This window comes from Bradyrhizobium sp. LM2.9 (assembly GCF_054056555.1).
In genome coordinates this window covers 2,730,856-2,954,246 of the sequence record NZ_JBSRYJ010000002.1, presented here as the reverse complement: position 1 = coordinate 2,954,246, position 223,391 = coordinate 2,730,856, and the positions used below count along the sequence as shown (strand labels likewise).

Annotated in this window: 201 protein-coding genes, 6 tRNA genes and 41 pseudogenes (2 of these 248 only partly in view); 133 read left to right on the top strand and 115 right to left on the bottom strand. The window is 63.6% G+C overall.

All coding sequences use genetic code 11. The features are described 5' to 3' along the window. Positions 1-91 carry the final stretch of an NADPH:quinone oxidoreductase family protein gene (locus tag ACVWW3_RS15950; protein ID WP_456649390.1) on the top strand. The gene continues 896 nt to the left of window position 1, outside the view, so only the last 91 of its 987 coding nucleotides appear in the window; its start codon lies beyond the left edge, outside the window; it ends in the stop codon at positions 89-91. Positions 92-149: 58 nt separating this feature from the next. Here the strand turns inward: ACVWW3_RS15950 and ACVWW3_RS15945 are convergent, their stop codons facing one another. The 8 genes and pseudogenes from ACVWW3_RS15945 to ACVWW3_RS15910 form a co-directional block, all read right to left on the bottom strand. Further along, positions 150-1,040, bottom strand: a complete 891-nt coding sequence (locus ACVWW3_RS15945; RefSeq protein ID WP_456649391.1) for a crotonase/enoyl-CoA hydratase family protein — start codon at positions 1,038-1,040, stop codon at positions 150-152. 99 nt (positions 1,041-1,139) lie between these two features. Beyond that, entirely contained in the window at positions 1,140-2,561 is a 1,422-nt protein-coding gene (locus ACVWW3_RS15940) for an amidase (protein WP_456649392.1), read from the bottom strand. Continuing rightward, a pseudogene (locus ACVWW3_RS15935) lies at positions 2,554-3,727 on the bottom strand (M20 aminoacylase family protein). Before ACVWW3_RS15935 ends, ACVWW3_RS15940 begins: the two are co-directional and overlap by 8 nt. 13 nt (positions 3,728-3,740) lie before the next feature. Further along, positions 3,741-5,257, bottom strand: a pseudogene (locus ACVWW3_RS15930) (M81 family metallopeptidase). Between the two features lie 142 nt (positions 5,258-5,399). After that, positions 5,400-7,049 (bottom strand): ABC transporter ATP-binding protein, encoded by a 1,650-nt coding sequence (locus ACVWW3_RS15925; protein ID WP_456649395.1) that lies wholly within the window; start codon positions 7,047-7,049, stop codon positions 5,400-5,402. Then, the gene (locus ACVWW3_RS15920; protein ID WP_247338844.1) at positions 7,049-7,936 is read right to left on the bottom strand and encodes an ABC transporter permease; all 888 of its coding nucleotides are present in this window, start codon (positions 7,934-7,936) and stop codon (positions 7,049-7,051) included. Before ACVWW3_RS15920 ends, ACVWW3_RS15925 begins: the two co-directional genes overlap by 1 nt. Positions 7,937-7,955: 19 nt before the next feature. Then, positions 7,956-8,897: an ABC transporter permease gene (locus tag ACVWW3_RS15915; protein WP_007602533.1), complete on the bottom strand. Its 942-nt coding sequence runs from the start codon at positions 8,895-8,897 to the stop codon at positions 7,956-7,958. A gap of 167 nt (positions 8,898-9,064) precedes the next feature. Next, positions 9,065-10,195: a M20/M25/M40 family metallo-hydrolase gene (locus tag ACVWW3_RS15910; protein WP_456649396.1), complete on the bottom strand. Its 1,131-nt coding sequence runs from the start codon at positions 10,193-10,195 to the stop codon at positions 9,065-9,067. A gap of 267 nt (positions 10,196-10,462) precedes the next feature. Here ACVWW3_RS15910 and ACVWW3_RS15905 point away from each other — a divergent pair, with 267 nt between their 5' ends. Together ACVWW3_RS15905 and ACVWW3_RS15900 are read left to right on the top strand one after the other, a co-directional pair. Then, positions 10,463-12,073: an ABC transporter substrate-binding protein gene (locus ACVWW3_RS15905; protein WP_247446445.1), complete on the top strand. Its 1,611-nt coding sequence runs from the start codon at positions 10,463-10,465 to the stop codon at positions 12,071-12,073. A 127-nt stretch (positions 12,074-12,200) separates the two neighbouring features. Beyond that, a complete protein-coding gene (locus ACVWW3_RS15900) occupies positions 12,201-12,452 on the top strand; it encodes a hypothetical protein (protein WP_456649397.1) in 252 nt (83 codons plus the stop codon). A 203-nt stretch (positions 12,453-12,655) separates the two neighbouring features. On the opposite strand, the gene ACVWW3_RS15895 is transcribed toward ACVWW3_RS15900, so the two are convergent. Together ACVWW3_RS15895 and ACVWW3_RS15890 are read right to left on the bottom strand one after the other, a co-directional pair. Continuing rightward, on the bottom strand, positions 12,656-13,906 hold the full coding sequence (locus ACVWW3_RS15895; RefSeq protein ID WP_456649398.1) for a multidrug effflux MFS transporter: 1,251 nt from the start codon (positions 13,904-13,906) through the stop codon (positions 12,656-12,658). 212 nt (positions 13,907-14,118) lie between these two features. After that, a tRNA-Leu gene (locus tag ACVWW3_RS15890) sits at positions 14,119-14,207 on the bottom strand. Positions 14,208-14,379: 172 nt separating this feature from the next. On the opposite strand from ACVWW3_RS15890, the gene ACVWW3_RS15885 reads away from it, so the two are divergent. Then, entirely contained in the window at positions 14,380-14,799 is a 420-nt protein-coding gene (locus tag ACVWW3_RS15885; RefSeq protein WP_456649399.1) for a twin-arginine translocation pathway signal, read from the top strand. Positions 14,800-14,824: 25 nt separating this feature from the next. Here the strand turns inward: ACVWW3_RS15885 and ACVWW3_RS15880 are convergent, their stop codons facing one another. After that, positions 14,825-16,027, bottom strand: coding sequence for an FAD-dependent monooxygenase (locus ACVWW3_RS15880; RefSeq protein ID WP_456649400.1), 1,203 nt, complete (start codon positions 16,025-16,027; stop codon positions 14,825-14,827). Between the two features lie 19 nt (positions 16,028-16,046). Beyond that, complete coding sequence (locus tag ACVWW3_RS15875; RefSeq protein ID WP_007602543.1) at positions 16,047-16,292, bottom strand: zinc-finger domain-containing protein; 246 nt, start codon at positions 16,290-16,292, stop codon at positions 16,047-16,049. A 307-nt stretch (positions 16,293-16,599) separates the two neighbouring features. Between ACVWW3_RS15875 and ACVWW3_RS15870 the strand changes: the two genes are divergently transcribed. Both ACVWW3_RS15870 and ACVWW3_RS15865 read left to right on the top strand, forming a co-directional pair. Further along, a complete protein-coding gene (locus tag ACVWW3_RS15870) occupies positions 16,600-17,736 on the top strand; it encodes a hypothetical protein (protein WP_456649401.1) in 1,137 nt (378 codons plus the stop codon). 36 nt (positions 17,737-17,772) lie between these two features. Then, the gene (locus ACVWW3_RS15865; protein WP_247338830.1) at positions 17,773-18,528 is read left to right on the top strand and encodes an alpha/beta fold hydrolase; all 756 of its coding nucleotides are present in this window, start codon (positions 17,773-17,775) and stop codon (positions 18,526-18,528) included. Here ACVWW3_RS15865 and ACVWW3_RS15860 read toward each other — a convergent pair. Beyond that, positions 18,514-19,895: pseudogene (locus tag ACVWW3_RS15860) on the bottom strand (hypothetical protein). The gene ACVWW3_RS15865 and the pseudogene ACVWW3_RS15860 sit on opposite strands and share 15 nt — an antisense overlap. A 275-nt stretch (positions 19,896-20,170) precedes the next feature. Here ACVWW3_RS15860 and cysE point away from each other — a divergent pair. Continuing rightward, positions 20,171-20,995, top strand: coding sequence for a serine O-acetyltransferase (gene cysE / locus ACVWW3_RS15855; protein WP_456672017.1), 825 nt, complete (start codon positions 20,171-20,173; stop codon positions 20,993-20,995). A 149-nt stretch (positions 20,996-21,144) separates the two neighbouring features. Then, a complete protein-coding gene (locus tag ACVWW3_RS15850) occupies positions 21,145-21,363 on the top strand; it encodes a DUF3126 family protein (protein WP_027567779.1) in 219 nt (72 codons plus the stop codon). Positions 21,364-21,378: 15 nt separating this feature from the next. On the opposite strand, the gene ACVWW3_RS15845 is transcribed toward ACVWW3_RS15850, so the two are convergent. Further along, entirely contained in the window at positions 21,379-22,086 is a 708-nt protein-coding gene (locus ACVWW3_RS15845) for a hypothetical protein (protein ID WP_456649403.1), read from the bottom strand. A gap of 220 nt (positions 22,087-22,306) precedes the next feature. Between ACVWW3_RS15845 and ACVWW3_RS15840 the strand changes: the two genes are divergently transcribed. Together ACVWW3_RS15840 and ACVWW3_RS15835 are read left to right on the top strand one after the other, a co-directional pair. Further along, positions 22,307-22,636 carry a DUF6949 family protein gene (locus ACVWW3_RS15840; protein ID WP_247338823.1) on the top strand — a complete coding sequence of 110 codons (330 nt, stop codon included), beginning with the start codon at positions 22,307-22,309 and terminating at the stop codon, positions 22,634-22,636. Between the two features lie 90 nt (positions 22,637-22,726). Then, positions 22,727-23,257, top strand: coding sequence for a gamma carbonic anhydrase family protein (locus tag ACVWW3_RS15835; protein WP_247446455.1), 531 nt, complete (start codon positions 22,727-22,729; stop codon positions 23,255-23,257). Positions 23,258-23,316: 59 nt separating this feature from the next. Here ACVWW3_RS15835 and ACVWW3_RS15830 read toward each other — a convergent pair whose 3' ends face one another. Continuing rightward, positions 23,317-23,532, bottom strand: coding sequence for a hypothetical protein (locus tag ACVWW3_RS15830; RefSeq protein WP_354046571.1), 216 nt, complete (start codon positions 23,530-23,532; stop codon positions 23,317-23,319). 96 nt (positions 23,533-23,628) lie between these two features. Here ACVWW3_RS15830 and ACVWW3_RS15825 point away from each other — a divergent pair, with 96 nt between their 5' ends. After that, positions 23,629-23,946 (top strand): hypothetical protein, encoded by a 318-nt coding sequence (locus ACVWW3_RS15825; protein WP_456649404.1) that lies wholly within the window; start codon positions 23,629-23,631, stop codon positions 23,944-23,946. 112 nt (positions 23,947-24,058) lie between these two features. Continuing rightward, positions 24,059-24,439: a hypothetical protein gene (locus tag ACVWW3_RS15820; RefSeq protein ID WP_247338817.1), complete on the top strand. Its 381-nt coding sequence runs from the start codon at positions 24,059-24,061 to the stop codon at positions 24,437-24,439. Between the two features lie 177 nt (positions 24,440-24,616). Here the strand turns inward: ACVWW3_RS15820 and ACVWW3_RS15815 are convergent, their stop codons facing one another. The 6 genes from ACVWW3_RS15815 to ACVWW3_RS15790 form a co-directional block, all read right to left on the bottom strand. Beyond that, complete coding sequence (locus tag ACVWW3_RS15815) at positions 24,617-25,111, bottom strand: hypothetical protein (protein WP_247446457.1); 495 nt, start codon at positions 25,109-25,111, stop codon at positions 24,617-24,619. A gap of 175 nt (positions 25,112-25,286) precedes the next feature. Then, positions 25,287-26,018 carry an aspartate/glutamate racemase family protein gene (locus ACVWW3_RS15810; RefSeq protein WP_456649405.1) on the bottom strand — a complete coding sequence of 244 codons (732 nt, stop codon included), beginning with the start codon at positions 26,016-26,018 and terminating at the stop codon, positions 25,287-25,289. Next, positions 26,018-26,896 (bottom strand): ABC transporter permease, encoded by an 879-nt coding sequence (locus tag ACVWW3_RS15805; protein WP_247338811.1) that lies wholly within the window; start codon positions 26,894-26,896, stop codon positions 26,018-26,020. Before ACVWW3_RS15805 ends, ACVWW3_RS15810 begins: the two co-directional genes overlap by 1 nt. A gap of 3 nt (positions 26,897-26,899) precedes the next feature. After that, on the bottom strand, positions 26,900-27,859 hold the full coding sequence (locus ACVWW3_RS15800; RefSeq protein ID WP_456649406.1) for an ABC transporter permease: 960 nt from the start codon (positions 27,857-27,859) through the stop codon (positions 26,900-26,902). A gap of 4 nt (positions 27,860-27,863) precedes the next feature. After that, a complete protein-coding gene (locus tag ACVWW3_RS15795) occupies positions 27,864-29,153 on the bottom strand; it encodes an ABC transporter substrate-binding protein (protein ID WP_456649407.1) in 1,290 nt (429 codons plus the stop codon). 42 nt (positions 29,154-29,195) lie between these two features. Next, the gene (locus tag ACVWW3_RS15790) at positions 29,196-30,182 is read right to left on the bottom strand and encodes an ABC transporter ATP-binding protein (protein ID WP_456649408.1); all 987 of its coding nucleotides are present in this window, start codon (positions 30,180-30,182) and stop codon (positions 29,196-29,198) included. 268 nt (positions 30,183-30,450) lie between these two features. On the opposite strand from ACVWW3_RS15790, the gene ACVWW3_RS15785 reads away from it, so the two are divergent. After that, positions 30,451-31,158 (top strand): GntR family transcriptional regulator, encoded by a 708-nt coding sequence (locus ACVWW3_RS15785; RefSeq protein ID WP_456649409.1) that lies wholly within the window; start codon positions 30,451-30,453, stop codon positions 31,156-31,158. Between the two features lie 17 nt (positions 31,159-31,175). Here the strand turns inward: ACVWW3_RS15785 and ACVWW3_RS15780 are convergent, their stop codons facing one another. After that, a complete protein-coding gene (locus ACVWW3_RS15780; protein ID WP_247338804.1) occupies positions 31,176-31,385 on the bottom strand; it encodes a hypothetical protein in 210 nt (69 codons plus the stop codon). 361 nt (positions 31,386-31,746) lie between these two features. Here ACVWW3_RS15780 and ACVWW3_RS15775 point away from each other — a divergent pair. Then, positions 31,747-33,055 (top strand): annotated as a pseudogene (locus ACVWW3_RS15775) (amidohydrolase family protein). A 259-nt stretch (positions 33,056-33,314) separates the two neighbouring features. Continuing rightward, positions 33,315-35,003: a CYTH and CHAD domain-containing protein gene (locus ACVWW3_RS15770; protein WP_456649411.1), complete on the top strand. Its 1,689-nt coding sequence runs from the start codon at positions 33,315-33,317 to the stop codon at positions 35,001-35,003. A 123-nt stretch (positions 35,004-35,126) separates the two neighbouring features. Here ACVWW3_RS15770 and ACVWW3_RS15765 read toward each other — a convergent pair whose 3' ends face one another. The 4 genes and pseudogenes from ACVWW3_RS15765 to ACVWW3_RS15750 form a co-directional block, all read right to left on the bottom strand. Beyond that, the gene (locus tag ACVWW3_RS15765) at positions 35,127-35,753 is read right to left on the bottom strand and encodes a transglutaminase-like cysteine peptidase (protein WP_456649412.1); all 627 of its coding nucleotides are present in this window, start codon (positions 35,751-35,753) and stop codon (positions 35,127-35,129) included. 330 nt (positions 35,754-36,083) lie between these two features. Beyond that, positions 36,084-36,696: pseudogene (locus tag ACVWW3_RS15760) on the bottom strand (PilZ domain-containing protein). A 68-nt stretch (positions 36,697-36,764) separates the two neighbouring features. Next, positions 36,765-37,931 (bottom strand): MFS transporter, encoded by a 1,167-nt coding sequence (locus tag ACVWW3_RS15755; RefSeq protein ID WP_456649413.1) that lies wholly within the window; start codon positions 37,929-37,931, stop codon positions 36,765-36,767. Positions 37,932-37,982: 51 nt separating this feature from the next. Continuing rightward, complete coding sequence (locus ACVWW3_RS15750; RefSeq protein ID WP_456649414.1) at positions 37,983-39,230, bottom strand: MFS transporter; 1,248 nt, start codon at positions 39,228-39,230, stop codon at positions 37,983-37,985. A 432-nt stretch (positions 39,231-39,662) separates the two neighbouring features. On the opposite strand from ACVWW3_RS15750, the pseudogene ACVWW3_RS15745 reads away from it, so the two are divergent. The 3 genes and pseudogenes from ACVWW3_RS15745 to ACVWW3_RS15735 all read left to right on the top strand — a co-directional run bounded on the left by ACVWW3_RS15745 (position 39,663) and on the right by ACVWW3_RS15735 (position 41,982). Beyond that, positions 39,663-40,816: pseudogene (locus ACVWW3_RS15745) on the top strand (zinc-binding dehydrogenase). Between the two features lie 111 nt (positions 40,817-40,927). Next, entirely contained in the window at positions 40,928-41,356 is a 429-nt protein-coding gene (locus ACVWW3_RS15740) for a VOC family protein (protein ID WP_456649820.1), read from the top strand. 113 nt (positions 41,357-41,469) lie between these two features. Further along, positions 41,470-41,982: a hypothetical protein gene (locus ACVWW3_RS15735; RefSeq protein ID WP_456649415.1), complete on the top strand. Its 513-nt coding sequence runs from the start codon at positions 41,470-41,472 to the stop codon at positions 41,980-41,982. Between the two features lie 17 nt (positions 41,983-41,999). On the opposite strand, the gene ACVWW3_RS15730 is transcribed toward ACVWW3_RS15735, so the two are convergent. Beyond that, positions 42,000-42,179 (bottom strand): hypothetical protein, encoded by a 180-nt coding sequence (locus ACVWW3_RS15730; protein WP_456649416.1) that lies wholly within the window; start codon positions 42,177-42,179, stop codon positions 42,000-42,002. A 114-nt stretch (positions 42,180-42,293) separates the two neighbouring features. Here ACVWW3_RS15730 and ACVWW3_RS15725 point away from each other — a divergent pair. After that, positions 42,294-44,287 (top strand): annotated as a pseudogene (locus ACVWW3_RS15725) (DEAD/DEAH box helicase). Positions 44,288-44,344: 57 nt separating this feature from the next. Here the strand turns inward: ACVWW3_RS15725 and ACVWW3_RS15720 are convergent. Beyond that, positions 44,345-44,851, bottom strand: a pseudogene (locus tag ACVWW3_RS15720) (GNAT family N-acetyltransferase). Between the two features lie 33 nt (positions 44,852-44,884). Further along, the gene (locus tag ACVWW3_RS15715) at positions 44,885-45,562 is read right to left on the bottom strand and encodes a cupin domain-containing protein (RefSeq protein WP_456672016.1); all 678 of its coding nucleotides are present in this window, start codon (positions 45,560-45,562) and stop codon (positions 44,885-44,887) included. A 500-nt stretch (positions 45,563-46,062) separates the two neighbouring features. On the opposite strand from ACVWW3_RS15715, the gene ACVWW3_RS15710 reads away from it, so the two are divergent. Next, positions 46,063-46,554, top strand: coding sequence for a phasin (locus ACVWW3_RS15710; RefSeq protein WP_247443306.1), 492 nt, complete (start codon positions 46,063-46,065; stop codon positions 46,552-46,554). Positions 46,555-46,832: 278 nt separating this feature from the next. On the opposite strand, the gene ACVWW3_RS15705 is transcribed toward ACVWW3_RS15710, so the two are convergent. Both ACVWW3_RS15705 and ACVWW3_RS15700 read right to left on the bottom strand, forming a co-directional pair. Continuing rightward, positions 46,833-47,624, bottom strand: coding sequence for a Crp/Fnr family transcriptional regulator (locus tag ACVWW3_RS15705; protein WP_456649417.1), 792 nt, complete (start codon positions 47,622-47,624; stop codon positions 46,833-46,835). 223 nt (positions 47,625-47,847) lie between these two features. Further along, positions 47,848-48,402, bottom strand: a complete 555-nt coding sequence (locus ACVWW3_RS15700) for a PAS domain-containing protein (protein WP_354046464.1) — start codon at positions 48,400-48,402, stop codon at positions 47,848-47,850. Positions 48,403-48,866: 464 nt separating this feature from the next. Between ACVWW3_RS15700 and ACVWW3_RS15695 the strand changes: the two genes are divergently transcribed. Both ACVWW3_RS15695 and ACVWW3_RS15690 read left to right on the top strand, forming a co-directional pair. Next, positions 48,867-49,703, top strand: coding sequence for a rhomboid family intramembrane serine protease (locus ACVWW3_RS15695; protein ID WP_456649418.1), 837 nt, complete (start codon positions 48,867-48,869; stop codon positions 49,701-49,703). Positions 49,704-49,942: 239 nt separating this feature from the next. Beyond that, positions 49,943-50,371 carry a CBS domain-containing protein gene (locus tag ACVWW3_RS15690; protein WP_247443311.1) on the top strand — a complete coding sequence of 143 codons (429 nt, stop codon included), beginning with the start codon at positions 49,943-49,945 and terminating at the stop codon, positions 50,369-50,371. On the opposite strand, the gene ACVWW3_RS15685 is transcribed toward ACVWW3_RS15690, so the two are convergent. Then, complete coding sequence (locus tag ACVWW3_RS15685; protein ID WP_456649419.1) at positions 50,372-51,400, bottom strand: patatin-like phospholipase family protein; 1,029 nt, start codon at positions 51,398-51,400, stop codon at positions 50,372-50,374. 241 nt (positions 51,401-51,641) lie between these two features. Between ACVWW3_RS15685 and ACVWW3_RS15680 the strand changes: the two genes are divergently transcribed. The 3 genes and pseudogenes from ACVWW3_RS15680 to ACVWW3_RS15670 form a co-directional block, all read left to right on the top strand. Further along, positions 51,642-52,715, top strand: coding sequence for a hypothetical protein (locus tag ACVWW3_RS15680; protein WP_456649420.1), 1,074 nt, complete (start codon positions 51,642-51,644; stop codon positions 52,713-52,715). A 258-nt stretch (positions 52,716-52,973) separates the two neighbouring features. Beyond that, positions 52,974-53,255, top strand: coding sequence for a hypothetical protein (locus tag ACVWW3_RS15675; RefSeq protein ID WP_247353153.1), 282 nt, complete (start codon positions 52,974-52,976; stop codon positions 53,253-53,255). A gap of 108 nt (positions 53,256-53,363) precedes the next feature. After that, positions 53,364-53,721 (top strand): annotated as a pseudogene (locus ACVWW3_RS15670) (hypothetical protein); the annotation flags it as partial. An 862-nt stretch (positions 53,722-54,583) separates the two neighbouring features. Here the strand turns inward: ACVWW3_RS15670 and ACVWW3_RS15665 are convergent. The 3 genes from ACVWW3_RS15665 to thrS form a co-directional block, all read right to left on the bottom strand. Continuing rightward, the gene (locus ACVWW3_RS15665) at positions 54,584-55,852 is read right to left on the bottom strand and encodes a serine hydrolase domain-containing protein (protein WP_456649421.1); all 1,269 of its coding nucleotides are present in this window, start codon (positions 55,850-55,852) and stop codon (positions 54,584-54,586) included. A gap of 63 nt (positions 55,853-55,915) precedes the next feature. Continuing rightward, positions 55,916-56,479 (bottom strand): nitroreductase family protein, encoded by a 564-nt coding sequence (locus ACVWW3_RS15660; RefSeq protein WP_456649422.1) that lies wholly within the window; start codon positions 56,477-56,479, stop codon positions 55,916-55,918. Between the two features lie 93 nt (positions 56,480-56,572). Next, entirely contained in the window at positions 56,573-58,672 is a 2,100-nt protein-coding gene (gene thrS, locus ACVWW3_RS15655) for a threonine--tRNA ligase (protein WP_354046475.1), read from the bottom strand. A 186-nt stretch (positions 58,673-58,858) separates the two neighbouring features. Here thrS and ACVWW3_RS15650 point away from each other — a divergent pair, with 186 nt between their 5' ends. Beyond that, positions 58,859-60,031 carry an MFS transporter gene (locus ACVWW3_RS15650; protein WP_456649423.1) on the top strand — a complete coding sequence of 391 codons (1,173 nt, stop codon included), beginning with the start codon at positions 58,859-58,861 and terminating at the stop codon, positions 60,029-60,031. A 92-nt stretch (positions 60,032-60,123) separates the two neighbouring features. Further along, entirely contained in the window at positions 60,124-60,516 is a 393-nt protein-coding gene (locus tag ACVWW3_RS15645; protein WP_247353163.1) for a hypothetical protein, read from the top strand. 42 nt (positions 60,517-60,558) lie between these two features. On the opposite strand, the gene ACVWW3_RS15640 is transcribed toward ACVWW3_RS15645, so the two are convergent. Beyond that, positions 60,559-61,881: an alpha/beta hydrolase gene (locus tag ACVWW3_RS15640; RefSeq protein ID WP_456649822.1), complete on the bottom strand. Its 1,323-nt coding sequence runs from the start codon at positions 61,879-61,881 to the stop codon at positions 60,559-60,561. Between the two features lie 329 nt (positions 61,882-62,210). Between ACVWW3_RS15640 and ACVWW3_RS15635 the strand changes: the two genes are divergently transcribed. Together ACVWW3_RS15635 and ACVWW3_RS15630 are read left to right on the top strand one after the other, a co-directional pair. Beyond that, positions 62,211-63,578 carry an APC family permease gene (locus ACVWW3_RS15635; RefSeq protein WP_456649424.1) on the top strand — a complete coding sequence of 456 codons (1,368 nt, stop codon included), beginning with the start codon at positions 62,211-62,213 and terminating at the stop codon, positions 63,576-63,578. Between the two features lie 2 nt (positions 63,579-63,580). Further along, a complete protein-coding gene (locus ACVWW3_RS15630; protein ID WP_456649425.1) occupies positions 63,581-64,795 on the top strand; it encodes a hypothetical protein in 1,215 nt (404 codons plus the stop codon). Here ACVWW3_RS15630 and ACVWW3_RS15625 read toward each other — a convergent pair whose 3' ends face one another. Together ACVWW3_RS15625 and yidD are read right to left on the bottom strand one after the other, a co-directional pair. Further along, complete coding sequence (locus ACVWW3_RS15625) at positions 64,796-65,008, bottom strand: hypothetical protein (protein WP_247353168.1); 213 nt, start codon at positions 65,006-65,008, stop codon at positions 64,796-64,798. Positions 65,009-65,087: 79 nt separating this feature from the next. Beyond that, a pseudogene (gene yidD / locus ACVWW3_RS15620) lies at positions 65,088-65,427 on the bottom strand (membrane protein insertion efficiency factor YidD). Positions 65,428-65,658: 231 nt separating this feature from the next. Here yidD and ACVWW3_RS15615 point away from each other — a divergent pair. Further along, a complete protein-coding gene (locus ACVWW3_RS15615; protein ID WP_456649427.1) occupies positions 65,659-66,558 on the top strand; it encodes a hypothetical protein in 900 nt (299 codons plus the stop codon). A 49-nt stretch (positions 66,559-66,607) separates the two neighbouring features. Here ACVWW3_RS15615 and ACVWW3_RS15610 read toward each other — a convergent pair whose 3' ends face one another. Next, the gene (locus ACVWW3_RS15610; protein ID WP_247353174.1) at positions 66,608-67,063 is read right to left on the bottom strand and encodes an iron-sulfur cluster assembly scaffold protein; all 456 of its coding nucleotides are present in this window, start codon (positions 67,061-67,063) and stop codon (positions 66,608-66,610) included. 242 nt (positions 67,064-67,305) lie between these two features. Between ACVWW3_RS15610 and folE the strand changes: the two genes are divergently transcribed. The 4 genes and pseudogenes from folE to ACVWW3_RS15590 all read left to right on the top strand — a co-directional run bounded on the left by folE (position 67,306) and on the right by ACVWW3_RS15590 (position 71,013). Further along, a complete protein-coding gene (gene folE, locus ACVWW3_RS15605; RefSeq protein WP_247353176.1) occupies positions 67,306-67,995 on the top strand; it encodes a GTP cyclohydrolase I FolE in 690 nt (229 codons plus the stop codon). A gap of 27 nt (positions 67,996-68,022) precedes the next feature. Beyond that, positions 68,023-68,445 carry a phosphoribosyl-AMP cyclohydrolase gene (hisI, locus tag ACVWW3_RS15600; RefSeq protein WP_354046489.1) on the top strand — a complete coding sequence of 141 codons (423 nt, stop codon included), beginning with the start codon at positions 68,023-68,025 and terminating at the stop codon, positions 68,443-68,445. Positions 68,446-68,532: 87 nt separating this feature from the next. Then, entirely contained in the window at positions 68,533-69,612 is a 1,080-nt protein-coding gene (locus ACVWW3_RS15595; RefSeq protein WP_456649428.1) for a lytic transglycosylase domain-containing protein, read from the top strand. 224 nt (positions 69,613-69,836) lie between these two features. Further along, a pseudogene (locus tag ACVWW3_RS15590) lies at positions 69,837-71,013 on the top strand (DUF2336 domain-containing protein). A 139-nt stretch (positions 71,014-71,152) separates the two neighbouring features. Here the strand turns inward: ACVWW3_RS15590 and ACVWW3_RS15585 are convergent. The 3 genes from ACVWW3_RS15585 to ACVWW3_RS15575 all read right to left on the bottom strand — a co-directional run bounded on the left by ACVWW3_RS15585 (position 71,153) and on the right by ACVWW3_RS15575 (position 73,175). Beyond that, on the bottom strand, positions 71,153-71,731 hold the full coding sequence (locus ACVWW3_RS15585) for an Hpt domain-containing protein (RefSeq protein WP_456649429.1): 579 nt from the start codon (positions 71,729-71,731) through the stop codon (positions 71,153-71,155). A gap of 31 nt (positions 71,732-71,762) precedes the next feature. Beyond that, positions 71,763-72,308 carry a response regulator gene (locus tag ACVWW3_RS15580; protein WP_247353187.1) on the bottom strand — a complete coding sequence of 182 codons (546 nt, stop codon included), beginning with the start codon at positions 72,306-72,308 and terminating at the stop codon, positions 71,763-71,765. Positions 72,309-72,395: 87 nt separating this feature from the next. Then, a complete protein-coding gene (locus ACVWW3_RS15575; RefSeq protein ID WP_456649430.1) occupies positions 72,396-73,175 on the bottom strand; it encodes an NAD kinase in 780 nt (259 codons plus the stop codon). Between the two features lie 253 nt (positions 73,176-73,428). On the opposite strand from ACVWW3_RS15575, the gene ACVWW3_RS15570 reads away from it, so the two are divergent. Then, positions 73,429-74,997 carry a S10 family peptidase gene (locus tag ACVWW3_RS15570; protein ID WP_456649431.1) on the top strand — a complete coding sequence of 523 codons (1,569 nt, stop codon included), beginning with the start codon at positions 73,429-73,431 and terminating at the stop codon, positions 74,995-74,997. Here the strand turns inward: ACVWW3_RS15570 and ACVWW3_RS15565 are convergent. Continuing rightward, positions 74,984-76,372 carry a serine hydrolase domain-containing protein gene (locus tag ACVWW3_RS15565; protein ID WP_456649432.1) on the bottom strand — a complete coding sequence of 463 codons (1,389 nt, stop codon included), beginning with the start codon at positions 76,370-76,372 and terminating at the stop codon, positions 74,984-74,986. The two genes, ACVWW3_RS15570 and ACVWW3_RS15565, sit on opposite strands and share 14 nt — an antisense overlap. A 109-nt stretch (positions 76,373-76,481) precedes the next feature. Then, positions 76,482-77,025: pseudogene (locus tag ACVWW3_RS15560) on the bottom strand (tetratricopeptide repeat protein). A 251-nt stretch (positions 77,026-77,276) separates the two neighbouring features. Between ACVWW3_RS15560 and ACVWW3_RS15555 the strand changes: the two are divergent. The 4 genes from ACVWW3_RS15555 (at position 77,277) to ACVWW3_RS15540 (ending at position 79,831) form a co-directional block, all read left to right on the top strand. Continuing rightward, positions 77,277-77,645, top strand: coding sequence for a His-rich protein BRANT (locus tag ACVWW3_RS15555; protein WP_247353195.1), 369 nt, complete (start codon positions 77,277-77,279; stop codon positions 77,643-77,645). 255 nt (positions 77,646-77,900) lie between these two features. After that, positions 77,901-78,335, top strand: a complete 435-nt coding sequence (locus ACVWW3_RS15550) for a hypothetical protein (RefSeq protein WP_456649434.1) — start codon at positions 77,901-77,903, stop codon at positions 78,333-78,335. 287 nt (positions 78,336-78,622) lie between these two features. After that, positions 78,623-79,336, top strand: a complete 714-nt coding sequence (locus ACVWW3_RS15545; protein ID WP_456649435.1) for an outer membrane protein — start codon at positions 78,623-78,625, stop codon at positions 79,334-79,336. Between the two features lie 252 nt (positions 79,337-79,588). After that, positions 79,589-79,831 (top strand): hypothetical protein, encoded by a 243-nt coding sequence (locus tag ACVWW3_RS15540; protein ID WP_018455389.1) that lies wholly within the window; start codon positions 79,589-79,591, stop codon positions 79,829-79,831. Positions 79,832-79,874: 43 nt separating this feature from the next. Here the strand turns inward: ACVWW3_RS15540 and ACVWW3_RS15535 are convergent, their stop codons facing one another. Both ACVWW3_RS15535 and ACVWW3_RS15530 read right to left on the bottom strand, forming a co-directional pair. Further along, positions 79,875-80,129, bottom strand: a complete 255-nt coding sequence (locus ACVWW3_RS15535) for a hypothetical protein (protein ID WP_247353201.1) — start codon at positions 80,127-80,129, stop codon at positions 79,875-79,877. 304 nt (positions 80,130-80,433) lie between these two features. Then, on the bottom strand, positions 80,434-80,811 hold the full coding sequence (locus ACVWW3_RS15530; protein WP_456649436.1) for a hypothetical protein: 378 nt from the start codon (positions 80,809-80,811) through the stop codon (positions 80,434-80,436). Between the two features lie 101 nt (positions 80,812-80,912). Between ACVWW3_RS15530 and ACVWW3_RS15525 the strand changes: the two genes are divergently transcribed. Further along, positions 80,913-81,077, top strand: coding sequence for a hypothetical protein (locus tag ACVWW3_RS15525; RefSeq protein ID WP_247443351.1), 165 nt, complete (start codon positions 80,913-80,915; stop codon positions 81,075-81,077). Between the two features lie 3 nt (positions 81,078-81,080). On the opposite strand, the gene ACVWW3_RS15520 is transcribed toward ACVWW3_RS15525, so the two are convergent. Further along, complete coding sequence (locus tag ACVWW3_RS15520) at positions 81,081-81,272, bottom strand: hypothetical protein (RefSeq protein WP_247443354.1); 192 nt, start codon at positions 81,270-81,272, stop codon at positions 81,081-81,083. A 513-nt stretch (positions 81,273-81,785) separates the two neighbouring features. Between ACVWW3_RS15520 and ACVWW3_RS15515 the strand changes: the two are divergent. The 3 genes and pseudogenes from ACVWW3_RS15515 to ACVWW3_RS15505 all read left to right on the top strand — a co-directional run. Continuing rightward, positions 81,786-82,358, top strand: a pseudogene (locus ACVWW3_RS15515) (methyl-accepting chemotaxis protein); the annotation flags it as partial. Positions 82,359-82,608: 250 nt separating this feature from the next. Continuing rightward, positions 82,609-83,331: a class I SAM-dependent methyltransferase gene (locus ACVWW3_RS15510; protein ID WP_456649437.1), complete on the top strand. Its 723-nt coding sequence runs from the start codon at positions 82,609-82,611 to the stop codon at positions 83,329-83,331. A 310-nt stretch (positions 83,332-83,641) separates the two neighbouring features. Beyond that, the gene (locus tag ACVWW3_RS15505; protein WP_456672015.1) at positions 83,642-85,270 is read left to right on the top strand and encodes an outer membrane protein assembly factor BamB family protein; all 1,629 of its coding nucleotides are present in this window, start codon (positions 83,642-83,644) and stop codon (positions 85,268-85,270) included. A 6-nt stretch (positions 85,271-85,276) separates the two neighbouring features. Here ACVWW3_RS15505 and ACVWW3_RS15500 read toward each other — a convergent pair whose 3' ends face one another. Beyond that, positions 85,277-85,444, bottom strand: a complete 168-nt coding sequence (locus ACVWW3_RS15500; RefSeq protein ID WP_456672014.1) for a hypothetical protein — start codon at positions 85,442-85,444, stop codon at positions 85,277-85,279. Between the two features lie 36 nt (positions 85,445-85,480). On the opposite strand from ACVWW3_RS15500, the pseudogene ACVWW3_RS15495 reads away from it, so the two are divergent. Next, a pseudogene (locus ACVWW3_RS15495) lies at positions 85,481-85,895 on the top strand (GFA family protein). Positions 85,896-86,172: 277 nt separating this feature from the next. Beyond that, the gene (locus ACVWW3_RS15490; protein ID WP_247353217.1) at positions 86,173-86,373 is read left to right on the top strand and encodes a hypothetical protein; all 201 of its coding nucleotides are present in this window, start codon (positions 86,173-86,175) and stop codon (positions 86,371-86,373) included. A gap of 171 nt (positions 86,374-86,544) precedes the next feature. Here the strand turns inward: ACVWW3_RS15490 and ACVWW3_RS15485 are convergent, their stop codons facing one another. The 3 genes from ACVWW3_RS15485 to ACVWW3_RS15475 all read right to left on the bottom strand — a co-directional run bounded on the left by ACVWW3_RS15485 (position 86,545) and on the right by ACVWW3_RS15475 (position 88,094). Continuing rightward, on the bottom strand, positions 86,545-86,814 hold the full coding sequence (locus ACVWW3_RS15485; RefSeq protein ID WP_247353219.1) for a hypothetical protein: 270 nt from the start codon (positions 86,812-86,814) through the stop codon (positions 86,545-86,547). A 546-nt stretch (positions 86,815-87,360) separates the two neighbouring features. Beyond that, a tRNA-Thr gene (locus tag ACVWW3_RS15480) sits at positions 87,361-87,435 on the bottom strand. Positions 87,436-87,599: 164 nt separating this feature from the next. After that, positions 87,600-88,094 (bottom strand): hypothetical protein, encoded by a 495-nt coding sequence (locus ACVWW3_RS15475; RefSeq protein ID WP_456672013.1) that lies wholly within the window; start codon positions 88,092-88,094, stop codon positions 87,600-87,602. A gap of 304 nt (positions 88,095-88,398) precedes the next feature. Between ACVWW3_RS15475 and ACVWW3_RS15470 the strand changes: the two genes are divergently transcribed. Both ACVWW3_RS15470 and ACVWW3_RS15465 read left to right on the top strand, forming a co-directional pair. Next, positions 88,399-88,887 (top strand): hypothetical protein, encoded by a 489-nt coding sequence (locus tag ACVWW3_RS15470; RefSeq protein WP_456672012.1) that lies wholly within the window; start codon positions 88,399-88,401, stop codon positions 88,885-88,887. A 43-nt stretch (positions 88,888-88,930) separates the two neighbouring features. After that, complete coding sequence (locus tag ACVWW3_RS15465; RefSeq protein WP_247443364.1) at positions 88,931-89,443, top strand: hypothetical protein; 513 nt, start codon at positions 88,931-88,933, stop codon at positions 89,441-89,443. Between the two features lie 63 nt (positions 89,444-89,506). Here ACVWW3_RS15465 and rlmB read toward each other — a convergent pair whose 3' ends face one another. Further along, positions 89,507-90,337, bottom strand: a complete 831-nt coding sequence (gene rlmB / locus ACVWW3_RS15460; RefSeq protein WP_456649440.1) for a 23S rRNA (guanosine(2251)-2'-O)-methyltransferase RlmB — start codon at positions 90,335-90,337, stop codon at positions 89,507-89,509. Between the two features lie 205 nt (positions 90,338-90,542). On the opposite strand from rlmB, the gene ACVWW3_RS15455 reads away from it, so the two are divergent. The 3 genes from ACVWW3_RS15455 to ACVWW3_RS15445 all read left to right on the top strand — a co-directional run bounded on the left by ACVWW3_RS15455 (position 90,543) and on the right by ACVWW3_RS15445 (position 92,202). Continuing rightward, positions 90,543-90,628 (top strand) — tRNA-Tyr (locus tag ACVWW3_RS15455). 158 nt (positions 90,629-90,786) lie between these two features. Next, positions 90,787-92,046, top strand: coding sequence for a hypothetical protein (locus ACVWW3_RS15450; RefSeq protein ID WP_456649441.1), 1,260 nt, complete (start codon positions 90,787-90,789; stop codon positions 92,044-92,046). Between the two features lie 70 nt (positions 92,047-92,116). Continuing rightward, positions 92,117-92,202, top strand: a tRNA-OTHER gene (locus ACVWW3_RS15445). A 176-nt stretch (positions 92,203-92,378) separates the two neighbouring features. Here ACVWW3_RS15445 and ACVWW3_RS15440 read toward each other — a convergent pair. Continuing rightward, positions 92,379-92,573, bottom strand: a complete 195-nt coding sequence (locus ACVWW3_RS15440) for a hypothetical protein (protein ID WP_456672011.1) — start codon at positions 92,571-92,573, stop codon at positions 92,379-92,381. Further along, positions 92,570-93,055, bottom strand: coding sequence for a hypothetical protein (locus tag ACVWW3_RS15435; protein ID WP_456672010.1), 486 nt, complete (start codon positions 93,053-93,055; stop codon positions 92,570-92,572). The genes ACVWW3_RS15440 and ACVWW3_RS15435 overlap by 4 nt, the downstream gene beginning before the upstream one ends. 189 nt (positions 93,056-93,244) lie before the next feature. Between ACVWW3_RS15435 and ACVWW3_RS15430 the strand changes: the two genes are divergently transcribed. Both ACVWW3_RS15430 and ACVWW3_RS15425 read left to right on the top strand, forming a co-directional pair. Next, positions 93,245-93,643: a hypothetical protein gene (locus ACVWW3_RS15430; protein WP_456649443.1), complete on the top strand. Its 399-nt coding sequence runs from the start codon at positions 93,245-93,247 to the stop codon at positions 93,641-93,643. 80 nt (positions 93,644-93,723) lie between these two features. Beyond that, positions 93,724-93,972 (top strand): annotated as a pseudogene (locus tag ACVWW3_RS15425) (GIY-YIG nuclease family protein); the annotation flags it as partial. 24 nt (positions 93,973-93,996) lie between these two features. On the opposite strand, the gene ACVWW3_RS15420 reads toward ACVWW3_RS15425, so the two are convergent. The 3 genes and pseudogenes from ACVWW3_RS15420 to ACVWW3_RS15410 all read right to left on the bottom strand — a co-directional run bounded on the left by ACVWW3_RS15420 (position 93,997) and on the right by ACVWW3_RS15410 (position 97,458). Further along, positions 93,997-95,028, bottom strand: a complete 1,032-nt coding sequence (locus tag ACVWW3_RS15420; RefSeq protein WP_456649444.1) for an LLM class flavin-dependent oxidoreductase — start codon at positions 95,026-95,028, stop codon at positions 93,997-93,999. A 194-nt stretch (positions 95,029-95,222) separates the two neighbouring features. After that, a pseudogene (locus tag ACVWW3_RS15415) lies at positions 95,223-95,395 on the bottom strand (LysR family transcriptional regulator); the annotation flags it as partial. Between the two features lie 5 nt (positions 95,396-95,400). Then, positions 95,401-97,458 carry an ATP-dependent helicase gene (locus tag ACVWW3_RS15410; RefSeq protein WP_456649445.1) on the bottom strand — a complete coding sequence of 686 codons (2,058 nt, stop codon included), beginning with the start codon at positions 97,456-97,458 and terminating at the stop codon, positions 95,401-95,403. A 128-nt stretch (positions 97,459-97,586) separates the two neighbouring features. On the opposite strand from ACVWW3_RS15410, the gene ACVWW3_RS15405 reads away from it, so the two are divergent. Further along, positions 97,587-98,180 carry a TMEM175 family protein gene (locus ACVWW3_RS15405; RefSeq protein ID WP_456649446.1) on the top strand — a complete coding sequence of 198 codons (594 nt, stop codon included), beginning with the start codon at positions 97,587-97,589 and terminating at the stop codon, positions 98,178-98,180. A 6-nt stretch (positions 98,181-98,186) separates the two neighbouring features. Here the strand turns inward: ACVWW3_RS15405 and ACVWW3_RS15400 are convergent, their stop codons facing one another. Continuing rightward, positions 98,187-98,567: a YciI family protein gene (locus tag ACVWW3_RS15400; RefSeq protein WP_247353231.1), complete on the bottom strand. Its 381-nt coding sequence runs from the start codon at positions 98,565-98,567 to the stop codon at positions 98,187-98,189. A 203-nt stretch (positions 98,568-98,770) separates the two neighbouring features. On the opposite strand from ACVWW3_RS15400, the gene ACVWW3_RS15395 reads away from it, so the two are divergent. The 5 genes from ACVWW3_RS15395 (at position 98,771) to ACVWW3_RS15375 (ending at position 102,206) form a co-directional block, all read left to right on the top strand. After that, positions 98,771-98,956, top strand: a complete 186-nt coding sequence (locus tag ACVWW3_RS15395; RefSeq protein ID WP_247353233.1) for a hypothetical protein — start codon at positions 98,771-98,773, stop codon at positions 98,954-98,956. A 350-nt stretch (positions 98,957-99,306) separates the two neighbouring features. Beyond that, positions 99,307-99,380: transfer RNA gene (locus ACVWW3_RS15390), tRNA-Gly, on the top strand. 380 nt (positions 99,381-99,760) lie between these two features. Beyond that, positions 99,761-99,955: a hypothetical protein gene (locus ACVWW3_RS15385; RefSeq protein ID WP_456649447.1), complete on the top strand. Its 195-nt coding sequence runs from the start codon at positions 99,761-99,763 to the stop codon at positions 99,953-99,955. Between the two features lie 22 nt (positions 99,956-99,977). Then, on the top strand, positions 99,978-100,379 hold the full coding sequence (locus ACVWW3_RS15380) for a hypothetical protein (protein WP_456649448.1): 402 nt from the start codon (positions 99,978-99,980) through the stop codon (positions 100,377-100,379). Between the two features lie 57 nt (positions 100,380-100,436). Beyond that, positions 100,437-102,206: an SDR family oxidoreductase gene (locus ACVWW3_RS15375; protein WP_456649449.1), complete on the top strand. Its 1,770-nt coding sequence runs from the start codon at positions 100,437-100,439 to the stop codon at positions 102,204-102,206. A gap of 24 nt (positions 102,207-102,230) precedes the next feature. Here the strand turns inward: ACVWW3_RS15375 and ACVWW3_RS15370 are convergent, their stop codons facing one another. The 12 genes and pseudogenes from ACVWW3_RS15370 to ACVWW3_RS15315 all read right to left on the bottom strand — a co-directional run bounded on the left by ACVWW3_RS15370 (position 102,231) and on the right by ACVWW3_RS15315 (position 114,360). After that, positions 102,231-104,642 carry a glucose/quinate/shikimate family membrane-bound PQQ-dependent dehydrogenase gene (locus tag ACVWW3_RS15370; RefSeq protein ID WP_456672009.1) on the bottom strand — a complete coding sequence of 804 codons (2,412 nt, stop codon included), beginning with the start codon at positions 104,640-104,642 and terminating at the stop codon, positions 102,231-102,233. A 5-nt stretch (positions 104,643-104,647) separates the two neighbouring features. Next, on the bottom strand, positions 104,648-105,022 hold the full coding sequence (locus ACVWW3_RS15365) for a c-type cytochrome (protein ID WP_456649450.1): 375 nt from the start codon (positions 105,020-105,022) through the stop codon (positions 104,648-104,650). A gap of 20 nt (positions 105,023-105,042) precedes the next feature. Beyond that, positions 105,043-105,687 carry a c-type cytochrome gene (locus ACVWW3_RS15360; RefSeq protein WP_456672008.1) on the bottom strand — a complete coding sequence of 215 codons (645 nt, stop codon included), beginning with the start codon at positions 105,685-105,687 and terminating at the stop codon, positions 105,043-105,045. Further along, positions 105,680-106,519, bottom strand: a complete 840-nt coding sequence (locus tag ACVWW3_RS15355; RefSeq protein ID WP_247353259.1) for a substrate-binding domain-containing protein — start codon at positions 106,517-106,519, stop codon at positions 105,680-105,682. Before ACVWW3_RS15355 ends, ACVWW3_RS15360 begins: the two co-directional genes overlap by 8 nt. Then, a pseudogene (locus tag ACVWW3_RS15350) lies at positions 106,503-108,339 on the bottom strand (methanol/ethanol family PQQ-dependent dehydrogenase). Before ACVWW3_RS15350 ends, ACVWW3_RS15355 begins: the two are co-directional and overlap by 17 nt. 110 nt (positions 108,340-108,449) lie before the next feature. After that, positions 108,450-109,240 (bottom strand): annotated as a pseudogene (locus tag ACVWW3_RS15345) (GlcG/HbpS family heme-binding protein). 72 nt (positions 109,241-109,312) lie between these two features. Further along, positions 109,313-110,236, bottom strand: coding sequence for a cytochrome c oxidase assembly protein (locus ACVWW3_RS15340; protein WP_456649452.1), 924 nt, complete (start codon positions 110,234-110,236; stop codon positions 109,313-109,315). Beyond that, positions 110,224-110,577, bottom strand: a complete 354-nt coding sequence (locus ACVWW3_RS15335; RefSeq protein ID WP_354050932.1) for a hypothetical protein — start codon at positions 110,575-110,577, stop codon at positions 110,224-110,226. Before ACVWW3_RS15335 ends, ACVWW3_RS15340 begins: the two co-directional genes overlap by 13 nt. After that, positions 110,574-111,174, bottom strand: a pseudogene (locus ACVWW3_RS15330) (cytochrome c oxidase subunit 3). Before ACVWW3_RS15330 ends, ACVWW3_RS15335 begins: the two are co-directional and overlap by 4 nt. Further along, positions 111,171-113,079: pseudogene (gene ctaD / locus ACVWW3_RS15325) on the bottom strand (cytochrome c oxidase subunit I). The pseudogenes ACVWW3_RS15330 and ctaD overlap by 4 nt, the downstream one beginning before the upstream one ends. A 2-nt stretch (positions 113,080-113,081) precedes the next feature. Further along, a complete protein-coding gene (coxB, locus tag ACVWW3_RS15320) occupies positions 113,082-114,065 on the bottom strand; it encodes a cytochrome c oxidase subunit II (RefSeq protein ID WP_456672007.1) in 984 nt (327 codons plus the stop codon). Positions 114,066-114,237: 172 nt separating this feature from the next. Continuing rightward, positions 114,238-114,360, bottom strand: coding sequence for a hypothetical protein (locus tag ACVWW3_RS15315; protein WP_456649455.1), 123 nt, complete (start codon positions 114,358-114,360; stop codon positions 114,238-114,240). Here ACVWW3_RS15315 and ACVWW3_RS15310 point away from each other — a divergent pair. From ACVWW3_RS15310 to ACVWW3_RS15300, 3 genes are all read left to right on the top strand, one after another. Continuing rightward, positions 114,359-114,733, top strand: a complete 375-nt coding sequence (locus ACVWW3_RS15310; protein ID WP_456672006.1) for a DUF6894 family protein — start codon at positions 114,359-114,361, stop codon at positions 114,731-114,733. The two genes, ACVWW3_RS15315 and ACVWW3_RS15310, sit on opposite strands and share 2 nt — an antisense overlap. Position 114,734: 1 nt before the next feature. After that, positions 114,735-115,202 carry a metallophosphoesterase family protein gene (locus ACVWW3_RS15305; RefSeq protein ID WP_456649456.1) on the top strand — a complete coding sequence of 156 codons (468 nt, stop codon included), beginning with the start codon at positions 114,735-114,737 and terminating at the stop codon, positions 115,200-115,202. Positions 115,203-115,367: 165 nt separating this feature from the next. After that, positions 115,368-115,541, top strand: coding sequence for a hypothetical protein (locus tag ACVWW3_RS15300; protein WP_247353275.1), 174 nt, complete (start codon positions 115,368-115,370; stop codon positions 115,539-115,541). Between the two features lie 937 nt (positions 115,542-116,478). On the opposite strand, the gene ACVWW3_RS15295 is transcribed toward ACVWW3_RS15300, so the two are convergent. Beyond that, positions 116,479-116,787: a hypothetical protein gene (locus tag ACVWW3_RS15295; RefSeq protein ID WP_456672005.1), complete on the bottom strand. Its 309-nt coding sequence runs from the start codon at positions 116,785-116,787 to the stop codon at positions 116,479-116,481. Positions 116,788-117,071: 284 nt separating this feature from the next. After that, positions 117,072-117,270 (bottom strand): annotated as a pseudogene (locus tag ACVWW3_RS15290) (NADH-quinone oxidoreductase subunit B); the annotation flags it as partial. A gap of 251 nt (positions 117,271-117,521) precedes the next feature. On the opposite strand from ACVWW3_RS15290, the gene ACVWW3_RS15285 reads away from it, so the two are divergent. Next, the gene (locus ACVWW3_RS15285) at positions 117,522-118,019 is read left to right on the top strand and encodes a ferritin-like domain-containing protein (RefSeq protein WP_247446022.1); all 498 of its coding nucleotides are present in this window, start codon (positions 117,522-117,524) and stop codon (positions 118,017-118,019) included. A 132-nt stretch (positions 118,020-118,151) separates the two neighbouring features. Continuing rightward, positions 118,152-118,412 (top strand): hypothetical protein, encoded by a 261-nt coding sequence (locus ACVWW3_RS15280; protein WP_354050923.1) that lies wholly within the window; start codon positions 118,152-118,154, stop codon positions 118,410-118,412. A gap of 85 nt (positions 118,413-118,497) precedes the next feature. On the opposite strand, the gene ACVWW3_RS15275 is transcribed toward ACVWW3_RS15280, so the two are convergent. From ACVWW3_RS15275 to ACVWW3_RS15205, 15 genes and pseudogenes are all read right to left on the bottom strand, one after another. Next, a complete protein-coding gene (locus ACVWW3_RS15275; RefSeq protein WP_456649458.1) occupies positions 118,498-119,565 on the bottom strand; it encodes a UDP-glucuronic acid decarboxylase family protein in 1,068 nt (355 codons plus the stop codon). Between the two features lie 159 nt (positions 119,566-119,724). Beyond that, positions 119,725-120,249, bottom strand: a pseudogene (locus tag ACVWW3_RS15270) (CgeB family protein); the annotation flags it as partial. 450 nt (positions 120,250-120,699) lie between these two features. Continuing rightward, positions 120,700-121,788: a CgeB family protein gene (locus ACVWW3_RS15265; RefSeq protein WP_456649460.1), complete on the bottom strand. Its 1,089-nt coding sequence runs from the start codon at positions 121,786-121,788 to the stop codon at positions 120,700-120,702. Further along, positions 121,785-122,915, bottom strand: a complete 1,131-nt coding sequence (locus tag ACVWW3_RS15260) for a CgeB family protein (RefSeq protein WP_456649461.1) — start codon at positions 122,913-122,915, stop codon at positions 121,785-121,787. The genes ACVWW3_RS15265 and ACVWW3_RS15260 overlap by 4 nt, the downstream gene beginning before the upstream one ends. After that, positions 122,912-124,024, bottom strand: coding sequence for a glycosyltransferase family 4 protein (locus tag ACVWW3_RS15255; protein WP_456649462.1), 1,113 nt, complete (start codon positions 124,022-124,024; stop codon positions 122,912-122,914). The genes ACVWW3_RS15260 and ACVWW3_RS15255 overlap by 4 nt, the downstream gene beginning before the upstream one ends. Continuing rightward, positions 124,021-125,307 (bottom strand): TIGR04295 family B12-binding domain-containing radical SAM protein, encoded by a 1,287-nt coding sequence (locus ACVWW3_RS15250; protein ID WP_456649463.1) that lies wholly within the window; start codon positions 125,305-125,307, stop codon positions 124,021-124,023. The genes ACVWW3_RS15255 and ACVWW3_RS15250 overlap by 4 nt, the downstream gene beginning before the upstream one ends. Continuing rightward, positions 125,304-126,368, bottom strand: a complete 1,065-nt coding sequence (locus tag ACVWW3_RS15245; RefSeq protein ID WP_456649464.1) for an NAD-dependent epimerase/dehydratase family protein — start codon at positions 126,366-126,368, stop codon at positions 125,304-125,306. Before ACVWW3_RS15245 ends, ACVWW3_RS15250 begins: the two co-directional genes overlap by 4 nt. Then, positions 126,368-127,481, bottom strand: a pseudogene (locus tag ACVWW3_RS15240) (NAD-dependent epimerase/dehydratase family protein). Before ACVWW3_RS15240 ends, ACVWW3_RS15245 begins: the two are co-directional and overlap by 1 nt. 210 nt (positions 127,482-127,691) lie before the next feature. Beyond that, positions 127,692-128,897: a phosphopentomutase gene (locus tag ACVWW3_RS15235; RefSeq protein ID WP_456649465.1), complete on the bottom strand. Its 1,206-nt coding sequence runs from the start codon at positions 128,895-128,897 to the stop codon at positions 127,692-127,694. Then, a complete protein-coding gene (locus ACVWW3_RS15230; RefSeq protein ID WP_456649466.1) occupies positions 128,885-129,838 on the bottom strand; it encodes a beta-xylosidase in 954 nt (317 codons plus the stop codon). The genes ACVWW3_RS15235 and ACVWW3_RS15230 overlap by 13 nt, the downstream gene beginning before the upstream one ends. Continuing rightward, complete coding sequence (locus ACVWW3_RS15225; protein ID WP_456649467.1) at positions 129,835-130,602, bottom strand: TIGR04290 family methyltransferase; 768 nt, start codon at positions 130,600-130,602, stop codon at positions 129,835-129,837. Before ACVWW3_RS15225 ends, ACVWW3_RS15230 begins: the two co-directional genes overlap by 4 nt. Further along, positions 130,599-131,408 carry a nucleotidyltransferase family protein gene (locus ACVWW3_RS15220; RefSeq protein ID WP_247350313.1) on the bottom strand — a complete coding sequence of 270 codons (810 nt, stop codon included), beginning with the start codon at positions 131,406-131,408 and terminating at the stop codon, positions 130,599-130,601. Before ACVWW3_RS15220 ends, ACVWW3_RS15225 begins: the two co-directional genes overlap by 4 nt. Before the next feature lie 2 nt (positions 131,409-131,410). Further along, positions 131,411-132,514 carry a CgeB family protein gene (locus tag ACVWW3_RS15215; protein WP_456649468.1) on the bottom strand — a complete coding sequence of 368 codons (1,104 nt, stop codon included), beginning with the start codon at positions 132,512-132,514 and terminating at the stop codon, positions 131,411-131,413. Further along, entirely contained in the window at positions 132,511-133,107 is a 597-nt protein-coding gene (locus ACVWW3_RS15210; RefSeq protein WP_456649469.1) for a histidine phosphatase family protein, read from the bottom strand. Before ACVWW3_RS15210 ends, ACVWW3_RS15215 begins: the two co-directional genes overlap by 4 nt. Further along, entirely contained in the window at positions 133,107-134,207 is a 1,101-nt protein-coding gene (locus tag ACVWW3_RS15205; RefSeq protein WP_354050902.1) for an inositol-3-phosphate synthase, read from the bottom strand. The genes ACVWW3_RS15210 and ACVWW3_RS15205 overlap by 1 nt, the downstream gene beginning before the upstream one ends. Before the next feature lie 324 nt (positions 134,208-134,531). On the opposite strand from ACVWW3_RS15205, the pseudogene ACVWW3_RS15200 reads away from it, so the two are divergent. Beyond that, positions 134,532-134,820: pseudogene (locus tag ACVWW3_RS15200) on the top strand (hypothetical protein). A 38-nt stretch (positions 134,821-134,858) separates the two neighbouring features. Beyond that, positions 134,859-135,767, top strand: coding sequence for a hypothetical protein (locus tag ACVWW3_RS15195; protein ID WP_456649470.1), 909 nt, complete (start codon positions 134,859-134,861; stop codon positions 135,765-135,767). A gap of 21 nt (positions 135,768-135,788) precedes the next feature. Here the strand turns inward: ACVWW3_RS15195 and ACVWW3_RS15190 are convergent, their stop codons facing one another. After that, complete coding sequence (locus ACVWW3_RS15190; protein ID WP_456649471.1) at positions 135,789-136,568, bottom strand: Crp/Fnr family transcriptional regulator; 780 nt, start codon at positions 136,566-136,568, stop codon at positions 135,789-135,791. A gap of 275 nt (positions 136,569-136,843) precedes the next feature. Between ACVWW3_RS15190 and ACVWW3_RS15185 the strand changes: the two genes are divergently transcribed. The 8 genes from ACVWW3_RS15185 to ACVWW3_RS15150 all read left to right on the top strand — a co-directional run bounded on the left by ACVWW3_RS15185 (position 136,844) and on the right by ACVWW3_RS15150 (position 142,722). After that, complete coding sequence (locus tag ACVWW3_RS15185) at positions 136,844-137,296, top strand: DUF2231 domain-containing protein (protein WP_247446004.1); 453 nt, start codon at positions 136,844-136,846, stop codon at positions 137,294-137,296. Further along, complete coding sequence (locus ACVWW3_RS15180; protein WP_456649472.1) at positions 137,293-138,627, top strand: PQQ-dependent sugar dehydrogenase; 1,335 nt, start codon at positions 137,293-137,295, stop codon at positions 138,625-138,627. The genes ACVWW3_RS15185 and ACVWW3_RS15180 overlap by 4 nt, the downstream gene beginning before the upstream one ends. Before the next feature lie 25 nt (positions 138,628-138,652). After that, complete coding sequence (locus ACVWW3_RS15175; RefSeq protein WP_063682698.1) at positions 138,653-138,856, top strand: hypothetical protein; 204 nt, start codon at positions 138,653-138,655, stop codon at positions 138,854-138,856. A 35-nt stretch (positions 138,857-138,891) separates the two neighbouring features. Next, entirely contained in the window at positions 138,892-139,062 is a 171-nt protein-coding gene (locus tag ACVWW3_RS15170; protein WP_247350294.1) for a hypothetical protein, read from the top strand. A gap of 120 nt (positions 139,063-139,182) precedes the next feature. After that, a complete protein-coding gene (locus ACVWW3_RS15165) occupies positions 139,183-140,388 on the top strand; it encodes an MFS transporter (protein ID WP_456649473.1) in 1,206 nt (401 codons plus the stop codon). A 170-nt stretch (positions 140,389-140,558) separates the two neighbouring features. Further along, positions 140,559-141,788, top strand: coding sequence for a CaiB/BaiF CoA transferase family protein (locus tag ACVWW3_RS15160; protein ID WP_456649474.1), 1,230 nt, complete (start codon positions 140,559-140,561; stop codon positions 141,786-141,788). Between the two features lie 229 nt (positions 141,789-142,017). Beyond that, complete coding sequence (locus ACVWW3_RS15155; protein WP_247350289.1) at positions 142,018-142,233, top strand: hypothetical protein; 216 nt, start codon at positions 142,018-142,020, stop codon at positions 142,231-142,233. Between the two features lie 96 nt (positions 142,234-142,329). Further along, entirely contained in the window at positions 142,330-142,722 is a 393-nt protein-coding gene (locus ACVWW3_RS15150; protein WP_456649475.1) for a RidA family protein, read from the top strand. 4 nt (positions 142,723-142,726) lie between these two features. Here ACVWW3_RS15150 and ACVWW3_RS15145 read toward each other — a convergent pair whose 3' ends face one another. Further along, the gene (locus ACVWW3_RS15145; RefSeq protein WP_456649476.1) at positions 142,727-143,389 is read right to left on the bottom strand and encodes a TetR/AcrR family transcriptional regulator; all 663 of its coding nucleotides are present in this window, start codon (positions 143,387-143,389) and stop codon (positions 142,727-142,729) included. A 215-nt stretch (positions 143,390-143,604) separates the two neighbouring features. On the opposite strand from ACVWW3_RS15145, the gene ACVWW3_RS15140 reads away from it, so the two are divergent. From ACVWW3_RS15140 to ACVWW3_RS15130, 3 genes are all read left to right on the top strand, one after another. After that, positions 143,605-144,840, top strand: a complete 1,236-nt coding sequence (locus ACVWW3_RS15140; RefSeq protein WP_456649477.1) for an acyl-CoA dehydrogenase family protein — start codon at positions 143,605-143,607, stop codon at positions 144,838-144,840. A gap of 131 nt (positions 144,841-144,971) precedes the next feature. Next, the gene (locus ACVWW3_RS15135; RefSeq protein WP_247350283.1) at positions 144,972-146,030 is read left to right on the top strand and encodes a phosphotransferase family protein; all 1,059 of its coding nucleotides are present in this window, start codon (positions 144,972-144,974) and stop codon (positions 146,028-146,030) included. 156 nt (positions 146,031-146,186) lie between these two features. Then, positions 146,187-146,813, top strand: coding sequence for a LysE family translocator (locus tag ACVWW3_RS15130; protein WP_456649478.1), 627 nt, complete (start codon positions 146,187-146,189; stop codon positions 146,811-146,813). Between the two features lie 89 nt (positions 146,814-146,902). On the opposite strand, the gene ACVWW3_RS15125 is transcribed toward ACVWW3_RS15130, so the two are convergent. From ACVWW3_RS15125 to ACVWW3_RS15115, 3 genes and pseudogenes are all read right to left on the bottom strand, one after another. After that, a complete protein-coding gene (locus ACVWW3_RS15125; protein ID WP_456649479.1) occupies positions 146,903-147,205 on the bottom strand; it encodes a GIY-YIG nuclease family protein in 303 nt (100 codons plus the stop codon). A 231-nt stretch (positions 147,206-147,436) separates the two neighbouring features. Then, a pseudogene (gene argE / locus ACVWW3_RS15120) lies at positions 147,437-148,610 on the bottom strand (acetylornithine deacetylase). 870 nt (positions 148,611-149,480) lie between these two features. Then, positions 149,481-150,267, bottom strand: a pseudogene (locus tag ACVWW3_RS15115) (SDR family NAD(P)-dependent oxidoreductase). 134 nt (positions 150,268-150,401) lie between these two features. On the opposite strand from ACVWW3_RS15115, the gene ACVWW3_RS15110 reads away from it, so the two are divergent. Together ACVWW3_RS15110 and ACVWW3_RS15105 are read left to right on the top strand one after the other, a co-directional pair. Continuing rightward, a complete protein-coding gene (locus ACVWW3_RS15110) occupies positions 150,402-151,100 on the top strand; it encodes a histidine phosphatase family protein (protein WP_456649481.1) in 699 nt (232 codons plus the stop codon). A gap of 71 nt (positions 151,101-151,171) precedes the next feature. Beyond that, positions 151,172-151,939: an SDR family NAD(P)-dependent oxidoreductase gene (locus ACVWW3_RS15105; protein ID WP_354050873.1), complete on the top strand. Its 768-nt coding sequence runs from the start codon at positions 151,172-151,174 to the stop codon at positions 151,937-151,939. A gap of 156 nt (positions 151,940-152,095) precedes the next feature. Here the strand turns inward: ACVWW3_RS15105 and ACVWW3_RS15100 are convergent. Beyond that, a pseudogene (locus ACVWW3_RS15100) lies at positions 152,096-153,332 on the bottom strand (serine hydrolase domain-containing protein). 163 nt (positions 153,333-153,495) lie between these two features. Here ACVWW3_RS15100 and ACVWW3_RS15095 point away from each other — a divergent pair. After that, positions 153,496-153,571: transfer RNA gene (locus tag ACVWW3_RS15095), tRNA-Trp, on the top strand. 6 nt (positions 153,572-153,577) lie between these two features. On the opposite strand, the gene ACVWW3_RS15090 is transcribed toward ACVWW3_RS15095, so the two are convergent. From ACVWW3_RS15090 to ACVWW3_RS15000, 19 genes and pseudogenes are all read right to left on the bottom strand, one after another. Beyond that, entirely contained in the window at positions 153,578-154,069 is a 492-nt protein-coding gene (locus ACVWW3_RS15090) for a hypothetical protein (protein WP_456672004.1), read from the bottom strand. Positions 154,070-154,079: 10 nt separating this feature from the next. After that, the gene (locus ACVWW3_RS15085) at positions 154,080-154,604 is read right to left on the bottom strand and encodes a Gfo/Idh/MocA family protein (protein WP_456672003.1); all 525 of its coding nucleotides are present in this window, start codon (positions 154,602-154,604) and stop codon (positions 154,080-154,082) included. Between the two features lie 36 nt (positions 154,605-154,640). Beyond that, positions 154,641-155,846: a class I SAM-dependent methyltransferase gene (locus ACVWW3_RS15080; protein WP_456672002.1), complete on the bottom strand. Its 1,206-nt coding sequence runs from the start codon at positions 155,844-155,846 to the stop codon at positions 154,641-154,643. Further along, a complete protein-coding gene (locus tag ACVWW3_RS15075; RefSeq protein ID WP_456672001.1) occupies positions 155,839-157,056 on the bottom strand; it encodes a class I SAM-dependent methyltransferase in 1,218 nt (405 codons plus the stop codon). Before ACVWW3_RS15075 ends, ACVWW3_RS15080 begins: the two co-directional genes overlap by 8 nt. Positions 157,057-157,125: 69 nt before the next feature. Next, a complete protein-coding gene (locus ACVWW3_RS15070; protein WP_354104146.1) occupies positions 157,126-157,728 on the bottom strand; it encodes a WbuC family cupin fold metalloprotein in 603 nt (200 codons plus the stop codon). Further along, a complete protein-coding gene (locus ACVWW3_RS15065; RefSeq protein WP_456649486.1) occupies positions 157,706-158,371 on the bottom strand; it encodes a class I SAM-dependent methyltransferase in 666 nt (221 codons plus the stop codon). Before ACVWW3_RS15065 ends, ACVWW3_RS15070 begins: the two co-directional genes overlap by 23 nt. A 25-nt stretch (positions 158,372-158,396) precedes the next feature. Continuing rightward, entirely contained in the window at positions 158,397-158,627 is a 231-nt protein-coding gene (locus ACVWW3_RS15060; protein WP_456672000.1) for an LIC12192 family sporadic carbohydrate cluster protein, read from the bottom strand. A 73-nt stretch (positions 158,628-158,700) separates the two neighbouring features. Continuing rightward, positions 158,701-158,790 (bottom strand): annotated as a pseudogene (locus ACVWW3_RS15055) (LIC12192 family sporadic carbohydrate cluster protein); the annotation flags it as partial. Next, complete coding sequence (locus tag ACVWW3_RS15050) at positions 158,783-159,589, bottom strand: sporadic carbohydrate cluster 2OG-Fe(II) oxygenase (RefSeq protein ID WP_456649487.1); 807 nt, start codon at positions 159,587-159,589, stop codon at positions 158,783-158,785. The pseudogene ACVWW3_RS15055 and the gene ACVWW3_RS15050, both read right to left, overlap by 8 nt. Further along, positions 159,586-160,704: a DegT/DnrJ/EryC1/StrS family aminotransferase gene (locus ACVWW3_RS15045; RefSeq protein WP_456649488.1), complete on the bottom strand. Its 1,119-nt coding sequence runs from the start codon at positions 160,702-160,704 to the stop codon at positions 159,586-159,588. Before ACVWW3_RS15045 ends, ACVWW3_RS15050 begins: the two co-directional genes overlap by 4 nt. After that, entirely contained in the window at positions 160,694-161,800 is a 1,107-nt protein-coding gene (locus tag ACVWW3_RS15040) for a DegT/DnrJ/EryC1/StrS family aminotransferase (RefSeq protein WP_456649489.1), read from the bottom strand. The genes ACVWW3_RS15045 and ACVWW3_RS15040 overlap by 11 nt, the downstream gene beginning before the upstream one ends. Before the next feature lie 8 nt (positions 161,801-161,808). Beyond that, positions 161,809-162,768: a transketolase family protein gene (locus ACVWW3_RS15035; protein ID WP_456649490.1), complete on the bottom strand. Its 960-nt coding sequence runs from the start codon at positions 162,766-162,768 to the stop codon at positions 161,809-161,811. Between the two features lie 10 nt (positions 162,769-162,778). Then, on the bottom strand, positions 162,779-163,123 hold the full coding sequence (locus ACVWW3_RS15030) for a hypothetical protein (protein WP_456671999.1): 345 nt from the start codon (positions 163,121-163,123) through the stop codon (positions 162,779-162,781). Between the two features lie 73 nt (positions 163,124-163,196). Further along, positions 163,197-163,628: pseudogene (locus ACVWW3_RS15025) on the bottom strand (transketolase); the annotation flags it as partial. After that, the gene (locus ACVWW3_RS15020) at positions 163,625-164,545 is read right to left on the bottom strand and encodes a phosphotransferase (protein ID WP_456649491.1); all 921 of its coding nucleotides are present in this window, start codon (positions 164,543-164,545) and stop codon (positions 163,625-163,627) included. The pseudogene ACVWW3_RS15025 and the gene ACVWW3_RS15020, both read right to left, overlap by 4 nt. Positions 164,546-164,649: 104 nt before the next feature. Then, positions 164,650-165,111, bottom strand: a complete 462-nt coding sequence (locus ACVWW3_RS15015) for a hypothetical protein (RefSeq protein ID WP_456671998.1) — start codon at positions 165,109-165,111, stop codon at positions 164,650-164,652. A 156-nt stretch (positions 165,112-165,267) separates the two neighbouring features. After that, the gene (locus ACVWW3_RS15010) at positions 165,268-166,269 is read right to left on the bottom strand and encodes an NAD-dependent epimerase/dehydratase family protein (RefSeq protein WP_247445982.1); all 1,002 of its coding nucleotides are present in this window, start codon (positions 166,267-166,269) and stop codon (positions 165,268-165,270) included. A gap of 28 nt (positions 166,270-166,297) precedes the next feature. Further along, on the bottom strand, positions 166,298-167,869 hold the full coding sequence (locus ACVWW3_RS15005) for a PfkB family carbohydrate kinase (RefSeq protein ID WP_456649493.1): 1,572 nt from the start codon (positions 167,867-167,869) through the stop codon (positions 166,298-166,300). Positions 167,870-167,997: 128 nt separating this feature from the next. After that, a pseudogene (locus ACVWW3_RS15000) lies at positions 167,998-168,982 on the bottom strand (SDR family oxidoreductase). Between the two features lie 162 nt (positions 168,983-169,144). Between ACVWW3_RS15000 and ACVWW3_RS14995 the strand changes: the two are divergent. The 13 genes and pseudogenes from ACVWW3_RS14995 to ACVWW3_RS14935 all read left to right on the top strand — a co-directional run bounded on the left by ACVWW3_RS14995 (position 169,145) and on the right by ACVWW3_RS14935 (position 189,497). Then, positions 169,145-169,732 carry an SIS domain-containing protein gene (locus tag ACVWW3_RS14995; RefSeq protein ID WP_354050841.1) on the top strand — a complete coding sequence of 196 codons (588 nt, stop codon included), beginning with the start codon at positions 169,145-169,147 and terminating at the stop codon, positions 169,730-169,732. 259 nt (positions 169,733-169,991) lie between these two features. Continuing rightward, positions 169,992-171,305 (top strand): methyltransferase domain-containing protein, encoded by a 1,314-nt coding sequence (locus tag ACVWW3_RS14990; RefSeq protein ID WP_456671997.1) that lies wholly within the window; start codon positions 169,992-169,994, stop codon positions 171,303-171,305. A gap of 272 nt (positions 171,306-171,577) precedes the next feature. Then, positions 171,578-171,769 (top strand): preprotein translocase subunit SecE, encoded by a 192-nt coding sequence (gene secE / locus ACVWW3_RS14985; RefSeq protein WP_456649496.1) that lies wholly within the window; start codon positions 171,578-171,580, stop codon positions 171,767-171,769. Next, complete coding sequence (gene nusG / locus ACVWW3_RS14980) at positions 171,769-172,323, top strand: transcription termination/antitermination protein NusG (RefSeq protein ID WP_007602985.1); 555 nt, start codon at positions 171,769-171,771, stop codon at positions 172,321-172,323. Before secE ends, nusG begins: the two co-directional genes overlap by 1 nt. A 130-nt stretch (positions 172,324-172,453) precedes the next feature. Further along, entirely contained in the window at positions 172,454-172,882 is a 429-nt protein-coding gene (gene rplK / locus ACVWW3_RS14975; RefSeq protein ID WP_045008228.1) for a 50S ribosomal protein L11, read from the top strand. 6 nt (positions 172,883-172,888) lie between these two features. Beyond that, positions 172,889-173,581, top strand: a complete 693-nt coding sequence (gene rplA, locus ACVWW3_RS14970) for a 50S ribosomal protein L1 (RefSeq protein WP_092034881.1) — start codon at positions 172,889-172,891, stop codon at positions 173,579-173,581. Positions 173,582-173,670: 89 nt separating this feature from the next. Continuing rightward, entirely contained in the window at positions 173,671-174,618 is a 948-nt protein-coding gene (locus ACVWW3_RS14965) for a 2-hydroxyacid dehydrogenase (RefSeq protein ID WP_456649497.1), read from the top strand. A 589-nt stretch (positions 174,619-175,207) separates the two neighbouring features. After that, entirely contained in the window at positions 175,208-175,726 is a 519-nt protein-coding gene (rplJ, locus tag ACVWW3_RS14960; RefSeq protein WP_247341276.1) for a 50S ribosomal protein L10, read from the top strand. A gap of 53 nt (positions 175,727-175,779) precedes the next feature. Continuing rightward, on the top strand, positions 175,780-176,157 hold the full coding sequence (gene rplL, locus ACVWW3_RS14955) for a 50S ribosomal protein L7/L12 (RefSeq protein WP_007602994.1): 378 nt from the start codon (positions 175,780-175,782) through the stop codon (positions 176,155-176,157). A 484-nt stretch (positions 176,158-176,641) separates the two neighbouring features. Then, positions 176,642-180,758 (top strand): annotated as a pseudogene (rpoB, locus tag ACVWW3_RS14950) (DNA-directed RNA polymerase subunit beta). Positions 180,759-180,886: 128 nt separating this feature from the next. Continuing rightward, positions 180,887-185,085, top strand: a pseudogene (rpoC, locus tag ACVWW3_RS14945) (DNA-directed RNA polymerase subunit beta'). Positions 185,086-185,280: 195 nt separating this feature from the next. Continuing rightward, positions 185,281-187,343, top strand: a pseudogene (locus tag ACVWW3_RS14940) (FAD-dependent oxidoreductase). A gap of 132 nt (positions 187,344-187,475) precedes the next feature. Beyond that, entirely contained in the window at positions 187,476-189,497 is a 2,022-nt protein-coding gene (locus ACVWW3_RS14935) for an ABC transporter ATP-binding protein (RefSeq protein WP_456649499.1), read from the top strand. Here the strand turns inward: ACVWW3_RS14935 and ACVWW3_RS14930 are convergent. After that, a pseudogene (locus ACVWW3_RS14930) lies at positions 189,425-190,665 on the bottom strand (FAD-dependent oxidoreductase). The gene ACVWW3_RS14935 and the pseudogene ACVWW3_RS14930 overlap by 73 nt on opposite strands. Before the next feature lie 665 nt (positions 190,666-191,330). Here ACVWW3_RS14930 and rpsL point away from each other — a divergent pair. The 32 genes and pseudogenes from rpsL to ACVWW3_RS14770 all read left to right on the top strand — a co-directional run bounded on the left by rpsL (position 191,331) and on the right by ACVWW3_RS14770 (position 211,636). Next, positions 191,331-191,703: pseudogene (gene rpsL, locus ACVWW3_RS14925) on the top strand (30S ribosomal protein S12). A gap of 15 nt (positions 191,704-191,718) precedes the next feature. Next, the gene (gene rpsG / locus ACVWW3_RS14920) at positions 191,719-192,189 is read left to right on the top strand and encodes a 30S ribosomal protein S7 (protein WP_247341158.1); all 471 of its coding nucleotides are present in this window, start codon (positions 191,719-191,721) and stop codon (positions 192,187-192,189) included. Positions 192,190-192,219: 30 nt separating this feature from the next. Beyond that, a pseudogene (fusA, locus tag ACVWW3_RS14915) lies at positions 192,220-194,296 on the top strand (elongation factor G). A 40-nt stretch (positions 194,297-194,336) separates the two neighbouring features. Further along, positions 194,337-195,527: an elongation factor Tu gene (gene tuf / locus ACVWW3_RS14910; RefSeq protein ID WP_247341162.1), complete on the top strand. Its 1,191-nt coding sequence runs from the start codon at positions 194,337-194,339 to the stop codon at positions 195,525-195,527. Positions 195,528-195,609: 82 nt separating this feature from the next. Then, positions 195,610-195,918 (top strand): 30S ribosomal protein S10, encoded by a 309-nt coding sequence (gene rpsJ, locus ACVWW3_RS14905; protein WP_002712302.1) that lies wholly within the window; start codon positions 195,610-195,612, stop codon positions 195,916-195,918. Between the two features lie 53 nt (positions 195,919-195,971). Then, entirely contained in the window at positions 195,972-196,685 is a 714-nt protein-coding gene (gene rplC, locus ACVWW3_RS14900; RefSeq protein WP_247341164.1) for a 50S ribosomal protein L3, read from the top strand. Between the two features lies 1 nt (position 196,686). Continuing rightward, entirely contained in the window at positions 196,687-197,307 is a 621-nt protein-coding gene (gene rplD, locus ACVWW3_RS14895) for a 50S ribosomal protein L4 (RefSeq protein WP_247341166.1), read from the top strand. After that, positions 197,304-197,606: a 50S ribosomal protein L23 gene (locus ACVWW3_RS14890; protein WP_007603019.1), complete on the top strand. Its 303-nt coding sequence runs from the start codon at positions 197,304-197,306 to the stop codon at positions 197,604-197,606. The genes rplD and ACVWW3_RS14890 overlap by 4 nt, the downstream gene beginning before the upstream one ends. A gap of 12 nt (positions 197,607-197,618) precedes the next feature. Then, a pseudogene (gene rplB, locus ACVWW3_RS14885) lies at positions 197,619-198,453 on the top strand (50S ribosomal protein L2). A gap of 12 nt (positions 198,454-198,465) precedes the next feature. Then, positions 198,466-198,744 (top strand): 30S ribosomal protein S19, encoded by a 279-nt coding sequence (gene rpsS / locus ACVWW3_RS14880; RefSeq protein WP_074116739.1) that lies wholly within the window; start codon positions 198,466-198,468, stop codon positions 198,742-198,744. Positions 198,745-198,754: 10 nt separating this feature from the next. Continuing rightward, positions 198,755-199,141, top strand: coding sequence for a 50S ribosomal protein L22 (rplV, locus tag ACVWW3_RS14875; protein WP_092034894.1), 387 nt, complete (start codon positions 198,755-198,757; stop codon positions 199,139-199,141). 18 nt (positions 199,142-199,159) lie between these two features. Continuing rightward, entirely contained in the window at positions 199,160-199,882 is a 723-nt protein-coding gene (rpsC, locus tag ACVWW3_RS14870) for a 30S ribosomal protein S3 (RefSeq protein WP_247341170.1), read from the top strand. Positions 199,883-199,914: 32 nt separating this feature from the next. Further along, complete coding sequence (gene rplP / locus ACVWW3_RS14865) at positions 199,915-200,328, top strand: 50S ribosomal protein L16 (protein WP_063982581.1); 414 nt, start codon at positions 199,915-199,917, stop codon at positions 200,326-200,328. A 5-nt stretch (positions 200,329-200,333) separates the two neighbouring features. Then, the gene (gene rpmC / locus ACVWW3_RS14860; RefSeq protein WP_007603026.1) at positions 200,334-200,540 is read left to right on the top strand and encodes a 50S ribosomal protein L29; all 207 of its coding nucleotides are present in this window, start codon (positions 200,334-200,336) and stop codon (positions 200,538-200,540) included. A 13-nt stretch (positions 200,541-200,553) separates the two neighbouring features. Then, positions 200,554-200,804: pseudogene (rpsQ, locus tag ACVWW3_RS14855) on the top strand (30S ribosomal protein S17). An 83-nt stretch (positions 200,805-200,887) separates the two neighbouring features. Beyond that, complete coding sequence (gene rplN, locus ACVWW3_RS14850) at positions 200,888-201,256, top strand: 50S ribosomal protein L14 (RefSeq protein WP_007603030.1); 369 nt, start codon at positions 200,888-200,890, stop codon at positions 201,254-201,256. Next, on the top strand, positions 201,256-201,570 hold the full coding sequence (gene rplX, locus ACVWW3_RS14845; RefSeq protein ID WP_247341174.1) for a 50S ribosomal protein L24: 315 nt from the start codon (positions 201,256-201,258) through the stop codon (positions 201,568-201,570). Before rplN ends, rplX begins: the two co-directional genes overlap by 1 nt. Next, the gene (gene rplE / locus ACVWW3_RS14840; RefSeq protein WP_247341176.1) at positions 201,563-202,120 is read left to right on the top strand and encodes a 50S ribosomal protein L5; all 558 of its coding nucleotides are present in this window, start codon (positions 201,563-201,565) and stop codon (positions 202,118-202,120) included. The genes rplX and rplE overlap by 8 nt, the downstream gene beginning before the upstream one ends. Positions 202,121-202,166: 46 nt before the next feature. Next, on the top strand, positions 202,167-202,472 hold the full coding sequence (gene rpsN, locus ACVWW3_RS14835; RefSeq protein ID WP_247341178.1) for a 30S ribosomal protein S14: 306 nt from the start codon (positions 202,167-202,169) through the stop codon (positions 202,470-202,472). Positions 202,473-202,486: 14 nt separating this feature from the next. Further along, positions 202,487-202,886, top strand: a pseudogene (gene rpsH, locus ACVWW3_RS14830) (30S ribosomal protein S8). Between the two features lie 16 nt (positions 202,887-202,902). Continuing rightward, the gene (gene rplF / locus ACVWW3_RS14825) at positions 202,903-203,436 is read left to right on the top strand and encodes a 50S ribosomal protein L6 (RefSeq protein WP_247341181.1); all 534 of its coding nucleotides are present in this window, start codon (positions 202,903-202,905) and stop codon (positions 203,434-203,436) included. Between the two features lie 11 nt (positions 203,437-203,447). Continuing rightward, entirely contained in the window at positions 203,448-203,810 is a 363-nt protein-coding gene (gene rplR, locus ACVWW3_RS14820; RefSeq protein WP_007603036.1) for a 50S ribosomal protein L18, read from the top strand. A 47-nt stretch (positions 203,811-203,857) separates the two neighbouring features. Beyond that, the gene (gene rpsE, locus ACVWW3_RS14815; RefSeq protein WP_007603037.1) at positions 203,858-204,445 is read left to right on the top strand and encodes a 30S ribosomal protein S5; all 588 of its coding nucleotides are present in this window, start codon (positions 203,858-203,860) and stop codon (positions 204,443-204,445) included. A gap of 24 nt (positions 204,446-204,469) precedes the next feature. Then, on the top strand, positions 204,470-204,676 hold the full coding sequence (gene rpmD, locus ACVWW3_RS14810) for a 50S ribosomal protein L30 (protein WP_211399432.1): 207 nt from the start codon (positions 204,470-204,472) through the stop codon (positions 204,674-204,676). Positions 204,677-204,751: 75 nt separating this feature from the next. After that, a complete protein-coding gene (gene rplO / locus ACVWW3_RS14805; RefSeq protein ID WP_354050817.1) occupies positions 204,752-205,237 on the top strand; it encodes a 50S ribosomal protein L15 in 486 nt (161 codons plus the stop codon). Positions 205,238-205,389: 152 nt separating this feature from the next. Next, on the top strand, positions 205,390-206,721 hold the full coding sequence (gene secY / locus ACVWW3_RS14800; protein WP_246916884.1) for a preprotein translocase subunit SecY: 1,332 nt from the start codon (positions 205,390-205,392) through the stop codon (positions 206,719-206,721). A gap of 276 nt (positions 206,722-206,997) precedes the next feature. Then, positions 206,998-207,882 (top strand): adenylate kinase, encoded by an 885-nt coding sequence (locus ACVWW3_RS14795; RefSeq protein ID WP_456649500.1) that lies wholly within the window; start codon positions 206,998-207,000, stop codon positions 207,880-207,882. Positions 207,883-208,069: 187 nt separating this feature from the next. Next, a complete protein-coding gene (gene rpsM, locus ACVWW3_RS14790) occupies positions 208,070-208,438 on the top strand; it encodes a 30S ribosomal protein S13 (protein ID WP_092034909.1) in 369 nt (122 codons plus the stop codon). A gap of 124 nt (positions 208,439-208,562) precedes the next feature. Next, the gene (gene rpsK / locus ACVWW3_RS14785) at positions 208,563-208,952 is read left to right on the top strand and encodes a 30S ribosomal protein S11 (protein WP_007603045.1); all 390 of its coding nucleotides are present in this window, start codon (positions 208,563-208,565) and stop codon (positions 208,950-208,952) included. Positions 208,953-209,063: 111 nt separating this feature from the next. Continuing rightward, positions 209,064-210,096, top strand: a pseudogene (locus ACVWW3_RS14780) (DNA-directed RNA polymerase subunit alpha). Positions 210,097-210,216: 120 nt separating this feature from the next. Further along, on the top strand, positions 210,217-210,633 hold the full coding sequence (gene rplQ / locus ACVWW3_RS14775) for a 50S ribosomal protein L17 (protein ID WP_007603047.1): 417 nt from the start codon (positions 210,217-210,219) through the stop codon (positions 210,631-210,633). Positions 210,634-210,847: 214 nt separating this feature from the next. Further along, positions 210,848-211,636, top strand: coding sequence for an SDR family NAD(P)-dependent oxidoreductase (locus ACVWW3_RS14770; RefSeq protein ID WP_247341189.1), 789 nt, complete (start codon positions 210,848-210,850; stop codon positions 211,634-211,636). 100 nt (positions 211,637-211,736) lie between these two features. Here ACVWW3_RS14770 and ACVWW3_RS14765 read toward each other — a convergent pair whose 3' ends face one another. After that, on the bottom strand, positions 211,737-212,750 hold the full coding sequence (locus ACVWW3_RS14765; protein WP_247341193.1) for a zinc-binding alcohol dehydrogenase family protein: 1,014 nt from the start codon (positions 212,748-212,750) through the stop codon (positions 211,737-211,739). 121 nt (positions 212,751-212,871) lie between these two features. On the opposite strand from ACVWW3_RS14765, the gene ACVWW3_RS14760 reads away from it, so the two are divergent. After that, positions 212,872-213,249, top strand: a complete 378-nt coding sequence (locus ACVWW3_RS14760; RefSeq protein WP_354104159.1) for a winged helix-turn-helix transcriptional regulator — start codon at positions 212,872-212,874, stop codon at positions 213,247-213,249. A 41-nt stretch (positions 213,250-213,290) separates the two neighbouring features. Here ACVWW3_RS14760 and ACVWW3_RS14755 read toward each other — a convergent pair whose 3' ends face one another. Continuing rightward, a complete protein-coding gene (locus ACVWW3_RS14755) occupies positions 213,291-214,904 on the bottom strand; it encodes an OprO/OprP family phosphate-selective porin (protein WP_456649501.1) in 1,614 nt (537 codons plus the stop codon). A gap of 310 nt (positions 214,905-215,214) precedes the next feature. On the opposite strand from ACVWW3_RS14755, the gene ACVWW3_RS14750 reads away from it, so the two are divergent. The 8 genes and pseudogenes from ACVWW3_RS14750 to ACVWW3_RS14715 form a co-directional block, all read left to right on the top strand. Further along, a complete protein-coding gene (locus ACVWW3_RS14750) occupies positions 215,215-216,621 on the top strand; it encodes a DegQ family serine endoprotease (protein WP_456671996.1) in 1,407 nt (468 codons plus the stop codon). Continuing rightward, a pseudogene (locus tag ACVWW3_RS14745) lies at positions 216,618-217,950 on the top strand (replication-associated recombination protein A). Before ACVWW3_RS14750 ends, ACVWW3_RS14745 begins: the two are co-directional and overlap by 4 nt. 56 nt (positions 217,951-218,006) lie before the next feature. Next, positions 218,007-219,221, top strand: coding sequence for an RluA family pseudouridine synthase (locus tag ACVWW3_RS14740; protein WP_456649503.1), 1,215 nt, complete (start codon positions 218,007-218,009; stop codon positions 219,219-219,221). A gap of 50 nt (positions 219,222-219,271) precedes the next feature. Beyond that, on the top strand, positions 219,272-220,066 hold the full coding sequence (locus ACVWW3_RS14735) for an ATP12 family chaperone protein (protein WP_456649504.1): 795 nt from the start codon (positions 219,272-219,274) through the stop codon (positions 220,064-220,066). A gap of 58 nt (positions 220,067-220,124) precedes the next feature. Beyond that, positions 220,125-221,729 carry a flagellar hook-length control protein FliK gene (gene fliK, locus ACVWW3_RS14730; protein ID WP_456671995.1) on the top strand — a complete coding sequence of 535 codons (1,605 nt, stop codon included), beginning with the start codon at positions 220,125-220,127 and terminating at the stop codon, positions 221,727-221,729. Beyond that, positions 221,726-221,986, top strand: coding sequence for an EscU/YscU/HrcU family type III secretion system export apparatus switch protein (locus ACVWW3_RS14725; RefSeq protein ID WP_007603059.1), 261 nt, complete (start codon positions 221,726-221,728; stop codon positions 221,984-221,986). Before fliK ends, ACVWW3_RS14725 begins: the two co-directional genes overlap by 4 nt. A gap of 148 nt (positions 221,987-222,134) precedes the next feature. Next, positions 222,135-222,950, top strand: coding sequence for a class D beta-lactamase (gene blaOXA, locus ACVWW3_RS14720; protein WP_456649505.1), 816 nt, complete (start codon positions 222,135-222,137; stop codon positions 222,948-222,950). Positions 222,951-223,012: 62 nt separating this feature from the next. Beyond that, on the top strand, positions 223,013-223,391 hold the 5' portion of the coding sequence (locus tag ACVWW3_RS14715; RefSeq protein WP_456649506.1) for a carboxymuconolactone decarboxylase family protein. The gene runs 278 nt beyond the window's last position; only the first 379 of its 657 coding nucleotides appear in the window; its start codon is at positions 223,013-223,015; its stop codon lies off the right edge, out of view.

Genomic DNA, 223,391 nt, shown 5'->3' with positions numbered 1-223,391 from the left:
GCCGCTGGAAGATTATGCGAAGGCGATGCGGCTGTTGCTTGACCGCAAGGCGATCGGGCGTGTGGCGCTGATGATGCATGGAGAAAAGTAGGGTGGGCTAGCGAAGCGTAACCCACCACTTCTCTCGAAGCGCAGAAAGTTAAGAGGCCTCACTTGTACTCCCGCTCGGTCCACCACGGGAAATAGTCCGGCATATCGCTCGACACCTTGTTCTTGAACTGCGCAGGGCGTTTCTCAAGGAACGATGTCACGCCTTCCTTCACATCGTCCGAGCGGCCGCGGGCGTAGATGCCACGGCTGTCGACCTTGTGGGCTTCCATGGGATCGTCGGCGCCCATCATGCGCCACATCATCTGGCGGATCAGCGCCACCGACACCGGCGCCGTCTTCGCCGCAAACTCCTTGGCGAGCGCACGGGCGGTCGGCAGCAGATCATCCGGGGCTACGACCTTGCTGACGAGACGGCCGGCGAGGGCTTCCTGGGCTGGGAAGACGCGGCCCGAATAACACCATTCCAGCGCCTGGGAAATGCCGACGATGCGCGGCAGGAACCAACTCGAGGCCGCCTCCGGCACGATGCCGCGCTGGGAGAACACGAAGCCGAACCGCGCGGCGTCGGAGGCGATGCGGATGTCCATCGCGAGCTGCATGGTGACGCCGATGCCGACCGCGGGACCGTTCACCGCGGCAATCACCGGCTTCAAGCATTTGAAGATGCGCAGCGTCACCTGGCCACCGCCGTCGCGCACCTGGGAATCGCTGTAGTCGACCTTGCCGTCGGCGAAGCGCTTTACGGGCCCGCGCCGTGCGTCGCGATCAAAGGTATCGGCGCCCGACGAAAGGTCTGCGCCCGCGCAGAAACCGCGGCCGGCGCCGGTGACGATGATGGCGCGGACGTCGTCGTCCTTGTCGGCGGCATCGAACGCGTCGATCAGCTCCCCTTGCATCTGCGCGTTGAAGGCGTTGAGCTTGTCGGGCCGGTTCAGCGTGATGGTGAGGATCTGCTCGGCGGTTTCGTATTTGATCGTCTCATACGCCATGGTGGTTTCCTTCCCTGTCCTGAATTTCCATATCGAGGAGACGTCACGCACGGCCGCCAGCGTCCGTCTTGCGCGGACTGGGCGTGTGGTGGCCAAGCTCTACGTCGCGGGCGGGCTGGGCCAGGGCTTCTGCGGGCCGCGCAAGCTCTCGAACGCCTTGGCCATGCCGAGCACGCCGATATCGTCGAAGCGGCGTCCGACGATCTGGACGCCGATGGGGAAACCCCTGGCGTCAAAGCCGCCGTTGATGGAGATCGCCGGATTCTCCGACATATTCCACGGCACGGTATAGGCGATGTGCTCGAACGGCTTCATGGGATCGTTGGTCGGCGAGGCCCATTCCGCCGGATAGTTCACGTTCGGCGCGGTCGGCGAGATCACATAGTCGAGCTCGCAGAACAGCTTTGATGCCGCGGCGCGGATCGCCATGGTCTGGTTGAAGCCCCTGATGACGTCGACACCCGAGAGCTTCGCGCCAGACTCGCCCCACTTGAAAATGTAGGGCAGTACCTTTGCCTGCTCGGCGGGCGTCAGCTTCGACAGATCATCCCACATCCGTGCGCGCCAAAAGTTGTCGAGGCCGTCGAGCATTTCGCGCGTGAGGATGCCGTCGACTTCGGTGACGACGGCGCCTGCGGATTCGAACGCTTTCGCCGCCTTCACCGCGACCTCGCGCACCGGCTTCTCCAGCGCCTGGCCAACGCCGGGATCGAGCATCAATCCGATACGGAGTTTGCGCGGCGATTTCTCCAGCCCCTTCCAGTTCAGCGGCTCGGCGGGGAGGCTCATGCCGTCGCGCCGGTCGGGTTTTGCCATCACGCTCATCATCAGCGCGCAATCATCGACGGTGCGGGTCATCGGCCCCGCGACGCGGCCGACATAGGCGGGATCAATCGGCACGCGGCCAAAGCTTGGCTTCAATCCGACCAGGCCGCACCAGCCCGCGGGCAAACGAACCGAGCCGCCGATATCGGTCCCGAGATGCAGCGGACCATAGCCGGCTGCCGCAGCGGCGCCCGCGCCGGCGCTGGACCCGCCGGGATTCTTGGAGAGGTCCCAGGGATTGCGCGCGAGCGCATGGAAGCTGGAGAGCCCCGAGGACAACATGCCGTAATCGGGCATGGTGGTTTTTGCGAAGATGATCGCACCGGCTTCGCGCAGGCGCGCGGCGGGCGGCGCGTCCTTCTCGGCCGGCAGCAGCTTGACGCTCGCGGCCCCCAGCGGCACGGGCACACCCTTGGTCGCGATGTTGTCCTTCACCGTCACAGGCACGCCGTCGAGCGAGCCCGACGGCTCGCCGCCGGTCCAGCGCGCGGTCGAGGCCTTCGCGGTCTCGCGCGCGCCGTCGGGATCGAATGCATAGAGCGCTCTAAGATGCGGCTCCCACGCTGCGACGTGCGCGAGCACGTCTTCCAGCACCTCGCTTGGCGAGAATTGTTTGGCGCGATAGCCCGCGATCAGATCGACCGCGGAAAGATCGTGCAGCGAGGTGACCGCCTCTTCGACGCTCTTTTTATGCATTGCTACCTACCGGCATACGGGTCTCGATGATCCGGGCGAACATGCTGGCACCGATCGGCAGGATCTTGTCGTCGAGCACGAAGCCGGGATTGTGCACGGGCACCGAGCCGTCGTGGCCGACCCAGAAATAGGCGCCGGGAATGGTTTGCAGCATGTCGGCAAAATCCTCGCTGCCCATCTTCGGCTGGGTGCGGGTAATCACCTTGGCAGGATCGACGACGGTGCGCGCGACCTCCTCGACCACCTTGGACTGCTCGACCTGGTTGACCAGCACGCCGAAGGTGTCGCGGATGTCGGCTTCGATCTCGCACTGGAAGGCGCTCGCGATGCCGGCGCAGATCGTGCGGATGCGTTGGCTGATCAGGGCGCGGACTTCATCGGAGAAGGTGCGGATGGTGCCGCAGAGATGCGCCTCGCCGGGGATGACGTTGTAGGCGGAACCGGCGTGAATCTGCGTGATCGAGATGACGGCGGCCTGCAGTGGCTCGACGTTGCGGCTGACGATGGTCTGGATCGCCTGCGCCAGTGTGGTCGCGATGATCACCGCGTCCTTTGAGCGTTCGGGCATCGCGCCATGCGCGCCGTAGCCGGTGATGCGGAGGTCGAAGAAGTCGGCGCTGGCCATCGCCGGGCCGGGCAGGATCGCGATCTCGCCGTGGTTGAGGTCCGGCGCGTTGTGCAGACCGTAGAGCTCGTCGCACGGAAATTTCTCGAACAAGCCGTCCTTGATCATCGCGCGGGCGCCGCCAAGCCCTTCCTCGGCCGGCTGGAAGATCAGATGCACCGTGCCGTCGAAGTTTTTGGTCTCGGCGAGGTAGCGTGCGGTGCCCAGTAGCATGGTCGTATGGCCGTCATGGCCGCAGCCGTGGAAGCGGCCGGGGATTTTCGAACTCCATTTCAGATTGGTGTTCTCTTCCATCGGCAGCGCGTCCATGTCGGCGCGCAGGCCGATACGCTTGCCGCTCGAACCCTTGCCCTTGATGACGCCGATCACGCCGGTGCCGCCGAGACCGCGATGCACCTCGATGCCCCAGCTCTTCAGCTTGTCCGCGACGATGCCGGAGGTGGCGCACTTCCTCGAAGCCGATCTCCGGATGGGCGTGGAGGTCGCGGCGAATGGCTGTGAGTTCGTCGGCATAACCGTCGATGCGGTCGATCGTGGGCATGTGTTGTATCCAGTTAGCGTGAGGAGGGAGTGAAAACCGGGCCGTTCGGCTTGATGCGAATACCCGGCCGCAGGCGCGTCCATGGCAGGGTGGCTGTGTCCGCCGGCATCGCCCCAGGCGCGGCGCAGATCATCAGCATTTCCGCGATCGGCTCGAAGTCGGCGCGGAAGTGCACTGAGCTCTTGTTGACCAAAATCTTCTCTTCGGTCGGCTCGATGCCGACATAGCGGTACATCGCCTGGTCGGCGAGCTGCGCCTTGTGTGAGGAGACGACGACGCGGACGTCGCCGATGCGCAGGCAGGCAGAGGGGCCCATCTCCATCTCGCGGCCGCCATAGTAAGGGCCGGGCGCGATGAAGCGGCCGTCGGAGAGTTTTTCGATGACGAAGGTCTCGCGATAGGGGGGGGGGGGGGTTCGTCGCCGGGAATGCCGGACTTGCCGCCGAGTGACAGCGTCACGGTGGCGCCGACGCCGGCCACATGGGCGGCCTTGGCGGATTCCGGATCGTAGATCGCGCCGGTCGCAGCACTCGCCTTGTTGCGTACCAGTGCGCGCAGCATGCCCATGGTGTCGGAATCGCCGCCGGCGCCGGGATTGTCCTGGGTGTCGGCGATGATGATCGGCTTGCTCGCGCCCTTCGAGAGTTCCATCGCGTGGCGCACGCCGTCATCGGGTGACCAGATCTTGCCGTCGAAATCGTCCTCGTGGCTTTCGATCAGTTTTACGATCGCATCCGCTGCGCGATCGGCATCGGCTTGCGTCTTGCCATAGGCGAACACGCTCGGCCCGCAATCGCGGAAATCGGCGGCGGGGAAGCCGGGCGCGAAGGACAGCGTCGGAACCGCATCACTCTCCAGGACAGCGAGTTTTTCGTAGATGCCCTTGGTCGGCTGGTCGTTGGTGCACTGCCAGCTGATCGGGATCAGGAACGGCAATTGCCTGAAGGCCTTTGCGAATCGCTGTTTCGTGTCCAGCAGCAGCGCGAGATGCCTTGCGGAGGCGCGGCCCGTCTCGGCCATGTCGACATGGGGATAGGTGCGGTAGGCGATCAGCGCATCCGCATGTTCCATCATGTCGGGGGTGACGTTGGCATGGAGATCGAGGCTGGTGATCAGCGGAACGTCCTTGCCGATGACGCGGCGCACGCGCGCCAGAATCTCGCCTTCGCCGTCGTCGAGATGCTCGGTCACCATGGCGCCATGCAGGTCGAGATAGACGGCGTCGATCGGGCCGGCGGCCGCGATGCCATCGACCATCACCTTGACGATGCGCTCGAAGGCGTCCCTGGTGACATGCGCGGAGGGGCTGGCACCGCACGCGATCGTCGGAACGAGTTCCCAGCTCTTGGCTTCGGCGCTGTCGACGAAACCGGCGAGGCCGACGTTGATGCGGCGCATCACCCTCAGCACGTCGGCGCCTTCAGTCATCGCCGGCCATCCGCCGCCGTGCTGGAAGTCTGCGAAAGTCGCCTTCGTCGGAGCGAAGGTGTTGGTCTCGTGCAGGAAGCCGCCGACGGCGATACGTGTCATCAACTCAAGTCCAGGCAATTGAAAGTGCGCGACGTTAGCCCTGCCGCTGAGGCGAGAGCAAGGTGGGAAGCAATCGCGCCGTGCATGGCGTCAAGCTGTTTTGGGAATGCTTGCCGCAATCGCCGTCATTGCGAGGGAGAGACTAAGCGCTCGCCGCCACACCCTCCGACACCGGCCGGAAATTCGCAAAGTCCCAGCCGCGGCCGGGCGCTGCCTCGAGCAAGGCTCTGGTGTAAGCCTCCTTCGGATGCGTCAGCACTTCGGCGGCCGGGCCCTGCTCGACGACACGGCCGTGCTGCATCACCACGACCTCGTCGCAAATCTGTGCTGCGACGCGCAGATCGTGGGTGATGAACAGGATGGCGATGCCGAGCCGCTTCTGTATCTCGTCGAACAGTTCCAGCACTTGCGCCTGCACGGAGACGTCGAGCGCCGAGACCGCTTCGTCCGCCACCAGCACGTCGGGATCGAGCGCGAGCGCGCGGGCAATGGCGATACGCTGGCGCTGACCGCCGGAGAACTGGTGCGGATAGCGCGAGACCGCATCGACCGGCAGGCCGACCAGCTCGAGCAACTCGCGGGCACGCTTCATTGCGTCGGCATGCGACACGCCGTAATTGATCGGGCCTTCCGCGATGCTTTCGCCGACGGTGACGCGCGGGTTGAGGGAGCGGTAGGGATCCTGGAATACAATCTGGATCTTCTTCCGATGCGGCTGCAACAGCCGCCGCGAGATGTCCGAGATCTCGCGGCCGGAAAGGCGCACGCCGCCGGAGGTCGGATCGATCAGGCGGACGATGCAGCGTGCCACGGTCGACTTGCCTGAGCCGCTCTCGCCGACGATGCCGAGCGTGCGACCCTTGCGCAGCGTCAGCGTGACCTTGTCGGCGGCGACGACCTCGCGGCCTTTGCCGAAGAACGCGCGCTCCTTGTAGACCTTGCCGAGCTCGTTGGCCTCCAGCACGACCGGCTCCTTGGTCTCGGGCCGCGCGGCGCGCGGCACCAGGCTAGGCACCGCGGAGAGCAGGTTGCGGGTGTACTCCATGGTCGGATTGCGCAGGATGGAATCGAGTGTGCCGGTCTCGACCAATCGGCCCTGCCGCATCACCGCGACGCGGTCGGCGATCTCGGCGACCACGCCCATGTCATGCGTAATGAACAGCACGGCCGTTCCGTGATCGCGCTGGAGGTCGCGGATCAGGGTCAAAATCTGCTTCTGCGTTGTGACGTCGAGCGCGGTGGTCGGCTCGTCGGCAATGAGCAGCTTCGGTTCGAGCACGAGTGCCATCGCAATCATGATGCGCTGGCGCTGACCGCCGGAGAGTCGGTGAGGGTAGGAGGCAAAGATGCGCTCGACCTGGGGCAGGCGCACCTGCTCCATCATGTCGAGGATGCGCTTCTTCCGCGCCTTCGCGTCGAGATTGGTGTGCGCGCGCAGAACCTCGTCGATCTGGCGGCCGACCGGCACCACCGGATTGAGCGCCGTCATCGGCTCTTGAAAAATCATCGCCATCCGCGTCGCGCGCAGCTGGCGCAGGCGGCGGTCGGTCGCGGTGAGCAGCTCTTCGCCGACCAGCTTGACGCTGCCGCCGGTGGGCACCAGCGTGCCCTTCGGCAGCAGGCCCATCGTGGTGAGCGAGGTCACCGACTTGCCCGAGCCGCTTTCGCCGACAAGGCACAGCGTCTCGCGCTCATGGACCTGGATCGAGATGCCGTCGATAATCTTCGGCCCATTGGGCTTCTTGCCGACGGAGACGGCGAGGTGGTTGATGTCGAGGATCGGGTTGGTCATCACTTGCCTTCCCGCTGCTTCATGCGCGGATCGAGTGCGTCGCGGGCGGCGTCGCCGATCAAATTGATGCTGAGGATCGCGATCGAGAGCAGCAGGCCCGGCCAGAAGATCAGCGTCGGCTTGAGCTGAAAATACTGGCGGCCCTCGGCCATGATGTTGCCCCAGGTCGGCGTCTCCGGCGAGATGCCGGCGCCGAGGAAGGAGAGGATCGCTTCGGTGAGGATCGCGGAAGCACAGACGTAACTGCCCTGCACGATCAGAGGTGCGATCGTGTTCGGCATCAAATGCCGCCACATGATCTTTGGCAGCGATGAGCCGACCGAGATCGCCGCTTCAACATAGGGCTCTTCGCGCGCCGACAGCACGACCGAGCGCACCAGGCGTGCCACGCGCGGAACTTCGGGGATCGTGATCGCGATCAGCACGGTCCAGAGGCTGGCGCCGGAAAGCGACACCACGGCGATTGCCAGCAGGATGCTCGGCATCGCCATCAGGCCGTCCATGATCCGCATCATGACGGAATCGACCAGCTTGAAGAAGCCGGAGACGAGGCCGATCGCCAGCCCAATGACGATCGACATGATCGCCGAGCCGATGCCGATCAGAAGCGAGATGCGCCCGCCATACATGACGCGCGACAGCAGGTCGCGACCATAGGCGTCGGTGCCGAGCAGGAATTGCGCTGAAGAGGGCTTCAGCCGCTGCGAGGGCGCGAGCTGGATCGGATCATGCGGCGCGATCAACGGCGCCAGGATCGAGATCAGCACAATCAATGCAAGGCAGACGGTCGCTGCCGCGATGATCGGCGTCGAGGTGAGGAATCCGAAGCGCGGCCGCAACGGCGACGTGATCGGAATGGACGACTGGGGAAGGGTATCGACCGACATATTTGTTGTTATCCTTGCCTCAGTACCGGATCCGGGGATCGAGCAGCGTGTAGGCGACATCGATCAGGAGATTGACCACGACATAGATCAACGACGTCAGCAAAATCATCGCCTGGATCACCGGATAGTCGCGCGCCAGCACCGCATCCACCGTGAGGCGGCCGATGCCGGGGATGTTGAACACGCTCTCGGTGACCACGACCCCGGAGATCAAAAGCGCAAAGCCGGTACCGATCACCGTGATCACGGGCACGGCCGCGTTCCGCAGCGCGTGGCGCATCATCACGGCGACCTCGTTGATGCCTTTTGCGCGCGCGGTGCGGACGTAGTCCTCGCCGAGCACGTCGAGCATCGCCGCGCGCGTCATGCGCGCGATCAGCGCGATGTAGATGAAGGACAGCGCGCAGGTCGGCAGGATGATGCGCTCGAAGAACGGTCCAAAACCGTTCGAGATGCTGCGGAAGCCCTGCACCGGCACCCAGCGCAGGTCGATGGCGAAGACTTCGATCAGGATGTAGCCGACCACGAACACCGGCACCGAGAAGCCGAGCACGGACAGGCCCATCACGAAGCGGTCGATCCAGGTGCCGTGCTTCCACGCCGCGATGACGCCCAGGGGAACAGCGACAATGACGGCGAGAATGATGGTCGACAGCGCGATCGAGATCGACGGCTCGACGCGCTGGCCGATCATCTTCATGACGGGCAGGTTGGAGATCAGGGAAGTCCCGAGATCGCCGTGCAGCAGCTTGTTCAGCCAGGTGATGAACTGCACGATCAGCGGCTCGTTTAGGCCCAGTGAGGTGCGGATGCGCTCGAGCCGTTCCGGCGTGGCGTTGTCGCCGGCGAGAATTGCCGCGGGATCGCCCGGGGTGAGGCGGAGCAGGAGGAACACGAACAGCGCCACCACGCCCATCACGGGCACAGCTGCGAGAATTCGGCGAAGGAGATATCCGAGCAAGTTGGATCCCGTCAGATTAGAGTCAACACAGAGGCCGCGGCTGCAGCCAGGGTTCTGCCATCAGCCTAACATTTCAGCAATTCCCGTGCCATCCGGACCACAGTTTTTGCAGTGCGGTCACCCTGTTTTGGCGATTTGGCTCGGTTTTGGTGAGCTGGCGCGCGTTGTCACTCCAGAGTCGCGAGCAGCCCCGCCATCAGCCGGCCGCGTTCGGCTAGGCTCTCGACCTCGATATACTCTTCGAGCGTGTGGCCGTTGCCGCCACGCACGCCCAGGCCGTCGAGAGTCGGGATTCCCCTTGAGCCCGTGAAATTGCCGTCGGAGCCGCCGCCGGAACTCGCATGCGGCAGTTCTGCGCCGAGCGATTTGGCGATACCGCGCGCCTTTTCGTAAAGCGCCATGGTGCTGGCATCAGGCTCCCACACGGGACGTGTCACGCCGCGCGTCACCTTGAAGGCGACATCATTGGTTGTACCGGAGAGCGCCAGCATCCTCTCGACGCCGCGATCGAGGTCGGCCTGGCGCTTGGCCATCGACAGCGCCTCGCCGGTGGCGGTCGTGGCAACGCAATTGACCCATTGTCCGCCATGCACGACGCCGACCGAAAAGGTGCAGTCCTCGCTCGTCATCGCGTCGATGGCGAGGATTTGCCGCGCCATCTCGCGAATAGCCGAGCGGCCCGCCGACAAGGTCGCGCCGGCGTGGCTCGGCCGGCCCGTCGCCTCGAGATTGAAGCGCGCGATGGCGTAACGTCCGGTGGTGACGCCGTTGTCGGCGCGGCCGGGCTCGGGCACCAGCACGTATTTATTGCGCGAAGCCTCTGCCTCGATGATATCCCGCGTCGAGGGTGTGCCGACTTCCTCGTCGGGCGTGAACAGCACGGTGATCGGCAGCGGCGTCGTGAACGCGGCGCGGGCCAGTTGGCGGATCGCTTCCAGCGAAAGATAGTTGCCGCCCTTCATGTCGTAGATACCGGGCCCGTAGCACTTGCTGCCCTCGCGGCGCCATTTCAGCTTCTCGATGGTGCCAACGGGGTGGACGGTATCCATGTGTCCGGCGATCAGAATGCCCGGCTCGCCCTGCTTCGGATGTGGAAAGCGTGCGCGGATCACGCCTCCATAGCTTTGGCGGCCGGCGATGCGCTCGATCGTCGCACCCATGATCGCCATCTCCCGCGCTGCGATATCGAGCATGCGATTCACGGCGCCCGCGTCCCAGGTCGGGCTTTCGCATTCCACCCAGCCGCGCAGGCCCTGGAGCATCGCTTCGGAATCAAAGGGGAGATTGGCTGGATTCATCTCAATGTCTCTCAAGCTTCGGAAGATGGAACGCGCATTGCATCGGCGGGGCGAGACAAGCGGAAAGTGTTGTAGAGCCAAACCGATCCTTGTGGAGCCCGTGCGCGCGCCGCTTGGGCTTGCAGCGAAACCGGATTGACGCGCTCGGCACTGTCTGCAAGTCTCGGAAAGATAAAGGCATTGCATGAGGTTGGTTCGCCTAAAGAACGAACCGGATGCTCAACCAATAACCTGCCTTTGAACAGTTTCACGTCAGGAGAAATTTTTATGTTTAAGTTGATGCGCCGGGGGACTCGCGCGTTCGCCTCCAAACTTGCGCTGTCGGTCGTCGCGCTTTCGACCGCGCTGGCTTCGCCGGCGCTTGCGGCCGGCAAGACCATCACGGCGGTGATGCATTCGGATCTGCGCATCATCGATCCGATCTTCACCACGGCCTACATCACGCGTGACCATGGCTACATGATCTATGACACGCTGGTGGCGCCCGATTCGAACTTCAAGATCCAGCCGCAGATGGCGGACTGGAAGATCTCCGACGACAAGCTCACCTACACCTTCACGCTGCGCGACGGCTTGAAGTGGCATGACGGTGCGCCGGTCACGGCGGAAGACTGCGTTGCCTCGCTCAAGCGCTGGGCCGCTGTTGACGGCATGGGCCAGAAGCTGCTCGACTTCACCGCGAGCATCGAGGCGACCGATGCCAAGACCATCACGCTGAAGCTGAAGGAGCCCTACGGCCTCGTGCTCGACTCGATCGGCAAGCCGTCCTCCCGCGTTGCCTTCATGATGCCGAAGCGCCTCGCCGAGACGCCGCCGGACAAGCAGATCCCCGAGCAGATCGGCTCGGGTCCTTTCAAGTTCGTGCAGTCGGAATTCCAGCCGGGCGTCAAGGCGGTCTACGTCAAGAACACCGACTACGTGCCGCGCAAGGAGCCGTCGAGCTGGACCTCTGGCGGCAAGGTGGTGAAGGTCGACCGCGTCGAGTGGATCACCATGCCGGACTCGCAGACCGCGGTGAACGCGTTGCAGTCGGGCGACATCGATTTCATGGAGAATCTGCCCTACGACCTGCTGCCGTTGCTGGAGGCGAACAAGGAGATCACGCTCGAGGTCTCGAACAAGTTCGGTTTCCAGACGCTCGGCCGGATGAACTTCCTTTATCCGCCGTTTGATAATGTCAAAGTGCGCCGTGCTGCCTTTCTGGCGATAAACCAGAAGGACGTTCTCGACGCGCTCGTCGGCAACGCCAAATATCAGAAGATCTGCGGCGCCTTCTTCGTGTGCGATACGCCATTCGCGACCGAGGTCGGTGCCGAGACCTTGATCAAGGGCAACGGCATGGCGGAAGCCAAGAAGGCGCTCGCCGAGTCCGGCTATGACGGCACCCCGGTCGTGATCATGGCGCCCGGTGACGTCACGACGCTGAAGGCACAGCCGATCGTTGCGGCTCAGTTGCTGCGCGAGGCCGGCTTCAAGGTCGACCTGCAAGCGACCGATTGGCAGACGGTGGTGAGCCGCCGCGCCAGCCAGAAGCCGCCGAAGGAGGGCGGCTGGAACATGTTTTTCACGAACTGGGTCGCGGCCGACGTCTCCAACCCGATCGCCAATCTCTCGATCGGCGGCCAGGGCAAGAAGGGCGGCTGGTTCGGCTGGGCGGAAGACGCCAAGATCGAGCAGCTCAAGGACGCTTTCGTCCGCGCGCCCTCGCTCGACGAGCAGAAGAAGATCGCGGCGGACATCCAGAAGGAAGCCTATGAGCAGGTGATCTACATCCCGCTGGGGCAGTATCTCCTGCCGAGCGGCTGGCGCAAATCGCTGACCGGCGTGCTCGACGGTCCCGCGACCCCGCTGTTCTGGAACATCGACAAGTCGGAGTAAGGCGAACGCGCCTCCTCGGCACCTTTCGTCTGGATCATCATGCGGCGCCGCTGTCATCAGCGGCGCCGTTTTCTTTCGTCGATCTTGCGCAAGCCTGCGGCCGTTCGCGTATCAAGATGCCTCGGGCTTGCCGCGCAAGACGGCGCTGGACCGCGGCTGGGCCGCGCTCTGTTTCCGCGATCAGGATGATTGCAGCCGGTGGATGGAGTTGGTGTCCGGGCGCGCCGGGCACTTCGTCAGGCGGGAGTTCACCGCGCAGGCGCAGCTATGGGGCCGGCCCGGTATCTCGCGGGAAGTGATAGTGATGATGGTGCCGCCCCGTGGAACGCCCGAGAGCGCCGCAGACGATTTCAGCGCCAGCAGACGCGCGGCGGAATAGGCGTCGCGCTCAGCAGTGGCTGTCGCGGACCCGCTCGAGCCCTTCGCTCGCGAATGGTACGGTAAAGGCGGGCTTCTCGGCGTTCGACGGCGTGCGTTCCGTCTTGGCTCGCTCCGCGGCATCGTGGTCTTTACGGTGTTCCGGTTCCATGGAGCAGCCTTTCAAATTGCTGCAGTACAACATCGAGAACGCCGCGAAGTTCCTCACGCGATAGAGCGATGATGCGGCTTAAACAGCCGTCCCTTTTCCACCACCAGCACGATCGCGAGAGCTGCGAGTGACGACACGAAGAAGCCGACCGAGAACGGCATCAGCGTGCCGTCGAAACTTTGTCCGATCGCCATGCCGACGACGATGCCGATCAACGTCGTGATCGAGCCGTAGAGCGAGGACGCCGTGCCGGCGATGTGGCCCTGCGGCTCCATCGCGAGTGCGGTGAAGTTGGCGACCATCATGCCGAACGAGAACATCATCAGCGCCGAGAGCACCATGAATACGGGAAGCGGCAGCATGCCGAGGCTTTCCGTCAGCAGCATCACAGCCGCGACCGCGGTGTAAAGCGTCAGCGCGCCGTGCGAGATCACGCGCATGCCGAGGGTCCCGACCAGCTTTGCATTGAGGAAGCCGGCAATGGCCGTACCGGCCGCGATCGCAGCGAAGGCGATCGGGAAGTAATGGCCGAGGTGATAGATGCCGGTGAAGACCTGCTGGGCCGAGAAGACATAGGCAAATAGCGCGCCTATGACGCTGCCGGCAGCCGTCGCATAGCCGATGGTCTGGCGGTTGGTCACAGTCTGCCGGAACGCCGAGAGCACGTCAGCAGGCGCCAGCGATCTGCGTTCGGACTCGGGAAGGGTTTCAGGCAGTCGCAGCACGCTCCATGCGAGCGCGAGCAGGCCGTAGAGCATGAGCACGACGAAGATGCCGCGCCACGCCGTCACCAGCAAAACCGCCTGACCGAACGAGGGCGCGATCACGGGCACCGCGATGAACACCATCATGGCGAGCGACATCACGCTCGCCATCCGGCGGCCGACATAGCAGTCGCGCACGATCGAGGTTGCAATCACGCGCGTAGCCGAGGTGCCGAGCCCTTGCAGCGCACGCGCCAGCAGCAGCGTCTCGAACGAAGGCGCCGCGACCGCCAGCACGCTCGCGACCGCATAGACCGCCATGCCGCCGAGCAGCACTGGGCGGCGCCCGAAGCGGTCCGACAATGGGCCCATGACGAACTGGCCGGCGCCGAAGCCGATCAGGAAGGTCGACAGCACCAACTGAAGATGGTTGGCGACGGGGATATTGAAGGCTGACCCGATATTGGGCAGCGCCGGGAGCATCATGTCCATCGCAAGCGGATTCAGCGCCATGATCGACGCGATCACGATGACGAATTCGGGAAAACCCATCGGACGATGTCCCGCGGACACCCAATCATCGGCATTGACGTCGGACAAGGAAGCTCACCTCTGATTTCAGAGGCTTTATCCAACACCCATGCTGCATTGCACAAGCTATGTTTCGGGATGGCTGGCAGGCAGAGCCGGAACGGCACCTGCGAGTGCACGATGATTGCGTCATCGCCTGCACGCTGAAGGGTTGAACGCGGGAGGTCGGCATCAGTGCATCTTGGGATCATGCTGCTGCACGTTCGCGCCGTCAGCTCTCGTGGTGCGGGCAGCCGGGGTCGAACCGGCACAGCGCTTGCGCGCCGAGGGATTTTAAGTCCCTTGCGTCTACCAATTCCGCCATGCCCGCTTGATCCAAAGAGATCAAACACTTAAGTCCCTTCCGGCCGTCTGGAATTGGCGCCTGGTGAGCCGGTTGGGCGGTTCTTCCTTAAGCGAGCCGGCCGCACAAGGCAAAGCCTCAATGCGGACATCTGTTGCTGCTTTAGGCATTCTCAATCCACTGGGACTATTCATCCGGCATGTCAGCTTTGATCCAATATCGCCTGCGCGCGTGCTGCATGGCCGTCGCACTGGTCGCGGCCGGCTTGGCGCTGTCTGGTTGTGCCGGCATGAGCGAGACGGTCGCTCCGGCCTTTGCCGATCCCGCCAAATACGAATTATACGAGTGCAAGCAGCTCGAGTCGGAGCGCAAGACGCTCGCCACCCGCACCGCGGACTTGCAGAGGCTGATGGACAAGGCGCAGACGGGCACCGGCGGCGCCGTCGTGTCAGAGCTCGCCTATCGCAACGAATACATCTCGGTGCGCGGGCAGGCGCAGCTAGCCGAAGACGCCTGGCGTCGCAACAAGTGCCGGGAAACGCCACCCGAGGCGACACCGGCCGCCGCGCCCGCGCCTGGCGCCAAGCCTTCCTCGAAATCCGCAAGATCGGTGCGCTGAGACATCGCGCCGACGGCGCCTCGCATCACGGACGCCAGTCGTAGATCCAGTCCTGCTGCGCCAGCATGCGGTCCGGGCCGAGCGTGCGGATCGCAAGATCGCGTGCGAACGCGAGCGGCCCACTGAAATGATAGATGCGGCCCTGCTGCCGCGCCGTCCGCTGCACCCGCCGCACGCGCGTCTGGCGCGCACGGCCGTATTGTCTCAGTGCAGCAGCGATGCCCGCGGTGCTCTCGGCGGTCTCAAGGGTCAAATGCTGCGCGAGCACGGCGGCATCCTCGATCGCCATGCCGGCGCCCTGGGCCGCAAACGGCAGCATCGCATGCACGGCGTCGCCGAGCAGTGCGACCGGGCCTTTGCTCCAGGGGCAGTCGTCAGGCACGCCGAACAGCGCCCATTTCCGCCAGCTATCGACCGTGGCGAGCATCATCCGCGCCGCCGGCGGCCAGCGCCGCGCGCCGAAGGCTTCCATCACCTCGACGGGATCGCCGGGCGTGCTCCAGCCCGGCCTGTTCCAAGTGCCCGGCAGCACCGCGACCACGTTGATCTGGCGTCCGCCTGCGATCGGGTAGGCGACGAGATGGGCGTTCGGCCCCATCCAGAGCTGGACCCGGCGCGCGGTGTAGTCCTTCGGCAGTTGCGTGGCATCGAGCGTGCCGCGCCAGGCGATCAACCCGGAGAAGCGCGGCTGCACCTCGGGAAACAGATGCTGGCGCACCGTCGACCAGATGCCGTCGGCGCCGATCAGCGCACTGGCGAGATCGCTGCGGCGGATCGTGCCGCTGCGATGGACGACCGTCAGCCCCTTGGCGTGAGGCGCGACGTCTTCGAAGGTCGCGCCGAGTTTCAGGTCGATATCGGGATGGTCGGCGACTGCGCCGGCGAGGGCGGATTGCAGGTCGGCGCGGTGCACCACCCAATAGGGGGCGCCGGCGCGCGCGGCGGCAGCTTCTCCCAGCGGCATGCGCAAAAGTTCGCCGCCGGCCCGCGCGCTCATGATCGAGACCGCCTCCGGGGTCACGGCGCGCAGCTTGAGCCGTTCGGCGAGGCCGAGCTCGACCAGCACGCGGCTGGCATTGGGGGAGAGTTGCAGACCGGCGCCGACTTCCTCGAGCCGCTCGGCCTTTTCCAGCACGACGATGCGGAAGCCGCGGGCCGCGAGCGCAAGCGCAGCCGTCAGTCCACCTATGCCGGCACCGGCAATGACAATGGTTCGGGAGAGCGCCACCCCTGACCGATGGCAGCGATCAGGCCACCTTGTCCTTCAGGACGCATTCCGGCGGACGGGCTTCGCCCGCCTTCAGGTCGGCGGCGAAGCGGTACAGCGTCGAGCAGTAGGGACAGATGATCTCGTTGTCGTTGCCGAGGTCGAGGAAGACGTGCGGATGGTCGAACGGAGGGTTGGCGCCCACGCACATGAACTCTTGCGAGCCGATTTCGATGACGGGGACACCGGCATCGTTATGGAAGTGCGGGACGACATGGTCGGACATCGTAGTTCATCCTGGAGTGGCAATGGCAGCAGATACAATCACGACAGACGCGGCATCATTATGGCGCCGCGGACCATACTGGCGGGTCAAGATGATTGCTAGTCCAGCGGAACCGAAAGTCCGCAATTGCCCCATGCTCGTTTTGCTCATGCAAATTCGACACAATCTTGCGGCTTGAGAGAAGCCCTTCTTTCGTCGGGGACGTTGTGTCGCAACTTTGGCATACTGTGTCGGTGGGCGAGCGCAATTGCGACGAAAGACGAACCGTCAAGGCATCAACGATCTCAGGACCGTCCAGGTTTTCCGCATGAAATGGCTGCGAATCAGCACAGCGTTGACCGGTATTGCGGCATGCGGCTTCATGCTCGCGCAGGTAGCACCGCATGCGCGCGAGGCCGGCGCGATTTTGGCCGCCCAGGAGGATCCCGCCGCGCTCTCCGAACTCAAGCTCGATGCGCTGCTGCGGCAAAACGATCGTCTGATTCAGAGCAACATCGAGGCCGCGCTCGCATCGGGCGACGCCGATCTCGCGGACAGTTTTGTCGCGTTGGCGCACGACCGCAACGTCGCGCTGCCTGACGACCTCCTGAGCCGCGTCAGCGACGCGGTCAAAGACGAAAATTCCACCTCGCATTTCGCAAAACGGTTTGCCGCCGGGCTCGTCACCGGCAACGCGGACGATGTTGCGAGCCTGTCGGGAACCGTGGCCGGCGATCTCTTCGTGATCGGCGACGTCAGGGACGTCGTCCGCGAGGGCAAGCATCTCGCCATGGGCGAGGAGACCGATCGCCTGGTGCTGGGCCTTGCGGCCGCTGGTCTCGCGGTCACGGCCGTGACCTACGTCTCCGTCGGCGGCGCCGCGCCGGTGCGCGCCGGGCTGACGCTGGTGAAGGACGCGCGCAAGGTGGGGCGACTCGGCGAAGGACTCGCGGCATGGGCCGGCCGGTCCGCGCGCGAGGTCGTCGATACCCCGATGCTCCAGAACGCGGTCGCCTCCGGCTCGGTGCTGCGGCCGGGTCAGACCGTGAGCGCGATCAAGACCGCGTTCCACGCCGAGAAGGCCGGCGCACTGGTTCGACTCGGCAAGGATGTCACGCGCGTCGTCGAGAAGACCGGCACGCGCGGCGCAATGGATAGCTTGCGTATCGCCGAAGGCCCCAAGGATGTCGCACGCGCGGCCCGGCTCGCGGAAGCGCAGGGCGGCAAGACGCGCGCGATCATGAAACTGTTCGGCCGCGGCGCGCTGCTGCTGATTGGCGGCGCGTTCAATCTCGCACTCTGGCTGTTTGGTGCGGCCCTGACGCTGTTCGGCCTGTTGTCGTCGATCAAGGCGACGACGGAGCGCCTGACCCAGGCCTGGTGCGATCGCAGACGGACGCGGCGACTTCGCCGGGCCCAAATCGCAGCCGAAGCCGCTCTGGCAAGCGCTGCCGTCACGGCCTAAGATCGACTTCTTCCCCTCAAGATTGCGGAACTGATGATGCCGAGCTTTCACAACGGCGCCGTTGAAATCGCCTATCTCGACGAAGGCGAGGGCGATCCGATCATCCTGGTGCACGGCTTTGCCTCCAGCAAGAACGTGAACTGGGTCTATCCGACCTGGGTTTCGGAGCTGCGCAAGAACGGCCGCCGCGTCATTGCGCTCGACAATCGCGGCCATGGCGAAAGCGCAAAGCTCTACGAGCCCTCGCAGTACTCGATTCCCACCATGGGCGGCGACGTGCTCGCGCTGATGGATCACCTCGCCATCCCGCAGGCCGATCTCATGGGCTATTCGATGGGTGGACGGATGACGGCCTGGCTCTCCCTCAACGAGCCGCAGCGCCTGCGTTCGGCCATCCTCGGCGGCATCGGCATCGGCGGCCTGATCGAGGGCACCGGGCCCGGAGAGAACGTGGCGAAGGCATTGGAAGCGCCCTCGCTCGACGACGTCACCGATCCCGTCGGGCGCACTTTTCGTGCTTTTGCAGACCAAACCCGTTCCGACCGCAAGGCACTCGCCGCCTGCCTGCGCGGCACGCGCGACCTCATGACGAAGGACGAGGCCGCGCGGATCGATTTGCCCGTGCTGATCGCGGTTGGCAGCACCGACGACGTCGCGGGCTCGGCCAGCGCACTCGGTGCCATCATCCCGGGTTCGGAAGTGCTCGACATTCCGAACCGCGATCACATGCGTGCGGTCGGCGACAAGGTCTACAAGACCGGCGTGCTCGATTTTCTGTCACGCCGCAGCTGAGGTCTCGTCCGCCGGTTCGTCGTTGCTCAAGCGCCGCGCCAGTGCCATCAACACCACGAAGGTAGCAACCCACACCATCCGCGCGCCATAGCGGTCGTGTGGTCCGGAAATCACGCCGCAGATGAAGGCGTTGCCGAGCAGTGCCAGCCCGACGGTTGCCGCCAGCAATGTCAGATCGTCGAGCCGGCGGTTCCTGAGCGAGAGCGCGAGCAACACGACCAGCGCCAGCATCGAGGCCAGCGCGACGGGAACGTGCAGCCAATTGACGTCGTCGAAATTGACAGCCCAGTGTTGCTGGCGCGCCGCGCGCATCTGCGCGACCTGCGCGGGGATGTAGCGCTCGATGACGCCATAGGTGTGCGGGATCCAGCCATTGGTGCCTTCGCCGGTCGCCACATGCAGCAATTGCTGGCCCATGGCTCTCAAGGCAGCGCCGGCCTGCCACGCCGGATAGTCGGCGAGCGAATGCACGACGATGGTGCCCATCTCGTCGCTCATGCCTTCGAAGCGGCCGAGCGTGTTGAACATGCTCTTGCCCCACAGGAATTCGTCGGCGGTCGCCGGCAATTCGTTGCGATAGGGACAGAGCTTGTAGCGCTCGCGCGGGCAATGGTCGTTGAGGTAGCGCGCGACGATGCCGTCCTGCATCATGCGGCCGAACGCGACGCCGTAGCCGCCGGGGGTCCAGGCCCATTTGCCCGACAAGGCATGGTTCGCCGACACCAGCATCAGGCCGCCGGCGACGATCGTCATACTCGCTTGAGCCAATCCGGCGATCGGAAGCCGGCGCCTCAGCAACGGCCGCACCATCCAGCCGGCGACGCAGAGCCCGAGCAGCACGCCGAGCGTGGCGCTGTGGGTCGCGGCAGCAAAGGCGGTGAAGACGAACAGCGAGATTTTCTCGAGCACGGAGGTCCGCGGTCCAGCGACGACCAGCAGGAACAGCGATAGCACGGACAGCCCTGCAAAGATGTCGGTGAGCAGCATGCTGGCAAGCCAGGGCAGCGCGGTCGACAGGATCAAGAGCAGGCAGATCGCGACGAAGCGGAACGTCTGCATCAGGCCGAGCACGCGCAAGGTGAGCTGCAGCAGCCACAGCGTTGCCACCCCGACTGGACCGCGAGGTTGATCCAGAAACCAAAACTCTCGCCATAATGCAGATAGAGGCCGAACACGGTGGAGCGGCTCGGGACGAGATAGCCCTCGTACCAGCGCGCCAGATAGCCGCCGGTATCCCACTGCAACAGCGGATAGCCGTTCCAGAACGCCGGTGCGATCATCATGAGCGGCAGGGCCATCGCGGCCAACCGCAGCCAGAATGAGCCCGCGGCCCCCGCGCGCAAATGATCGGTGGTGGTGGTGGTCAAATCCGCTCCGTCCTCGCGCGGACCATGCCCGCAATCACCGTTGAGGCGGAATTCACCAATAGTTTGACGCCGCCCGGCTTGAATTTGGCGAAACCCTGACCATTTTGAGCCGACCTTGCCGCTTGGGGCGTCAGAATAAGTAGTTGTGATTCAACGCGTTGGCATACTTTCGCGGGACAACGCACTGTTCACTCTCAGGCAAGCCCGTCGGGACTTTGTCGCCTAGACTGTGTTATAGAGCCAGCAAAACTAGCCAATTCGAAAGAACAGATCCCATGGCAGTGCATCAGGTCAATCCGGGAGGGAAGCTCGCAACGCTTGATCCGATCTGGGATCGGATCCGCGGCGAAGCTGAGGACATCGTCCACCGCGAGCCGGAGCTTGCGACCTTCATCTATTCGACGGTGCTGCATCACAGCCGCCTGGAAGATGCGGTGATCCATCGTGTCGCCGACCGGCTCGATCACTCCGCGCTGTCGGGCGATCTCGTGCGCCAGACCTATGACGACGCGCTGCGCGACGATCCCGATCTCGGCAACGCCTTCCGCGCCGACCTCGTCGCCGTCTACGACCGCGACCCCGCGACCTCGCGCTTCATCGATCCCTTGCTCTACTTCAAGGGCTTTCACGCCATCCAGACCCATCGCCTCGCGCACTGGCTCTGGCTGAAGGGCCGCAAGGATTTTGCGTATTATCTCCAGAGCCGCGCGTCTGCGGTGTTCCAGACCGACATCAATCCTGCCGCGCGCATCGGCCGCGGCATCTTCCTCGACCACGCCACCGGCTTCGTCTGCGGTGAGACCGCCGTGATCGAGGACGACGTCTCGATCCTGCACGGCGTCACGCTCGGCGGCACCGGCAAGGAGAACGAGGACCGCCATCCGAAAATCCGTCACGGCGTCCTGATCGGCGCCGGCGCAAAAATCCTCGGCAACATCGAGATCGGCCATTGCGCGCGCATCGCGGCCGGCTCGGTCGTGGTCAAGCCCGTGCCGCACAACGTCACGGTCGCGGGCGTGCCCGCCAAGGTCGTCGGCGAAGCCGGCTGCGCCGAGCCGTCGCGCACCATGGATCAGATGATCAACGCCATGGGTCTCTGAGATGGGACTCTGAGACGGGACTTTGAGCTTGTCGGAAGGGTCGGATTTTCCGGCCCTTTGGTCCCCAAGTTCTTTGGCAATTCATGCTGGCGGTTCGTAGCGTCTCGTCCTAAAACCCCGCCAACCCAGATTTCGATTGGAGACTTACCGTGGACGTCAAGGAAGTTAGGAAGCTCGACGCGTACTTGAAGCGCGTATTCGGCAATTCCAAGATCCGCGTCGTGCCGCGGCCGAAGAAGGATGATTCCGCCGAGGTTTATATCGGCGAGGAATTCATCGGCGTGCTCTTCGTCGACGACGAGGACGACGATCGCTCATTCCAATTCCAGATGGCGATCCTCGAGGACGATCTCGTCGATCAGGAATAGTCGCCACCACGAGTGTTAGCCCCGCGGCCCGCGCAACTGCGCGGTGAGCCGGTCCATCGCTTCCGCCGCATCGCGCCATTGCGAGAGCCAACTCCGCGGAAAGCGGAAGGTGAGGTCGGCGCCGCCGACGCGGCGTTCGGACAGGCACATGCCGGGCGTCGCTGCATCGCGCGTACAGCGCGCGGTCAGCGCGGGACTTGCAGCAGAATAGAAATCCTCGCTGCCGTAAGGCGTATCGGCGCGGAACATCCGCATCGTCAGCCCGTCGGCGGGCATCGCCGCAGCGTGGTCGAGATAGCGCGGATAAATCGTGGCGGTGCGCTGCTCGGGCGAGAGCGCATCGCGATGCGCGGCGATCGACAGGAAGATGCGGTCGATCGGCTGCATTGCCGCATCCACGCTATCGGCGGTGACGTGCTTCGGCGCGCCCGGCGGTTCCAGCGACGGGTACAGGAAGTCGAGATCGATCCGCTCCTGCGGCCCGGAGTGGCGCTGGATCTTCATGCGGATCGCTGTCATCGGCAGGTTGAACAGCGTACCGCCGACGCTCACCGGCAGCTTGTCCGGGGCGTTCGCGCCGCTACTGCCCCAGGTCGGCCACAACAAATAGGCGACGAGCGCGACCGCGCACACCGCGGCCGCGCCGCCGAGCACGATCGGGACGACATGCGCCCGGGTTCGCGTTCGGGGGGACTGAGGAGAGGTTGCCGAAAACACCGTCATGAGCCGCGCGAATGAGTCCGAGGTCGGCCGATGGCCGACGAATCAGCCGCGAATATGCCACGCGGCGGCGATTTCGCGGAGCGTTCGCCGGCTGCGGGAAAGGGAGAGGGGCCTGCGCGGGATGGCCGGCGGCGTTAACCTTCCCTTAAGGATAATGTAGCGTTAACCAGCCCTATTTGTCACAGGAAGGCTCCGGCGTTGCGTAAGGCGGACCGTTCCGATGACACCTGAAGCTCTCAACACTTTCTTCTCCATCTTCATCGGTTTTGCGCTCGCGGGCGCACTCGTGAGCGGATACCAGGCGGTCGCACAGCGGCCTGCCGGCTTCGGCCTGCTGCAGGACGGCGTGGCGCCGAAGACCTTCGCGGCGGTTCCGTTCCTGGTGTTCGCGGCGCCCTTCATCATCATGCGCAACACCCTGCGCGGCATGCAGGTGGAAAGCCGCCGAGTCGAGTTCGTGATGATGGCGACCGTCATCGCCGGCTTCTGGAGCATGATGAGCGGCACCTTCTTCCTGATGACGCTGCGCGCGGCCGGCGTTCTGGTCTGATGCGCGCGCTTTAAGAGCTGCCGGCGCGGCGGCCCTTTGCGTCGAGGCCTCCGTTTCGCTATGCCAGTCTCAGCGTGACAGGAGACCCTCATGGCGATCTACGAGCTCGACGGGCAGGCGCCCGACCTTCCCGCCGACGGCAATTACTACATCGCGGAGACCGCCACCGTGATCGGCCGCGTGCGGCTGAAGCCGGGTGCGAGCGTCTGGTTCGGTGCCGTGCTGCGCGGCGACAATGAGTGGATCGAGATCGGCGAGGGTGCCAACGTACAGGACGGCTCGACCTGCCACACCGACCTCGGCTTTCCCCTCGTCATCGGCAGCAACTGCACGGTCGGCCACAATGTCATCCTGCACGGCTGCACCATCGAGGAGGGCGCGCTCATCGGCATGGGCTCGATCGTGATGAACGGCGCCAGGATCGGCCGCAACAGCATCGTTGGCGCCGGGTCCGTCATCACCGAGGGCAAGGAATTCCCCGAACGGTCCCTGATCATCGGCTCGCCGGCGCGCGTGATCCGCACGCTCGACGACAGCCAGGTCCAGAAGATGGGGAGCGCAGCCAGATTCTATGCCGCAAACGGTCCTCGGTTCGCCAAGGGCCTGAAACGGATCGGCTGAGATGCACGCAGGCCGTGCGCGGCCGGCATTTGGTTTCGTACCGTAGAAACACCCGCGCGTCAGCTTCCCTCGGACTCGCTCGCTTCGATCGCGCCGGCGACCTTCTCGTGCCCGGCGGCCCACAATGCATGCTCGTTGCTGCCGTCCTGGTACGGATTGGCCTCTGCCGGAATGTTCTCGCGCGCGGCACGTTCGCCCTCTGCAAGAGGATCGCGATCCGTCATCGTGATTTCGCCTGTCTGTTTTGCCGCGTCGAACGCGTTTGGTTTGGGCATGATCGTGCCTGCCTTGCCGCTTTCAAGTTGATGCAACGGCCTTTGTTCCGGAACCGGCCTTGGCTGCGGCCGTTGACCGGCGAAGGAGAATTTCCGATGGCCAGATTGTCCACAATCCTCCTCAAGACCGTCCTCGTGATCTTTGTCCTTGCGGCGATGCCGGCCGTATCGTTCGCGCAAGCGACCGGCGGCGCAACCGGCTCCGCTGGATCGACTGGCACGGGTAGTGGTGGTGTCTCAAACTCTCCCGCCTCGCCACCCGGCACCAACAGCCTGGGTACGGCGCAATCATCTGGTGGTTCGCCCGGCGTCACCACCGGCACCGGCACAGGCGCAGGTGAGGCTGATGCCACCGTCAACACCGAGAACCGGCTGCTCGACAAGAAGCTCAAGAGCATCTGCCGCGGCTGCTGAGGCTGCTGATGCTCGCGCGGAAGTGAGGCAGTATAGCTGTCCGGAATGCCCAAGGGACGCTAGCTTGGTCCTGCTTTGAGGCGTGGAGCGTGTCCACGCGGAGGATCGAGTGATGTTACGCAAGATGATGATGGCGGCGCTGGCCGTCGCGATAGTCGGGCTGTCGGCCCCAGAGGCGGCCCAGGCGCGCGGCGGTTTCGGTCACGGTGGCGGCGGCTGGGGCCACGGCGGCGGCTGGGGCCATGGCGGTGGCTGGGGCCATGGCGGTGGCTGGCGTGGCGGCGGCTTCTGGCCGGGAATCGCGATCGGGGCGGGTATCGCCGGAGCCGGCTACTACGGCGGCTATTACGGCTACGGCCAACCCTATTACGGCAATCCGTATTACTATGGTACCGGCTACGACGATGGTGGCTATGGAGGCTGCTACGTCGTGCGGAAGCGCGTCATGACGCCGTCAGGCTGGCGTATCCGCCGTGTGGATGTCTGCGAATAGGCGCTGTACCCATCAAAAAACAAGGTCGTCGACGCAGTATACCGTCAACGACCTTGCCAGCCCCGGACATTGAAATCGGCTCACGCCATCCGGTAACGGCTAGCATCGCTCAGATTCATACTGGCGAATGTGATCCAGTTCACAAGTCAAAAAATTTAAAGCCGCGTCGCGAGCAGCTCAGCCGCGCGAGCGCTTGCGCGCGCTGGCGTGGACGCGCTGCCGCACCGGTTTCCTGCGGGTAACCGAGGGGGTCTCCACCTCGGTCGTCCGGACGCTGGCAAAGGACTGCCGCAGGCCGTCGATCGACTCGTTCAGCGTTGCGACCTGCTCGGACAGGCGCTTGGTGTCGGCCTGCTGGAATGCGAGCAACCGCTTCACCGTCTGGAGCTGGTCCTGCACGACCTGGAGCTGGTCGATCGATTCCTGCTGGGTCGCCTCCAGTCCCTTGGTCTTCTCGAACAGCTGCTCGGAGGCCTGTGCGGTGCGGGCCTGAAGCTGCCGCGACGCCACCACCCGGTCGGTCTCAGGAGCTGAGCCGGTATAGGCGCGCCAGATCGCGATCGAGGTCATGCCGGCGATCAGCAGGAAGAGGGCGGCGGCGGTCAGCGCGATGGGCTGGGCACCGAGACGAAGAAGGGGGTTGGACGGTGCGTCCTCTGCGAGATCGATCATCGCTGACAAACCCAAATTGAAACTTGGTGAGTGGCGAAACCGGCAACCCTGAGATCACCGGGGTGTCCCGAAAACGTTACGTTTCGGCAAGGAATGGGACCAAAAAGAGGCTAAGAGCAAAAAAAGCCAGCAAACACAGGCCTTGAGACCTCCGAAGGTCTCATCAGGGTAGGGATCAGGGCTGAAACAGAGAAAGCGGCCCGGCATAGGTCTTCGATCGCGGCGCCGCATAGGGCCCGAGCCGGGAGGTCTTCAGCGCCAGGCGCACCAGTGATTCCGCCAAGGTCACTGCGGCGGCGACGCCGTCGATCACGGGCAGGCCGTGCGTGGCGGCGAGTTCTGCAGCGAGATCGGCCATGCCGGCGCAACCGAGCACGATGGCCTCCGCGCGGTCGTCGCGGATCGCGGCTGTGATCTCCGCGGAGATTTTTGCGAGCGCATCAGTATTGCGCTCCTCAAGCGCGAGCACCGGCACCTCGGCAGCGCGGACGCGGGCACAGCGCTCGATGAGACCGTACCTCTTAAGATTATGCTCGATCGGCACGATGGAGACACCGAGCGTCGTGACCACGGCGAAGCGCGCGGCGATCAGGCTCGCCATGTGGAAGCCCGCTTCGCCAATGCCGATCACCGGTGCCGTCGCGATCGCACGCGCGGCGTCGAGGCCGGTGTCGTCGAAGCAGGCGATGATGTGGGCGTCCGCACCGTCGCGATCGGCGTCGCGGATGCAGCCGAGCATGCCGGGCACCGCAAAGGCCTCGTCGTAAAATCCCTCGATCGAGACCGGGCCCATCGCCGGCTGGCGCGCATCGATCGATGTGTCGGACAGGGCGATCGCGCGCGCGGCAGCGGCGATCTTCGTCGTCATCGAAGCCGTAGTGTTGGGATTGACGACGTGAAGCCGCATCAGACAAGTCCCTTGCCGGCGTCCGAGCCCTTCGCCGCCTGCCGCTTGTTGAGCATGTGGATGGTGCCGAGCGCAAGCGTGATCACCGCAAACGACACCGCGGAGATGATGGTGCCGAGCGCATAGATATCCGGGTTCGTCACCGTCGTGGTAAGGCCCTGGAGATCGAGCGGCAATGTATTCACCGCGCCGATCGCCTGACTCGAGCGCGCCAGTTCGTCCCAGGACAGCGTGAATCCGAACAGGCCGATGCCGATCACCGACGGCAGGATGATCGGCAGCACGACATGACGGAAGGCCTGCCACGGCGTCGCACCCAGGTCGCGTGCGGCTTCTTCGAGCCGGGGATCAAAGCGGTTGAAGATCGCGAACATGATGAGCAGGCCGAATGGCAACGTCCAGGTCAGATGTGCGCCGAGGCCCGAGGTCAGCAGGCCCATCGACGTCTCGAAGTTCTCGTTCCAATGCGCCTTGATCAGATCGTCGATGATGCGGAATTCAAGCGAGATGCCGAGTGAGGTGATGATCGAGGGAACGATGAGGCTCGCGATCGCCGAATAGAACAAGATGCTTTGCGCCTTGAACTTCCTGCGGAACGCCATGCCGGCAGCAACCGACAGCACGACGGTAACGATCATCACGATGATGCCAAGCAGCAGCGAACGGCGAAAGGCCGCGCCGAGATCGACGATGCCGGTTCCCTGGAACAGTTTTGCGATCCAGAAGGTCGAGACGCCGTTCATCGGGAAGGTGAGGCCGCCCTGCGGCCCCTGGAACGACAGGACGTAGATCGCGATCATCGGGCCGTAGAGGAACAGCGTGTAGGCCGCGAAGAAGATCGCGAGCACGTAGAAGCTGCGCGGGCGTCCCTCCTTCATCGCCTATAGTTCCTTCTTGATGTCGACGATGCGCGACATCATGGTGATGATCAGGAAGGTGATGACGAGCAGGATCACGGCGTTTGCGGCCGCTGCCGGGAATTGCAGCGCGTTCACCCGCGTCTCGATGATCTTGCCGGCCGCCGCGATCTGCTGGCCGCCCATCACGCCGATGGTGATGAAGTCGCCCATCACGATGGTAATGACGAAGATCGAGCCGATTACGATGCCGGGTTTGGCCAGCGGGATGATGACGTTGACGAGCGTCTGGAAGCCGGTGGCGCCGGCGTCATAGGCGGCCTCGATCAGCGACTTGTCGATGCGCACCATCGAATTGAAGATCGGCACCACCATGAAGAAGGTGAAGAGGTGGACCAGCGCCAGCACCACGGAGAATTCGGAGAATAGCAGCCATTCCAGCGGCTGATTGATCGCACCGGTCTTGACCAGACCGGAATTGACCAGGCCGTTGCGCCCGAGCAGCGGGATCCAGGCGATCATGCGGATCACGTTGGAGGTCCAGAACGGGATCGTGCAGAGCAGCGACAATCCCATCTGCCAGGTCCTGGACTTGACGTGGAAGGCCAGGAAATAGGCGACCCAGAAGCCGATGAACAGCGTGATCGCCCAGACCAGGAAGCACAGCTTCAGCGTTTTCAAATAGGTCTTGGCGATGGTGCAGAGATCGGGGAGCTGCGCGATGCAGCCCTCGAACGTGTCGGTGTAGCCGCGGCCGGAGAAGGCCGGCAGCAACTGGTATTCGTTGTAGTCCCAGAAGGAGACGATGACGACGAAGACCAGCGGGATCAAGAAGAAGGCGAGAAACACCAACATCATCGGCCCGGCCTGAAGCCAGGAGATGAAGGATGGCGACAGGCGCGCCGCTTTCGCGGCGCGCGCTGTGCTCAACCCCCGGACAAGGTCCGGGGATGCCTGTTGCAGGATGTCCTCCGATGTGTCCATCAGATTACGCCGCGATGAACTCGTTCCACTTGCGGACCATGTAGTCGTTCTCGTCCATCACCGCGTTCCAGCAGGCGACGCCGCCCATGCGGTCCTCGTAGGAGCCGCCGTCGCGCACGGCGCCGGCCTTTTCGAGCAGCGAGCCGTCGGGTGCCTTGATGTCCTTCTCGGCTGCCTTGCCTTCCATCCAGTAGGCCCACTCGTAGGACTCCATATGCGCTTTCGCGGTGGAGAGCACGGCGGAGTAATAGCCCTGGCGGTTGAGATAGGCGCCGGCATAGCCGGCCAGGAACCAGTTGACGAACTCGTAGGCCCATTCGAGCTTGGCGCCCGACACGCCCTTGGAGACGCAGAAGCCGGAAGCCCAGGAACGATAGCCTTCCTTAAGCGGCTGGAAGGTGCAGGCGATCCCCATCGAGCGCACCTTCGTCACCGCCGGCGACCACATCGACTGGATCACGGTTTCGCCCGACGCCATCAGGTTGACGCTCTCGTTGAAGTCCTTCCAGAACGCGCGGAACTGGCCGGCCTTCTTGGCTTCGATCATCACCTTCATGGTGAGATCGATCTCTTCCTTGGTCATGTTGCCCTTGTCGGCATATTTGTACTTGCCGGAGGCTTCCACGACCATCGCGGCATCCATGATGCCAATCGAGGGGATGTTGAGGATCGAGGCCTTGCCCTTGAACTCCGGGTTGAGCAGCTCGGCCCACGAGCTGATCGGCCGCTTGATCAAGTCGGGACGGACGCCGAGCGTGTCGGCGTTGTAGACGGTCGGAATCAGCGTGACGAATTCGGTCGCCGACGTCGCGAACTTCTTGGAGTCCTTGCCTTCGAGATACAGCACCTTCCAGGGCGCGGTGCCCTGGCCGCCGATCTTCTTGCCGCCGGGCGTCTGGCCCTTGGTGAAGACGGGCGTGATGTTGTCGAATTCCTTGATCTTCCCGGAATCGAGGGCAAGGATGTTGCCGGACGGCACGATCTTCTTCAGCGAGAAATATTCGGTGTCCAGCACGTCGAAGGAGTTCGGCTGGGTCATCACGCGCTTGGTGACGTCGTCGGTGGTCGCGGTGATGTATTCGATCTTGATGCCGGTGTCCTTCAGGCACTGCTTGGAGATGTCGTCGCCCTCGTTCACGGCGGTGCCGAGATAGCGCAGCACCTTCGGCTCGGCCGACATCACGTAGGGGAAGCCGGTGATTGCGCCGGAGCCGGCGGCAAGGCCGGCGAGACCAGCGGTGCTCTTCAATACCGTGCGGCGGCTGACGCCGGTCTTTTTGGTCGTCTCGGTCATACCAGTCACTCCTCTGTTGCGTATTTTTTCGATCGATGGACGCTATTGCAGGCGTTGCGCCTTGGCGGGATCCCAGGTGACCAGCACGCGATCGCCCGGACGCAAGGGGCGGGCGTCGAACACGGTCTCGGGAACGTGGGCGAACAAGGCAGTGCCGTCGTCGAGCGTAAGCGAGACGGCGACATATGAGCCCTGGTACTCGGTCTGGGTCAGCAGCGCCGGTGCGCCGAACGCACCCTCAACAAACGGCGTGATGCCGAGTTGATCGGCGCGCACGGCAATGAGTTTGCCGGCGTCGCTGAGGACGTTGTGGCCACCGATGAAGCGCGCCACGAATTCGGTGCTGGGGTGATGGAAGATGTCGCGGGCCGAGCCCTGCTGCTCGATCTTGCCCTGGTTCATCACCACGATGTGGTCGGCAAGCGCCATTGCCTCTTCCTGGCCGTGGGTGACCTGGATGAAACTGATGCCGAGCTCGCGCTGCAGCCGCTTCAGCTCGCCGCGCATCCTGACCCGCAGGAACGGATCGAGCGCGGAGAGCGGCTCGTCGAGCAAGAGGATCTGCGGCTCGGTGATCAGCGCGCGGGCGAGCGCCACGCGCTGCTGCTGGCCGCCGGAGAGCTGGGCCGGCAGTCGGCCGGCATAGGAGCTCATTGCGACGAGCTCGAGCAGTTCGCCGGCACGCTTGTGCCTGATAGCGCGGTCGACGCGGCGCATTTTCAGGGCAAACGCAACATTGTCGAGCACGGTCAGGTGCGGAAACAGCGCGTACGACTGGAACATCATCGCCGTACCGCGCTTGGCGGGCTCGAGGTCGGTGACGTTTTGCGGGCCAAGGATGATGTCGCCTTCGCTGACCGCCTCGTGGCCCGCGATCATGCGCAAGGTCGAAGTCTTGCCGCAGCCGGAGGGGCCGAGCAGGCAGCAATAGGTGCCTGCCGGGATCTTCAGATTGACGGTGTCGACCGCCAGCGTCGTGTCGTAACGCTTGGTGACGGCGACCAGTTCGAGAGTGGCGGGAGTGGCCATGGCGTGTCCGGGAAGAGGGCGATGCTTCGCCTCTCTCTCCGCAAGGTCCGTGCCAAGCGCGCTTGAATCGTCCTGGGCAAGCCGAATTGCAAAACAGTGCAGCGGAGTCAGATCGTTAGATCGAATCTCGTGCGTCCGGTCGGCTCGCTGCCTTCGCAATTGCGTGCACACAAAACAGGCGCGGATTGTATAAAGTTTCGCCTGTGATTGGATACAGCTCGTCGACTACCATTCGAGGCCGAACGTTGCCGATCGAGTCCTCACACCCATGGCCGCCAAGTCCCGACCGAAATCCGACGCGCCAGATGCGAACGATCGCGTCAGCCGCATCCGGGAAGGCGTGACCGCGGCGATCCTCGAGCATCGTCTGCTGCCGGGCACGAAACTCGGCGAGGACGAGATCGGCGAGATCTACGGATCAAGCCGCACGCTGGTTCGCACCGCGCTCCAGCAGCTCGCGCACGAGGGCATCGTCAACATCGAGAAGAACCGCGGCGCCTTCGTCGCACGCCCGACGCCTGCGGATGCCCGCGAAGTGTTCGAGGCGCGCCGCCTGATCGAGCCGACGATCGTCGATCACGCCGTTGACGCGGTGTCACCGGCCTGGATCGATCGTCTCCAGCGGCATCTTGCCGAGGAACGCGAGGCGGAATCGCGCGGCGACGCGCGCGCCTCGGTCCGGCTCTCCGGCGACTTTCATCGCCTCGTCGCCGAGATGAGTGGTCACAGCATCTATCTCGGTTTCCTGAAGGAGCTGATCGCGCGCTCCTCGCTCATCATCCTGCTCTACCGCCGCCACGACACGCCGGCCTGCGGCACTGATCATCACGCCGGCATCGTCGCCGCGATCCGCAAACGCGACAGAGCGGTCGCCCGCGCACAGATGTTGTCGCATCTGAACGAGATCGAGGCCGAGCTGTTTCTGAAAGATCCCGCCGCCGACGAGTTGCGGCTCGCGGACGTGCTGGGCGCCTAACGAACCGCATCGTTTGGCTACGGCAGCGAAGACCCTTCGTTGCGCTTCATGATCTTCAGCACGAGCAGGATCGCGCCGAGGATCAGGAAGAGAACGCCGGCGAACGTCGTGCCGCCGTATTCGAAGGTCACGCCGATTCCCGTCAGCAGACATCCGATGATGATTGCGAGGAGTCCGCCGAGTTTCTTGACCAGCATGACGTGTCCGTCAGTTGTTTGTGCCACCATGTTGCGCCTCGTCATTTCGCGCCTGCGCTCGCGGCCCCTGTTACTTCTCTCCCCAGTCGAGCAGGCCGGCACGATCGTACTCTCGAATGCGCAAATTGCAATCTGGCGTTGATCGTGGACTTTTGCAGCGTCTGCATTTGATTTGAGTTCGATGTATGTGAGACAGCCGCGCTTACTCAGTTTCCTGATCTTCCCGAGTAAAGTTCGCGGTGCACCTTTGCCGCAGTCGGATGGCTGAATTGCAGAATCTCTCTATGGTTGCAAATTGACTCCACGGGGCACGAGGCATCAACTACCATCGCGCGGTTGGGTTCTGGAGCGGGAGATCATGCCGGGATTGAAAGTGCGGGGCGGGCTCGCGATGCTGCTTGCAGTGCTTCTCTGCAATGCGTCGCCTGCGGCGGCCCAGCAGGACGCTGCCGTCCTGTTCCGTAACGTCAGGATTTTCGACGGAAAGAACGCGACGCTCTCGGTTGCGTCCAATGTTCTGGTCAGGGACAGGAAGATCGAGAAGATATCGACTGCCGACATCGCAGCCACCGGTCAGGTGATCGACGGCGGCGGCCGCGTGCTGATGCCGGGGCTGATCGATGCGCATTGGCACACGATGCTGGTGCGCCCGACGCCGATGGCCGCGCTCGCAGGCGATATCGGCTACAACAACCTGCTTGCGGCCAGCGAGGCGACCGCGACGCTGATGCGCGGCTTCACCACCGTGCGCGACATGGGCGGGCCGAGCTTCGGCCTCAAGCAGGCCATCGACGAGGATCTTGTCGCCGGTCCCCGCATCTATCCCTCGGGTGCCATCATCACCATCACCAGCGGTCATGGTGATTTCCGCCAGCTCTCCGATCTGCCGCGCACCATCGGCGGCATGCTCAGCCGCATGGAGCGGATCGGCGGCAGCATGGTCGCCGACAGTCCCGACGAGGTGCGCGTGCGCGCGCGCGAGCAGCTCATGCAGGGTGCTTCGCAGGTCAAGCTCACGGCGGGCGGCGGCGTCGCGTCGCCCTTCAGCCCGCTCGATGTCTCCACCTTCACCGAGCCCGAGCTGCGCGCCGCCGTCGAGGCCGCCGACAATTGGGGCACCTATGTCGCCACCCACGCCTACACGCCGGTCGCGATCCAGCGCTCGATCGCAGCCGGCGTGAGATGCATCGAGCACGGTCACCTCATGGACGAGGCGAGCGCGAAGCTGATCGCGGAGAAGGGGATTTGGCTCAGCACGCAGCCATTCCTCGACCTCTCCGCCCGCGGCGGGGTTGGGGCCAGCGGAGCAGGATAAGATGCGGCAGGTGGTTGCCGGCACCGATCGCGTCTACGCGCTGGTGAAGAAGTACGGCATCAAGACCGCGTTCGGCACTGACGTGCTGTTCTCGAAGGCCTTGGCGGACAGGCAGGGCTCGATGTTGGCCGCGCTGACGCGCTGGTACACACCGGCCGAAGCGCTGGCGATGGCGACGTCGACCAATGCGGAGCTGCTGAACCTGTCAGGCCTGCGCAATCCTTACCCAGGTAAGCTCGGCGTGGTGGAGGAGGGCGCGCTTGCCGATCTCTTGCTGGTCGACGGCAATCCGCTCGACAACATCAATCTCGTCGAAGATCCCGCGAAGAATTTTGTGCTGATCATGAAGGGCGGCAGGATCTACAAGAACAGTCTGGCGCGCTGACGCGCCCGCGCAGTGCAGCAATTTAATTCGCATCGTTACCCCGGATTGTGACAGGCGTTGCCCGATTTGCGCATGACATCGTGTCGACGGCCACACACCGCGGCGTAACGTGACTATTCCTTGCGGACGGTACCGGCTATAGAATGGCGCTCTGTCATTGAAGTGTCATGTCACCGGGAATGCTCAATCAGACGCTAAGCCGGCTCGCAAGACTTCGAGCGCGCCGGACGGGAATCCTGTCTCGAAAGACGACAAGAGAATGCAAGTCGTCGCCGGCTTCTTCAGCCAGCGTGAACCGGACGAGCCCGGCGCGGAACAAGGGATCGTCGAGGGCGCTGTGATCGACCAGACGCCATCGCAAGAGGCGACGCCCGCACCCGGGCCAACCCAGTCGAACGCCGCCGCGCGGCCCGCCGGTGAAATCGAGCTCAAGCTTTTCGTCGATGCCGATCGCATGGCGCATTTCAACGCTACGCCGGTCATCGCGGCGAACGCGCGTAACAAGGGCGCGCGCAAACATCTCAAGTCTGTCTATTATGACACGCCGGAGCGGACGCTGCGTCGCAACGGCTTGAGCTTGCGCGTTCGTCAGAGCGGCGCACGCTTCGTGCAAACCCTGAAAACCGATGCGGTGGATGATCCACTGCGCCGCGGCGAGTGGGAGGCGAGGGTGTCGTCGCTTGCACCCGACCTGGCTCTGGCGATGCCCTTCATTGCGGAGAAGCTTCGCAGCCATCTCGAAGCGCAGCCGCTCGAAGCGGTGTTCACGGCCGACGTTCATCGTCATGCGCGGATGGTTGACCTGCCGTCCGGCACGGTCGAAATTGCGTTTGACCGGGGCGTCCTCACGGCCGGCGACCGGACGTTACCGGTGAGCGAGATCGAACTTGAGTTGAAGAGCGGCAGCGCGAGCGCGATCTACGAGATCGCATTGCGGCTTGCCGAGCACGGGGCGGTGAAGCCGTCGGTCCGCACCAAATCGGCGCGCGGCTTCGATCTTGCCGCCGACAAACCGCCCTCGGCGCGACGTCCGCGAAAACTTCGCCTCGATGCGTCGGTCACGCTCGACGAGGCGTTCGCGACGATCCTGCGCTCCTGCTTCCTCCATTTGCTTCAATCGCTGCCCGCGGCCGAGGACGGTCGCAATCCGGAAGGGGTGCATCAGCTTCGCGTCTCGCTGCGCAGGCTTCGATCGGCACTGGACCTGATGCGATCGGTCGGCGCGCTCAGCAATCTCGATGCGCTGCGGTCGGAAGCCAGATGGCTGGCGCAAGACCTCTCCGCCGCGCGTGACTGGGACGTGTTCCGGCTCGAGACCTTGCCGACGATCGCAAAGGCCTGTCCGTCGGTCGCAGGCTTCGATGCACTGGGCCGGGTTGCGGCCGCGCGTCGGTCCGACGCCTATCGCAAGGCGCATCACGCGCTTGACGATCGCCGCTGCACCGCGTTCCTGATCGGCCTCGGAAACTGGATCGAGACGCGGGGCTGGCGCAACGACGTCGCCGCCGAAGACCCCGGCCGGCTCGCCGAGCCCGCCGTCAACTTCGCGCAGCGCATTCTGTCGGAGCAACATGCGAAGCTGCTCAAGCGCGGCCGCCGCTTCAAGTCGCTTGCGGCGGAAGATCTGCACCGGGTGCGGCTCGCGACCAAGCGGCTGCGCTATCTCAGCGAGTTCCTGCTGCCGCTCTACGAGGACCGCAAATCCGCGCGAAAATTCTCGCGCGGGCTCGCCGGCTTGCAAGAGCAGCTCGGCGCCTTCAATGACATGGCGGTCACGGCGTCATTGCTCGAAGGGCTCGGTGCCGAGCCTGACAGCGCCACCGCCGTGGCGGCGATCGCGGGCTGGCAGGCGCGTGCGTCGGTCGGGGTGCAGCCCGCCCTGCAAAGCACGTGGCGCGATTTCACCGCCGCGCGCGTGCCCTGGTCGCGGCAGACGCAGCAGGATTGAACGAAACGACATCCCCAAAAAAAGTTGCGGCCAGCCATTGGGGGATGGCTGGCCGCGCGCGAACCGGTCTGGGACGGGGAGGGGTGGGGATGTGACCGGGTCGCGTAACTCCTTGTCTCGTTCTTACTGGTCTCTTGCGCTGGCGGTGGAGACCGCCGGCCTGGTATCGCCCAGCGAAACCCAGACGTTGGGATCGCTCTGCGACTGTCGCTTGACGAAGCGGTAGCCGGTCTCCGTCCAGGCAACGACGTTCTCGTTCTGATTGTCGAGAACGAACTCGCCCTTGTCGGTCTTCACCGTCAGCACCGCGTGTCCTTCACCCTTCTTGTCGCGCACGACGGTGACGAGCAGGGCCTCGCGCGGCCATCCGGCATCGATCAACATCTTGCGCTTCAACAGCACGTAGTCTTCACAGTCGCCGTAACCGTCCGACGGCAGCGACCACTTCTCGATCACGCCCCAGTGCTCCTGGTCGGTCAAAGGCTTGACGGTCTCGTTGACCCAGCGATTGACCTTGACGAGGTCGCGCCATGCGGCCTGCGACATCACGATGTCGCGCGGTTGCGTCGGCGCGCCCTGGCACTGAGCGGCATTATCCGCACAGAATTCGACCCAGCCGATCGGCGAACGCGTGGTGTCGCCGAGGCTTGCGTAGAGCAGACGGCCTTCGCCGGCCTGCGCTGCCGCGCTCATTCCGAAGAGCATGGCGGCCAGCGCCATTCCCTTCCCCTGTCCCCTGAAATCAAACATTGCGGCCCCGTTTCTTGTTGGGACCACATTGCGCACGCAGCTTTTGAGTTGCCGCTAAATCGGCCAAGTAAAGTCGAGACGAATACAAGTAAAAGGCGCGGCGAATTCGATCTATACTTGAATCAAAATCGAATAAAAGTCGATATGACTACAATTGATTCAAATTTTATCGATTAACGCGGAAACGCTGACGGAACCGTTGTTTGCACGCGCCCGCAGCCCTCGCGTTAACCCGCGCGAGGCTCGTCACGACCCATGAAAAAGGCGGCGTCCGCATCGCGGAGGCCGCCTTCAGGGCTTGAAATACAGGGGTTTTGGCGCCTTCGCGCTTTACCGCGCGGTAACGCTCTCTTCGAGTGTCTCGATCGGCTGCGAATGCATGAACTCGAGCGCGAAGCCATCTTCGAGGTTTCGGACCACGCGGCCCTGCACCCGGCCGAGCAGAACCGTCGAGTTCAGCGGCGGCCGGTTCTCGGCGGCAATGGCGGCGCCTGACAGCGAGAGGTCGATGATGCGGCAGGTCATCTTGGTGCCGTCCTCGAGCGTCAGCACCGCGATCGGGTTGCGCGGCACGATACGGTCGTGGCGGCGGTCTTCCGGCAGATTGAGGATGTCGCGGTTGGCGAGCCAGGTGAGCTGTGCGGCGAGCTTGTCGCGCTTGCGCGGCGTCGCACCCACTGTCATGGCGAAGCCATTGTCGATGATGCGGGTGATCTTGCCCTCGACGCGGCCGATATGGTCGAGATAGGCGACCACGCGGTCGCCGACATTGCCGATGCCGGGGGCCAGCAGTGCGAGCCCGCCCGGCGACATGTTGATCACCTGGCAGGGGAATTCACGGCGGTCCGGCAGCATGTAGCGGCCGAGCAGGTGAACCTTCACCCGGCTGGAAACGCCGACGTTCCTCGGCGGCCGGAAGAAATTTTTTGTTCGCCAACGCCATTTTCACAACCCGACCCCCCGCCTGGCGGAGTCCGGGACGACCCTAAGGTGCACAGGGTTAATGCCGCGTTAGGATTGGGCGCGTCGATTACGGACAGACACAATGCGCTCGAAAAGCCACATCAGCGGCGGGCACGCCAGCACCGTCAGTGCGCCGAGGTCGAGCGCGACCGCGGCGGTCCCGGCCGATTTGGCAAGCCGGCCCGCCACCGCCGGTCCCAGCATCATCGCGGCATAGAAGAGAGTGTAGAACACGCCCATCCCGATCGCCCTCGTTTCCGGCACGAGCACGCGAGCGGTCAGGCTCATGATCGGGCCGGCCGGATGGCCGCCGATCAGGCCGATCAGGAGGAGGATCGTGATCACGGCGTCGGATCGGGTCAGCCAGGCCAGCAGCCCCGCCACCACGAGGCTGGCCGCGATCGCAAGCACGAGCGGCCGCTTGAAGCGATCGGCGAGATAGCCGCCTGCCGGTACCGAGATCACCGACAGCCACATCACGAGGCTGATCGCCGATCCCGCCGCGGCAATGCTCCAGCCGCGCTCGGCGAGCAGTGTTGGGCCGAACGAGAAGATCATGGCGAAGCCGACATTATAGAGGCCCCAGATCGCGCCCGCGACGATCACCGCCAAGAGAGCAAGCGGATCAAGCCGCCCGAAGCCGGCTGCGCTGGCGGTGGCTCCCGGCGGCGGTTGATAAAACGTGATCAGCACAATGCCGATCGCGGTCAGCGCACCGGCCACGAGGAACACGGCGCCCGCGCCATAGGCGGTGCCGATCGCCGGCAGCACCAGCAGCGAGATCGCAACGCCCGCCGGCCAGGAGTTGACGAAGATAGCCATCGCGGTGGCGATCTCCTTAGCGGCAAACCAGTCGGTGCCCATCTTGGTGAGCTGCACGGTCAGCAGCACGCCGCCGGCGCCGGAGGCGAGCCGGCCCGCCATCTGCCAGCCCCAGACATCGGTGGCGGCCATAACGAGGCTGCCGGCCGTCATCAGCAGCAGTGCCACGATCGTCGTGGGCTTGTCGCCGAGGGTCCGGCCGATCGCGCCGCCCGGCAGCGCCAGCACGATGCCCGGTGTGAAATAGAGCCCGATCAGGATGCCGATATCGGCGAGCCCGACGCCAAAAGTCTGTTGCAGCAGCGGCGCGACGGCAGCCACGCTCTGGAACTGGAACGCAATGGTGAGGCGAACGACGAACAGGATCGCAAGAGTGCCCCAGCGATTGCGCAACGCTTCATCTCCCCAGCCCTGTGTCGAGGGTGCGGTGGAGAGAGGCCGGAGTCAACCGGCTGCCTTCCTCACCGCGCGCTGGTACAGGAGACTCAGCAGCGCCAGCAGCACCGCCGCCGACAGCCCGAGCGACCAGTGAATGCCGATCGCCGCACCTGATAGCCCGACGGTGATGCCGCTGAACGCCCGCATCCCGAGCCCCGCCATGTTGTAGAGGCCGACGACGCGGCCGCGAATGTCGGACGGCGCGTTCAACTGCACCAGCGCTTGCGCCATGGTGTTGAACGACAGCTCGAAGAAGCCTGCAAAGAACAACAGCACGATCGCGATCGGATAGATCCGCACCGAGGCGAAGCCGAGCAGCGCCACGCTCCACAGCATCGCGAGCATGATCGCGGTGCGCGGCGTGCCCTTGAGCCGTCCCCAGGATTCCAGCGCGATGCCCGCGAGCAGCGCGCCGGCAGCATCGGCCGCGAGCAGCACGCTGTAAGAGATTCCGGGATCGCCGTGGCCGAGATCGCCGGCAAAGCCCGGCATCTGGGCATGATAGGCATTGCCGATCATGAAGGAGGTGAGGCCGGCCAGCCATGTCATCGCCGTGAGCACCGGCTGCGTGCCGATCGCGCGCATCGTCAGCATGATGTCGGCAAGGCCGCGCACGGCGAAGCGCCGCACGGCCACGCTGTTGTCGCGCACCGGCGCCCAGAACAGCCACAGCAGCATCGGCAAGTAGAACAGCGTGTTGAAGATGATGCCATGCGAGGTGCCGAGCGTGAGCATGATGATGCCGCCGACGGCAGGTCCGACCAAAATGCCGAGATAGCGCGCCATCGCGTTCAACCGCACCGCGCTCGGAAGATCCGCCGGGCCGACGAGGTCGTAGAGCAGGAGCTGGTTCGGCGTCTGCCACAGCACGCCGGCGCAGCCATGGACCACCAGCAGCAGCATCGCGTGCCACATCTGGATCGTATCGGTGATGAAGAAGAAGCCCCATCCGCTCGACGCCACGATGAACAGCAGCATGCCGCACTGGATGATGCGGCGCGGATCGAAGCGGTCGGCGAGACCCCCGACCGCGACCGAGAACAACAGGAACGGCAGCCAGTGCGACAGCACGGCAAAGCCCGCCAGCGCCGGCGAATGGAATTTCTGGAACACCACCCAATAGCTGATCACATGCTCGATATTGTCAGCCATCATCGCCAGCACATAGGCCATGAACTGGAGCCGGTACGGCACCGACTTCATCGCCGCGAACGATCCGGACGCAGCGACAGGATTTTGGGGGAGGGGGTTCAAGAGGGCACCTGGGTGGGACTCTTGGGGCCTTACACGTTCGCCGGTAAGCGCTCAAGATACTTAAGGGCTCAAGCTACTTGGGTGTGCTTGGAGATCAGCCATGCGCTGCCGCCACAAGCTCAACCGTCATCCTGAGGTGCGCGCCCTTGCGCGCCTCGAAGGATAGGCCGCGAGCGCCTGTGGCCCATCCTTCGAGGCTTCACCTTGCGATGCAAATGCATCGCAAGGTTCGCACCTCAGGATGACGGCGGTGAATGTGGCAGGCGCCGTAGCCCGGACGGAGCGCAGTGAAATCCGGGAGCGCCGGTCGCGCATTCCGCTTCGCTCATGCGGGCTACGAGACCGCACCTTGGCACAACCGCGCATCTCACATACGCTTCCCGTTAGCCCGCACCACCAACCATAACAAAAGCGGGCAGCGAGGAAACAGCCATGGAACAGATCCGCGTCTGCACCCACGCGGGACCGGGCAGCGAGCCTGTCATCCGCAGCGTGCCATGGCCAAAGGTCGGCAAAAAGGCCGCGCTGATCAAGGTCGGCGCGTGCGGCGTCTGCGGCACGGACCTGCACATTCTGAAGGGACATTGGCCGAAGCCGCTGCCTTGGCCGTTCACGCTCGGTCATGAAATCGGCGGCGTGATCGTCGAATGCGGCGAAGAATTCACCGAGGACTTCATGAGCAAGCCGCTCAAGGTGGGATCGAAAGTGATGATCCCGCCGCTGATGCCCTGCGGCCGCTGCTATTACTGCATCCATTATCCGCAAGTAGCCAACAAGTGCCTGACGCCGGTCTATTACGGCCGATATCTCGGCTTCGACAAAGCGCCTCACATGTGGGGCGGCTGGGCCGAATATGTCTATGTCGATCTCGACATGCTGCCGGGCACCAAGATCTACAAATTGCCCGAGACGACATGTCGCTGCGGCTGGGCGCGTTGTCGGAGCCGCTGACCTCCTGCATTCGCGCCTTCAACCGCGCTGGCCGAGCCGGCGGTTTCACCTGGGGCGACACGGTGGTGATCCAGGGCTCGGGTCCGATCGGCATTCTCGCCGTCGCGGCCGCAAAGGAGATGGGAGCAGGGCGCGTGATCTGCGTCGGTGCGCCGGAGGAGCCGCGGCTCAAGCTCGCGCGCGAATTCGGCGCGGAGGCGACTGTGAACATCGAGGAGATCAAATCGCCGCAAGATCGTATCGCGCGCGTGCGCGAGATTGTCGGGGGCTTCGGCGCCGATCTCGTGATGGATTGTTCGGGCCATCCGACCGCCGGCCCCGAAGGCATCGAGATGCTGCGCGACGGCGGCACCTATGTCGAGATGGGCCAGTTCACCGACGCCGGCTCGATCGAGACGTCCTGGCACCGCATCTGCACCAAAGACCTCAACGTACTGGGATCCTGGGGCTTTACCGGTAATGATCTTCCGCTCGGCGTCGACATGCTCTATCGCACCCGCGACAAATATCCCTGGCTGAAGATGCAGACGATCTACCCCTTCACGGAAGAAGGCGTCGCGCAGGCGGTCAGGGACGCCATGGCGATGAAGACGGTGAAGTCGACCATCGTGCCGTGGCCGGAATTGGTGGAGTGAGAAATTCGGGGCCCGGATTGCGCTGTAGCGTAAGCCGGGATTCTCGCTTGTGGCTCCTCATATTCCGCTACGCTCCATACGATCTGCGTGCGGACGTTTGGAATGAAAGGCATGACGATGGACGAGACACCCGAACCCGACCAACGCACGCGCTCCCCCTTCCACGCCATCCGCGCGATCGACTACACCGTCATCTTCGTGCGCGACATGGCCGCGATGCGCCGCTTCTACGAAGACGTTCTCGCGTTTCCGCTGCTGCGTGAGTTGTCGCCGAACTGGATCGAGTACGGCTTGGGCAGCAACACGTTGGCTCTCGCGAAGCCGAGCCGGACTGCGGCCGATGCGCCAACACCGGCGGGCAGTGCCGCGCTGCAACTGGCATTCAAGGTCTCCGCGGCCGAGGTCGATGCGTGCGCTGACGAACTCGTGCGGCAGGGCGTTGCGCTGCTGTCGCCGCCGACGAACCAGTCGTTTGGGCATCGGACGCTGTTCTTCCGCGACCCCGACGGCAATCTTTTGGAGGTCTATGCGGAGATCTGAAATGCGGGGAGCCGGGCCGCCGCCCGAAAGGTTCCATCGGAAATTCGCGAGTTATTCACGCCGAGGTGAAACTTAGGCCCTAGTTCCGGCTTTCAATTCGCGAGAGAGGTATCGTGAAGCGAATCCTGAAACCAGTCACTTACATCCTGGCCGCCATCTACTTCCTGGTGGATGCGGTCTTCATGGCCTTGGCGAGGCCAATCTCGCGCTGGATTGGGCGGCATTTCCAATTCAGGCGATTGCGCGCCGGGATCAGATCGCTGCCGCCTTATCCGTCGCTCGCCTTGTTTTCGGTGCCCGTGATCATTCTGGAGCCAATCAAGCCTGTGGCGGCCTATCTCGCCGCAACCGGTCAGTTCGTGTGCGCCGCGGCCACTCTCATCGTCGGCGAGTTGCTCAAGCTAGTGCTGGTCGAGCGCCTGTTCCATCTCACGCGCGACAAGCTGATGCGGATTCCGGCTTTCGCCTGGGGTTATGGGAAGTTCGCCGAGGTGAGGGCATGGCTGCACGCAACCGAGGCCTGGCGTGCCCTCCGCGCCTTGAGCCGCGCGGCGAAGGACACTGTTGCGCGGGCAAGAGTCAGGCTGGTCGGCGGCTTCGGCAGGCTGGTGACCTCCCGGGATTAGGGCCGGCGCGTCGCTCTCTATGCGAGCTTGCGCGCTGCGGTGGTGGCTTTGACGCAAAATTTCGCTATATGCAGAAAAACGGCCGGAAAACGCTGGATGTAGTGGGTGGCGCCAGCGGTAAGCTTATTCTCGATGCCGCCAAAGCCATGCGTCATAGGCATGGTGATTTGCCCGCGCTTGGCGTAAAGAGCGTGCAAATCAAATCACCACGCGTGCGGCTGGACCATTTGCCGCCTACGCAGCTTCAGGTCGCGCGGCTCAACGTTCCGCGCCTGGACCAACCAAGGTTTTATCCCGTGTCTTTTCCGACCATGAGTCCGCCGCTCGCCCGAGCTTTGGCCGAGCGCAACTACGACCGTCCGACCCCCGTTCAGCTCGCCGTGCTCACCGACGAGGCCACTGACCGCGACCTGCTGGTTTCGGCCCAGACCGGCTCCGGCAAGACGCTGGCCTATGGGCTGGCCATGGCCAAGGACCTGTTCAAGGATCTGCTTGATGGCGCCGAGCGGTTCGAGCGGGCGGGTGCACCGCTTGCCCTGATCGTGGCGCCGACCCGTGAGCTTGCCTTGCAGGTCCATCGCGAGCTGGCGTGGCTGTACGAGCATGCGAGCGGGCGCGTCGTCTCCTGCGTCGGCGGCATGGATCCGCGGCGCGAGCAGCGCGAGCTTGCGGCCGGCGCTCACATCGTCGTCGGTACGCCCGGCCGGCTATGCGATCATCTGCGGCGCAACCGTCTCGACATCTCCGAATTGAAGGTGGTCGTTCTCGACGAGGCCGACGAGATGCTCAATCTCGGCTTTCGCGAGGACATGGAGTTCATCCTCAAGACCACGCCGGACACGCGCCGCACCCTGATGTTCTCGGCCACGTTCCCGCGCGGCATCGTCGCGCTGGCGAAGCAGTATCAGCAGCAGGCCTTCCGGATCGAGGTCGCCGGCGACGAAGGCGGTCACGCCGATATCGAGTACCGCGCGATCCGAATCGCGCCCGGCGATGCCGAGCACGCGGTCGTCAACGTGTTGCGCTTCTACGAGGCGCCGAGCGCTCTGGTCTTCTGCAGCACGCGCGATCACGTCAGGCATTTGCAGGCGGCGCTGCTGGAGCGCGGCTTCTCGGTGGTCGCGCTGTCAGGTGAATTGACGCAGAACGAACGAACCACGGCGCTGCAGTCGCTGCGGGACGGACGTTCGCGCGTCTGTGTGGCGACCGACGTCGCCGCCCGCGGCATCGATCTGCCGAGCCTCGACCTTGTCATTCATGCCGACCTGCCCAACGACGCCGAAGTTATGCAGCATCGCTCGGGCCGTACCGGCCGCGCCGGTCGCAAGGGGACGAGTATCCTGCTGGTGCCGCCCGTGCGACGGCGGCGTGCGGAAATGCTGCTGAATGTGTCGGGGATCGACGCGGTCTGGGGGACGGCGCCGCAACCGGATGAGATCCGCAAGCTCGATCACGAGCGCATGAAGGACGTGTTGTTCACCGAGGAGACGACCGCCGACGATCTGGCGCTGGCGCAGGCGTTGCTGGCCGAGCGGTCGGCTGAGGAGATCGCCGCGTCGCTCGCACGGCTCTATCGCGCGCGGCTGCCGTCGCCCGAAGACATCATGGATCCGGGCGAGCGAAGCAGCCGGCCGCGCGACGATCGCGGTCGCAACGATGCCCGCGCACCGCGCGACGATGTCCGCACCTCGCGCGGCGATGATCGCCCTGCGGGGCCGCGCTCCAAGGGGAAATCCTCGCCGCGTCACGGCATGGGGGAGGCCACCGTCTGGTTCCGGGCCAACATCGGGCGACGCAAGAATGCGGAAGCGCGCTGGCTGTTGCCGATGATCTGCCGCCGCGGCGGCATAGACAAGAACGACATCGGCGCTATCAAGATCATGGACACCACGACCGAGTTCGAGATTTCCGAGCGGGTCGTGGAATCTTTCGCCGCCAAGATCAAGCGTCCGGACAAGGAAGACAATATCCGCATCGAGTCGATGGCGGATGCGCCGCAGCGGCAGGCGCCTTCGGAAGAGCGGCCCCACGCGCCTCGGCGCGAGAGCGGCGACAGCGACCATCGTGAACGTCGCGACGATCGCCCGCGCGAGCCGGGTGGGTTCAAGTCGCACGGCAAACCGCACGGCAAGCCATACGACAAGGCGCAGGGCGAGTGCGCGGACCGAAATTCGACGATGCTCCTTCCTTCGCAAAGAAAAAGAAGAAGAACAAGCCGGGCCACGCAGAGCCTTCGGTCACTTCGTGGCCTGGGAAGAGCGCACCCGGAAAGAAGCCGAAGACGAAAAAGAAGCATCGAGACTGACGGCCGCGTTCCGGCGTCGGCAAGAATGTTGCCGCGGGACTGCACCGTGAAGGGGCATTACGTCGCAGCGAGATCGCGGAGCATGTAGGTCGCGTTGTCGCCGTAGGACGCGAGCTTTGCACGCGGCTCCGCGTTCGCCGTGACGGCCCGAAAGCCGAGGCGTTCCCACAGCGGCCGCGTGGCGTAGACCGACACCAGCGCGAGCGTCGCGACCCCTGACGCGCGCGCGAGCTGCTCGATCGCAGCGACATAATCGCCCGCGACGCCGCCGCGAAAGCCTGGCAGCACCGCGACGTCATGCACATAGAGGCAGTCCGCATCGCCGGGCAGTTGTTCGAGGAAGCCGTCGAGCGGCGGAATCCGGTGTTGCTTCCAGGGATGGGCGAGTCCGTAGCCGGCGATCTCGTCCTCCGCGGCAAGCACGCGGCAACCATCGGGTTAGAGCCGCATCTTTTCCGCGAACACCTCGGGGCGTTCAGGCAGATCGGGGTGGATGCGCGCTGCGATCGCGCTGATCGCCGGCAGGTCGGACGCGCGCGCGGGACGCCAATGCGGCTTGCTCATGTCGATCCGTCGTTCCGTCTCAATCATCCCAATTTATTCCGATGCGACGAGGCACGCAGCGAAAAATATCTTTGCCGTCATCTCAGGAATACCACGGCTCGCGCGGCGTCCTACCCCTTGCAAGCCCATTGCATGACAGGAGATACCATGACGTCCTCGATCCGCCTCGCGCTCACGCTCGCAATATCGCTCGCGATGATTCCCACCGCATTCGCCGCGTCGCCGGCCGTGATGGATCGCTAGCGCGGGACCGGCCATTTCCGCTGGGCGGCGAGCTTGGCTCACGCAGCCCGGCGCCGGCACCAGTCCATAGCGCAGCATCGTCTCTTTCATCTTCGCGGGGTCGGGTGGCGCGCCTGCCGACAGGAGCGCGGCCATTTCCGTGAAATATTGCGTGCCCAGCACCCCGGGGCTCAGGATGCACAGGCATGTCGCCGGCCCGGTCGAGCGGTTGGTAAAGCCGTGCACGATGCCGCGCTTGATGAAGACGGATTCTCCGGGGCCGAGATCGTTCTGCTTGCCATCGATCGTCCAGGTCGAGACGCCGGACAGCCCGTAGATCGTTTCGTCCCAGCGGTCGTGATAATGCGGGATCGGCATCCGTGCATTCGGCTGCAACGTCATTTCGAAAATATCGACGCTGCCGCCAGTGTCATCCTTGCTCTGCAGGAAGCGGAGCTGAAGCGAGCCGAAATTAATGATGTCGGACATGGTCGTTTCGTCCAGGTGAGAGGCTGCATCGAGATCGCGGCGCTCGCTCACGTCGAAACGAGAACTACCGCAGCCCCCTGATACACCCATCAGCCCGCGTGTGACCGGCCAATTTATCGCACAGGGACCGTTGCAGGTCGACCTGCCGGTTGCGCAAGCGGCAGAACATTCCGGCTCAAACGGCTCCGGGATCGAGCCTCTTAATAGCTCGCCGGCGCTGATCTCAGGTTGGCGCATGCAACAGCAGCAACTTCAAAGATGCGGAATTTTGATTGCGCCGCAGCATCACACGAGTCGAACTAATTCAAATTGAGAGTCCGAAAGCGAACCGAAGCTTCGACCTTCGTCGGTCATAGTTGCCTCCGGCAGGGGGCAAGAGCTGCATATCCGCAGCAGCATCCCACCATCGTGAAAGTAGAGCACTGGTGTCCCGGTGCAGTACGCACCTGGGCGCGTCGGGGAGTCTTCAATCCATTATCTAGTTTCGCTTGAAAGGATGAATGCCCGTGAGTGATGCCAATGTGAAAGCCGAAACGAATGCCGCTCCGCTGAATGGGACGGCGAACGGAAATGCAAACTTCAAATTCGACATACCGTTTTTCAACATCCAGGCGATCTTCGGCGATCTCGCCGCGCCGACCGCCACGCGGGCCAAGGCAAATTTCGAGCAGATGAAGGCGACTTCCGAGGAGATCACCGAAGCTCTCCGCGATGCCTGTTCGACCAATGCCAGGCGTGCCGCCGACTACGGCACCAAGGTCATTGAAATATCCAACAACAATACCAGCTCCGCGCTGGAATTCCTCTCCCAGCTTGCAGACGCGAAGTCGTTTGCGGACCTCGTGAACCTCTCCACCGCTCACGGTCGCAAGACCTTTGAAGCGGCTTCCGCCCAGAATCGGGAGCTTTGGGATCTGGCCCAGAAGGTCGCGACCGAGGCGGCCGAGCCGATCAAGAACAGCTTCAACCGGGTTCTGCATAGGGCTGCTTGAATCGAAGCTACTGGCCACGTGGATCGGCTGGACGAGCGTCTTCGCGAGAAGAGACGCCGTCCAGCCGATGGCGGCCAGCCTTGCCGTGAGGTGATGCCAAGCTGGAGGGAAATCAGGATGGGTATGGTGATGATCAAGTGCCCGGAAACGGGGAGCGCAATTCCGACAGGCATCGAGATGGATGGCGAAAGGTTTCGCTGCAGTACTGTGTTCTTTTCGCGTACCTATTGCCGGATGTGCGCGGCGACGCACGAGTGGTTCGCCAGGGAGGCCTGGGTTTACGAGTCGGTCTTGGCGAATGGGAAGTCCGGAGGTAGGCAACCGTCCCGCGCCGGCGCGGCGTGAAGGAGCCTTAACGCATCCTGCGAAACGATCCGATCGATCCTGCGGCTCATCACCTTGTAGCACTCGCATGCGACGACCTCGAGCCGTTGCCTGTCGATCTCGAGTTGGCCGCGTCGATTGGATTTGATCGCCCTTGATGTTCGAAGTGCACTCACGACGTGCGTGACCGTGGTACGGCGGACGCCGAGCAATTCCGACAACGTCTCCTGGGTCAAGGGCAGGACATCACCGCCATCCGTCCGATCGTGAATGTGCAGCAGCCAGCGGGCGAGGCGCGCTTCGACCGAGTGCAGCGCATTGCAGGCCGCGACGTGCAGGAATTGCGTCATCAACGCCCTGGTGACAATCTGAACCGCGCTTGCGACGGCGGGACTGCGTTCGAGCATCGCGTGAAATCGCGCGGGCGAGATCTGCAGTGCGGTCCCGGCCACGCGGACAACCGCGGTCAGGGGGGATCGGACGGGCCCGAGCGCCGTCATGAGTCCGACGGCGCCGTCGTTGCCGATCACTGCGGTTGCGGCCGTTTGTCCGTTCGGCAACTCCATGATGAGGGCGATCGCGCCGCTGCAGGGGAAGTAGAGATGTTCGATGCGGTCGCCCGACCCGACCAGGACTGCATCGTGCTGGAGCGGTACTTTCCGCAAATGCGGTGCAAGCAAAGCGAAGTCGGCCGGCGGTAACGCAGCTAACAGGCGATTACCAACTCTGGTCGCGTGCTCCATCACGGGAATCGCCCCTCGACGGAGGCCCGGCGGCTAGCAAACGCATCGCCTCCGACCGAGCCGCGTTGCCGCGCAGACACCAGCGACGGCGAGCGGATAAACGCACTTCAACAGATAAGGTTCCAATCACGGATCGCGAGCCTGCGCGCCGGGGGGCCGGCGCGTCTGACTGCAATGAAGATCGGGCGGCTTGCAAACGCTGCGCGCCCTGAGACGAGGGTCACTCCTACCTCAGCCCCTCATAGACCATCAGGCCGCGTGCGATCTGCAGCTTGCGGATCGCGCGCGGCAAGAGCTTCTCCGGCTGGTGCAGATAACGCCAGGAGGTGAGGGTGAACGGGCCAAGCGCGCCGCATTCGTCGTCGAATGGCGCAAGCACGCCTGTCACGCTTACCGGCGTATGCGGGCGGGCGTTGAACGGGAGCAGCAACAGCTCGAGATGCGCCTTGCTGCCGTCCTCACGCGTGGCGGTGATACCGGCGATCGCGCCGAGGCTCTCGTCGGCGACAACGGTCGTGATCTCCTCGATCTCGCGGCGGCTGGCCTCGTTGAACAGCGCTGCAAAGCTCGCGTCCTTGAGGTCGCATCCTGCGAGCGCGCAGACGCGCGTGCCGGCGACGCGGAACGGAAAGCCGAGACTGGGCTCGCAGGACAGCACGAAGATGTCGCCGAGCAGGCCACGCACGGCAGCCGGATCGATATCGGCCCGGTCAGGGGCCCGCTCGGTGCCGCGCTTCTTGTCCCAATACGCGAAGAACTCGCGGTTCGACGGATGTTTCATGACTGAACGCTTATCCCGGGCGCAACCTCGCGGGACAATCCTGTCCCGCTTCAGTGCAGCCGCGATCCCTGTGTTGTTGTGCAGGAGGGGATTTGCACCGTCCATGCCGTGGAGGCGTTTTCGGCCTCCCTGGCGCTGCCTTTGCGTCGTTAACGTTAAATTAACTATGCGCTTTCCGTCCGCCGCCCCGCTGCTATGGTGACCGCAGTCGCAAGCCTCGCCGCTTTTCTCCAGGTTCTCGGCGAGGCCTGTACACAGGCGTCAAACAGTTTGGTCACCGGCCGCGGGGAGGGGTGGGGATACCCCTGTCTCTCTGGGTACCGGAAGTCCGACACGGACAGGCAGGGCTTTCCCAGGGCCCTGCCTTTTCCTTTTGTGCACTTGCGCAGGGCGGGCAAAGGCGACTATCTCCAAGGCCTGTCGTTAAGCCTGTCGCTCCGATCGCGCCTGAAAGCGAAGCTGCCTTGGATTCCCCGCAAGATCCCCCGCCGCAAGATCCTTCGTTGCATGATGCTTCGATGGACGTGCCGGCCGTCAATGAGGAGGCTCCGCGCGAGCCGATCCTGACGCTGCCCGTGGCGCTGACCGCCTACATCATTCTGCTGGCGGTGATCCATCTGCGCGTGCTGCTGCCGCCGGAACTGGAGAACTGGACCATCGACGTCTTCGGCTTCATCCCCAAGCGCTACGATTCCTCGCTGCTTAATTTGGAGATTCCGGGCGGCGCCGGCGCAAAAGTCTGGAGCTTCGTCACCTATTCGCTGCTGCACGCCAATCTCCCCCATCTCGGCTTCAATGTGCTGTGGCTGTTGCCGTTCGGGAGCGCGCTGGCGCGGCGCTTTGGCACCATCAGGTTCTTCCTGTTCCTCGCGGCGACGGCGGCGGCCGGCGCGCTCGCCCATCTCGTCACCCATGAGCACGCGGTGGCGCCGATGATCGGCGCTTCGGCTTCGGTGTCGGGCGCGATGGCGGCGGCGATCCGCTTCGCCTTCGTTCGCGGCAGCTTCCTGTCGTTCAGCCGATCGGATGCCGATACCGCCGCGAGAGTTCCGGCGCTGCCGCTATCGCGCGCGCTGCGCGACGGGCGGGTGCTCGGTTTCCTCGCGGTGTGGTTCGGCGTCAACATCGTCTTCGGTGTCGGCGCGATCGGCGTCGATAGCGAGACCACGAGCGTTGCCTGGCAGGCGCATATCGGCGGCTTCCTTGCCGGCCTGTTGCTGTTCACTCTGTTCGATCCCGTGCCGCGCGTGCGAAGCGATGCTGCGGATGCGTCATCACAGGACATTTCAGACCGTATTTGAAGCGGCGCTTGCGGCGCCGCCCGAATTCATCCATCATTCTCGTGAAGAATGTTCCGAAGCGACAAGCCCGTAGAGGCAATGCTTCGACAAGCGCCTGAGGGTGAAACCGGCGCCAAGCCTGTTTAGTTCAGGACTGTTAGTTCAAGACTGTTAGTTGAAGACTCCAAGTCTGTTGGTTGAAGGCTCGATGAACAAGTCCAACCGCGAAAAGCGGGCGGTTCGGATTCAGGGAGGCGACAATGACGGTACGTTCGATTCTCAACAACAAGGGCCACCAGGTCATGAGCGTCGAGCCGGACGCGAAGCTGGCGGCCGCGGTCAAGCTGCTCGGTGAGAAGAAGATCGGCGCGGTGCTGGTGATGAACCAGAGCCGGCTCGAAGGCATCCTGTCGGAGCGTGACATCGTGCGGGTGATCGGCGAGCGCGGCGCCGGCGCGCTCGAAGAGCCGGTTTCTCAGGTCATGACCCGCAAGGTCGTCACCTGCAAGGAGACCGACACGGTCGCCGAGCTCATGGAGGTGATGACCACCGGCAAGTTCCGGCATCTGCCCGTGATCGACAGCGGCAAGGTGGTGGGCCTGATCTCGATCGGCGACATCGTCAAGCGCCGGGTGCAGGAATACGAGTCCGAGCAGGAAGCCTTGCGCGATTACATCAAGACGGCCTGATCAGTCCTGCTGGTCGGCTTTGGGCGCGGTGCTCTCGGGCGTCGGCGCCAGCTCGTGGATTGCCTCTTGGATGGACTCCATCGCTCGCTCGGCGGCGCGGGTGCCCAGGGCGATGAGGTCCTCGGAGCGGTGGAAGTCGAACCAGCCGAAATGGCCGACCCGCGGTGTGATCAGCATATCGGGCGGATCGCCGGCGAGGCGGGCGCGGGTGATGCGGTCCTGCATGATGTTGAAGGCATCGACCATCACCGAAGAGAGGCCGGGCCGGGCGCTGCCGCCGCCGAAGAATTCGCGCTTCACCGTTTTTTCGGGCGAGAAGAATCTCGGGAAGCGCCGCTTTGACGTCGTCTCTTCGGCCGCAGGAACGACCGGTTCAGGCATCGCGCCGTGCGAATAGACCGTCGTCGAATAGGTGAAGATGTCGCTGGAAAGATTTGCAGCGATGACGATTTCGGCGCCGAGCGCGCGGGCGGCCGAGACCGGCACCGGGTTCACCAATGCGCCGTCGACCAGCCAGCGATCCCCGATCAGGACCGGAGAGAAGATGCCGGGCAGCGCATAGGAGGCACGCATCGCGTCGACCACGCGGCCGCGCGTCAGCCAGATTTCGTGGCCGGTGCGGACCTCGGTCGCGACGCTCGCGAATTTGATCGGAAGGTCTTCGATCAGGGTCTGGCCGACCGCCTCCTCAAGTCGCGTTGCAAGCTTCTCGCCGCCGATCAGGCCGGAGCCGTTGAGGCGGATGTCGAGATAGCCGAGGATGTTGCGCATACCTTGCAGACTGCGCCCCCACTCCTCCAGCGTATCGAGCCGGCCGGCCGCATGGAGGCCGCCGACCACCGCGCCGATCGAGGTACCGACCACCACGTCAGGCACGATGCCATTGGCCAAGAGGGTCCTCAGGATCCCGATATGGGCGAAGCCGCGCGCGGCGCCGCCGCCGAGGGCTAGGCCAATGACCGGCCGGCGGATGCTGCCGAGGCCGACCTTCTCGCCGTTCGAACCCCGACCCTTCAATATATCCAGCACCGAAACTCTCCTACGCCTGGACCCGCCATCAGATTAGGCACCGCACTCGCGCTCCGCCAGAACCGGGCCGGAGCATGGTTTATGCCGGTTTGGGAAGGACACGGGGCAGGAGTATGGCGACGGGCGGTTGCGTGTGGGGTAATCGCGCGGGCGTCAACCGGGTTCCAAAACCGGATTGGGCCGTATTTCTTGGGGTTTCGGAGGCTTGAATTTGCCGCGTTTTCGGTGAAAAGCAGGTGGCATGACTCTCGGGGGTGACGGCATCATCGGATGGCGGCGCGGCGCATCGCTGCTGCCGATGGTGATCCTTGCTGCCTGCCTCTATACCCTCGGCCAAAACGCTGCGCAGGCGCAGCTTTTCTCTGATCGTCCGCCGCCGGTGCCGCCCGCTTCGGTGCCGGACCCCGGCGGCGCCGTCAGCCTGGCGCCGCCCTCCGGCCCGGGTGCCGGACCTCCGAGCCTGCCGCCGACCCTCATGCAGCCGACCACGCCCAGCATGCCGCCGCCTGCGGTCACGACCGTGCCGTCCGCCGCGCCGCTCAACGCGGCCGTGCCCGGACAGGGCGTACTGTCGCTGACCGCGAAATACGGCAAGGACACCCCGCCGATCACCAGCGGCCTGGTCTGGCGCGTGTTTGCCGATCGTCCCGACGAGAACGGCACCTTCAAGCTGATCCGCGAGGACCGCAACGCCACGCCCAACATCGTGCTGCCGCCCGGCAATTACGTCGTGCACGTTGCCTTTGGCCTCGTCAGCGCGGTGCGCACAGTCAGCCTGAAGGCCGAGACCGACCGCGAATCATTCGTGCTGCCGGCCGGCGGCTTGCGCATCGAGGGCCGGGTCGGCACCAGCCGCATTCCGCAGAACCAGATATCGTTCGCGATCTACAAGGGAAGCCAGTTCGAGTCCGGCGAGCGCGCCTCCCTGGTGCCGAACGTCGCCGCCGGCGACGTCGTGCTGCTGCCGGAAGGCACCTACTACATCATCTCGAACTACGGCGACGCCAATTCGGTGGTGCGCTCGGACATCCGCGTCCAGGCAAGCAAGCTCACCGACGTCACCATCACCCACCGCGCCGCCGTCATCACGCTCAAGCTGGTCAGCGACAGAGGGGGCGAGGCGCTCGCCAACACCGCCTGGTCGGTGCTGACCCCGGGCGGCGACGTCATCAAGGAATCGATCGGCGCCTTCCCGCGCGTGGTGCTCTCCGAAGGCGAATACCGCGCCATCGCCAAGAACGAGGGCAAGGTCTACGAGCGCGGCTTCAACGTCGTCAACGGCGTCGACGGCGAAGTGGAAGTCGTCGCGCGCTAACGCTTAAGCGGTGATCCCGCATGCGGCTGACGCGGTCCTTCGTGCGCTTGGCGAACGCTTCTCATTCAGCGCACGAATGTCCCATATCTTAGTACCGCCAGTCGCGTCGCGCGTGCGGGAAGCAGATGGTTTTCGCTACGCGCCGATCAACACCGGCACCATCCGCTTATTCCGGAAGCGTCTCGACTTCCTCACAGCCGGTGCAAGATACCTATTTCCGACAATCAATTTTATTCGCTTTCCATCCTGCTGCGTTATATGTCGGGCATCCCTCTAACGGGGGAGGCCGGAGCAGCCTCGTGCGTCTGCGAGACCGGCAAGGAGCAGGGGACCAAGCTCGTCGGCATGTTCGAAGTGATCCTCACCAGGCGAAAGCGGTTTGGCTGGCGGTGGCGGGTGTGCGACCACGCCGGCAAGATATTTGCCGATGGCTTCGAGCGCTCCCGGCCGTCCGCCAAATATCATGGCGAGCGCGCATTGTTCTTCCTGTTGTCGCAGGCCCATCTGCGCAACCGCTCCGCGGCCCCCAGCGAGGACTAGCGGCAGGCACAGCTCCGGAGCCCGGATTGCGCTTCGCTCCCTCCGGGCTCCGAAACGTCTCCGCGAGCGCCGTCAGATGTCGACGACGAGCTTGCCCTGCGCCGCGTGATCGCGGATCAGCGCATAGGCATTGCCGACGTTCTCCAGTGTGAAGTGCCGGGTATTGCGCTCGAACAGTCGCTCGGACAGACGCTGTTCCAGCGCACGACGGATGGTTTCGTGCTGACCGACGAGGGCACAGCCGTGCTGCGCCATGCCGAGCGGATTGAAGAGGAGGCGGTCGCTTTGGAGCGGCGTGCGTCCGGCGCGGAGACGCAGCTCGACAGCTTGCTGCGCCTGTAGTCGTCGGACTGGTTCGGGACGGTGATGCTCTCGCCGGTGAATAGCCGCCTTCGGCAAACGCCATCCCAAGGTAATTGTCGAGCTTCTGACCGATGCGCGCCTCTACAGCCTGCCGCGCCGCGAGGTCGCTTCGCTCATCCCGGGCTACGCGAGACCTTGCGGTGCCTGTCGGGCAACACACACAAATTGTCGGTCAACGGGCAGGCGTAAAAATATTCGCCTTTACAGAATTCGGAATTATCGTATCTTCCGCTCACTCCGGCCCAAGGAAGAGGGCGTATCGCGATCGTCACGAACGCGGGCCGGACGGCGGTGGACGTGGATCACATCGGCGCAGATGGTTTCGCAGGGCGGAGAGCCGTGAGCGAAGGCGTCGCGCGCACGACCGGTGTGATCGGCGTACGGCCAAATCGTGTCGTCCTGGCGCCCGGGGTCTGTGCGCCAAGTCTTGCGGTGATGTGTGCAGTCCGACCGGGCCGCGCGCATCAGCCATCCGCACGGCGACGGGGGCAATAGTGCATCGCTCCCCGGGGAGAACAACGGCATAAGCCGTTCCAACCATTGCGCAGGGAAGGCCGGGATGCTCCGGTTGCCCTGTTTCCCGCTGTGCAATGTAGCGCAATCTGCCCTTGGCATAGCGGATCAATAGGAGCCAGCCGGCTCCCGGTCTTCCCTGCACCCTCTTTCAATTGAGGGTGAAGCGACGAAGCAAAGCTCGGGCGAAACACGCCGCGAGGATGCAAGCCCATGTCAGTTATTCAACAACGATCCCGTGCCCCGGACGCAGCGCAGCGCCTCTTGGCGGTGCGCTGCAGAGCCGGGGCCTATGCAACAGCGAACAGCGTGGCTTCCTGGATCCCGGCTCTGCGGCGCGTCACTGCGTGCCGCACCGCGTCCGGGACACGCGAAAGACGAGCGTTGTCGTCACAGTTCGTCATTGCGGCGCCGAGATCGCAAAGCTGCTCGCCGATTTCGGCCAGCGTGCTTCACGGGCGGCGTAACTCGGACGGATAACAGTCATAGACCAGCGCCTTGAAGGCAGGCGTGATGCGGCTGCGCTCGTTCTGGGTTTGCTGCATCAGGAGGTAGACCATGTCGAGCTTGGGATCGACCCCGAAATAGGTGCCGCTGCCACTGTCCCATTTCAACTCGCCGAGCGAGCCCGGCGGCGGCGGTTTGGCGTTGCCGGGATCGGTCCGCACCGCAAGGCCATAGCCATAACCGAAGCCGTCGCCCGGAAAATAGAAATAATCGCGTCCAACGCCGGAGCCGGGTCCGACGTGATCCGTGGTCATGGCTTTGAAAGCCGCGGGGCTCAGATAGCGCTTGCCCTCGAACTCGCCGCCGTTGAGCAGCATCTGCGAGAAACGCTGATAGTCGGTGATGGTCGAGAGCAGCCCGCCGCCGCCGGATTGCCATTCGGGATGGTCGAGGCGGTCGCGCTCGGCGGCAAGCAGGATGAAGTCATTGGGCAGCGGCCGCGCCATTCGAGCAAGCTCGTCCGCGCTCGCCAGCGCGAATTTGGTGCTGCTCATGCCGAGCGGCTCGAGGATGCGCTGCTTGAGGAATTCGTACAGCGTCTGGCCCGAGATGATCTCGATGACGCTGCCGAGCACGTCGGTGGAATGACCGTAGCGCCACAGCGTTCCCGGCTGCCGCGCCAGCGGCAGCTTTGCGATGCGTTGGGCGAATTCCCTGTTGTTGAATTGACCTTCGAAGATGTCGGCAGCCTTGTAGGCCTGCTCGACCCATTTGCCGCCGATATAATCGTAGCTGATGCCCGAGGTGTGCCGCAGCAGATCCTCGATGTTGACGGGACGGACCGGGGCCACGAGATCCAGATGCAACGTGCCGTCGGGATTGGTGACCTCCAGTCCCACCTTGGTGTCGGCAAAGAGGGGAATGTATTTCGACACGGGGTCGGTGAGCGCAAGCTTGCCCTTGTCGATCAGCATCATCGCGCCGAGGCACGTGACCGGCTTGGTCATCGAATGGATGGCGAAGATCGTATCGGGCGTCATCGCGAGGCCCGTTCTGGTGTCGCGCACGCCAAAATTCTTCAGATAGACCGGCTTGCCGTGCTGCTGGACCAGGACCACGGCGCCCGGCAGCCGGCCGCTCGTCACCTCGTTGTCAAAATACTTTGTGATGCGGTCGAGCCCGTCGGACGACGGAGCGGCGATATCGGCGGCGCGGCTCCGCGCCATCGTGCCGACCAGCAGCGCGGCTCCGACCAGAAATTCACGACGCTTCATCCGGGCTTCCTCCCTCGCCGGGATCAAAGCCGCAAGACGTCGAAGGCGTCAACACGCCTTCGATTAAAATCGCGTCACGATTTCAGAAAGGACCGGTCGCGGACGGTCATCGCTCGGCTTGGTCGGGGTGCCGATATGGACGAATCCGGCGAGCTTCTCGTCCGGCTTGAGGCCGAGGCCATCCAGCACGTCGCGATCGAACGAGAACCAGCCGGTCAGCCAGCAGGCGCCGTAGCCGAGCGCGGTCGCGGCCGTGACGATGTTCATGACGCTGGCGCCGGCCGACAATTCCTGCTCGAAGGCCGGCACCTTCGGATGCGGCTTGGTGAAGCTGACGATGCCGATCACCAGCGGCGCATCCGTGAGGCGTTTGCGCTCGGTCTCGACATCGGCGGCAGGCGCGCCAGGATTCTTTTGGGCAAACACCTTTGCGATCACCTCGCCGGCGCGCCGACGCGCATCGCCCTCGAAAATGATGAAGCGCCAGGGCGCAAGCTTGCCATGGTCGGGCACGCGCGAACCGATGGTGAGGATGGTCTCGAGCTCGGCCGGGGAGGGCCCGGGTCCGGACATCTCGCGCGGCTTGACCGAGCGGCGGGTCTTCAGGAGTTCGATGGCGTCAGGCACTGCAATATCCTCTTCGGCTGGTCGTCGGGCGTGCCATGCCGAGATAAGCATGCACGCCCGCAACCGAAAGCGGGTTTAGATCGATTTCAGGAATCAGGCCGCGCCACGCGCCCGCTTCACATCCGGCGGGGTCGCCTCGTCGACGAGGGCGGCGAGCGCCTCCACCGTCGTGGTCACGTTCTGGCCGTCGCTGCCGAGCCGCCGGATCGAGACCGACTGTGTCTCGGCCTCTTTCTTGCCGACCACGAGCAGTGCCGGAATCTTGGCCAGCGAATGCTCGCGGACCTTGTAGTTGATCTTTTCGTTGCGCAGGTCGATCTCGGCCCGAAGTCCCGCACGCCGGACCTGCTCCAGAACCTGCTTGGCGTATTCGTCGGCCTCCGACGTGATGGTGGTGACCACCACCTGCACCGGCGACAGCCAAAGCGGGAAGTTGCCGGCATAGTGCTCGATCAGGATGCCGATGAAGCGCTCCATCGAACCGCAGATCGCGCGGTGCACCATCACCGGCGGCTTCTTGCCGCTGTCGTGGTCGATGTAGAACGCACCGAACCGTTCCGGCAGGTTGAAGTCGACCTGCGTGGTGCCGCATTGCCAGTCGCGGCCGATAGCGTCGCGCAGCACATATTCGAACTTCGGCCCGTAGAAGGCGCCTTCGCCCGGATTGATCTCGGTCTTGATGTGATTGTTCTGCGTCTGGATCTCGCGCAGCACGGTGGCCATCACGCGCTCGGCGTGATCCCACATCGCGTCGGTGCCGACGCGTTTCTCCGGCCGGGTCGACAGCTTCACCGTGAGATCGCCGGTGAAGCCGAAATCGGCGTAGGTCGACAGGATCAGCTCGTTGATCTTCAGGCACTCGTCGGCGAGCTGATCCTCCATGCAGAAGATATGCGCGTCGTCCTGGGTGAAGCCGCGCACGCGCATCAAGCCGTGCATGGCGCCGGACGGCTCATAGCGGTGCACCACGCCGAACTCGGCGAGCCGCAGCGGCAAATCGCGGTAGCTCTTCAAGCCATGCTTGAAGATCTGCACGTGGCCTGGGCAGTTCATTGGCTTCAGCGCAAACCAGCGCTTGTCTTCGGCTTCGTCGCCGGCCGACTGCGCCGCGAACATGTTCTCGCGATACCAGCCCCAATGGCCGGAGGTCTCCCACAGCGATTTGTCGAGGATCTGCGGCGCGTTGACCTCGCTGTAGTCGCCGCTCAGGCGTCGGCGCATATAGGCGATCAGCTGCTGGAAGATGGTCCAGCCCTTGGCGTGCCAGAACACCACGCCCGGACCTTCCTCCTGGAAATGGAAGAGGTCGAGCTCGCGCCCGAGCTTGCGATGGTCGCGCTTTTCGGCTTCCTCGATCTGCTTCAGATAAGCGTCGAGGTCCTCCTGCTTGGCGAACGCCGTGCCGTAGATGCGGGTCAGCATCGGGTTGTTGCTGTCGCCGCGCCAATAGGCGCCGGCCACCTTCATCAGCTTGAAGGCGTTGCCGACCTTGCCGGTCGAGGTCATGTGCGGGCCGCGGCAGAGATCGAACCAGTCGCCCTGATAGTAGATCTTGATCGGCTCGTTGCCGGGAATGGCGTCGACCAGCTCGACCTTGAACGCCTCGCCCTTGTCGCGGAACACCTGTTTGGTTTTTTCGCGATCCCAAACCTCTTTCGTAAATGGCTTGTCGCGCGCGATGAGCTCGCGCATCTTTTTCTCGATTGCGGCAAAGTCTTCCGGCGTGAACGGCTCGTTGCGGAAGAAATCGTAATAGAAGCCGTTCTCGATCACGGGACCGATGGTGACCTGCGTGCCCGGCCACAGCGTCTGCACGGCTTCGGCGAGCACGTGGGCGCAGTCGTGGCGGATCAACTCGAGCGCGCGCGGATCGTCGCGGTTGATCAGCTCGAGCTTGGCATCGGCTTCAATGGGATCGTCGAGGTCGGAGACCACGCCGTCGAGCGCCATCGCGACCGTGCGCTTGGCCAGCGACGGCGAAATGCCCTTGGCGATCTCGAGGCCGGTGATGCTCTTGGCATATTCACGCCGGGCGCCGTCCGGGAAGGTGAGAGTGATTTTTTCCGGTGGGGTCACGGGTCTCAAATTGCTGAGGCTGTATTGGAAGCCGGATTCGGATTTGGCTTGTTCGGCCTTGGTCTGTTCGGCCTTGGCTTGTTCGGACCTGGATTGGTCCTTGGGCTGGTCGGTCATTGCATGTCTCCTGAGGCTCACTCCTGCGAACGAGCGCAGGTAAGCGGGAACGAGCGATATATCAGGCGATTCGGCCTGCGCAATCCGGCATTTCCAAGAAACTGGCGCGCAAAAGCCGGGGCGCCGCACGAACTATTCCGGGCGACGCCCTTTAACCGGTCGCAGGTCTGCTCTACATGCATCTGCATGGAAAATGCACGCGCCGGCCGTTTCGCGCCTACTGCCCTGATGCTCGGCAATCTCGTCACCGGCTGCTCGGTATTGGCACCGGCGGGCATGCTGCCGGAATTGGCGGCGGGGCTCGACGTCAGCATCCACGCGGCCGCGCTCCTGATCACCTTCGGCGCCATCATCCTGTGCATCGGATCGCCGCTGACGGCCTGGCTCACCAGCCGGATCGAGCGCCGGACGCTGCTCACCACGACGCTGGCGGTGCTCGCCTTTGGCAATCTCGCATCGGCATTTGCGCCCGACTACACGAGCCTCCTTGTCACCCGCCTGGCGATGCTCGCGGTCGGCGCGCTCTACACGCCGCAGGCCGCCGGCACGGCGGCACTGATCGTGCCGGTGGAGCGTCGCGGCAGCACGATCGCCTACATCTTTCTCGGCTGGTCACTCGCTGCCGCCGTCGGCCTGCCGCTGATCACCTTCATCGCCAGCCGCTATGGCTGGCGCGCGGCCTATGGCGGGATCGGCGCGCTCGGCTGCATCAGCTTCCTGCTGTTGCTGATCCGGCTGCCGGCGGGCTTGAAGGGCACGCCGGTGGACCTGAAGACCTGGAGCGCCGTCGGCCGCGACAGGACGATCCTGCTGCTGCTTGCGATCACGATGCTGCAGATGGCCGGGCAGTTCGTGGTGTTCACCTTCATGGGCCCGCTGCTCAAGAAGCTGACCGGCGCCGGGCCCGATGCGATCGGCATGGTGTTCGCTCTCTATGGCGTCTGCGGCTTCCTCGGCGTTGTCATCGCGACCCGCATCGTCGACACCTCGGGACCCTATCGCACCTCGCTGCTGTTCACCTGCCTGCTGCTTGCGGGGATCACGGGCTGGGCGCTCAGTGCCGGCACGCTCGCATTGATGGCGGGTGCGGTCGCGATCTGGGGCCTCGGCTTTGCCTCGACCAATTCGATGCAGCAGGTGCGGCTGGTCTCGGCCGCACCGTCGCTGGCATCGGCGACCGTCGCACTCAACACCTCCGTCCTCTATATCGGCCAGGCTGTCGGCTCTGCCGTCGGCGGACTGCTGTTTGCCCGCGAGCTCCTGCATACGCTCGGCTTCGTCGCGGTCGGTTTCGTCGTGCTGGCGCTGATCCTGGTGGTCCTGACCCGGCCCCGGCCGGCAACCGCCGCCCCGGCCTGAACGGAAGCGTTTTCGTGTGCGCAAGGCGCTTGGCAAACCGCGCGCAGGAGCGGTAGAAGGCGAGGCATGGGGACCAAAGAGAGTTGACTGAAATGAGGATGATTCTGGCGGTTGCCGCGGTGCTCTATTCGGCCTCCGCGTTTGCGCAAGCCGACAAGCCACCACCGATGGTCGGGGACAAGCCGTTGGTGCAGGTCAAGCCCAAGGGGCCCAAGGCCGGGATCCAAGAGGCGGCTGCCAAGCCCGCCGCGGCGCCGAAGGGCAAGCCACAATCGATCGCGGCGCGGCTCCAGGCCTGCCTCGACCTCGATGACGGCACCAAGGACCGGCTCAATTGCTACGACGCGGTGATCGCGCCGACGCCGAAGCCGAAGCCGCCGAAGGCCAAGGGCTACGCCGATTGCCGATTCTTCAAGGAAGAGGACGAGCGGCTGGCCTGCTTCAACGGATTTGCCGAGAGCATTCCGAAGCTGCCCAAAACCTGAGGCCAATGGCTAAGGTCTGCAAGCCGGACGGTTAGTCGCTGATCAGCGACTCGACGGGGATGGATTGGTGGAGGCCACGCGCGTCAGTGCGAGTGATGGCGTCGCTGACATTTTCACCAGCACGTCCTTGAGCGGGTCCCGCGTCCAGGCACGGGTCACATAGTCGCGATGGGTGATGCCGTCACCGGTTTCGACGAACACCACGCTGCCGGGACGCAACGGTCCGTCCATGTCTTCGGAGACGCTGATGCCTTTCTGCCGCAGCGTGCTCATCAGCTCGCGGTCGCGCCGCGCGGTGTAGCGGGTGTAGGAGCTGACGAAGAAGCCGGAGCGGTGGCTCTCGATCCATGAGGCGAACTTGTCCATTTCGCCGTAGACGGCGTCGAGCAGCACGACGCCGCGGACGCGGTCGCTGATGCCGCCGACCTCGAGACTCCAGGCCGTCGGCAGGAAGCCGCCGCTGTAGCCGACGATCACGATCGGCATATTGGCGAAGGCGCGCGCGCTGTTGGGATCGCCGGTGAGCCGGGCCAGATGGTTCGCAGACTCCTCCAGGAAGCGCTTGAGGCCGCCCGCCTGCCAGAACTTGCCGGCGCTGGAATCGGCGGCGTCCACCGCCATTTGCGGAGCAAGCAGGATGGCGTTGGCGCCGGAATCGGTGACCTGCTGCGGCACCAGCTGCCGGTCGCGCACGTCACGCTCGAGCGTTGCGCCGTTGCCGTGGAAGAACACCACGATCACGCCTGGCTTACGCACGTCGAAATGTTCGGGCACGTGCATCAGCACGCGGTTGTCGCTGTAGGTCTCGTCCTGCCAGAACACGCGCCCGGAATAGCTGCGGTGGCCGCGACGGTCGCCCTTGGCGATGTTGAGGAACGGCGAGTCGGAGGCGGGGTTGTTGCCGAAATAGGGGAATGCCGACGACTTCATGCTGACGAGCGTCGTCAGGTCCTCGCGCACCGGACGCTGGTAGGGGGCCTGCGGCGCGAGCGAAGCGATCCTGTAGGGCGCCTGCTCCGGCTGTGGCTGCTGCACGGCGCGCTTGGGCGAGAAGTCCGACATCTGCCGTTGCAGAAAACCCTCGCTTGCGGACGGGAAGCGCTCCGTGAACTGCGGGGCCGGGAAGCGATCCTCGAACGTGTCGCTGCTTGCGACCTGCTGATTTGTCTTCGCAACGATCTGGACGTTGGCCTGCGAGTTCGCCGCGAGCGCCGCCGGATTGGGCGCCTTGCCGCATTGAACCAATGTGAGCGACAGCGGCACCAAGGCCGGGATCAGAGCGATCCGGAGCGCACGACCGCGCGCACCGGACGTCGTCCGGTCGGCACGAATGTCAGCTCTCAGTTTCGGAACGGCCCCGACCATCCACCCATGACCCCAAGTCATGACCACAAGTCCATCGGCAATCATTAAGACAACTGAACCGATGGGCGTTTAGGCGACGTTAAGTGTCCGGAGAAACTTCCCCACATCCGGAACGGCCAAAAGGACCACGTAATCGTGTCGCGATTGTGGGGAAAGGAGACGGGACGTCCCGGTGTTTGCGCAGGTTTATTGGCCAAGACCGCGCAGCAAGGGTGCCGGAGTACCGATTTAGCCCGCCTCATTTAACCCTTGTTAACCCTGCTTGAATTGACTGGCTCGAACTGCACGATGCTTCCCACGAGGCATGACGCCTGAGGTTGAGGACCCCGATGACGGCATCAGATGCGGGTACCGCCGCCTGGACTGGCCGGCTGACCGGAAGCGGATCGGGGGTCTCCGTTCTGGTCGCAACCGCCATCGTCGTTGCCGACATGATCGGGGTCGGCGTCTTCACCAGCCTCGGCTTTCAGGTCAAGGACATCCCCTCGGGCTTCTCGATCCTCTTGCTGTGGACCATCGGCGGCATTGTCGCGCTGTGCGGGGTGTTCGCCTACAGCGAACTCGGCGCGATGTTTCCGCGCTCCAGCGGCGAATACAATTTCCTCGGCCGCACCTATCACCCCGCCTTCGGCTTTCTCGCGGGCTGGGTGTCGGCGACGGTTGGCTTTGCAGCGCCCGTCGCGCTCGCCGCAATGGCGTTCGGCGAATACGCCAAATCGGTCGTGCCCGGTGTGCCGCCGATCCCGCTTGCCATCGCCGTGGTGTGGCTGGTCTCGCTCGTGCAACTGACCGGCGTCAGGCACTCCTCGACCTTCCAGTTGATCTCGACCATCCTGAAGGTCGTACTGATCGTGGCCTTCCTGGTTGCCGGCTTCATCATTGGCACCCCGCAGCCAATCGCCTTCACCCCGCAGGTTGGTGACCTCGCACACATCGTCAGCGCCCCCTTCGCGATCGGGCTTGTGTTCGTGATGTACTCGTTTTCGGGCTGGAATGCCGCGACCTACATCATCGGCGAAATGAACATGCCGCAGCGGGACCTGCCGCGTGCACTGCTCGCGGGCACGCTGATCGTGCTCGTGCTGTACGTCGCGCTGAATGCGGTGTTTCTCTATTCTACGCCGGTCGGCGCGCTCGCGGGTCAGCTCGACGTCGCCAGCGTTGCCGGCAGCGCGATCTTCGGCAACCTTGGCGGCCGGATCGTCGGCGCGATGATCTGCTTCGGCCTGATCTCCTCGATCAGTGCGATGATGTGGATCGGCCCGCGCGTGATGATGACGATGGGCGAGGACATTCCGGCGCTGCGTGTGTTCTCCCGCAAGTCGACGAGCGGCGCGCCGGCCTATGCCATCCTGTTTCAGCTCGCCGTCGCCAATCTGCTGCTGTTCACGCGCAGTTTCGAGGCGGTGCTCGACTTCATCCAGTTCGCGCTGCTGTTCTGCTCGTTCTTCACGGTCGCCGGCGTCATCAAGCTGCGCATCACCGATCCCGATTTGTCGCGGCCCTATCGGGCCTGGGGATACCCGTTCACACCGCTCGTTTTCCTGCTCGTGACCGCGTTCATGATGTACTACCTTTTGACCGAGCGGCCCCTGCAGTCGCTGTCGGGAATGCTCGTCATGCTCTCGGGCCTGTTGATTTATGCTGTTTTCCGCAGGCGGCCGGTCGCCGCTGGCACGTCATCACATCGCGAATAGACATGTTTCGACCCATGAGAATTGCGGCCGTCGCTCTCGCCTTGCTGGCTGCGGCCGTTTCGTCCGCGCGTGCCGCCGACGTCACTTTCGACGATGCCGCGCGCTTCCTTGCGGGCATGCAGCCTTCGGCGGATTCGCCGCTGGTGCCGCTCACGAAGGACCCGGGCTGGCAGCGCCACGCAAAGTTCTTCGACGGCGCCTTCGCGCAGCTCGAGCAGCGTCAGCTCGCGAAGATCCGCAACTGGTCCGATGTCAATCTGGCGGCACCCAGGCCGACCATGTTCTATTTGTTCAGCGGCCCCGACTTCCTCTACGCCAACGCCTTTTATTCGAAGGCCAGCACCTACGTGCTCGGCGCGCTGGAGCCGGTCGGTGCGGTGCCCGACCTGACGCGGCTGCCGCGCGGTTCGGTGGGCGCCGCGCTCTACAATGTCGAGCGATCGCTCGGCTCGATCCTGAATTTCTCCTTCTTCATCACCAAGCAAATGAAGGTCGACCTGCACACCAACCAGGTCAACGGCACCTTGCCGATCCTCTATGTCTTCCTGGTCCGCTCCGGCAAGACCATCCGCAATGTCGAGATGGTCGCGCTCGACGACAAGGGCGGGATGCATGTCGGCAACGACAATCCAGGACCGAACGCGACGCGCGGCGCCCGCATCACCTTCGTCGGCAGCGACGGCGAAGCGCGCACCCTGTATTATTTTTCGACCGATCTCTCCAATTCAGGTGCACGCGCGGCGGGCTTCCTGAGGTTCTGCGAGACGCTCGGCCCCGGCAACAGCCTGATCAAGAGCGCGTCCTATCTCTTGCACTCCGGCAATTTCACCGTCGCGCGCGACTGGCTGCTTGCCAACAGCGCGACCATCATCCAGGACGATTCCGGCATTCCGCTTTCCAGCTACAACGCGCGGCAATGGCGGTTCTTCCCGTTCGGCCGCTACCTCGGGCCGATCAGCGAATTTCCCGGTCGCTATCAGGAGCGCTACGCCAACCTGTTCACGCGCGCCCAGCCGATCGATTTCGGCGTCGGCTATCGCTGGCGCATGCATGAATCGAACTTGCTGCTGTCGGTGAGGGTACCGGGAAGCGACACAGTGCCGGATGCGGAGACGACCTCATCCGCAGAGCCATCGGCGAAACCGCCGCGTCCGAAGCGGCCACGTCCGCCGGAGCCGATCCCACCACCGCCCGGACGCTTTTTCTGGTCCCGCTGATTACCAGTGAACGCTCTGGCTCGGCACGATGAACGCCGTCGTGCTGGGCGGCGTTGCAATACTCGTCGCCAAGTACCAGCCGGAGCCGACGACGAGCACCAGCAGGGCGACGATGGCGATCATGTCGAGGGTTCTGGGGTCGTGGCCTCTCGAACCACCCCGGGAACCAAGCCCAAGGCTGAAGCGAGAATGAGGGCTGATTTTCCAGCGCATTGTTGTTTCCTCCCGTGGGAGCATCACATCAACGCGAACGGAGCATTCCGGTTCCACTCAAGGCAGCGCTCCATCCTGCTTAGGGGGCGTTGACGCCGCGCCAGCGGGCGTAACGCCAACGGCAAATACCAGCGCGCGTTTTGTGGTGCGCTAAGGGGCACGTTGTCGATGCCCGAGGTACCGAACGGGTTGCAGCGGAGCAGGCGAGCGAGCGTCATCCAGCCGCCAGCCCAGAGCCCGAACCGTTCGATCGCCTCGTCGCCATAGATGGAGCAGGTCGGCAGGTGCCGGCAATTGTAGCCAACCAACGGCGAGAGCGTGTGGCGATACAGCCAGATCAGAGCGCGGCCGAATCTGCGCGGTAGCCGGAACGCGCCCGCGACGGGAGTGGAACAGTGCTCGCAGGTTGAATGCTTCATGGGCGCTTTGCCGCGATTGTGAGCGAGGTTATGCGCGGTTCCGACGCAGGGAACTGTAAGCTGTTGTTTGTACGCCACATTTTACGTGCTTTTTGGGAGCAGTGCAGCAAGTACCGGTGGACGATCTGTATTCCCCCGGATACCATTTTTGTGACGTTCATGTGAGACTCATTGGAACGTCGGAGCAGGGCTTACCTGAATCGCTTTAGGAGCCTTGGGGAAGGGATCGGTTTGAAATTTCTGAGGGCGCTCAATCTTCGCGGCTGGTTGCTGGTGGGAGCCGCTGCCTGTGGGGTCATGCTCGCTGGCGCCGTCGCCACATTCGGGTCGTCGGCGCGAGCCGGTGTTGCCCTCGAAGAGCGCAAGCTGCCAATGAAGTTTGGCTGGATCGCCTGCGAGCCGAATTGCCGCGGATGGGTCAGCGCGACCGGCATCATCACCGCTGATACGCCCAGGGATTTCGAGGAATTTTCTCGCGGACGCCAGCTCGGCGGCGCCACTGTGGTGCTCGATTCCAGCGGCGGTTCCGTCAACGACGCGATCACGCTCGGCCGGCGCTTCCGCAATCTCGGACTTTTGACCACGGTCGGCATCAGCGTTCAGAACCGCGGCGGCCAGTCGGCCCGTCCGGCGGTCGCGCCTGAGGCCTATTGCGAATCCATGTGCGTGTTCCTGCTGCTGGCCGGCAAGAAGCGCTACGTGCCGGACGCGGCCCATGTCCGGGTCCACCAGATCTGGATGGGCGATCGCGCCGACGATGCCAGGGCGGCGAGCTACAGCGCGCAGGACCTGATGATCGTGGAGCGCGACATCGGTCGGCTCGCCAAATACACATTCGACATGGGCGGTGCCGGCGATCTGCTGTCGCTCGCGCTCAGCGTCCCGCCGTGGGAAGATTTGCACGAGCTCGACGCGGGCGAGCTCAAGCTCACCAATCTTGTGACCACTGATCTCGTGGCCGACGTGCTGCCGCATGTGGACATCTCAGCGCCGGCAATGGCGGAGCTTGCACCGAAAACGCAGGCGAGGTTCGGCGCGGAACCGGAGCAGCCTGCCAAGTCGACCAAGACGGCGGAAGCCCTGGTGCCGACGGGCGGCGTAGCCAAGCCGGGCACGGCGTCGCAGAAGTAGCCTCGAATGTCCGATTTCGTTTCCGGGGTCTCTGGCTACGAGCCCGGAGTCAGCCTTGCACTGGAGCCGGCTGCTTGGCCTTGGCCTCGACCTGACCGATGGCATCGACCACCGCATCGAAGGTCAGGAGCGTCGAGGCGTGGCGCGCCTTGTAGTCGCGGACCGGCTCAAGGAATTTGATCTCTTCCCATTTGCCTTCAGGAGGCGCGCCGTTCTCCTTCAGCATCTTGCGAACAGTTTCGCGTAACTCACGGAGTTCGCTCGCAGTCGATCCGACGATCTGACTTGCCATGATGGATGAAGAGGCCTGGCCCAGCGCGCAGGCCTTCACGTCATGGGCGAAGTCGGTGACCTTGTCGCCCTCCATCTTGAGGTCGATTTTCACGGTCGAGCCGCACAGCTTGGAGTGGGCGGTCGCGGTGGCATCGGGATCCGACAACCGCCCGAGTCGCGGAATATTCCCGGCTAGTTCGATGATCCGCTTGTTATAGATGTCGTTCAGCATGTGATGGAGTCCAGCACTTCCTCACCCGATCGGCCTTGGCGGGCGGCGTCCATGGTCCTATATAGTGCTGGAACTGGCGGAAAAACAGCCCAGCGGTGCGCTGGCGGTCTTTCAGATCTGCGCTGCCAGCGTGATGACCCAAGGGCTTTTTTCGTCAAAACTGTTCTCTACAGGCGTCCGGCGGCTTCGCCGCCCCGTCTGCCGGTGACACTCCGGCCGCAAGGCCGTCGAACGGAGTAGACATGGACGCTACAATCAAATCCATCCGCCCCAGCAAGCCCTCCGATCGGCAGCCCGAGAGCCGCCCGGCAGAGCTTGATCCTTCCGAATTCCTCGCGGCTGCCGTCCGCGCCGACCAGCCGCGCCCGGCGCGCGCCGAGGCCGAGCAGGCGGTGAAGACGCTGCTCGCTTATATTGGCGAGAACACCAACCGCGAGGGCTTGCTCGACACGCCGCGCCGCGTGGTCGAGGCCTTCGACGAACTCTACCAGGGCTACCACCAATGCCCGGCCGAGGTGCTCGATCGGACCTTCGGCGAGACCGCCGGTTATGACGATTTCGTGCTGGTGCGCGACATCGAGTTCACCTCGCAGTGCGAGCACCACATGATGCCGTTCTACGGCAAGGCGCACATCGCCTACACGCCGGTGGAACGCGTGGTCGGCCTGTCGAAGCTTGCGCGCCTTACCGACATCTTCGCCCGCCGGCTCCAGACCCAGGAGCACATGACCGCGCAGATCGCTGCGGCGATCGACGAGGTCCTCAAGCCGCGCGGCGTTGCCGTGCTGATCGAGGCTGAGCATACCTGCATGTCGGTGCGCGGCGTCGCCAAGCATGGCGCCTCCACCTTCACCAGCCGCTTCACCGGCATGTTCCGCGACAATCCGGCGGAGCAGGCTCGTTTCCTGTCCCTGGTGCGAGGCACGCGCTGACCTCGCGAATTGACCGGCGAGGGCGTTGTGTCCGCTCACTCCCATGAGACTGAGGAAGGGCTATCCTTCCAGCCCCTGTTCGACGCCGCTGGCCTCGTGACCGTCGTCGCGACCGACGTCGCGACCGGCGACGTGCTGATGGTCGCGCACATGAACCTCGAAGCGTTGCGCAAGACCATCGCGACCGGCGAAGCCTGGTACTTCAGCCGCTCGCGCAATGCCTTGTGGCGAAAAGGTGAGACGTCGGGTCAGACCCAGCGCGTGGTCGAGATGCGTACCGATTGCGACCAGGACGCGGTCTGGCTCCGTGTCGAGCAGATCGGCGCCGCGTGTCATACCGGCCGACGCTCCTGCTTCTATCGCAAGGTCGAGGCCGAAGACGGCGGTGCCAAGCTCGTCTTCGTCGATGCGGAGCGGCTGTTCGATCCGGACGCGGTCTACAAGAAATAGTCCTGCCGTCATGCGGAGGCGGGCTGGCGGCCGAATTAACCCCGCATTAACCATACCTGTCCCACGGTGAGACGACAGGGCGCCGAATTGCCGGCGTCGCTCAATGCCGCGCGGGGCGGGCCCTCCATCATGTCGGTCGACAATTCCAGTGGCTCGCAGACGGCGGTTCTCGATCCGTCGCGGGCACGCGTCGCCGGTGCGATCAAGCAGGCCTCGAACGTCGCGGGCGTCAGCTTCCAATACATGCTGACCACCGCCAAGATGGAATCGGATTTCGATCCGAGCGCCGGTGCCACCACATCGTCGGCGCATGGGCTCTACCAGTTCATCGACCAGACCTGGCTCGGCACGGTGAAGGAGGCGGGCGCCCAGCTCGGCTATGGCAATTATTCCGACGCCATCACCAGGACCTCGTCGGGCACCTACACCGTCGATGATCCCGCGATGAAGCGATCGATCATGAAGCTGCGCGACGATCCGGAGGCCGCATCCAGCATGGCGGCTGCGCTGACGCAGTCGAACAGCTTCAAGCTTACTGGACTGCTTGGCCGCAGGCCGAGCGACAGCGAACTCTACATGGCCCATTTCATGGGCCTCGGCGGCGCCGCAAAGCTGATCGCCAATGCCGAGGACAATCCGCAAGCCGTTGGCGCGCGGTTGTTTCCCAATGCGGCATCGGCCAACCGCTCGATCTTCTACGCCAAGGACGGCCGCGCCCGCAGCGTCTCCGAGGTCTATTCGGTGCTGGATGCACGCTATGCCGGCGCTGCAAATTCGAAATCGACCCGCAGCGCGATGGCGGCGTATGGCGACACGCCGTCGACCACGCAGGTCGCAAGCGCCAACGGCGTGCAGCCCGTCGCGCCGGTGATCGACAACGCCGCCTATCTCCAGACCTTTCCAAACACACGCGCGATGACGCCGGCGAGCGCCATGGCGCCAACGACGGTCGCGGACAATGCGCCGAGCACGCCAGTGTTTCGATCGCTCTATCAGCCCGGCGATGCAACGCAGCCGGTCTCGACGACCGTGCAGAAATTGTGGGGCAACAATGCCTCGCTCAATTCGGTCGCACCCGCGACCTCGGGCGCATCGGCAACGCCCGACGTTCGGCCGCCGCAGCCGCTTGATCTCTTCAGCGATCGCAGCGGCACGTTCTCGAGCTAATATCTGCACTCGTGTCCCGCACAAGGCGCAACGCGTAAGCGATGCGCCGCAGAGCCGGGACCCATGCCGCACAGACGGCTGTCGAAGCGCTTCGGTTCCATTAACAAAACGTCAATAAAACCAAACGGTTATGGTGAACGCTTTGTTAAGCGTCGTGGTTTATTTTGTGTTGCAGGTGACAAGCCGTCACCGCTTCGTCTTCGTTGCGTTAAGCCGGAAGCAACATGATCGTTCGGCAGTTCATCAATTGGATCAGGACGGCGCCCGCCGGCGAGCGGGCCGAGGCGACACGGGCGTTGGCCCGGGCCTGGCTGATCTCAGACCTTTCCCGTGACGACCGGGTTGCCGCCGAAGGCGCGCTTCTGATGCTGCTCGACGATCCCTCGCCGCTGGTGCGGCAGGCGATGGCCGAGGCGTTTGCACGCAGCACCGAGGCGCCGGCCGCAATCGTGCGGGCGCTGTCGGCGGACCAGCCGACCGTCGCGCTGCCCGTGCTCGAACATTCTCCGTTGCTGATCGACGCCGATCTCGTCGACATCGTCGCGACCGGCAACGACGAAGTGCAGTGCGCGGTCGCCCGCCGCATCGCGCTGCCGGTATCGGTCTGCGCCGCCATCGCCGAAGTCGGCTGCGCGGCGGCAGCGCTCGAGCTGATCGAAAATCCTCATGCCGAGCTTGCGCCATTCTCCTGGGATCGCATCGTCGAACGTCACGGCCATCTTGCCGCGATCCGCGAGGCGATGCTGGTGCTGGAGGATATGCCGTCCGCCACGCGCGCCGCGCTGGTGGCGAAACTCTCCGAGACGCTGGCGCAATTCGTCGTGGCCCGGAACTGGCTGAGTGCCGACCGCGCCGAGCGCATCGCGACCGAGGCGCGTGACCGCTCCACCATGAACATCGCGGCGCGCTCGCGCGGCGAGGACATGCAGGGGCTTGTCCGGCACCTGCGCATCACGGGCCAGCTCACCGCGGGTCTTGTTCTGCGCGCTCTGCTGTCGAGCAATCTCGACTTGTTTCGACGCGGCGCTGGCTGAACTCGCCGATCTGCCGCTGGCGCGCGTGACCGCACTGCTGCACGATCGTGGTGGCAACAGCCTGCACGCGTTGCTCCGCCGCGCCGGGCTTCCCGAGGCGACGTTTGCCGCATTCCAGGTCGCGCTCGATGCCTGCCACGAGCAAGGCTTTGTCGACAGCGACGACAACGCGGCGCGGCTGCGCCGGCGCATGGTCGAGCGCGTGCTCACCCATTGCGAGACCGACCGCGGCGCCACCGAGCCGCTGATGGTCCTGCTGCGCCGCTTCGCCACCGAATCCGCGCGCGAGGAGGCAAGGCTGTTCTGCGACGAGCTGGTCGCGGACGAGGCGGTCGATCCGGGGTACGACGAGCTGATCGCGGCCTGAATCGTAGCTTGTGTCGCCCCGGCGAAGGCCGGGGCCCATACCGCGAGGTCTCGCAATTGAAGCGAGATGGCCGCCGCCTTTTGCAATAATTTCCGCTGGTAGTCATGGGTTCCGGCCTTCGCCGGAACGACGCCTATGGCTACTCCGCCGGCGCGATGCTCGGCGCCAGGATCACCTCGAGATGCTCGGGGCGGTCGCGGTTGATCTGGGCGAGATAGTCGTCGGCGACCCTGCGCAGGCGCCGGCTGAGCTCGGCGGAGACGCTGATGCGGTCGAGCTTGGTGTTCTCGTGCACGATGGCGAGGATGGCGTTGATGTGGTGCGTGAACAGCTCGGCCGGCACCTTTTCGAGATCTGGTGCATGCTCGATGACGCGGCACAGGCTCTCGGCAATTCCCGCCGCCGCCGGATAGCCGAAGGTCGCGGCATCGCCCTTGATGTCGTGCGCGGCGTGAAACAGCTCGTCGCGCCTGTCCTTGGTGAAGCCGTCGTGCCGGATGGCGACATAGGCGGCCGACAGCCGGTTGATCTCGGTCACCATCCAGTCCTTGAACTCGCTGGCGAGGCCCGCGAGCGCCTGTTCGGCCCGGCCGACCGGATCGTCCATGTCCTTCTCTCCGACACGGCGCAGGACCGTCCGCAGCGGGTTGGGCTGCGTGATGATTTGATGCGTGGCGAAGGCCGTGACCTTGATGTCCCTTGCGCGGTTCTTCGCCATGATATCGGCCTCGATCGTGAGAGACGTTGCGCTAGATGGAGGAGCGGGCCTTGTCGAGCAGCGAGGGCTGCTGCAGCACCTCGTGCTTTTCGCCGACGCGGCGCTCGGGTCCCATATAAGCGGAGATGGTGTTGCGGCGCCGGTCGGGGCCGAAATAGGTCTTGGTCTTGATGAAGGGGCGGGGACTGGCGACCACGTTGAGGATGCGCTGGTAGAGTCCCTTCGCCGAGATCGGCTTGGCCAGGAATTCGGTGACGCCGGCATCGCGCGCCACGGTGACGCGGCGTTTCTCGGAATGGCCGGTCAGCATGATGATCGGCGCGTAGGGATTGCCCTTGGATTCCGGCTGCCGGATCATCTGCGCCAGCTCGAGCCCGTCGAAGATCGGCATGGCCCAGTCCGCGATGACGATGTCGGGCACGTAATGGCTGTACATTTCCAGCGCGGTGGCGCCGTCTTCGGCTTCGTAGACCTCGCGCGCGCCGAAGGAATGCAGCAGCGTCCGCAGGATGCGGCGCATGTGCGGATTGTCGTCGCAGATGAGGAAACGCAGCTTGTTGAAATCGATGCGAAACATGGAGCCCGGGCCGAAGCGGTCAACTTTCGTTAACCATATCGCGCCGACGGTTAACGAAGGGTTGCGATCGGCAGTCTGACGAGGCGCTCAGGAGCCGAACTGCTCGCGCAGAATGCGCTCTTCCAGGCTGTGACCGGGGTCAAACAGCATGCGCATCGAGATGGTCCTGTCGGACAGCACCTCGACGCGGCGGACGTCGCGGACCTCGTCATGGTCGGCGACCGCCGCCACGGGGCGCTTGTCGCCCTCCAGCACCTCGATCACGACATAAGCCGTGTTCGGCAGCAGCGCCCCGCGCCAGCGGCGCGGGCGGAAGGCGCTGATCGGCGTCAGCGCCAGCAGCGCAGCGTTGATCGGCAGGATCGGTCCCTGGGCGGACAGATTGTAGGCGGTCGAGCCGGCCGGTGTTGCCACCATGATGCCGTCGGCGATCAGCTCGGTCATGCGTTCACGCTCATCGATCAGGATCCGCAGGCGCGCGGCCTGGTAGGTCTGCCGGAACAGGGCGACCTCGTTGATGGCGTGATGCAGGTGGACGCGGTCGTTGGCGTCGGTCGCGCGCATCAGGAGCGGGTTGATCTCGGATTCCTTCGCCGCCTCGAGACGGGCCCGAAGATCGACCGTCGAGTACTCGTTCATCAGGAAGCCGACGGTGCCGCGGTGCATGCCGTAGATCGGTTTGCCCGAGCGCATGTTCCGATGCAGCGTCTGGAGCATGAGCCCGTCGCCGCCAAGTGCGACCACGACGTCCGCCTCCTCGACGGTGCAATTGCCATAATCCCTGGTCAGCTCGCCGAAGGCCGCTTGCGCCTCGCTGCTCGGGCTGGCGACAAAGGCGATCCGGTCGTATCGCGCTGGCTTGGTCATGGCTTCCGGGGCAGGGCCGCTGGAGAAAGTTCCGCCGGGCTCGTCTATACGACCTGGGCCTCGATTGTCGAGGATGACCGCCCTTCAAAGGAGACCGGCAACTGCCCATCCCGATCTGAGGACAAAATCGGGTCGATTTGCGCCCAACCGGGCCCTCCAGGCACCGCTGGACCCATGATCCCCCAAACCGTCGCAATTCCGCGCTAGCTTTGCGTTCCGCACCGGCGCTCGCAGCCGGGCAGGGAGAACGATCATGGCGACGAATATGCCGGCGCTCCGCCGCGCGACCCTGGTGCTGGCGGTGTCGGCTTTCGCGCTTGCGGGATTTGCGCGTGCGGATGATCCGCCGCAACCGCGCGCCGAGACCGCGGCGCCAGCCGGACAAAAGGGCGGGCGTGGCGGCGGCGCACAAAGCGCGTCTCAGAATTCATCGTCATCCGCCGAGCCGCACCGTCTCCCCTCGGATTCGACCACGAAGCAGACGCTCGATCTTCCCGGCCGTACCCTCAACTTCGCCGCGACCGCTGGTTCGATCCGTGTGTTCGACGGCAAGGGCGAGCCGCTGGCCGACATTGCCTATACATCCTATGAGCTCGACGGCGCCGACCGTGCGACGCGCCCCGTAATGTTCCTGTTCAACGGCGGCCCCGGTGCGTCCTCGGCATGGCTCCAGTTCGGCGCGGCCGGGCCGTGGCGGCTACCGCTCGATGGCGAAGCTCTGTCGCCGTCCGCCTCGCCCGAGGTGAAGCCGAATGCGGAGACCTGGCTCGATTTCACCGATCTCGTCTTCATCGATCCCGTCAGCACCGGCTACAGCCGCTTCATCGCCAGCGGCGAGGATGCGCGCAAGTCGTTCTACTCCGTTGATGGCGACGTCAATGCGATCGCGCTTGTGATCCGCCGCTGGCTGGAGAAGCACGATCGGCTGACTTCGCCGAAATACGTCGCGGGCGAGAGCTATGGCGGCATTCGCGGGCCGAAGGTGGTGCGCCAGTTGCAGCTCCAGCATGGGGTCGGCGTCAGGGGATTGATCCTGGTGTCGCCGCTCCTGGACTTCCGCGAGTTCACCGGCACCAGCCTCCTGCAATATGTCGCGACGCTGCCAAGCTATGTCGCGGTGGCGCGCGAAGCCAAAGGGGCGGTCAAGCGCGCCGATCTCGCCGACGTCGAGGCTTACGCGCGCGGCGACTTTCTGGCCGATCTCGTCAAGGGCGAGGCGGACAAGGAGGCCACCAACCGTCTTGCCGACAAGGTCGCCGAGCTCACCGGTATCGACCAGGCGGTCAGCCGCCGGCTCGCCGGCCGGTTCGATGTCGGGGAATTCCGCCGCGAGTTCGATCGCAAAGGTGGCAAGGTGACGGGCCGCTACGATGCCTCGGTGCGCGGCTTCGATCCCTATCCGGATTCGAGCAGTTCGCGGTTCGGCGACCCCTCAGGCGATGCGCTGCAGGCGCCGCTGACGAGTGCCGCGGTCGACGTCCTGACGCGAAAACTCAACTGGCGGCCGGACGGCTCCTACGAGGTCCTGAACGGTGCCGTCGAGGGCAAATGGGATTTCGGCCGCGGCATCAACCCGCCGCAGTCGGTGTCCGAGCTGCGCCAGATCCTTGCCACGGATGCCAAGCTGAACGTGCTGGTCGCGCACGGCCTATTCGATCTCGCCACGCCCTATTTCGGATCGAAGCGGGTGCTCGACCAGTTGCCGGCCTTCGCGACACAGCGGGTGAAATTCATCGTCTATCCCGGCGGCCACATGTTCTATTCGCGCGACGGCTCGCGGCAGGCGTTGCGGAGCGAGGTCGAGACTCTCATTCGGGAGTAGGCCGTCGCGTGCGCGGCTTGTATCTCCGCGCGATCTCACGCGCCACGACCTTGGCCGGCTTGATGTTGGCGCCCGCAATCCAGACGTCGCTGACCTTGCCGCGCTTGTCGCGGATGCGCCGCACGGGCTCGCCGTGGCTGGAATAGCCGGCGGCCCAGGCAAGCTTGCCGGTGTCTCGGCCGGTGACCTCGATCTCGGCAGCGTCCATGAACGGGTTGTTGAACTGGGGATTGGCGACCAGCACGCGGTTGCCTGCAGGCACGAGGTCGCTCGCGCCCCAGATCGTCCACCAGCGCCCGGTCCAGTCGCGCACGCGCCGGTCGGGTGCGCCGCGCGTTTTAAACACGTGCAGGATCTGCATCGCGCCGTCCATCCAGAACGGCGCCGCGCCGTCGATGGAGTTGCTGAGGATGCTGATCGCGAGCTCGCAAGCGGGGATGGAGCAGGTCCGCGAGATGTAGCCCTGAAAGCCGCCGCCATGGCCGAACCAATCCCAGCCGTCGGTCTTGCCGGCGTTGACGCCGAGGCCGTAGTAACCTTCGAAGCTCTGCGGCACGCGCCAATGGTTTCGCGTCATCTCGCGGCGGCTCGCGACCGATAGCACGCTCTTTTTCGCATTGGGCGCGAGCTGCGCGAAGAAGCGGGCCGTATCGGCGGCGGTCGCGACGAAGCCGGCGGCCGATGCCATGGCGTGCGCGGGATTGTCGCCTGGGATTACACATCGCTCTCCGTACGGCAGCTTGCGGGTGTGACCGCGCGCGAATGCCGCGCTCTTGGGAAGCGGCGCGTCCGGCTCGGTCTCGCGCAGGCCTGCGGCTTCGATGATCTCGCGCTTGATCCAGACCGGGTAGGGCTCGTTCGTCACGGCCTCGATGAGGAGACCGATCAGGCCAAAGCCGTGGTTGGAATATTTGAAGCGCGTGCCCGGTTCGATCGCGGTCGGCAGCTTCAATTCCGCCGCCAGCTCCCTGGCGTTGAGATAGGGACGGTTGTCGATGAACTGGCTGGAATCGGCGCCGTCGCGCGTCAGTCCCGCGCTGTGCGAGAGCACTTGCGCAATTGTTGTTTCGGCGACGCGCGGATGCAGGCCGACGACATATTGGCCAATGGGATCGTCGAGCCGGAGCTTGTGCTGCTCGCGCAGCTTCATGATGCCGGCCGAGGTAAAACTCTTGGAGTGGGAGGCGATGCGAAAGCGGTGGCGCGGGGTGATCTTCTCGCCGCTGTCGAGATTGGCGAGGCCGAACGCGTGCTCGGCGACCACCTCGCCGCGATGGACGAATGCGACCATAACGCCGGGCTGTTGAAACGTCGTTTGTTGGAATTCGATCCAGGAGCCGATGTAGTCGATCGCGGATCGCAGCCACTTGTCCATTGCGCACCAATTTGCGAGGGGAGGATTGGTGCGGAAGGCTATCCGAGAACGCAGAATGGGCACAACCCTGCGGTTGTGCCCATTTGCTTCATTCGAAGATGCGGCGTCTTTAGTAAACGAGGGTCGCGCCGGTCGGCTTGTCGAGCGCCGTGGCAAGCGAGCGATACTCGGAGCTGTCGGTGCCGGCGAGCGAGGCGATCTTGTTCAAGTGATACTGCGCCTGCTCCCGGTTGCCCTGCTCGAGCTGCCAGAAGGCCGTAATACTGCCAGGTGCGGACGTGGTTCGGATCGTCCTTCAGCGCCAGCTCGTAATAGATCTTCGACGATTGGTAGTCGCCGATCTTGCGATAGGAATAGCCGATCAAATTGGCGACGTCGGCGACGTCGTCGCGCTTGAGCGACTTCAGCTGGCCGATCGCACCCGCGTAGTCGTGATTGTCGTAGATCGTGGTGTAAGCGGTACGGTACGCGGCAAGGAATTTCGGATCGCTGACGGAGGAGCTCTTCTTCTTGCCCTTCTTGGTCGAGGTGTCCGACTTCGGCGGCGACGAGGGTTCGTCGCTGCCTGCGGCATAGGCGCTGGTCAGAGCCGGCCCGGCCGCCAACGTCATGGCGACAAGTCCCGGCACAAGAAGCGTTGAGAGTTTGCGCATCTAAGTTCTCCCGTATGAAGCGTGGCGATCCTACACGATTGCCCAGAGACCGGAACACCCGGCGCGCAAAAACATTCCCCGCCGCCCCGGTCTATTCGCCCTGCCGCAGATGACAAACGTGTCATCGAGATGAACGGAAACCTGCAAAGGGCTTCAGACTGGGTTCAGCGCCCGCCGCCTAGGCTCTCACCTATGATCGAAGGGTAGGCGAGAGGGTGCCGCCTCAAGATCCTTCCAAGAGGAGACCAACCATGTTGAAGACCATTTCCGCAGCCTTGCTCGCAGCTTCCGTGATTGCAGCTCCGGCCTTCGCCACCGAAGCCGGAAAGACCACCACGACCACGCCGGTGATCAAGGCGGACCAGAGCCAGACCAAGGTGTCGACCACCGCCGCGAAACCCGACGCCGGCCTCAAGGCGGACGCCAAGGTCTCCGACATCAAGGCGGGCGCCAAGGTGGATACCAAGTCGAAGGCGATGAACGCCAACGCCGCGGTCACGCCCGACCAGCACAAGACCGTGCGCACGCATCGCCACCACCACAAGCATCTGGCGGCGAAGAAGTCTCTGAAGACGCAGCCGGACGTGACCAAGCCGGCGACAATGGACAAGCGCAGCTAACGACTGATCCGGCGCGGCGACGTCGTAGCATTGCCCAGTCGCCGCGTGAGGAATTCAGGCCGGCCCGTCGATTCGGCGCCTGCGCGAAAGCGCAGCCGTCGGCGGCGGGCCGGTGCGCTATCCGCAAGGCTCTTGGCGGCAAGGTTTGTGGCGGCAAGGCTTGTGGCGGCAGGACGTGCGAGCAGGACCGAATTCCCTTCGCGCAATCTTGAGGCTAGAACAGCTTCTGGTCTGATTGAACGGAGAGCGTGAGCGGTGGGGCAATTGGCGAAACGAGCGGTACGCCTGGCATTGATCCTGGCATTGCCGTTGGCGCTGGCGGCATGTTTCGGCAGCGACGGTGACCGTCCAACCCTGATGGACAGGACCCAGGCCGGCGGGCCGCAGCCGTTTCCCGACAATTTCCGCAGCGATACGCTGGCCTTGATGCGCAGCTATCTGAACAACCCGGTGGGCGTGCGCGACGCCAGCATGGCCGAGCCGTTGCAGCGCGAGGTCGGCGGCCGCCAGTTCTATGTCAGCTGCCTGCACTTCACCCCACGCGAAACCGACGGCACCTACAAGGCCATGCGGGAACGCGCCGTCATTTTCGTCAACGGCCGGGGGGACCGCGTCGTCGATCGCGCCAGCGAGCTGTGCGCGGGCGCGGTTTACGTACCCTTTCCGGAACTGGAAAAGATGACGCGGTAGCGCAAAGCCCGCCTTCATCGGCTGGTGGTAGGACAGAGGCCGCCGGAGCTGCCGGATCACATTTCGGCGAGCTTTGAACGGGGTGGTTTCGCCTTGCGACAAATTGTTACGCAGACCTTTGCGCAGGCTGGGAAAACAGCCGGTACAAGGCTACGTGATGGAACAAAGTCGCGTTGTTGCTGCTCTGTCACAGTTGCGAACGATCAACGTTCCGGCATCGCCGCGAAGCAACCCAATTCACGCCACGTTGTTTCCTGAGTGTCGTTAATGAAAGAACGGGGATGATCATGAAAACGATTTTGCTGGGCGCAGTCGCTCTACTTGCGCTGGCCGCGCCGGCCGCAGCAGCGGATATGCAGGCGCGCACCTACACCAAGGCTCCGGCCTATACGCCGCCGCAGGTGATCTACAACTGGACCGGTTTCTACATCGGCGGCCATGTCGGGGGCGCCTTTGCCGGCGACAGCAGCTTCCAGTCGAGCGACGCGCGCTTCCTGGGCGGCGTGCAGGGCGGCTTCGACTACCAGTTCGCGCCCAACTGGGTCGTAGGTATCGAGGCCCAGTATTCCTGGCTGCCGACCAACAATAACGGTGTCACGTTCCCGCTGGGCTCGCAGGTGACGTCCAATACCGACCAGATCGGTTCGGTGACTGGCCGCATCGGCTACACCTGGGGTCCGGCGCTGCTCTATGCCAAGGGCGGTTACGCCTGGCGCAATGGCGGTCTCGGCGTCAACGTCGCCGGCGTGCCGCAGACATTCACCACCACGGGCAACAGCAAGGACGGTTATACCGTCGGCGCCGGCCTCGAATACATGTTCGCGCCGAACTGGTCGGCCAAGGCCGAGTACCAGTACTACAACTTTGGCAGCACGACCTTCACCTCCACCTCCGGTCCGTCCGACATCATCGGCGTCCGGGGCCGGGACGACGAGCATACCGTCAAGGTCGGCGTGAACTACCGCTTCGGTTGGGGCGGTCCGGCAGCCTCGCGCTACTGACGCGCGACCAACGACCACGATCTGACAAAGGCCGGCTCCCGCCGGCCTTTCGTTTGCCGGGCCCTCGTGGGCCAGCCTTTTGTTTGCATTGCATCAACCATCTGGCGCGTCATTTGCAGGCGAACATTCCAGCGTGCGCCTTCTCACACGCGTCATGGAGCTCGAGTAAAGCAAAAATAATTTTTGCCGCTTACGGAACTCACGCGCCGGAACGCGTTATATGACAATTACCGGGTTGGTGGGACGACGGACATGCGTATCTTGGTGTCGGCAGTGGTGCTCTCGTGCTTCGTCAGTTTGCCGTGCGCTGCCCAAACAATCCTCAAATCCGAGCCTCTGATGCTGGCACCCTATGAGGTGGCCTTCGTCAAGGACGCCTCGTGCTCCTCCGGCAAGGTGCTGAAGGTCACCGGCGCGATCCGTGGGCTGCATCGCCGGAAGGCCTGCGTGGCCCTGGCGGGCGAGCAGGCCTCGCTTGCAACCGCGACGCCCTGAGACTTTCCCCCGGCTCTGACTTTCTCAGGTGTCCAGTCGGATTCTACGAATTCAGCTCGAGCTCCAACCTGGACTGGCGATCGGCCTCGGCCTTGTTCCTGGCGGGGTCCTCGCCCTGTGCGGCCTGGCACGGCTTGATCTCGTAATCGTTGTCGAGCACCCGGCGCGGGCCGAGGCGATCGTCGTCGGCACTGACATCCACGACGAGGCCACTCCGCTGCGCGAGCTTCCAGATATCGGACTCATCAGGGTAGGCCTTGCTGATCTGGGCATCGTTGCAGAACAGGGCGTAAGGCATTCTTCCCGCTCCCGGAAACCGCGATAACGATTTTGCGGGGGAGGGGTTCCCGTCGGCCGGTTGATCACATAGCCGTGATGTGCGGCGCCGGACCCTGAGTCCTTAACGAGTCCTGAATCCTGAAAAAAAGAATCCCTGGGACTCGTTTGGCGGAATCAGCGGATGTTTTCGGCCATGACGAGTGACCTGAAAACCTCCTGCGGGCACATGCTGCTGCCCCTGACGCTGGCGCTGTTCGGCGCCTGTGCGGCCAATCTCTGGCTGGTGTGGTCCTGGCTGTAGGCTCGCGACAGGAGGTCCGGCTTTACTTTTCAGCCGCTGGACGGGGAGAGACGTCGCAGATGGCGGCGCGCAGTTTGGTCAGGGTGGCCGTGCAATATTCCTCGCGCTCGCGCTCGAACCGCTCCTGATGCTTGCGGAAATTGGCGATGCGGGTCTGCATCTCGGCTCGGACGTCGTAGCGCGCCGCCCGCGGCGTCAAGACAGGTGAGGGCTGCGCCGGCGAAGCGGGCCGAAGCGGTTCGATCTCGACGACGGTCTCGAGAGGGATGATCTCCACCGACGCGGCCGCTGCCGCCATCGGGATCGCCGGTGGATGGAGGTCATCCGTTTTGCCGGTTACCGATTGGACGAAGGCCATTGTCTGCGCGATTAGCGCGTCGCGTTCCCTGATCCACTTCATGGTGCACCTTTGTTGGGGCTATTCCAGCAAAGCTGGCCAGCCGAATCAAGAAGGTGTTTGTTGGGGATTGCATATTTTTCCCGCCCGCCTGACAGTGGGGAATGGATGCCAAAACGGACCATTCGGACGAAGCGGACGGCTTGAGGCTCGTTCGCGCGTTCCTGTCGCTGCCGCCCGACAGGCGGGCGGAAGTGATCGCGTTTGTGGAAGAATTGGCGCGGGCCCAAAGCCGGCCCGAGGAGGGCACGGAGGTCTCGCCGGGGTGAGCGCTATCGCTCCCGCGGATTGACGTTGGGCTCGAACGGCGCCCCGACCACCCGAACGGGTGTCGGCGCGGTTACGTCGATAGCAGCCCTTTCGGCCATCTGCTGTGCCGGAGCCGGCCCCAGTGTCAGCTCGAACAGCGCAACTGTGCCAGCCACGACGCCACAGCACAGCGTGACTATCGACAGCAGAAACATGTTTCGGTTTTCTTCTCGGATCCGCATGGGCCGACAACGGCTGAGGCGAGCAACCGGTTCCGCGCCGGCCCTGTCGGGATCATCGCAGCCATCCCAATTTTCTGCCAACGCTTAATCCCTAGCGTCGGGCATTGGAACCGCGGGACATGGAAGGTCGCGCTGATCGTGGCCGTGATGGGCAGCGTGCTTGCCGCCGTCGCCGCGTTCGGGACGCGCGAACTTTCGGCGACCGTCGCCGGCTTCGCCGAACTCTCCGCTGCGCAATCTTCCGCGCTCAACCTGACGGGGGCCCAGCGCCGCGCCGAGACCTATCATGCGGCGCTCTACGCGGTCTTCACTGAGGCTACGGAGGCGGGCAATGCCAATCGCCTCAAGACCGCGATCCAGAACCGCGATGAAATCACTCAATTCCTGGAGGCGGCGGAGCAGGACGATCCGGCGCGCGCGGGCCAGATCAGGAGCATCGGCGACCAGTTGAAGGCCGTGTTCGCCGGCTGCGATCCGGTGCTGAAGGCCGTCACCCAGGCCCGCATCACGACGGAGCGCGTCAGCGAACTCTCGGTTGCGGCGACGCGCATCGGCGACGTCGTCGAGCTGATCAACACCATCGCCGGCCAGACCAACCTTCTGGCGCTGAACGCCACGATCGAGGCGGCACGTGCCGGCGAGGCCGGCCGCGGCTTCGCGGTCGTCGCCGCCGAGGTGAAGACCCTGGCCGAGCAGACCGCGAAAGCGACCGGCGAGATCAGCCAGCAGATTTCCGGCATCCAGACCGCGACCCAGGAATCCGTCAACGCGATCCGCGACATCTCCGCGACGATCGAGCGGCTCTCCGAGGTGTCGTCGACCATCGCCGCGGCCGTCGAGGAGCAGGGCGCCGCGACCCAGGAGATTTCGCGCAACGTGCAGCAGGCCGCGCACGGCACCCAGCAGGTCTCCACCAACATCACCGACGTGCAGCGCGGCGCGGTCGAGACCGGCTCGGCCTCCTCGCAGGTGCTCTCCAGCGCCAAGTTGCTGGCGACCGACAGCAACCGGCTGAAGGACGAAGTCGGGAAGTTCTTGCGGACCGTGCGCGCCGCGTAAGTCTGCGCGGCGGCTTTGGTCGCCGCGCGCGCTATCGCGCCAGCAGAAAACCGAACGCGATGACGAACAGCACGGCCGTCATGATGACGGCCGTCGCAGCGCCGGCGGCGATCCTGGCCTTCTCTTTGGCTGTGGTAGAGCGCATGGGCCCAGACGCGACGGATGACGTAAGCAGGTTCGTTTACGGACCATTTTGGACCGCTCGCTTTGCCTGTATACTGCGGTTGCGCCGGAAGTCACATCCCGTCCCATGATCGCCAATCGTCCACCTGTGCTCGCCCATGAGCGGTTCGCCGCCGACCGCGACAGTTTCGCGGGCCTCGACCTCGTCGCGCGGTTCGAGCGGTTCGAGCGGATCGAGCAGACGAACCTGTGGGGCGCCACCAGTTCGGTGTCAGGCCTCGGCTCGGAGGATGCCGCAACCGCCGCGATCCGCGAGGCGCTTCCGTTATTGCTGCAACGGCTCGGCGTGCGCTCGCTGCTCGATGCGCCTTGCGGCGATGCCGGCTGGATCGGCCGCATGAGGCTCGATCTCGACTACACGGGCATCGACATCGTGCCGTCGCTGATCGCGGCCAACAACGGGCGCGCGGCTCGCGGCGAACTGTCCGGCCGATTTCTCGTTGCCGACATCACGCGCGATGCACTGCCGTGCGCGGATGTCGTTCTGTGCCGGGACTGCCTGGTGCATTTGAGCTTCGACAACATCGTTCGTGCCGTCGACCGCTTCCGGACGAGTGGAGCGCGTTTCCTGCTGGTCACGACGTTTCCCGAATGGGACGGCAATCGCGATTGCGAGGACGGCGACTGGCGGGCGCTGAACATGGAGAAAGCGCCGTTCGATTGGCCGGCGCCGCGCGAACTGATCAGCGAGCGTTGCGAGGAGGGCGGTGGCGGCTGGCGCGACAAGAGCCTCGGGCTGTGGCGGCTGGATGAATTGCCGGATGGAGCCCGCATTGCCACGGATGTGTGACAGGCGCGAGCGGAACGTCCATTGCCTCGGTGCTGGCCGTCGCGATACACTTGTGGTTGTGTGAAGCGATCTCGCATTGCGGTGACGATGCCGGAGCACGCCATGAGGACGAGTTTTGTCGTAGCCGCTCTGTTGATCTGGTGCTCCGCGCCGGCACTGGCGCAGCAGGACGGCGCTGCGCTCTACGCAACACAGTGCGCACAGTGTCACGACGGCGACGTCCAAAACCGCGTGCCGGGCCGCAGCGCCATGCAGGCGATGTCGTTCGATCATGTGCTGGAGACTTTGACCTCCTGGCAGCATGTCAGCGATGGCGAAGGACCGCAGCGACGGAGAGCGCCGTGCAATTGCCGCCTTCGTCACCGGCAAGTCCGCGACCAGTGCCAGTGCGGTCGACGCGGAGGGACGCTGCACGCAGCAGGCCGGCGGCTTCCCGCAAACGCTGGACGGCCCGCGATGGAACGGATGGGGCGTTGACGTCAACAATAGTCGCTTCCAGCCGGCCGACATGGCCGGTCTGACCGCGGAGCAGGTGCCGCACCTGCGGCTGAAATGGACTTACGCGTTTCCCGGCGCCTCGGTATCCTTTGCGCCGCCAACCATCGTGGGCGGCCTGCTGTTCATCGGCGGCACCGACCGCAAGGTGCACGCGCTTGACGCGCGAAGCGGCTGCACGCTGTGGACATTCGCGGCCGATGCCGCCGTGCGCGCCGCGATCAGCTTTGCACAGCTTCCGGGCTCCGATCAGTTCGCGATCTTCTTCGGCGATTTGCGCGCCAACGCCTATGCCGTGAACGCGCTGACCGGCACGGTGATCTGGAAAACCAAGGTCGAGGAGCATGCGGCTGCGCGCATCACCGGCGCGCCGACGCTGTATTCCGGCGTGCTCTACGTGCCGGTGTCCTCGCTCGAGGAAGCCGTCGGCTCGCAGGCCTCTTACGAATGCTGTACCTTCCGCGGCAGCGTGGCGGCGCTGGACGCCGCGACCGGCAAGACAGTCTGGCAGGCCTATACGATTCCCGAAGCGCCGCATCCGACCGGCAAGAATGCGAGGGGCACGCAGCTATTCGGCCCGTCCGGCGCCGCCGTCTGGTCGGCTCCGACGATCGATCCGAAGCGCAGCGCGATCTATGTCGCGACCAGCAATTCCTACTCAAATCCGCCGTCCGCAACCAGCGACGCGATCCTCGCCTTCGATCTTGCGACAGGAAAGCTGCTCTGGAAGCAGCAGGCGACGCCGAAGGACGCCTATGTCGTGGCGTGCTACAGCGCGGACAAGACCAACTGTCCCGAGGATCACGGACCCGATCACGATTTCGGTCAGTCGCCAATTCTCGTGACCCTGCGCGACGACAGGCGCGTGCTCGTCATTGCGCAGAAATCCGGCGTCGTGCACGCGCTCGATCCCGATGACGGCGGCAAGATCCTGTGGCAGACGCGGATCGGGAAGGGCGGCCCGCTCGGCGGCAGCGAGTGGGGCTCGGCCGCCGACCAGGACCGCATCTATGTCGCGAACTCCGACGTGCGCTTTATGCGCGACGGCACGCGGCGGCTCGATTCCACCCAGGGCGGCGGTCTGTTCGGGGTCGACCTCGTCACTGGAAAGGTTGCAATGGAAGTGCCGCCGGTCGCCTGCGGTAACCGCCCCCAATGCAGCCCTGCGCTGTCGGCGGCGGTGAGCCTGATCCCGGGCGTCCTGTTCTCCGGCGGCGTCAGCGGCTTCCTGCGCGCCTACGCCACCGCCGACGGCAAGCTCTTGTGGGAGTTCGACACCGCGCAGGATTTCAAAGCCGTCAACGGTGTCCCCGCTTATGGCGGCGCAATCGACGGCCCGGGGCCGGTCATCGCCGGCGGCATGCTCTACACCAATTCCGGCTACGGCCAGTGGAGCGGCGTTGCCGGCAACGTACTGCTGGCGTTCGAGGTGGAGAAGAAGTGAGGGCCGTCATCGGCGCGACTTGCGGCAGGACAGGACCAGCACCATCGCCGCAGGTTGCCTGACTACGCTCTCGACCGCGGTCGCGATCTGCGTTCTGTATTCGGCGCCTGTCACGCCTGCCATGTACTCGCTCCTGGTGTAGGCGATCACGACGCCACCGGACATTCCGCGCAACGGGCGTTCGAAACGTGAGGAAGCGGAGTGTGCTCGATGATCGATGCCAGATGCAGTTGTGGGACCGGTCAGGCTTTCGCTTCCGGGTGCATCCAACCTGGTAGTCGCCTGTCATTGTATCGATTGCCGACGCCGAACCGGCGCGCCGTTCGGCGTCGGTGCCTTTTATCCGGTTGAGGTCGTCACGATCTCGGGCGCGCCGAAGGAATACGTCCGGCCAGCCGCAAGCGGCGGCAAGGTGCGCTTCCATTTCTGCACCGATTGCGGCTCAACCGTCTATTGGAAGGCGGACAACCTGCCCGCGCTGATCGGAGTCGCCGTCGGCACGATTGCGGACCCGAACTTCCCGGCCCCGATCAAATCGGTTTTCGAGCAGTCGAAACATGTGTGGGTCGAGATCGACGGCGCCGAGCATCTTCAAGGCGGGAGCGTGCGAAAATCGTCGAGCTGAGAGCCGCGCGTCAAAAGCTGGTGCCGGCTGAGGGGATTGGTCAGTTTAGCCGACAGGAAACACCGGGGATTGTGAGTTTTGGTGTTTGGTCGGAGGAGGAGCGCCCGCGGGCCGGTTCGTCCTCGGGCGTCGCCCATAGACCGATCTGGTCTTAGCGTACAAATTGCGAACGAGGGTGTTCCGCCAAGCGAACGCCCTCGTGCAATATTATTGCCCATTGGAACCTTGGAGGACCTGAAAAGATTTCCGGTATAGCGAATCATGAAGGAGGATTTTCATGAAGCGCCACCGGTTCAAACAGGACAGGACGCTAGGCGAGCGGCTTATCAACGAAGCGCGGCTAGCGAGAGAAAAGGCAGATCAATTCCCGGCAGACGACGCGGAGCGTGAAGTGTTTTTGAAGAAGGCCCGCGAATTCGATGCGGGCGCCAACATTGACGGATGGCTGAACTCGCGCGGATTGCAACCGCCGAAGTAAGGCGTATGATTCAGGCTAATTTACAACTGAGGGAGGTGCGCTTGGCAGCCGACCTGGTTTTGAAACTTGCCATCGTTGGACTGGGCGTCTTTTCGACGGTCTTAGTCTCTATGCTGTATTTCAATCTGTAAGAGAGAGGCCGCCTCAAAGGGGCGGCCTCGCCGTTAACAATCAGTACCGGCGATAGCCCCGGTGATAGCCATACGCACGGTGGTATCCGTAACCTCGACGCACGCCATAGCCATAGCGACCGACACCGTAGCCATACCGTCGATAGACCGGTGCCGTGCGGACACAGCCGTTCGGACCACAAACCAATGCGACGCTCTCAACGTTTGATGTTTGTCCGAGAGGGGCGAGCGGCATAGCCGATGCCGCACTAGCGGTGAACGCGGCGCCGCTGAGCGCGATTAGTCCAATGAGTGCGAACTTGAGTTTCATGGTGTCCTCCTATGGAGCGCTGGAACGCATGGCACGGTAGGAAGTTGCACATGAACGAGGGATGAGCAGGAACTTAATTTCCGGCAACAATCGTGAACCTGGACGAACGTCTGCAGAATTTCTACCGCGCGACAAATTGATCCACTTTACAAATCACAATCTGTGATTCCGCCGGGCAGCGCGCGCCGGGCCATTTTGTGCGCATAACCTAAGGACCATGTCTAATAGATCGATTTCATTATCTACCTAAAATCCACTCTCGCTGCGGCTTCAAGGAAATTGCTATCGGCCCAAACGCCTGCTTGGCCGCGGCGGGCACCCCACTGCACTTGAGCGATTTAAAGCCAACTTGGAGCAAATCTCGGGGAGCGGGGACAAGGTGGACCATCAGATTGGCGCTGCTTTCCGCGAGTTGGTCGACAGCGTCATTGTTATGCCGAGGAAGGCCGGGGAGCCTTACACAATCGAGACCCGTGGACGGCTGGCAGCGTTGATTAGGGACAAAGGGAGCCCCGATCGGTAAGGCTGCAATGTCGGCTAAATCGCTGGTGCCGGCTGAGGGGATTGAACCCCCGACCTTCGGTTTACAAAACCGCTGCTCTACCGCTGAGCTAAGCCGGCGACGCCTGGAAAGCGGGCAGGGCTCGGCAATGCGCCGAGTTTGTCCCCGTGCGCGCCGCAATATCAGACTTGGTTGGAAAGTGCCAGAACCCGCAAAGATCGTCGCGGGCATGAAACAGGCGGCCCGAAGGCCGCCTGTTCTGATTTGCTCGACTTATGCCACCTTATTGGCAGATGTGCTGGCGGCCGCCGTCGTCGCCCTTGACCCGGGTGCCGGGACGGCAAACGATGCCGTTGCGAGCCGCGTAGGTATCCCAATTGCCATACCAAGCTTGTCCGCCGCGGTTGTAGCTGCCGTAGCCGCCGGAATTGTCATAGGCGTACGAGTTGTCCCAGCTGCGGAACGGCGCCGAGGCAACGGCTGCCGCGGTCCCGACGGCGGCGCCTGCAACCGCGCCCGCAGTAGCCACCGGCCCGAAGCCGTTGTTCGCCCTGTTCACATCATTGTAGCGGTTCTGGTCGCGGTAGGCCGTTCGCCGATATTGTCGTTCTTGACGGCTGGTGGCGTAGGGACTGCCCCGTCCCATATTCTGGCAATTCGCGCTGGGGAACATGGATTGGCAAGCGGCGGGATTGGAGAAGGCCGCTTGACCAAGTGCGGGGCTTGCCAACGCGGTCGCAGCGATCGCGGCCGCGCCGATCAGTTTCAGGCTCATCATGGCATTCTCTCCATGTTGTTAGACCGTTGCTAAGTGCGACCGTCGGCAGCTCGTTCCGCAATTTGGCGCAAGTGCGGTCACATCGGCGTGAACCCGCAGGGGATGTGCATTTTGTGGCATGCAACCCATCCGTGGAGGCGTAAGCCGCGCCGTGGGCACGTTAATGCTTTGACAGCGCGCTCGCTTGCATTGAAGTGCTTTCCGATCCCTACACGTTAGGCTTACCGGAATTTTGCCGGCATCCCTTAACCCACTCGGCCCGACGATCCGATAGGTTGTGGACTGGATAACCGGGATCCTTTCCATGCGCGCCCTGGCGCTCGCAGCGCTTCTGATCGGACTGCCCGTAACCGCTTTTGCCGGCGGCGGCTTCGATATCGTCGTTCCCGGCCGCCCGGGCGTGCCCATCATCATCAACAACATCGACGCGTCCTATACCGTGATCGAGGGTACCTGGGGCCTGGGGAAGAACGTCCAGGTGCAGCCCACGATCTATGGCGGGCGCTATGTCGCCGAGCGGCAGCCTGCCGACGACGTCGGCCATTACTACCCGACGCTGGGCCTGCGGCCCGGCTATGGGCGGCTCGAGGTCGAGCCGTCCGCGAACCGCAAATTGCCGAAGCCGGCGGAGAGCTATCACCAGAGCTGGGGCGCGCAATCGGCGCCGCTGCCGGCGCAGATGGACGTGCCCGTCGATCCCCCGCCGGTGATCCTCGCGCCTGAGATCAACGAGCAGCCGCGGCGTCCTCGGCCGCGGCCACGTGCGGAGATGCCCGGCAGGCGGCCGGGTTAAGAAACGACAAAATCCAACAAACGAAAATCAACAGGAGAGAGTAATGCGTCAGATGATTTCGGGACTGGTCGCGGCGGCTGCCGTGATGTTCATCGGGGCCGCGCCGGCCGCGGCCTGCGGCTTCAATCCGTGCCAGCCGGTTGCGCCGGTCTATTCCGGCTGCAACACCGGCTGCGGGGGCTATGGCTATGGTGCCTATGAGCGTCTCGCCGAGCCGACCACGCAGTATTATTACGTCAACCAGGGCCCGACCTATACCGGCCCGGGCGCCTTCGCGCCGTATCCGACCTATCGTGAGGACGCGGTCGTTGCGCCAGCCAACTATGGCTACGGCCGTGGCTATGGCTATGGAAACGGCTATGGCTATCGTGCCGCCGCAGTCGCAGCCGGCGCCTATCCCTATCATCGGCCGTACTATCGTCCGTATCGCTACGGCTACGGCCCGCGCGCCGGCTATCTGCCGCGCACGCACTACGGCTACGGCCCGCGTTACGGCTATGCTCCTCGCCATGCGCCGTATTACGGCGGCCATCGCGTGCTGCGCCGGTATTACTGATCGCCTGATCGGCTGAGCCAACGAAGCGCCCGTCCGCGCGATGCGGACGGGCGTTTTGTTTTTTTAGGGCTTCATCAGCCCCAGCCGGCTTGCGCCGATATAGAGCGAGAGCACGGCGGCGTTCGACACGTTGAGGCTCTTGATCTCGCCGGGCATGTCCAGCCGCGCCACGACGCTGCAGGTGTCGCGGGTCAATTGCCGCAGGCCCTTGCCTTCCGCGCCCAGCACCAGCGCGAGCGGCTCGCGCAGCGTGACCTCGGAGAGATCCGCGCTGCCTTCACTGTCCAGCCCGACGGTCTGGAAACCGAGCTCGTTCAGCGTGGTCAGTGCGCGGGCGAGGTTTTGTACCGTCACGATCGGTACCAACTCCAGCGCGCCGGAGGCGGCCTTGGCCAGCACACCGGTCGCTTCCGGACTGTGGCGCGCGGTGGTGACGATCGCCTTCACGGCGAAGGCCGCAGCCGAGCGCAGGATGGCGCCGACATTGTGCGGATCGGTGATCTGGTCGAGCACCAGCACGATGCCGTCCTGCTCCAAATCCTCGATGTCGGGCGAGGGCAGGGGATCGGCCTCGGCGAGCAGGCCCTGGTGCACCGCGTCGGGCGACAGCAGCCGGTCGATCTCCTGGGGCCGGACGATCTCGGGCGTGACCGGGATTGCGATGTTCTCGTCCGCCAGACGCCTTGCGGCGTTCTCGGTCAGCGTCAGCTTGCGGATCTGCCGCTGGGGGTTGGCGAGCGCCATGGCGACGGTGTGCCAGCCATAGAGGATGACCGGCCCGTCGGTGTCCGAATCACGCTCGCACCAGGCCGGCCGGCCGGCCGATTTTCCGGGTTTTTTGAAGGGCTTACCGCCGCCGCGGTGACCCTTCGGGCCGAATTTTCGATCGTTCATAGGTCTGCTTGTGTCATGGGTCCCGGAATATGGCAATTTGGGTGCCTTCGATGGCCATTTTAGCTGGTCGGCTCGGTTGACTTTGCCCCACCGCTTCGCCCATAAACGCGGCCGGTCGCGTCCCTATCCGGGCTCTTGCGGCTTCATGTTCCATGGCCGTCTTCGGTCGCCGGAAAGGTCCGGCCCGATTGTGCTGCCGTCGAGCGGGGGAGTGTCCCGAGTGGCAAAGGGAGCTGACTGTAAATCAGCCGTCTTATGACTTCGAAGGTTCGAGTCCTTCTTCCCCCACCATCCTTTTCAATGGCTTAGATGAGATATGCTTCCCAAGCGCCCTGCGCGCCTCTGGGCTGGGAAGCTTATGGGAAGCATTGCATCCTCTTTCTCTTTTAGGGCGCAAGTAGTTCGCCGAATGTTCTAAGTTCGTTACGTGGTCGAACTCGGAGCACCGTGTGACAAAGCCGCGCGAGCCGAACATGCGCTTCGTTAGCGACGACGAGTTGGAGCAGGTTCTCCGTCGTGACGAACTCACGAACGAACATGTGAGGATGGCGCTAGCAACCGTGCGACACGGCCATAAGGCAGGTGAGTTGCTGGCCTACACGACGGCCCTGGTGCCAGATGCCGATCTCCTTGATGGGTCTTCACTCCGTACATTGGCGCGAGCCGATATCACCGAGGACGAAGCTGCGAAAGAAATAGAGAAGAACAAGGCGTTCTGTGTTCGATTGGCTGGCCTTCTTCCGTCGATCTTACGGCTGTTTGACAGCCGCAATAATCGGGCAGGAATCTTTCGCATGATTGATGACTGTCATAACGACTTTCACGTTACAGTGGTTTCTCGTCGTAAAGACCGGCAAACCAGAGAAATCAAAGAGGGTCTGGCGGACGCGATCAAATCTAGCCTCAAAGCGGCGGAAGCAATCGAGAACGCCACGCAATTTCTTAGTATCGAATATCAAAGATTTTGCGAGGTTTACTTTCTGGACGGGAAACAACAACGGCGTTATCTCGACGATTTGGTCGCACAGATGCGAATGTATTCAGGCGTCGCGGAAATTGTAGACTCCTTGATTGATCTGAATCCTCCGGGAACGTTTCGAACATTGTACCTTTCCGGCAATGACGCTCGCACAACGGTGGTCGAATACGCCTATCACATGTGTACAATGTGGAATGGTCCGAGATTGGTGACCACGCCAGGATCACAATTTGCGGACCTATGCTGCTTCCTCTTTGAAGCAGTAAGCGGTCAAGCCGACGAAGGGCTGTCCGGCGCCATCAATCGTTACGCACGCAGCGATGAACGTAAGCAATGGGATCGGGAGGGAGAGGAAGAAGACAGCGAAGATGACAATTTTCTTAGCCAAAAGGGAAAAATGAGGTCCGCCCAAGAAAACCTTAGGCTGTACGCTGCGATGGCTCGACATTCTGGACTTTCGGAAATGGCAAAAACACTCTTGGCGCTTAGGCTTCAAAACGAAGCCGACCGATACCAGGAGGCGAAAAACACCTACGGGCCGAACCAAGTATATCCTAGCCAAATGAATTCCGAGCAGATTGCGACCATGTTCGCGGGCGCCATCGAAAGTTGGCGTCCCGAAAGGCAAGAGGATTTCATCAAATTCATGGAAGGCGAAAAAACGACTTCGGAGGCGCTGGAAATCAGGTTAGGCGAATCACGGCGTGCGGCTCGCAATTCTTCGAGTTGACGGGTTGTGCGACTTCCTCGCGAATTAGCGTCAACTGAAGGTCTTACCGTTCGGCTATGCGTTGTTTCACCGCAGCGTAGCTTAACTGGATAAAGCCCTCGATGTTCGTCAGTGTATGTGGTCGAGACGATGCAGGTTCGACTCCTGCCGCTGTGCCAAATTCAACCTTCGCGCCCCACCTTCGCGGCTCTTCGCATCCCTTCGCACCCGTGTGCTTCGCACCCCCCTTATAACCCCCGCCGGGGCACGAACCTCGGCTGGTGCGAAGGCACCTAGCCGGTTCTTACCCCGGCAAGTGAGCAGAAGAGGGCATTCGTTCGTCGATCTCATAGTTAGTTCGCGACTTGCTCCTCCGGCAAAAACTGACTCATTTTCTCGGCGAGCCATTCAAAATCGCGACCGATGAAACTGTCATTTCGTTCGCGTCGCAGTTCGCGGACGCCGCTTTCAAGAATGCTCCAGCTTCGTGCAATCGCAATACACCAGCCGTCGAAGTATTCGAGGGGAAGCAGCCCCCTGCGGATCATCGTTCCGACCGTTTCGAACGAACGAGTAACTGCTTCAGATGCGATTTCCTGATTTTTAGGGTCCATTCCTTGCGAGGCTTTTCATACAGCGTTTCGAACCGAACTAAGAACCCACGCATTTTTACGATTTCCGAATCCTCTACGATATCGACCGCGACCTTAAAAGATTGCGCCCAGATCGTTTTATTGAGGGCTTGTTGCGCTGCATCCTGCGCGTCTGCCGTCCGTTTCATTTCCGCGCGCGTTTCTTTCAACTCTTGCCGTTGGAGAGCTAGCTCTTGCCGCTGTAGAAGGATTGCGAAGATCACGCCTGTAAACGCAAGACCTGAAAACAGCGCATTGACACTACCAAACAGGTCGCCGACCTGACCACGCTCGGCCCAGTCCTTGAGTGGGAGTAAGCCAATAACAATAGGTGTTGCCGCCCAGAGGGCCGCGACGGCCAAGAGCGTCCAGATTATAGCCTTTCGTGAAATATCCATTTTCGACTCTGCCAAGCATCCTCAACCGGCGCAATTAACGCAAACCGGAATGAGATTGCCAATCCCTTTCGGGCAGCAAATGCCGTCCACTGCCGTGCCTGCCCCGGGGAACGGGTTGAACCAGCCCTATGGCGGATAAGCCCGGGCACCGACTAGGATGCCGCTGAGAAAATGCGCAGGAGGATTCAAGTGCGAACATATCTCGCAATGCTGACTTTGGTCTGGACGTTTGTTCCAGCGGTGTCGGTTGCTGACGTTTTGAAATGTAAGATCGACGGCTACCGGGAAGATGTATTCATAACCACGTCGCCCGACACCAACTCCGATGATGGTCAATTTGGGCGCGTTGGGATTTCACCCGGTCTCGGTAACAAGGCCATTGTATTTCATGATCGTATGGGCGCGACCGTTTTTGTCGAATTAAATGGCGGCGGAACGCCGATAGGTCTCATCACCGTGGCCGCCAACATGCGGGTGGTCGAGTCCTTCTTCCCCCACCAGCCTTCGCTCGCTTCGCGAGCTACGGCTCGGCAGTGTCCATGGCGCGAAACGAGCGAAGGCTGTTGCGCCGTAGCCCGAAGGGCGTAGGCGGACCGTCGAATTGATACGGATGCCGCTATCATCCTCCACACGAGCCTGAAGCTTCATGCGACCGCGGCTGCGTGCACATGTTCTACGTGTACATTCTCAGGAGCAAAAGCGACCCCGATCGTTATTACGTCAGCCTGACGTCTGATCTTCGTGCTCGCCTCAAGAAGCACAATGCCGGTGACGTTCCTCACACCTCAACGTTCACTCCGTGGGAGCTCAAGACCTATGTTGCGTTCTCGGATGAGCGGCAGGCCGTTGCCTTTGAGAAGTATTTGAAGTCAGCCTCCGGCCGGGCATTGCCAAGAAGCGCCTCTAAAAAGCGCATCAGACTGACACACGGCGGCGAATACTCACCCCATCATCTCCCGCACCATCGGCATCACCTTCCGCCCGTAAAGCTCGATGCTCGTCATCAGCTTCTCGTGCGGTAGCGGGCCCGCCGAATACTTCAGCTGAAACCGCGCAACGCCCAGCGCCTTTGCGGTCTTCGCGATCTTGCGCGCGACCGTCTCCGGCGAGCCGACATAGAGCGAACCGTGCTCGGCCTCGTTCACGAACTCGTCGCGGTCCATTGGCGGCCAGCCGCGCTCCTTGCCGATGCGGTCGCGCATCGCCTTGTAGTCGGGCCACAGTTCTTCGCGCGCCTGTTCGTCGGTCTCGGCGACATAGCCGGGCGAGTGCACGCCGATCGGCTTTGCCGGGCGGCCCAACTCCCTGAACGCGCGGTGATAGAGATCGACGAAGGGTGCGAAACGCGCGGGATCGCCGCCGATGATCGCGAGCATCAAGGGCAGGTCGTAATGCGCGGCGCGCACCACCGATTGCGGGCTGCCGCCGACGCCGATCCAGGTCTTTAGCGTGCCGTTCTCGACCGGGGGATAGACGAGCTGGCCCTTGAGCGGCGGACGCAGCTTGCCTTCCCAGGTCACCGGCTCTTGCGACAGCAGGGCCGTGAACAGGTCGAGCTTCTCCTCGAACAAAGCCTCGTAAGCCCGCAAATCAAAGCCGAACAGCGGAAAGGACTCCGTGAACGAGCCGCGGCCGAGGATCACCTCGGCGCGCCCGTTCGAGAGCGCGTCCAGCGCCGCAAAGCGCTGGAAGACGCGGATCGGATCGTCCGAGCTCAGCACCGTCACGGCCGAGCCGAGATGGATCCGCTTGGTACGCGACGCGATCGCTGCCAGCACGGTCTCCGGTGAGGAGATCGCGAAGTCGGCACGGTGATGTTCGCCGAGGCCGATGAAGTCGAGGCCGAGCTCGTCGGCCAGCACCGCCTCGTCGACGACGTTGCGGATCACCTGCGCGTGCGGAAGCATCGCGCCGGAAGTGTCCCTGGTGACGTCGCCAAAGGTATCCAGTCCGAATTCGAGCGGTGCGGTCATTGATGAGGTCTCTGCGGGCGCAACTGGCGCCTGTCACTGTAGGAGGGAATCGCTTTGGGGTGGAGCTAGGCGGCAGTGACCGGCGCAACAATGCTGCTTCGCGAAACGCAGCGTTTCCGCTTTTTCATCGTGTCGGGCTCGCCCGCGCCTTCAGCCGGGCCGGGCGAACGTATCGACCAGGGTCTCGCGCAGCCAGCGCTGTAGTGATTGACGGTCGCGACCAGATTGCGCGACAGCCCGCGCGAGGCGAGGAAGAGGTCGTAGGACGGCAGGGTCTTGCCGGCGAGGCTCACATCGACATGTCCCGCATTCAGGAAGCTGCGCGAGCTCAGCCGCACATCGCCGAGAGCGGATGGCCGCGCCGCACCGGCGCTACCGCCACATCCCGCGCATCCGTGCGCCGATGTCGACCTTCGGGCCCTGCGCCGCTGTGCGGGCCGCGCCCGCTGCGGCCTTTGGCCAGGCGGTGCGTTCGAACAGATAGACCAGCTGCTCCGGGATGAAGCGGGTGCGCGAGGCGTAGACGTGGCGGTCGCCCTTGGCGGCCTGGCCGTGGGTGAAGAAGCGCTGCGGCACCACGAGGTGCAGATCGTCCTTGGCGCGGGTCATCGCGACATAGAGCAGGCGGCGCTCCTCCTCGAGCTCCGCGCTGGTGCCGGCACCGAGATCGGACGGCATGCAGCCGTCGACGACGTTGAGCACGAACACCGACTTCCACTCCTGGCCCTTGGCCGAATGGATGGTGGAGAGGATCAGATAGTCCTCGTCACGAAGAGGAGGCCCGGATTTGTCGCTGGTCGCATCCGGCGGATCGAGCGTGAGCTCGGTCAGGAATTTCTCGCGCGAGGCATAGCCGCTCGCGATCTGCTCGAGCTGCATCAAATCGGCGCGGCGCGTCTCGGAATCTTCGTGGAGGCGATCGAGATGCGGTTCGTACCAGAGCCGCACGCGTTCGAGATCCGTCGGCCATTCCGAGTAACGCAAATTTTCGATGGTGCGGACGAAGTCGGTCCAGTCGGCGCCGGTGCGAGCTGGCACCGGAAACTGGCCGAGCGCGGCAAGCGGATCGGTGCTCTCCGCCATCTGGTCGAGCACGCGCTGCGCCGTCGCAGGACCGATGCCCGGCAACAGATGCAGAATGCGAAAGCCGGCGACGCGGTCGCGCGGATTCTCTGTGAAGCGCAGCAGCGCCAGCACGTCCTTGACGTGGGCTGCATCGAGGAATTTCAGCCCGCCGAACTTGACGAAGGGAATGTTGCGGCGGGTGAGCTCGATCTCCAGCGGACCCGAATGCGAGGACGTCCGGAACAGCACCGCCTGATGCTTCAGGAGCGCGCCTTGCTCGCGGTTGGCCAGCACCTCCTCGACGATGTAACGGGCCTGGTCGGCCTCGTCATGCACGGTGACGAGCTGGGGTTTTTGCGTGGAGGCGCGGTCGGTCCAGAGGTTTTTCGTGAAGCGCTCGCGGGCGAGGCCGATGACGCCGTTGGCCGCCGCCAGCACGGTCTGCGTCGAGCGGTAATTGCGGTCGAGCGTGATCATCTCGGCGCGGGGCGAGAAGCTTTGCGGGAAGTCCAGGATGTTGCGGACAGTCGCGGCGCGGAACGAGTAGATCGACTGGGCGTCGTCGCCGACGACGGTGAGGCCGCGTCCGTCCGGCTTCAGCGCCAGCAGGATCGAGGATTGCAGGCGGTTGGTGTCTTGGTATTCGTCGACCAGCACATGATCGAAGCGGCCACCGATTTCGTCCGCGATCAGCGCATCGCTCATCATCTGCGACCAGTAGAGCAGGAGGTCGTCGTAATCGAGCACGTGCTGGGCCTGCTTGGCCTCGACATAGGCCGCGAACAGGCCCTTCAGCTCGGCCGCCCAGCCTGCGCACCAGGGATAGTGCTGGCCCAGCACCTTCTCGATCTCCATCTCGGCATTGACGCAGCGCGAGTAGATCGACAGGCACGTGCCCTTGGCCGGAAAGCGGCTCTCGGTCTTCGACAATCCGCGCTCGTGCCGGACCAGGTTCATCAGGTCGGCGGAATCCTCGCGGTCGTGGATGGTGAAGGAAGGATCGACGCCGATTCGCTCGGCATATTCGCGCAGCAACCGTGCGCCGATGCCGTGAAACGTGCCGGCCCAGGTGAGCGCGTCGCGCATGATCGCGGCATTGTTCTCGCCGAGCACTTTTCGCGAGATGCGCTCGACCCGGCCGGCCATCTCGGCCGCGGCGCGGCGCGAGAACGTCATCAAGAGGATGCGGCGCGGATCGGCGCCGGCGACGATCAGATGTGCGACGCGGTGGGCCAGCGTGTTGGTCTTGCCGGACCCGGCGCCGGCAATGACCAGCAGAGGGGCGCCCACGGTCGCACCATCGGCCACGCCATGCTCCACGGCGCGGCGCTGCTCCGCATTTAGCGTGTCCAGATATGTCGCCACGAATCGCCCCGGTGAAAGGCCGAGAGTCGGCCATCTCGTTGCGAATCGCAATGCGGCTGGACGGAACCGATGTTAAGACCTAGGGACAAGACCGCCTTAAGTTCCAACCCGAAAAGCGCGCACCCGGCATGACCGAGCCCAAGCCCGAACAGTTCGAGATGCGGCGGCTGGAATCACTCAGCAACACCATCTTTGGCGTCGCCATGACGCTGCTGGCCTACGACTTGCCGAAAGCCGCCGTCTTCACCAGCGCGCCCGACTGGAACGATCTCGCCCGGGTCTATTCCGGCAAGCTCGCCGGCCTCGCGCTCAGCTTCATCATCGCCGGCGTGTTCTGGATCAGCCATCACCGGCGATTGGTGCGCCAGCCCGTCGGCAGCCGCGGCGCGGTGATCCTCAATCTGTTCTTCCTGCTCTCGATCGTACTGCTGCCGGTGACCAACGGTCTCTACACCAACTTCCCCATGAGCAGCGCGGTCGCCGTGCTCTACGGCCTGCACCTGACTGCGATCGCCGGTCTCAATGCCTGGCTGTGGTGGAGGATTCTTGGCGGCTGGCGCCACGAGATCATGGCCTCGATGTTTCCGCTGCTGGTATTCATCCCGGGCACGATCGTTGCGGCGTTCGCGCCGCATGTCGCGCCCTTCCTGTGGTTCATCGCCTTCGGCGGGCTGCTGATCCAGCGCTTCTATGTCGGGCCGCCGACCAACCCGGACGCGTAAGGCGGCTCACCCTTGTGTCGCACCGAACCCATCGGCCGGCACGTAGAGCTTGACCGGGCGGATTTCGTAGACCGCCGTCGGATTGACCTGGCGCAGCGTCCGTGCCGCTGCGATCGCCTCCTCGTCAGTGTCGAACTCCATGAGATGGAAGCCCAGGAGCTGCTCCTTGGTCTCGGCAAACGGGCCGTCCAGCACCACGCCCGCGCCCGGGCCACGCAAGGTGCGGGCCTTGCGGGTCTCATCCAGACGGGCGGCCGGCCCGAAATGTCCGCTCGCCCTCAAGGTCGCCTGAACCTCCAGGACCTTGGTCACGACCGCGGTGTCCTTCTCGGGCGTCCACGACAAGATCTCGTCTTCCACGTGATAGGCCAGGATGGCGTAAAGCATCGTTTCCTCGTTGATTTTGCTGCGCGCAGCTCAAAGGACGTATCACGATGGCTGGGGCCGACAATGGCGGTGAGGAAAATATTGCGTCGTGCCGGCCTCGATGAAACCGTTCTGAAACCCGATTGCGTGCCGGCCGGGTGAACGCTGCCCCAAGCCAGGACGACTGATGGCCACAAGAACACGGAAGGCGATCGGAGGCGGCAATGTCGGGTCACACCATCAAGATCATTTGCGACGCGCGGCGGGCGGCGCAATCGGAGCCTGCCGATTTGCACGACCAGAGCGGTCACCATCGCTATTACGGCAGCTCGGTGGAGAACGGCGGCGAGCGGATCGCCGAAAGCCGCGGCGGCAAGCGCCCGCGCGCCTTCAATGTCTGCGGTTTCTGAAGGCTTCGGCGAGACCGGCCTGAGCGGCGCCAACGAAAAAGGCGCGGCGGGGAAGCCCCGTCGCGCCCGATTTCTTGCTCGCTGGTCCAGGGCTGAGAGCGCCCTGATGCCAAGCCTTTATTCAAAGCTTAGCGGGCGATCCCAGCGAGGTGACAGCGTTTGGTAAGACACACTGGATCACCTCCTTTCGTTGGTTTCGGAAGAGCTCAATATAGGCGGCAATGCCACCGTTGTTAAGAGGAGGCGGGTCGGGAGGAACCGAGGGCTGTTCGCAAGGCCGTGCAGGCGCCGGACAAGCCGTTTCCTGAGCAGTTGAGACCGCCGCCCGGCCGTGTTAGGGAGCCCCTGTCGCGGGTGTAGCTCAATGGTAGAGTAGCAGCCTTCCAAGCTGAATACGAGGGTTCGATTCCCTTCACCCGCTCCATTTCCCGATTTTCTGCATTAATCTACGATCTGGTGCGACCGTGTCCGCTCGATGGTTTCGGGCAAGCGCCGCTATGACCATCGCTGCGGAGAGTTAGTCGTTTGCGCCGTGCTCCCTGGGGTGTTGGTGTCAGTGCCGTCGGGCGGGACAGGGGCAGATTTCGCCGCGGCGCTTGATCCGCCGCCATTGTTGTCCGAAGGGGTGTTCAGGCTCGACGCGCCGGCTCCCGTTTGTTCCGCCTGCAGGCGATGTCGTCGCAGCTTGCTTGGGACGCTCGGACGGACGCCGTAGGCAACGTGCAAATTTTTCAGATCATTAACAATGTTGAATCACAGGGCGAAGCGATTGCCCTAGCGTGAACCTTTCCGCTGGGGCTTTCCATGATCGATACCGCGACCAAAGCGTTGTTGCGCACCGTTCTTGACGAGGTGTGTGAAGGTGTTTCCCGCTATGAGATCGGCGCCCGTACCCACGTGGCGTCGAAGCTTCTGGAGACTGCAAGCAGGGGCGACATCTCTGCGGATTGCCTCAAACAGGCTGCCCGCAATGCCCTCTCTGAAGTTCCGATGATGTGACGATGGCCATGTGGGGGCGGGGGTGAATTTCCACGTTACGGTCCTCAAGATCCTGGTGAGCTACCCGGATGGGTTCGCTGACATGGAGGATCTCAAGCGGGATATGGCCATCCTGGCGACCAGCGGTCGCGACTGGACGGAGCGCACCAGACGGCTCGGCGGGCGGATGCCGGGGCTCGACATCTTTTCGCAAGGGCTGATCGACCGGACAAATGGCGGGTGGCGCATCACGGCCAAGGGCCGCGCCGTGCTCGATCTCTTGGAGGCTCGTCCGCACCAAGCGCCGATCGCCGCCCAAGAACTCCAGTCAGAGCCGGAGCTTGCCCCGGCGATCTCGCGGCACTTTCCGGCGGAGAGGGTTAGAGACCGGCTTGCTGCGCGCCGTCACCGGCGCAACGCCCGCAAACAGGCTCGGGCGTCCTAGCGAGGAACGAGCGTCGCTCCTGTAGCTTGAGCAAACGCCTCGTGATGGAAAACACTCATGCAAAGTTCCGACGCCGCCTTGTCGACCGCCTGTCTGTCACGCGTGACGGACCATATCTGGGTCGTGGACGACGCGCCGATCAGCGCCGCCGGTCTGAAACTCCCCGTTCGCATGACGGTCATTCGCCTGTCGAACGGCGATCTCGTGCTGCATTCGCCGGTGAGATATTCGCCGGCTGTCCGCGGTGAGTTGGAGCGTCTAGGCGCGATAAGGTACCTGCTGGCGCCGAATATCGCGCACTGGATGTTCCTGTCCGACTGGCAGAGGGAGCTGCCGCAGGTGACGACGTTCGCGGCGCGCGGCCTTTCGGCGCGCAGGCAAGTTCGAGCAGCACGCATCCGCATCGATCGCGAGCTCGGAGATACGACGCCTCAGGAATGGAAGGCCGACATCGAAGCCGTCTCTATAAATGCGCCGATGTTTTCCGAGATCGAGCTGTTCGACAAGCGCAGCCGTACATTGATCCTGACTGATCTCGTGCAAAACCTCGATTCCAATGATCTCAGCGCGCCAAACGAGGCTGCGGCAAACCTCCTCGGCGTCTCCAAACCGAATGGCATGGCGCCGGTCTATCTACGACTTCTGCTGCGCCTCGGCGGCCGTTCCGCGCGAGGCGCGTCCGAGCGGCTCGTACGGCTGTCTCCGGAGCGGGTGATCTTCGCGCATGGCGACTGGTTCGAAACGGAAGGGACCGAGCGCCTCCGGCGATCCCTGCGCTGGCTGCTTCCCGCGAGCGCCTCCGGATCTGAGCCGCAGCAAATGATCGGCACGCGCGTCGTCATAACCGGCGCCTCGAGCGGAATCGGGCGTGCCACGGCGCTGGCCTTCGCCGGCAGGGGCGCAAGCGTGGTCCTGGCGGCACGCCGCGGCGAAGTCCTGACGAGCCTCGCGGCGGAATGCGAGGCGCTCGGAGGCCGCGCATTGGCGATCCCGACCGATGTCACTGATGCAGAGGCGGTGCAGCGACTGGCCAGAGAGGCCGAAGACGCGTTCGGTGGCATCGACGTCTGGATCAACAACGCCGGCACGGGCGTTTTCGGGGCCTATCAGGATGCGGATATTGCGCTTCATCGCCGAACGATCGAGGTCAATCTCCTCGGCGCGATGCATGGCGCCTTCGCGGTGCTCCCGATCTTCCTCCGCCAGAACCGCGGCATCCTGATCAATAACATCTCGCTGGGCGGCTGGGCGCCGACGCCTTTTGCTGCGGCCTATACAGCGAGCAAGTTCGGCCTGCGCGGCTTCACCGCGAGCCTGCGTCAGGAGCTCAGTACTCACCGCAAGATTCATATCTGCGGCGTGTTCCCGGCCATGGTCGATACGCCGGGCTTCGTCCACGGCGCCAATATGTCCGGCCGAACGCTTGATCCCGGTCCGCTACTGTATCAGTCGGAGGACGTTGCGGAAACATTTGTGAGCCTTGTCCGCACGCCCCGTGACGAGGTCGCCGTGGGCTGGCCAGCTCGCGCCGGCCAATTTGCCTACGCGATGGCTCCGCAGATCACCGAGAATATCCTGGGAGCTGCCTTCCGCTTCCTGCTGTCGCGCGCGCACCCCGCAAAGAGCAGCGAGGGCACCATGATCGAAGCCGGTCCGCAGGGCACATCGATCGATGGCGGTTGGCTGTCACGGAAGCAACTTCCACCCGCCGGGGTGATCAGCAAGGGGCTCGCGGTGTTTGGGATCGCTGCTTGCCTGGCCTTCGCCGCCTCGAGGGTTGGTCGTGCGCCCAGACCACACGCGAGAACGAGGCGCGGCCGAGCGTGATGAGCGCCGCGCTGCTGCCTTCCCCTATTGCGATCGTTCCGGCAGCGCATAGGCCCGCACGTAATCGCCGAGCTTCGTGCCGAACGAGCCGTGGCCGCCATCGACCGTGACGACGTATTGCTTGCCACCGGCGTCATAGGTCATTGGCGTCGACTGGCCGCCGGCGGGAAGGCGGTCCTGCCAAAGCTGTCTGCCATCGCGAACGTCAAACGCGCGGATGTAGTCATCCATCGTTCCCGTGATGAAGACGATGCCGCCCGCGGTCACTAGCGGACCACCCAGCATGGGTACGCCAAGCTTGAACGGCAGGGGCAGCGGGGCCTGATCGCGGATCGTGCCGATGCGGTGCTGCCAGACCACCTTGTGCGTCTTGAGATCGATCGCTGCGATCTTGCCCCATGGCGGGGCAAGGCAGGGGATGCCGAGCGGCGACAGGAAAATGCCGAGATCGACGCCATAGGGGGCACCGTACATCGGCTGCACGCCGAGCTCGGTGCCCGGCGGATGCGCAGCGTTCGGCGCGGCCGGGTTGTCCTTTCCGCGCGGCACCAGGCGCGAGATGAAGGGAATGGATTGAGGGTTCGCGATGGCGATCTGGCGCTGCGGATCGACGGCAATGCCGCCCCATTCGAACATGCCGAAGTCTCCGGGAAACACCAGCGTCCCTTGTTCCGACGGCGGGGTGAACGGCCCCTCATAGCGCAGGCGCTTGAACTTGATGCGGCAGGCGAGCTGGTCGAACATCGTGCTGCCCCACATCTGCGCGTCGGTCAGCATGCCGGAGGGGCGGAAGCTCAGCTCCGAAAAAGGCTGGGTTGGCGACAGCCGGTCTCCATTCGCGGCGCCCTGCGGCACCGGCTTTTCCGGCGCGGGCACCAACTGACGCCCGTCGCGGCGGTCGAGCACGAAGATGTCGCCGGTCTTCGCCGGGATGTAGATCGCAGGCGTCACGCCGCCGTTAGAGCGCAAATCGACCAGACTCGGCTGCGAGGGCATATCCATGTCCCAGAGATCGTGGTGCACGTTCTGGAACGACCAACGCAGTTTGCCGGTCATGACATCGAGCGCAATCAAGGCCGAATCGTAACGCTCGTTTTCGGGCGAACGGCCGCCGCCCCAGATATCCGGAGAGCTCGAGCCGAGCGGCACGTAGACGAGTCCGAGATTTTCGTCGACCGCGGAAATGCTCCACGAATTTGGTGAGCCGGCTGTAAAATGATGCGAGGCCGATGGCATCTCGTTCGGGTCGGGATTGCCGGCATCGAACGCCCAGATCAACCGCCCTGAGTAGATGTCGAAGCCACGGATCACGCCCGACGGCACGCGATCGGAATAGTTGTCGATCACCGCTCCGCCGACGATCAGCACCTTGTCCGTGACGACGGGCGGCGAGGTGCCCTCGTAGAAGCCGAGCGTCTGGATCTCGCTGCCTTGCTTGAGGTCGATCTGTCCTTTGTTGCCGAAGCTCTCGCAAGGCACGCCGCTCTGCGCATCCAGCGCGAACATCCGTCCGTCGTTCGTCGGTATGAAAATGCGCTCCGCACAATTGCTCGGCGCCGGCGTGCCGTCGGCGGTCAGCGCGCCGGGCTTGGTGGCGTGATAGGACACGCCGCGGCAGGTCATGTGCTGGAAAGCCTTGTTGTGCTGAACCTGCGGGTCGAACTTCCAGCGCAGTTTTCCGGTCGCGGCTTCGAGCGCGAACACGATCTGGTGCGGCGAACAGGTGTAGATGAGATCACCGATCTTGAGCGGGGTCGACTGGTTGGTGATCTCGTCGGGATCGTCCGGGCCCTTGTGGTCGCCGGTGCGGAATTCCCAGGCGAGCTTGAGGTCCTTGACGTTGTCTTTGGTGATCTGGCTCAGCGACGAGAAGCGCGTGCCGAAGGCGCTGCCGCCATAAGCCGTCCAGTCCTGGCCGGCAGCGGCCGGTGCCGGCGCGGACGAGGCAATGGCGCCCGTTGTGTCGCTCTCTGGTATGGTGCCTGCAAGATCGTGGCGATCGCTCGTCAGGGAAATGCCGACAACGACGGCCGCAGCGACCAACGCAAGGCCAAGCGCCCATCGCGCGCCGCGCAAGCGAGGCGCCAGACGGGACGCGATGAAGGGCAGCATCAGCCATAGGCCCAGCGGCGCGAGCACGTCGCCGCGCGGCGCCAACGACCAGAAATCGAGGCCGACTTCCCAGATCGCCCACGCCATCGTTCCGGCCAGCAGCGCGGCATAAATCCAGAGCGCCTCGGCACGGCGGCGCGCGAGCAGCCAGCTCGTGAGCAGAAGCATGATGCCCGCGATCAGATAGTAGACGGAGCCACCGAGGGCCGCCAGCCAGGCACCGCCGGCGAGGAGGCCCAGTCCCATGATAGCCACGACGACACTGGTGATGGCCAGCAATGGCGCGTCACGGAACCAGTTCGTCGAACGATGTGTCGGAGTCATGATGGTCACTTCAGCGTATAGAGAAAGGCCGCGATGTCCCGCGCGTCCTTCTGCGGGATACCCATCCTCGGCATGGCATTGCCCGGCAATGCCCTCTGTGGATCCTCGATCCAGTCAGCCATGTTGTCCGGCGAGTTCTGGATGTAGCCGGCGATGTAGGTCCGCGTGCCGCTCCGATGCAAGGGCGGGCCGACGTTACCGTCCGCACCGGCAATGCCGGGAATATCGTGACAGGCGCCGCATTTGTATTGCTTGACGAGGTCAGTGCCACGGCGCGCATCGCCTGTGAAATTGTCCGGGCCCGCAGCCTTGCCTTCGCAGGCGGCGGTTGCCATGGCCAGCAGCGAGGCGGCTAACAATCGTGTGCCCGAACTCACCATCGGCTGCTCCGCTTTACCGGTCAGGGCTTTTGGCCGAAATTGAAAGTCTTGGTGGCGGACCAGGGATCTGTCGTCGAGACCTGCTCGGTCGGGACTTGCTCCATTTCAGGCGACAGTGGGTTCGCCGAGAAAGTCCGGCCCCATTGATGGCTCGGCTCGTTGCTGATCTTGCCGATATAGGTGACGAGGTCCCAGATCACGCTGTCAGGCAGCACGCTGCCCCAGGCCGGCATTCCGTTCGGCCGTCCCTGATAGATCGAGAGATAGATGTTTTCGGGCTGCGAGCCGTAGGTAAAGGTGTTGTTGCTCAGCGCCGGCCCCATGCCGCCGCCGCCATTGGGCGCGTGGCAGCCGACGCAGTTGAAGTTGACGTAGTAGGTCATGCCGCGCTGCTCCGCATTGGGATCGCCTTGCACGGGGTTCTTGATTTGCGGCGGATCGGGTTGCGCGCCCGGGAAGAGGGTGGTGACCGGGACTTGCATGAATACGCCTGGCCTGCCATTGCCGACACTGCCACCGAAATTCGGGCGTGAAGCCAGCGTCGGCATCTGCGCCTCCTGCGACTGCGGCAGTGTCTGTTGGGCAAGTCCGGCGCCGTTCGGCACACGGCGGCCAGCAGCAACGATAGGGCGCTCGCGCGCAGGGCTGGAGCAGACATCACTCATGTCCTCCGGACGCCGTGACCGGCCTGTCAACCAGCGGCACCCCGTAACTTCGCAGCAGCGAGGTGATCTCGGGTCGATGGCCGTCGATGAACGCATTCAGCCGGTCGCGCAGGGCGTCGTCGCCTTTGCGCACGCCCATGGAGATGGCGAACTGGAACTGCTGGGGCGCAAAGCGCTCGTAGTCCTGGATCGGCGTGACAGTCAGCGGCACGGCTGAGCGCTGCGCGAAATAGCCGGCCAGCGGCCCCCAGACGGCGGCGACATCGATCCCGCCGCTTTCGACCGCTTCGATCAGGCGCGCCGGCGGATCGGCCTGGCGATAGTCGCCGTAAATCGAGTAGCCGCGGACATTGTCGACAATGCCCTGTTCGCCGAGCGCCTGCGCGGGCGGTGGATTGTTGCCGTCGTCGCCGATCAGATGCACGCCGATCACGAGGCGATGCAAGCGCGGGTCGAGCAGCGACGAAAGATCGAGGTGCTGGTCCTGCCGCGTGACGAACACGTAACTCGATCGATAATAGGGCTTGGTCGTCTCGGCGAGATCATAGCCGGACGGCACACCCATGACGACGTCGCATTTGCCGGCTTTCAGTGTGTTGCGGATGAAGCCGCGGCGCTGCGCCCACCAGGTGTATTGCACCTGCTTGCCGAGGTCTTCGGCCACCATCGCTGCAAGCTTATTTTCAAATCCAGCCTCGGCGCTGTTCGAGAATGGCAGATTGTTCGGATCGGCACAGACGCGAAATTCACCATCCGCCGTTGCGGCCGCAGCGGTTGAGAGCCCGAGCAGGATGACGAGGGGGATGACGGAATAACTATTTCGCAGGCGCATGGCTGGTGCCCTCACCATTCGCGCCGCCGAGCTTGAACACCAGCAGCTCGCTCCCGCCGGCGGTATAGAACGGCAAATCCTGCGTCGCACCGGTAAAGCCAAGGGCGCTGTTGCGCACCCGCGGATCGACCTCGGCGTTCGCCACCACCCCCGGCCAGCCGCCGACGCCCGAAAGGATCGCGATGTATTGCTGTCCGTCGGACCCGCGATAGGAGATCGGCTGGCCGATGAACCCGGAGCCGGCACGGAATTGCCAGAGCACGTGTCCATCCTTGGCATCCACCACTTTGAACAAGCGATCCATGGTGCCGTAGAACGCGACGTCCCCGGCTGTCACCAGAGCGCCGCTCCAGACCGGGAGCTTCTCATGGATCTCCCAGACCTTCTTGCGTGCGACGGGGTCCCACGCCATGAACTCGCCGCGATACCCGCCGGGGCCGGCATACATGTCGACGTCGGCGCCGACATAGGGCGTGCCGGCGATGTAGCCGACTTGAGAAGCCTTGAAGCTCATACAGAGGTGCTGGTGCGGCACGTAGAGGAGTTTTGTGCGCGGTGACCACGCCGTCGGCTGCCAATCCTTGGCGCCGGGCGCGCTCGGGCAGATGTTCTCGACCGTCTTGCCGATAAGTGGCGTCTTCTCCTCGTTCGGGATGATCTTGCCGGTCTTCAGATCGACGCCCTTGTAGGTGTTGACGAAGTCATACGCGTCCGCCGAGATCACTTCTCCGGTGGCGCGGTCCATGACGTACATGTAGCCGTTGCGGCCGGGATGGATCAGCACCTTGCGCGGCTGGCCATTCAGTTCGAGGTCGACGAGCACGTTCTCGTTGATCTCGTCGTGGTCGAACAGATCGTGCGGGTTGACCTGGTAGGCCCATTTGGCGCGCCCAGTGTCGGGGTCGCGGGCAAAGATTGTGGTGCTCCAGAGATTGTCGCCGCTGCGCTGGTTCGCGTTCCAGGGACTTGGATTGGCAGTACCGTAGTAGATCAGGTTCAGATCGGGATCGTAGGAGATCCAGCCCCAGACCGTGCCGCCGCCGACCTGCCAGCGGTCGGCGGGCCAGGTCTTCACGCCGAGATCCTGGCCTTCGAGATTATCGTAGAACGGCTTGAAGTCGTCGCCGATCAGCACGTCCTTGTCAGGACCGGTCGAATAGGCACGCCAAGCGATAGCTCCGGTGTTCTCGTCGAGCGCGGTCACCCAGCCGCGCACGCCCAGTTCGCCGCCGCTGTTGCCGACGAGAATCTTTCCTTTCACCACGATGGGAGCCATCGTGATCGTTTCGCCCTTGTTGATCTCGCCGAGCTTCGTGTGCCAAAGCTCTTTGCCGGTCTTGGCATCGATGGCTACGGTGTGGTTATCGAGCGTGTTGAGGAAGACCTTGCCATTGTCGAAGGCGAGTCCGCGATTGACGACATCGCAACAGGCAACGCCCGCGGCAGCGGGCTCCGGCTTCGGTGCGTAGGACCATTTCAATTCACCGGTCGTGGCATCGAGTGCGAACACACGGTTGGGATAGGGGCCCGCATAGGGGCCGACCACATACATGGTGCCGTCCACCACGAGCGGCGCCGCCTCCTGGCCTCGATCGGCGCCGACCGAGAAACGTCCACGCAAGCTGGAGGCGCGAAGCATTGGTGGCGTTGATCTGGTCGAGTTCGCTGTAGCGAGTGTTGGCGTAGTCGCGCGCCGCCATGGGCCATTGGCCCGGGTCCTTCATGCGGCTGGCCAGATCGGTTTGTGCCGAGGCGGACGACAGCAATGCGCAGGACGCGCAAACGACACTCAGCGACCGCGTAAGGCCACGCACTAACATTTGTCAAGATCTCCACGGCGGTGATGGGACCGTGCCGCGTTGCAGGTCGGCTTGCGAACGTACAAACGTTGCGCCTCCGCTTGGTTCCAAAGTCCGACGTTGACGGAGCGCTATCTCACCACATTGCCCGAAACGCCCGCGCCGAGATCTACCGCGATCTGATCCTCCTTGCCGTTGCACTTGGGGTGACCAAATCCCGACGGACTTTTGCCGTCAGGCCCGATGTCGTAGATGATCGCGTCTTTCATGTTCGGGCTGACGCCGGCCGGCACGCGGTCAAGTCCGAGCAGGTGACGCACGCGCCAGGCGACGTTGTGATCGGCGCAGGAGCTGTCACCGCTGACGCCTAGCGCACCGGCGACGCCGTTGCCGTCGTAGAGTGCCAGCCCGCCTCCGAAGACGATCACGCCGCCGACAGGCCTGCCGACCATCGGATCGTGGGGCGTCCCGAATTCGTCCGGAGTGCCGGCGTACAGAACCTCCGGGATGGAGGGTTGCTGAGAGCCGCGCCGAACAGGAATCCTCCAGGTTGCGCGCCCGCGTAGAGATTGGCCGTGGCCATCGCCTTGTCCTTCAGGCTGAACGCATTGGCAGTATTGGCCTTTTCGGCTGCGATCGCACGGCTGCCAAGCCACTGATCATCGGCCTTGCGGCCGCTGTAGGCGACTGCGCAGACAACACCCTGTCGATTGACGACAGCTGCCCATTCGTTGTTGTCGAGGCCTCCGTTGCTCGGGCCGCCGCCCGGCTTGACGCTCTTCTTGAGGATATCTGCGAGCTTGTCATGGTCGACCGGACACGACATGCCTGGCTGGGGTTGGTCCTGCGCGTTCAAAACTGCAGGCAACAAGAATGCCGCGGTAAAGATAGCCGTTGCCGCCATGACGGATCGTTTTTCCATGTGGCCTCCGTGGAGTGTCGCAATCGGCAGGCGAACGTTCGAGGAGAAGTGGCGGTTCCTATGCAGCGTCGCTCAGCCCGGATGTTGAACGAGCGGCAGGTGGGAGTGGCCATCGTTCGCAGTCAGCCACCGGTGAGCAAAGAACAACGCCGCTCCTGTGTAGAGTATGCCCATCGGCACCCACATGAGGATGCCGGCGAGCTGCTGGTCCTCGAGTGCCGAGAGGCCGAATTCGCCGGCGAGGGCGCCTTGGCCCGGGATCCAGAGCCGCGTCGACACAGTCAGCAAGGCCCCGAGCACGCCGGAATGCAGGATGGTGATGAACAGGCAGGCGACCGCGATGCCGTCGCGAATTCGGATGCTGCGGCCCTGGCCCCGACCGTGCAGCAGCACCCACCAGAACAAGAGCGCGGTCGCAAAAAAGCTGATGTGCTGGAGGCGATGGACCGCGGAATTCTCCAGTGCCCAGGCGTAGAGGGGTGGTGCATGCCAGATCCACAGCGCTGCGCCGTGGAGAATGGTCGCGCTCATGGGGTGGCTCACAAAACGCCACGGCCACGCCAGCACCGGCAGATTGAGCATGCGACCCGCCGCCGGGCGAAGCCGGGCTGGCAGGCTCCACAGCAGCGGGCCATTGATCCGGGCGAACGCCATCAGCGGTGCCGCGACGACCATGAGCAGTTCGTGCTCGACCATATGCGCAGTGAACAGGCGCTCGCCGAGCCAGTGCAGCGGGGAGGTCACGGCAAGAGCTGCGACCAGCCATCCGGTCCAGAACGCCGCGACCTGGCGGAAGCTGACGCCGCGGCCACCTCCCGCATGGTGCCAGAGCCGCTGCGTTCCAACATAGACGCCGATCCCCACCGCGTAGAGCGGGGCCATCAGCCAAGGGTCGTAGCTCCACAGCGAGCCGGGATCGACATCCGATAGTCCGTGCGCATCGGCCCGACCCGCGAGCAGCGCAAGCAGCAGTGCTGCAAAGCTCAGCGCAGGCATGGGCTGATCATGAGCGACGCGGCGAGCTGGTTCGCAATCACCAGCGCGAACAGCACGCCGGAGCCGACGCCGAGCCAGGCCATGAACGTTCTGGGCCCGCCACCCCGCGCATCCGTCCATCCAGCCTCCGCGCTGCGCCGAACCGCACGGGCCGAAATCAGCGCGCCTGCAAGCGAGACGATAGCGAGAACCGCGCTCACAATCGCGCCGCTCGTCCTGGTCTTTTCGCAGGAGAAATGCTCGAGGACGTAGACGCCTTGCAAATTGATGGCCCACGCGATGGGCCCGAGCGCAACGCCGGCCCAGTAAAGCAACCTGGAATGTCCGTCAGCTTCGGTCATAGGCGCGGTATCCAATCGAGCAGGACGTAAAGCGGCAGCCAGGCGAGCACGACGAAGTTCCAATAGAACACGTTGTCGGTCACGTCGCTGAAGCGGCGCGGTTTCGCATGGCGCGTGAACATCAGTACGGCCAGTACGACCGTGTCGCCGACATCGGTGGCAAGGTGGGTCGTGTGCAGTCCCAGAATGAGCCACACGATCGAGCCGTAGGCGGAATTATCCCAACGGGTGTTGAGATGTGCGAATTCGAAGCCGCGCAGCACCAGAAGCGCGATGCCGATCGCGGCCATCACGATCAGGCAAATGCGGACCTTTGCGAGATCCTGCCGATGCGCCACACGGCTGGTATATTCGTTGGGTATGATGCTGAGCAGATAGATCACGGTCTCGGCCGTGCCCGGCCAGAGATCGGGCGGCGAGGCGCCGATCGGCCAAGTTGGGTTGACGGCGTAGAGGTAGAGATAGGCGCCGATGGCAATGGCAAAGCCCATGCCTTCGAGCGCCATAAAGCCCATGGCGCCCCACCACGGTCCGCTGCGTGGGCCGTAACCGTTAAGTCGGCAGTTCAGCGACATTGCGGACGATGGTCTGTCTCACTCCTCGTCCTCCTTGCTGCCGGCCGGCCAGAACCAGCCGATCAAGGTGACGGCCATCGGCGGCGTGCCCCAGAGCACCGCCCAGGGCGTGAAGATCGAGCCGATGAAGAACACCGTCGTCGCGATGGCGGCGAGCAGCGGCCAGATGCTCGGCTCGGGCGAAGCCTCGCGGATCTGCGGCTCCGCTTCTGCGAGCGAGGTCAACAGGATTTCGCGCCGCTCGGCACTCAGACCCGCGACCACGGGCAGGCTCTCGCTGTCGGCCCACAGCGGATCGCGGTGCTTGACCACCGGAATGCGGTCGAAATTCTGCGGCGGAGGCGGCGAGGAGGTGGCCCATTCCAGCGTCGAGGCATTCCAGGGGTTGTCGCCCGCGAGCTCACCCTTGCGCAGGCTGTAGATCACATTGACCAGAAGCAGCGCGAAGCTGAGCGCGAAAATGAGGGCACCGCCGCTGGACAAGAGGTTCAAATGCGCCCAGTCCATGTCGGCCGTGTAGGTGTAGACCCGGCGCGGCATTCCGATCAGCCCGAGGATGTGCATCGGAAAGAACGCGACGTTGAAGCCGATGAAGGCCAGCCAGAAATTCCAGCGCCCGAGTCTTTCGCTCAGCATGCGGCCGGCGATCTTGGGAAACCAGTAATAGACGGCGCCGACCAGCGGGAACACAGCGCCACCGATCAGGACATAGTGGAAGTGGGCTACGACGAAATAGGTGTCGTGTACCTGGGTGTCGATCGGGACCGAAGCGACCATCACGCCGGATAGCCCGCCGAGCACGAAGATCACCATGAATCCGATCACGAACAACAGCGGCGTCCGGTAAACCGGGCGTCCATCCCAGAGCGTCGCCAGCCAGCAGAAGATCTGCAGCCCGCTCGGCACCGCGATCAGCATGCTGGACGCCGTGAACAGGCCAGCGCCGAGTTGGGGCAGGCCCGTGACGAACATGTGGTGGACCCACAGGCCAAACGACAGGAAGCCGGTCGCGATCAAGGAGAGAATGACGATGGGATAGCCGATCACCGGCCGGCGCACGAACGTCGCGAGGATCGCCGAGACCATCCCCGTTCCCGGAATGAATATGATGTAGACTTCGGGGTGGCCGAAAAACCAGAACAGGTGCTGCCAGAGCAGGGGGTGGCCACCCGAGGAGGAATCATAGAAGCGGGTGTTGACGAGGCGATCCAGGATCAATGACGTGGACGCGACCATGATCGACGGCATCGCGAACATCACCAGAAAGCTTGTGACCAGCATGGCCCAGACGAACAGGGGAATGCGGTCCAGGGTCATGCCCGGCGCGCGGAGCTTGAACACAGTCACGACGATCTCGACGGCGACCGCGAGCGCCGCGACCTCGGTAAAGGTGATCATCTGCGCCCAGACATCGGCCCGCTTGGTCGGTGTGAACTGCAGGCTGGAGAGGGGAACATACGAAAACCAGCCGACATCGGAGGCCGGCGTTGAACAGGAAGGAGATCCACAGAAAGCAACCGCCGAACAGAAACATCCAATAGCTGAAGGCGTTCAGTCGCGGAAAGGCGATGTTCCGCGTACCGACCATCAGCGGCACCAGATAGACGGCGAACGCCTCCATGACCGGCACGGCGAACAGAAACATCATCGTCGAGCCGTGCATCGTGAAGATCTGATTGTACTTGTCCGCCGAGAGAAAAGTCTTCTCCGGCCCCGCAAGCTGAACGCGCATCAGGATCGCAAGAATGCCGCCGAGAAGCAGGAATGCGAATGCAGTCACGATGTAGCGACGTCCCACGACCTTGTGGTCGACCGACATGAGCGCGCCGACCAGTCCGGACGGCGTGCGCCACACTTTCTCCAGTTGCGTGGAAAGCTGAAGGCCATTCAGGACGTCGTCCCGCAACTCATTCGGTTCAGCGGCCATGCTCACTTGAGCTGCTCCAGATAATGAAGGATCGCGATGAGCTCGCCCGATTGCAGCGGCATCTTCGGCATGAGGTTGCCCGGCTTGACGTGCTGAGGATCGGCGATCCAGGCGCCGAGCGTCGCCGGGGTATTCGGCAGCGTTCCCGCCGTGATGGTCGTGCGGCTGCCGATATGCGTGAGATCCGGGCCGAGCTGCCCGCCGGCCAGTGTGCCGCTGATGTTGTGACACAAGGCACAGCCGCGGGCCCGGAAGAGAGCCTCGCCCTGCTTGCCGAGCTGATCCGCGGGGCTGTTCGCGCTCTGATTCTCACGATCGCGCCACCGGCCGAACTCGTCCGGCGGTAGCGCGATCACCGCGAAGGCCATGTGCGCGTGCTGAAGTCCGCAGAACTCGGCGCATTGTCCGCGATAGACGCCGGCGTTTTTCGCGGTGAATTGCAACTCGTTCTTTTGCCCGGTGATGAGGTCCATCTTCCCGGTCAGGCTCGGCACCCAGAAGCTGTGGATCACATCTGCGGATTCCAGCTCGACCTTCACTGGCTGGCCGGTCGGGATCCGGATCTCGTTCGCGGTTACGAAACTCCGATGCGGACTGTCATCCTCATAGCGAACCTCCCACCACCATTGGTGTCCGATGATCTTGAGCGTGAGGGCGTTCTCGCCCTTGGCGAAGACGATGCGCTGTCCGGCATAGCTGACGAAGGAGAGGCCGAGCACGATCACCGTGGTTGCAACGCCCAGCCCAATGATGACTCGGCCCGTGCGTTCTTCGAAGGCTTGATGGAGATCGAGCGGCTGATCGGCCAAGCGCTTCCGGCGCAACATTCCGAGGGCGAGCACGATTACGACTGCGATCCAGACGATCGCAGCGACCGCGAGAAAGATGAATAGCGTATGCAGGATCTGCTCGGATTGCGGCCCTTGCGGGTCGAGCGTCGACTGCCGGCCGGCACACGCAGCAAGCGGCCAAGTCGTGCACAGCACCAAGACAATTCGCACCCAGACTGGCATAGACGCTCGCGGTTCCCCTTCACAGGCGGGAACTGGCCGATCCTACAAAGGTTCCTATCTGCTGTTGGAGCGAGCCGCGCGCAGCCTTTGCAAGAGAGCTTAGAAGAAAGAAGATATGTCCAACGTTGCTCGTCAGACCGCGAATTTAGAATGGCCATCCCCTGACGGCGATGAAGATAACCGCATCACCCGCGGCCATGAGCAGCAAGACGGCGAGGACGGCGGTGACCGCTCCGGGCTGGACTAACACGCGTAGTTCGTCGAGCATGGGTCTATCCAGTTCCGAACGTCCTCAGCAGCAATGTCCCGGTGACCCGCAGGTTCCTGAACGTGCCAGAAGTCCACGCGCCCGCGCCGGAACGAAGGTTTGGGATCGCGCGTTTCTGCGACAGATGCGAGGGGGCGACGTGCCGCACTATCATTTTGACCTGGTGGATTCGAAAACCGTAGCTGACGAAGAGGGCGCCGACTTGCCGGATGACATCCAGGCTCTCGATGTCGCCGAGGAGATCGCCAAGCGGCTCCTGAAGGAGCGTCCCCCGAGCTTGAGGGCCGTCACTTCTCGATCCTCGTCACCAATCGGGACGGCGAAGAGATCGGCCGGGTACCACTGGATGTCCTGCACTGAAGTTGCGACATGACATGACGTTCAAGCTTGGAGTGATCTCCGACACGCATGGACTACTGCGGCCGGAGGTGGAGCGCTGCCTCACGGGCGTGTCGCACATTATCCATGCGGGCGATATCGGCGCTCCCGATGTTGTGGAACACCTTCGCCGGATTGCGCCTGTTACAGCCATCAAAGGCAATGTCGACAAGGGCGAGTGGGCAAAATGCTACTCCACAACTGAAACGGTGCGCCTTGCGGGGCGCTTCTTCTACATCTTGCACGATCTCAGGGAGCTGAAGGCAAACCCCGCCCAACGAGGAATCGACATTGTAGTTTCCGGCCACTCGCATCGGGTGAAAATCGACACAATCGGCGGAATACTGTTTCTAAATCCGGGGAGTGCCGGACCGAGGCGCTTCAAGCTGCCGATTACGCTGGCAACGCTCGATCTGGATGAGAGCGGCGAACTGCGGCCCACCGTTCACGAGCTCGGCAGGTGAAAACGTGGAGGTGCGACCTACCAGCTCCCGTCATCATCACCTTGGACAACCCGGGCCGGAATCGTTCGTTGCTAAGGACAGACGTCAGTACAAGCGCGAGGAACGACCGTAGCCGCATCTCATTGGTCTGCATGATGGTTGTGAAGACCCAAAAAGGAGCACGCAATGTCAAAAATGCCCCCCGTACCGGCAGAGCAGCGCAGCGACAAGGGACCCGGTTCAGATCCAAAGACCGAGACCAACGAAAAAATCCCCAGCCGCGAGAACTTCGACACCCAGGGACGTCAAGGCAACATCAAGCAGAACACCACAAACCAAGGCTACCAGCAGGATCGATGATGCCCCACAAGAACTCTGAAACCGAACGGTTCGGTGGACCCGGGTCCTCCCAGCAGGATCGCAAGCATCCTGAAAAGGGAGGGCGCGAACATGAAGCCCCGACGCCGGGGGCTCCCACAAATGACCGGAAGTCACACGTCTCAGGAGGCGGTGGTGAGCGCGATGAGCATCACACGCACGACGATCGTCACAGGAGCTGAGACATTGGCCCACAGGAACGTGCGACCCGTTCCAGAAGACGATGGAGAAAAATGATGCGCAAGATCAGTTCTGCTATGATGCTGGTCGCCCTGTTGGCCTGCGGCTCGACAGGCACCGCTTGGGGGCAGGGCGGCGGCGGCGGCGGCAGTTCGGGGGGATCGGGCGGGGGCGGAAGCGCGAGCAGCACCAGTGGCGTCGGCATCGGGGGCGCTTTGGGCGGCGGGACTTCGGCGACAACCAGCCAAACCGGCAGTTTGCCGTCTGACAGAGGGAACGCCGGCGACGCGTCCCGGGGCACAGCGGCCAGCGGGACAAATGCAGCAGGAACGGCTCAATCGAGCGGGGGCCCGCAAGGATCGACCACCGTCGGCCGACCCGGCAACCTCGCGGAGCGGAACCAGCAGCGGACGGATCGATGGAACGGCGACACCAGGTCCGTCGATGCAAGGCGACGCGGAAATCCGGTCTGAAAATTCCCAGGGCTCCACCGTGGATCGAAAGATCAAAAGCATCTGCAAAGGATGCTGACCGGGATCAGGACGCCGGCTTCGCCGGCGTCCAATAACGGTCTTCGTCGTCTTGACGTTTCGGAATCCGGCGAGCACGGCTTGATGTTGAGCTCGTCCTCAAGAGCGGGCTGGCCTTCGCAATCTTCGACCAGCCCGGCTTCGTCGTCCCTTTTCAACGTTTCCTCTTTGGTCGGAAAGTGCGGCTTCGAGACCCCGGACCGCGAACGCTAACGACGCGGCATGGTGCCGTTGGACGGCGGAGTCGTCTCGTTGCGCATGCCGGAAGGACTGGAGGCGCCTTGGCCGCCCCGCTCGACATGCGTAATGCCGCCACCGCCGCCGCCGGCTCCAGCACCGCCAGCGCTACCGCCACCAGCACCGGCGCCGCCCGCGCCTCCAGCACCAGCGCCGCCGGCTCCGCCGCCAGCGCCACCACCGGCACCGCCCGCGCCACCGGCACCTTGCGCGAATGCTGCGCCGACTGAAGCGCCTGCGAGCATCGCGGCCGTGAAGATCATCAAGATTGTCTTACGCATGCTGTTTCTCCTTGAGCTTTCAATGTCGAACCAATCATGAGCGGCATCGACCGTTCCTACGCACGCAAATTCATTCGGCGTTGCCGTCGTCATCGACGGCACACGCTGTCTCAACGGCGGTATTGCGAAGGCACGGCAACTTCATCGAACCGTTCAGCAAGGGCCTCGAGAGCGGCGCGCGTCTCCGGACCTTGCATGGCCGCGCCGTGTCCGGTGATGGCGATCTCGGCAGCAAGTGGCGCAAGAGCACGCAGCGACGTCTTCGCACTTTCCCAATCCGGGGTGGCCATCTTGTTGGTCAGGGTGCCGGCCACGATGATCACGTCGGATTGGCGTGGTGATGCTCGCGGCGCGAATCCGAAGCGTTCCGCGTCATAGCGCGGCATTGACATCTGCATCATCTCGACCGCGCAGCAGGCAAGCCCGAACTCCTCCGCTGTTGCCGAAGAAACCCTTGTCGGCAAGATTGTCGCGGATGCTCATGAAATAGGGATCGGAGGCGTTGGCCGGCTGTCCCTGAGCGCTGTGGCTAGTTGGGATGCGACCACACGCTCTGGGAAACCGCAGCTCGTCGGCGGCGTTCCTGCGGCGACGAATTGTATTTGTGTTCTGTTATCGCAGGTTAGCCTTAGGCGGAAGACCAGAGCCTGCACGGTTACCCAGATATCCGGTAGGAACGATCCGCGAAAATTGCGGTTGGGCCGCAGCAAGGCCAATGAGAAGGAGAACAGGAAATGGCTAACGTAGCACGCGATACATTCGTGGTCGGACTAAGCAATGCGCACGCGATGGAAGTGCAGGCAAGGGAGCTGATGGAACGTCAGTCGGAACGGCTGGATGAATATCCTGAGGTGAAGGCGAAAGTCGTCGCTCACCTTCAGGAGACCAACGAACAGCTCAAGCGGCTCGAGAGATGTCTGGAAGCTTGCGGCGAAAACTCCTCCAGCCTCAAGGATACGACCCAATCCGTGATGGCGAACATGCAGGCTATGGCGCACTCTGTCGCCGGCGACGAGATTCTCAAGAACACCTTCGCCAACAACGCGTTCGAGAACTTCGAGATCGCTGCCTACAAGTCTCTGCTCGCCCTCTGCGGCGCCGCCGGGGTGGCTGAAGCAAAGGATCTGCTCGAGACGTCCTTGCAGGAAGAGCAGCGCATGGCCGCCTGGATCGACTCAAACGTCGAGAAGGTGACGATGGAATATCTGGCGCATCAGCGTCAGGCGACGTGACGCCATCCGGTCGCCGCTACAGGCAAGCCGCCGGTCCCGCTTGCCGCGAGACCGGCGGCTTGGCGGTTGCTGAACTCGGCTGTTTGTGCAGAGACCTGCAGGAACGATACACACCATTTTAGCTGGGCTGTGATGACGAAAATTATCTTCAGCGACTATGGCAATCTCGCCGCCGAGCAGGCTTACGAGATCGCGTGGGACTTTCTCGCCCGTGGCGGGGCTATCAGCGATGAATTCGAGACGTGCGTATTCCTGGCGCAGCGTATCACCATGATGGTCGACGAAGGCCAGACCAACCGGATTCGGATGGCCAATCGCGCCATCTCCGAATACGAGCACTACGTTGAGGACCTCGACAAGCCCATCCGTCGCGCGGCCAATTCGCGCTCGTGACAGAGTCAGGCGCCAGCGTGGCCAGACCAACCAGCTCACGCTCCGGTCGCCGTCGCATTTGCGGGTTCCTCGTCCGGTGGCTGGATCACCCCTGATCGGCAATCGTCAACCGGCCGCGTGCAGTGGTACGTCCGCTCCTGCGAGGTGCAGCGGCCGGAACAAGCGTCGGCGCTTCGCCGGCTATGCGCATGGCGAAATACGCGATGGTCGCCCGGAGACCGTCCTTGAGCGCCACGCGCGGGCGCCACCCCAACACCTTCACGGCTGTGTCAATGACAGGCTTGCGCCGCTTCGGATCGTCTTTCGGCAGCTCCTCGAACCGAAGCGGGGAGGCTGACTCTGTATACGCCAGCACGTCGCGGGCAATCGCCTCGATCGTAACCTCGTGCGGATTACCCAAATTGCAGGGCCCGGTGACTGATGATGGACTCTCCATGAGCAGCTGGAGGCCGCGCACGAGATCGTCGACGAAGCAGAAGCTTCTGGTCTGCGTACCACCGCCATAGATCGTGATCGGCTCTCCGCGCAGTGCCTGCACGATGAAGTTGGAGACGACGCGCCCGTCGTTCTCCAGCATTCGCGGGCCGTAGGTGTTGAAGATGCGCGCGATCTTGATCTCGACCCCGTACATGCGATGGTAATCGAACATCAGCGTTTCCGCGGCCCGCTTGCCTTCGTCGTAGCAGGCTCGGGGTCCGATCGCGTTGACGTTGCCGAGATAGGATTCTGGCTGGGGATGCACCTCGGGATCGCCGTAGACCTCGCTTGTCGATGCCTGCAGCACTCGGGCGCCCTTCCGACGCGCGAGCTCCAGCATGTTGATGGTGCCAAGCACGCAGGTCTTCATCGTGCCGACCGGATCTTTCTGGTAATGACGGGGCGACGCCGGGCAGGCGAGGCTGTAGATCCCGTCGATATCGCCCTCGATCTCGACGGGATCGCGTACGTCATGTTCGATGAAGCGAAAATTCGGATGATTGAGCAGCGGCCGGATATTGCCGATCGTTCCCGTGAACAAATTGTCGAGGCAGATTACCGTGTGGCCGCGTTGCAAAAGCGCGTCGCAGAGGTGGGATCCGATGAAGCCGGCGCCGCCGGCGATCAGCACCGTCGGGGAGCGGCGGGACGCCTGGATGCGGGTCTGAAGTGTCATGGCGCTGCCTTTCAGAGTTCTGCGACCTGCAAGGGACGCGATACGGGACGCCGCGCTGTTCTGCGGCACCGACCGATCGGAGGCCTCGGTGTAGTACGTCTCGAGCTGCCGGGCGCGATGGTCGGAGGTGTGATCGGCGATGACCCGCCGCCGCGCGTTGTCCGCGATCGAGCGCCGGTGGTCCTCCGGCATGTCGCGCAGGATTTCAACAACGTCGCGTGGATTCGACGCGAGCAGGATTTCCCGCGAGGGTTCAAAGACAGTTTCGATTCCAGGCCACCGGTCCGAGATGACGGGCGTGCCGCACGCGGCGGCTTCGAACAGCCTGACACTCGGCGAGAAGCCGAGTGCGCGCATGTCGGCGCGGGTGGCATTTAACGTAAAGCGTTGCTCTGCGTAAAACTTCGGATGATGCTTGGGCGTGAGGTGCTCGATTCGAGCCACATTGGTGGGCCAGGCCACCTCAACGGGATATTGCGCGCCAGCCACCACGAACTGCTCGGATGACAGAGTGCGAGCGGGCGAGAGCAGCAGCTGTTCCAGAACCGGTTGCCGGTCCTCGCTGTAGGTTCCGAGATAGCCCAGTGCCCATTTCTTCTCCGCGCGTTGCGGCGCGTAGATATCGGTGTCCGCACTGCAATACAGAACCCGAGCGAGCGGACTGCCATAGCTCTCCTCGATCATGTCGGGTACTGGGCCGCCGGCAAAGGACAGATAAAGGTCGAAACGCGGGATCATCGCCGCGGAAAGATAGTTCAGGCCCTGATCGAGCTTCGCAAGCGTGACCGGCGTGTCGATGTCGTAGAAGGCGGTAAGCCCTCCGGTGTGGGTCGTGACCCATTCGGAGATCGCGATCCCATCTGGCACATAGGAGCCGATGACCACCAGATCAGCGTCTCGGATCATCTTGCCGAAACGCAGCGGGATGTCCTTCAAGGATTGATAAAGCTCGACGGTCCACGCAGAAGGCTTGGTAAGATCGCGATGCTCACGATACCAGGGGACGTCGCGTTCCAGAAACGTGACGTGGTGACCTCGTCGTGCCAGGGCTTCGATCAGGGCGCGGTAGGTCCGTGGCATGGCCGTTGCCCCAGGACGAAGTGACCGAAAGACCAATGACGACGATGGTGAGGTTCATTCTGCTGCCTCGATTCGCGAATTGCTTGCGGCAAAGAGATCGTTGAACTGGCGCGCGCGCTGCCGGTAGGTGTGGTGGCTCAGAATGCGCGCACGAGCGCGTCCTGCGATCGCCTGAGCCCGATCGGCGCGCAGTGCGGCAAGATGCTCTGCGACCTCCGCTCCGCTTGCGGCCACCAGCACCTCGCGATCCGGCTCGAGAAAATGATCGATGCCGTCCCACTGGTCGGTGATCAGGCAGGCTCCGGCGCCGATGGCTTCGAACACGCGTGTCGGCGGCGAGAAGCCGTAACGTGCCATGCTGTCGCGATTGACGTTCAGCGTAGCCAGACCGGAGCCGAAGAACGCGTTGTGGTCGCCGGTCCCGACATGTCCGACCTGCTGTAGATTGGCCGGCGTTTCCTTGGTCTCCCAGCCGGAGCCGCCGAGGACAAATCTCTTGTTGGGCAGTTGGCGCGCAACGTCGAGGAAGAACCTCTCGACGCGTTGCTCGCGATCGGGAAGGCGGTTTGCCAAAAGGCCGAGATCGCAGGTGAAACGTGGATTTGAAGGCGCGGGAAAGTGCGTGGCCGGGTCAAGCGCATTGTAGATCGGCACGCAGCCCCGCGCGCCCATGGAGCGATAAGCAGACACGACTGCATCGCCGCCGCCATAAGTCAAAACCATGTCGTAGGACCGGATCGCGCGGCGCAGATGATGTTCCGGATCGTCCGCCATCGTCTCCAGCGTGGCGGGGGCGTCGACGTCCCAATAGATGCGCGTCGCATTCGACGGAATGTCGGTGAGGGCGTTCTCCAGCTCCTGATCGAAAACGCCGACCCCGCTGGCCTTGATCAGCATGTCAGCCGAGCGGGCGGCTCCCTCGATCGAGCTTCGCCAGCCGTCCGGCGTCGCGGCGTAGACGACCACCCTCGCCCAGTTGGGATCGTCGATGTCGCGGTGGGCCTGGCGCTCGAAGGCGTCGGGCTCGAAGAACGTGATGTCGTGGCCGAGCGCCGCAATCTCCTTCAGCATGCCGCGATAATAGGTGGCGGCACCGTTCCAGTAGGATGAGACAAGGCTGGATCCGAAGAAGCAGATCTTCATGCGGAGGCTCCGATGTATCGTGACGGCTGTGACGAGCGGCCTGAGGCCCGGAGATCCTGCACGATGCTGACAAGCTGCTCCGCGCGGTGACGGCAGGTGTGACGCTCCTTGATCGTCCGCAGGCCGGCCTCCACTGTGGCGGTCCATAACTCGTGGTCGTCGAGGAGCGCACGAAGCGCGCGCTTCATTTCGGTGCCGTCGGCGGCGCTGAGATAGGCGCCTTCCGGGAACAGGCCTTCCGCGTCTGACCAGGGGGCCGAGACCAGTGGAATGCCGCACGCCATCGCCTCGAAGACGCGAATGGTCGGAATGCCCGGAAGCAAGCGGACGTAGGGGCCGCGCGGCACATGGACAGTGGCGCGTGCGCCGGCGAAAGCGATGGGAGCCCAGTGCGCGGGCAGCCACCCGCCATGCCGGATACCTGCCGCCTGAATGGTGTCGAGGGCCGCGTCCGAATAGCGGACGCCATAGACCTCCGCGCGCAGCTTCAGTTCGGCCACCGGTTCAACCAGAAATTCGTTGAGCTCGGCGCTGCGTTCGCCGTCGCCCCAATTGCCGATCCAGACGACATCGTCGGTGCGCTCGACATGCGGCAGCGGATGATACAGGGCGATGTCCGCGGCCTCGTGCCAGGTGAAGGCCCGGTCGGCCCAGCCGAGCTTCAGATAGATCTGACGAAGCACCTCGCCGAAGGCGAGCACACCGTCGAACCCGTCGAGGTCGAATTGCGCAAGCTCGTCAGGTGCGCTGACGGCGCGGTGATGGGTGTCGTGGAACAGCAGCGTGAATGGAGCGCCATGGGCCCGCCTGTGGCCGATGTCTGCGATCAGATCCGGCGAATTCCATTCGTGGACGACGACGAGATCGGCGCCGTGGAGCGCCAAATCCAGATCAAGGCAGGCGTCATAGCGGCGGATGCCGATGCCGGGAAACAGCACCGGAATGTCCTCCATGGTCTGACTGCCACCCTCGCGGATCGTGTTCAATCGGCTCCAGCCGTCGACCGGCTCGAACACGACGACCTCATGACCGAGCGCATGAAGTTCGCGGGCATAGCCGCGCAGGAAGTGGGCGTTGCCGTTGTTCCAGCAGGAGGTGAAGGCGTGGTAGAACAGGACGCATTTCATGCACGCACCTCGATCTGGCTGACCGGCGCGGTCTCGCGATGGGAAGCGAGCAGGTCATCGTAAAGCCTGAGATAGGCACTCGTCGTCCGGGTCAGGGAATAGCTGAGGGAATGCTCAAAGGCTGCCCGTTGCAGCCGCATCCGCTCGCGATCGTCGGCGCACAGACCTGCGAGCGTTCGATGCAGCGCCTTGCCGTCGGTGGGATCGACGAACAGCGCGGCTCCGGTCCACAATTCCCGGAACGTTGGGATGTCGGACAGGACGAGAGCGCATCCCGCCGCCGCGGCTTCCAGGACCGCCAGCCCAAACGGTTCATAGAAGGCGGGGCTCGCGAAGATCGCCGCGTGCTCCATCCGCGCGCGCATGGCGTCGTGCGGCAATTGCCCAAGCCAGGTGATACAATGCGATGGGCTGACGGTCGCCGCACCCGCCACCTGGACCGGCCAATCCAGCCCCGGCGCCGCGGCGGCAAGAACCTCGATGTTCTTGGCGCGGTCCCAGAGCCGCCCGGCTGCAAGGATTAGCTCCTGCTTACGTCCGAGGGCGCCTCGGGGTGTGATCCCATTCCAGATCACGGCGCCCGGCGATTGAGGATGGTAAATCTGCGCGATCACGTCGTGAAAGGACTGGGTTGGGCATACCCAGGCCTGTGCCTTGTCGAGCGCTGCCGCGACCCGTTCGGTGTAGCTGCGCCATCTCGGCTCGCCCAGCCAGGCCGTATCACGGCAGGCCAGCGCCCAGGAGCTGACGCAGGAATGCGCGACGAGTACCACCGGCGCGTGCCAGGCGAAGGTTGCTTCCCGAAAACTGTTGAGGTGAATAACGTCCGGCCTGAATTGCGCGTCGAGCTTCGTGAGGATGCGCCGCGCTCGGGCGAGGTCCTGCCCTTCCGGATCCTGCCATTCCAGCGCGAGGTCCGTTTCGATCAGGCGCACTCGGGAACCGCGCAGCATCTCGCGCTGCTCGGCTCGTGCGCGCCGACCCATGGTCACGAGGCCGACATCGGCCCCCGACGCCGCAAGCTGCGATGCGAGAGCGCAGGAATAGGTCCAGACACCCCCGACCGTGTCGGTCGTCATCAGGATCCTGATGTCCGAGCTACGGCTCATGATGCCACCTGCAGTTCGAGAGCCTCGAGCGGAACCGGGCGATCGTTCTGCACGTCGCTGAACTGGTCGAACATCGCGAGATAGTGCCGGTGCGCGCGCTCCCAGGCGAAATCGTCGGGCTCGCCCCACAGCCTTCGATAGTCCGGCGAGCCCGGATAGGGATAGAGCGGGACCGGATCGTTGGCCCAGATGCCGGCATCCTGCATCGTGCGGCGCCAGCGCTGCACGATGGGATCATCGTCCTCGGGGACTTCGATCAGGTTGGCCTGCACGAAAGGAACGTGACGGCGCGCTTCGACCAGACGTTCGGCAAGCTGGTCTGTCGTCATCTTGCAGTTCTTGGCAAGCGCAGCACGGCCCTCGACGGTCAGGCTCTCGATCCCGGCCTCTATCGAGACGCAGCCGGCCCCACCGAGCAGAGCCAGCATGTCCGGCTTCCAGAGATCGATGCGGGTCTGCACACCGAACTTCAGCCTGCGTGTGGCCAGCCCATCCAGCAGTTCCGCGTTCGGAAGAAATATCTCGTCGATGAAGTAGACATATTCGATGCCCTGATGGCGCAGGCCGTCGATCTCTTCGAGAACGACGGAGGGGGGCCGCTTGCGGTAAGCGTTGCGGAAATTCTCCTTGGCGCAGAACGTGCAGTTGTACGGACAACCCCTGGAAGACTCGACCTCGGCGCCTGGCGCCTGCGGTTCGGCTTCGAAGCGGTGATGATGATGATGATGCCGCCGGATCATCTCCTCCGGCCAATCAAGCGGCGGTTGATCCCTGAACGCGACGGCCTGCGGGCCGCCATTGACGCGGAGCGATGCGCCATCGGCGAAGCACAAGCCGGGAAAGTCCCGCTCGCCATTGGCAAGACGCAGCAAGGATGCCTCGCACTCGCCCATTACGACGACGTCGGTGCCGAGCTTTCGAAGCGCCGCTTTTGGCACGGTCGAGCCATGGGGGCCCACTGCCACGAGGATCGGAGCCAGGTCGCGCACCCCCATTGCAAGCTCCTGCGGGACGCGGAGCTCGGGCGGGGCGCAGCGCCAGAACAGATAAGTCGGTGCCGTCGTGATGACGATCTGGTCGGGGCCGAACGCGCGCAGCTCGGCTTCGATATCGGCGAGCGAGAGGTCGAACATGTGGGCATCGAGCAGCAGCGTCTTGTGCCCGGCCGCCTTCAGGTAGTGCTCGGAGATCCCGAGTTCGAGCGGAAGGTGAGGAGATCTGCAGCCGAAATAGATGCTGCCGCCAAAATCCCAGTTTGGGTTGATGAGGGCAACACGCGTCATGCCAGCGCCTCGCGGTTGCCCTGTGCCGATCCGAAGCGGCCGTCCAGCCAGGTGTGAAGGGATCGGAGGCCGTCTGCGAGAGATGTCTGAGGCGCCCAGCCGAGCGCGCTGAAGAGGGCGCGCGTGTCGGTCACGTACCAGGGCTGATCGCCGGGCCTCCAATCGGCAAAGCGATACGCCACCTTGCGGCCGGTCAGATCGGTGATGCGGTCGATCAATTCCAGCAGACTGATCGCATTGGCCGGGCCGCCGCCGAGATTGAACACGCGTCCACGGGCGAGCGCGATGCGATCGAGCACGGCGAGCCAGGCCGAGGCCGCGTCCGACACATGAAGCGCATCGCGGACCTGATGGCCGTCGCCATAGATCGTCAGCTCTTTGCTGCGGATGGCGCTCAGCAGGAAATGCGCGATCCAGCCCTGATCTTCGGTGCCGAATTGCCGGGGCCCATAGATGCAGCTCATGCGCATCACCACGGTCTGGAGGCCGTAGACCCGCGCATAGTCGTGAACGTATTGATCCGCCGTTCCCTTGGAGCATCCATAGGGGCTGTAGAAGTCGAGCGGTGCATTTTCCGGGATGCCGCCGGCCAGCAGACCGCTTGTCGGCGTGTAGCGGCGGTCGGTGAGCGCGATGTCGCCGTCGTCGATCAGGCGTCCGTAGACCTTGTTGGTCGAGGCGAACACGATCGGCGCGGCGCTGTTGTGGAGCCGCACGGCTTCGAGCACATTCAATGTGCCTCGCGCGTTGATTTCGAAATCGGAAGCCGGATCGCTCACGCTGTCGGTGACCGCGACCTGGGCGGCCAAGTGCAGCACGGCGCGGGCTTCACGCACTGCGTCGATCACCGGGATCGGTTCGCGGATGTCGGCCACGGTAATTGTGACCCGGTCGCCATGCCGGGACTTCAGCCATTGCGCGTTCTCACGCACGCCGGCGCGGGCGAGATTATCCAGTATCAGCACGGGATCGCCGCGTTCCGCGAGCCGGTCGGCGAGGTTGCAGCCGATAAATCCGCAGCCGCCGGTGATCAGGACGGGTCTGTTATCTCGTTCACTCATCACGCGACCAATCCTCGTTGCTGCAGCTCCTTGGTGGCTCGCTCCGCCTGATCGTCAGCGATCTGGTCGGCGAGATACTCCGCCAGCTCCCGGAGACCGTCCTTGAAGGCGACGTGCGGCTCGAATCCGAGCAGGTCGCGCGATTTTCCGATGTCGGCGAAGCAGTGCCGGATATCGCCGGCACGATATTTCCGCGTTAACTCGGGCTCGATGTTGCCGCGTCCCATGACTTCGGCGAGATCCTGCGCGACGGAGAGAATGGTGCGGCACTGCCCCGAGCCGACGTTGAAGACCTCCTGGGTGCGATCGGCCTCGAGCGCCATGCGGCAGGCGCGGGCGACGTCATGTACATGGACGAAGTCGCGCCGCTGCAGACCATCCTCGAAGACGAGGGGGGGCCGGCCGTTGAGCAGCCGCGCGGCAAAGATGGCGAGCACGCCGGTATAGGGATTGGACAGCGCCTGGCGCGGACCGAACGCATTGAAGAAGCGTAGCGCCACCGTCGGAATGCCATAGGCCTTGCCGGTGATCAGGCACATGCGTTCCTGGGCATATTTGTTGAGTGCGTAGATCGAACTCAGCGAGGGCTGCTTTGTCTCCGGGGTGGCAACGGGATCAAGCGGGCGCCCGGTGATATCGCGCAGCTCCCAATCGCCGCGGCGAAGCTGCTCGATCGGCCGTTCGTCGCATGCGATGACGCTCTGATCGGCGCTCCGGTAAAGGCCCTCGCCATAAATGCTCATGGACGAGGCCACCACCAGCCGCTCGAACCGGACGCTTGGACAGCGCCTGTAACAGCACGGCAGTGCCGAGCTCGTTGGTCCTGACATAGGGTTCGATGTCGTACATGCTCTGGCCGACGCCTACCGCGGATGCGAGATGCAGGACCATGTCGGTGCCGCGCAACGCGTGCTCGACTGCGGGAGCGTCGGTGACGTCGCCGACGACGAGCTCCGCCTCTTCGGCAAGATAGGCGGGACGCTGGCGGTTGCCTCCGTGGACCTGCGGCGAGAGATTGTCGAGCAGGCGGACTTCATAGCCGGCCGCCAGCAGCACGTCGGCCGCATGCGATCCGATGAATCCGGCGCCTCCAGTGATCAATACTCGCGTCATTCACCGCTCCGTGCCGCCGTGAGACCGATCCTGCGGGATCAATCCGTGATGAGAATGAAAGCGCGCGCTGCTGTTCTGGTCGGGGCGACCGGCGCGCCAGTCACATTTGGAAGTAGAAGCGATGCAAGGAATGTTCGTTCCTGCGAAACCTACAAACAAACATTTCTCTAACCTGGATCAATAACCCAGGTGAATCGGCCGGCGCTGCGGCTAAAAATGCACGCCATGAACCGGCGCCTGCAGCTCGATATGTCTTGCGACCGTTGCCCCTATATCGGCAAAGCCGGTGCGCCTGCCGATCGGAGAAGATGACCGCCCGCGCACCGCCAGAATTGGCACTTGTTCGCGGGTGTGATCGGTGCCGCTCCAGGTTGGGTCGCAACCGTGATCGGCCGTGACGATGAGGAGATCATCGTCGCGCACGCGGTTAAGCAGTTCGGGAACGCGGGCATCGAAGGCTTCGAGCGCCGCTGCATATCCCGCGACGTCTCGGCGATGGCCGTACAACGTGTCGAAATCGATGAAGTTGGCGAACAACATCCCACCCTCTGCAAGAGAGGCCAGCCCATCAAGCGTGGCATCGAACAACGCTTCGTTGCCATCGCCCCGCATGTTCCTCCCGGTCCCGCGATGGGCGAAGATGTCGTCGATCTTGCCGATCGTCACGATGTCACGGCCTGCGCTTTCGGCGAGATCGAGGATCGTTCGCTCGGGCGGCGGGACGGAATAATCCTTCCGGTGCACAGTTCGCTTGAAGTGACCTGCTGACGTGCCGACGAACGGCCGGGCGATGACGCGCCCGATGTTCAGGGGATCGACCAGTCGGCGGGCAACGCGGCAGACCTCATAGAGGCGTTCGAGCCCGAATGTCTCCTCATGTGCAGCAATCTGAAACACGCTGTCGGCTGACGTATAACCGATCGGCTCGCCGGTTCTGATGTGACGCTCGCCGAATTGGTCGATGATCTCGGTGCCGGAGGCGTGACAGTTTCCGAGGATGCCGGGCAATCGCGCCTGTTCGCACAGGCGCTCCATCAGGTCGCGCGGGAAGCACGGTTTGGTCCTTGGAAAATAGCCCCAGTCGAACGGCACCGGCACACCGGCAATCTCCCAATGACCGGATGGCGTGTCCTTGCCCTTCGATATCTCGCTTGCGCAGCCAAAGCGCGAATGCTCCGGACATCCGTCCAGCCCGGGCGGCACGCGCCCGGTTGCGAGACGACAGGCCTGGCCAAGGCCCAGCGCAACCAGATTGGGAAGCTGAAGCGGTCCTTCCCGCCGCGGACCATCGGCATTGCCGACCCTGCACATCTCAGCGATGTGACCGATGGTATCGGCACCCTCGTCGCCGTAATTGACGGCATCGGGCGCGGCGCCGATCCCAACGGAGTCCATCACCAGGATCAGGGCACGCATGTCGGCTCCCGGATGGTCGGACGCGAAGACGCCGCGGAAGGCGCGGCCCCTGTTTTCGCGCAATAGCGCTCGACCATCTGCGCGCAGAAATCCGCGAACTCGTTCACGTCGAGCGGCGGGCTGGTGTGATGAGGCTGGATACCCCGGTGCTCCGGCGTGAAGCAGAAGGTCACCGTAACCTGAAACTCGGCCAGCGCGTCCATCTGGCGGTCGAACCAGTCGAGCGCGTTGGGACGAAAGCTGTCGGCCCAGGACAGGCCGGTCCTGAGATGCTGCACGCCCAGCCGGCGCATCCAGCCCACGGCGTCATCGAGGCGGTGGTCCTCGAAATGAAACCACTGGCACAGGCCCATCGCAGGTGCAAAGTTGCGGAACAGCTCCGCCGAGGCTTTCGGTGTCCCGTCCTCGCGCAGCAGGCCCATGTGGAAATGCCGGTAGTAGGAGGAGCCTTCAGCCTCCTTATGCCGGGTCGTGGCCTCCCAGCTCGAAGGCAGATCGTAGAGGCTGTACCAGTGGATGCGCGGAGCGCGGCCGATCAAGAGCTCCGCGGTTCGGCTCAGTCCCCAAGCCTGCACCTCTTCGGCGCCGAAAGACGAGACTCCCACCTCCGTCACCCAAACCGGCAGCGAAGTGACTGCCTTGATCTCCTCGAGCTTGGCCGGCCATTCCGCAATCTGCCACAGGTTCCAGTCGAGCGGAAAGCCGTGCACGGCTACCGCATCGACATGATCGAGTACGCCACGCGCCTGCATATTGCGGATGAACGACGGATCAATCGGCGATATGCCGCCGAGCACACGCGGGAGTGTGGGATGGGCGCTGCGGATCGCCTTTCCGGCAGCTAGCGCCAGGTTGGCGAACATGGTCCAGTCCGGATCAATCAGGATATCCCAGTGCGACTTGTTGTTGGGCTCGTTCCAGATCTTGGCGGCTTCGATCATTGGCCGACCTCCCGCGACGGATAGACAGGACCTTCCGCCTGCGGCCTTGTTACCCGCTTGCAAAGATAGACTTCGTCTTCCGGATGGGCTGCGATCGCAAAGCCGGCGCTGCGCAGCATGGCTTCGGCGCAGGCACGGTTCGGCACCCACCAATTGGTGGGGTCGTCGGCATATTTGTTCTCGATGAAGTGCAGCTTTGGATAGCCCGGCGAATCGAACTGATCGGTGGTCCAGAAGTCGTAGTTCTTGTCGACCGGATCCACGCGGCTGTCGCCGCGCTGCATCGATTGGAACAGCAGGAGATCGCCGGCCACGTGCTCATGGATCAGGTCGAGCGCCAGCAGAGGGTGCCGCAGATGGTAGAGCACCCCCATGAAGATCACGAGGTCGAACTTTTCGCGCAGCTGTCCGACGTCATAGGCTGACATCTTGCGGAATTCGATCCTGAGCCCGTTCACCTCCGCCGCGAAGCGGGCTTGCTCGAGATATTCGTCGTCGGTGTCCAGGCCGAGGACGCGCTCGGCGCCGCGCCGCTTCATCTCCATGGCGTAGAAGCCGGCATTGCAGCCGATATCGAGTACGGTCTTGCCGTCGAGACGGTCCGGGATGATCCCGGAGAAGCGTCGCCATTTCACGTTGGGATAGTCGCCGAGAAAGTGTGAAGGCGCTGTCGGTACACCCTTCAGGTCCAGATTGTGAAACCATGGCCCGAGCGCATCGACACGCTGGCGGATTTCCTCGCGGGAGAGGGCGCCTCTGCTCATGCGGTCACTCCATTGTTCATTGCGGGGGCTGAGCGGGCTGGCTCGGGCGAACCGCCGGCCAGCAATCGAGAGCGTCCGTTCCCGGTGGAGCTTTCCGCGAGCAACGCCATTGCCGTCCGATAGCCATCGATGGTGCCTACATCGACATAGGATTCGCCAGCTTTGACGCCGAGCCCCTGGCCGCCGGCCGCGATGTAGGCGTTGACGAGTGTCCCGAAATATTCATCCCGGTGGTCGCGCTTTGTCCACAGCGATTGGAGTTCGCGAAATCCGTTGGCAGACATCTTGAAGGCGCCCCATATCCATTTCGACGCTGCGTCCGGCTGCTTGACCTGGATCTCCGTCACGCGATCGCCGTCGAGCACGACCGCATCGAAGAACTCGGGATGTTCGACCGGAAACAGCAGAAACGACAGGTCGGCGGCCGGCAATGCCTGCAAGGCCGCCTTGGGGAACCAGACTGTATCCGGAAGTCCGACGATGACGTCTTCGTCATGGCCGACGACCGTGCCCGCCCTGAACACGGCATCGCACAGCCCCGACGCGTCGGGCTGCACGACGTAAGCGAGCTGGGCGCCGCCATAGTGATCGCCGAAATATTCGAGGATGTCGGATTTGCCGGGGGAGATCACGAAGCAGATCTTGTCAGCCCCCCCAAGGATCAGCCGCTCCAGCAAATATTCCGAGACGGCGCACGGACGGTCCATGCCGTCGTCCCGTCGGCTTCCGACCGGAAGCAGTTCCTTGGAGAAGGCGAGCGGCTGGATGCGGCTGCCGCGGCCTGCGGCCGGAACGATGCCCCACATGATCAGGCCTCCTCGGGTTGTTGCCGGCGCGCGCCGAGGGATGCCGCCTGCTCGAGCAGCGAGATCAGTTCGCCCGCGCGCTTGTCGGAGGTGTGCTGATCCATGGTCCGTTCATATGCGCGCGCGGCAATGTGCTGAAGCTCGGCGTCGGCCGTCGTCAATGCAGCAAGCGTGTCCTTTTCATCGCGCGCGATCAGGATCTCGTGCCCGGGCGCAAAGAATTCATCGATCCCCGGCCAATCGTCGCTGAGCAGTGGGGCCTTGCAGGCAGCAGCTTCGAACAGACGCCCGGACGGGCACCAGCCCATCTCCGCCATGGCCCGGCGCGTGACGTTGAGCGTCAGCCGGGACGACGCAAAGAACGACGCGTGCTCTGACGGCGGCAAGTGCTGCACGAAATAGATGTTTGGCGACCAGGGAAAATCTTCCGGGTATTGCGCACCCCCGATCAGGAAGCGCAGATCCTGCCGTGCCCGTGCCGATTCGACGAAGAGAGCCTCGAGCGCGCGCTGACGATCCTGCGAATATGTGCCGAGATAGGACAGATGCGCACGGTAGTGCGACTGAGACGGGACCGGTCGATGGATGTCAGTGTCGACATGGCCGTAGAGCGGACGGACGTTGCAGGCGCCGAGCCGGTCGCGAAATTCGTTGCAGATGCGGGGACCGCCGGTGAAGCTCAGGACCAAGGCGAAATCTCGCAGGCCGCGCGGCCCGATATAGGGAACGGCGCCGCCGGCCATGAGCTTCGCCAGCGTGACCGGTGTGTCGAGATCGTAGAACACGGGCAGCGCGCGACCCTCAGACAGGGTAAGCTCGGTCGCGGCGATCGCGTCGGGACAATAGGAGGTCACGATCGCGACATCGGCATCGCGAAGGTCGCTGCGCGCTAAAGGAAGCACATCGTCCCAATTCGAGAACAGTCGCAGCTGGCCGCCCGCCAGTTCGTGCAAATCCCGCGCGCTGGCGTAATAGGGCACGTCGCGCTCGAAAAAGACGACGCTGTGCCCGGATCGCGCGAGATGCTTGCAAAGCCCACGCCACAAGGTCGCGTGACCGTTGCCCCAGGAAGAGGAAATTGTCAGGCCGAAGATGACGATCTTCACGCTGGCACCCGCTGATTGATCCCGGTGATCTTGATTCCGCGATTATCCACGCTGAGGGTGCTGACGCTGCCGGGGTCGATCTCGATCGAGAGGAAGTCGTCGAGCTCTTTCCGGGAATAATACAGCAGCGCCGCGCGGATCGGCTCGGCATGGCTGACGGCGACGACGGTGCCGGGATCGCGGTCGCTGCTCACCAGCTCCAGATGGGCGACAACGCGCTTCTGGAGCGCCCGCATGCTTTCGCCGCCCGGCGGACGGATCGTTCCGCGTTGTTCGTTCCAGCGCGACCATCGGGGATCCGGGGCGAGCGCCTCGAAGGATCGTCCAGTCCATTCGCCATAGTCGAGCTCGTTGAGCGCGGGCACGATCTCGACCGGCAAGCCGAAATGCGCGGCAAGGATACAGGCCGACTGCATGCAGCGCCGTTGCGGGCTCGACTGTATCAATGTTGGTCGCGGTGAGATGCTTTCGGCGGATCGCGCCATTTCTTCGCAACCGGGATCATCGAGCTCTACGCCCTTCATCCGGCCACATAGCGTCAGGCCGAGGAGGGCGTGATGCCCGTGGCGGATCAGATGAATGATCTTCGCCATCAGGTATACGCCTTGTCGTCGATGAACGCGCGCGTTCGCCGTCCGGCTTCATCGTCCGTGAACTGCTGCGGCGGCGACTTCATGAAATAGCTCGATGGGCCCGTCAGCGCGCCGGCCTGCCCGCGGTCCATGGCGAGCTTGGCGCAGCGGACCGCGTCGATCACGACACCTGCCGAATTCGGGGAGTCCCAGACCTCGAGCCTGACTTCCGCGCTTAAGGGCACACCGCCGAACGTCGTGCCCTCCAGGCGGATGAAGGCCAGCTTGCGGTCGGTCAGCCATGGCACGTGGTCGCTCGGACCGACATGAATATTGTCGATATCCATGGGCACGTCGAACTGGCTGGTCACGGCCTGGGTCTTGGAGATTTTCTTCGAGGTCAGCCGCTCGCGCTCGAGCATGTTCTTGAAATCGGTGTTGCCGCCGACATTGAGCTGGTAGGTGCGATCGAGCCGCACGCCGCGGTCGCGGAAGAGATTGGCGAGCACGCGGTGCAGAATCGTGGCGCCGACCTGGCTCTTGATGTCGTCGCCGACGATCGGCAGGCCTGCATCCTCGAAACGCCGCCGCCAGTCGGTATTCGAGGCAATGAAGACCGGGATGCAATTGACGTAGCCGCAGCCGGCCTCGATCGCGCGCGCGGCATAAAATTCGCTTGCGTGCTGCGAGCCGACGGGAAGATAGGACACCAGCACGTCCGTGCGCGACGTCGCGAGCACTTCGGAGACGTCGGCTTCCGGAACATCCGCAATCGGAATGTCCTCCTTCAAATACTGACCGATTCCGTCCATGACCGGGCCGCGCTGGACGACGACGCCGGTCTGCGCAACGTCGGAAAAGCGATGCGTGTTGTTCGGTGCTGCGAAGATTGCCTCGGCGACGTCTCGTCCGACCTTGCCGGCATGGACGTCGAAGGCCGACGCCACCTGGATGTCGCTGATATGATAGCCACCGAGATCGGCGTTCATCAGCCCCGGCACCGGCTCGTTCGATTTGGCCTCCCGGTAGTAGGAGAGCCCCTGAACGAAGGAGCTCGCACAATTGCCGACACCGACGATGCCGACGCGCACGCGCCGCCTGTCCTGAAGACGAGAATGCATGGATCGAAGCCCTCCGGAAGACATGCAGTGTTGACGTAAGTACGTCGGCGAACGTGAGGAACGTATGTTCGTTCCTGAACTCACGGCACTATGTCCGCCTCACGTCAGATTCCGGCCGGAAAAATTTCGCGCGCTTAACCTGGGATAAAATCGCGGGCAGTTTGGAGGGAACGAAGAGCTTCCAGGATGAAGATGAAGAAGATGATGCTCTCGAGAGAGTCCGACATACGAAAGAACAAATCCTCACGCCCGGCGTTCACGGCGAAACAGTCTGACGCGAGGGCCGATCCATCGCTCGCTCCTTGTCAGCAATCGAGGTGTCACATGTCATCCAAATCACAAACCAGCGAAGCCCAGCAGACCACCAGCCACGACGTCATCCGGAAATGGGCGGAGGAGCGCGGTGGAAAGCCCGCGACGGTCAAGGCTAACGGAGGAGGGCGGACACGCCGGCATCCTGCGCATCGATTTCGATCCGCCCGACGAAGGGCTCGACCGGATCGGCTGGGACGAATTCTTCACCAAATTCGACGAGGCCGGCATTGCCTTCCTCCACCAGGACCAGACCAAGGACGGTAAACCGAGCCGCTTTCACAAATTCGTGCGGCGTTGATCGGATCACCGCGAGTGTCGGGCGGTTGGACGGAGGCGATGCGGGCAGGCGACTTCGAACGCGCCTGGGCGATCAACGACCGCGATCTGACGATGCTTGCGTATCCACCCAAGCACACCGGGCCGCGTCACCTCCAGCGGATCTGGCGCGGCGAGGACCTGACGGGCAAGCATGTGCTGGTCCGCTGCTACCATGGGCTTGGCGACACCATTCAGTTCCTGCGCTTCATGCGACCGCTTCGCGATATCGCGCGCAGCGTCGCGGTCTGGTGCCAGAGCGAGCTCCTGCCGCTGGTCCAGCGAGCGGCTGGCGTTGATCGTGCCTTTGCGCTCCACGACGGTGCGCCTGACGTCGACTTCGAGGTCGATATCGAGATTATGGAGGTTCCGCATGCCATAAAGGCGAGGCGTGAGCACGTCGAAATGCGCGCACCTTACGTATCACTGCCACCGGCGGTCGAGCCAACGCCGCCGCATGAGCGAGGTCTTGCCGTCGGCCTGGTTTGGGAAGTCGGCAATTGGGACAAGCGAAGGACCGTTCCGCCCGCGCTGTTGGGGCATCTTGCCGTTCCCGGCGTAACGCTCTGCTCGCTGCAGCGCGGAGCCCGGACGTGCGAACTGGCAGAGATCGGCGCGAGGGACGTCAGTACGCCTGACGTTACGGTTCTCGGTCATCACCTCCGGCGGCTCGATCTCCTCATTTGCGTCGACACCATGGTAGCCCACCTCGCGGGGGCGCTCGGACGTGACGCGTGGGTGATGTTGCATGCGGATTGCGACTGGCGCTGGCCGTCAGCTGGATCTCACTCCTTCTGGTATCCCAGCCTGCGATTGTTTCATCAGAGGACCCCGGGCGATTGGGATTTGGTCCTTGCAGAAGCACGCAAGGCATTGGTTGCGCGCTCCCGAGGTGTTCAAGGCGTCCGAGGTGTTCAAGGCGTCGTTTGACAACGCGTCGTCTGAAAAGGCTCAAACGAGCGCAACCTCCGCCGTAAGCGGCCTGAGATGCGACGACGCATCCTCATGGCTGGGTCGAATCCCCAGATAAGTCGGATCGAAACTTGCGAGCCGCACGAGTGCCGGCCAGTCCGTGATCATGACCGTCTTACCCTGCCATTGCAGAAGGTTGCCTCGTCGCAGTTCCTGAATGGTGCGATTGGCGTGGACAGGGGAGATGCTGCACGCTGCGGCAAGGTCCGATTGGGTGAAGGGTGATGGCAGTCTGAAATCTCTGGCAAGGCCGACGCTTTGCAGGCGCGCGGTGATCTCGCACAGCAGATGCGCCACGCGCGTCAATGCATCGCGGCTACCCAGGTTCACTGTCCAGTTGCGCTGAATGGCGTGATCGGTGAGCAGCATCAGCAGCAATGCGCGGGACATAGCGGGCGAACGCGCGGACAGATCGTGAAAGAAGCGATGTGGCACGAGAGCGACGATGGCCGGGCCGAGTGCGATCAGGTTGCCGTCGACGCGAGGGCGATGAAGCGTGTGTAGATTGGCGATGTCACCGGGAACATGGATTGACGTGATCTGCCCGTCCGCGCTCTCTGCGTCCTGCCAGGACAGATATCCCTGGAGCAGCAGACAGCACTGGGTGGCATCGTCGCCATGCCGCAGAACGGTCTGACGCGAACCTAGATGGGCAATTGTGCTTGCCATGTCCGCGAGCAGGTGGAGATCGTCGGCAGTTACTGGAGCGAGGCTCGCCAGCCGGTCAGCGAGCTTGGAGAACGCAAATCCTGCCTGCATTGGTGGTCCGATAACCCCAAAACCCGTCTCCTAATCTGGTCGAAGAGAAGGGTAGAACGCATTAAACTTTGATACGTTGGCTTCGTGTTGCGAACCAAAGTCGAAGGAATGCAGTCCGCCCGAGTGCCCTCGGCATCGGCGCGCGGCGTATCAGGCCAGCGCACCGGTGACGGCGCAAGGCTAGAGGCAAGCGTAGGAACCTTCACCCCAAGGACGAGTTGGCCGTCGGGCAGGGCGAAAGTCATACGAGGCCAACCGTGCAAGCGAGGCCAACCGTGCAAGACAACGTGCGCGTGCGCACTACCGCGCAAATCGCGGGCCATCCGATTCATCCGATGCTGGTGCCGATACCGATCGCTTGCTTCATCGGGGCGCTGCTGACCGACATCGCCTACGTCGTCAGTGCCGAGATCATGTGGGCGGATTTTTCGGCCTGGCTTCTGGTCGTCGGCGTCATCTTCGGCGTGCTGGCGGCAATCGCCGGTCTGACCGATTTCCTCGGCAACCGCCTGGTGCGGGCGCAGCCGCCGGCCTGGCCGCACCTGATCGGCAACGCGGTGGCGCTGATCCTGGCCACCGTCAACGCCCTGATCCACACGCGTGATGCCTGGACATCGGTGTGGCCGACGGGGCTCTTGCTTTCGGCGATTACCGTGCTGATCCTGCCCGTCACCGGCTGGCTTGGCTGGGCCATGGTCTATCGCCACGGCGTGGGAGTTGCGCGATGAAATCCTCAATCGCTCGCGCACTGTTGTGCTCCTCGCTGCTATGCCTCGCCGCCTGCAATGACGGCAGTGGCGATCCGAAGGCGCAAACCGGCGCCAACCCGACGCTCCCCGACATCCAGCAATATCTGCTGCCGCCGATGCACATTGCCCGCATCGTCGGCTGGAAGAAGGACGAGACGCCGGCCGTTGCGCAGGGCTTGCAGGCCAAGGCCTTTGCGACGGGCCTGCAGCATCCGCGATTCCTTTACGTGCTTCCCAACGGCGACGTGCTGGTGGTGGAATCCAAGGCGCCGAAGGCGGCCCCGATCAAGCGGCCCAAGGAAATCGTGATGGGATACATCGAGTCCTGGGCGACATCTGGCGGCGACACCGGCGAGAGCAACCGCATCACGCTGCTGCGCGACAGCAACGGCGACGGCGTGCCGGACACGCAAAGCGTCTTCCTCGACCATCTCAATTCGCCGTTCGGCGTCGCGCTGGTTGGTAACGACCTCTACGTCGCCAACACCGATGCGATCGTCAGATATCCCTACACGGAGGGTGATACGAAGATCACCGCCCCGGGCACGGTGCTGACGCCGCTGCCGGGCGGACCGATCGACCATCACTGGACCAAGAGCCTGGTCGCAAGTCCCGACGGCTCAAAGCTCTATGCCGGCGTCGGCTCCAACAGCAATATCACCGAGAACGGCATGGAGGCCGAGCACAATCGTGCCAACATCCTCGAGGTCGATCGTGCCAGCGGCCGCTGGCGCATCTTCGCGAGCGGCCTGCGCAATCCCAACGGTCTCAGCTTCGAGCCGCAGACCGGGGCGCTGTGGACGGTGGTGAACGAGCGCGACGAACTCGGTCCCGATCTCGTCCCCGACTACATGACATCGGTGAAGGACGGCGGCTTCTACGGCTGGCCCTACAGCTATTACGGCCAGCACGTCGATCCCCGCGTCAAGCCGCAGCGGCCCGACCTCGTCGCCAAGGCGATCGTGCCTGACTACGCGTTGAGCTCGCATGTTGCGCCGCTCGGAATGGTCTTCAACACAAGCGCGAGTCTGCCGGCCGCCTACCGCGGCGGCGCCTTCGTCGGCGAGCATGGCAGTTGGAACAGGCAGGTCTTGAACGGCTACAAGGTGGTGTTCGTGCCGTTCACGGATGGCAAGCCGAGTGGGCCGCCGCAGGACGTCGTCACCGGCTTCCTCAACAACGACAATCACGCGCGCGGGCGGCCCGTCGGCGTCGCCATCGACAAGACCGGCGCGCTGCTGGTCGCCGACGACAGCGGCAACATTGTGTGGCGTGTGACCGCTGTGCATCCCCAGGTCACGCAAAGATAGACCTGAGAACGGGAGGAGTTGGACAATGGGCCTTGCTCAATACGCCATCGTGCCAGTGCAGGACGAATGGGGTGTGCTGCACGACGGCGACGTCAAGAGTAGATACGCCACCAAGGAAGCCGCGTTCGAATCGGCGGTCGCCGCGGCATCCCTGGCGCTTCGCGAGGGACACGAGGTCCATGTCAGCGTGCCTGGCCGCGAAGCCGGCGAGAACGCGCTCGGCATATGACTGATCACTCCGAGCAGATATTTCAGGAGGCCGCGATGACCAAGCCCCGTGAGCCGAACGGCATTGAGCCCTCTCGCTCCGAAGACGACATTCAGCGCGATCAGCTCGGGCCGCGCGGCGTGCCGGATGCACCGGACCCCGCCAAGATGACACCGCAACGCGACAAGAAGACGCCGAAGCAGGTCGATCCCGGCCATCCCGCTTGACGGCTGCCCGCGGCTGGCGCGGCCGTGCCATTCGGAACCGCCATTCCCGGTCGTCGCATCCGAGGGTAAGACTGGGCGTCACAGGCGTGATCTGCGTCTGGCGGGCAGGCGACGACTGGAATGCGGTTTCTGAAATCTGACAGCAGGCTCATCGGCGTCCTGCTGGTGCTCGCGGTTACCCAACTTGTTGGGTGGGGTACAATAGGTCTTCCCGCCATCGTCGGGCGCGCTCTCGCGGCCGATCTCGGCATGAGCCTGCCGGCGGTGTTCGCCGGGACGTCGGTTCTCTATGTGTCGATGGGGCTGTGCGCGCCATGGCTGGCCAAGTCGTTTGCGCGGCACGGCGCGCGAAACGTGATGGTGGCGGGCACGGTCCTCACCGTGCCGGGTTTCATACTGCTGTCCCTCGCGCGCGAGCCGATGCTCTATTTCGCCGCCTGGATCGTTCTCGGCATCGCCGGCAGCGCCACGCTTTCGACCGGCGCCTATATCATGCTGAACGAGGTCGCCGGGCGGCAGGCCAAGAACGCCATCGGCGCGCTGATGCTGGTGACGGGCCTGTCGAGCAGCATCTTCTGGCCGACTACCTCGTTTCTCAGCGATCAGCTCGGCTGGCGCGCGATGTGCCTCGTCTACGCGGCGATGATGCTCGTCATCAATCTTCCGCTCTTTGCGTTTCTCGCGCCGCGCCGGAAAATTGCCGGAGATGCTGGCGGTGGACCGCTGAAGTCTTCGCCGCCGCCTGCGATTCCCAGGAGCACCTTCAGCCTCGTCGTTGCCGCGATCACGCTCAATGCCTTCGTCAATTTCGGCATCGGTGCCATCATGATCGAGTTGTTGCGGGCGGAGGGGCTGGCGCCGGCGCAGGCGCTTTTGTTCGGCTCGATGCTGGGCGTGATCCAGGTCAGCGCCCGCGGGCTCGATTTTCTCTGCGGCGGGCGGTGGGATGGAATCACGACCGGGCTCGTCGCCGGCACGGCGCTGCCGGTCGCCATGCTGCTGCTGATGTCGAGCGAGGGCGCGACCTGGGCGGTGGCGGTCTTCATCCTGCTCTATGGTGCCGGCAGCGGTGCGATGGCGGTGGCGCGGGCGACGATCCCGCTGGTGTTCTACGATCAGGCCGAGTTCGCCAAGGCGATGTCGATGATCGCGCTGCCGCTCAATCTCGCCTCCGCCCTTTCTCCGCCGCTGCTGGTCGGCCTGCTCACCCAGTTCGGCAGCCGCGGCGCGCTGGGGCTTACCTTCGTGTTCTCCTGCGCAACGGTGCTGATCCTGGTCCTGCTCGGCCGACGGCGGCCGGAGGTGGTTGCGGCTGCCGTGACCTGAGAATATTCGCACTGCGGAAATTCGCTGCGAGGGTGACCTGCGCCGGGCGAGCGGGGGGATGGCCGTATGCCCACAGTGCAGTGCTCAGACCGCCAAAATAGTGTATCCGCAGGAAGCGCGGCCCGCGACCTCGCCGCCGCGCCAATATTCAGTTCCCGGAGGACTTCGACATGTCGGCCCTGCCGCTTTCAGGCATCAAGATCCTTGACCTCACCCGCGTGCTTGCCGGACCCTTGTCGGCCCAGATGCTGGGCGATCTCGGCGCGGAGGTGATCAAGATCGAGCGGCCGGGCACCGGCGACGACGCGCGCGCCTTCGGGCCGCCTTACCTGACCGATCCCGAGGGCAAGGCCAACAACAACAATTCCTTCTATCTCTGCGCCAACCGCAACAAGAAGTCGGTCACGGTCAACATTGCCAAGCCCGAGGGGCAGGCGATCATCCGCGAGCTCGCCAAGGACGTCGACGTCTTTATGGAGAACTACAAGGTCGGCGATCTCAAGCGCTACGGCCTCGACTACGAGACGATCAAGGCGATCAACCCCGGCATCATCTATTGCTCGGTGACCGGCTTCGGCCAGACGGGGCCTTACGCGCCGCGCGCGGGCTATGACGCCATCCTGCAGGCGATGGGCGGCCTGATGAGCGTCACCGGCCATATCGACGGCGAGCCCGGCGAGGGCCCGATGAAGGTCGGCCCGTCGATCGTCGACTACATGACCGGCATGAACACCTCGATCGGGATTCTCTCGGCGCTGTACCATCGCGACGCCAATGATGGCGTGGGACAGCATATCGACGTCTGCCTGTTCGACACCGTCATCGCGTCGTTGTCGCACTGGCTGCAGATCTACCTCGTCAACGGCAAGACCCCGCCGCGCCGCGGCACCTGGGGCAATGGCGGCATGCCGGCCGGCGTGTTCCGCTGCACCGACGGGGAACTGATGCTGGTGGTCGGCAATGACGGCCAGTTCCAGCGCACCTGCGCCGTGCTCGGTGAGCCCGAGCTCGCGAGCGACAAGCGCTTTCTCAAGAACAACGACCGCGTCGTGCACGGCAAGGAAATCATGGCGATCTTCGCCGGCCTGTTCCTGAAGCAGCCGGTGGCCCACTGGCTGGACAAGCTGGAGGAGGCCGGCGTGCCGTCAGGTCCGATCAACAATTTCGAGCAGGTGTTTTCCGACCCGCACGTCCAGTCGCGCGGCATGCGGGTGAAGGTCGACCATCCCTTCGAGCCCGATCTCTCGCTGATCCGCAACGCGCTGACGCTCTCGGAAACCCCGATCGAGACCTACCGCGCCCCGCCGCTATTAGGGGAGCACACCCAGGAGGTGCTCGGCGGCAAGCTCGGCTATGATGCGGACAAGATCGAGACGCTGAAGCAGCAGGGTATCATCTGAGCTTTTGGGAGAAGGGAAGAGGGCCGGCGCTCGCGGCATCTCGCGCATGCCGCCGGCATCCTGAAGAGCCTGGGGGCGAGCGTCGCGACCGCCAAACGAGGCGCGCGCGATGCTCGGGCTTGCCTGAGGCTTGCGGGCAATCCCCAGATAATCCCGGTCCGTACTCACACAGGCTTCCGTTCCGCGCGCGACTCAGATTCGATCCTTCCACTCAGTCCGGGAGGGAACGATGTCCTACACGATCGGGTTTCAGGCCAAGGACCAGAAGGCCATTCTGGCGACCGAGGCGGCCACGGCAAACCAGGCCGTCGCGATCGTTGCCGCGCTGCGGCAAAGCGCCGACGAAATAAAGTTCATTCGCTCGCCGCAGGAAGGCGAGATGGGCATCGAGATGCTGCTGCTGCTCGCCAAGGAAGAGGCCGAGGAGATGCCGCAGCACGCCTAGGCGGTTCGGCGAGCAAACTTCGATCGGAAGCGAAGCATGGCGGCTGCAGGATGATGTAGCAAGCCGTCATCTCGCTTGAACCGAAGGTGGCCGCCCATGAAACGCGAAGCGCTCCGCGTCGAACCGATCTCGACCTTTCTCGATCGCTGGAAGGCGCCGACCTCGCCGGTCACGCGCGCCGGCAACATGATCTTCGTCGCCGGCCTGCCGCCGTTCGACCCCGAGACGGGCGAGATCGCGGAAGTGCCGATCGAACGGCAGAGCGAGCTCGTCATGGAGCAGATGAAGCTGTGCCTTCAGACCGCGGGCGCGAGCCTGGACAACGTCATGAAGTGCAACGTCTACTGCACCTCGACAAAACACTTCGCGGCGTTCAACGCCGTCTATGCGCGCTATTTCCCGCAAGATCCGCCGGCGCGGATCTTTGTCTGCACGCCGGAATGGTTTGGCCCCTTCGACGTCGAGATCGACTGCATCGCGATGATGTGAGGTTTCAGCGTGCCGCCACCTTGGACGGCGCCTTCGCCTCCGTCCGTCCCGCCGTCAGCGCCATCGTCGCCACGCTGACGACGCGCGCGACGACGTCCTCGACGTCGTCCAGGTCGCATTTGCCTTCCGACAGCTTGGTCAACCGCTCGCTCTCGCGGATGGTGTGGTGCGCCATGGCGAGCGCGAAATTCAAGCCCCAATAGATATCGACGTCGCTGCGGTCGGGCAGGGCGCGGCGCATCGCGCCGGCGAATTTCCGCAAATGGTCGATCTCGCGGTTCTTGATGCGGCGGATCGGCGGCACGGATTCGATCGAGGCGCGGATCATGAAGCGCGCCGCGGTGGAGCGCTGGTTCTCCGGGCCGAGGCAGCCGCGCAGCGTCGGGCCGACCAAGGCATGCAGGATCACCTCGATCGACGCGCGGCCGCCGCCTTGTTCTTCCGCCGCCTTCAATTCGCGCAAGCGCTCGCGGTTGGTGGCGATCGAGCGTGTCACGAACAGCTCCGCGATCAACTCGTCCTTCGAACCGAAATGATAGTTCACCGCCGCGAGATTGACATTGGCCTCCGCGACGATGTCGCGCAGCGTCACGTCGCCGAACCCGCGATCGGCATAGAGCCGTTCGGCGGCGGCGAGAATGGCAGTCCGGGTATGATCGCTGGCCATGGGTGCCCCTCGGGGAGGGAGTTGCAATTCAAACACTTGTATGAAACTATCGTTTGAAGGCCGGGAAAGTCAATCCGCAATCGGGACTCGTTCGCAAACGCGCGAACCGGTTCCGAAGCATCCGCAAGCCGCGCATTGGCGCTTGCAGGTCGCGCGGTGCGGGAGGACAGTCCGGCGCAAAACAAGTTCGCAAAGAGACAACGAGGAGCGTCCCCATGGATTTCGATCTGTCGCCGAAGCAGAAGGAATGGCTCGACCGCGTGCGGTCCTTCATGGCCAAGCACGTGCGCCCGGCGGTGCCTGTCTACAACGAGCAGGATCACAGCGGTGAGCGTTGGAAGGTCATCCCGGTGCTCGAAGACCTCAAGAAGAAGGCGAAGGCCGAAGGCCTCTGGAACATGTTCATGCCGCCGAACGAGCATGAGGACGACGAATTCCGCGGCGCGGGACTGACCAATCTCGAATACGCGCTGCTGTCGGAAGAGATGGGCCGCATCACCTGGGCTTCGGAAGTCTTCAATTGTTCCGCGCCCGACACCGGCAACATGGAAGTGTTCATGCGCTACGGCTCCAAGGAGCAGAAGCGTAAATGGCTGCGCCCGCTGATGGACGGCGAAATCCGCTCCGCCTTCCTGATGACGGAGCCGGCCGTGGCCTCGTCCGATGCCACCAACATCGAGACCAGCATTGCGCGCGACGGCGACCACTACGTCATCAACGGCCGTAAATGGTGGTCGTCCGGCGTCGGCGATCCCCGCTGCAAGATCGCGATCCTGATGGGCAAGACCGATTTCAAGGCGGCCAAGCACCAGCAGCAGTCGCAGATCCTGGTGCCGCTCGACACCCCCGGCATCAAGGTCGAGAAGATGCTGCCCGTGTTCGGCTTCGACGACGCGCCGCATGGCCACGCTCAGGTGCTGCTCGAGAACGTGCGGGTGCCGAAGGAAAACATCCTGCTCGGCGAAGGCCGCGGCTTCGAGATCGCGCAGGGCCGCCTCGGTCCCGGCCGTATCCATCACTGCATGCGCACCATCGGCAAGGCCGAGGAGGCGCTGGAGAAAATGGTAAAGCGGCTCACCTCGCGCACCGCCTTCGGCAAGCGGATCGTCGAGCATTCGGTGTGGGAGCAGCGCATCGGCGATGCCCGCACCAATATCGAGATGACGCGGCTGCTATGCCTCAAGGCCGCCGACATGATGGACAAGGTCGGCAACAAGACCGCGCAGGCCGAGATCGCCATGATCAAGGTCGCAGCCCCCAACATGGCGCTGAAGATCATCGACGAGGCCATCCAGGCGTTTGGCGGCGCAGGCGTGTCCGACGAAGCGGGCCTTGCCAAGGACTACGCCCACATCCGCACGCTCCGTCTCGCCGACGGCCCGGACGAGGTGCACAATCGCGCCATTGCCAGGCTTGAAGTTCGGAAGTATGCAAACTCTTCCAGTCATTAAGAGGGAGGGCGGAAGCGCGCTCCCGACTTGAAGAAACGACAGGGCATGATCCTTGTTGGATAACCGCTTGACGCAAGTGCAAGAGCGGTTACCGATTAGGATCATGCTTGGACTGAAGAGGGAGCGTCATCGTGGCTGACGGCGTCAGGAAAGACGAAGAGTTCTCGGGCACCAAGCCTGTCGAGGAGCGGCATCGTATCGACGAGATGCGGCTCGAGGCCTGGTTGCGCGACAACGTCGAGGGTTATGAGGGACCGCTGGTCGTGCTCCAGTTCAAGGGCGGCCAGTCCAACCCGACCTACCGGCTTGACACGCCGAACCGCTCCTACGTGATGCGCCGAAAGCCGTTCGGCAAATTGTTGCCGTCGGCGCATGCGGTCGATCGCGAATATCGGGTGATCGCAGCGCTTGGAAAGCAGGGCTTTCCGGTCGCGAAGGCCTATGCGCTGTGCCAGGACGACAGCATCATCGGTTCGGCCTTCTACATCATGTCGATGGAAGACGGCCGGGTGTTCTGGGATCCGGCGCTGCCGAGCCAGACGCCGGAGGACCGCCGAAAGATCTTCACCAGCAAGATCGAGACGCTGGCGAAGCTGCACATGTACGATCCCGTCGCGATCGGTCTTGGCGAGTTCGGCAAGCCCGGCAATTATTTCGCGCGCCAGATCGACCGCTGGACCAAGCAGTATCGGGCGTCCGAGACCCAGACCATTCCGGAGTTCGAGAAGGTCGCGGAATGGTTGCCGAAAACCGTGCCGGAGCAGGCGCGCATCTCGATCGTCCACGGCGACTATCGCCTCGACAACATGATTTTCCACGCGACGGAACCGCGCGTGCAGGCCGTGCTCGACTGGGAATTGTCGACGCTCGGCGATCCCATGGCCGACTTCACCTATCTCCTGATGCAGTGGGTCATGCCGGGTCTTGAGGGCGCCGACCTCAAGGCGCTCAACATTCCGAGCGTGGAAGAGGCCGCGCAGATCTATTGCAACGTCACCAAGATGACGGTGCCTGACCTCAACTGGTACTTCGCCTACAATCTGTTCCGCCTCGCCGGCATCACCCAGGGCATCGCCGGCCGCGTCCGCGACGGCACCGCGGCAAATGCCAAGGCGCTGGAATCAGCCAAGCGCACCGTACCGCTGTCGAAAGCGTCGTGGGAATACGCGCAGAAGGCGGGCGCGGTTTAAGGAATCCGAAGGCGCGGCTGACGGCCGCGCCTTTTTACCTCGATCGCCGCTCTCGTGTCCCGGGCGCGGTGCAGCACGAAGTGCTGCTCCGCAGAGCCGGGACCCAGTCACGTCGTATTGAGCCGTTCGGGACAGAATGACGAGAGAGATGGCCGCATGATCGACCACACCGCGCTCATCACCTACATCCTCATCGTCCTCGGCTTCGTCTTCATTCCCGGTCCGGCGACACTCCTCACCATGGCGCGCGCAGCGAGCTCGGGAACCAGGGTCGGCATCGCGACGGGCGCGGGAATTGCGGCCGGTGACGTGGTCCACACCACCATGGCGATCGTCGGCCTCTCTGCGATCATCGCAACTTCGGCCCTCCTGTTCAGCGTCGTCAAATACGTGGGCGCAGGCTTCCTGATCTATCTCGGCATTCGCGCCATTCTCGACAAGGCGCCGCTCGAGGTGAATGGCGGCGCGCCCGCGATCAGCGCAGCGCGAGCATTCCGGCAGGCCGTGCTGACCGAGGTGCTTAATCCGAAGACCGCGCTGTTCTTCCTCGCGTTCCTGCCGCAGTTCGTCCGTCCCGAGCATGGTTCGACGACGCTGCAGCTCGCGCTGTTCGGCGCTGTCTTCGTGTTGCTCGGCCTCGTCAGCACGGTGGTGTTCGCCGTCGGCGCCGGCCGTCTTGGCAATTTGCTACGCCGCTATCCGGCCGTCGTGAAATGGCAGGGCAAGGTGGTCGGGACCATCTACTGCGCGATTGGCGTGCGGCTGGCGTTGCAGGAGCGCTGAGCCGTAGGGCGGATGAGCGATCAATCCGCCGTTCTCGTGTCCCGGACGCGGCGCAGCACGAAGTGCTGCTCCGCAGAGCCGGGGCCCAGTTACGTCACCAAGGTATTCAACTCATTCGTAAGACCGCGCCAATCCGGATTGAGCTCTTCGATCAGCTTGAGCTTCCAGGCCCGTCGCCAACGCTTCAACGAATGCTCGCGTGAGCGTGCCTCGATCTCGGACTCGAAGGTTTCGAAGTAGACGAGCAGAGTTACATCGTGTTGCCGCGTGAAGCCGGGTAGGAGTTTGGACTTGTGCTCGGCCATTCGTCGACCGAGATTGTTGGTGACCCCGACATAAAGAGTCCCGTTTCGCTTGCTCGCGAGGATGTACACGAAGAAGGGCATCTGCATGCAACCTGTGTCCGATGGTGGCGCGACTTAAGATTGCATGTTGGGGCGCCTGGGTCCCGACTCTGCGGCGCGTCACTGCGTGCCGCATCGCGTCCGGGACACGTGAGCGGATTCCGGGCGTGCGATTTCGCCTCCGGAGGCCGATGAATAGCCATGCTCTCTTGTCCCGGACACGGTGCAGCACGAAGTGCTGCTCCGCAGAGCCGGGACCCAGATAGCTGCAGACACCGATTATGACGCAACACAATGCGCAATGAGCTTCTCCACGAACCCCGCGCATTTCTCCAGCTGCGCCATTTCCACGAATTCGTCCGGCGTGTGCGCCTGCGCGATTCCGCCGGGGCCGATCACCACGGATGGGATATCGGCCATGCTGGCGAACAGGCTCGCCTCGGTGCCGAAGGCGACCTTGGCGTGGTCGTTGCGGCCGGCGAGGCTCTTGGCCAGCGTCACGATGGCGGCGTCGGCGGCCGTGTCGAGCGCGGGGTAGTCGAGGATCTCCTCGAAATCGATGCCACATTCCGGATGCATCGACTTCATCGCGGGCTCGAGCTCGGCCTTGGCCCAGGCGACGATCGCATCCGTGACCTCGCGCGACTCGGTGATGCCGATGCCGCGGCATTCGAAATCCACCGTGCAACTATCCGGCACGATGTTCAGCGCGGCGCCGCCATGGACGATGCTGGTGAGCAGCGTCGAGTGCGGAACATCGTAGAGGCTGTTCGTTGACCGCACGGCGGCGAGCGTGACCGCGCGGCGGCGGATTTCGACGATCAGCTCGGCCGCATATTCGATCGCATTCACCCCGTCGGGCGCGATCGAGGAGTGGCGGGCCAGCCCCCGAAACGTCGCGCGCACGCCGTGCTTGCCCTTGTGTCCGATGATGACCTTCATCTCGGTGGGCTCGCCGACGAAGCAGCCGAGCGGCCTGGACCTTCTTCTTCGCGATCTCGCCGAGCATCGGCCGCACGCCGACGCAGCCGATCTCCTCGTCATAGGAGATCGCCAGATGGATCGGCGTTGCCAGCTTCACCTCCAGCATCTCCGGCACCATGGCGAGGCACACCGCGACGAAACCCTTCATGTCGGTGGTGCCGCGGCCGTAGAGCCTGCCGTCGCGCTCGATCAGCTTGAACGGATCGTGGCTCCAGTCCTGGCCGACCACAGGCACCACGTCGGTATGTCCTGACAGCACCAGGCCGGGGCGGTCCTCGGGTCCAATGGTGACCCACAGAGAGGCTTTCTGTCCGGTCTCGTCGACGATGCGCTCACCCTTGACGCCGAGCGCGGCGAGATAGCTCTCGATATGCGCGATCAGGGGCAGGTTGGAGCGATCGCTGATCGTGTCGAAGCCGACGAGGTCGGCGAGCAGTTTTCGGATACGGTCGGGTCTTGAGCTTGGCATTTTCACGTTCTTATCAGGAGGTGGGAAGCTGACGCAGCTTGCATGAACCATACCAATGTTGCGGGTGTTAGGGCAAACCAGCACAAATCCGTCCGGGCGACGAGATGTTGTGTGGCCCGTCCGGCAAAACACCCAAATGCTCGGTCAACCCGCATCGCCAAAGATATTCCGCTTTACCGAAATTCGGAAACGGCGTATGTATCGCCGCAACCCGGCCCAAGGAAGAGGGGCGTATCGCGATCGTCACGAACGCGGGCCGGGCGGCGGTGGACGCCGATCACATCGGCGCGAATGGTTTCGCAGGGCGGAGAGCCGTGAGCGAAGGCGTCGCGCGCACGACCGGTGTGATCGGCGTACGGCCAAATCGTGTCGTCCTGGCGCCCGGAGTCTGTGCGCCAAGTCTTGCGGTGATGTGTGCTGTCCGACCGGACCGCGCGCATCAGCCATCCGCAGGGCGACGGGGGCAATAGTGCATCGCTCCCCGGGGAGAGCACGACATAAGCCGTTCCAACCATTGCGCAGGGAAGGCCGGATGTTGGGCTTCACCTGTATGCCGCTGTGCAATTTTGTTACGACAACTTCGCACAGTGGACCGCGGGTGCCAGCCGGCACCCGGTCTTCCCTGCGCTCTCTTTCATTTGAGGGTGAGACGACGAAGCAAAGCTCGGGCGAAACACGCCGCGAGAATGCGAGCCCATGTCAGGCATTCAACAACGATCTCGTGCCCCGGACGCAGCGCAGCGCCTCTTGGCGGTGCGCTGCAGAGCCGGGGCCCATGCAGCAGCGAGTGCGCGGCTTTCTGGGTCCCGGCTCTGCGCAGCAACGCGAAGAGGCGTTGCAGCGCGTCCGGGACACGAGAGTGCGTGCGAGCTAAACCGGTTTCCCCGCATACGGCATCGACGCTGTCAGCCCGCCGTCCACCGGGAATGCCTGGCCGTTGACGTACGACGCCTCGTCGCTGGCCAGAAACAATCCCATCGCGGCGAGCTCGTGCGGCTGGCCGGGGCGCTTGAGGGGGTTGAGCTGGGCCGATCTTGTCGGCGGTGCCGCGCTCCTTGGCGCGGTCGAAGATTGGCTTGGTCATGCCGGTCTCGATCAGGCCGGGGCACACCGCGTTGATGCGCACGCCGGTGCCGGTGAGCGAATACGCGGTGGTCTGCACCAGGGAGATCACGCCGGCTTTGCTCGCTGCATAGGGATGACCGCTGGCGCCGGCCTTGAGACCGGCCACGGACGCCGTCAGCACGATCGCGCCGGATTGTTGCTTCACCATGTGCGGCATCGCATGCTTCACCGCGAGGAACGGCCCGATCAGATTGATCCGCAACACCTCCTGCCATTGCTCGACGGTCTGCTCGCCGAGCGGGACGAGTCCGCCGGAGACGCCGGCATTGGCCCAGATCACGTCGAGCCGGCCGTGCGTCTTCACCGCATTGTCGATCACGGCGATGACGTCTTTCTCGGAGCCCGCATCCGCCACCATCGCTTCGGCGACACCGCCGGCCTTCTTCACCTCGTCGACCGTTTCTTTCACCGCTTCGGTGCGATCGACCGCGATCAGCTTGGCGCCTTCCCTGGTGAACAGCAGCGCGGCCGCGCGGCCGATGCCGCTGCCGGCACCGGTGATAATGACGGATTTGCCTTGCAGACGGCCCATGCGTTTTCTCCCTCTGGTTCGCACGCGACGCTTGCCGCGCGACGGAATTTCAAACAAGATTTCAAACGGTAAAGTGTCTTGAGACACGTTCGCTACTGACGTACAGCGACATCAAACGGGATGGAAGGGTTTCGATGGCAGGTGCAGACAAGCCCAAGGTGGTCACGACACGCTGGTGGTGGGTCCGTCACGCGCCGGTGCGCAATGACGGCGGCAACATCTACGGTCAGTCCGATCTCGCCTGCGACACCAGCGATACCTACGTCTTCAATGCTGTTGCCAAGGTGCTGCCACGCAATGCAGTCTGGTATTCGAGCAATCTGATGCGCACGCATCAAACGGCCGAAGCGATCTGGGCGGCTGGTTTTCCGAGGCCTGCGTCGATGACACGGGAAGCGGACCTCGCCGAGCAAAACCTCGGGCGATGGCAGGGCATGAACCGCGCCCAGTTCATCGCCAGCCGCCCTGTCGGCTCGAGCTGGTTTGCCGATATCAACGAGCCCGCACCCGGCGGCGAGAGTTTTCTAGACCTCTACAATCGCGCCCGCCGCACCATCGATCGGATCAATGCCGAGGCTGCGGGGCGTGATGTGATCGCAGTGGCACATGGTGGCACCATCAAAGCGGCACTTGGGCTGGCGCTCGATGGCCAGCTGGAGAAGGCGCTGTCGTTCGACATCGACAATTGCTCGATCACGCGGCTCGACCATTTTGCGAACCCCGAGCGCACGGTGTGGCGGCTGCCGATGGTGAACCAGCAGCCGTGGATCGCGGACGACGCGCATGCGGAGATGCATCAGCCGGCAGGACCGGAAGTCAAGAAACTCGCCTGAGTCGTTGCCCGCTCGCGCGGACGCGGCGTAAGCTCCAGGCCAATTCAAATCAGAACTGTTGGGAGAGAAGCATGACCTTGTTCGACATGAAGGGGAAAGTCGCCGTCATCACCGGCTCGACGCGCGGCATCGGGCTCGCGATCGCCGAGCGCATGGCCGAGCACGGCGCCAAGGTCGTGATCTCCTCGCGCAAGGCCGATGTCTGCGATCAGGTCGCCAAGTCCATCAACGACAGATTCGGCAAGGGCACCGCGGTCGCCATCGCCGCCAACATCTCGTCGAAGGAAAACCTGCAAAACCTCATCGACGAGAGCAACCGCGCCTTCGGCAAGATCGACGTGCTGGTCTGTAACGCCGCATCGAACCCGTATTACGGTCCGCTCGCCGGCATCTCCGACGATCAGTTCAGGAAGATTCTGGACAACAACATCGTCGCCAACAACTGGCTGATCTCGATGGTGGTGCCGCAGATGATCGAGCGCAAGGACGGCTCGATCATCGTCGTCTCCTCGATCGGCGGATTGAAAGGCTCGACCATCCTCGGCGCCTACGCGATCTCCAAGGCCGCCGACATGCAGCTCGCGCGCAACCTGGCCTGCGAATACGGACCGCACAACATCCGCGTCAACTGCATCGCGCCCGGCCTGATCAAGACCGATTTCGCCAAGGCATTGTGGGACAATCCGGAGAATTTGAAGGCCTCGACCGCGCGCTCGCCGTTGTTGCGCATCGGCATCCCCGACGAGATCGCGGGCGCCGCAGTGTTCCTGGGATCGAAGGCCGGCGACTTCATGACCGGCCAGACCATGGTGATCGACGGCGGCGCCACGATCAGTTGAGGCCCCAGTAGGTGTCATCGTCCGCGAAGGCGGACGATCCAGTACTCCGCGGCTGTAGTGGCGTGAAGGAATGGCCGCCGCGGCGTACTGGATGCCCCGCCTGCGCGGGGCATGACAGTGAGGAAGGATGCAGCGTCGCGCGTAAGCGATGCAGCCTCAATCCACCGCCGCGTACACCAGATCCCGCACCAGCGTCCGCGTAAAATCGCGCTGTCCCGGGCCTTGGCTCATGAACACGACGAACAGATCCTCCTTCGGATCGATCCAGAAGAACGTCCCCGCAATGCCGCTCCAGAAATACTGACCGACGCTGCCGGGGAAGGGCGCGATGCCGGCCTCGCGGCGCACGGCGAAGCCGAGGCCGAAGCCGTGGCCGGGCGACAGGAGAGTGCCGTTGGTCACGACGTGAGGTCCGAGATGATCGGACGCCATCAGCTCCAGCGTTTTGCGGCCGATGATCCTGTTGCCATCGAGGGTGCCGCCGTTGCGCAGCATCAGCGCGAAGCGGGCATAATCCATGGTGGTGGAGACGAGGCCGCCGCCGCCGGACTCCATGATCGGCTGTTCGAGCATGTTGAACAGCGCGACCTTGTCACCGGTCCAAGGATCGGCCGCGAACGGCTCGGCCAGCCGGCCGGCATTGGCTTCGCTGGTTGCAAAGCCGGTCTCGGCCATTTGCAAGGGCGCGAGAATGCGCTCGGCGAGGTACGTGCCGAGCGACTTGCCGCTGACGATTTCGATGATGCGGCCGAGGATGTCGGTGGAGCGGCTGTAGTTGAACTCGTCGCCGGGATGGCAGACCAGCGGGAAGCTCGCCACCAGGGCGGCGTGCTCGGCATTGGTGATCTTGCGGCTGCGCACCCGCGAGTCCTGGTAGAGCTTGTGCACGGGGCCGTCGCCCTGGTGCTCGTAGGTCAGGCCGGAGGTGTGGCGGAGCAGGTCCTGCACCGTCATCGGCCGTTTCGGCGGAACCAGTTCCAGCTTGCCGCCGCTGACCACGCCGACCTTTTGGTCGGCGAACTCAGGGATGAATTTCGCGACGGGATCGGCAAGCAGCAGATGGCCGTCCTCGACCAGCGCCATGATGCCAACCGACACGATCGGCTTGGTCATCGAGAAGATGCGGAAGATCGAATCATGCGCCATCGGCGCCGCGCCCGTCGGGCTCTGCTTGCCGAGCGCCTCAAACCAGCCGACCCTGGCCGCGCCGCGCCACCAGCACGGCGACGCCGGGAATGGTTCCCTTGTCGATCTCGCGCTTGAAGGCGTCCGACATGGCCTGGAGGCGCGGGCGCGACAGCCCGAGCGTCTCGGGGCGGGCCTCCGGCAGAGGCGGGGTGTTCGGCGCGGTCGAGGGGCGAGGGGCGGCTGTCGCAGAGGCTGTCGCAGTCATGGGCACTCCCGGTTACTTATTATTATTCGGGGCCGACTGTGGCCCAGAAGGCGCGGCACAAACAAGCGAAGCCAGCGCGCTTCACCCTTGCAATCCGGCCTTGCAATCCGGCCGCCCCTTGTGCTTCAAAGCGGCCTGATCCAGGCGGCAACGCAGGGTCCGTAGGAGTGTAGCTCAATTGGTAGAGCACCGGTCTCCAAAACCGGGGGTCGCAGGTTCGAGCCCTGCCACTCCTGCCAGCGAAATCAAACACTTAGATCAGATGCTGGCGGGACGGGAACCTGCCGTTTCCAGATCGCCTCCGCGAGGGCGATGTCGGCCACGGAATCTTCGCCGGAAGCCAGCGGCGTCCTCAGCTCGACCATATCGGTGACGAATGCATCGGCCTGACGCCGAAACGCCCAACTTTTTTCGCGCGACAATTGCGTGCGTTGTCCTTGCTGATCGAGGATGACCTCCGCCTCCTGCTCGGCAAAGGGCGGGGGCAACTCGATGGTCACTGCGCCCCGCTCGAACGCGATGCTCAGTCCCTCGCGCCAGACGCCCTCAGATCCATTTACGAGTTGCAGCGCGCAGGCGACGCCGTCGAAGTCGAGCGTCACGGTCGCCGCGCCCGAGGTCTCGACGGTACTTTCGGTGACTGCCGGCGACGGTCCGAGCATGTATCGCGCGAGATTGATGATATGGCTGAACACGTTCAGAAAATTGTCGTAGCCGGGTCGCATCGCACCGGGCATCCAGTCCGGGCTATCCTGCCAGAGCTCGAGCCCGTCCGGCCGCGCTTCGCCGGTCAGGACGAAGTTGTTCCTGCGACCGGCCAGTGTCGCCGCCGAAGCACCAGCCTCGCGCCCCGATAACGCGTCCAAGCGACTGATCCGCTCGAATGCGCGCCAACTCGGCCAGCGCGCGCGCCACGCCGGCGTCGTGACGCTTCATGTAGCCGATGCTGTAGACGAGGTTGTGCCGCCGTGCGGCCTCGGCCAGTGCAACGGCCTGAGCCGTGGTGTAGGCCATCGGCTTTTCCGACAGCACATGCCGGCCGCTGTTCAACGCATCCAGTACGATCGGCCCGGTGGCGCGGCGCTTCGTCACGACGACGACGGCGGACACGTCGCTGTCCGCCAGCAGCTCCCGGTGCGTGCCGTAGACCCGGGCGATGTCGAATTTTTGCGCCGCTGCGGCAGCGAGATCAGGCCGGAGATCGGCGATCGCGACAACGCGGCAGGCAGGATTGGCGGCGAAATTGGCGAGGTGGCACATCTGGCCGACCATGCCCGTTCCGATGATGCCAATGCCTGGCCTCACTTGCTAGGACCCCTCGAAGCGTTTCCGGATAATGAGGAAATGCGCCGGCTGTCCCCAGGTGTTGATGAACGCTTGGTCGGATTGGGTGAGGGCGGCGACTGTGGACACGTCCCGTCGCCCGATCGCGCCAAAGATACGATGGAAACTGTCGAGGGTCGCAATGATGGCGTCGATGTCGGAAGCATCGTCGGCGAGAATTTCTGTCGTCCTTATCGTCTCGCGCAGCGAGGCGAGGCTCGCGATCACGCGGGGCAGGCTGGCGCCGAAGGGATCCTCGATCATCCCATCGACATCGAGAACCAGTGTCTCGATCGAAGCCGAGATCGCGTCGACCGCTTCGGTCCTGCCGGCCAGATAGAGCTTCCGTCCGCCGAGAAAGCTCAGACGGCTGCGGCCGAGATGGCGCGCCGCGCGCCGCAGCTTCTCGTCATCGGACAGGACCTTCTTGTGCCAGTAGACGTCCAGGCTGTCGCGATAGGCGGGCCACGCCGAATGGATATCGAATCCCTGCTCGTGCGCCGCCCTACACAAGGCTCCCGCCTCGAGGAAGTAGCGGTGCCGAACGAATGGATTTTCGAGCACGTCCATCAGCCAGGATACGAAGCTGCGTGTGTGCGGAATGCTGTTCCATTTCGCGTCGAACAGCATCTTCGCCGTTTCGAGCCCGGGACGGCCCGTCAGTACCTTGCCTGCCGCATGAATCGCCTTGAGCGCGAGCTCGAAGAATCCGCCGTAGCGCTCGTAGTAGGAAACGACCGCGTAACCGTCCGGATTGAGCAGCCGGTGAAAGATGCCGAGCCAATTCTCAGTCGGCTGCACCGTGTAGATGAATCCTTCGGCATCGATGATGTCGAAGCGACGATCGCTGCGAAATCCTTCGACATCGGACGATACGAGTTCACGCAGACGTTCCGCTTGGCTGAAATGCGCGAAGTAATCCTGGATTTTCGCGTGCGCATGCCGGTTCGGCTCGGCGAGCGTCATGTTTGCGCCCCAGCCTGCAAACACCAGCGCGTTCTCGCCGGAATCGGGGCCGAATTCGAGCACGTCGGCGTCGCGGAACAACCGCGGCGGCAGCACCAGCTTGTCCGAAAACAACTCGCGCCGCAGGCCGGCATAGGCTCCGAGTTCGGCGGCGGATTTGAAATTCCCGAACGTCGGCAGGACCTCCTGACGTTCGTAGTAGTTGAAGAGCTTGTCCTCAGCCATGCCGCGACCCTGCGGCCGCCTCGAGGCGATCGAGCTCGCTCCAGATGTCCGAGGGTGCGAAGATCGAAACGATGTGGAGCGGGCGCTTCACGGTTTCGCGCAGCCGGCTGCTGACCCTGTCTTCGTTCTCCTGGTTCACGGCCAGAAGGCAGACGAGCGGATTTGACTTGCCTGCGAGGCCCTCCGGCGAACGGATCGGAATGCCGGTGCCGGGCAGGAACAAGCCCTGGCGCTCCTTCTGGTCGTCGACCGAGAGGTCGACGAGATCCGCGAGTTCGTGGGCATTGGTGAAAGTGCAGGCGCGGCAGCCGGCACCGTAGATGGCGATCTCGGCGCCGTTGGCGCGAGCCTTGGCGAGGATCGGGCGGAGCCGCGCGCCGTACTCCCTTGCGCGCTGGCCGAACCTCTCGCCGACTCCGGCAGGGGCGGGCGGTGGCGTCACGTCGTGCGGGGCGCGGCGCGCTGCGATCGCGAGGCTGCCGCCGCTGAAATTGTATTTCTTCACCGACACCGCCTCGAAGCCGTGGCGCGCCAGCAGCGCGAGCAGTGTCGGTTCGGTGAAGTAGCTGACGTGCTCCTCCCACAGGACCGAGAGGTCGCCCGCCGTCGAGCCGGGTGCGAAATCAGGCACGTCGATGAACAGCAGCCCATCGTCGCTGAGCGCGATCTTCACGCAGTCGAAAAAGTTCTCGAAATCGACGATGTGCTCCAGCACCTGGCGCGAGACGACGAGGTCGAACTTGCCGGCCTCTGCGACCGCGTCGTGACACAGCGCCGGGCTGATCATGTCGGCATAGACCTTGATGCCGCGCTCGCGGGCGATCTTGCCCGACACCAGGTTGGGCTCGACGCCCACCAGAACTTTCGCGCCACGTTCGCGAAGCCTGTCCATGAACAGGCCGTCGTTGCATCCGATCTCGAACACGGATTGATGGCTCGAGAATTTCGCGATGGTATCGAGCTCGTCGACCTGGTGCGGCTCCGGCTTCCAGCTGCTGAAATTGTAGTTGAACTGCCGGTACAGAATGTCGGGATCGATCGGCTTGACGATCTGGGGCAGGCCGCACGCGCCACACGCCAGCACCTCGAACGGATACCGGTCGTCCTGTTCGTCGCGGCTGTGCCGAAGCCGATGCGCAATCGGCATCTGTCCGAGGTCGATGACCGGGCGCAAATTGGTCGAATGGCAGAGGCGGCAATGATCGGTCACGGGTTTGGCTCTGTGCAGGAAAAGCGAGGAAACATCGACGCTCCAGGCGATACGCGACGCAGTTGAAGCCTATATCGCGCCAGAGGTCTTGCCACAATTCTTAAGTTGCCGTGCCGCGGCGAGCGCACCAATCTTCGTGACGTAGTTCTGGACTTCAGCGGCATCGCTGCCATCGGGAGCCCAGTCAGGAAATGCGGTGCGGGAGGGATCGAACGGACCGGCGGTGGTTTCGTGAAACACCAGCCATTCCGAGGTGATCAGGATCGAGTGAAACACCTGCTCGGGCATCCGGTAATAGCAGCGCTGGCCCTGGCCGTAAGGCGCCATCTCGAGCACGTCGCGAATCCGCCCGTCATCCTCGAAGATCACGACCTGCGCGGTGCCTTCGATGACGTGGAACGACTCGGGTTTGCCAAAATGCTTGTGAGGCCGCACATAGGCCTCGCGATGATGCACGATCAGCATCTCGTGCAGGCCGGACGAGGGGTCGGGATGCGTGCACAGCCGGCTGCGCAGACGCGGATTGCCGGCGGCGATGCGCTTCAGCTCGGCGATCGTGGCGTCGTCCGCCGTGACGATGGCGTCGTCCGAATAATACACTTCGGAATTTTGCGCACGCAACGAGGTCGGCCGGCGCAGGCCCGTTGCTTCATTCGAAGAAGATGAACCCATGGTCGCCCCGGTATCCGCATTTGTCGTAGATCCAGGCCCACGTTTCCGGACCGTGGAAACTCAGGCAGGTGAGCTGCCAGTAGAGCAGGTTCGCCTTCTCGCGCTCGTCGCGGAATGATTCCACCATCAGATATTTCGAGGCGCCGCGCCCAACGCGCTCGATCTCGGAGACGGCGCGGAAGACGTCCTCGAGCGGAAGATTGTGAAGCACGCCGAGCGACACCACGAGATCGAAGCTGTGGTCGGGATAGGGGAGCTCGACGGCGCTGCCGATCTTCAATTGCGGCCGCACCTCCTCCTTGGCGTTGGCGATGCCATAGTCGGAGATGTCGATGCCGGCGATCGTGAGGCCGGGCACGAGCTGGCTGAACTCATGGAGCAAATAGCCCTTGCCGCAGCCGACATCGAGCACGCGCATCCCGGGCTTGATGCTATAGCGGTCGATCAGGGTCTGGGCGAGCGGGCGCCACCGTCCGTCGTAACGATAACCGCCATAGCCATAGCGGCGGTCGCCGTCCCAGTAGTCGTGTCCCCATTGCCGGGCCACGGTGGCGGATTCCGCCTTGTCGTGCTCGACGACCCGCTGAACGTAGTTCCGCTTGGTCGACGCGTGCATCGGCTGGAGTAAGTTGATCTCGGTCATTGTCCTCAACCGGTCCGCGGCATCGTCACAGGATGGTCGCGAATTTGTTGACGAGCAGAATGTCCTCGACGGCCTGGATGCCGTCGCGCGAGGACAGCGTGATCTCCTCGACGGCGGCGTGCAAGTCGCAGCCTTCGCTCAGCACGCGGTCGTAGATCTCCCGCCGCCGCGCCTCTTCGGGCGGCAGCATGAAGATGCTGTAGAGAATCAGGCCACGCAGCCGCGGCAGCTCGTCCAGGATGTCTTCGAGCACCATGTAGCTGCCTTTGCATGGTGTGCTCGGCGGCGCTGAGCAGATAATGCAGGTTCTTCCGCCGCGCGTAGTCGCGGATCACGATGTTCTGGACGTGCTGCGGAGTGCGGCTGCCGTTCAGCGGCCGGGCGCCGATATAGCCGCGATGGCCGGCTCGTTCAGCCATGGAAGCCTCCCGGCAGCTTGTACTGCATGCCGACGCGTGTTGCCGGGCGCAGCAGGATCGGTTCGAAGAACTCGCCGAAGCGCTTGTCCGCGTAGGGCGACATGATGCTCTTGAAGCGGCAGTTCATGCTCCAGCGCGTGCCGGGCTCCTCGTTGATGCGATTGCCGTGCATCAGGGTCTGGTTGAACAGCATCACGTGGCCGTAGGGGATCTCGATGAAGGTCGCGTGCGGCTTGATGGTCTTGTACAGCTCCTCGGCGCTGCGCAGGCTGGCCATTCGGTCCTGCATGTCGCCGTTCAGGGACGGCGGCAGCAGATACATCGATTTGGAGCGGTGGACGTCGACCAGCGGCACCCACACCACAACTTCGAACGGCGAGTCGCCCGACCAGACGTCGGAATGGGTGGCGAGCAGCGAGGAATCGTCACCTGGCAGCTGGATGCTGAGATTGACGCGGCGCTGCATGCAGAGCTCGTTGCCGACGATGGTCTCGATCGTCGAGCGCGCCAGGCGGAAATAGGTCGGCCGGAACCAGGGCTCGGCGTTGAGGCCGTTGAAGACGTGCAGCCGCAGGCCGTTGAGATCATCCACGTTCACCCGCGTGTGGATGGTGTCGAGCATCGCGTAGGGGTCGTTGTCGTGCGGCAGCTTCAGATAGTCCGCCGCGAGCTCGGCGGCGCGCCGCTGGATCCGGTCGAGCCCGGCGCGATCGTCGGCCGGCGTGGTGACGAAGCCGTCGTCGATGAAGCGTTGCGCCAGCGCCTGCTCATCGGCCTCGAGGAAAGCCGTGTCCGTCATGCAAAATACTCCCGGGCGGTCGCGCAAACATAGCTGATGTCCGAGGCCGAGAGGAACTGGTTGATGGGAAGCGTGAGGATCTGATCCGCCTGCCGCTCAGTCACCGGGAACGCGCCGCGACCGTGACCCAGATGCGCCGCCGCCTCCTGGAGGTGGATCGGTACCGGATAGTGGATCGCGGTCTCGATACCCTTGTCGGCAAGATATTTCTGGAAATCGTCGCGACGATCCGTCTGCACGACGAAGGTGTGGAAGGTGTTGAACTCGATGTTGCGGCAAACCGGGATGAACAGGGAAAGGCCGGCGAGCTCAGTGCGGTATTGCGAGGCGTTGCGGCGCCGGCGTTCGATGACGGAGGGCAGGTGACGCAGGCGAATGCGAAGCACCTCGGCCTGGACCGTGTCGAGGCGTGACACCATGCCCCACTCCTGGACGTCACCGCGATTGATCAGGCCGTGATTGCGCAGGCGTCGAATTCTCGCGGCCAGCTCGGCGTCGGCGGTGACGACGAAGCCGGCGTCGCCCGCGGCATTGAGATTCTTCAGCGGGTGGGCGGAGAAGCAGCCGAACGTTCCGATGGTCCCGCTCATCCGCCCGTCATAGGTCGAGCCGATGGCCTGCGCGCTGTCCTCGATCACGGCGAGAGCGTGCTTGGCCGCGATCGCCATCAGCGGGCTCATGTCGGCCATGCGTCCGGTCAGGTGCACCGGCATGATCGCCCTGGTCCGCGGGGTGACGGCGGCCTCGACCGCCGCCGGATCGATGTTCTGGTCCGGCAGCACGTCCGCAAACACCGGCTTGGCGCCAACAGCGACGATGGCGGCAGTCGATGCCACGAACGAATTCGGCGGGGTAATCACCTCGTCGCCGGGACCGATGTCGAGCGCCCTCAAGGACAGGATCAGCGCATCGGTGCCGGAATTGAGCGTCACCACATGCGGCGAGCCGAGATAAGTGGTGAGCTCTTCTTCGAGCTTCGCAACAGCCGCGCCGCCGATGAAATCGCCGCGCTGGAACACGCCCTCGACCGCCTGCATGATCTCGCCGCGCTCTTCCTCGAATTGCGCGGGAAGATTGACGTACCCGATGCGCCGGCGGCCGGTGTCAGCGTCCATGGCAGAACTTCCGGACGATCTCGATGACGCGGTCCTGTTGCGCCCGTGTCAGATGCTGGTCGACGGGGAAGCTGATGACTTCCTGGGCATGGCGGTCGGTGACCGGGAAGGTGCCCGGCCCGTAGCCGAGATGCTTGAGGCCTTCCTGCTGATACAGCGGGATGGGATAGTGGATCTTCGCTTCAATGCCGTTGTCCAGGCAGTATGCGTAAAGCTCGTCGCGACGCTCGGCGAACACCATGTAGAGATGGTAGACGTGCTTAACGTTGGGCCGGCGCGGCGGAATGCGCAGGCCGGGCAGGCCGCCGAGCCCCGCGTCGTAATAAGCCGCGTTCTCGATCCGGCGGCGCGTGATCTCGCTGGTCTGGCCGATCAGCCAGTTGCCGACCACCGCCTGAAGGGAATCGAGCCGCGAATTGCAGCCGAGGATCGCGATCTCGTCGCGATTCTTCATGCCGTGGTTGCGGATCAGGCGAAGCCGCTCGTTCATCCCGTCGTCATTGGTGACGACGACGCCGGCATCGCCCCAGACATTGAGGTTCTTGAGCGGATGCAGGGAGAAGCCGGCTGCGATGCCGTGGGTGCCGGAGCGCTTTCCCGCGAACTCCGACAGGATGCCCTGGCAGGAATCCTCGACGACGGGGATGTTGTGACGTTGGGCGATCGCCATCAGCTTGCCCATGTCGGTGACCTCGCCGGTCAACTGAACCGGCATGATCGCCTTGGTCTTCTCCGTGATCGCGGCTTCGACGTAGTCGACGTTCATGCAAAAGGAATCGTCGCAGTCGACCAGCACGGACGTCGCGCCGGTCTCCGCGATGGCGCCGACGGTGGCGATGAAGGTGTTCGCGGCGGTAATGACCTCGTCGCCATGACCGATGCCGAGCGCCTTGAGCGGCAGCTTGAGCGCATCGGTGCCCGATCCGACGCCGATGGCGTGACGTACGCCGATCAGCTCGGCAAAGCGCCGCTCGAATTCGGCGACTGGCTTGCCCAGGGTGAAATCACCGGTCGCCACCAGTCGGCCGATCTCGGCCAGGATCGGTGCCGGGTCGGAGAATTGCTCGAGCAGATAGGAATATCGAACGTCGTGCATGGGGCCCGTCAGGTGGAATGAAGTTGAGGAGAGGAGGTGTGCGAAGCGGCGAGCGCGCGCTCGATCGAGGTCGCAATGGCGCCGGCGGAAAGTCCATGCTTCTTCAGCAGCGAGTCCTGCGATCCGTAATTGTGCATGAACCGGTCCGGCAGCGACAGCCGAAGCATCGGGGGCAGGCCGAAGCCGAGCTTGTCGATCAGCGCCTCCGCGATCGCGCTGCCGAGGCCGCCGGAGGGCACGTGCTCCTCCAGTGTCGCCACCAGCTTGGTGCCCCGGATTGATTGCAGCAGCGTCTCGGTGTCGAGCGGCTTGACCGTGTGCATGTGCAGGATGCCGGCGCGAATGCCCTGCACAGCCAGCAGGTCGGCCGCAGCGAGTGCGCGCTGGAGCATGATGCCTGTCGTGACCATGACGACGTCGCCCGGTCGCCGCATCAGGATGGCCTTGCCGATCTCAAAGCCGTGCTCGGCCTTCGAGACGACGGCGTCGCCACCCTTGCCGAGCCGGATGTAGATCGGCCCGGTCCAGTCGAGCGTCTGCTCCATCAGCCGCGCCGCCTCGTCGGCGTCGCACGGGCAGACCACTGTCATGTTCGGCAGCGCCCGCATGATGGCGATGTCCTCGATCGCCTGGTGGGTGGGGCCGAGCGGCGCATAGACCAGCCCGCCGCCATTGGCGATCAGCCGCACCGGCAGATTGTGCAGGCAAAGATCGACGGCGACCTGCTCGTAGCAGCGGCGGGTGAGGAATGTCGCGATGGTGTTGACGTAGGGCACGAAGCCTTCCATCGCGAGACCGGCCGACATGCCGATGATGTGCGCTTCCGAAATGCCTTCGATCAGGTGGCGCTTGGGAAACTCCTTGCTCATCGCGCGCAAGGTGCCCGCGCCGGGATCGGAGCCGATGTAGAGCACACGCTCGTCGCGCGTGGCGAGCTTGTGGACCATGTTCATCGCGGTATTGCGCATGGGAAGCCGATCAAAAATCGCCGACAGCGACGCGGATGGCGCCGAGCTCGCTGTCGGTCAGCTTGTTCTTGTGATGCCAATCGGCGTTGGATTCCGCGGCCGGCAGACCCTTGCCCTTGACCGTATGACAGATGACCGCGGTGGGTTTTCCCGGAACGGCCGGTACCTGCTTCAGGACAGCGCGCAGGGCACCGACGTCGTGGCCGTTGAGCTCCTGCACCGCAAAGCCGAAGCTGCGCCATTTGTCCGCGAGTGGCTCCAGCGGCAGGACATAGTCGGTGGGGCCGTAGCTCTGCAGCTTGTTGTAGTCGATCAGCGCGACCAGATTGTCGAGCCCGTGCTTGGCCGCGCCCATTGCAGCCTCCCACAACCGAGCCCTCGTTGATCTCGCCGTCGCCGAGCAGAACGAAGGTGCGGTAGCTGCGCTCGCGCATGCGTGCGGCAAGCGCAAGGCCGACACCGATCGACAGGCCGTGTCCAAGTGCGCCGGTCGACGCCTCGACGCCCGGCACCATTCCGTATTCGGGATGTCCGCCCAAAATGCTGTCGGGGCCGCAGAAGCCGTCGAGCTCCGACAGGGGAAAGAAGCCGCGATCGGCCAGCAGCGCATAGAGCGCCAGACACCCGTGCCCCTTGCTGAGGATCGCGCGGTCGCGGGCCGGATCGCGCGGGTTGTTCGGATCGATCCGCAGCACGTCGTCGTAGAGTACGCGGACCATTTCGATCAGCGACAATGCCGGACCGACATGTCCGCGTCCCGCGGAGCGGACAGAACCGAGGACCAGTCGGCGCAGATAAAGGCTACGCTCGTCCAGCGTGCAGGTGAGGGCGGCTTCAGCGTGGGGCGAGATCTGGGTCACTTCGGTAAATCTGTTGGGCTAATCGTCTGGTGAAGCCGGCGGGCTTTGTCGAGCTGACCGGCGAGGCGGATCGTAACATCGCCACCTTGTGCAGCCATTGCGCGCCGGGAGCGGCTGTCCGGCAAATAGGCGTTCAGGACAATCAGGCACCAGATTCCCTTGAACACAGGATACAGTACGTCACGGCGGATCGCAAACGCGTCATCGCCCGCCTCGAAGGCGCGCGACAGCCGTTTGACCAAGCGATTCGCGCTCGCCTCCGGCAGGTCGCTGCCGGGGTGAATGGCGGTGTCGGACACGAGCTTGACCGGATCGTCCCAGCCGAAATATTCGAAGTCGATGAATCGCAAGCACCCGCCTTCGGCGCGCAACGCGTTGTGCAGTCCGAAATCGGACGGACTTAGCGCGCGATGGTTGGGCGCAAGGTCCGCTGCGGGATCCCGGCCCAGTTCGGCGTAGCGCCGGCGGAGCTGCCGAATCGCGACGTCAGTGCTGGGAACCAGGCTGCCTTCGATGAACGCGCGCAGGTCGGGATGATCATCCGAGACCCGCCGCAGTCCGTCCAGGCGCTGCTCGTACTGGGCGATGGCTGCCTCGGGCGAAAAGATGCTGGCTGAGGCGTTGCGCAAATTTTGCGCGCCTTCGGCGGCGCGCAGTTTCTGCAACGCTATCAGGAAATCGGCGAGTTGGTCGGCGTCGTCGCCCTGCGGGCGCAGCACCGCCGCCTCGCCGTCGAACCATTGGTACAGCGCGCAGAACGCATCCGCGTCCTTTGCGACCGGCCGCGGTGTCGACATGATGCCGTGGCGCGACAGAAACGAGAGCGCGGCATATTCCTGTCCCAGGCGATCGCGTCCGTCGGACGGATATTGCTTGAGGGCAAGGGGCGGTCCCTCCGCCATCTCCAGCCGAAACACCCTGTTGTTGCCGCCGGACCGTGCCGGCTGGGCGGCTACGACACGCGCACCGGCCAAGCGGCTGCCGATCGCGATCGCATCCGGCGCGGTGATGTTGGTCTCGCTCATGCCGCAAACACCTCGCGGCGAATATCGGCCCATGTCGCGATCGGCTTGCAGTGTTCGGGGTGGGGAGGCTGCGACCGCGTGAACAGAATCGATCGCGTGGCCTTCGGAAAATGCGGTTGCTCGAAGACGTCGACGAGATCGTCGATGAAGACGTCGAGCCCCAGGCCCGCGATTCTCTCAACCTTGGCGGCCAGTGTATCCTCGAAATAGACGTCGCCGACGGCCAGCGCCGCATCCGCAGCGTCGATCAGGCCGGCTCGTCGTAGCCAGCTGCGCGCGGCGTCACGCAGGTCGGTGCGGTCGGGGTCCTGATGACCGAATCGAGTCTTGTGGCTGAGGATGGAGACCTTCGAGCCGGCCTGCCTGCACGCCGCCAGGAATTCCCGCACCCCCGGATAGATTCCGGCGCCGCCAATTCCCTTGCCGTAGACGAAGCCTTGCAGCCCTTGCCAGGCCAACTCGCCGCCCGCGCGGGAGCGGAGAGTGGTCCCGCACGTCGGTCTTCAGCCCCTCCCACCCCTCCGGCACCAGCCCACGCTGACTTGCGACGGCGGCAAAGACCTTGTCGTAGCAGATGATCGTGTTGTCGAAATCGATGCCGATCCGCACGCCGCTCACTTCAGGCTGATGTTCTGCATCATCTTGATGTTGAAGTACCGGGGGTCGTTGAGCGAGTTCGGCAGGCGGCCGCCCTTGAAGGCGTTGACAAGGCCGGACACGGCCTGCTCGATCGTGTGGGTCGGCGCAAAGCCGAGCTCGCGGCGGATCTTCTCCGAAGAGACGTGGTAGGAGCGGAGATCGTCGGTCGGCTCAACGGCGACGTCGACATTGCTGCCGACCACCGACTTGACGATGTCGGCGATCTTCATCAGCGAGTGGTTCTCGTAGCCGATATTGTAGGTCTTGCCGTCGATCTTCGCGTCGTCCTGCTGGAGCAGGAACAGATAGGCCGCGGACATGTCCTCGATGTGCAGATTGGGCCGGCGCTGCGTTCCCCCGAACACGCGGATGCGGCCGGTGTTGACCGCGAGATTGGTCAGGATGTTGACGACGACGTCGAGCCGCTGCCGCGGTGCGTAGCCGCAGACGGTGGCGGGACGAACCGTGCAGGCGACGAACCCGGACGCCGCCTCGTCGGCGAGGTCGGTCTCGCACATCGCCTTGAACTTCGAATAGTCCGTGAGCGGCTCGCAGGACAGGTCCTCGGTCACCTCGGCCTCGTCCTTGATGCCGTAGACGCTGGACGAGGAGGCGTAGATGAAGCGCTTGATGCCCGCCTTCTTGGCGGCGCGCACCATCGGCCGGAAGCAGTCGTAATTGATGGATTTTCCGAGCCCCGGATCCAGCTCGAACGACGGATCGTTGGAGATGCAGGCGAGGTGGATCACGGCGTCGTTGCCGCGCAGGGCCTCGTTGATCGCGGCTTCATCGCGGATGTCGCCCTTGATCAGGCGCAGATTTGGATTGTTGCGGACGGCATCGAAGACATCGTCGCCATACATGAACAGGTCGAGCACGGTGACCTTGTGGCCCGCGGCGAGCAAGTGGGGAACCAGCACGCTGCCGACATAGCCGGCGCCACCGGTGACCATCACATTCCATTTTTGACCAATCACTGTCGTTCTCCAGTATTTGCCGTTCGCGCTACTTCAACAACGCAGTGACGAACTTGACCAGCGGCACCTTTTCGACCGAGCTGCGGTGGCCGACGATCCCGACCTTGATCGCGCCGGCCGCGTTGCCGATGAAGGCGACGTCCTCGATATTGCCGCCGGCGGCGACCAGCGGCGCGGTGATCGTCAGGAAGGCGTCCCCCGCGCCGACGGTGTCGACGACGGTCTTGGTGAAGGCGGGAACGCGCGCGACGCCGGTTTTCGAAGAGAACGGGTAGCAGCCGAAGGAGCCGTGCGTGATAATCATGTTGTCGCAGTCGATCTTGCTGTGCAAGCCGGCCTCGATCACGGATGCGATGTCGCTGAACTTGTCGGTTGCCGCCAGACGCGCCTCCGGCGCGTCGATGCAGATGTAATCAGCACGCGGATATCTCGTGATCAGGTTGTAGCCGTGATTGCCGCTATTGCTCTGGGCATTGACCGCCAGGAAATTGGAGTTCGCGATCAGGGCGTCGATCGTGCTCGAGGCGATCATGCCGTGACCGAAATCGGTGACGATCACCACGTCGGCGCCGCGCACGCGCTCCGTCGTGATACGGTCGATCTCCTTGCGATCGGCCTCGTCGAGCGGCGTGTCGTCCATGGTGTAGACTTCGAACAGCTTGTGCAGATATCCCAGCTCGACGAACCGCGATTTGCGGGTGGTCGGACGGCCCTGAATGCGAATCGGCGTCAGCGTGACGTTCGGGCGGACATGCGCGCGGATGAACTCTTCAGGGTAGTCGTTGCCGCCCAGCGTCGTGACGATCTCCACCGATTTGCAGAAGCTCGCGACATGGTTCGCCGCGGCAATGACGCCGCCGGCAAATTGCTCGCCGTTCTTGAATAGCGTGGCGACGATGTTTTCCTTCGAGGCCTTTCCGAGCGCCGTGACGTACTGGTATTCGTCGATGATGGTGTCGCCGACCAGCACGACGTGCATGTCCTGCACCTTGTCGATCAGCTTCAGCAGACGGTCGGCGCCGCCACCTTCACGGACCTTTTGCAGGTAGTCGCGGAGTGGAGGATCGTAGATGTCGAAGTACCGGTTCACCAGCGACGAGGAGCTGAAGGTCACGTCGCGCGTGAACACGATGCGTCCGCCGTGACGCTCGACGGCGTCGCGCTCGGTCCTGATCTTGCCGGTCACGTCGTCTTCGGGGTTCTCGTAGTCGGACCCCTTCACATAGATGTCCGGCCGCACCGTATCGAGAATCGGCTCGGCGCTGGAGGTGTGATTGATGCCGACCCAATCGACGTTCGCGAGCGAGGCCAGCATCTCGGCCCGCATGTTTTCGGGGAAGATCGGCCGCCCCGGCCCCTTGTTGACGTGACGGTCGGCGGTGATCGTCACCATGACGACGTCGCCTTCGTTGTGCGCGGCCTGGATGTGCCTGATGTGGCCGAGATGCACGAGGTCGAAGACGCCGTGGCAGAGTGCGACCTTCCGGCCCTGCGCTTGTGCAGATCGCGCGATCTCGCCGAGTTCCTCGATTGTCTTGATCTTTTCGTGCGCCGCCAGTTGGGCGGTTGGCGCGGGATTGTCGGTCGGAAGATTGCCCATGTGATAACCCAAAGCGCCGGCCGATCTCAGTCGGCCGGCCCGGAATTGATCGATTCGCGGCAACGATATCCGGCGAACCTGTTCACTAGCTTGCCTTCTGCGGCGTGCCGGACGCGGCGTCGCTGTCGTCACCGAGATACTTGAACCAGTCTTTGGTCGCGTCCGCGATCTTGTCCACCGTCCACAGCGGTGCGTCCTTGTACTGATCCATCGATTTCAGCATCGTCGCGACGCCGTCCTCGAATTTGACCTTCGGCGTCCATTTCAGTGATCCGCTTGATCTTGGTGATGTCGGCATAGGTGCAATCGGGCTCGCCGGGACGCTTGGGAATGTGGACCTTGTCGCCGCCGAGAAGCTCGATCAGCCGGTTGACGCTGTAGGTGTTGTCGGAGCCGACGTTGAAAATTTCGTTCGAGACCTCGGACCGCGCTGCGGTCACGAAAGCGTCGGCGACATCGCTGACGAAGGTGAAGTCGCGGGTCTGCCCGCCGTCGCCGACCACCGTGAAGGGCTTGCCGGCGAGCTTCTGGGCCATGAACACACCGAACACGGCGCCGTAGGTGCCCGTGGTGCGATGGCGCGGCCCGTAGACGTTGAACAGGCGCAGCGCGACGGCGGGCAGCTTGTAAACCTGGCACCAGTGCATGACGCACTGCTCGCCGAGATTCTTGGTGAGCGCATAGGGATACATCGGCCGGATCTCGGCGCTCTCCGGCGTCGGATAGACGTCGGGAATTCCGTAGCAGGACGACGACGCGGCATAAACGAGAGCGGCCGACGCCCGCCTGCCGTGCAGCCTCGAGAACGTTGACCGTGCCGTCGACATTGGCGCGGTGATACGGGATCGGGGACTCGATCGAGGGAACGATGTCGGCCAGCGCGGCGAGATGGAAGACCCAGTCGATGCCGTCGAAATGGGGCTTGATCGATTCGAGTTCGGTGACGTCGGCCCGCACGATCTTCAGTCGACTCGAATCGGCGCGCGAGGCGAGATTTTCGGCGCGTCCGATCACGAAATTATCGAGCGCGATGACCTCGTGCCCGTCGTCGAGGAGACGATCGACGAGGTGACTGCCGATGAAGCCCGCGCCACCGGTAACGATGCATTTCATGGGGAACATCCGTGATGCGAATGCCCAGCGAAACAGGCTCGCCAATGTTGAGTGGAGTCGGAAACCGAATCGGCTGCTAGCACACTCTGCAGGTATTATACCTTTGCAATCGCTGGTGATAGCCGGTATCAGGGCGTCATGTCGCCGTCGAGCCGCGAGCCCATGCCTGCCGAGTCCGTCGATCCCGATCACAAGGCTTTCCTCGACGATTATGTGGCGCGCCTCCATCGCGCGACGGAGGTTGACGACGGGGTTTTCGCCAGGATCTCCGCCACCCGCGCGACCTGGTTGCGCGCGCGAGAGCAGGGCGGTCGCATCATCTTCATCGGCAATGGCGGCTCGGCCGGCATCGCTTCGCATCTCGCTATCGATCTGGCGAAGAACGCATCAGTGCCCGCACTCTGCTTCAGCGATGCCAGCATGATGTCGTGCCTTGCCAATGATTACGGTTTCGAGGATTGGCTCGCGCATGCGGTGCGGCTGAGCGCTCGCGCCGGCGATTGCCTCGTCGCGATCAGCTCGTCGGGGCGCTCGAAGAACATCCTCAATGCGGTCGCGCAGGCGCGGACGATGAAGCTCGACGTGATCACGCTGTCGGGCATGAATGCGGACAATCCGCTGCGCAATCTCGGCGACGTCGATTTTTACGTCGATAGCCGCAGCTACAACATCGTCGAGACCACGCACCAGTTCTGGATGATGGCCGCGATCGACCTCGTCATCGGTCGCGCGGAATATCCGGCATCCTGAGGCGGGAATTCGATGCAGTCGCGATTGAAGCAGGCGGCCTATTTTCGGTGAAGCTGCTGCTGTTGATCGCCGTGCCGGTGTACATTGGGCGCGCCACCCTTGACTCTCTTGACCAATGCCGTCGATCTGATCTTCACAGGGTGAGATTGCCTCATCCGCCCGCATGTCTCCGTTTTCCGGTCCCACGATGAAAAACCTGTTCTACGTCCGGCATACCTGCCGCCTCTGTCATTCGGACAAGCAGGAGCTGGTCGTCCCGATGGCAGGCATGCCCATCGGCACGCCGAACTTCCAGGTGCCGAACGCCAGCGTCGACGATCCCGTCTTTCGCGCCGCCGTGCCGATGGCGCTGCACCTGTGCGCAGACTGCGGCCATCTCCAGATTCTGCACGTCGGCAATCCGGAGATCCAGTACCGCAACTACGTCTACACCACCTCGCTCTCGCTCGGCCTGCGGGAGCATTTCGCGGGCTATGCCAACGACGTCGTCAGCCGTTTCGCCATCGCGCCGGGCTCGCTGGTCGTCGAACTCGGCAGCAATGACGGATCGCTGCTCGGCTTCTTTAGGGAGCGCGGCATGCGGGTGCTGGGTGTCGATCCCGCCGTCGACATCGCACGGCGGGCGACGGAAGCGGGGATCGAGACCATCGGCGATTTCTTCACCGATGTCATTGGTCACCGCATCCTGCAAAGCCACGGTGCGGCGAGCGTCGTGATCGCCAACAACATGATCGCCAATGTCGACAATCTCGATCCGCTGGTGATCGGGGTCCGCGACGTGCTGGCGCCGGACGGGCTGTTCGTTTTCGAAACGCAGTACGGCGTCGACGTCACCGAGAAGAACCTTCTCGACACCGTCTATCACGAGCATCTGTCGTATTTTAACATCAAGCCGCTGACGCGCTTCTTCGCGCGGCTCGGCATGGAAGTGATCGACGTCCAGCACATCGAGACCAAGGGCGGCTCCATCCGCGTGACGGTGCAGCGTGCCGGCGGCCCGAAGAAGCCTTCCGCGGAGGTCGCGCGCTTCATCGGCGAGGAAGACCGGCTCGGCGTCGACCAGCCCACCTACTATGTGCCCTATGCGCGGAGGATCGCCGCCATCCGCGACGAGTTGGTCGCGATGGCCGATGCCGCCCATGCGCGCGGTCAACTCGTGGCCGGCTACGGCGTGTCTGTCGGTACCACGACCCTGCTGCCGCAGTTCGGCCTGGAGACGAAGATCGACTTCCTGGTGGACGACGACCCCAAGAAGGGGAACGTGATGGCCGGCCCGGGCTACGACATCCCGATCCTGTCGCCCGCCGCCCTTTACGAGCGCAAGCCGGCATTCGTCGTCGTTTTCGCATGGCGCTACGTGGATCCGATCCGGGCCAAGCATGCCCGCTATTTCGCAGAGGGCGGAAAGGTTCATTGTGCCGTTGCCGGGCATCTCGACGATCGATCGGGCCGATTGACCGCCCCAAGTCGCTACCAAGTCGCTAGAAGGGGCCCCAGGAGAGGGGGACCCAGGGTGTCGTTCTGCAAAGAACCGGCGGAGGGCATGGGACCGCGCTTTGCAGGCGGCCGATAAGCCCTTGATCGGCATGGTCTCTGCTCGGTCGCCCGCGGAGGCCGGTTTACCCGCTGGCACCCTCTCGATCTTGACCTTTGCTCCCATCCGCAGTAGATACCGCCCACTCGCAGCCGGCCCGTTAGACGCGGATCTCCGGCGCGGCTTTGAAATCCCCGAACAATCGAGCCCGGATTCCGGCTCATCCTTCGAGACAGAGGGCTGGGCCAACGGCGGCTGTTCGGATCCCTGAAATTCATTCGCGTCTGTCGACGGACGTTGGACATCAAACGATGGCAGTCAGCCCGTTCAAGTTCTTGCAGGAAGTGCGCGCGGAGACCGCCAAGGTCACCTGGCCGACCCGCCGTGAGACGACCATCACCACCATCATGGTGTTCGTCATGGTCGCCGTGGCCTCGATCTTCTTCTTCGCCGCCGACCAGGTCATCCGTTACCTCATCACCTTCCTTCTGGGCATCCACTGATGGCAACAGCAACGGCTCAATTGTCTGACAAGCGCTGGTACATCGTCCACGCCTATTCGAACTTCGAGAAGAAGGTCGCCGAATCGATCCGCGAGCAGGCCAAGCAGCGTGGGCTCGAGGAGCTGTTCGAGCTGGTGCTGGTTCCGACCGAGAAGGTCACGGAAGTGCGCCGCGGCCGCAAGATCGACGCCGAGCGCAAGTTCTTCCCGGGCTACGTGCTGGTGAAGATGAAGCTGACCGACGAGGCGTTTCATCTGATCAAGAACACGCCGAAGGTGACCGGCTTCCTCGGCGCGGAAAACAAGCCGATGCCGATCTCGGAAGCCGAGGCCATGCGCATCCTGCATCAGGTGCAGGAGGGCGTGGAACGGCCGAAGGCGTCGGTATCGTTCGAGATCGGCGAGAACGTGCGCGTGGCCGACGGCCCGTTCGCCTCGTTCTCGGGTGTCGTCGAGGAAATCGACGAGGCGCGCTCGCGCGTGAAGGTCGCGGTGTCGATCTTCGGCCGCGCCACGCCGGTCGAACTGGAATTCGGTCAGGTCGAGAAGGTCTGATCGGGTAGGCGTGAGACTTCTGTCTCACGCAACAAGAGGCCGTGGGAGGGAGAGGGCGGTTGCCAGCCGCATCCGACCCAGACCACGAACCTGAAACCGCCGGTCCAGGCCGGCACAACAGGAGTGATACATGGCAAAGAAAGTGACCGGATACCTGAAGCTTCAGGTCCCGGCCGGTGCGGCGAATCCTTCGCCCCCGATCGGTCCCGCGCTTGGTCAGCGCGGTCTCAACATTATGGAGTTCTGCAAGGCGTTCAACGCCCAGACCCAGAAGGAAGAGAAGAACACCCCCATCCCGGTGGTCATCACCATCTATGCGGACCGTTCCTTCACCTTCGAGATGAAGACGCCGCCGATGTCCTTCTTCCTCAAGCAGGCTGCCAAGATCCAGTCCGGCTCGAAGGCGCCGGGCCGCGACAAGGCCGGCGCGGTGACCAAGGCGCAAGTGCGCGAGATCGCCGAGAAGAAGATGAAGGATCTCAATTGCGATACCATCGAATCGGCCATGAAGATGGTCGAGGGCTCTGCCCGCTCGATGGGTCTGGAAGTGGCAGGGTAAGCGGTCATGGCAATCGGAAAGCGTTTGAACAAAGCCCGCGAAGGTGTTGATCGCGAAAAGCTTTACCCGCTCGCGGACGCCATCAAGATGGTCAAGGAACGCGCGAAAGCGAAGTTCGACGAGACCATCGAGGTCGCGATCAATCTCGGCGTCGATCCGCGTCACGCCGACCAGATGGTCCGCGGCGTCGTGACCCTGCCGAACGGCACCGGCCGTACGCTCCGCGTCGGCGTGTTCGCCCGCGGCGCCAAGGCTGATGAAGCCAAGGCTGCGGGTGCCGACGTCGTCGGCGCCGAAGACCTGGTCGAAAAGGTGCAGAACGGCACGATCGATTTCGATCGTTGTATTGCGACCCCCGACATGATGCCGCTGGTCGGCCGTCTCGGTAAGGTGCTGGGCCCGCGCGGCCTGATGCCGAACCCGAAGATCGGCACCGTGACCATGGACGTCACTGGCGCGGTGAAGGGTGCCAAGGGCGGCTCGGTCGAGTTCCGTGTCGAGAAGGCCGGCATCCTGCAGGCCGGCGTCGGCAAGGCCTCGTTCTCCGAGGAGAAACTGGTCGAGAACATCAAGGCCCTGGCTGACGCTGTCTCCAAGGCCAAGCCGGCTGGCTCCAAGGGCACCTACATCCAGCGCGTTGCGGTGTCCTCGTCGATGGGCCCCGGCGTGAAGGTCGAGCCGGGCACCATTCTCGGCTAGGGTTTGTAAATGCATGAGGCGAGGGGCGGAATCGGGCAACCGATTCCGCCCCTCGTCGTTTGTGACGGTGTTCACTGGAAACAAGAACAATGACTGACAAGGTCCTGATCTACTCGCGCTTTCCCAAAACGATGATGGCGCGCTTCGCCGAGCGGTTCGAGCTGCTCGACACCGGCGGCAAGCCCGCGCGCGAGGTGTTTTCGGCCGACGAGCTCGGTGGCATCCGCGCGGTGCTCACCGCGGGCGGCACGCCGCTCGGCGTGGAGGCGATGGACCTGTTTCCAAAGCTCGGCACCATCGTCTGCTACGGCACCGGCTATGACGGCGTCGATCTGAAGGCCGCCGCCGCGCGCAACATTGCGGTCGGCCACAGCCCCGGCGCCAATGCGGCCTCGGTCGCCGATATCGCAATGACCTTGATGCTGGCGACGACGCGACGGATCCTGGTTGCCGACCAATATGTCCGCAGCGGCGATTGGGCTGCCTCAAAGCAGTCGCCGATGATGCGCCCGCAGGCCGGCATGCCCGGCCGCCGTATCGGCGTCTACGGCATGGGCGAGATCGGCCGCAAGATCGCGGCGCGCTGCGCCGCCTTCGAGAGCGAAATCGGCTATTTCAGCCGCAGCAAACACGATCTGCCATATCAATATTTCCCGACGCTGGAGGCGCTCGCCGACTGGAGCAGCGTGCTGATGATCGCGGTCCGGGCAGGGGCCGAGACCCAGCACGCCGTCAGCGCCGATATCCTCAAGCGGCTCGGGGCGGACGGCTACGTCGTCAACATCTCCCGCGGCTCGGTGATCGACGAGAAGGCCCTGGTGACGGCTCTCACCGAGAAGACCATCGCCGGCGCGGGTCTCGACGTCTACGACAAGGAACCGCACGCGCCAGACGCGCTGACGGCGCTGCCCAATGTGGTGTTCGCCCCCCATATCGGCGGCCATACCCTCGAATCGCATGTTGCCATGCAGGGCTGCGTGCTGGCGAACCTGACCGCATTTTTCGAGGGCAAGCCGCTGCCTTATGGGGTCAAATGAGCCTGAATCGGCCCTTGTTGGCCCGGGTCAAGCGCCAGCGGCAACGGATTGGAACTGGTGTGAATTTTGCTCTTGGCAAGCAGGCCCTGAGCGGTTAAAGAACCGCTTCCGGACGTACCGGCCCTGGCTGGCGCGTTCGTGCACGCATTCCGAAAAACCCGATACGACAGGAGATCATTCCTTTTCAGGACGTCCGCAAGGATTTGCCGGAAAAGGAAGGAAAACCCGTCGGATGGTGGAATGCGGGCAGGGGTCGGGCGGTTCGCCGGCTGACCTTGTCCTGTCCAAGACTGCAGGCGCCCGCGGGGAATCTCGATTTCTCAACGGCTTAATCGCATGGCCTGCATAGACGGGTGAAGACCGGATTTCACTTCGTGTCCACCTTAGGGTTGGCTGCGGAATGGGTTTGGTTCGGACCTCGACACGCCGTGGGCTCCAATGGGCTCCCGGAGGGCAGGCTTTGAATTGTCGTCTCGCCCGGCGCGTGTCCGAAGGGTTTTGGCCCAGAGGTTCAGGTTTTGGGTGGGACGATGGGTGCAACCCGGTGGTCCCGTTTCTCGCGATGACCGCCAACCGGAAAGAGCTTGCTGTGGAACGAGCGGCAAAAAAGGAAGCGGTCGAACAGCTCAATGGCATCTTCAAGGCCACGAGCGTCGCGGTCGTTGCCCAATATTCCGGCCTGACCGTTGTCCAGATGCAGAAGCTGCGCATGCAGATGAAGCAGGCTGGCGCCTCGGTGAAGGTCTCGAAGAACCGTCTCGCCAAAATTGCTCTTGAAGGCACTGACGTCGTTGCCATCGGTTCCATGTTGAAGGGACCGACTGTGATCGCCACTTCGGACGATCCGGTAGCGGCGCCAAAGGTCGCCGTCGAATTCGCCAAGGCGAACGAAAAGTTCGTCATCATTGGCGGCTCGATGGGAACGACCGTCCTGAATGTCGACGGCGTGAAGGCACTTGCCTCGCTGCCGTCGCTTGACGAACTGCGCGCCAAGATCGTCGGCCTTCTTGTGGCCCCGGCGACCAAGATCGCTCAGCTCGCCAATGCGCCCGCGGGCAAGCTCGCGCGCGTCATCCAGGCTTATGCCTCAAAGAGCGAAGCGGCCTGACGCCCTTCGCAAAACTCAAACCCGAACCAGATTACATTCAAGGAAACTGAACAATGGCTGACTTGCAGAAGATCGTTGACGACCTCTCGAGCCTCACCGTGCTCGAAGCTGCCGAACTCGCGAAGCTCCTCGAAGAGAAGTGGGGCGTTTCGGCTGCCGCGGCTGTCGCCGTGGCCGGCCCGGCTGGTGGTGGCGCTGCCGCCGCTCCGGCCGAAGAGAAGACCGAGTTCACGGTCGTTCTTGCCGCCGCCGGCGACAAGAAGATCGAGGTCATCAAGGAAGTCCGCGCCATCACCGGCCTGGGCCTGAAGGAAGCAAAGGACCTTGTCGAGGGCGCGCCGAAGCCTGTCAAGGAAGGCGTGAACAAGGACGAAGCCGAGAAGCTCAAGGCCCAGCTCGAGAAGGCTGGCGCGAAGGTCGAGCTCAAGTAAGCAACGCTTACTGATACGAGATCCCGGTGAGCATCAGCGAAACCGGGATCTCGGTCCACTCCCCGAAAGGGTGGGCCAGATGCAAAAGGCGTGCGACGGAACGGCCCGACGCAGGTCGAACACGAAAAAGTGTGGGGATTTGAGGCTTTACCCCTCGAATCTGCACTACTGTCGTCCCATATCGGGTCGACAGCACGAAAGCGCGGTGGGCAGGGATGCCGGGTTTCCCTGTAAGCCGTTGGGAGAGCAAGCTATTTCGGGCTTTTGCAGTCCGTGAAGAGAATGGTTGTGACGGGCGGGCGCGCTACTGCGCCCCGCGCGTCGTTTTGCGTTTTGAAGGTCTGAAGAACAGATTCAGGACATTCCTGCCTGAAACTGAGTCTCCGGTCCTCCAAAGCGGGTTCGAAAAATTCAACCCGGGGAGCGGCGGTAGCCGCGTTCCGGACGGCGCGCCCAGATCGGGCGCCGAAAATGAGAGGCCACGATGGCGCAGCAGACATTCACCGGTCGCAAACGCGTTCGCAAGTTCTTCGGACACATCAAGGAAGTTGCCGAGATGCCGAACCTCATCGAGGTTCAGAAGGCATCTTATGACCAGTTCCTGATGGTCGACGAGCCCCAGGGCGGGCGGTCCGATGAGGGCTTGCAGGCAGTGTTCCGCTCGGTGTTCCCGATCTCTGACTTCTCGGGCACCTCGATGCTGGAATTCGTCCGCTACGAGTTCGAGCCGCCGAAATACGACGTCGACGAGTGCCGCCAGCGCGGCATGACCTTCGCCGCACCCCTCAAGGTGACGCTGCGCCTCATCGTGTTCGATATCGACGAGGAAACCGGCGCGAAGTCGGTCAAGGACATCAAGGAGCAGGACGTCTACATGGGCGACATCCCGCTCATGACGATGAACGGCACCTTCATCGTCAACGGCACCGAGCGCGTCATCGTCTCGCAGATGCACCGCTCGCCCGGCGTGTTCTTCGACCACGACAAGGGCAAGACCCATTCCTCGGGCAAGCTGCTGTTCGCCGCCCGGGTGATCCCGTATCGCGGCTCATGGCTCGACATCGAGTTCGACGCCAAGGACATCGTCTATGCGCGTATCGACCGTCGCCGCAAGCTTCCGGTGACGTCGCTGATGTTCGCGCTCGGCCTCGACGGCGAGGCGATCCTCAGCACCTTCTACAAGAAGATCCAGTACAAGCGGATCAAGGAAGGCTGGCGTGTTCCGTTCGACGCCAATCGTTTCCGCGGCTACTCGACCATCAACGACCTGATCGACGCCGATACCGGCAAGGTCGTGCTCGAAGCCGGCAAGAAGCTCACCGTGCGCGGTGCGCGCCAGATGCAGGAGAAGGGCCTGAAGGCGCTGCGCCTGTCGGATGCGGAGCTCGTCGGCAACTACATCGCCGAGGACCTCGTCAATCCGAAGACCGGCGAGATCCACGCGGAAGCCGGTGAAGAGATCACCGACAAGTCGATGAAGGCTCTCAACGAGCACGGCTACAAGGAGCTGCCGCTGCTCGACATCGACCACGTCAATGTCGGCGCCTACATCCGCAACACACTCTCGGCCGACAAGAACATGACGCGCGAGGACGCGCTGTTCGACATCTACCGCGTGATGCGTCCGGGCGAGCCGCCGACGCTGGATTCGGCGCAGGCGATGTTCCAGTCGCTGTTCTTCGACGCCGAGCGTTACGACCTCTCAGCGGTCGGCCGCGTCAAGATGAACATGCGCCTCGACCTCGATGCGCCCGACACCCAGCGCACGCTGCGTAAGGAAGACATCCTCTCCGTCATCAAGACGCTGGTGGATTTGCGCGACGGCAAGGGCGAGATCGACGACATCGACCATCTCGGCAACCGCCGTGTGCGTTCGGTCGGCGAGCTCATGGAGAACCAGTACCGCATCGGCTTGCTCCGCATGGAGCGCGCGATCAAGGAGCGCATGTCCTCGGTCGACATCGACACGGTCATGCCGCAGGAACCTGATCAACGCGAAGCCGGCGGCCGCCGCCGTGCGCGAGTTCTTCGGCTCCTCGCAGCTCTCGCAGTTCATGGACCAGACCAACCCGCTGTCGGAGATCACCCACAAGCGCCGTCTCTCGGCGCTTGGACCGGGCGGTCTGACCCGCGAGCGCGCCGGCTTCGAGGTGCGCGACGTGCATCCGACGCATTACGGCCGCATCTGCCCGATCGAGACGCCGGAAGGTCCGAACATCGGCCTGATCAACTCGCTCGCGACTTTCGCGCGCGTGAACAAGTACGGCTTCGTCGAGACGCCTTACCGCAAGGTCAAGGACGGGCGCGTCACCGACGAGGTCGTGTACCTCTCGGCGATGGAAGAGGGTCGCTACACGGTCGCGCAGGCCAACGTGCCGCTCGATCCGAAGGGCCGCTTCACCGAAGATCTCGTGGTCTGCCGTCACGCCGGCGAAGTCTTGCCGGTGACCCCGGACAAGGTCGACTATATGGACGTGTCGCCGAAGCAGCTCGTTTCGGTCGCAGCCGCGCTGATCCCGTTCCTCGAGAACGACGACGCCAACCGCGCGCTGATGGGCTCGAACATGCAGCGCCAGGCGGTGCCGCTGGTTCGCGCCGAGGCGCCGTTCGTCGGCACCGGCATGGAAGGCGTGGTTGCGCGTGACTCGGGTGCTGCGATCGCGGCGCGCCGTTCGGGCGTGATCGACCAGATCGACGCAACCCGCGTCGTCATCCGCGCCACGGAAGATCTCGATCCGACCAAGTCGGGCGTCGATATCTACCGGCTGATGAAGTATCAGCGCTCGAACCAATCGACCTGCATCAACCAGCGTCCGCTGGTGAAGGTCGGCGACATCGTCAAGAAGGGCGACATCATCGCCGACGGCCCGTCGACCGATCTCGGCGAGCTCGCGCTCGGCCGCAACGTGCTGGTCGCGTTCATGCCGTGGAACGGCTACAACTTCGAAGACTCGATCCTGCTCTCCGAGCGGATCGTGAAGGAAGACGTGTTTACCTCAATTCATATCGAAGAATTCGAGGTGATGGCCCGCGACACCAAGCTCGGACCCGAGGAAATCACCCGCGACATTCCGAACGTGTCGGAAGAAGCGCTGAAGAACCTCGACGAAGCCGGTATCGTGTACATCGGCGCGGAAGTGCGCGCCGGCGACATCCTGGTCGGCAAGATCACTCCGAAGGGCGAAAGCCCGATGACGCCGGAAGAAAAGCTCCTGCGCGCCATCTTCGGTGAAAAGGCTTCCGACGTTCGCGACACCTCGCTGCGCGTTCCTCCGGGCGTGCAGGGCACCATCGTCGAAGTGCGCGTGTTCAACCGTCACGGCGTCGACAAGGACGAGCGTGCGCTGGCGATCGAGCGGGAAGAGATCGAACGTCTGGCCAAGGACCGCGACGACGAGCAGGCGATTCTGGACCGCAACGTCTACAACCGTCTTGCCGAGTTGCTCGAGGGACGGCAGGGCATTGCCGGTCCGAAGGGCTTCAAGAAGGACACCAAGATCACCCGTGCGGTGCTCGAGGAGTACCCGAAGTCGCAGTGGTGGCTGTTCGCTTCGCCGAACGACAAGCTGATGGCCGAGATCGAGGCCATGCGGAAGCAGTACGACGAGTCGAAGAAGGGGCTGGAACAGCGCTTCCTCGACAAGGTCGAAAAGCTTCAGCGCGGTGACGAATTGCCGCCCGGCGTGATGAAGATGGTCAAGGTCTTCGTCGCGGTGAAGCGCAAGATCCAGCCCGGCGACAAGATGGCCGGCCGCCACGGCAACAAGGGCGTGGTGTCGAAGATCGTGCCGATCGAAGACATGCCGTTCCTCGAAGACGGTACGCATGCCGACATCGTGCTCAATCCGCTCGGCGTGCCCTCGCGCATGAACGTTGGACAGATCCTCGAGACCCATCTCGGCTGGGCCTGTGCCGGCCTCGGCAAGCGTATCGGCCAGACGGTCGATGCCTACCTGTCGAGGCAGGACATCAAGCCGCTGAAGGAAACCTTGAAGAAGGTCTACGGCGAGGACGAGACGATCAAGTCGCTCAACGACAACGAGTTGATCGAGCTCGGCCACAATCTGAGCCGCGGCGTGCCGATCGCGACGCCGGTGTTCGACGGCGCCAAGGAAGCGGACATCGAGGAGATGCTGAAGCTTGCCGGTCTCGACGCTTCGGGTCAATCGACCGTCTATGACGGCCGCACCGGCGATGCCTTCGATCGCAAGGTGACGGTGGGCTACATCTACATGCTCAAGCTGCACCATCTCGTCGACGACAAGATCCACGCGCGTTCGATCGGTCCGTACTCGCTCGTCACCCAGCAGCCGCTGGGCGGCAAGGCGCAGTTCGGCGGCCAGCGCTTCGGCGAAATGGAAGTGTGGGCGCTCGAGGCTTACGGCGCGGCGTACACGCTCCAGGAAATGCTGACCGTGAAGTCGGACGACGTCGCCGGCCGTACCAAGGTGTACGAGGCGATCGTGCGTGGCGACGACACCTTCGAGGCCGGTATTCCGGAATCGTTCAACGTGCTGGTCAAGGAAATGCGCTCGCTCGGCCTCAACGTCGACCTGCACAATTCCAAGGTCGGACCGGGGACGGCGGAAGCAGCCGAGTAAGACGACCCTCATGCCCGGCCTGAACGGCCGGGCATCGGCGCCTAGTCCCCGAGTCGCGAGGGCAGGGCGCCCCGCATAGTGATTTTCGAATTTGCTGCCGGAGGCGACCGGCACGCGAGGAGAAGACGATGAACCAAGAAATTATGAATCTCTTTAATCCGACGACGCCGGCTCAGGTCTTCGACCAGATCCGGATCTCGATCGCGAGCCCTGAGAAGATTCTGTCCTGGTCGTACGGCGAGATCAAGAAGCCGGAAACCATCAACTACCGTACCTTCAAGCCCGAGCGCGACGGCCTGTTCTGCGCCCGCATCTTCGGGCCGATCAAGGACTACGAGTGCTTGTGCGGCAAGTACAAGCGCATGAAGTACAAGGGCATCATCTGCGAGAAGTGCTCGGTCGAGGTCACGCTGTCGCGCGTCCGGCGCGAGCGCATGGGCCATATCGAGCTCGCAGCCCCCGTTGCCCACATCTGGTTCCTGAAGTCGCTGCCCTCGCGCATCGGCCTCCTGCTCGACATGACGCTCAAGGATCTCGAGCGGATTCTCTACTTCGAATATTACGTCGTGCTCGAGCCGGGCCTCACCGCGCTGAAGGACCGTCAGCTGCTGTCGGAAGACGAGTATCTGAAGGCGCAGGACGAGTACGGCCAGGATTCCTTCACCGCCATGATCGGCGCGGAAGCGATCCGCGAGTTGCTCAAGGGCATGGATCTCGAGAAGCTCGAACTGACCTTGCGCGCGGAGATGCAGGAGACCGACTCCGACATCAAGCACAAGAAGCTCGCCAAGCGCCTGAAGATCGTGGAAGCGTTCCGCCACTCCGGCAACAAGCCGGAATGGATGATCATGACCGTGGTCCCGGTGATCCCGCCGGACCTGCGTCCGCTGGTGCCGCTCGACGGCGGCCGCTTCGCGACCTCGGACCTCAACGACCTCTACCGCCGCGTCATCAACCGCAACAACCGCTTGAAGCGGCTGATGGAGCTGCGCGCGCCTGACATCATCATCCGCAACGAGAAGCGCATGCTTCAGGAGGCCGTCGACGCGCTGTTCGACAACGGCCGCCGCGGCCGCGTTATCACCGGTGCCAACAAGCGTCCGCTGAAGTCGCTCGCCGACATGCTCAAGGGCAAGCAGGGCCGCTTCCGTCAGAACCTGCTCGGCAAGCGCGTCGACTATTCGGGCCGTTCGGTGATCGTGGTCGGTCCCGAGCTGCGCCTGCATCAGTGCGGCCTGCCGAAGAAGATGGCGCTCGAGCTGTTCAAGCCGTTCATCTACTCGCGGCTTGATGCCAAGGGCCTGTCCACCACGGTGAAGCAGGCGAAGAAGCTGGTCGAGAAGGAACGGCCCGAGGTCTGGGACATCCTGGACGAGGTCATCCGCGAGCACCCGGTGCTGCTGAACCGCGCGCCGACGCTGCATCGCCTCGGCATCCAGGCGTTCGAGCCCGTGCTGATCGAGGGCAAGGCGATCCAGCTCCATCCGCTGGTCTGCGCCGCGTTCAACGCCGACTTCGACGGCGACCAGATGGCCGTGCACGTTCCGCTGTCGCTTGAGGCGCAGCTCGAAGCGCGCGTCCTGATGATGTCGACCAACAACATCCTGCATCCGGCGAACGGCCAGCCGATCATCGTGCCGTCGCAGGACATCGTGCTCGGTCTCTACTACGTCTCCATCATGCGCGAAGGCCTGCCCGGCGAGGGCAAGATCTTCGGCGAGATGGCTGAGCTCGAGCACGCGCTGCACGCGAAGGTCATCCACCTCCACACCAAGATCAGGTACCGGTGGGAAGGCATTGACGAGACCGGCAAGATTTCCAAGCGCTGGATCGAAACCACCGCTGGCCGAGTCATGCTGGGCAACCTGCTGCCGCGGAATCCGCGGGTTCCGTTCGAGATCATCAACAAGCTGATGACCAAGCGCGAAATCTCCGGCGTCATCGACCAGGTCTACCGCCACTGCGGCCAGAAGGAGACGGTGATCTTCTGCGACCGCATCATGGCGCTCGGCTTCTACAACGCGTTCAAGGCCGGCATCTCGTTCGGCAAGGACGACATGGTCGTGCCGCACTCCAAGTGGAAGATCGTCGACACCACCCGTACGCTGGCGAAGGACTTCGAGCAGCAGTACAACGACGGCCTGATCACCCATGGCGAGAAGTACAACAAGGTCGTCGACGCCTGGTCGAAGGCCACGGAAGAAATCGCCAAGGCGATGATGAAGGAGATCTCCTCGACCAAGAAGACGGCGAGCGGGGCGGATGCCGACATCAACTCGATCTACATGATGGCTCACTCCGGTGCCCGCGGTTCGCCGGCCCAGATGCGCCAGCTCGCCGGCATGCGCGGCCTGATGGCCAAGCCGTCGGGTGAGATCATCGAGACGCCGATCATCTCGAACTTCAAGGAAGGCCTCTCGGTGCTCGAGTACTTCAACTCGACCCACGGCGCCCGTAAGGGTCTCGCGGACACCGCGTTGAAGACCGCGAACTCCGGCTATCTGACCCGTCGTCTGGTCGACGTCGCGCAGGACTGCATCATCACGCAGAACGACTGCGGCACCAAGCTCGGCATCAAGATGCGCGCCATCGTCGATGCCGGTACCGTGGTCGCCTCGCTCGGCTCGCGCATCCTGGGTCGCACGGCCTGCGAAGACGTGCGTGACAGCTCGGGCAAGGTGATCTTCAAGCGTGGTACGCTGATGGAAGAGAGCCATCTGGATGCCATCCACCAGGGTGGCGTGCAGGAGGTGAAGATCCGTTCGGCTCTGACCTGCGAGCTCGTCAATGGCATCTGCGGCATGTGCTACGGACGCGACCTCGCCCGCGGTACGCCGGTCAACCACGGCGAAGCCGTCGGCGTAATCGCGGCGCAGTCGATCGCGGCGAGCCCGGCACCCAGCTGACCATGCGCACCTTCCACATCGGTGGTGCGGCGCAGCTCAACGAGCAGTCGTTCGTCGAATCCAACTTCGACGGCAAGATCGTGATCAGGAACAAGGCCATCGCCCGCAACAGCGACGGCCACCTGGTCGCAATGGTCCGCAACATGGTGATCGCGATCGTCGATGCCGACGGCACCGAGCGTGCGACGCACCGTATTCAGTACGGTTCGCGCCTGCACATCGACGAGGGCGACATGGTCAAGCGTGGCCAGCGTATCGTCGAGTGGGATCCCTACACCCGTCCGCTCCTCACCGAGGTCGAAGGCACCATCGGCTTCGAGGATCTGGTCGAGGGACAGTCGATCTCGGAAACGCTCGACGAGGCCACCGGTATCGCCAAGCGCGTGGTCATCGACTGGCGCTCGATGCGCGGCGGCGCGGACCTGCGTCCGGCCATCGTGATCAAGGGCAAGGACGGCAAGGTGCTCAAGCTCGCCCGTGGCGGCGATGCTCGCTACATGCTGTCGGTCGACGCCATTCTGTCGGTCGACATCGGAGCCAAGGTCCAGGCGGGCGACATCCTCGCCCGTGTCTCGACCGAAAGCGCCAAGACGCGTGACATCACCGGCGGTCTGCCGCGGGTGGCGGAATTGTTCGAGGCACGGCGTCCGAAGGATGCGGCGATCATCGCCGAAATCGCGGGCACCATCCGGTTTGGGCGCGACTACAAGAACAAGCGTCGCATCTCGATCGAGCCGATGGACAAGACCGAAGAGGCACGCGAGTACCTGATCCCGAAGGGCAAGCACATCCACCTTCAGGACGGCGACGTCGTCGAAAAGGGCGACTTCATCGTGGAAGGCAATCCGGCGCCGCACGACATTCTGGCGGTCAAGGGCATCGAGGAACTCGCGGCCTATCTGGTCAACGAGATCCAGGAAGTCTATCGGCTCCAGGGCGTGCTCATCAACGACAAGCACATCGAGGTGATCGTCCGTCAGATGCTCCAGAAGGTGGAAGTCACCGACCAGGGCGACACGGACATGATCTCGGGCGAGCAGATCGACAAGATCGAGTTCGACCAGATCAACGCGAAGGCCAAGGAAGAGGGCAAGAAGATCGCCACGGCGACGCCGGTTCTGCTCGGCATCACCAAGGCGAGCCTTCAGACCCGCTCCTTCTTCTCGGCGGCCTCGTTCCAGGAGACCACCCGCGTCCTCACGGAAGCGGCGGTCAACGGCAAGGTCGATCCGCTCGAAGGCCTCAAGGAGAACGTCATCGTCGGCCGGCTGATCCCGGCAGGCACCGGCGCCTCCATGGCCAAGATCCGCGAAGTCGCCGTGAAGCGCGACAAGATGATCCTCGACGAGCGCGAAAAGCAGGCGGCCGTCGTGTCGCCCGCGCCGGAAGTCGAGCCGATGGCGCTGCCGCCCGCGGAATGATCGTTCATCCGTAGGACTACCGAGAACAATGAAAAGGCCGGCGCAAGCCGGCCTTTTTTGCTGCTTTGTTTGCCTGCTGCGGTGCAGGATCAACATTTGTTCATCTTTCCTTCAGCCGCAAAAGCGCTTCTGCTAGGGGAGTTTAGACCGGTGGGGTCCCGTGACGGGGGCGGGGCCGGAGACCACGGATCTGACATGCTTGATCTCGCAATCGTAGGCGGCGGCCCCGGTGGGCTGATGAGCGCCTGGTACCTGAAACGCAAGCTCGGGGACCTCTGCCGCGTCACCATCTACGAGGCGTCCGACCGGCTCGGCGGCAAGATCGTCACGCGCAAATTCGATTCCGCGCCCGCGATGTACGAGGCTGGCGTCGCCGAGATCTACGACTACTCGATGACCGGGCCGGATCCGCTGCGCGAGCTGATCCAGCACTTCGGACTACAGACCATTCCCATGGATGCCGAGCAGGTGCAGTTCGGCGGCGAACTCCTCGACGACGTGCCGGGCATGCGCCGCAAATACGGCGCCAAGACCGCGGACGCGATCGAAGCGTTCCGCAAGCGCTGCGCCGAGGCAATGACGCCGATCGAATATTACGAGGGCGTCGGCGCGCACGACAACGAGAACCCCTGGGCCTACAAGACCGCCGAGCAGGTGCTCGACGAGGAGGTCGAGGACGAAACAGCAAAGCGCTTCTTCAAGGTGATGGCGCGCTCGGACCTCGCCACCGAGAGTCACAACACCAACGGCCTCAACGCGCTCAAGAACTATCTGATGGACGTCGACGGCTATATCGGCCTCTATTCCATCCAGAACGGCAACGAGCAGCTGATCGAATGCCTGCAGTCGGAGGTCAACGCCGATATCCAGCTCAATCACCGCGTGCTCACCGTCGGCAAGGCGCCGACCGGTCGCTACCAGCTCAAGATGATGAACGGCAAGGGACCGGAGACGCGGGACTTCGATCTCGTGCTGATGTGCCTGCCGCATTCCTGGCTTTCCACCGTCAGCTGGGAAGGCGAGCAGCTCCGCAAGTCGATGGTCAAGCACGTCTCCTACTTCGACCGTCCCGCGCACTACCTCCGCGTCTCGATCCTGTTCGACACGCCGTTCTGGGGCGACAAGATCGCCGGCGCGTGGTTCATGTCGGAGGCCTTCGGTGGCTGCTGCGTCTACAACGAGGGCGCGCGCCACGACGTCGGCAAGCACGGCGTCTTGAACTGGCTGATCCCCGGCTCCGATGCGCTGGCCTTCGCCAATTTGTCGGACCAGGAGCTGATCGATGCCGCGCTGAAATCGCTGCCGGCCTCGCTCGGCGACGCGCGCGCGCATTGCATGGAAGGCAAGATCCACCGCTGGCTGTCGTCGGTGAACGCGATTCCGGGCGGTCTGCCCGTGCGCGACGTCATGACCAATCACCGGCCCGAGCCGAAGGAGCACCCCGGCATCGTGGTGGTCGGCGACTATCTGTTCGACTCGACGCTGAATGGCCTGCTCGATTCCTCCGACGCGGCGACCGACATCATCCTGACCGAGATGATGCGCCTGCGCCGCGAGCGCGCGCAGGACGACAAGCCGCTCTCCGACAAGGTCGATCGCGAGTATTTCGAGAACTATCGCGGCCTCGGCCCCTACGGCGAGGCGTGGCGTCACTTCACCGATCCCGATTACCTGGCCAAGCTGATCGGCATCGTCTGGGGCAAGACCGAGGGCGCCAAGCTATTGGTCGCGGGCTCGGCCAGCGGTGAGCTGGTCGGTGCGCTGCGCGATCGCGGCATCGACGCCTTCGGCATCGAGAACAACCGCGCCATCCACGCCAAAACGCCGAAGGCGCTCAAGAAATACAACAAGCTCGGCTCGATCACCGACATGCCGTTCAAGAACGGCGCGTTCGATTTCGTGTTCGAGACCAGCCTCTGCCACGTTTCCCCGAAGCAGGTGGTCCGCGCGATCCGGGAGCTGAACCGCGTGGTCAAGACCGGCCTCGTGTTCGGCTCGATCACCTCGGACATGGCTTCAGTGGTGATCGACCGCTATGACCTGTTGCGCGGGGTCAAGAGAAGCTCGGCACCTGGTGGGAATGGTCCGAGCTGTTCTTCGGCAACGGCTTCGACCTGTCGATGCACCGCAAGGACTGCAGCGACGCGCTCTGGGAGGCGACGCTCGCCGCCAACAAGGGCCCGGGTCAGTGGTATGCCGACGCCGACTCCTTGCGCTATTCCTTTTTCGACAAGGTCGAGGACGAGGAAGACGACTAGCCGCTTCGAGCGGGCGCCTTCGCCAATTGTTTTGCCGAATTCATCTTGATCGCATAGAATCGGTGCAATGGCGGTTGCCGCTATTTTCTGCTTTCTCTGCGGTCATGCCGGCCGTCAGCATCGGTTGGTTTCATGGCATCCAAGCCTCTCTCGCCCGACAACCAGAAGCTTGCCGCGGAAGACGCGGCCGAGCTCGACGACAAGCTCGCCTCCACTGCCAAGCCGGATCTCGAAGGAGACGAGGACGATGAAGAAGAGGAGGATGACGAGCTGGAGCTCGATGACGACGATGAGGACGAGGATCTCGTCGTCTTTACCGCGCGCGAAGCCGCCGGCGCGCTCGCGACCATCCTGGGTTTCGTCAAACCTTATCTGACGAACTACAAGCGGATGCTGTCATTCGTGGCGTTCGGCGTCTTCGTCGAGACCCTGTTCAATGTCATCATGCCACTCAGCCTGAAGTTCCTGATCGACGATGCGCTCGGCGAGGAGGATTTCCAGGCGCTGTACAAGATCCTCGGCGTGCTCGCGGTCGCCGGCATCTTCACCTCGATCGTCGCGATCTGGTACGAGCGCTGGGATGCGCGGCTCGCGGCCTGCATCATCTCCGACGTCCGCAAACGGCTGTTCGAGCATGTCCAGGACCTGCCGGCGGCCTATTTCGGCCGCACCAAGCGCGGCGAAATCCTGTCGCGCTTCTCCGTCGACCTCGCGGCCTTCGAGGGCTCGGTCAAGACCTTTGCCAACAGCGCGGCACTGCCGTTCCTGGAGTTGATCGCGGGGATCATCCTGATGGTGTTCCTGAACTGGCAGCTCGCGGTGGTTGCGCTGCTGGTGTTTCCGATCACGCTGATCGGTCCGCGCATGCTCACGCCGAAGGCTGTTCAGGCGAACTACGAGCAGAAGCTCAACGAGTCCGCGCTGCTCGGCATGGTGCAGGAGAACGTGGCGGCGCAGGCCGTGATCAAGGCTTTCAGCCTGCAACGCCGGATGTTCGGCTTCTTCAAGTTCCGTAACGACGAGACACGAAACAGGATGGCCTCGGCGGCGTTCCTGTCGACCATGGTGGAGCGGACGGTCACCATCTCGGTGCTGCTCTTGCATATCGTCGTGCTCGCGATCGGCGCGTATCTGGCGACCAAGGGCCAGATCACCATCGGCACCTTCGTCACCTTCGAGAGCGCGTTCTGGGAGGTGTCCTACAACATCGCCCATGTGATGCATTTCATTCCCGTGTCGATCTCCTCGGCAGCCGCGATCCGTCACATGCAGGAACTGCTCGACGAGCCCACGCGCAGCGCCGATCGTGCCGGCGCGCCCGACCTGCCGCGCATCACCAACGACATCACCTTCGACCACGTGTCGTTCCAGTACCAAGGCAGCCAGACGCCGGTGCTGGACAATCTCAGCCTCAAGCTCAATGTCGGCAAGCGCATCGCCATCGTCGGCCCCTCGGGCTCCGGCAAGAGCACGCTGCTGAACCTGATCCTGCGGCTCTACGTACCGGACGAGGGCCGCGTCACCATCGACGGCGTCGACGTCCGCAAGGTGACGCTGGATTCGCTGCGCCGGAGCATGGCGGTGGTGTTCCAGGAGAACATGCTGTTCAACATGTCGATCCGCGAGAACATCCGGCTCGGCAAGGAGGGCGCGACCGACGAGGAGGTGGAGGAGGCGGCCAGGAAGGCCGAGATCCACCGCTACATCATGAGCCTGCCGCAGCGATACGACACGCCGGTGGGCGAGCGCGGCGATACCTTGTCGGGCGGCCAGCGCCAGCGTATCGCGATCGCGCGCGCGGTCATCCGTAATCCCTCCGTGCTGCTGCTGGACGAAGCCACCTCGGCACTCGACCAGACCACGGAAGCCGCGATCAACCGCACGCTGCTGAAGGTCGCCAAGGGCCGCACCATGATCTGGTCGACCCACCGCCTGTCCTCGGTGGTCGAGATGGACGAGATCATCGTGATTTCAGGGGGCAGGGCGATCGAGCGCGGCTCGCATGCCGAGCTGCTGGCCACGAATGGCACCTATCGCAAGCTGTGGAACGACCAGACCCACCAGCCGCATGGCGCGGCGGCTCACGTCGATGAGGACAGCGACGAGGATGAAGACGACCTCGACGAGGATGATGAGGACGACGAGGAGGAGTGACCGAGGAAGTTCGGCTCCAGATGAACTGCGCCTCCAAGCGGCCGCAATAGCCCCTGAACCGACCAGGCAATGAAGCGTGCCCAGCGCTGCGCCGTCCAGTAAGGGCTCGTCGCAATCGAGACCGAGCGGAAGTCGAACGCCTTCGCCGCCGACCATTCATCACACTCCCGCTTGACCGGATCTGCGTAGAATTCGGCGATCTTGCTTGTGTCCATCCCGTCGGAGGCCAGCCACATCCGGGATGTAGACGTTGCAGAGCCGCTCGACGTCGGTGAAGACCTTGTCGCAGCCGGTGCCGGCGACGGGGCAGGAGGTCGAGAAAGCATCGCCCACCAGCACGAGGCCGGGCTGGCCGCTTGCATCGTTCACATAGAGATCGACCGGGCGGATTTTCAGCTCACCGGGAATGTCGAATGGGCCGGTGATGCGCTTGAGCCGTGTCAGCGCGGCGTTCAGCGTCTCGGCTGGCGCGCGGCGCAGCTCACGCAGCCAGAGATCGTCGAAGCCACGATAGACGAACAAATTGGCGCGCATCCGCGTCCCGATCGGAAACAGCGTGAGGTAGGGGATGCGGTCGCTCGGCCATTCCGAGAAATAGGTCAGCGCCGGGAAGTCGAACTAATCCCGTCCCGCGGGCACCACGTCGAACCCGATCGAAATCGAATGGCAGGCACTGACGATTTTCCGCGCGATTCCCAGCTGATGGCGCAGGCCGACGTTGAGGCCGTTGGCGAGCACGACCAGCCGGGCGGAGATCAGCTCGTCATTGGAGAGAGTGATCTTCTGCCGCTCCGCGCTCGTCTCGACCGAAACGGCCTTGGCGCAAATGCGCTCGACACCGGCAGGAATTTCGTCGCGGACGGCGTTGACGAGCGAATCGTAGAGGATGTTGAACTGCCGGCTTGGCGCCTTGTCGAGGAGGCGGCCGAATCGCGCGATCCAGTTCTCGCCCACGAAGGTCGCGCGGCGCAGCACCGATTCGGCGATTCCGGTCCGCAAGAATCGCTCGACTTGCGTGTGACCGCAGATTTTTTCGACTCGAAAGTCCGCCGAATAGCTCTCATGCGGATCAATCAAGACGGTCGACATGCCGCTACGGCCGAGCATCGCGGCTGCGGTCGAGCCGGACAATCCCCCGCCGATAATGGGCAATGTCCGTGTACCGCATGGCGCAAATCTCTGCCGAAGGCGGCACATTGACGCTCCAACAGGAAAAAAAGCCTGAGCGAGGGTCATAAAAGTATATTTGACCCGGATGTAAATAGGTTCCAGTAGCGGAACATGCTCTTCGTTCCCATATCGGGAGGACGCAGCGAGGCGGCCAGAAAGCGAATTCGACAGGCGCGGGAAGCGCTTCTGACTGTCGTTTCGCCTTGACTTGACCGACACCCACTTATAGAAAGCGGCCACTTAACGACAGGCGGTGAGCATCGCCAGCGTCGGAACGGGCCACCCGTTTGATCCCTCTGGGGATCACCAAGACGGGCACCAACCTCGACGAATGCCGCTCAAACGCTGTCGATCATAGCTAGGCAATGCCAGTGCGATTTTAGGTCTCTTGAGCATGTTCTCTCGAGATCGAATTCGGATGCATGACCTCGATGCGCGGTCCGCAGCTTTAAGCTGACCGGTCCAAATGTCGCGGTCCTCTGTGGCGTCGAAGCGCTTTCCGCTCAGTGATGAGTGGTTGGCGCGATTTCGCTTTGTGCGGTTTGTCAGCGGAAGGCGGCCCCTCGGGCGGGTAGTCCGGAGAATTTGCGGACCCGGTGACGGGCTGCGGCAAGACAGCGGACCCGAAAGGGGCCGCGGCGAACACAAAAGGGTAAGGCCAGGATGCCGACGATCAACCAGCTGATCGCTCAACCGCGGGAAGTGCAGAAGTCGCGTAAGAAGGTGCCGGCGCTGCAGCAGTCCCCGCAGAAGCGCGGCGTTTGCACGCGCGTCTACACCACGACCCCGAAGAAGCCGAACTCGGCGCTTCGTAAGGTCGCCAAGGTGCGCCTGACCAACGGCTTCGAGGTGATCGGCTACATCCCCGGTGAAGGCCATAACCTCCAGGAGCATTCGGTGGTCATGATCCGCGGCGGTCGCGTCAAGGACTTGCCCGGCGTGCGCTACCACATCCTCCGCGGCGTTCTGGATACCCAGGGGCGTCAAGAACCGTAAGCAGCGTCGTTCGAAGTACGGCGCCAAGCGTCCGAAGTAAGCGGGAACCAGGTCCATGTCTCGTCGCCATTCTGCTGAAAAGCGTGAAGTCCTTCCCGATCCGAAGTTCGGGAACATCATCGTCACGAAGTTCATGAACTCGGTGATGTACGCCGGCAAGAAGTCGGTCGCTGAGGGCATCGTCTACGGTGCGTTCGGCCTCATCGAAAGCAAGACCAAGCTGAGCCCGCTCGGCGTGTTCGAGCAGGCACTCGAGAACGTCATGCCGACGATCGAAGTGCGCTCCCGCCGCGTCGGTGGCGCGACCTACCAGGTTCCGGTCGAAGTTCGCACGGTGCGCCGTCAGGCGCTGGGCATTCGTTGGCTGATCTCGGCTGCGCGCGATCGCAACGAGAAGACGATGACCGAGCGGCTCTCTGCGGAGCTCCTGGACGCGTCGAACAACCGGGGTAACGCCGTCAAGAAGCGCGAAGACGTGCACCGGATGGCGGAAGCCAACCGCGCCTTCTCGCACTATCGCTGGTAACGGCGACACACGGAATCTAAGGAACACTCCATGCCCCGCGTTCATGCCATAGAGAATTACCGCAACTTCGGTATCATGGCGCATATCGATGCCGGCAAGACCACGACCACCGAGCGCATCCTCTACTACACCGGCAAGAGCCACAAGATCGGCGAAGTGCACGAAGGTGCGGCGACGATGGATTGGATGGAGCAGGAGCAGGAGCGCGGCATCACGATTACGTCGGCCGCGACCACTGCGTTCTGGGAAGGCAAGCGTCTCAACATCATCGACACTCCCGGCCACGTCGACTTCACCATTGAAGTCGAGCGCAGCTTGCGCGTGCTCGACGGCGCCGTGTGCGTGCTCGACTCCAACCAGGGCGTCGAGCCCCAGACCGAGACCGTCTGGCGTCAGGGCGACAAGTACAAGGTTCCGCGCATCGTCTTCGCCAACAAGATGGATAAGACCGGCGCCGACTTCTACAAGTGCATGCAGGACATTATCGATCGTCTCGGCGCAAAGCCGATCGCGATCCAGCTTCCGATCGGCTCCGAGAACAACTTCAAGGGCCTGGTCGATCTCGTTCGTATGAAGGGCGTGGTCTGGGAAGAAGAGAAGCTCGACGCCAAGTTCGTCGACATCGATATTCCCGAGGACATGGTCGAGAAGGCCAAGGAATATCGCGAGAAGCTGTTGGAAGCCGCCGTCGAACTCGACGACGAAGTTCTTGCCGCTTACCTCGATGGCAAGGAGCCCGAAGAGGCGACGTTGAAGCGCTTGATCCGCAAGGCCGTGCTGACTGGCGCGTTCTTCCCGGTATTGTGCGGCTCGGCGTTCAAGAACAAGGGCGTGCAGCCCTTGCTCGACGCGGTCGTGGATTACCTGCCGTCGCCGGTCGACGTGCCCGCCATCAAGGGCGTCGATGAAGACGGCAACGAGATCGTTCGTCTGCCGGACGACAAGGAGCCGCTGGCTCCCTGTTGGCGTTCAAGATCATGGACGACCCGTTCGTCGGCACCATCACCTTCTGCCGCATCTATTCCGGCACGCTGCTGTCGGGTACCGGCGTCATCAATTCGACGCGCGACCGCAAGGAGCGCATCGGCCGCATGTTGCTGATGCATGCGAACAACCGCGAAGACATCAAGGAAGCCTATGCCGGCGACATCGTCGCGCTGGCTGGCCTGAAGGAAGCGCGCACCGGTGACACGCTGTGCGATCCCGACAAGTCGGTGATCCTCGAAAAGATGGAATTCCCCGAGCCGGTCATCGAGATCGCGATCGAGCCGAAGTCGAAGGCCGACCAGGAAAAGCTGGGCGTGGCGCTGGCGAAGCTCGCCGCGGAGGATCCGTCCTTCCGCGTGTCGACCGACCAGGAGTCCGGCCAGACCATCCTCAAGGGCATGGGCGAACTGCATCTCGACATCAAAGTCGACATCCTCCGTCGTACCTACAAGGTCGACGCGAACATCGGTGCGCGCCGCAGGTGGCGTTCCGTGAGCGCGTCACCAAGAAGGCCGAAGTCAAGTACACCCACAAGAAGCAGACCGGCGGTACCGGCCAGTTCGCCGAAGTGTCGATCGTGGTCGAGCCGAACGAGCCCGGCAAGGGCTACGAGTTCGAATCCAAGGTCGTTGGCGGTTCGGTGCCGAAGGAATACATCCCCGGCGTCGAAAAGGGCCTCAACAGCGTGATGGGTTCGGGCGTGGTCGCCGGCTTCCCGGTCGTGGACGTCAAGGTGACGCTGGTCGACGGCAAGTATCACGACGTCGACTCGTCGGCGCTCGCCTTCGAAATCGCTTCGCGTGCTGCATTTCGCGAGGCCTTGCAGAAGGGCAAGTCCGTCCTGCTCGAGCCGATCATGAAGGTCGAAGTGGTGACCCCGGAAGACTACACCGGCTCGGTCATCGGCGACCTGAATTCCCGGCGCGGTCAGATCCAGGGTCAGGACATGCGCGGCAACGCCAACGTCATCAACGCGATGGTGCCGCTCATGAACATGTTCGGTTACGTGAATAACCTGCGCTCGATGAGCCAGGGTCGCGCGACCTTCACCATGCAGTTCGACCACTACGCAGAAGCGCCGGCCAACGTGTCGGCAGAAGTCCAAAAGAAGTTTGCCTGATTGTCGTCGGTCTCGAACTGACGATTGAACGGAGAGTCAAATGGCCAAAGCAAAGTTTGAACGTAACAAGCCGCACTGTAATATCGGCACCATCGGTCACGTCGACCATGGCAAGACGTCGCTGACCGCGGCGATCACCAAGGTCCTCGCCGAAGCGGGCGGTGCGACGTTCACGGCGTACGACCAGATCGACAAGGCGCCGGAAGAGAAGGCGCGCGGCATCACGATCTCGACGGCGCACGTCGAGTACGAGACCAAGAACCGCCATTACGCGCACGTCGACTGCCCCGGCCACGCCGACTACGTGAAGAACATGATCACCGGCGCCGCCCAGATGGATGGCGGAATCCTGGTTGTGTCGGCTGCTGACGGCCCGATGCCGCAGACCCGCGAGCACATCCTGCTCGCCCGCCAGGTCGGCGTGCCTGCGCTCGTCGTGTTCCTCAACAAGTGCGATATGGTCGACGATCCGGAGCTGCTGGAGCTCGTCGAGCTCGAAGTCCGCGAGTTGCTCTCGAAGTACGACTTCCCGGGCGACAAGATTCCGATCATCAAGGGCTCGGCGCTCGCCGCTCTCGAAGATTCCGACAAGAAGCTCGGCCACGAGGCCATCCTCGAGCTGATGAAGGCCGTCGACGAGTACATCCCGCAGCCGGAGCGTCCGGTCGACCTGCCGTTCCTGATGCCGGTTGAAGACGTGTTCTCGATCTCGGGCCGCGGCACCGTCGTGACCGGCCGTGTCGAGCGCGGCATCGTCAAGGTCGGCGAGGAAATCGAGATCGTCGGTCTGCGCGCCACGCAGAAGACGACCGTCACCGGCGTCGAAATGTTCCGCAAGCTGCTCGATCAGGGCCAGGCCGGCGACAACATCGGTGCGCTGCTTCGCGGTACCAAGCGCGAGGACGTCGAGCGCGGCCAGGTGCTGTGCAAGCCGGGTTCGGTCAAGCCGCACACCAAGTTCAAGGCTGAGGCCTACATCCTCACGAAGGAAGAGGGCGGTCGCCACACTCCGTTCTTCACCAACTACCGTCCGCAGTTCTACTTCCGCACCACCGACGTGACCGGTGTCGTGCATCTGCCGGAAGGTACCGAGATGGTGATGCCGGGCGACAACATCGCGATGGAAGTGCACCTGATCGTGCCGATCGCGATGGAAGAGAAGCTTCGCTTCGCGATCCGCGAAGGCGGCCGCACCGTCGGCGCCGGCGTCGTCGCCTCGATCATCGAGTAATTACGAGAATAGGGATCGGCGAATAGCGAATGTGACCTTCGCTATTCGCTATTCGCCACCCCACTGAAGAGAGACCACGGCAATGAACGGCCAAAATATTCGTATCCGTCTCAAGGCGTTCGACCATCGTATCCTCGATACGTCGACCCGCGAGATCGTGAACACGGCGAAGCGCACCGGCGCGCAGGTCCGCGGACCCATTCCGCTGCCTACCCGCATCGAGAAGTTCACCGTCAACCGTTCGCCGCACGTCGACAAGAAGAGCCGCGAGCAGTTCGAGATGCGCACCCACAAGCGCCTGCTCGACATCGTCGATCCGACCCCGCAGACCGTCGATGCTTTGATGAAGCTCGACCTGGCCGCCGGTGTCGACGTCGAGATCAAGCTCTAAGATTTTTGGATCACGTTCGCACCTAGCGGACAGAAAGAACAGGAAGCACGCCGATGCGCTCCGGAGTGATCGCACAAAAGGTCGGGATGACGCGGGTCTTTACAGAGGCCGGCGAACATATCCCCGTGACCGTGCTGAAGCTCGGCAATTGCCAGGTCTTAGGCCACCGCACTGAAGAGAAGAACGGTTATGTCGCTCTCCAGCTTGGTTCTGGCAGCCGCAAGACCGTTTACATGCCCAAGGCGGAGCGCGGCCAGTTCGCGGTCGCCAAGGTCGAGCCGAAGCGGCAAGTCGAGGAATTCCGCGTCTCCGCGGATCAGATGATCCCCGTCGGTGCCGAGATCCTGGCCGACCACTTTGTCGTCGGTCAGTTCGTCGACGTCACCGGTACTTCGGTCGGTAAGGGTTTTGCCGGCGGTATGAAGCGCTGGAACTTCGGCGGTCTGCGCGCCACCCACGGTGTGTCGGTCTCGCACCGTTCGATCGGTTCGACCGGTGGCCGTCAGGACCCCGGCAAGACCTGGAAGAACAAGAAGATGGCCGGCCACATGGGTGTCGACCGCATCACCACGCTCAACCTTCGAGTTGTCCAACTCGATGTCGAGCGCGGTCTGATCCTCGTCGAAGGCGCCGTTCCCGGCTCCAAGGGCGGTTGGATCCGCGTGCGCGACGCTGTCAAGAAGCCGCTGCCGAAGGAAGCTCCGAAGCCCGGCAAGTTCAAGGTTGCTGGCGAAGCGGACGCTGCTCCGGCTGCGCAGGAGGCGTGAGATGGAATTGAAGGTCACGACCCTCGAAGGTAAGGAAGCCGGCTCGGTCCAGCTTTCCGACACCATTTTCGGCCTCGAGCCGCGCCAGGACATCATTGCACGTTGCGTGCAGTGGCAGCTCAACAAGCGCCAGGCCGGTACGCACAAGACCAAGGGCCGCGCCGAGATCTGGCGCACCGGCAAGAAGATGTACAAGCAGAAGGGCACCGGCGGTGCTCGTCACGGTTCGGCCCGTGTGCCGCAGTTCCGCGGCGGCGGTCGTGCCTTCGGTCCGGTGGTGCGTTCGCACGCCACCGACCTGCCGAAGAAGGTCCGTGCGCTCGCTCTCAAGCATGCGCTCTCGGCCAAGGCCAAGGACGGCGATCTCGTCGTGATCGACAAGGCCGCGCTTGAAGCTGCCAAGACCAAGGCGCTGCTGGGCCACTTCTCCGGCTTGGGCTTGACCAACGCGCTGATCATCGATGGTGCCGAGCTCAACAACGGCTTTGCCGCTGCTGCCCGCAACATCCCAAACATGGACGTGCTGCCGATCCAGGGCATCAACGTCTATGACATCCTGCGCCGTCGGAAGCTTGTTCTGACCAAGGCCGCCATCGATGCGCTGGAGGCGCGCTTCAAATGACGAAGAACATCGAGCCTCGCCATTACGACGTGATCCTGTCGCCGGTCGTGACCGAAAAAGCGACGATCGCCTCGGAGCACAACAAGGTGCTGTTCAAGGTGGCCGCGAAGGCGACCAAGCCGCAGATCAAGGAAGCGATCGAGAAGCTGTTCGACGTCAAGGTCAAGAGCGTCAACACGCTGGTCCGCAAGGGCAAGACGAAGATCTTCCGCGGCAATCTCGGCTCGCAGTCGAACTCCAAGCGCGCGATCGTGACTCTCGAAGAGGGTCACCGGATCGACGTGACCACCGGTCTGTAAGGTCGCACGACGATGGCACTGAAGACATTCAATCCCACGACGCCGGGGCCAGCGCCAGCTGGTCATGGTCGATCGTTCGGCTCTCTACAAGGGCAAGCCGGTCAAGGCGCTCACCGAAGGCAAGCATTCCTCTGGCGGCCGCAACAACACCGGTCGCATCACCGTGCGCTTCCGTGGCGGTGGTCACAAGCGGACGCTGCGCACCGTCGATTTCAAGCGTGAGAAGATCGACGTTCCCGCGACCGTCGAGCGGCTGGAATACGATCCGAACCGCAGCGGCTTCATCGCGCTGATCAAGTATCAGGATGGCGAGCAGGCCTACATCCTGGCGCCGCAGCGCCTGGCCGTGGGCGACACCATCGTCGCCGGCAACTACGTCGACGTGAAGCCGGGCAACGTCATGCCGCTCGGCAACATGCCGGTCGGCACGATCATCCACAACATCGAGCTCAAGATCGGGAAAGGCGGCCAGCTCGCCCGTTCCGCGGGTACCTATGCCCAGCTCGTCGGTCGCGACCAGGACTACGTGATCATCCGCCTGAATTCGGGCGAGCAGCGCCTGGTGCACGGCCGTTGCCGCGGCACGATCGGCGCGGTGTCGAACCCGGATCACATGAACACCTCGATCGGCAAGGCCGGCCGCAACCGCTGGCTGGGCCGCAAGCCGCACAACCGCGGCGTTTCGATGAACCCGATCGACCATCCGCACGGCGGTGGTGAAGGTCGGACCTCGGGCGGTCGCCACCCGGTCACTCCGTGGGGCAAGCCGACCAAGGGCAAGAAGACCCGCTCCAACAAGTCGACCAACAAATTCATTCTCCTAAGCCGCCACAAGCGGAAGAAGTAAGGATCGCCGGACATGGTTCGTTCAGTCTGGAAAGGCCCGTTCGTCGAGGGTTCTCTGCTCAAGAAGGCAGATGCCGCGCGCGCGTCCGGCCGTCACGACGTCATCAAGATCTGGAGCCGTCGCTCGACGATCCTGCCGCAATTCGTCGGCCTGACCTTCGGCGTTTACAACGGTCAGAAGCACGTGCCGGTGGCCGTCAACGAGGAAATGGTCGGTCACAAGTTCGGCGAGTTCTCGCCGACCCGGACCTTCCATGGCCACTCCGGCGACAAGAAAGCCAAGAGGGCTTGAGGATTAAACTATGAGCAAACCTAAGCGCGAACGGAGCCTCGCCGAGAACGAGGCCAAGGCGGTCGCCCGGATGCTTCGGGTGAGCCCGCAGAAGCTCAACCTGGTCGCCCAGCTCATTCGCGGCCGGAAGGCGGCTTCTGCTCTTGCCGATCTGCAGTTTTCGCGCAAGCGGATCGCGGTTGACGTGAAGAAGTGCCTGGAATCGGCTATCGCGAATGCCGAGAACAATCACGACCTCGACGTCGACGATCTCGTCGTGGCGCAGGCCTTCGTCGGCAACGGCCTGGTGATGAAGCGCTTTGCCGCCCGCGGCCGTGGCCGCTCGGGCCGTGTCTACAAACCATTTTCGCAGCTGACGATCATCGTTCGTCAGGTCGAAGCCGAAGCAGCGGCTTAAGGGACGCAGGAGCACACGATGGGTCAAAAGATCAATCCGATCGGTCTGCGTCTCGGCATCAACCGGACCTGGGATTCCCGCTGGTTCGCCGGCAAGCAGGAATACGGCAAGCTGTTGCACGAGGACGTCAAGATCCGCGAGATCCTGCACAAGGAGCTCAAGCAGGCGGCTGTAGCCCGCATCGTGATCGAGCGTCCGCACAAGAAGTGCCGCGTCACCATCCACTCGGCTCGTCCGGGCGTGGTGATCGGCAAGAAGGGCGCCGACATCGACAAGCTGCGCAAGAAGGTCGCGGACATCACTTCGTCCGACGTCGTCATCAACATCGTCGAAATCCGCAAGCCGGAGCTCGATGCGACGCTGGTGGCGGAATCGATCGCGCAGCAGCTGGAGCGCCGCGTGGCGTTCCGCCGCGCCATGAAGCGCGCCGTTCAGTCGGCGATGCGTCTCGGCGCGGAAGGCATCCGCATCAACTGCTCGGGGCGTCTCGGCGGCGCGGAAATCGCGCGCATGGAGTGGTATCGCGAAGGTCGCGTGCCGCTGCACACGCTGCGGGCCGACATCGACTACGGCGTTGCGACCGCGTTCACGACCTTCGGCACCTGCGGCGTCAAAGTCTGGATCTTCAAGGGCGAGATCCTCGAGCACGATCCGATGGCCCAGGACAAGAGAATGGCCGAAGGCGAGACTGGTGGCGGCGGCGATCGCGGCGGCCGGCAGCGCCGAGATAACGCGGCCTGAGGCCAGCACAGAGAATTTGAGGGCTTGAAGCCATGATGCAACCTAAGAAGACGAAGTTCCGGAAGGCGCATAAAGGCCGCATCCACGGCGTTGCGTCTTCGGGCGCGACGTTGGCCTTTGGCCAGTTCGGCCTGAAGGCGACCGAGCCTGAGCGCGTCACCGCGCGCCAGATCGAAGCCGCTCGCCGCGCGCTGACCCGCCACATGAAGCGCGCCGGCCGCGTCTGGATCCGCGTGTTCCCCGACGTTCCCGTGTCGAAGAAGCCCGCCGAAGTCCGCATGGGCTCCGGCAAGGGCGCGCCGGAACTGTGGGTCGCGCGCGTCAAGCCGGGCCGGGTGCTGTTCGAGATCGACGGCGTCAACACCCAGACCGCGCGTGAAGCGCTGACCCTGGCGGCAGCCAAGCTGCCGATCAAGACGCGCTTCGTCGAGCGCATTGCGGAGTAATGGCCATGGCCCAGATGAAGATCGAAGACATCCGCGCGTTGAGCCCCGATCAGCAGGATGACGCCATCCTGAACCTGAAGAAGGAGCGTTTCAACCTGCGCTTCCAGCGCGCCACCGGGCAGCTCGAGAACACCTCGCGCCTGCGCGAGGCCCGCCGTGACATCGCCCGGATCAAGACCGTCGCCGCGCAGACGCGCGCGAAGAAGAAGTAAGAGGCTAACGAAGATGCCGAAACGTACTTTGCAGGGCGTGGTCGTCAGCGACAAGCAAGCCAAGACCATCGTGGTGCGCGTCGATCGCCGCTTCACACACCCGATCTACAAGGGAAGACGATCCGCCGTTCGAAGAACTACCACGCGCACGACGAGAGCAACGAGTTCAAGCCGGGCGACATGGTGTGGATCGAGGAATCGAAGCCGGTTTCGAAGTTGAAGCGCTGGGTCGTGATCCGGGGCGAACACAAGAAAAGCGCCTGATCTGTTGGCTTTAGCCGACTGACTTCAGGGAAATGTTGAGCGCCGGCTGGGCTGGCGCAAAGAGAAGAGGACGAGGTGCATCAATGATTCAGATGCAGACCAACCTCGACGTGGCCGACAATTCTGGCGCACGCCGTGTCATGTGTATCAAGGTGCTCGGAGGCTCCAAGCGCCGCTACGCCACGATCGGCGACATCATCGTCGTCTCGATCAAGGAAGCAATTCCGCGTGGCAAGGTGAAGAAGGGCGACGTGATGAAGGCCGTCGTGGTGCGCGTCCGCAAGGACATCCGCCGCGCTGACGGTTCGGTCATCCGCTTCGACCGGAACGCTGCCGTTCTGATCAACAATCAGTCCGAGCCGGTCGGCACCCGTATCTTCGGGCCCGTGCCGCGCGAGCTGCGCGCCAAGAACCACATGAAGATCATCTCGCTCGCGCCGGAGGTGCTGTGATGGCCGCGAAAATCCGCAAAGGCGACAAGGTCATCGTGCTGACCGGCCGCGATAAGGGTCGCACCGGCGAGGTGTTCGAAGTGCGCCCCGATGCCGGCACCGCGCTCGTGCGTGGCGTCAACATGGTCAAGCGTCACCAGAAGCAGACGCAGGCCCAGGAGGGCGGCATCATCTCGAAAGAGTCGCCGATCCAACTGTCCAACATCGCGTATGTCGGCAAGGACGGAAAGCCGACCCGCGTCGGATTCAAGATTCTGGCGGACGGCAAGAAGGTCCGCATCGCCAAGAGCTCGGGAGCTGAGATCGATGGCTGAGGCCGCTTACACGCCGCGCCTGCGCGCGGAATTCGACGCGAAGATCCGGACGGAAATGACCGAGAAGTTCGGTTATGATAACGTCATGCAGGTTCCGCGTCTCGACAAGGTCGTGCTGAACATGGGCGTTGGCGATTCCGTCAACGACCGGAAGAAGGCCGAGAACGCCGCTGCCGAATTGACCCAGATCGCCGGCCAGAAGGCGATCGTGACCTATTCGCGCGTCGCGATCGCGACCTTCAAGTTGCGTGAGAACCAGCCGATTGGCTGCAAGGTCACGCTGCGCAAGGCCCGCATGTACGAGTTCATCGATCGCCTGGTGACGGTCGCGCTGCCGCGCGTCCGAGATTTCCGTGGCCTGAATCCGAAGAGCTTCGACGGTCGCGGCAACTATTCGCTCGGCCTCAAGGAACACATCATTTTCCCCGAGATCGACTTCGACAAGGTCACGGAATCGCGCGGTATGGACATCACCGTCTGCACCACGGCCAAGACCGACGACGAGGCGAGGGCCTTGTTGACCGCTTTCAATTTCCCGTTCCGGCAGTGAGACGCTGACGTAAAGCCTCTCAAACGCGGATACCCAGGAGCCAAGCATGGCAAAGAAGAGTTCAGTCGAGAAGAACAACCGGCGCAAGCGGATGACGAAGAACGCCGCCCCGAAGCGCGCGCGGTTGAAGGCGATCATCGCCGACAAGACGCTGCCGATGGAGGAGCGGTTCGCCGCGACCCTGAAGCTTGCGGAAATGCCGCGTAATTCGTCGGCCACCCGCATCCGTCTGCGTTGCGAGCTGTCGGGCCGTTCGCGCTCGAATTATCGCTTGACCAAACTGTCCCGCATCGCAATGCGGGACCTTGGCTCCAGGGGCATGGTCCCGGGCCTCGTGAAGTCCAGCTGGTAAGGAGGGTCGTTTAGATGTCTACGCACGATCCAATCAGCGATCTGATCACTCGTATCCGCAACGCGCAGATGCGTTCCAAGAGCAAGGTCTCCACGCCTGGTTCGAAGATGCGCGAGAACGTGCTCGAGGTTCTCAAGACCGAGGGCTACATCCGCGGTTACGCCACGCTCGAGCACTCCTCCGGGCCGCAGCGAGATCGAGATCGAGCTGAAGTATTTCGACGGCGAGCCCGTCATCCGCGAGATCGAACGAGTCTCCAAGCCCGGGCGTCGTGTCTACGCCTCGGTGAAGGCTCTGCCGCGGGTCAACAACGGGCTCGGCATTTCGGTGTTGTCGACGCCGAAGGGGATCATGGCTGACCACAGTGCGCGCGAAGCGAATGTGGGCGGCGAAGTTCTCTTCACGGTGTTCTGAGAAGGATTTTTGATCCATGTCACGAGTTGGCAAAAGGCCGGTAGCGGTGCCGTCGGGTGTGACCGCGGCCGTCGACGGGCAGACCGTCAAGATGAAGGGGCCGAAGGGCCAGCTTCAATTCGTCGTCCATAGCGACGTCGAGGTGAAGCTCGAGGATGGCCAGGTCAAGGTGAACCCGCGGGTCGAGACCAACCGCGCACGGGCCCTGTACGGGACCGCTCGCGCTCAGGTCGCGAATCTGGTCGAAGGCGTTACCAAGGGCTTCGAGAAGAAGCTCGAAATCACCGGCGTCGGTTACCGCGCCGCGCTGCAGGGCAAGAACCTGCAGCTCGCGCTCGGCTACAGCCACGACGTGGTCTACGCGATCCCGGAAGGGATCACGATCACCGTGCCGAAGCCGACCGAGATCACGGTGACGGGCAGCGATATCCAGCGCGTCGGCCAGGTCGCCGCCGAGATTCGCTCCTATCGTCCGCCGGAGCCCTACAAGGGCAAGGGCGTGAAGTATGTTGGCGAATTCATCTTCCGCAAGGAAGGCAAGAAGAAGTAACGGAGCCGGTCATGTCGAAAGCCAAGGTTACGAATGCCCGGCGCAAGCGCAGTGTACGGCTGAAGCTTCGCCGCTCCGGTGGCGGCCGTCCGCGCCTGTCGGTGTTCCGCTCGTCCAAGCACATCTACGCCCAGGTCATCGACGACCTGAAGGGCGAGACGCTGGCCTCTGCCTCCTCGCTCGAGAAGTCGATGCGCGATGGCGGCAAGACCGGCGCCGATATCGATGCGGCGAAGGCGGTCGGCAAGCTGCTGGCCGAGCGCGCCGCCGAGAAGGGTGTCAAGGAAGTCGTGTTCGATCGCGGCAGCTATCTCTATCACGGGCGCGTCAAGGCTCTTGCCGACGCGGCGCGTGAGAGCGGGCTGAGCTTCTAACAGAATTTGAGGATTGAGGCGTAAGCCTCTGAAGGACTGGAAAAACCATGGCAGAACGCGAACAACGTGGTGGACGCGATCAACGCGGCGGCGGACGTGAACGCAGGGAAGAGCGCGACAGCGAGTTCGTCGACAAGCTCGTCCACATCAACCGCGTCGCCAAGGTCGTCAAGGGCGGCAAGCGCTTCGGTTTCGCAGCGCTGGTCGTGATCGGCGATCAGAAGGGCCGCGCCGGCTTCGGTCACGGCAAGGCGCGCGAAGTGCCTGAGGCGATCCGCAAGGCAACTGAATCCGCCAAGCGCAACCTGACACGCGTCTCGCTGCGCGAGGGCCGTACGCTGCATCACGACATCGCCGGCCGTCATGGCGCTGGGCGTGTCTACCTGCGCGCAGCCCCGGCCGGTACCGGTATCATCGCTGGCGGTCCGATGCGCGCCGTGTTCGAGACGCTCGGCGTTCAGGACGTGGTCGCGAAGTCGATCGGTTCCTCGAACCCGTACAACATGGTTCGCGCAACCTTCGACGCGCTGAAGCATCAGGATTCGCCGCGCTCGGTCGCTGCCCGCCGCAACATCAAGGTGTCCACCCTCCAGTCCCGCCGTATCGGTGGCGACGCCGAGGCGGTTGCCGAATAACGGAAGCTTTCGGAGTAGACGCCCATGGCCAAGAGTGCCGTTACGACCGCAAAGACGATCAAGCTCGAGCAGACTGGCAGCGCAATCCGCCGCCATCACTCGCAGCGTTCGACGCTGATCGGGCTCAAGCTCAACAAGATCGGCCGCACCAGCGAACTGCCGGACACTCCGGCGGTCCGCGGCATGATCTTGAAAGTTCACCATCTCGTTCGCATCGTCGACGAGAAGTAAGCAAAGGCGCACGATCCCGAAAAGCGGGGACCCGTTTTCGGTGAAGGTCATGCGCAAGAAACAAGGAGCAGGGCGATGAAGCTCAGCGATATCGCCGACAATGCCGGCTCGCGCAAGAAGCGCATGCGCGTCGGCCGCGGCATTGGTTCGGGCAAGGGCAAGCAGGCTGGCCGCGGTGGCAAGGGTCAGACCGCGCGTTCGGGCGTGCGCATCAAGGGTTTCGAAGGCGGCCAGATGCCGTTACATCGCCGTCTGCCGAAGCGCGGCTTCACGAATATCTTCCGGGTCGAGTTCGTCGAGATCAATCTCGACCGGCTCCAGGACGCGGTCGATGCCAAGAAGATCGACTCCGGCAGCGTCGTGAACGTCGAATCGCTGGTCAAGGCTGGCGTGCTCCGCCGCCCCAAGGGCGGCCTGCGGCTGCTCGGCCGCGGCGAGCTCAAGGCCAAGCTCAACATCGAAGTCCATGGTGCCACGAAGACCGCGATTGAAGCGGTCGAGAAGGCCGGCGGCTCGGTGAAGATCCTCGCGCCTGCCAAGGAAGAAGGCGAGGCGGCGTAACAACTGCGTCATTGGCCCGCGGTTCGCGGGCCTTTGCGCATGCGGGACGATGGACTTATCGAAGCCGTAGCCCCAGATAATGTCCGGTGTCCGGTATAATGTAGCCCGGCCGCGGGCATAACGGCGCAATAGGCGGCGGGAGAAAGTCCAAGATGGCCTCTGCAGCGGAACAACTGGCAGCCAATCTCAATTTCGGTGCGTTTGCCAAGGCCGACGAACTGAAGAAGCGCATCTGGTTCACCCTGGGTGCGCTGCTGGTTTATCGGCTCGGGACCTATATCCCGCTGCCCGGCATCGACCCCAACATCTGGGAGCAGGTGTTCCGCTCCCAGGCGGGCGGCATCCTCGGCATGTTCAACATGTTCGCCGGCGGCGGCATTCACCGCATGGCGATCTTTGCGTTGAACATCATGCCGTACATCTCGGCCTCGATCATCATTCAGCTTCTGACCACCGTCTCGCCCCAGCTCGAGGCGCTGAAGAAGGAAGGCGAGTCCGGCCGCAAGCTGCTGAACCAGTACACCCGTTATCTCACGGTGATTCTCGCGGCGTTCCAGTCCTACGGCATCGCGGTGGGCCTCGAAGGCGCCGGCAACGTCGTCAGCGACCCCGGCATGTTCTTCCGCCTGTCCACGGCGATCACGCTGACCGGCGGCACCATGTTCCTGATGTGGCTGGGCGAGCAGATCACCTCGCGAGGTATCGGCAACGGCATCTCCCTGATCATTCTCGCCGGCATCGTCGCCGAGCTGCCCGCGGCGCTCGCCAACATGCTCGAGCTCGGCCGTCAGGGTGCGATGTCGACCGGCCTGATCCTGGTTGTCATCATCATGGCGGTCGCCGTGATCGCCTTCATCGTGTTCATGGAGCGCGCCCAGCGCCGGCTCTTGATCCAGTATCCGAAGCGCCAGGTCGGCAACAAGATGTTCGAGGGCCAGTCCTCGCATCTGCCGCTCAAGCTCAACACCTCGGGCGTGATTCCCCCGATCTTCGCCTCCTCGCTGCTGCTGCTGCCGACCACGGTTGCGAACTTCAACGCGGGCAGCGGGCCGGAATGGTTCCAGTGGATCACCACCCAGCTCGGCCACGGCCGTCCGCTGTTCCTGATCATGTATCTGGCGCTGATCGTGTTCTTCGCCTTCTTCTACACAGCGATCGTGTTCAATCCGACCGAGACCGCGGACAATCTGAAAAAGCACGGCGGCTTCATTCCGGGCATTCGTCCCGGCGAGCGCACCGCGGAATATATCGATTACGTGCTGTCGCGCGTCACCGTGCTTGGCGCGGTCTATCTGGCGATCGTCTGCTTGATCCCGGAAATCCTGATCTCCTACGCCTCGGTGCCGTTCTATTTCGGCGGCACCTCGCTGCTGATCGTCGTCAGCGTCACCATGGACACGGTGGCGCAGGTGCAGGGCTATCTGCTGGCGCATCAGTACGAAGGCCTGATCCGGAAGTCGAAGCTGCGCGGCCGCCGCCGTTAAGCGCGGCGTCCTCTCGGGCGGCGCGACTGCGCCCCCGATTCGCCGCGCGAGCAACGCACGGCGCCTGCAGGGACGGCCAGCGAGCCATTCGGTCGCACCGGCAGAGCGGCTCTGCCTGTAGCGCAAACACTGATCTCAAAGGCCTTCTTGGCGTCCGGCCATTTGCTCCCCTATGATATGGGTAGCGGTGCGGCGCCGATTATGATTTGCACTGTAGTTGGACTTCAAAACACGGGTGCGCGACGTATCGCTCACCAATGCGGGGGGCGTATGCCGATGAGAATCATACTTCTGGGACCGCCGGGATCGGGCAAGGGGACCCAGGCGCAACTGCTGGTGCAGCGCTATGGCATCGTCCAGCTCTCGACCGGCGAGATGTTGCGCGCGGCCGTTGCGGCCGGAACGCCGGTCGGACTCAAGGCCAAGGAGATCATGGCCAGCGGCGGCCTCGTGCCCGACGATGTCGTGGTCGGAATCATCTCCGACCGGATCGATCAGCCGGACGCCAGAAACGGTTTCATCCTCGACGGTTTCCCGCGTACCGTGCCGCAGGCCGAGGCGCTGGATGAGCTGCTCAAGCACAAGCACCTCAAGCTCGACGCCGTGATCGAGCTCCGCGTCAACGAGAGCGCGCTCCTGAGTCGTGTCGAAACTCGCGTCGCCCAGATGCGGGAGCGCGGGGAGGAGGTCCGACTCGACGACACTCCGGAGGTTCTGACCAAGCGACTCGCCAGCTACCGCAACCAGACGGAACCGCTGATTCACTACTATTCCGAGCGGCGGAAGCTTTCGACCATCGACGGCATGATGGCCATCGACGAGGTCACCCGCGCCATTCATCGCCAGCTCCTGGCGCTCGGGGCGGTCGAGCCCAAGACGCATAGCAGGACCCGCGCCCGGAGCGCGGCCAAGGCGGCCCTGGCCAAAAAGGCGAGAGCGGCGAAGAAATCGGCCAAAAAGCCGAGCAGAACAGCCAAAAAGGCTGCGAAATCCGCCAAAAAGGCCGGCAAGAAGGCCGTGACGGGTGCCAAGAAGGCGGTCAGGAAAGCCGGCAAGAAGGCGACCAACAAAAAGACGACCAAAAAGACTGCCAAGAAGGCTGTCAAAAAGGGTGCCAAAAAGACTGCAAAAAAGGTCACGAAAAAGCGAGCCAAGCGCTAGCGGCGGTTGACGAAAGCCCCCTGAATCCCCTAATAAGCCCCGCATCCAAGTCGGATAGTTTAAAACGATGCCGGGCCCCAGGAAGACCAGGGGTGGGCGTCGTGTTCGCGTTTGTGAACACCTGCCCGAGAAACCAAGCACTTAAGGCCAGATTCCTGACGAGGGATCGGCGACAGGAGAGAAGGCCGTGGCCCGTATTGCCGGCGTGAACATTCCGACCAACAAGCGCGTTCTGATCGCGCTCCAGTACATCCATGGCATCGGCCAGAAGATTGCCGGTGAGATCATCGAGAAGGTGAAGATCCCCGAGGATCGTCGCGTCAATCAGCTCAGCGACGCCGAAGTGCTCCAGATCCGCGAAGTGATCGACCGCGACTATCTCGTCGAGGGCGACCTGCGTCGTGAGGTCGGCATCAACATCAAGCGTCTGATGGACCTCGGCTGCTATCGCGGCCTGCGCCATCGTCGCGGCCTGCCGGTGCGCGGCCAGCGTACCCACACCAATGCGCGCACGCGCAAGGGCCCGGCCAAGGCCATCGCCGGCAAGAAGAAGTAAGTTTTCGAATCCAGATCGCGGCGTGTGGCGAAAGGGGATGACCTGTTCGCCACGCGCCTTTCGTTCCATCAGGTGTAGCCGCTGGCATTACGGCGGCGTTTGAGATCTCCAGGAAAGGTACTCTATGGGCAAGGAAGCCACCCGCGTTCGTCGTCGTGAGCGCAAGAACATCGCCTCCGGCGTCGCGCACGTGAACTCGTCGTTCAACAACACGACCATCACCATCACCGACGCGCAGGGCAACACGATTGCCTGGTCTTCCGCCGGCACGATGGGCTTCAAGGGTTCGCGCAAGTCGACCCCGTATGCCGCGCAGGTTGCCGCCGAGGACGTGTCGAAGAAGGCGCAGGAGCACGGCATGCGCACGCTGGAAGTCGAAGTCGCGGGTCCCGGTTCGGGCCGCGAATCGGCGCTCCGCGCGCTCCAGGCCGCAGGCTTCACCGTCACCTCGATCCGTGACGTGACCACGATCCCGCACAACGGTTGCCGTCCCCGCAAGCGTCGGCGCGTTTGATACCAAATTGCGGGCGCTCTGACGCCCGCAATGACTTTTTGCAAAGCCGTGGGAATGATCTGCGGCCTTTCTCCAACGCCAGTGTCTGCAGCAGCAGTTTGACTGGCCTGTATGGGTGAAACAGTGACAATCCAGAAAAATTGGCAAGAATTGATTCGGCCGAACAAGCTCCAGGTGCAGCCCGGCAGCGATCCGACCCCGTTTCGCGACCATCGTCGCCGAGCCGCTCGAGCGCGGATTCGGCCAGACGCTCGGCAACGCGCTGCGCCGCATTCTGCTGTCCTCGCTCCAGGGCGCAGCGGTTCAGTCGGTGCATATAGACGGCGTGCTGCACGAGTTCTCCTCGATCGCGGGCGTCCGTGAGGACGTCACCGACATCGTGCTCAACATCAAGGACATCGCGATCAGGATGCAGGGCGAAGGCCCCAAGCGCATGGTCGTCAAGAAGTCCGGCCCGGGCGCTGTCACCGCTGGCGACATCCAGACCGTCGGCGACGTGGTCGTGCTCAACCCGGACCTGCAGATCTGCACCCTGGACGAGGGCGCCGAGATCCGCATGGAGTTCACGGTCGCCACCGGCAAGGGCTACGTGCCCGCCGAGCGCAACCGTCCCGAGGATGCGCCGATCGGCCTGATCCCGGTCGACAGCCTGTACTCGCCGGTCCGCAAGGTCTCCTACAAGGTCGAGAACACCCGCGAGGGCCAGATCCTCGACTACGACAAGCTGACCATGACGATCGAGACCAACGGCGCGCTGACGCCGGATGACTCCGTGGCCTACGCCGCGCGCATCCTGCAGGATCAGCTCAACGTGTTCGTCAACTTCGAAGAGCCGCGCAAGGAAGTCGCCCAGGAGATCATCCCGGACCTCGCCTTCAATCCGGCCTTCCTCAAGAAGGTGGACGAGCTCGAGCTGTCGGTGCGTTCGGCCAACTGCTTGAAGAACGACAACATCGTCTACATCGGCGACCTCGTGCAGAAGAGCGAAGCGGAAATGCTCCGCACTCCGAACTTCGGCCGCAAGTCGCTGAACGAGATCAAGGAAGTGCTGGCCCAGATGGGTCTGCATCTCGGCATGGAAGTGCCGGGCTGGCCGCCGGAGAACATCGACGAGCTCGCCAAGCGCTTCGAGGATCACTACTGATCTGAACTACAACAGGCAAAGGCGCGAATGCATCGCGCCTTTGCGGGCGAACGCAGGCAGCCCACCTGAGCAACAAGTCCGACGAACCGTCGCGACGAATGAAATTCAAGGAATAGAAAAATGCGTCACGGCAAGGTTCATCGCAAGCTCAACCGCACCGCGGAGCATCGCCGCGCGATGTTCGCCAACATGTGCGCCGCGCTGATCAAGCACGAGCAGATCGTCACGACGCTGCCGAAGGCGAAGGAATTGCGCCCGATCGTCGAGAAGCTGATCACTCTCGGCAAGAAGGGCGGGCTGGCCATGCGCCGCCAGGCCATCTCCGAGATGCGCGACAAGGATCAGGTCAGGAAGCTGTTCGACACGCTCGCGCCCCGCTACAAGGACCGCCAGGGTGGCTACACCCGTATCATCAAGGCCGGCTTCCGCTACGGCGACAACGCCCCGATGGCCGTGATCGAGTTCGTCGATCGCGACGTCGATGCCAAGGGCCAGGACTCCGGTCCGGTGCAGGAAAAGGAAGCCGAGGCGGCGTAAGCCGACCGGTAGCGAGTTTTCAGAAAGCGGCGCCCTTGGGCGCCGCTTTTTTGTATGACGCGGCGACGTCTCATGGCGCGCATCGTTTCGACGCCATGGTCGCGTTTCTCAGGACGCTTCCGCCTCGCAACTGAATCCTCACGCGTCGGTGAGGGGCGATTGCGGCCGCCCTTGCAGCGCACGATATCTCCGTCAGCATCAATGGAGACATCGCATGAACATCGACCTTTCCGGAAAGACCGCCCTCGTGACCGGCTCGACCGCCGGCATCGGCCACGCCATCGCCAAGGGTCTTGCCGGCTCGGGAGCTAGCGTCGTGATCAACGGACGCGGCCAGGAGAAGGTCGATGCGGTCGTGCGCAAGCTGCAAGGTGTGGGCGGGAAGGTCCGCGGCATCGCCGCCGATGTCTCGACCGCTGCGGGCTGCAAGGCACTCGTGGCGGCGCTGCCTGAGGTCGATATCCTCATCAACAACGCCGGCATCTTCGAGCCGAAAGACTTTTTCGACATTCCGGACGAGGACTGGAGCCGCTTCTTCGAGGTCAACGTCATGAGCGGCGTGCGTCTCTCGCGCGCGTATTTGAAGGGCATGCTTGGGCGTAACTGGGGCCGCGTCGTCTTCATCTCCTCGGAGTCCGGGCTCAACATTCCCGTCGAGATGATCCACTATGGAATGAGCAAGACGGCCCAGCTTTCGGTCGCGCGGGGCTTGGCGCAGCTAACCCGCGGCACCGGCGTCACCGTCAATTCCGTGCTGCCGGGTCCGACCATGTCTGAAGGCGTCGAGACGTTTGTAAAGGATCTTGCCAAGCAGAACGGCCAGTCACTCGACGAGGCCGCGGCCAATTTCGTCAAACAGCATCGCCCAAGCTCGCTGCTCCAGCGCTTCGCCAGCGTCGACGAAATCGCCAACATGGTGGTTTATGCGGCTTCGAAGGAAGCCTCCGCGACCAACGGCGCGGCGTTGCGTGCCGAGGGCGGCATCGTCAACACGATTGCGTAAAGGCTGCAGTGCAGCGTCAAGCGCGGAATCGCAGGGTGGGTTGCGCCGTGCGAACTGTGCTTCGCGCAGTCGCAAGGCTAACCACCCTACGCAGCATTATCTACCACCCCTCCAGCACGATCTTGCCGCGCGACTTGCCGCTCTCGAGCAGCGCATGCGCGCGCTTGAGGTTGGCGGCGTTGATCGTGCCAAAGGTCTGGTCGAGCGTGGTGCGCAGCACGCCCTTGTCGATGAGGTCGGCGACATCGCCCAGCAGATGATGCTGCGCGATCATGTCGGCGGTCTGGAACGAGGAGCGCGTGAACATCGATTCCCAGTGCACCGAGATCGCCTTGCCCTTGAACGCGCTCACGGTGAATTCCGGGGGATCGTCGATCAGGCCGAACTTGCCCTGTGGTGCCATCACGTCCGCGATCGCCTTGTAGTGCTGGTCGGTGAAGGTGAGGCTCGCAACCAGCGCGACCGGCGGCAGCTTCAGCTTCTCGATCTGCTCCTTCATTGGCTGGCCGTGGTCGATCACCGCATGCGCGCCGAGATCGAGGCACCATTTTTGCGATTCGGGCCGCGTCGCGGTCGCGACCACCGTCAGCCCGGTGAGGCGGCGGGCGAGCTGGATCAGGATCGAGCCGACGCCGCCGGCGCCGCCCGTGATCAGCAGGGTGCGCGGATCGACACTCTTGCCGGGCACCGCACCGAGCCGATCGAACAACAGCTCCCAGGCGGTGATGGAGGTGAGGGGAAGGGCGGCGGCTTGCGCGAACGACAGGCTTTTCGGCTTGTTGCCGACGATACGCTCGTCGACCAGATGGAATTCGGAGTTGGTGCCCTGGCGCAGGATCGAGCCGGCGTAAAACACCTCGTCGCCCGGCTTGAACAGCGTGACGTCGGGACCGACGGCGTCGACCACGCCGGCCGCGTCATAGCCCAGAATCTTCGTCTCGCCCTCGGGCGGGGCGGCGCGCTTGCGCACCTTGTAATCGACCGGATTGGCCGAGATCGCCTTCACGGCCACGCGGATGTCGCGCCCCTTGGGTTCGGGCTTGGTGGTCTCGAAATCGATCAGCGCGTCCTGATCCTCGATCGGAAGCGACTTTTTGTAGCCGACGGCCTTCATGGCTTGTCTCCATCAGATGGCGTGCTCGCCTGCCGTCCTAACTGTCGCTCTGGCTCTAATTTGGCAAGTACTGTAAATTCGGGGATATAGTCCCTGTTTGGATACTATTGGGAAAACACACATGAAACGGCGCGACTTCGCCCGTCGTCCCGGATGCTCGGTCGAGGCGACGCTCGATCTCATCGACGGCAAGTGGAAGGGCGTGATCCTCTACCACCTCCAAGACGGCACCCAGCGTTTCGGCGAATTACGCCGCCGGGTGCCCGGCATCACCCAGCGCATGCTGACCAAGCAGCTTCGTGCGCTGGAGGAGGACAAGCTCGTCATTCGCAAGGTCTACGCAGAGGTGCCGCCGCGCGTGGAATATTCTCTCTCCGATCTCGGCGAGAGCCTCAAGCCCGTGATCGACATCCTGAAGGCCTGGGGCGAGAGCCATCAGCAGCGGCTGTCCTGCGCGCCGGCGCCGGTCGTCGTGAAGAAACCGAAGCGCGCCGCGTAGATTTCCGGGAGCGGACGGTGCCGCTCCCGGCAGAGATCATCTCAGAACGCGAACTGGGTTCGCATCGCGACAGCGTCGAACTTCGAGCCGACATCGGCGGCCGAGACCGGTGAGGCCTGTTTCGATACCGTGCCATGCAGATAGTCGAGCATGAAGCGGACGTTGCCGTTGACGTACCAGTTCAGGGCCGCCGTGTAGACGGTCTGCCGGCCGCCTGCGATGCCGGTGGCGGTCCCGAACTGGTCGTTGAGGTCGATGGTCGAGAAGCGCCCCGCGATTTCCCATGCGCCCCAGCCGCCGCCATCGAGCGAGAACGGGTGCGCCGGCTTGACGCCGCCATAGGCCGCGTTCGCCGCGTTGTAGCTGCGGCCCTCGCCCGTCAGCACGTAGCCGGCCTGTGCATAGCCGCCCTGGAATTTGAGGCTCGGCGCACCCAGCGGCGGCAGGCCGGTATTGGCGCTGCGGTCGATGTTGTACCAGAAATATTCGCCCTGCAGGATCAGCGGTCCGTAGGTGGCGGCCGCTTCGACGCTGTAGACCTGCGCGCCAGAGGCATTGGCGATCGCACCGGTGGTAGCCAGTGCCGTCGGATCGATGCGCAGTTCCGGGCGGTCGCTGAGCGTGACCGTCTGCGCACCCGTCACCATGTTGCGCGGCGGCTGGATCAGCCATTCGGCGTTTCCGCCGAGATGGAGCGAGTAATCCTTGCCGCTGACGACCTGGCCGGCAACGCGGGCGACGGCGCCATACTGCTCGGAGGCACCGTTCGGTGCCACGCTGGACGCGGAATGGATCGCACCGGTCGAGGGTCCCGTGACATAGCCGCCGATCCAGAGCTGGTCGTTGTACCAGCGCGTGCCGACGGCGGAGCGGAAGTCGCCCGCGGCGATGCTGGTCGCGACGATGCCCGCTGAGGCGCGCTCCATGAACATGATGTCGTTGGAGCTCGTGGCCTCATCGAGGGTGTAGGGCAGGTCCATGATGCCGCCTTCGATGGCCATCTTGCCGCCGAACGGTTTCAAGCCGGTGTAACTGAGATAGGCGTTCTCGACGCCTGAGACGCCGCCGCCGGGTAGCGAGCCGGGCGCAGAGCCGCCAAATCCGTCGGAGGAACCGCCGAAGTCGTAGACCAGCGCGAAATTCCAGTCGTTGAAGAATTTGCCGGCGAGACCGATGCGCGCGCGACGGACGTTCTCGCCGCTGTCGAGCTTTTGCGGCACGGTCGCCGCCGTGTTGGGCCGATAGTCATAGCCGCCGACATCCCAATGCACGCGGCCGGTGATCCCCACACAGTTCGCCCCATCGGCGGTGCAGATGGTAGGCCGGTTATTCGGCATCGTCACCACGACGCCGGACGCTGGCGCCGGTCCCTTGAGCGGGATCGCCGCGTTGGCATTGGCAACGACGGCCTTCGCTTCGGAACGCGCTTCGGCTTTCGCCTCCGCCTTCGCTTCGGTCCTGGCCTTCGCCGTCGCCGCGGTGTTCGCGGCGGTCTGGCTCTGGAGCTTGTCGAGCTTCTGCTCCAGCATCTTCAATTGCTGCTTCAGGAGCGCGATCTCCTGATCGCTGCTGCTCGCCGATTGGGCCTGGGCCTGCGAGGCCGCCAGCGCGCCGGCGAGACCGATCGCCGTGGCTGCAATTCTGATCCTGCTCACGTCATGACTCCATCGGTTGACGAACTTCCTCAAGTCGCAACGGAGAGCCTAGGTATGATCGATGACTGCCCCGCGACTCTGCGCCCGGTTGCGCGGTTCCCACTGATGTAAATTCGCCGCAACCGAATCCGCCTTGCACCACCATGCAAGATGACGCGCATCATGCCAATCCACAGCCCCGGCAAATTGCTATTTCGCACGCAGGGCTTGCAGGCCGGACACACCAAAAGGGGGCTGAATATGCCGCCGGGCACCCTTCTATTGGCGGGCGAACGCGCCTATATTCCGGCGTCTTTTCCGAGAGGTAGGAATGTTTCGATCGACCTGGGCCGCCGTCGTCACGGCACTGTGCATAGCCTTTTCGGCCAACTTCAATCCGGCCGCCGCGCAGGACCGCCGCGTCCCGTCCTCGCCCGCCGAACTGCGGCTGTCCTATGCGCCGATCGTGCAGCGGGTGCAGCCGGCGGTCGTCAACGTCTATGCCGCCAAGGTGGTGCAGAACCGCAACCCGCTGCTCGACGATCCGATTTTCCGCCGCTTCTTCGGCGCGCCCGGCCAGCAGCAGGAGCAGGTGCAGCGCTCACTTGGTTCGGGCGTGATCGTCGATGCGTCCGGGCTCGTCGTCACCAACGTCCATGTCATCGAAGGCGCCGACCAGGTCAAGGTGTCGCTGTCGGACAAGCGTGAGTTCGAGGCCGAGATCGTGCTGAAGGACTCTCGCAGCGATCTCGCGGTGTTGCGTCTCAAGGACACCAAAGAGAAGTTTCCGGCTCTCGAATTCACCAACTCGGACGAGCTGATGGTAGGCGACGTCGTGATGGCCATCGGCAATCCCTTTGGCGTCGGCCAGACTGTGACTCACGGCATCATCTCGGCGCTGGCGCGTACGCAGGTCGGTATCACCGACTACCAGTTCTTCATCCAGACCGACGCGGCGATCAATCCCGGCAATTCCGGCGGCGCGTTGGTCGACATGAACGGCAGGCTCGCAGGCATCAACACCGCGATCTATTCGCGCTCCGGCGGCTCGCAGGGGATCGGCTTCGCGATCCCCGCCAACATGGTGCGCGTCGTCGTCGCTTCCGCCAAGGGCGGCGGCAAGGCGGTGAAGCGGCCGTGGCTTGGCGCGAAATTGCAGGCGGTGACGCCCGAGATCGCCGAAAGCCTCGGCCTGCGTTCGCCCACCGGCGCGCTGGTCGCAAGCGTTGTTCCGAACGGACCGGCGGCCAAGGCCGGGCTAAAATCCTCCGACCTGATCGTCTCCATCGACGGCCAGACCGTGGATGATCCCAACGCCTTCGACTATCGCTTCGCCACACGGCCGCTCGGCGGCACGGCGCAGATCGACGTGCAGCGCGGCGGCAAGCCGGTCAGGCTGACGGTCGCGCTGGACGCCGCGCCCGATACCGGCCGCAACGAGCTCGTCATCACCGCGCGCTCGCCTCTCCAGGGCGCGAAGGTCTCGACCATCACCCCGGCGCTCGCCGACGAGCTGCATCTGGACGCCGACACCGAAGGCGTCGTGGTCACCGATCTCGGCGGCGACAGCGCGGCCGCGAATGTCGGCTTCCAGAAGGGCGACGTGATCCTGGCGGTCAACAACCAGAAGATCATCAAGACCAGCGACCTCGAAAAGGCCGCGGCCGAGCGCCAGCGCATCTGGCGCATCACGCTGGTGCGGGGCGGGCAGCAAATCAACGTCACGCTGGGCGGATGAGTCCGAAGCGACCACAGGAGACGCCAACTCTCTTTGCCGCGGCGGGGCTCGATCACGAGGCTCCGCATCCGCTGCCGGATCGGCTGCGGCCGCGCGCGCTCTCGGAGGTCGTCGGCCAGGATCACATCCTGGGTCCCGACGGCGCGCTGACGCGCATGCTGGAGACGCGCACGCTGGGGTCGCTGGTATTCTGGGGCCCGCCCGGCACCGGCAAGACCACGGTAGCGCGGCTGCTCGCGGACGCTACCGATCTGCATTTCGAGCAGATCTCCGCGGTGTTCTCCGGCGTCGCCGATTTGAAGAAAGCCTTTGAGGCCGCGCGTGCCCGCCGCGAGATGGGCAAGGGCACGCTGCTGTTCGTCGACGAGGTGCATCGTTTCAACCGCGCCCAGCAGGATTCGTTTCTGCCCGTCATGGAAGACGGCACGGTGGTGATGGTCGGCGCCACCACCGAAAATCCGTCCTTCGAGCTCAACGCGGCGCTTCTGTCCCGGGCGCGCGTGCTGGTGTTCCGCTCGCTTGACGCCGCAGCGATCGAAAAACTGTTCGCGCATGCCGAGGAGGTCGAGGGGCGCAAGCTCCCGCTCGACGAGGAAGCGCGCGCGGTGCTGGTGCGCATGGCCGATGGCGACGGCCGTGCGTCGCTGACGCTCGTCGAGGAAGTCTGGCGCGCCGCGCGCAAGGACGAGATTTTCGACGCCGCGCAATTGCAGGAGATTTTGCAGCGTCGCGCGCCCATCTACGACAAGTCGGCCGATGGCCATTACAATTTGATCTCGGCGCTGCATAAGTCGGTACGGGGTTCCGATCCCGATGCCGCGCTGTATTATCTCGCGCGCATGCTCGATGCCGGCGAGGACCCGCTGTTCCTGGCCCGGCGCGTCGTGCGCATGGCGGTGGAGGACATCGGCCTTGCCGATCCGCAGGCGCTCGTCATTGCTAATGCGGCCAAGGACGCCTTCGACTTCCTCGGCCATCCCGAGGGCGAGCTCGCGATCGCGCAGGCCGTGGTCTATCTCGCCACCGCGCCCGAAATCGAACGCCGTCTACACCGCCTTTGGCACGGCGATGCAGGTCGCAAAGCAGGCCGGCTCGCTGCTTCCGCCGAAACACATCCTGAATTCCCCGACCAAGCTGATGAAATCGGAAGGCTACGGCGCATCTTACGAATACGACCACGACACCCCGGACGCGTTCTCCGGCCAGGACTACTTTCCGGAAGCCCTGGGCCGCCAGACCTTCTACGACCCGCCCGAGCGCGGTTTTGAACGCGAGATCCGCAAGCGGCTGGATTATTGGGCCAAGTTGCGGAAGGAGCGGGGTGGCTGAGGCCAGAAGCGCCATTTCGTCGTGACGAAAGGGCACTTTTGGGCTAGGCAGGCACCATGAGCCGCCGCATCAAAAGAACCGATCCAAAGCCCCGTTCGCGCGATGAGCGCAAGGAAACACGCCCGTTCAAGGCGCGCAGCGCGAAGACAGCTGGGCCGCGGCCGGGCGGCAAGCCCGGCGCGAAGCCACCGCGCTTTGCAGCCGAGCGCATTGAGCGGCGTGTGTCGGAGCCTGCGCTGGAACAGGCTGCGCCGCCAAAGCCGGTCGAGGCGCTGCTGCCAACCAAGGTGGAGACCGTCAAGGTTACGGCCGACGAGAACAACATGCGCGTCGATCGTTTCCTCGAAGCGCGCTTTCCCGGCCTGTCGTTCTCCCACATCCAACGCGTCGTCCGCAAAGGTGAGCTGCGGGTCGACGGCAAGCGTGTCGACAGCAAGGACCGGCTGGAGGAGGGCCAGAGCGTCCGCATTCCGCCGCTGAAGCTCGACACGCCGAAGGCGCCCAATTCGCAGTCGGAGGCAGCGCAAAAGACCCTTGCTGCGTTGAAGGAAATGACGATCTACGAGGACGACGACGTTCTCGTCCTGAACAAGCCGGCCGGCCTCGCCGTGCAGGGCGGCTCGGGCATGACGCGGCACATCGACCAGATGCTCGAGGTGATGCGCGATTCCAAGGGCCAGAAGCCGCGCCTCGTGCACCGCATCGACAGGGAGACGTCGGGCTGCCTCCTGGTCGCGAAGACGCGCTTTGCCGCCTCGCATCTGACCGGCGCATTTCGTTCGCGGTCGGCGCGAAAGACCTATTGGGCGCTGGTGCCGGGCCTGCCGAAGCCGAAGCAGGGCCGCATCTCTACCTTCCTTGCGAAGGAAGAAAGCGAGGACGACACCATCATGCGCATCGCCCAGCATGGCGACGAGGGCGCAAGCCACGCGGTGACATACTATGCGGTGGTCGAGACTGCCGGCAACAAGCTGACCTGGGTGTCGCTGAAGCCGGTGACGGGGCGCACCCACCAGCTGCGCGCCCACATGGAACATATCGGCCACCCCATCGTCGGCGATCCCAAATATTTCAACATCGAGAACTGGCAACTGCCGGGCGGCCTGCAAAACCGGCTGCATCTGCTGGCGCGCCGTATCGTCATTCCGCATCCGCGCGGCGGCGTGATCGACGCCACCGCGCCATTGCCGCAGCACATGCAGCAGTCGTGGAATTTGCTCGGGCTCGATGCAACCAGATTTGATCCGATCGAGAACGCGCCGGAAGAGTAGTCGTACGGGGCGGCAGAAGGGCTGGTGACTGGGCATGGGCCGAAAACGAGATGCGCGAATTGTTCGATGAAGCTGCGGGGCGCCCGCCGCTTGATCCGCAGGAGGCGGTCCGGCATGCCGCGCGCGCGCCGCAGCGCAAGCGCTTCTACAAGGACGCCGGCGTTGCTGATGCCGAAGGCGGCTTCGCCATCACGCTTGACGGCAAGCCGATCCGTACGCCGTCCGGCCGCCAGGTCGTGATCCCGTCGCGCGCGCTGGCCGATGCGGTCGCCGCGGAATGGGCGGCTCAGGGCGAGACGATCAATCCCATGACCATGCCGCTGACCCGGATCGCCAACAGCGTGGTCGAGGGCGTCGTGGATCGCGTCGATCTCGTCAGCGACGATCTCGCGAAATACCTTCAGACTGATCTGCTGTTCTATCGCGCTGGCGATCCGGAGGGGCTGGTTGCCCGCGAGGCCGCGCATTGGGACCCCGTGCTGTTCTGGGCCGCGGAGGCGTTGGGCGCGCATTTCATCCTGTCCGAGGGCATCATGCATGTGAAGCAGCCGGATGAGGCGGTCCAGGCCGCGCGCGCTGCGCTGCCGCGGGATGCCTGGTCGGTCGCGGCGCTCCATGTGGTGACGACCCTGACCGGCTCGGCGCTGCTGGCGCTGGCGCTGACCCACGGCGTCCGCGATGCCGGCCAGGTCTGGGCGGCCGCTCATGTCGACGAGGACTGGAACGCCGAGAAATGGGGCGCGGACGAGGAGGCGGCGGGCCGCCGGGTCGCCCGCCTGCGGGATTTCGAGGCTGCCGTGGCGGTTTTGGCCGCGGTGAACCCGTCCGCGGCCGAAGGTCCTTAACGAGAGGTTTACGAGGGCGGCCTTAGGGTGGGGCGAGCGTTCCCCCGGGCCCCTCGCGATGCCGACTCCGATAAGCTCGATTGTTCCCGTCAGTGCTGCCAGCCCTGTTGCTGATGCGGCGACGCCTGATCTTGTGCTGCAGGCCGGCAGCGTAGTGGACGCAAAAGTCGTCAGCGTGCTCGCCGCCAATCTGGTGCGGATCGCGATCGCCAACCTCTCGATGGATGTGATGTCCGAGGTGGCGCTATCGCCCGGACAAAATCTCCAGCTCGCGGTGTCGCAGAACGACGGCACCATCCGGCTCGCCATTATGGGCGGGGCAGGCGAGGCGGCGGCCGATCAGGTCACGCTGACGCCGGCTGCGGCCTCGCTGGTGGACAGCCCGTCGCTGGTGCCGTCGGCGGGCGCGGCCCGCAATACCCTGAGCTCGTCCGAACAGGTCGCCGTCACAACGGCCTCGGCCGAGGCCGTTACCAAGCAGGGCAGTCAGGCGCCGCTGTTCGCCAATCTGGCAGCGGTCGTCACGGGCAGCGATCTGCCGGGAGGGCTGAAGCAGGCGGTGCTGGGCGTGCTGGCGCAGCAGACGCCGCTCGACACCGGGCTCGATGGCGGCGACATCGAATCCGCCTTCCAGAAGTCCGGCCTGTTCCTCGAGGCCTCGCTGGCCTCCGGCGCGACGCCGTCCTCTGGCACGATGCCCGACCTGAAGGCGGCATTGCTGGTGCTGCGACAGACGCTGACGACGCTCGATACCGCGACCCCACAGGGTGCCGCGACTCTTGCTGGCACCCCGGGGACACCGGAGGCCGCTGTCGCTCCGGCTCCGGCAGCAGGTGAGGCCGCGCCGACCGCATTGCCGTCAACCGGATCCGACGTCGCCCAACCGCCGCGCAACGCCAATCTCGCGGCTACCATACTGGCCGACATCGCCGGCAACTCTCCACAGGCCGCGATGCCACGAACCATGACCGCAGGCCTGGCCGCGAGCCTCCTGCAGGAGATCACGCAGAGCCTGCCGCGCATGACCGGCAACGTGCCGGGCTCAAACAAGGCCGTGCCTGACGGACATGTTCTCGAAGCCGCCTCGCGCGCGACGCCGCCGCCGGTTCGCGGCGCGTTGCCGTCGCCGCAATCTATTGCCTCGCCATCACTCGCACCGGATACGCCGCTCGCTGCGACCGTGCATCGGCTGCTCGACGACACCGATGCCGCGATCGCGCGCCAGACCTTGCTCCAGGTTGCTTCGCTCCCTGATCGCATTGACGCCAGCGGTCACAGGATCGATCCGAGCGTGCCGCAGTGGAATTTCGAGGTTCCCTTCGCAACGCCGCAGGGCACCGCAATGGCGCAGTTCGAAATCTCGCGCGACGGCGGCAATGAATCCGCCGATCCCGCCAAGCGCGCATGGCGCGCGCGCTTCACGCTCAATGTCGAGCCGGCCGGTCCCGTGCATGCTCTGATTACGCTCAACGGCGACAAGACCTTCGTGCGGATATGGGCGGAGCGGCCGGCGACGGCGCAGCAGCTCCGCGCAGGAATCGGCGAGCTCAACCAGGCCCTGACCAGGGCCGAGCTCAAGCCCGGCGACATCCTGGTCCGCGAAGGCACCCCGCCACAGCCCGCACCGGCCCGCGCCGGCCACTTCCTGGATCGCGCCACATGAGCGACCCGTCGAAGCTTGCGATTGCGCTACATTACGAGAAGGGCAGCAACGCGCCGGTCGTCGTCGCCAAGGGCAAGGGCACGATCGGCGAAAAGATCGTCGAGATCGCCAAGGCCAACGACATACCGATCGAGGAGAACGAGATCTTGGCCGGCGCGCTGTCCAAGGTCGAACTCGGCGAGGAGATCCCGCCCGATCTCTACAAGGCCGTCGCCGAAGTGCTGGTATTCGTGCTGCGGCTGTCGGGCAGGCGGTAGAGCATGATCCGGACCCGAAGGGCCGCGTTAGCGCAAAGTGTGCAGCGGTTTTCCGAAGAGATCATGCTCAAGAAATAACCTGTTATCGTTTCACCACGATAGCGACCGCATGGTCGCGGCCATCTTCATCGCGTAACGGACACCGCCAGTGCTCACCCGCCGTTCCACCCTCGGCCTTCTCGCCGCTGCCGCTTTGCCATCGCGTGCATTCGCCCATGTCGCGCCGCCACGCAACGAGATCCGTGACAGCCTCGCAAAGCGCTTCACCGACCTCGGCACGGACGGGACGTTCGTCGGTTACAAGGTCGAGGACTATCTGATCGTTGCGAGCGACAAGGAGCGTTCGGGCGAAGCGAAGCTGCCGGCTTCGACCTTCAAGATTCCGAATTCGCTGATTGCGCTCGAAACTGGCGTCGTCGCCGATCCCGACAAGGACGTATTTCCCTGGGATGGCGTGAAGCGTCCGATCGAGGCCTGGAACAAGGATCACACGCTGCGCAGCGCGATCGCGGTGAGCGCGGTGCCGGTCTATCAGGAGATCGCGCGCCGGATCGGGCAAGAGCGCATGCAAAAGTATGTCGATCTGTTCGACTACGGCAATCGCGACATCGGCGGCGGCATCGACCAGTTCTGGCTCACCGGCGCCTTGCGCATCGATCCGGTCGAGCAGGTCGATTTCGTCGACCGGCTGCGCCGCCGCGCGCTGCCGATTTCCAAGCGCAGCCAGGATCTCGTCGCTGACATCCTGCCGGTGACCAAAGTCGGGGATAGCGTCATACGCGCCAAGTCAGGACTTCTCGGCGCCGAGCGCGGCGAGCCGTCGCTTGGCTGGATGGTGGGCTGGGCCGAGAAGGGTGCAGCGCACACCGTGTTCGCGCTCAACATGGACTGCAAGGAGCCGCGTCTGGTCGGCGAGCGCATGCCGCTGACGCAAGCCTGCCTTGCCGAGATCGGCGCGGTCTAGCGCTACCACGCTGGCGCCGCTCGATTAGCATCCCCCGGGTCAAGAAAAACCGGGAGGACAAAATGAATTCAACGCCACTCTGGCTGTCGTCGCTCACGCTTGCCGCCACAGGTGGCTGGCTCGCCGCCACGATGTTTGCAGCGCCCGCCACCAGCAAGGAGCCGCGCTTTCCGCAGCTCACGATGGACCAGCTCGACGCCAAGCAGAAGCCGCTCGGCGAGCAGATCATGAAGGTGTCGAGCGTCGGCATCGGCGGTCCGTACAATCCGATGATCCGCAGTCCCGTGCTCGGCCAGCGCCTGTTCGATCTGTTCTATTATCTGCGCTGGGAAACCTCGGTCCCGACCAAGCTCAACGAGTTTGCGATCTTGATCATCGGGCGGCAGTGGCGCTCGCAGGTCGAGTGGTACGCCCATGCGCCGCTCGCGGCCAAGGCGGGTC

Excerpts from the sequence above, each read along its gene's own strand:
- ACVWW3_RS15630 (WP_456649425.1), top strand. The coding sequence starts at position 63,581 with ATGTTTCGACCCATGAGAATTGCGGCCGTCGCTCTCGCCTTGCTGGCT.
- tuf (WP_247341162.1), top strand. The coding sequence starts at position 194,337 with ATGGCCAAAGCAAAGTTTGAACGTAACAAGCCGCACTGTAATATCGGC.
- ACVWW3_RS15585 (WP_456649429.1), bottom strand. The coding sequence starts at position 71,731 with ATGGCGAAGAACCGCGCAAGGGACATCAAGGTCACGGCCTTCGCCACG.
- ACVWW3_RS15635 (WP_456649424.1), top strand. The coding sequence starts at position 62,211 with ATGACGGCATCAGATGCGGGTACCGCCGCCTGGACTGGCCGGCTGACC.
- ACVWW3_RS15340 (WP_456649452.1), bottom strand. The coding sequence starts at position 110,236 with ATGCCTGCGCTGAGCTTTGCAGCACTGCTGCTTGCGCTGCTCGCGGGT.
- ACVWW3_RS15490 (WP_247353217.1), top strand. The coding sequence starts at position 86,173 with ATGAAGCGCCACCGGTTCAAACAGGACAGGACGCTAGGCGAGCGGCTT.
- ACVWW3_RS15905 (WP_247446445.1), top strand. The coding sequence starts at position 10,463 with ATGTTTAAGTTGATGCGCCGGGGGACTCGCGCGTTCGCCTCCAAACTT.
- ACVWW3_RS15825 (WP_456649404.1), top strand. The coding sequence starts at position 23,629 with ATGGCCAGATTGTCCACAATCCTCCTCAAGACCGTCCTCGTGATCTTT.
- rplQ (WP_007603047.1), top strand. The coding sequence starts at position 210,217 with ATGCGTCACGGCAAGGTTCATCGCAAGCTCAACCGCACCGCGGAGCAT.
- ACVWW3_RS15195 (WP_456649470.1), top strand. The coding sequence starts at position 134,859 with ATGCGGGCAGGCGACTTCGAACGCGCCTGGGCGATCAACGACCGCGAT.
- ACVWW3_RS15800 (WP_456649406.1), bottom strand. The coding sequence starts at position 27,859 with ATGGACACATCGGAGGACATCCTGCAACAGGCATCCCCGGACCTTGTC.
- ACVWW3_RS15220 (WP_247350313.1), bottom strand. The coding sequence starts at position 131,408 with ATGTGGGGCATCGTTCCGGCCGCAGGCCGCGGCAGCCGCATCCAGCCG.
- rplE (WP_247341176.1), top strand. The coding sequence starts at position 201,563 with ATGGCTGAGGCCGCTTACACGCCGCGCCTGCGCGCGGAATTCGACGCG.
- rplR (WP_007603036.1), top strand. The coding sequence starts at position 203,448 with ATGTCGAAAGCCAAGGTTACGAATGCCCGGCGCAAGCGCAGTGTACGG.
- ACVWW3_RS15865 (WP_247338830.1), top strand. The coding sequence starts at position 17,773 with ATGCCGAGCTTTCACAACGGCGCCGTTGAAATCGCCTATCTCGACGAA.
- ACVWW3_RS15820 (WP_247338817.1), top strand. The coding sequence starts at position 24,059 with ATGTTACGCAAGATGATGATGGCGGCGCTGGCCGTCGCGATAGTCGGG.
- ACVWW3_RS15440 (WP_456672011.1), bottom strand. The coding sequence starts at position 92,573 with ATGATCCGCAGGGGGCTGCTTCCCCTCGAATACTTCGACGGCTGGTGT.
- ACVWW3_RS15310 (WP_456672006.1), top strand. The coding sequence starts at position 114,359 with ATGGGTCTATCCAGTTCCGAACGTCCTCAGCAGCAATGTCCCGGTGAC.
- ACVWW3_RS15315 (WP_456649455.1), bottom strand. The coding sequence starts at position 114,360 with ATGCTCGACGAACTACGCGTGTTAGTCCAGCCCGGAGCGGTCACCGCC.
- rplL (WP_007602994.1), top strand. The coding sequence starts at position 175,780 with ATGGCTGACTTGCAGAAGATCGTTGACGACCTCTCGAGCCTCACCGTG.
- ACVWW3_RS15085 (WP_456672003.1), bottom strand. The coding sequence starts at position 154,604 with ATGGTCGGCCAGATGTGCCACCTCGCCAATTTCGCCGCCAATCCTGCC.
- ACVWW3_RS15050 (WP_456649487.1), bottom strand. The coding sequence starts at position 159,589 with ATGACGGACACGGCTTTCCTCGAGGCCGATGAGCAGGCGCTGGCGCAA.
- ACVWW3_RS15395 (WP_247353233.1), top strand. The coding sequence starts at position 98,771 with ATGTCGGGTCACACCATCAAGATCATTTGCGACGCGCGGCGGGCGGCG.
- ACVWW3_RS15400 (WP_247353231.1), bottom strand. The coding sequence starts at position 98,567 with ATGCTTTACGCCATCCTGGCCTATCACGTGGAAGACGAGATCTTGTCG.
- ACVWW3_RS15405 (WP_456649446.1), top strand. The coding sequence starts at position 97,587 with ATGACCGAGCCCAAGCCCGAACAGTTCGAGATGCGGCGGCTGGAATCA.
- ACVWW3_RS15715 (WP_456672016.1), bottom strand. The coding sequence starts at position 45,562 with ATGTCCGACATCATTAATTTCGGCTCGCTTCAGCTCCGCTTCCTGCAG.
- ACVWW3_RS15090 (WP_456672004.1), bottom strand. The coding sequence starts at position 154,069 with ATGCCCGGTGCGATGCGACCCGGCTACGACAATTTTCTGAACGTGTTC.
- ACVWW3_RS15645 (WP_247353163.1), top strand. The coding sequence starts at position 60,124 with ATGAGGATGATTCTGGCGGTTGCCGCGGTGCTCTATTCGGCCTCCGCG.
- rpsN (WP_247341178.1), top strand. The coding sequence starts at position 202,167 with ATGGCAAAGAAGAGTTCAGTCGAGAAGAACAACCGGCGCAAGCGGATG.
- ACVWW3_RS15470 (WP_456672012.1), top strand. The coding sequence starts at position 88,399 with ATGCGCGCCCTGGCGCTCGCAGCGCTTCTGATCGGACTGCCCGTAACC.
- ACVWW3_RS15680 (WP_456649420.1), top strand. The coding sequence starts at position 51,642 with ATGACTCTCGGGGGTGACGGCATCATCGGATGGCGGCGCGGCGCATCG.
- ACVWW3_RS15475 (WP_456672013.1), bottom strand. The coding sequence starts at position 88,094 with ATGATGAGCCTGAAACTGATCGGCGCGGCCGCGATCGCTGCGACCGCG.
- ACVWW3_RS14965 (WP_456649497.1), top strand. The coding sequence starts at position 173,671 with ATGACTGACAAGGTCCTGATCTACTCGCGCTTTCCCAAAACGATGATG.
- ACVWW3_RS15555 (WP_247353195.1), top strand. The coding sequence starts at position 77,277 with ATGTTGAAGACCATTTCCGCAGCCTTGCTCGCAGCTTCCGTGATTGCA.
- ACVWW3_RS15170 (WP_247350294.1), top strand. The coding sequence starts at position 138,892 with ATGACCAAGCCCCGTGAGCCGAACGGCATTGAGCCCTCTCGCTCCGAA.
- rplC (WP_247341164.1), top strand. The coding sequence starts at position 195,972 with ATGCGCTCCGGAGTGATCGCACAAAAGGTCGGGATGACGCGGGTCTTT.
- rplO (WP_354050817.1), top strand. The coding sequence starts at position 204,752 with ATGAAGCTCAGCGATATCGCCGACAATGCCGGCTCGCGCAAGAAGCGC.
- ACVWW3_RS15565 (WP_456649432.1), bottom strand. The coding sequence starts at position 76,372 with ATGGACAAGTGGCTGCGATCCGCGATCGACTACATCGGCTCCTGGATC.
- ACVWW3_RS15675 (WP_247353153.1), top strand. The coding sequence starts at position 52,974 with ATGTCGGGCATCCCTCTAACGGGGGAGGCCGGAGCAGCCTCGTGCGTC.
- rplP (WP_063982581.1), top strand. The coding sequence starts at position 199,915 with ATGATGCAACCTAAGAAGACGAAGTTCCGGAAGGCGCATAAAGGCCGC.
- ACVWW3_RS15765 (WP_456649412.1), bottom strand. The coding sequence starts at position 35,753 with ATGTTTGATTTCAGGGGACAGGGGAAGGGAATGGCGCTGGCCGCCATG.
- ACVWW3_RS14750 (WP_456671996.1), top strand. The coding sequence starts at position 215,215 with ATGTTTCGATCGACCTGGGCCGCCGTCGTCACGGCACTGTGCATAGCC.
- ACVWW3_RS14760 (WP_354104159.1), top strand. The coding sequence starts at position 212,872 with ATGAAACGGCGCGACTTCGCCCGTCGTCCCGGATGCTCGGTCGAGGCG.
- ACVWW3_RS15650 (WP_456649423.1), top strand. The coding sequence starts at position 58,859 with ATGGAAAATGCACGCGCCGGCCGTTTCGCGCCTACTGCCCTGATGCTC.
- nusG (WP_007602985.1), top strand. The coding sequence starts at position 171,769 with ATGGCAACAGCAACGGCTCAATTGTCTGACAAGCGCTGGTACATCGTC.
- ACVWW3_RS15265 (WP_456649460.1), bottom strand. The coding sequence starts at position 121,788 with ATGAAGATCTGCTTCTTCGGATCCAGCCTTGTCTCATCCTACTGGAAC.
- rlmB (WP_456649440.1), bottom strand. The coding sequence starts at position 90,337 with ATGAACGATCGAAAATTCGGCCCGAAGGGTCACCGCGGCGGCGGTAAG.
- rpsE (WP_007603037.1), top strand. The coding sequence starts at position 203,858 with ATGGCAGAACGCGAACAACGTGGTGGACGCGATCAACGCGGCGGCGGA.
- ACVWW3_RS15710 (WP_247443306.1), top strand. The coding sequence starts at position 46,063 with ATGCCCGTGAGTGATGCCAATGTGAAAGCCGAAACGAATGCCGCTCCG.
- ACVWW3_RS15840 (WP_247338823.1), top strand. The coding sequence starts at position 22,307 with ATGACACCTGAAGCTCTCAACACTTTCTTCTCCATCTTCATCGGTTTT.
- ACVWW3_RS14725 (WP_007603059.1), top strand. The coding sequence starts at position 221,726 with ATGAGCGACCCGTCGAAGCTTGCGATTGCGCTACATTACGAGAAGGGC.
- ACVWW3_RS15535 (WP_247353201.1), bottom strand. The coding sequence starts at position 80,129 with ATGCCTTACGCCCTGTTCTGCAACGATGCCCAGATCAGCAAGGCCTAC.
- ACVWW3_RS15190 (WP_456649471.1), bottom strand. The coding sequence starts at position 136,568 with ATGCAGGCAGGATTTGCGTTCTCCAAGCTCGCTGACCGGCTGGCGAGC.
- secY (WP_246916884.1), top strand. The coding sequence starts at position 205,390 with ATGGCCTCTGCAGCGGAACAACTGGCAGCCAATCTCAATTTCGGTGCG.
- ACVWW3_RS15255 (WP_456649462.1), bottom strand. The coding sequence starts at position 124,024 with ATGAGCCGTAGCTCGGACATCAGGATCCTGATGACGACCGACACGGTC.
- ACVWW3_RS15385 (WP_456649447.1), top strand. The coding sequence starts at position 99,761 with ATGATCGATACCGCGACCAAAGCGTTGTTGCGCACCGTTCTTGACGAG.
- rplF (WP_247341181.1), top strand. The coding sequence starts at position 202,903 with ATGTCACGAGTTGGCAAAAGGCCGGTAGCGGTGCCGTCGGGTGTGACC.
- ACVWW3_RS15210 (WP_456649469.1), bottom strand. The coding sequence starts at position 133,107 with ATGGCGAAGATCATTCATCTGATCCGCCACGGGCATCACGCCCTCCTC.
- ACVWW3_RS15510 (WP_456649437.1), top strand. The coding sequence starts at position 82,609 with ATGATCGCCAATCGTCCACCTGTGCTCGCCCATGAGCGGTTCGCCGCC.
- ACVWW3_RS15805 (WP_247338811.1), bottom strand. The coding sequence starts at position 26,896 with ATGAAGGAGGGACGCCCGCGCAGCTTCTACGTGCTCGCGATCTTCTTC.
- ACVWW3_RS14795 (WP_456649500.1), top strand. The coding sequence starts at position 206,998 with ATGAGAATCATACTTCTGGGACCGCCGGGATCGGGCAAGGGGACCCAG.
- ACVWW3_RS15300 (WP_247353275.1), top strand. The coding sequence starts at position 115,368 with ATGTCAAAAATGCCCCCCGTACCGGCAGAGCAGCGCAGCGACAAGGGA.
- ACVWW3_RS15625 (WP_247353168.1), bottom strand. The coding sequence starts at position 65,008 with ATGCGCTGGAAAATCAGCCCTCATTCTCGCTTCAGCCTTGGGCTTGGT.
- rplA (WP_092034881.1), top strand. The coding sequence starts at position 172,889 with ATGGCAATCGGAAAGCGTTTGAACAAAGCCCGCGAAGGTGTTGATCGC.
- ACVWW3_RS15540 (WP_018455389.1), top strand. The coding sequence starts at position 79,589 with ATGCGTATCTTGGTGTCGGCAGTGGTGCTCTCGTGCTTCGTCAGTTTG.
- ACVWW3_RS15060 (WP_456672000.1), bottom strand. The coding sequence starts at position 158,627 with ATGGTGCTCGAAGACATCCTGGACGAGCTGCCGCGGCTGCGTGGCCTG.
- ACVWW3_RS15870 (WP_456649401.1), top strand. The coding sequence starts at position 16,600 with ATGAAATGGCTGCGAATCAGCACAGCGTTGACCGGTATTGCGGCATGC.
- rplK (WP_045008228.1), top strand. The coding sequence starts at position 172,454 with ATGGCAAAGAAAGTGACCGGATACCTGAAGCTTCAGGTCCCGGCCGGT.
- ACVWW3_RS15835 (WP_247446455.1), top strand. The coding sequence starts at position 22,727 with ATGGCGATCTACGAGCTCGACGGGCAGGCGCCCGACCTTCCCGCCGAC.
- ACVWW3_RS14765 (WP_247341193.1), bottom strand. The coding sequence starts at position 212,750 with ATGAAGGCCGTCGGCTACAAAAAGTCGCTTCCGATCGAGGATCAGGAC.
- ACVWW3_RS14990 (WP_456671997.1), top strand. The coding sequence starts at position 169,992 with ATGGCAGGCATGCCCATCGGCACGCCGAACTTCCAGGTGCCGAACGCC.
- ACVWW3_RS15375 (WP_456649449.1), top strand. The coding sequence starts at position 100,437 with ATGCAAAGTTCCGACGCCGCCTTGTCGACCGCCTGTCTGTCACGCGTG.
- ACVWW3_RS15030 (WP_456671999.1), bottom strand. The coding sequence starts at position 163,123 with ATGGGCGCGGCCAAGCACGGGCTCGACAATCTGGTCGCGCTGATCGAC.
- ACVWW3_RS15795 (WP_456649407.1), bottom strand. The coding sequence starts at position 29,153 with ATGACCGAGACGACCAAAAAGACCGGCGTCAGCCGCCGCACGGTATTG.
- ACVWW3_RS15640 (WP_456649822.1), bottom strand. The coding sequence starts at position 61,881 with ATGGTCGGGGCCGTTCCGAAACTGAGAGCTGACATTCGTGCCGACCGG.
- rplN (WP_007603030.1), top strand. The coding sequence starts at position 200,888 with ATGATTCAGATGCAGACCAACCTCGACGTGGCCGACAATTCTGGCGCA.
- ACVWW3_RS15370 (WP_456672009.1), bottom strand. The coding sequence starts at position 104,642 with ATGACTCCGACACATCGTTCGACGAACTGGTTCCGTGACGCGCCATTG.
- ACVWW3_RS15285 (WP_247446022.1), top strand. The coding sequence starts at position 117,522 with ATGGCTAACGTAGCACGCGATACATTCGTGGTCGGACTAAGCAATGCG.
- ACVWW3_RS15225 (WP_456649467.1), bottom strand. The coding sequence starts at position 130,602 with ATGAGCAGAGGCGCCCTCTCCCGCGAGGAAATCCGCCAGCGTGTCGAT.
- ACVWW3_RS15045 (WP_456649488.1), bottom strand. The coding sequence starts at position 160,704 with ATGGACGCTGACACCGGCCGCCGGCGCATCGGGTACGTCAATCTTCCC.
- rplD (WP_247341166.1), top strand. The coding sequence starts at position 196,687 with ATGGAATTGAAGGTCACGACCCTCGAAGGTAAGGAAGCCGGCTCGGTC.
- ACVWW3_RS14770 (WP_247341189.1), top strand. The coding sequence starts at position 210,848 with ATGAACATCGACCTTTCCGGAAAGACCGCCCTCGTGACCGGCTCGACC.
- ACVWW3_RS15435 (WP_456672010.1), bottom strand. The coding sequence starts at position 93,055 with ATGGATATTTCACGAAAGGCTATAATCTGGACGCTCTTGGCCGTCGCG.
- ACVWW3_RS15160 (WP_456649474.1), top strand. The coding sequence starts at position 140,559 with ATGTCGGCCCTGCCGCTTTCAGGCATCAAGATCCTTGACCTCACCCGC.
- folE (WP_247353176.1), top strand. The coding sequence starts at position 67,306 with ATGGACGCTACAATCAAATCCATCCGCCCCAGCAAGCCCTCCGATCGG.
- ACVWW3_RS14735 (WP_456649504.1), top strand. The coding sequence starts at position 219,272 with ATGCGCGAATTGTTCGATGAAGCTGCGGGGCGCCCGCCGCTTGATCCG.
- ACVWW3_RS15145 (WP_456649476.1), bottom strand. The coding sequence starts at position 143,389 with ATGGCCAGCGATCATACCCGGACTGCCATTCTCGCCGCCGCCGAACGG.
- ACVWW3_RS15525 (WP_247443351.1), top strand. The coding sequence starts at position 80,913 with ATGGATGCCAAAACGGACCATTCGGACGAAGCGGACGGCTTGAGGCTC.
- ACVWW3_RS15080 (WP_456672002.1), bottom strand. The coding sequence starts at position 155,846 with ATGGCTGAGGACAAGCTCTTCAACTACTACGAACGTCAGGAGGTCCTG.
- ACVWW3_RS15155 (WP_247350289.1), top strand. The coding sequence starts at position 142,018 with ATGTCCTACACGATCGGGTTTCAGGCCAAGGACCAGAAGGCCATTCTG.
- rpsK (WP_007603045.1), top strand. The coding sequence starts at position 208,563 with ATGGGCAAGGAAGCCACCCGCGTTCGTCGTCGTGAGCGCAAGAACATC.
- ACVWW3_RS15700 (WP_354046464.1), bottom strand. The coding sequence starts at position 48,402 with ATGAAACATCCGTCGAACCGCGAGTTCTTCGCGTATTGGGACAAGAAG.
- ACVWW3_RS15150 (WP_456649475.1), top strand. The coding sequence starts at position 142,330 with ATGAAACGCGAAGCGCTCCGCGTCGAACCGATCTCGACCTTTCTCGAT.
- ACVWW3_RS15945 (WP_456649391.1), bottom strand. The coding sequence starts at position 1,040 with ATGGCGTATGAGACGATCAAATACGAAACCGCCGAGCAGATCCTCACC.
- ACVWW3_RS15940 (WP_456649392.1), bottom strand. The coding sequence starts at position 2,561 with ATGCATAAAAAGAGCGTCGAAGAGGCGGTCACCTCGCTGCACGATCTT.
- ACVWW3_RS15295 (WP_456672005.1), bottom strand. The coding sequence starts at position 116,787 with ATGCGTAAGACAATCTTGATGATCTTCACGGCCGCGATGCTCGCAGGC.
- ACVWW3_RS15665 (WP_456649421.1), bottom strand. The coding sequence starts at position 55,852 with ATGAAGCGTCGTGAATTTCTGGTCGGAGCCGCGCTGCTGGTCGGCACG.
- ACVWW3_RS15035 (WP_456649490.1), bottom strand. The coding sequence starts at position 162,768 with ATGCGCAATACCGCGATGAACATGGTCCACAAGCTCGCCACGCGCGAC.
- ACVWW3_RS15920 (WP_247338844.1), bottom strand. The coding sequence starts at position 7,936 with ATGTCGGTCGATACCCTTCCCCAGTCGTCCATTCCGATCACGTCGCCG.
- ACVWW3_RS15690 (WP_247443311.1), top strand. The coding sequence starts at position 49,943 with ATGACGGTACGTTCGATTCTCAACAACAAGGGCCACCAGGTCATGAGC.
- ACVWW3_RS15065 (WP_456649486.1), bottom strand. The coding sequence starts at position 158,371 with ATGACCGAGATCAACTTACTCCAGCCGATGCACGCGTCGACCAAGCGG.
- rpmC (WP_007603026.1), top strand. The coding sequence starts at position 200,334 with ATGGCCCAGATGAAGATCGAAGACATCCGCGCGTTGAGCCCCGATCAG.
- ACVWW3_RS15610 (WP_247353174.1), bottom strand. The coding sequence starts at position 67,063 with ATGCTGAACGACATCTATAACAAGCGGATCATCGAACTAGCCGGGAAT.
- ACVWW3_RS15465 (WP_247443364.1), top strand. The coding sequence starts at position 88,931 with ATGCGTCAGATGATTTCGGGACTGGTCGCGGCGGCTGCCGTGATGTTC.
- rplV (WP_092034894.1), top strand. The coding sequence starts at position 198,755 with ATGAGCAAACCTAAGCGCGAACGGAGCCTCGCCGAGAACGAGGCCAAG.
- ACVWW3_RS15815 (WP_247446457.1), bottom strand. The coding sequence starts at position 25,111 with ATGATCGATCTCGCAGAGGACGCACCGTCCAACCCCCTTCTTCGTCTC.
- ACVWW3_RS15365 (WP_456649450.1), bottom strand. The coding sequence starts at position 105,022 with ATGGTGAGTTCGGGCACACGATTGTTAGCCGCCTCGCTGCTGGCCATG.
- rplX (WP_247341174.1), top strand. The coding sequence starts at position 201,256 with ATGGCCGCGAAAATCCGCAAAGGCGACAAGGTCATCGTGCTGACCGGC.
- ACVWW3_RS15005 (WP_456649493.1), bottom strand. The coding sequence starts at position 167,869 with ATGGGCAATCTTCCGACCGACAATCCCGCGCCAACCGCCCAACTGGCG.
- ACVWW3_RS15175 (WP_063682698.1), top strand. The coding sequence starts at position 138,653 with ATGGGCCTTGCTCAATACGCCATCGTGCCAGTGCAGGACGAATGGGGT.
- ACVWW3_RS15505 (WP_456672015.1), top strand. The coding sequence starts at position 83,642 with ATGGCGAAGGACCGCAGCGACGGAGAGCGCCGTGCAATTGCCGCCTTC.
- ACVWW3_RS15925 (WP_456649395.1), bottom strand. The coding sequence starts at position 7,049 with ATGACCAACCCGATCCTCGACATCAACCACCTCGCCGTCTCCGTCGGC.
- ACVWW3_RS15165 (WP_456649473.1), top strand. The coding sequence starts at position 139,183 with ATGCGGTTTCTGAAATCTGACAGCAGGCTCATCGGCGTCCTGCTGGTG.
- ACVWW3_RS15230 (WP_456649466.1), bottom strand. The coding sequence starts at position 129,838 with ATGATCGAAGCCGCCAAGATCTGGAACGAGCCCAACAACAAGTCGCAC.
- ACVWW3_RS15245 (WP_456649464.1), bottom strand. The coding sequence starts at position 126,368 with ATGAGTGAACGAGATAACAGACCCGTCCTGATCACCGGCGGCTGCGGA.
- ACVWW3_RS15360 (WP_456672008.1), bottom strand. The coding sequence starts at position 105,687 with ATGAGTGATGTCTGCTCCAGCCCTGCGCGCGAGCGCCCTATCGTTGCT.
- rpsJ (WP_002712302.1), top strand. The coding sequence starts at position 195,610 with ATGAACGGCCAAAATATTCGTATCCGTCTCAAGGCGTTCGACCATCGT.
- ACVWW3_RS14935 (WP_456649499.1), top strand. The coding sequence starts at position 187,476 with ATGGCATCCAAGCCTCTCTCGCCCGACAACCAGAAGCTTGCCGCGGAA.
- ACVWW3_RS15810 (WP_456649405.1), bottom strand. The coding sequence starts at position 26,018 with ATGCGGCTTCACGTCGTCAATCCCAACACTACGGCTTCGATGACGACG.
- rpsS (WP_074116739.1), top strand. The coding sequence starts at position 198,466 with ATGGTTCGTTCAGTCTGGAAAGGCCCGTTCGTCGAGGGTTCTCTGCTC.
- ACVWW3_RS15420 (WP_456649444.1), bottom strand. The coding sequence starts at position 95,028 with ATGACCGCACCGCTCGAATTCGGACTGGATACCTTTGGCGACGTCACC.
- ACVWW3_RS15785 (WP_456649409.1), top strand. The coding sequence starts at position 30,451 with ATGGCCGCCAAGTCCCGACCGAAATCCGACGCGCCAGATGCGAACGAT.
- ACVWW3_RS15580 (WP_247353187.1), bottom strand. The coding sequence starts at position 72,308 with ATGTTTCGCATCGATTTCAACAAGCTGCGTTTCCTCATCTGCGACGAC.
- ACVWW3_RS15110 (WP_456649481.1), top strand. The coding sequence starts at position 150,402 with ATGGCAGGTGCAGACAAGCCCAAGGTGGTCACGACACGCTGGTGGTGG.
- ACVWW3_RS15530 (WP_456649436.1), bottom strand. The coding sequence starts at position 80,811 with ATGAAGTGGATCAGGGAACGCGACGCGCTAATCGCGCAGACAATGGCC.
- ACVWW3_RS15235 (WP_456649465.1), bottom strand. The coding sequence starts at position 128,897 with ATGCGTGCCCTGATCCTGGTGATGGACTCCGTTGGGATCGGCGCCGCG.
- ACVWW3_RS15770 (WP_456649411.1), top strand. The coding sequence starts at position 33,315 with ATGCAAGTCGTCGCCGGCTTCTTCAGCCAGCGTGAACCGGACGAGCCC.
- ACVWW3_RS15335 (WP_354050932.1), bottom strand. The coding sequence starts at position 110,577 with ATGACCGAAGCTGACGGACATTCCAGGTTGCTTTACTGGGCCGGCGTT.
- ACVWW3_RS15280 (WP_354050923.1), top strand. The coding sequence starts at position 118,152 with ATGACGAAAATTATCTTCAGCGACTATGGCAATCTCGCCGCCGAGCAG.
- ACVWW3_RS15305 (WP_456649456.1), top strand. The coding sequence starts at position 114,735 with ATGACGTTCAAGCTTGGAGTGATCTCCGACACGCATGGACTACTGCGG.
- ACVWW3_RS15875 (WP_007602543.1), bottom strand. The coding sequence starts at position 16,292 with ATGTCCGACCATGTCGTCCCGCACTTCCATAACGATGCCGGTGTCCCC.
- ACVWW3_RS15105 (WP_354050873.1), top strand. The coding sequence starts at position 151,172 with ATGACCTTGTTCGACATGAAGGGGAAAGTCGCCGTCATCACCGGCTCG.
- ACVWW3_RS15845 (WP_456649403.1), bottom strand. The coding sequence starts at position 22,086 with ATGACGGTGTTTTCGGCAACCTCTCCTCAGTCCCCCCGAACGCGAACC.
- ACVWW3_RS15485 (WP_247353219.1), bottom strand. The coding sequence starts at position 86,814 with ATGAAACTCAAGTTCGCACTCATTGGACTAATCGCGCTCAGCGGCGCC.
- ACVWW3_RS14995 (WP_354050841.1), top strand. The coding sequence starts at position 169,145 with ATGCCTGCCGAGTCCGTCGATCCCGATCACAAGGCTTTCCTCGACGAT.
- rpmD (WP_211399432.1), top strand. The coding sequence starts at position 204,470 with ATGGCCAAGAGTGCCGTTACGACCGCAAAGACGATCAAGCTCGAGCAG.
- thrS (WP_354046475.1), bottom strand. The coding sequence starts at position 58,672 with ATGACCGACCAGCCCAAGGACCAATCCAGGTCCGAACAAGCCAAGGCC.
- ACVWW3_RS14890 (WP_007603019.1), top strand. The coding sequence starts at position 197,304 with ATGACGAAGAACATCGAGCCTCGCCATTACGACGTGATCCTGTCGCCG.
- ACVWW3_RS15885 (WP_456649399.1), top strand. The coding sequence starts at position 14,380 with ATGTCAGCTTTGATCCAATATCGCCTGCGCGCGTGCTGCATGGCCGTC.
- rpsC (WP_247341170.1), top strand. The coding sequence starts at position 199,160 with ATGGGTCAAAAGATCAATCCGATCGGTCTGCGTCTCGGCATCAACCGG.
- ACVWW3_RS15520 (WP_247443354.1), bottom strand. The coding sequence starts at position 81,272 with ATGTTTCTGCTGTCGATAGTCACGCTGTGCTGTGGCGTCGTGGCTGGC.
- ACVWW3_RS15575 (WP_456649430.1), bottom strand. The coding sequence starts at position 73,175 with ATGACCAAGCCAGCGCGATACGACCGGATCGCCTTTGTCGCCAGCCCG.
- ACVWW3_RS15205 (WP_354050902.1), bottom strand. The coding sequence starts at position 134,207 with ATGCATTCTCGTCTTCAGGACAGGCGGCGCGTGCGCGTCGGCATCGTC.
- ACVWW3_RS15130 (WP_456649478.1), top strand. The coding sequence starts at position 146,187 with ATGATCGACCACACCGCGCTCATCACCTACATCCTCATCGTCCTCGGC.
- secE (WP_456649496.1), top strand. The coding sequence starts at position 171,578 with ATGGCAGTCAGCCCGTTCAAGTTCTTGCAGGAAGTGCGCGCGGAGACC.
- cysE (WP_456672017.1), top strand. The coding sequence starts at position 20,171 with ATGGCAGTGCATCAGGTCAATCCGGGAGGGAAGCTCGCAACGCTTGAT.
- ACVWW3_RS15260 (WP_456649461.1), bottom strand. The coding sequence starts at position 122,915 with ATGAAATGCGTCCTGTTCTACCACGCCTTCACCTCCTGCTGGAACAAC.
- ACVWW3_RS15910 (WP_456649396.1), bottom strand. The coding sequence starts at position 10,195 with ATGAATCCAGCCAATCTCCCCTTTGATTCCGAAGCGATGCTCCAGGGC.
- ACVWW3_RS15740 (WP_456649820.1), top strand. The coding sequence starts at position 40,928 with ATGACGATGGACGAGACACCCGAACCCGACCAACGCACGCGCTCCCCC.
- ACVWW3_RS15570 (WP_456649431.1), top strand. The coding sequence starts at position 73,429 with ATGGCGACGAATATGCCGGCGCTCCGCCGCGCGACCCTGGTGCTGGCG.
- ACVWW3_RS15830 (WP_354046571.1), bottom strand. The coding sequence starts at position 23,532 with ATGCCCAAACCAAACGCGTTCGACGCGGCAAAACAGACAGGCGAAATC.
- ACVWW3_RS15545 (WP_456649435.1), top strand. The coding sequence starts at position 78,623 with ATGAAAACGATTTTGCTGGGCGCAGTCGCTCTACTTGCGCTGGCCGCG.
- ACVWW3_RS15125 (WP_456649479.1), bottom strand. The coding sequence starts at position 147,205 with ATGCAGATGCCCTTCTTCGTGTACATCCTCGCGAGCAAGCGAAACGGG.
- rpsG (WP_247341158.1), top strand. The coding sequence starts at position 191,719 with ATGTCTCGTCGCCATTCTGCTGAAAAGCGTGAAGTCCTTCCCGATCCG.
- ACVWW3_RS15070 (WP_354104146.1), bottom strand. The coding sequence starts at position 157,728 with ATGGGTTCATCTTCTTCGAATGAAGCAACGGGCCTGCGCCGGCCGACC.
- ACVWW3_RS15275 (WP_456649458.1), bottom strand. The coding sequence starts at position 119,565 with ATGACACTTCAGACCCGCATCCAGGCGTCCCGCCGCTCCCCGACGGTG.
- ACVWW3_RS15040 (WP_456649489.1), bottom strand. The coding sequence starts at position 161,800 with ATGCACGACGTTCGATATTCCTATCTGCTCGAGCAATTCTCCGACCCG.
- ACVWW3_RS14740 (WP_456649503.1), top strand. The coding sequence starts at position 218,007 with ATGAGCCGCCGCATCAAAAGAACCGATCCAAAGCCCCGTTCGCGCGAT.
- ACVWW3_RS15355 (WP_247353259.1), bottom strand. The coding sequence starts at position 106,519 with ATGCGCCTGCGAAATAGTTATTCCGTCATCCCCCTCGTCATCCTGCTC.
- ACVWW3_RS15140 (WP_456649477.1), top strand. The coding sequence starts at position 143,605 with ATGGATTTCGATCTGTCGCCGAAGCAGAAGGAATGGCTCGACCGCGTG.
- ACVWW3_RS15790 (WP_456649408.1), bottom strand. The coding sequence starts at position 30,182 with ATGGCCACTCCCGCCACTCTCGAACTGGTCGCCGTCACCAAGCGTTAC.
- fliK (WP_456671995.1), top strand. The coding sequence starts at position 220,125 with ATGCCGACTCCGATAAGCTCGATTGTTCCCGTCAGTGCTGCCAGCCCT.
- ACVWW3_RS15780 (WP_247338804.1), bottom strand. The coding sequence starts at position 31,385 with ATGGTGGCACAAACAACTGACGGACACGTCATGCTGGTCAAGAAACTC.
- ACVWW3_RS15250 (WP_456649463.1), bottom strand. The coding sequence starts at position 125,307 with ATGACGCGTGTTGCCCTCATCAACCCAAACTGGGATTTTGGCGGCAGC.
- ACVWW3_RS15180 (WP_456649472.1), top strand. The coding sequence starts at position 137,293 with ATGAAATCCTCAATCGCTCGCGCACTGTTGTGCTCCTCGCTGCTATGC.